Origin of the sequence: Kitasatospora sp. NPDC004745 (assembly GCF_042873275.1) — a bacterium.
Classification (GTDB): domain Bacteria; phylum Actinomycetota; class Actinomycetes; order Streptomycetales; family Streptomycetaceae; genus Kitasatospora.
In genome coordinates, this window is sequence record NZ_JBIALK010000011.1 from 1 (window position 1) to 162,697 (window position 162,697).

Annotated in this window: 139 protein-coding genes and 1 tRNA gene; 72 read left to right on the forward strand and 68 right to left on the reverse strand. The window is 74.6% G+C overall.

Annotated elements, in window-relative coordinates; all coding sequences use genetic code 11:
- Positions 1 to 2,342: condensation domain-containing protein (locus tag ACFYUY_RS19275; protein ID WP_387901900.1), on the reverse strand; the 2,342-nt coding region annotated here is incomplete at its 3' end.
- Positions 2,343 to 2,427: 85 nt separating this feature from the next.
- Positions 2,428 to 3,465: a 2,3-diaminopropionate biosynthesis protein SbnA gene (gene sbnA / locus ACFYUY_RS19280; protein ID WP_360211127.1), complete on the reverse strand. Its 1,038-nt coding sequence runs from the start codon at positions 3,463 to 3,465 to the stop codon at positions 2,428 to 2,430.
- Positions 3,466 to 3,688: 223 nt separating this feature from the next.
- On the opposite strand from sbnA, the gene ACFYUY_RS19285 reads away from it, so the two are divergent.
- Complete coding sequence (locus ACFYUY_RS19285; protein WP_387901903.1) at positions 3,689 to 10,837, forward strand: amino acid adenylation domain-containing protein; 7,149 nt, start codon at positions 3,689 to 3,691, stop codon at positions 10,835 to 10,837.
- Positions 10,838 to 11,008: 171 nt separating this feature from the next.
- Here ACFYUY_RS19285 and ACFYUY_RS19290 read toward each other — a convergent pair whose 3' ends face one another.
- The 13 genes from ACFYUY_RS19290 to ACFYUY_RS19350 form a co-directional block, all read right to left on the reverse strand.
- Complete coding sequence (locus ACFYUY_RS19290) at positions 11,009 to 11,689, reverse strand: AfsR/SARP family transcriptional regulator (RefSeq protein WP_360211131.1); 681 nt, start codon at positions 11,687 to 11,689, stop codon at positions 11,009 to 11,011.
- Positions 11,690 to 11,903: 214 nt separating this feature from the next.
- Positions 11,904 to 12,194: a helix-turn-helix transcriptional regulator gene (locus tag ACFYUY_RS19295; RefSeq protein ID WP_360211133.1), complete on the reverse strand. Its 291-nt coding sequence runs from the start codon at positions 12,192 to 12,194 to the stop codon at positions 11,904 to 11,906.
- A gap of 238 nt (positions 12,195 to 12,432) precedes the next feature.
- Positions 12,433 to 14,658, reverse strand: a complete 2,226-nt coding sequence (locus ACFYUY_RS19300) for an MMPL family transporter (protein WP_360211135.1) — start codon at positions 14,656 to 14,658, stop codon at positions 12,433 to 12,435.
- Between the two features lie 153 nt (positions 14,659 to 14,811).
- Positions 14,812 to 15,573 (reverse strand): 4'-phosphopantetheinyl transferase family protein, encoded by a 762-nt coding sequence (locus ACFYUY_RS19305; protein ID WP_387901907.1) that lies wholly within the window; start codon positions 15,571 to 15,573, stop codon positions 14,812 to 14,814.
- A 53-nt stretch (positions 15,574 to 15,626) separates the two neighbouring features.
- On the reverse strand, positions 15,627 to 16,787 hold the full coding sequence (locus ACFYUY_RS19310) for an acyl-CoA dehydrogenase family protein (RefSeq protein ID WP_360211139.1): 1,161 nt from the start codon (positions 16,785 to 16,787) through the stop codon (positions 15,627 to 15,629).
- Positions 16,784 to 17,506 (reverse strand): hypothetical protein, encoded by a 723-nt coding sequence (locus tag ACFYUY_RS19315; RefSeq protein ID WP_387901911.1) that lies wholly within the window; start codon positions 17,504 to 17,506, stop codon positions 16,784 to 16,786. The genes ACFYUY_RS19310 and ACFYUY_RS19315 overlap by 4 nt, the downstream gene beginning before the upstream one ends.
- A complete protein-coding gene (locus tag ACFYUY_RS19320; protein ID WP_387901914.1) occupies positions 17,503 to 18,396 on the reverse strand; it encodes a hypothetical protein in 894 nt (297 codons plus the stop codon). The genes ACFYUY_RS19315 and ACFYUY_RS19320 overlap by 4 nt, the downstream gene beginning before the upstream one ends.
- 2 nt (positions 18,397 to 18,398) lie before the next feature.
- The gene (locus ACFYUY_RS19325; RefSeq protein ID WP_387901917.1) at positions 18,399 to 18,665 is read right to left on the reverse strand and encodes an acyl carrier protein; all 267 of its coding nucleotides are present in this window, start codon (positions 18,663 to 18,665) and stop codon (positions 18,399 to 18,401) included.
- A 47-nt stretch (positions 18,666 to 18,712) separates the two neighbouring features.
- A complete protein-coding gene (locus tag ACFYUY_RS19330) occupies positions 18,713 to 19,996 on the reverse strand; it encodes a type III PLP-dependent enzyme (protein ID WP_360211147.1) in 1,284 nt (427 codons plus the stop codon).
- Between the two features lie 2 nt (positions 19,997 to 19,998).
- Positions 19,999 to 21,399 (reverse strand): hypothetical protein, encoded by a 1,401-nt coding sequence (locus ACFYUY_RS19335; RefSeq protein WP_360211149.1) that lies wholly within the window; start codon positions 21,397 to 21,399, stop codon positions 19,999 to 20,001.
- A gap of 71 nt (positions 21,400 to 21,470) precedes the next feature.
- Positions 21,471 to 22,403 (reverse strand): 3-oxoacyl-[acyl-carrier-protein] synthase III C-terminal domain-containing protein, encoded by a 933-nt coding sequence (locus tag ACFYUY_RS19340; protein WP_387901920.1) that lies wholly within the window; start codon positions 22,401 to 22,403, stop codon positions 21,471 to 21,473.
- Between the two features lie 181 nt (positions 22,404 to 22,584).
- Complete coding sequence (locus ACFYUY_RS19345) at positions 22,585 to 23,160, reverse strand: TrmH family RNA methyltransferase (protein ID WP_360211153.1); 576 nt, start codon at positions 23,158 to 23,160, stop codon at positions 22,585 to 22,587.
- Positions 23,157 to 23,801 carry a methyltransferase gene (locus tag ACFYUY_RS19350; RefSeq protein WP_360211155.1) on the reverse strand — a complete coding sequence of 215 codons (645 nt, stop codon included), beginning with the start codon at positions 23,799 to 23,801 and terminating at the stop codon, positions 23,157 to 23,159. The genes ACFYUY_RS19345 and ACFYUY_RS19350 overlap by 4 nt, the downstream gene beginning before the upstream one ends.
- Positions 23,802 to 24,183: 382 nt before the next feature.
- On the opposite strand from ACFYUY_RS19350, the gene ACFYUY_RS19355 reads away from it, so the two are divergent.
- A complete protein-coding gene (locus tag ACFYUY_RS19355) occupies positions 24,184 to 24,381 on the forward strand; it encodes a hypothetical protein (RefSeq protein ID WP_360211157.1) in 198 nt (65 codons plus the stop codon).
- Between the two features lie 31 nt (positions 24,382 to 24,412).
- On the opposite strand, the gene ACFYUY_RS19360 is transcribed toward ACFYUY_RS19355, so the two are convergent.
- The gene (locus ACFYUY_RS19360; protein WP_360211159.1) at positions 24,413 to 26,962 is read right to left on the reverse strand and encodes a lysylphosphatidylglycerol synthase domain-containing protein; all 2,550 of its coding nucleotides are present in this window, start codon (positions 26,960 to 26,962) and stop codon (positions 24,413 to 24,415) included.
- Positions 26,963 to 27,078: 116 nt separating this feature from the next.
- A complete protein-coding gene (locus ACFYUY_RS19365) occupies positions 27,079 to 27,783 on the reverse strand; it encodes an SDR family oxidoreductase (protein WP_387902133.1) in 705 nt (234 codons plus the stop codon).
- A gap of 240 nt (positions 27,784 to 28,023) precedes the next feature.
- Here ACFYUY_RS19365 and ACFYUY_RS19370 point away from each other — a divergent pair, with 240 nt between their 5' ends.
- From ACFYUY_RS19370 to ACFYUY_RS19380, 3 genes are all read left to right on the forward strand, one after another.
- Positions 28,024 to 28,290, forward strand: a complete 267-nt coding sequence (locus tag ACFYUY_RS19370; RefSeq protein ID WP_360211163.1) for a UBP-type zinc finger domain-containing protein — start codon at positions 28,024 to 28,026, stop codon at positions 28,288 to 28,290.
- Positions 28,291 to 28,448: 158 nt separating this feature from the next.
- The gene (locus ACFYUY_RS19375) at positions 28,449 to 28,721 is read left to right on the forward strand and encodes a hypothetical protein (protein WP_387901925.1); all 273 of its coding nucleotides are present in this window, start codon (positions 28,449 to 28,451) and stop codon (positions 28,719 to 28,721) included.
- A 170-nt stretch (positions 28,722 to 28,891) separates the two neighbouring features.
- Positions 28,892 to 29,866, forward strand: coding sequence for a sigma-70 family RNA polymerase sigma factor (locus tag ACFYUY_RS19380; protein ID WP_387901928.1), 975 nt, complete (start codon positions 28,892 to 28,894; stop codon positions 29,864 to 29,866).
- Here ACFYUY_RS19380 and ACFYUY_RS19385 read toward each other — a convergent pair.
- Positions 29,774 to 30,109 (reverse strand): STAS domain-containing protein, encoded by a 336-nt coding sequence (locus tag ACFYUY_RS19385; RefSeq protein ID WP_387901931.1) that lies wholly within the window; start codon positions 30,107 to 30,109, stop codon positions 29,774 to 29,776. The two genes, ACFYUY_RS19380 and ACFYUY_RS19385, sit on opposite strands and share 93 nt — an antisense overlap.
- A 204-nt stretch (positions 30,110 to 30,313) precedes the next feature.
- Here ACFYUY_RS19385 and ACFYUY_RS19390 point away from each other — a divergent pair, with 204 nt between their 5' ends.
- Both ACFYUY_RS19390 and ACFYUY_RS19395 read left to right on the forward strand, forming a co-directional pair.
- Entirely contained in the window at positions 30,314 to 30,751 is a 438-nt protein-coding gene (locus ACFYUY_RS19390; RefSeq protein WP_360211171.1) for an SRPBCC domain-containing protein, read from the forward strand.
- A gap of 107 nt (positions 30,752 to 30,858) precedes the next feature.
- On the forward strand, positions 30,859 to 31,350 hold the full coding sequence (locus ACFYUY_RS19395; protein WP_360211173.1) for an NUDIX hydrolase: 492 nt from the start codon (positions 30,859 to 30,861) through the stop codon (positions 31,348 to 31,350).
- 121 nt (positions 31,351 to 31,471) lie between these two features.
- Here the strand turns inward: ACFYUY_RS19395 and ACFYUY_RS19400 are convergent, their stop codons facing one another.
- From ACFYUY_RS19400 to ACFYUY_RS19415, 4 genes are all read right to left on the reverse strand, one after another.
- The gene (locus ACFYUY_RS19400; RefSeq protein ID WP_360211175.1) at positions 31,472 to 32,221 is read right to left on the reverse strand and encodes a Clp protease N-terminal domain-containing protein; all 750 of its coding nucleotides are present in this window, start codon (positions 32,219 to 32,221) and stop codon (positions 31,472 to 31,474) included.
- Positions 32,222 to 32,324: 103 nt separating this feature from the next.
- Positions 32,325 to 33,065, reverse strand: a complete 741-nt coding sequence (locus tag ACFYUY_RS19405) for a tyrosine-protein phosphatase (RefSeq protein WP_360211177.1) — start codon at positions 33,063 to 33,065, stop codon at positions 32,325 to 32,327.
- A 194-nt stretch (positions 33,066 to 33,259) separates the two neighbouring features.
- Positions 33,260 to 33,991 carry a VC0807 family protein gene (locus tag ACFYUY_RS19410; protein ID WP_387901936.1) on the reverse strand — a complete coding sequence of 244 codons (732 nt, stop codon included), beginning with the start codon at positions 33,989 to 33,991 and terminating at the stop codon, positions 33,260 to 33,262.
- Positions 33,992 to 34,223: 232 nt separating this feature from the next.
- Positions 34,224 to 34,916 (reverse strand): hypothetical protein, encoded by a 693-nt coding sequence (locus ACFYUY_RS19415; RefSeq protein ID WP_387901939.1) that lies wholly within the window; start codon positions 34,914 to 34,916, stop codon positions 34,224 to 34,226.
- Between the two features lie 310 nt (positions 34,917 to 35,226).
- Here ACFYUY_RS19415 and ACFYUY_RS19420 point away from each other — a divergent pair, with 310 nt between their 5' ends.
- From ACFYUY_RS19420 to ACFYUY_RS19435, 4 genes are all read left to right on the forward strand, one after another.
- A complete protein-coding gene (locus ACFYUY_RS19420; RefSeq protein WP_360211310.1) occupies positions 35,227 to 36,036 on the forward strand; it encodes an RNA polymerase sigma factor in 810 nt (269 codons plus the stop codon).
- The gene (locus tag ACFYUY_RS19425) at positions 36,033 to 37,088 is read left to right on the forward strand and encodes a hypothetical protein (RefSeq protein WP_360211183.1); all 1,056 of its coding nucleotides are present in this window, start codon (positions 36,033 to 36,035) and stop codon (positions 37,086 to 37,088) included. The genes ACFYUY_RS19420 and ACFYUY_RS19425 overlap by 4 nt, the downstream gene beginning before the upstream one ends.
- Before the next feature lie 409 nt (positions 37,089 to 37,497).
- Positions 37,498 to 39,024: a protein kinase gene (locus tag ACFYUY_RS19430; RefSeq protein WP_387901942.1), complete on the forward strand. Its 1,527-nt coding sequence runs from the start codon at positions 37,498 to 37,500 to the stop codon at positions 39,022 to 39,024.
- A gap of 57 nt (positions 39,025 to 39,081) precedes the next feature.
- Positions 39,082 to 39,450 (forward strand): VOC family protein, encoded by a 369-nt coding sequence (locus ACFYUY_RS19435; protein WP_387901945.1) that lies wholly within the window; start codon positions 39,082 to 39,084, stop codon positions 39,448 to 39,450.
- 21 nt (positions 39,451 to 39,471) lie between these two features.
- Here ACFYUY_RS19435 and ACFYUY_RS19440 read toward each other — a convergent pair whose 3' ends face one another.
- Complete coding sequence (locus ACFYUY_RS19440) at positions 39,472 to 40,455, reverse strand: LuxR C-terminal-related transcriptional regulator (RefSeq protein ID WP_360211189.1); 984 nt, start codon at positions 40,453 to 40,455, stop codon at positions 39,472 to 39,474.
- A 159-nt stretch (positions 40,456 to 40,614) separates the two neighbouring features.
- On the opposite strand from ACFYUY_RS19440, the gene ACFYUY_RS19445 reads away from it, so the two are divergent.
- The 3 genes from ACFYUY_RS19445 to ACFYUY_RS19455 all read left to right on the forward strand — a co-directional run bounded on the left by ACFYUY_RS19445 (position 40,615) and on the right by ACFYUY_RS19455 (position 43,117).
- Entirely contained in the window at positions 40,615 to 40,926 is a 312-nt protein-coding gene (locus ACFYUY_RS19445; RefSeq protein ID WP_360211191.1) for a hypothetical protein, read from the forward strand.
- A gap of 191 nt (positions 40,927 to 41,117) precedes the next feature.
- The gene (locus ACFYUY_RS19450; protein WP_387901948.1) at positions 41,118 to 41,291 is read left to right on the forward strand and encodes a hypothetical protein; all 174 of its coding nucleotides are present in this window, start codon (positions 41,118 to 41,120) and stop codon (positions 41,289 to 41,291) included.
- A 284-nt stretch (positions 41,292 to 41,575) separates the two neighbouring features.
- Positions 41,576 to 43,117 carry a hypothetical protein gene (locus tag ACFYUY_RS19455; RefSeq protein WP_360211195.1) on the forward strand — a complete coding sequence of 514 codons (1,542 nt, stop codon included), beginning with the start codon at positions 41,576 to 41,578 and terminating at the stop codon, positions 43,115 to 43,117.
- A 98-nt stretch (positions 43,118 to 43,215) separates the two neighbouring features.
- Here ACFYUY_RS19455 and ACFYUY_RS19460 read toward each other — a convergent pair whose 3' ends face one another.
- From ACFYUY_RS19460 to ACFYUY_RS19475, 4 genes are all read right to left on the reverse strand, one after another.
- Entirely contained in the window at positions 43,216 to 43,782 is a 567-nt protein-coding gene (locus tag ACFYUY_RS19460; protein ID WP_360211197.1) for a potassium channel family protein, read from the reverse strand.
- 154 nt (positions 43,783 to 43,936) lie between these two features.
- Positions 43,937 to 44,215: a Sec-independent protein translocase subunit TatA gene (gene tatA / locus ACFYUY_RS19465; RefSeq protein WP_360211199.1), complete on the reverse strand. Its 279-nt coding sequence runs from the start codon at positions 44,213 to 44,215 to the stop codon at positions 43,937 to 43,939.
- A 175-nt stretch (positions 44,216 to 44,390) separates the two neighbouring features.
- Positions 44,391 to 44,753 carry a DUF202 domain-containing protein gene (locus tag ACFYUY_RS19470; RefSeq protein ID WP_360211201.1) on the reverse strand — a complete coding sequence of 121 codons (363 nt, stop codon included), beginning with the start codon at positions 44,751 to 44,753 and terminating at the stop codon, positions 44,391 to 44,393.
- Between the two features lie 218 nt (positions 44,754 to 44,971).
- On the reverse strand, positions 44,972 to 46,528 hold the full coding sequence (locus ACFYUY_RS19475) for an MFS transporter (RefSeq protein ID WP_360211203.1): 1,557 nt from the start codon (positions 46,526 to 46,528) through the stop codon (positions 44,972 to 44,974).
- Between the two features lie 110 nt (positions 46,529 to 46,638).
- On the opposite strand from ACFYUY_RS19475, the gene ACFYUY_RS19480 reads away from it, so the two are divergent.
- A complete protein-coding gene (locus ACFYUY_RS19480) occupies positions 46,639 to 47,229 on the forward strand; it encodes a TetR/AcrR family transcriptional regulator (RefSeq protein WP_360211205.1) in 591 nt (196 codons plus the stop codon).
- Positions 47,230 to 47,310: 81 nt separating this feature from the next.
- Here the strand turns inward: ACFYUY_RS19480 and ACFYUY_RS19485 are convergent, their stop codons facing one another.
- Positions 47,311 to 47,628, reverse strand: coding sequence for a cupin (locus tag ACFYUY_RS19485; RefSeq protein ID WP_387901953.1), 318 nt, complete (start codon positions 47,626 to 47,628; stop codon positions 47,311 to 47,313).
- A gap of 231 nt (positions 47,629 to 47,859) precedes the next feature.
- Here ACFYUY_RS19485 and ACFYUY_RS19490 point away from each other — a divergent pair, with 231 nt between their 5' ends.
- The gene (locus tag ACFYUY_RS19490; RefSeq protein WP_360211209.1) at positions 47,860 to 48,126 is read left to right on the forward strand and encodes a hypothetical protein; all 267 of its coding nucleotides are present in this window, start codon (positions 47,860 to 47,862) and stop codon (positions 48,124 to 48,126) included.
- Between the two features lie 141 nt (positions 48,127 to 48,267).
- Here ACFYUY_RS19490 and ACFYUY_RS19495 read toward each other — a convergent pair whose 3' ends face one another.
- Positions 48,268 to 49,425 (reverse strand): acyl-CoA dehydrogenase family protein, encoded by a 1,158-nt coding sequence (locus tag ACFYUY_RS19495; RefSeq protein ID WP_387901956.1) that lies wholly within the window; start codon positions 49,423 to 49,425, stop codon positions 48,268 to 48,270.
- 266 nt (positions 49,426 to 49,691) lie between these two features.
- On the opposite strand from ACFYUY_RS19495, the gene ACFYUY_RS19500 reads away from it, so the two are divergent.
- A complete protein-coding gene (locus ACFYUY_RS19500) occupies positions 49,692 to 50,894 on the forward strand; it encodes a TetR/AcrR family transcriptional regulator (protein WP_387901958.1) in 1,203 nt (400 codons plus the stop codon).
- A gap of 109 nt (positions 50,895 to 51,003) precedes the next feature.
- Here the strand turns inward: ACFYUY_RS19500 and ACFYUY_RS19505 are convergent, their stop codons facing one another.
- Complete coding sequence (locus ACFYUY_RS19505; protein ID WP_360211215.1) at positions 51,004 to 51,327, reverse strand: hypothetical protein; 324 nt, start codon at positions 51,325 to 51,327, stop codon at positions 51,004 to 51,006.
- 427 nt (positions 51,328 to 51,754) lie between these two features.
- Here ACFYUY_RS19505 and ACFYUY_RS19510 point away from each other — a divergent pair, with 427 nt between their 5' ends.
- The 5 genes from ACFYUY_RS19510 to ACFYUY_RS19530 all read left to right on the forward strand — a co-directional run bounded on the left by ACFYUY_RS19510 (position 51,755) and on the right by ACFYUY_RS19530 (position 58,780).
- Positions 51,755 to 52,408 carry a VTT domain-containing protein gene (locus ACFYUY_RS19510; RefSeq protein ID WP_360211217.1) on the forward strand — a complete coding sequence of 218 codons (654 nt, stop codon included), beginning with the start codon at positions 51,755 to 51,757 and terminating at the stop codon, positions 52,406 to 52,408.
- 323 nt (positions 52,409 to 52,731) lie between these two features.
- A complete protein-coding gene (locus tag ACFYUY_RS19515; RefSeq protein WP_387902136.1) occupies positions 52,732 to 54,441 on the forward strand; it encodes a threonine/serine exporter family protein in 1,710 nt (569 codons plus the stop codon).
- A gap of 78 nt (positions 54,442 to 54,519) precedes the next feature.
- Positions 54,520 to 55,593 carry a hypothetical protein gene (locus tag ACFYUY_RS19520; RefSeq protein ID WP_360211221.1) on the forward strand — a complete coding sequence of 358 codons (1,074 nt, stop codon included), beginning with the start codon at positions 54,520 to 54,522 and terminating at the stop codon, positions 55,591 to 55,593.
- Between the two features lie 281 nt (positions 55,594 to 55,874).
- Positions 55,875 to 57,179 carry a C40 family peptidase gene (locus ACFYUY_RS19525; RefSeq protein WP_387901962.1) on the forward strand — a complete coding sequence of 435 codons (1,305 nt, stop codon included), beginning with the start codon at positions 55,875 to 55,877 and terminating at the stop codon, positions 57,177 to 57,179.
- Positions 57,180 to 57,499: 320 nt separating this feature from the next.
- The gene (locus ACFYUY_RS19530) at positions 57,500 to 58,780 is read left to right on the forward strand and encodes a GNAT family N-acetyltransferase (protein WP_360211225.1); all 1,281 of its coding nucleotides are present in this window, start codon (positions 57,500 to 57,502) and stop codon (positions 58,778 to 58,780) included.
- 34 nt (positions 58,781 to 58,814) lie between these two features.
- Here ACFYUY_RS19530 and ACFYUY_RS19535 read toward each other — a convergent pair whose 3' ends face one another.
- Positions 58,815 to 59,606, reverse strand: coding sequence for a TetR family transcriptional regulator (locus ACFYUY_RS19535; RefSeq protein WP_387902139.1), 792 nt, complete (start codon positions 59,604 to 59,606; stop codon positions 58,815 to 58,817).
- A 192-nt stretch (positions 59,607 to 59,798) separates the two neighbouring features.
- Here ACFYUY_RS19535 and ACFYUY_RS19540 point away from each other — a divergent pair, with 192 nt between their 5' ends.
- The gene (locus tag ACFYUY_RS19540; RefSeq protein ID WP_387901965.1) at positions 59,799 to 60,368 is read left to right on the forward strand and encodes a GNAT family N-acetyltransferase; all 570 of its coding nucleotides are present in this window, start codon (positions 59,799 to 59,801) and stop codon (positions 60,366 to 60,368) included.
- On the opposite strand, the gene ACFYUY_RS19545 is transcribed toward ACFYUY_RS19540, so the two are convergent.
- The gene (locus ACFYUY_RS19545) at positions 60,353 to 60,832 is read right to left on the reverse strand and encodes a macro domain-containing protein (protein WP_360211231.1); all 480 of its coding nucleotides are present in this window, start codon (positions 60,830 to 60,832) and stop codon (positions 60,353 to 60,355) included. The two genes, ACFYUY_RS19540 and ACFYUY_RS19545, sit on opposite strands and share 16 nt — an antisense overlap.
- Positions 60,833 to 60,841: 9 nt before the next feature.
- Positions 60,842 to 62,224 carry an MFS transporter gene (locus ACFYUY_RS19550; RefSeq protein WP_387901969.1) on the reverse strand — a complete coding sequence of 461 codons (1,383 nt, stop codon included), beginning with the start codon at positions 62,222 to 62,224 and terminating at the stop codon, positions 60,842 to 60,844.
- A 130-nt stretch (positions 62,225 to 62,354) separates the two neighbouring features.
- On the opposite strand from ACFYUY_RS19550, the gene ACFYUY_RS19555 reads away from it, so the two are divergent.
- Positions 62,355 to 63,317: a LysR family transcriptional regulator gene (locus ACFYUY_RS19555; protein WP_387901972.1), complete on the forward strand. Its 963-nt coding sequence runs from the start codon at positions 62,355 to 62,357 to the stop codon at positions 63,315 to 63,317.
- Positions 63,318 to 63,513: 196 nt separating this feature from the next.
- Here ACFYUY_RS19555 and ACFYUY_RS19560 read toward each other — a convergent pair whose 3' ends face one another.
- On the reverse strand, positions 63,514 to 64,131 hold the full coding sequence (locus tag ACFYUY_RS19560; RefSeq protein WP_360211237.1) for a YceI family protein: 618 nt from the start codon (positions 64,129 to 64,131) through the stop codon (positions 63,514 to 63,516).
- Between the two features lie 197 nt (positions 64,132 to 64,328).
- Here ACFYUY_RS19560 and ACFYUY_RS19565 point away from each other — a divergent pair, with 197 nt between their 5' ends.
- The 8 genes from ACFYUY_RS19565 to ACFYUY_RS19600 all read left to right on the forward strand — a co-directional run bounded on the left by ACFYUY_RS19565 (position 64,329) and on the right by ACFYUY_RS19600 (position 72,280).
- Complete coding sequence (locus ACFYUY_RS19565; RefSeq protein ID WP_387901974.1) at positions 64,329 to 67,658, forward strand: SNF2-related protein; 3,330 nt, start codon at positions 64,329 to 64,331, stop codon at positions 67,656 to 67,658.
- The gene (locus tag ACFYUY_RS19570) at positions 67,655 to 67,939 is read left to right on the forward strand and encodes a hypothetical protein (protein WP_387901976.1); all 285 of its coding nucleotides are present in this window, start codon (positions 67,655 to 67,657) and stop codon (positions 67,937 to 67,939) included. Before ACFYUY_RS19565 ends, ACFYUY_RS19570 begins: the two co-directional genes overlap by 4 nt.
- A gap of 44 nt (positions 67,940 to 67,983) precedes the next feature.
- Positions 67,984 to 68,886: an RNA polymerase sigma factor SigJ gene (gene sigJ, locus ACFYUY_RS19575; protein ID WP_387901979.1), complete on the forward strand. Its 903-nt coding sequence runs from the start codon at positions 67,984 to 67,986 to the stop codon at positions 68,884 to 68,886.
- 33 nt (positions 68,887 to 68,919) lie between these two features.
- Positions 68,920 to 70,047, forward strand: a complete 1,128-nt coding sequence (locus ACFYUY_RS19580; protein ID WP_387901982.1) for a MerR family transcriptional regulator — start codon at positions 68,920 to 68,922, stop codon at positions 70,045 to 70,047.
- Positions 70,048 to 70,079: 32 nt separating this feature from the next.
- A complete protein-coding gene (locus tag ACFYUY_RS19585) occupies positions 70,080 to 70,727 on the forward strand; it encodes a nucleoside deaminase (RefSeq protein ID WP_387901986.1) in 648 nt (215 codons plus the stop codon).
- Between the two features lie 69 nt (positions 70,728 to 70,796).
- Positions 70,797 to 71,249, forward strand: coding sequence for a helix-turn-helix transcriptional regulator (locus tag ACFYUY_RS19590; protein ID WP_360211249.1), 453 nt, complete (start codon positions 70,797 to 70,799; stop codon positions 71,247 to 71,249).
- 2 nt (positions 71,250 to 71,251) lie between these two features.
- A complete protein-coding gene (locus ACFYUY_RS19595; protein ID WP_360211251.1) occupies positions 71,252 to 71,806 on the forward strand; it encodes a hypothetical protein in 555 nt (184 codons plus the stop codon).
- Positions 71,807 to 71,929: 123 nt separating this feature from the next.
- Positions 71,930 to 72,280 carry a DUF2516 family protein gene (locus ACFYUY_RS19600; protein ID WP_387901989.1) on the forward strand — a complete coding sequence of 117 codons (351 nt, stop codon included), beginning with the start codon at positions 71,930 to 71,932 and terminating at the stop codon, positions 72,278 to 72,280.
- A gap of 180 nt (positions 72,281 to 72,460) precedes the next feature.
- On the opposite strand, the gene ACFYUY_RS19605 is transcribed toward ACFYUY_RS19600, so the two are convergent.
- Positions 72,461 to 73,822, reverse strand: coding sequence for a PP2C family protein-serine/threonine phosphatase (locus tag ACFYUY_RS19605; protein ID WP_387901991.1), 1,362 nt, complete (start codon positions 73,820 to 73,822; stop codon positions 72,461 to 72,463).
- Between the two features lie 347 nt (positions 73,823 to 74,169).
- Between ACFYUY_RS19605 and ACFYUY_RS19610 the strand changes: the two genes are divergently transcribed.
- Positions 74,170 to 74,727: an O-acetyl-ADP-ribose deacetylase gene (locus tag ACFYUY_RS19610; RefSeq protein WP_360211314.1), complete on the forward strand. Its 558-nt coding sequence runs from the start codon at positions 74,170 to 74,172 to the stop codon at positions 74,725 to 74,727.
- A gap of 365 nt (positions 74,728 to 75,092) precedes the next feature.
- Here the strand turns inward: ACFYUY_RS19610 and ACFYUY_RS19615 are convergent, their stop codons facing one another.
- Positions 75,093 to 75,923 (reverse strand): class I SAM-dependent methyltransferase, encoded by an 831-nt coding sequence (locus tag ACFYUY_RS19615; RefSeq protein ID WP_387901993.1) that lies wholly within the window; start codon positions 75,921 to 75,923, stop codon positions 75,093 to 75,095.
- A 217-nt stretch (positions 75,924 to 76,140) separates the two neighbouring features.
- On the opposite strand from ACFYUY_RS19615, the gene mshA reads away from it, so the two are divergent.
- Both mshA and ACFYUY_RS19625 read left to right on the forward strand, forming a co-directional pair.
- Entirely contained in the window at positions 76,141 to 77,511 is a 1,371-nt protein-coding gene (gene mshA / locus ACFYUY_RS19620; RefSeq protein WP_387902142.1) for a D-inositol-3-phosphate glycosyltransferase, read from the forward strand.
- 97 nt (positions 77,512 to 77,608) lie between these two features.
- The gene (locus tag ACFYUY_RS19625) at positions 77,609 to 78,136 is read left to right on the forward strand and encodes a YbjN domain-containing protein (protein ID WP_360211257.1); all 528 of its coding nucleotides are present in this window, start codon (positions 77,609 to 77,611) and stop codon (positions 78,134 to 78,136) included.
- A gap of 47 nt (positions 78,137 to 78,183) precedes the next feature.
- On the opposite strand, the gene ACFYUY_RS19630 is transcribed toward ACFYUY_RS19625, so the two are convergent.
- On the reverse strand, positions 78,184 to 79,530 hold the full coding sequence (locus ACFYUY_RS19630) for an MDR family MFS transporter (RefSeq protein WP_387901996.1): 1,347 nt from the start codon (positions 79,528 to 79,530) through the stop codon (positions 78,184 to 78,186).
- A gap of 149 nt (positions 79,531 to 79,679) precedes the next feature.
- Here ACFYUY_RS19630 and ACFYUY_RS19635 point away from each other — a divergent pair, with 149 nt between their 5' ends.
- The 3 genes from ACFYUY_RS19635 to ACFYUY_RS19645 all read left to right on the forward strand — a co-directional run bounded on the left by ACFYUY_RS19635 (position 79,680) and on the right by ACFYUY_RS19645 (position 82,607).
- On the forward strand, positions 79,680 to 80,438 hold the full coding sequence (locus ACFYUY_RS19635) for a phosphoglyceromutase (protein WP_360211261.1): 759 nt from the start codon (positions 79,680 to 79,682) through the stop codon (positions 80,436 to 80,438).
- 159 nt (positions 80,439 to 80,597) lie between these two features.
- Positions 80,598 to 81,725 carry an IS30 family transposase gene (locus tag ACFYUY_RS19640; RefSeq protein WP_387901999.1) on the forward strand — a complete coding sequence of 376 codons (1,128 nt, stop codon included), beginning with the start codon at positions 80,598 to 80,600 and terminating at the stop codon, positions 81,723 to 81,725.
- Positions 81,726 to 82,016: 291 nt separating this feature from the next.
- On the forward strand, positions 82,017 to 82,607 hold the full coding sequence (locus tag ACFYUY_RS19645; RefSeq protein WP_360211265.1) for a lytic polysaccharide monooxygenase: 591 nt from the start codon (positions 82,017 to 82,019) through the stop codon (positions 82,605 to 82,607).
- Between the two features lie 111 nt (positions 82,608 to 82,718).
- On the opposite strand, the gene ACFYUY_RS19650 is transcribed toward ACFYUY_RS19645, so the two are convergent.
- Together ACFYUY_RS19650 and phoU are read right to left on the reverse strand one after the other, a co-directional pair.
- Positions 82,719 to 82,895, reverse strand: coding sequence for a hypothetical protein (locus ACFYUY_RS19650; RefSeq protein WP_360211267.1), 177 nt, complete (start codon positions 82,893 to 82,895; stop codon positions 82,719 to 82,721).
- A 205-nt stretch (positions 82,896 to 83,100) separates the two neighbouring features.
- Complete coding sequence (gene phoU / locus ACFYUY_RS19655; RefSeq protein WP_360211269.1) at positions 83,101 to 83,781, reverse strand: phosphate signaling complex protein PhoU; 681 nt, start codon at positions 83,779 to 83,781, stop codon at positions 83,101 to 83,103.
- 307 nt (positions 83,782 to 84,088) lie between these two features.
- Between phoU and ACFYUY_RS19660 the strand changes: the two genes are divergently transcribed.
- Positions 84,089 to 85,555, forward strand: a complete 1,467-nt coding sequence (locus ACFYUY_RS19660; RefSeq protein WP_387902003.1) for a sensor histidine kinase — start codon at positions 84,089 to 84,091, stop codon at positions 85,553 to 85,555.
- Positions 85,552 to 86,247, forward strand: coding sequence for a response regulator transcription factor (locus tag ACFYUY_RS19665; RefSeq protein WP_280725820.1), 696 nt, complete (start codon positions 85,552 to 85,554; stop codon positions 86,245 to 86,247). Before ACFYUY_RS19660 ends, ACFYUY_RS19665 begins: the two co-directional genes overlap by 4 nt.
- A gap of 107 nt (positions 86,248 to 86,354) precedes the next feature.
- On the opposite strand, the gene ACFYUY_RS19670 is transcribed toward ACFYUY_RS19665, so the two are convergent.
- The gene (locus ACFYUY_RS19670; RefSeq protein ID WP_360211273.1) at positions 86,355 to 87,050 is read right to left on the reverse strand and encodes a DUF461 domain-containing protein; all 696 of its coding nucleotides are present in this window, start codon (positions 87,048 to 87,050) and stop codon (positions 86,355 to 86,357) included.
- A 431-nt stretch (positions 87,051 to 87,481) separates the two neighbouring features.
- Between ACFYUY_RS19670 and ACFYUY_RS19675 the strand changes: the two genes are divergently transcribed.
- The 7 genes from ACFYUY_RS19675 (at position 87,482) to ACFYUY_RS19705 (ending at position 94,675) form a co-directional block, all read left to right on the forward strand.
- Positions 87,482 to 87,964: a CarD family transcriptional regulator gene (locus ACFYUY_RS19675; RefSeq protein WP_030244332.1), complete on the forward strand. Its 483-nt coding sequence runs from the start codon at positions 87,482 to 87,484 to the stop codon at positions 87,962 to 87,964.
- A 342-nt stretch (positions 87,965 to 88,306) separates the two neighbouring features.
- The gene (gene ispD, locus ACFYUY_RS19680; RefSeq protein WP_387902008.1) at positions 88,307 to 89,032 is read left to right on the forward strand and encodes a 2-C-methyl-D-erythritol 4-phosphate cytidylyltransferase; all 726 of its coding nucleotides are present in this window, start codon (positions 88,307 to 88,309) and stop codon (positions 89,030 to 89,032) included.
- Positions 89,022 to 89,522: a 2-C-methyl-D-erythritol 2,4-cyclodiphosphate synthase gene (gene ispF / locus ACFYUY_RS19685; protein ID WP_387902011.1), complete on the forward strand. Its 501-nt coding sequence runs from the start codon at positions 89,022 to 89,024 to the stop codon at positions 89,520 to 89,522. Before ispD ends, ispF begins: the two co-directional genes overlap by 11 nt.
- Positions 89,523 to 89,677: 155 nt before the next feature.
- On the forward strand, positions 89,678 to 90,073 hold the full coding sequence (locus tag ACFYUY_RS19690; protein WP_360211277.1) for a PPOX class F420-dependent oxidoreductase: 396 nt from the start codon (positions 89,678 to 89,680) through the stop codon (positions 90,071 to 90,073).
- 70 nt (positions 90,074 to 90,143) lie between these two features.
- Positions 90,144 to 91,538: a cysteine--tRNA ligase gene (cysS, locus tag ACFYUY_RS19695; protein ID WP_387902014.1), complete on the forward strand. Its 1,395-nt coding sequence runs from the start codon at positions 90,144 to 90,146 to the stop codon at positions 91,536 to 91,538.
- A gap of 136 nt (positions 91,539 to 91,674) precedes the next feature.
- The gene (gene rlmB, locus ACFYUY_RS19700; protein WP_360211280.1) at positions 91,675 to 92,664 is read left to right on the forward strand and encodes a 23S rRNA (guanosine(2251)-2'-O)-methyltransferase RlmB; all 990 of its coding nucleotides are present in this window, start codon (positions 91,675 to 91,677) and stop codon (positions 92,662 to 92,664) included.
- A 316-nt stretch (positions 92,665 to 92,980) separates the two neighbouring features.
- On the forward strand, positions 92,981 to 94,675 hold the full coding sequence (locus ACFYUY_RS19705) for a DoxX family membrane protein (protein WP_360211282.1): 1,695 nt from the start codon (positions 92,981 to 92,983) through the stop codon (positions 94,673 to 94,675).
- A gap of 174 nt (positions 94,676 to 94,849) precedes the next feature.
- On the opposite strand, the gene ACFYUY_RS19710 is transcribed toward ACFYUY_RS19705, so the two are convergent.
- From ACFYUY_RS19710 to ACFYUY_RS19720, 3 genes are all read right to left on the reverse strand, one after another.
- A complete protein-coding gene (locus tag ACFYUY_RS19710) occupies positions 94,850 to 95,650 on the reverse strand; it encodes a nucleotidyltransferase family protein (RefSeq protein ID WP_360211284.1) in 801 nt (266 codons plus the stop codon).
- A gap of 141 nt (positions 95,651 to 95,791) precedes the next feature.
- Entirely contained in the window at positions 95,792 to 96,241 is a 450-nt protein-coding gene (locus ACFYUY_RS19715; protein WP_360211286.1) for a hypothetical protein, read from the reverse strand.
- Positions 96,242 to 96,423: 182 nt separating this feature from the next.
- Positions 96,424 to 97,515 carry a sn-glycerol-3-phosphate ABC transporter ATP-binding protein UgpC gene (locus ACFYUY_RS19720; RefSeq protein WP_360211288.1) on the reverse strand — a complete coding sequence of 364 codons (1,092 nt, stop codon included), beginning with the start codon at positions 97,513 to 97,515 and terminating at the stop codon, positions 96,424 to 96,426.
- Positions 97,516 to 97,798: 283 nt separating this feature from the next.
- On the opposite strand from ACFYUY_RS19720, the gene ACFYUY_RS19725 reads away from it, so the two are divergent.
- The 3 genes from ACFYUY_RS19725 (at position 97,799) to ACFYUY_RS19735 (ending at position 101,093) form a co-directional block, all read left to right on the forward strand.
- A tRNA-Thr gene (locus tag ACFYUY_RS19725) sits at positions 97,799 to 97,872 on the forward strand.
- Positions 97,873 to 98,238: 366 nt separating this feature from the next.
- A complete protein-coding gene (locus tag ACFYUY_RS19730) occupies positions 98,239 to 100,083 on the forward strand; it encodes an ABC transporter ATP-binding protein (protein ID WP_387902019.1) in 1,845 nt (614 codons plus the stop codon).
- On the forward strand, positions 100,080 to 101,093 hold the full coding sequence (locus ACFYUY_RS19735; RefSeq protein WP_387902022.1) for a serine/threonine-protein kinase: 1,014 nt from the start codon (positions 100,080 to 100,082) through the stop codon (positions 101,091 to 101,093). Before ACFYUY_RS19730 ends, ACFYUY_RS19735 begins: the two co-directional genes overlap by 4 nt.
- On the opposite strand, the gene ACFYUY_RS19740 is transcribed toward ACFYUY_RS19735, so the two are convergent.
- On the reverse strand, positions 100,997 to 101,803 hold the full coding sequence (locus ACFYUY_RS19740; protein WP_387902025.1) for a hypothetical protein: 807 nt from the start codon (positions 101,801 to 101,803) through the stop codon (positions 100,997 to 100,999). The genes ACFYUY_RS19735 and ACFYUY_RS19740 overlap by 97 nt on opposite strands.
- A gap of 209 nt (positions 101,804 to 102,012) precedes the next feature.
- Here ACFYUY_RS19740 and ACFYUY_RS19745 point away from each other — a divergent pair, with 209 nt between their 5' ends.
- Together ACFYUY_RS19745 and ACFYUY_RS19750 are read left to right on the forward strand one after the other, a co-directional pair.
- Positions 102,013 to 103,674: an MFS transporter gene (locus ACFYUY_RS19745; RefSeq protein ID WP_387902028.1), complete on the forward strand. Its 1,662-nt coding sequence runs from the start codon at positions 102,013 to 102,015 to the stop codon at positions 103,672 to 103,674.
- Between the two features lie 211 nt (positions 103,675 to 103,885).
- On the forward strand, positions 103,886 to 104,431 hold the full coding sequence (locus ACFYUY_RS19750; RefSeq protein WP_360212696.1) for a methylated-DNA--[protein]-cysteine S-methyltransferase: 546 nt from the start codon (positions 103,886 to 103,888) through the stop codon (positions 104,429 to 104,431).
- Between the two features lie 81 nt (positions 104,432 to 104,512).
- Here the strand turns inward: ACFYUY_RS19750 and ACFYUY_RS19755 are convergent, their stop codons facing one another.
- Complete coding sequence (locus ACFYUY_RS19755) at positions 104,513 to 105,589, reverse strand: ATP-grasp domain-containing protein (protein ID WP_387902031.1); 1,077 nt, start codon at positions 105,587 to 105,589, stop codon at positions 104,513 to 104,515.
- Positions 105,590 to 105,974: 385 nt separating this feature from the next.
- Here ACFYUY_RS19755 and ACFYUY_RS19760 point away from each other — a divergent pair, with 385 nt between their 5' ends.
- Together ACFYUY_RS19760 and ACFYUY_RS19765 are read left to right on the forward strand one after the other, a co-directional pair.
- A complete protein-coding gene (locus tag ACFYUY_RS19760; RefSeq protein WP_360212700.1) occupies positions 105,975 to 107,396 on the forward strand; it encodes a family 2B encapsulin nanocompartment shell protein in 1,422 nt (473 codons plus the stop codon).
- Between the two features lie 262 nt (positions 107,397 to 107,658).
- Complete coding sequence (locus tag ACFYUY_RS19765) at positions 107,659 to 108,708, forward strand: family 2 encapsulin nanocompartment cargo protein polyprenyl transferase (RefSeq protein WP_387902034.1); 1,050 nt, start codon at positions 107,659 to 107,661, stop codon at positions 108,706 to 108,708.
- Between the two features lie 197 nt (positions 108,709 to 108,905).
- Here the strand turns inward: ACFYUY_RS19765 and ACFYUY_RS19770 are convergent, their stop codons facing one another.
- On the reverse strand, positions 108,906 to 109,946 hold the full coding sequence (locus ACFYUY_RS19770) for an NAD-dependent epimerase/dehydratase family protein (protein ID WP_387902037.1): 1,041 nt from the start codon (positions 109,944 to 109,946) through the stop codon (positions 108,906 to 108,908).
- A gap of 233 nt (positions 109,947 to 110,179) precedes the next feature.
- Here ACFYUY_RS19770 and ACFYUY_RS19775 point away from each other — a divergent pair, with 233 nt between their 5' ends.
- Both ACFYUY_RS19775 and ACFYUY_RS19780 read left to right on the forward strand, forming a co-directional pair.
- Positions 110,180 to 111,523, forward strand: coding sequence for a DUF1254 domain-containing protein (locus tag ACFYUY_RS19775; RefSeq protein WP_387902040.1), 1,344 nt, complete (start codon positions 110,180 to 110,182; stop codon positions 111,521 to 111,523).
- A 105-nt stretch (positions 111,524 to 111,628) separates the two neighbouring features.
- Positions 111,629 to 112,963: a DUF1254 domain-containing protein gene (locus ACFYUY_RS19780; RefSeq protein ID WP_360212708.1), complete on the forward strand. Its 1,335-nt coding sequence runs from the start codon at positions 111,629 to 111,631 to the stop codon at positions 112,961 to 112,963.
- A gap of 48 nt (positions 112,964 to 113,011) precedes the next feature.
- Here the strand turns inward: ACFYUY_RS19780 and ACFYUY_RS19785 are convergent, their stop codons facing one another.
- Positions 113,012 to 115,006, reverse strand: a complete 1,995-nt coding sequence (locus tag ACFYUY_RS19785; RefSeq protein ID WP_387902043.1) for a sigma-70 family RNA polymerase sigma factor — start codon at positions 115,004 to 115,006, stop codon at positions 113,012 to 113,014.
- Positions 115,007 to 115,246: 240 nt separating this feature from the next.
- On the opposite strand from ACFYUY_RS19785, the gene radA reads away from it, so the two are divergent.
- Entirely contained in the window at positions 115,247 to 116,746 is a 1,500-nt protein-coding gene (radA, locus tag ACFYUY_RS19790) for a DNA repair protein RadA (RefSeq protein WP_360212712.1), read from the forward strand.
- Positions 116,747 to 116,947: 201 nt separating this feature from the next.
- The gene (disA, locus tag ACFYUY_RS19795) at positions 116,948 to 118,006 is read left to right on the forward strand and encodes a DNA integrity scanning diadenylate cyclase DisA (protein ID WP_360212808.1); all 1,059 of its coding nucleotides are present in this window, start codon (positions 116,948 to 116,950) and stop codon (positions 118,004 to 118,006) included.
- A gap of 158 nt (positions 118,007 to 118,164) precedes the next feature.
- Here the strand turns inward: disA and ACFYUY_RS19800 are convergent, their stop codons facing one another.
- Positions 118,165 to 119,061 carry a hypothetical protein gene (locus ACFYUY_RS19800; protein WP_387902046.1) on the reverse strand — a complete coding sequence of 299 codons (897 nt, stop codon included), beginning with the start codon at positions 119,059 to 119,061 and terminating at the stop codon, positions 118,165 to 118,167.
- Between the two features lie 215 nt (positions 119,062 to 119,276).
- Here ACFYUY_RS19800 and ACFYUY_RS19805 point away from each other — a divergent pair, with 215 nt between their 5' ends.
- Positions 119,277 to 120,218 (forward strand): A/G-specific adenine glycosylase, encoded by a 942-nt coding sequence (locus ACFYUY_RS19805; RefSeq protein ID WP_387902049.1) that lies wholly within the window; start codon positions 119,277 to 119,279, stop codon positions 120,216 to 120,218.
- Between the two features lie 169 nt (positions 120,219 to 120,387).
- Here ACFYUY_RS19805 and ACFYUY_RS19810 read toward each other — a convergent pair whose 3' ends face one another.
- On the reverse strand, positions 120,388 to 121,992 hold the full coding sequence (locus ACFYUY_RS19810; protein ID WP_387902052.1) for an MDR family MFS transporter: 1,605 nt from the start codon (positions 121,990 to 121,992) through the stop codon (positions 120,388 to 120,390).
- A 227-nt stretch (positions 121,993 to 122,219) separates the two neighbouring features.
- Here ACFYUY_RS19810 and ACFYUY_RS19815 point away from each other — a divergent pair, with 227 nt between their 5' ends.
- Positions 122,220 to 122,855 carry a helix-turn-helix domain-containing protein gene (locus ACFYUY_RS19815; protein ID WP_360212718.1) on the forward strand — a complete coding sequence of 212 codons (636 nt, stop codon included), beginning with the start codon at positions 122,220 to 122,222 and terminating at the stop codon, positions 122,853 to 122,855.
- A gap of 46 nt (positions 122,856 to 122,901) precedes the next feature.
- On the opposite strand, the gene ACFYUY_RS19820 is transcribed toward ACFYUY_RS19815, so the two are convergent.
- Positions 122,902 to 123,852: a M23 family metallopeptidase gene (locus ACFYUY_RS19820; RefSeq protein ID WP_387902055.1), complete on the reverse strand. Its 951-nt coding sequence runs from the start codon at positions 123,850 to 123,852 to the stop codon at positions 122,902 to 122,904.
- Positions 123,853 to 124,211: 359 nt separating this feature from the next.
- Between ACFYUY_RS19820 and ACFYUY_RS19825 the strand changes: the two genes are divergently transcribed.
- Positions 124,212 to 125,378 (forward strand): beta-eliminating lyase-related protein, encoded by a 1,167-nt coding sequence (locus tag ACFYUY_RS19825; protein ID WP_360212722.1) that lies wholly within the window; start codon positions 124,212 to 124,214, stop codon positions 125,376 to 125,378.
- A 113-nt stretch (positions 125,379 to 125,491) separates the two neighbouring features.
- Here ACFYUY_RS19825 and ACFYUY_RS19830 read toward each other — a convergent pair whose 3' ends face one another.
- The 15 genes from ACFYUY_RS19830 to ACFYUY_RS19900 all read right to left on the reverse strand — a co-directional run bounded on the left by ACFYUY_RS19830 (position 125,492) and on the right by ACFYUY_RS19900 (position 143,486).
- Positions 125,492 to 127,768, reverse strand: a complete 2,277-nt coding sequence (locus ACFYUY_RS19830; protein WP_360212724.1) for an immune inhibitor A domain-containing protein — start codon at positions 127,766 to 127,768, stop codon at positions 125,492 to 125,494.
- 410 nt (positions 127,769 to 128,178) lie between these two features.
- Positions 128,179 to 130,698: an ATP-dependent Clp protease ATP-binding subunit gene (locus ACFYUY_RS19835; RefSeq protein WP_360212726.1), complete on the reverse strand. Its 2,520-nt coding sequence runs from the start codon at positions 130,696 to 130,698 to the stop codon at positions 128,179 to 128,181.
- Between the two features lie 650 nt (positions 130,699 to 131,348).
- Entirely contained in the window at positions 131,349 to 131,702 is a 354-nt protein-coding gene (locus tag ACFYUY_RS19840) for an Lsr2 family protein (protein WP_360212728.1), read from the reverse strand.
- Positions 131,703 to 131,793: 91 nt separating this feature from the next.
- Positions 131,794 to 132,330: an amino-acid N-acetyltransferase gene (locus ACFYUY_RS19845; RefSeq protein ID WP_360212730.1), complete on the reverse strand. Its 537-nt coding sequence runs from the start codon at positions 132,328 to 132,330 to the stop codon at positions 131,794 to 131,796.
- Positions 132,331 to 132,339: 9 nt separating this feature from the next.
- The gene (locus ACFYUY_RS19850) at positions 132,340 to 132,780 is read right to left on the reverse strand and encodes a BlaI/MecI/CopY family transcriptional regulator (RefSeq protein WP_360212732.1); all 441 of its coding nucleotides are present in this window, start codon (positions 132,778 to 132,780) and stop codon (positions 132,340 to 132,342) included.
- Between the two features lie 263 nt (positions 132,781 to 133,043).
- Positions 133,044 to 134,600 carry a bifunctional lysylphosphatidylglycerol synthetase/lysine--tRNA ligase LysX gene (gene lysX / locus ACFYUY_RS19855; protein WP_387902061.1) on the reverse strand — a complete coding sequence of 519 codons (1,557 nt, stop codon included), beginning with the start codon at positions 134,598 to 134,600 and terminating at the stop codon, positions 133,044 to 133,046.
- A gap of 92 nt (positions 134,601 to 134,692) precedes the next feature.
- Complete coding sequence (locus ACFYUY_RS19860; protein ID WP_360212734.1) at positions 134,693 to 135,445, reverse strand: hypothetical protein; 753 nt, start codon at positions 135,443 to 135,445, stop codon at positions 134,693 to 134,695.
- 93 nt (positions 135,446 to 135,538) lie between these two features.
- Positions 135,539 to 136,324, reverse strand: coding sequence for a type III pantothenate kinase (locus ACFYUY_RS19865; RefSeq protein ID WP_360212736.1), 786 nt, complete (start codon positions 136,322 to 136,324; stop codon positions 135,539 to 135,541).
- A gap of 29 nt (positions 136,325 to 136,353) precedes the next feature.
- A complete protein-coding gene (gene nadC / locus ACFYUY_RS19870; protein WP_360212738.1) occupies positions 136,354 to 137,325 on the reverse strand; it encodes a carboxylating nicotinate-nucleotide diphosphorylase in 972 nt (323 codons plus the stop codon).
- 4 nt (positions 137,326 to 137,329) lie between these two features.
- The gene (locus ACFYUY_RS19875; RefSeq protein WP_387902064.1) at positions 137,330 to 139,003 is read right to left on the reverse strand and encodes an L-aspartate oxidase; all 1,674 of its coding nucleotides are present in this window, start codon (positions 139,001 to 139,003) and stop codon (positions 137,330 to 137,332) included.
- Positions 139,004 to 139,019: 16 nt separating this feature from the next.
- Positions 139,020 to 139,469: an aspartate 1-decarboxylase gene (panD, locus tag ACFYUY_RS19880; protein WP_360212742.1), complete on the reverse strand. Its 450-nt coding sequence runs from the start codon at positions 139,467 to 139,469 to the stop codon at positions 139,020 to 139,022.
- 45 nt (positions 139,470 to 139,514) lie between these two features.
- Positions 139,515 to 140,420 carry a pantoate--beta-alanine ligase gene (gene panC / locus ACFYUY_RS19885; protein ID WP_360212744.1) on the reverse strand — a complete coding sequence of 302 codons (906 nt, stop codon included), beginning with the start codon at positions 140,418 to 140,420 and terminating at the stop codon, positions 139,515 to 139,517.
- Positions 140,420 to 141,370 (reverse strand): DUF2520 domain-containing protein, encoded by a 951-nt coding sequence (locus tag ACFYUY_RS19890; RefSeq protein ID WP_360212746.1) that lies wholly within the window; start codon positions 141,368 to 141,370, stop codon positions 140,420 to 140,422. Before ACFYUY_RS19890 ends, panC begins: the two co-directional genes overlap by 1 nt.
- Before the next feature lie 163 nt (positions 141,371 to 141,533).
- Positions 141,534 to 142,223, reverse strand: coding sequence for a response regulator transcription factor (locus ACFYUY_RS19895; RefSeq protein ID WP_360212748.1), 690 nt, complete (start codon positions 142,221 to 142,223; stop codon positions 141,534 to 141,536).
- 36 nt (positions 142,224 to 142,259) lie between these two features.
- Complete coding sequence (locus tag ACFYUY_RS19900; protein WP_360212750.1) at positions 142,260 to 143,486, reverse strand: sensor histidine kinase; 1,227 nt, start codon at positions 143,484 to 143,486, stop codon at positions 142,260 to 142,262.
- Positions 143,487 to 143,615: 129 nt separating this feature from the next.
- Between ACFYUY_RS19900 and ACFYUY_RS19905 the strand changes: the two genes are divergently transcribed.
- Together ACFYUY_RS19905 and ACFYUY_RS19910 are read left to right on the forward strand one after the other, a co-directional pair.
- Positions 143,616 to 144,632: an SAM-dependent methyltransferase gene (locus ACFYUY_RS19905; RefSeq protein ID WP_387902069.1), complete on the forward strand. Its 1,017-nt coding sequence runs from the start codon at positions 143,616 to 143,618 to the stop codon at positions 144,630 to 144,632.
- Positions 144,629 to 145,798, forward strand: coding sequence for an NADH-quinone oxidoreductase subunit D (locus ACFYUY_RS19910; RefSeq protein WP_360212754.1), 1,170 nt, complete (start codon positions 144,629 to 144,631; stop codon positions 145,796 to 145,798). Before ACFYUY_RS19905 ends, ACFYUY_RS19910 begins: the two co-directional genes overlap by 4 nt.
- Before the next feature lie 145 nt (positions 145,799 to 145,943).
- Here ACFYUY_RS19910 and ACFYUY_RS19915 read toward each other — a convergent pair whose 3' ends face one another.
- Positions 145,944 to 146,798, reverse strand: a complete 855-nt coding sequence (locus ACFYUY_RS19915; protein WP_387902145.1) for a hypothetical protein — start codon at positions 146,796 to 146,798, stop codon at positions 145,944 to 145,946.
- A gap of 419 nt (positions 146,799 to 147,217) precedes the next feature.
- Here ACFYUY_RS19915 and ACFYUY_RS19920 point away from each other — a divergent pair, with 419 nt between their 5' ends.
- The 9 genes from ACFYUY_RS19920 to ACFYUY_RS19960 all read left to right on the forward strand — a co-directional run bounded on the left by ACFYUY_RS19920 (position 147,218) and on the right by ACFYUY_RS19960 (position 160,545).
- Entirely contained in the window at positions 147,218 to 147,604 is a 387-nt protein-coding gene (locus ACFYUY_RS19920; protein ID WP_387902073.1) for a WXG100 family type VII secretion target, read from the forward strand.
- 177 nt (positions 147,605 to 147,781) lie between these two features.
- Entirely contained in the window at positions 147,782 to 150,661 is a 2,880-nt protein-coding gene (locus tag ACFYUY_RS19925; protein WP_387902076.1) for a toxin glutamine deamidase domain-containing protein, read from the forward strand.
- 1,122 nt (positions 150,662 to 151,783) lie between these two features.
- Complete coding sequence (locus ACFYUY_RS19930; protein WP_387902079.1) at positions 151,784 to 153,106, forward strand: SUKH-4 family immunity protein; 1,323 nt, start codon at positions 151,784 to 151,786, stop codon at positions 153,104 to 153,106.
- A gap of 284 nt (positions 153,107 to 153,390) precedes the next feature.
- Positions 153,391 to 154,242 (forward strand): glycerophosphodiester phosphodiesterase, encoded by an 852-nt coding sequence (locus tag ACFYUY_RS19935; RefSeq protein ID WP_360212762.1) that lies wholly within the window; start codon positions 153,391 to 153,393, stop codon positions 154,240 to 154,242.
- Between the two features lie 206 nt (positions 154,243 to 154,448).
- Positions 154,449 to 155,411 (forward strand): Ppx/GppA phosphatase family protein, encoded by a 963-nt coding sequence (locus ACFYUY_RS19940; RefSeq protein WP_360212764.1) that lies wholly within the window; start codon positions 154,449 to 154,451, stop codon positions 155,409 to 155,411.
- Between the two features lie 711 nt (positions 155,412 to 156,122).
- A complete protein-coding gene (locus tag ACFYUY_RS19945) occupies positions 156,123 to 156,926 on the forward strand; it encodes a sugar phosphate isomerase/epimerase (RefSeq protein WP_360212813.1) in 804 nt (267 codons plus the stop codon).
- A 46-nt stretch (positions 156,927 to 156,972) separates the two neighbouring features.
- Positions 156,973 to 157,806, forward strand: a complete 834-nt coding sequence (locus tag ACFYUY_RS19950) for a class I SAM-dependent methyltransferase (RefSeq protein ID WP_387902082.1) — start codon at positions 156,973 to 156,975, stop codon at positions 157,804 to 157,806.
- A gap of 238 nt (positions 157,807 to 158,044) precedes the next feature.
- Complete coding sequence (gene ilvD, locus ACFYUY_RS19955) at positions 158,045 to 159,889, forward strand: dihydroxy-acid dehydratase (RefSeq protein WP_360212768.1); 1,845 nt, start codon at positions 158,045 to 158,047, stop codon at positions 159,887 to 159,889.
- A 125-nt stretch (positions 159,890 to 160,014) separates the two neighbouring features.
- Positions 160,015 to 160,545, forward strand: coding sequence for a hypothetical protein (locus ACFYUY_RS19960; protein ID WP_360212770.1), 531 nt, complete (start codon positions 160,015 to 160,017; stop codon positions 160,543 to 160,545).
- Between the two features lie 4 nt (positions 160,546 to 160,549).
- Here ACFYUY_RS19960 and ACFYUY_RS19965 read toward each other — a convergent pair whose 3' ends face one another.
- Both ACFYUY_RS19965 and ACFYUY_RS19970 read right to left on the reverse strand, forming a co-directional pair.
- A complete protein-coding gene (locus ACFYUY_RS19965; protein ID WP_360212772.1) occupies positions 160,550 to 161,923 on the reverse strand; it encodes a hypothetical protein in 1,374 nt (457 codons plus the stop codon).
- Between the two features lie 113 nt (positions 161,924 to 162,036).
- Positions 162,037 to 162,486, reverse strand: a complete 450-nt coding sequence (locus ACFYUY_RS19970; RefSeq protein ID WP_360212774.1) for a hypothetical protein — start codon at positions 162,484 to 162,486, stop codon at positions 162,037 to 162,039.
- Between the last annotated feature and the right edge of the window lie 211 nt (positions 162,487 to 162,697).

A 162,697-nucleotide genomic window follows, 5' to 3' on the forward strand; every position in this document is an offset into this window, starting at 1 on the left:
GTGAGGGTGTCGCCGGCGCGGATGACGGCGTGGGTGACGTCGTCGGAGCACTCGGTGGGGCCGTAGGCGTTCATCATCGGGATGTGCGGGTGGCGGTCGTGCCAGCGTCGGCAGAGGTCGGCGGGCAGGGCCTCGCCGGTGACCATCAGCCAGCGCAGGTCCGGGAGTTCGGGGGCGTCGCCCTCGGTGTCCCAGGCGTCGAGGGCGGCGCGCAGCAGGGAGGGGACGACCTCCAGGACGGCGATCCGCTCGTCGCGGGCCATCCCGAACAGGGCGGTCGGGTCGGCGGCCATCTCGGTGCCGGAGACCCGGACGGTGCCGCCGACGACGAGCGGGGCCAGCATCTGCCAGACCGACACGTCGAAGGTGAGCGGGGCGTTCTGGACGACGCCCTCGCCCTCGGTGAGCGAGAGGTCGTCGACCTTGGCCCAGAGGTGGTTCATCATCCCGGAGCGCTGCACCATCGCGCCCTTGGGCTTCCCGGTGGAGCCGGAGGTGAACATCACGTAGGCGAGGTCCAGGCCCTGGCCGCGGGTCGGCAGGGCCGCACCGGCGATGCCGTCGGCCGGGTCGGTCAGCGGCAGCACGGCGGCCGCCCCGGCGGCGACCTCGGCGGCCTGGTCCCGGTACCCGGCGCCGGCCAGCAGGTGGCGGGCGCCGCTGTCGGTCAGCAGCCCGGTGTTGCGGGCGGCCGGGGCGGTCGGGTCGAGCGGCAGGTAGGCGCCGCCCGCGGCCAGGACGGCCAGGACGCCGGTGACGAAGGGGACGCCGGGCTCGGCGTACATCGCCACCACCGAACCGGTGGTGACCCCGGCGTCGCCCAGCCGGGCGGCCAGGCCGCCCGCGCGGGCGAGCAGCTCGCGGTAGGTGATCCGCTCGGTGCCGTCGGCCGCGGCGACCGCGTCCGGCCGGGCGGCCGCGACGTCGCGGATCCGCTCCACCAGTCCCTGGTCGGCGGCGGCGCCGCGGTCCCAGCCGCCGAGCAGGCCGAGCTGCTCGCCGGTGGCGCCCAGGCCCACCTGGCCCAGCGGGCGGTCCGCCGGCATGGTGGCGAGGGTGCCGAGGAAGGTCTCGAACCGGGCCAGGTGGGTGGCGAGTTCGGCGGCGTCGTACAGCTCGGGGTTGCCGTCGAGGTGGATCTCGACGGTGCCGTCGTCCGCGTTGAGGACCGTCATGATGAGGTCCTTGACGATGCCCGTGGACAGGTTGACCACGACCCCGCGGCAGCCCTCGCCGAAGGCCAGCTCCGGGTCCTGGTTGAGCACGTTGATGAACGGGCCGAAGGCGCGCTGGTCGTCGATCCGCAGACCGATGTCGCGGCGCACCCGGTCCCCGCGGTAGCGCTGGTGCTTCAGGGTGCCGGCGACCTCGATCCAGGCCGCGCGCAGCAGCTCGGTGCGGGTCATCTCCGGGCGCACCCGGACGGCCAGCGGCAGGTAGTTGGCGAGCATGCCGGGGATCTCGCGGCTGACCGCGCCGACCCGGCCGGTGACCGGCAGGGTGAGCAGCGGCGCCGGGACGCCGGTGACGCGCTGGGTGTAGGCGGCCATCGCGGCGACCATCAGGACCGGCATGGTGACCTTGCCGTCCTGGGCGAGGGCGTGCAGCGCGGCGGTGGTCTCCGGGGAGAGCCGGGCGGTCTCGCGCAGGGCGACCCGGCCGGGGGCCGGCTCCTGCTCGGAGAGCGACACCAGCTCGGGCACCGCGCCGTGCCGGGCGGAGGTGAGCCGGTCCGTCCAGTAGGCGCGGTCCTTCTCGACGCTGGGGGAGTCGAGGTACTTGCGCTCGGCGTCCAGCAGTCGGTGGAAGGCCGGCATGGCGTCGGCGTCCAGCTCGTCCGGGCCCTCGCCGGCGGCCAGCCGGGTGTAGACGGCGGAGAGCTTCGGGTACAGCAGCGAGCGGCTGAACCCGTCCGCGAGGATGTGGTGCATGCACAGGTAGAGCAGGTGCCGCTCGGCGTCCAGGGTGATCAGGGCGCCGCGGAACAGCGGGAAGTCGGTGACCTTCATCGGGTCGGCGTGGTCCGCCCGCATCCAGCGCTCGGCGGCCGCCAGCGGGTCCGCCTCGCCGCTGAGGTCCACCGTCCTGAGCGGGATCTGCGCGAGCGGGCGGATGATCTGGCCCGGCGCGCCGTCCTCCTCGACGAACTGGACGCGCAGCCCCTCGGCCTCGTGGCCGAGGCGCTGCAGCGCCCGTCCGAGCAGCTCGGGGTCGAGCGGCCCGCGGATGTCGATGTAGTCCGCCATGTTGTAGGCCAGCGGCCCGTCGGCGAACTGCTCGTCGAACCAGATCTCGGCCTGCGCCGCGGTCAGCGGCAGGACTGCGTTCCGGGTGGTGGTCACTGCTTTGCTCTCCGTCATCCTCGGCCTCGGCCCCGCCGCGACACTCTCGACCTCTGACACCGCTGTTCGCGCCCGTGCGGTCCGCTCAGCCGGACACGGGCTGCAGCCCGGCGGCGACGCCCGCCCCGAGCCCGCGGTGCTCGATCCCGGGCAGCAGGCCCTCCGGGCCGACCGTGTCGCGCACCCACGCGTCGTGGTAGACGGTGTCCATGTAGCGCTCGCCCAGGTCCGGGGCGATGGTCACGGCGGTGATCCGCTCGCGCACCCCGCCCGCGCCGTCGCCGTGGTGCTCGTCCAGCCAGCGCAGCGCCCCGCTGACGGCCGTCCCGGTGGACCCGCCGAACAGGAAGCCGCCGCGCATCAGCTCGCGGCAGGTGCGGACGGTGTCGGCCTCCTCGACGAGGATCGGGGCGTCGACCAGCGTGTCGTCGAGCAGCGGCGGACGGACGCTGGTGCCCAGGCCCGGGATGTGCCGGGTGGCCGGCGGGGTGCCGAAGGTGACCGAGCCGACGCTGTCGACCGGGATCACCCGCACCGAGGGGCGCCGCTCGCGGAAGTACCGGGCGCAGCCCATCAGGGTCCCGGTGGTGCCCGCGCCGACGAACAGCACGTTCAGGTCCGGGAACTCGCGGGCGATGGCCGGCGCGGTGGTCCGGTAGTGGGCCATCCAGTTCCCCGGGCTCAGGTACTGGTTCAGCCAGACCCGCTTCTCGTCGGCGGCGAGCAGCGCCTTGACGTGGCGGATCCGGGCACCGAGGAGGCCCTCGGTCTCGTGCGGCACGTCGATCAGGTGCACCTCGGCGCCGTACGACTCCATGGTGCGCCTGGTCACCTCGTTGCAGCGCGAGTCGGTGACACAGATGAACTTGTAGCCGCGGCTGGCGGCGAGCACGCTCAGGGCGACGCCCATGTTCCCGGAGGACGACTCCACCAGGGTCGAGCCGGGGCCGAGCACCCCGGCGGCCTCGGCCTGGGCGACCATCTCCCGGGCGGCCTTCAGCTTGATGGACCCGGCGAAGTTGAACCCTTCGACTTTCAGGAAGAGACGGTGCCCGAAGAACGGCTGCAGATTCACGAAGAGGTCGCTGACCTCGAATTCGTGCGACGCGGAAATGACCGGCACTTGGAGACTCCTGGCCTTCGGTAACGAATTAGCCTCGGCGGCAAGCCTCTCGTCGCGCGCTGACGAGGGGCTGACGGATTGCTGACGGGGCCCGCCACCAGGGTTTCGGGCCGCCGGGGAGCCGCGCGTCAGCGGTCCGTCAGTTGCCGGTCAGTTGCCCGTCAGCGCCATCGGAAAACGTTTGTTATTCCGCACCATGCAGGCCTTCCATGAGGAGCCCGGTTTGAATCGGCCGTCCGCCATCAGTGAAGTCCTCCCGCTCTCGCCGCTGCAACAGGGACTGCTCTTTCTCTCGGAGTACGACCGCGAGGGGACGGACGTCTACACCATTCAGCTGGTGCTCGACCTCGAGGAGCTGACCGACGCCGACGCCGCAGCGCTGCGCACCGCGGCCGGCCTCCTCCTGGAACGGCACCCCAACCTGAAGGCCTGCTTCCGGCACCGCAAGAACGGCGAGGCGATCCAGGTCGTCCCCACCTCCGTCGAGCTGCCCTGGCGGGAGGTCGCGGTGACGGCCGCCCCGGCGGGGCCGGAGGAGGAGTTCGACCGGCTCGCCGAGGAGGACCGGCTGCGCCGCTTCGACCTCGCCCGCCCGCCGCTGCAGCGGATCACCCTGGCCCGTGCCGGGGGCGGCCGCTGCCGGCTGATCTGGACCGTCCACCACATCCTGGTGGACGGCTGGTCGATGGTCTCGCTGATCGGCGAACTCGCCGCGCTCGCAGAGGAGGTGAAGGCCGGCGGTACGCCGTCGAAGGAGCCGCGCACCGGCGCCGCCCGCTACCAGGCGCACCTGGCCTGGCTCGGCGCGCAGGACAAGGAGGCCGCCCGGCGGGCCTGGACCGGCGCCCTGGCCGGAGTGGTCGACCCGACCCGGCTGGTGCCGGCGGGCCGGGCCCGGGCCGAGGGGGCCGGCGCGCTGCCGCAGGCCGTCCCGCTGGACCTGACCCCCGAGGTCTCGGCCGCGCTGACCGCCTTCGCCCGCTCGCGCGGTCTGACCGTCAACGCCGTGGTGCAGGGCTGCTGGGCGCTGCTGCTGTCCCGGCTGACCGGCCAGGACACGGTGCTGTTCGGCGCGGTCACCTCCGGCCGCCCGGCCGAGGTCCCGGACGTCGAGCGGATGGTGGGCCTGTTCGCCAACACCCTGCCCGTCCGGGTGGACGTCGACCCGGCCCGCACCCCGGCCGAGCTCTTCGCCGACGTGCAGCGCTCGCAGGCCGACCTGCTGGCGCACGAGCACCTGACCCTGGCGGAGGTCCAGCAGCTGACCGCGGTGCGCGGCGAACTCTTCGACACCGCCCTGATGTTCCAGAACTACCCGATGGGCGGCCTGCCGCTGGCCACCGCCGGCGGCCCCCGGGTGACCGGCGCCGACGTCCGCTCCGCCACGCACTTCCCGCTCACCCTGACCGTCTTCCCCGGCACCCCGTTCGGCCTCGCGGTCAACCACGTGCCGGCGCTGGTCGACCGGGCGGAGGCCGAGCTGGTCGGGCGGCGCTTCGCCCGGCTGCTGGCCGCCGCGGTCACCGCGCCCGACGAGCCCTGCGGCCGGCTGGACGTGCTGGACGAGGCCGAACGGGACCGGGTCACCGAGGACCGCAACGCCACCGCGACGCCGCTGTCCGGGCACTGGCTGGCCCCGCTGCTGGACGCCCGGGCCGCCCTCGCCCCCGACGCCCCCGCGGTCCGCTGCGGCGACGAGCGGCTGACCTACCGCCGGCTCCACGAGCGCGCCGACGAACTGGCGGCCGCGCTGACCGCCGCCGGCGCCGGGCCCGAGCAGGTCGTGGCGATCGCGCTGGACCGCTCCTGCGACCTGGTGGTGGCCGCCCTGGCCGTCCTCAAGTCCGGTGCCGCCTACCTGCCGCTGGACCCGGACTACCCGGTCGACCGGCTGCGCTACATGCTGGCCGACGCCGTCCCGGTGGTCACCCTCACCCACCGCCGGGTCCGCGAGCTCCTCACCGCGGACGGCGGCTCGGCCACCGGCGAGCTGTGGGTGCTGGACGGCACGGAGACCGGGGCCGGTGCGCACGGGCAGCGCGCACGCACGGCCCCGCTCGCCGACCACCCCGCGTACGTGATCTACACCTCGGGCTCCACCGGCCGCCCCAAGGGCGTGGTGGTGCCGCACGGCGCCCTGGTCAACCTGGTCGAGGACATGGTCGCCCGCTTCGCGGTGACCCCCGCCGACCGCTTCCTCGCCGTCACCACCTTCGGCTTCGACATCGCCAACCTGGAGCTGTTCGTCCCGCTCGCCGCCGGCGCCGAACTGCTGGTCGCCGACCGCGGGACGGTCCGCGACCCGGCCGCGCTGGCCGACGCCGTCACCGGGCTGGACGCCACCCTGCTGCAGGCCACCCCCAGCCTCTGGCAGTCGCTGGCCGCCGACCACGCCCCCCGGCTGGCCGGGCTGCGCGCCCTGGTCGGCGGCGAGGCGCTGCCCGAACCCCTGGCCCGTACGCTCACCGCGCACTGCGCGTCGGTGACCAACGTGTACGGCCCGACCGAGACCACCATCTGGTCCACCGCCGCACCCCTGACCGACCCCGAGGCCGGCCCGCCGCCGATCGGCGGCCCGATCGCCAACACCCGGGTGTACGTCCTGGACGGCGCGCTGCGCCCGGTGCCCGACGGCACCTTCGGCGACCTCTACATCGCCGGCACCGGCCTGGCCCGCGGCTACCTGGGCCGGGCCGGCCTGACCGCCGAGCGCTTCGTCGCGGACCCGTACGGGCCGTCCGGCGCGCGGATGTACCGCACCGGCGACATCGTCCGCTGGGACGCCGCCGGCGCCGCCCTGGAGTACGCGGGGCGCAGCGACCACCAGGTGAAGATCCGTGGCTACCGCATCGAGCTCGGCGAGATCGAGTCCGTGCTCGCGGCGCAGCCCGGAGTGACGCGGGCCGTCGTCACGGCCCGCACCGACCGGGCGGGGGACGCCCGCCTGGTCGCCTATGTCGTACCGGCAGGGATCGACCGCGACCGGTTGCGGGAGCGGGCGTCATCGGTGCTGCCCACGCACATGGTCCCTGCCGTGTACGTTCCCTTGGACGATCTGCCGCTGACCCCCAACGGCAAGATCGACCGCAAGGCCCTGCCCGCCCCGCCGGACGAGCGGGCGGGCACCGGGCGCGCGCCCGTGGGCGAACGCGAGGAGCTGCTCTGCGCGGTCTTCGCCGAGGCCCTCGGCCTCGACCGGGTCGGCGCGGACGACGACTTCTTCGAGCTGGGCGGCCACTCGCTGTCCGCGACGAGGGTCGCCAACCGGCTGCGCGCCGCGCTCGGCGCCGACGTCCCGGTGCGGGCGCTGTTCGACGCCCGGACGGCCGAGGCGCTGGCCCGGGCCCTCGACCCGGAGGCGCCCGAGGCAGCCGGCGAACCGGCCGGCCCCCGGCGCCCCGCGCTGCGGGCCGTCCCCGACCGGCCGTCCTCGGTGCCGCTCTCGCACGCCCAGGAGCGGCTCTGGTTCCTGGACAAGATGGACGGCCCGACCGGCACCTACAACATCCCGCTGGCCGTGCGCCTCACCGGCCCGCTGGACGCCGCCGCGCTCGCCGCCGCCGTCCGGGACGTGGTGGCCCGGCACGAGAGCCTGCGGACCGTCTTCGCCGAGGCCGACGGGCTGCCCTCGCAGCTGGTGCTCTCCCCCGGGGAGGCCGACGGGGCCGGCGCCCGGCTGGTCGTGGTGGACCTCGCCGGATCGGAGCCGGGCGCGCTCGGGGCGGCACTGGCCGCCGAGGCCGCCCACCCCTTCGAGCTCTCCGCCCAGGTGCCGCTGCGGGCCCGGCTGTTCGTGCTCGGCCCGGACGACCACGCACTGGCCCTGACGGTGCACCACATCGCCGCCGACGGCTGGTCGCTCGGCCCGCTCGCCCGGGACCTCTCCACGGCCTACCGGGCCCGGCTGGCCGGTGCCGCACCCGGCTGGGAGCCGCTGCCGGTGCAGTACGCCGACCACGCGCTGTGGCAGCGCGAACTGCTCGGCTCCAAGGACGACCCGGACAGCCTGGCCAGCGCCGAACTCGCGCACTGGCGCGAAGCGCTGGCGGGCATCCCGGAGGAGCTGGAGCTGCCCACCGACTTCCCGCGGCCGGCCCGGGCCGGGCACCGCGGCGGCGAGGTCGGGTGCACCGTGCCCGCGCCGACCCACGCCCGGCTCGCCGAGCTGGCCCGGCGCGGCGGCGCGAGCCTGTTCATGGCCGTCCAGGCCGGTCTCGCCGCCCTGCTCACCCGGCTCGGCGCGGGCACCGACATCCCGCTCGGCAGCCCGGTGGCGGGGCGCACCGACGACGCCGTCCGCGACCTGGTCGGCTTCTTCGTCAACACCGTGGTGCTGCGCACCGACACCTCGGGCGACCCGAGCTTCACCGACCTGCTCGGGCGGGTCCGGGAGAGCGACCTGACCGCCTACGCGCACGCCGAGCTGCCCTTCGAGCACCTCGTCGAGGAGCTCAACCCGGTCCGCTCGATGGGCCGGCAGCCGCTCTTCCAGGTGATCCTGGCCTTCGAGAACAGCGCCGACCCGCTGCCCGCGATGCCCGGCCTGACCGCCGAGGTGCTGCCGGTCGGCTCCACCACGGCCAAGTTCGACCTGTCCTTCCAGGTGCTGGAGCGGACCGGCCCGGACGGCTCCCCGGCCGGGCTGGACATCCGCCTGGAGTACCGCGAGGACCTCTTCACCGGGGCGACGGCGGCCCGCCTCGCCGGGGCCCTGGCCACCCTGCTCGGCTCCGCGGCCGGCACCCCCGACGCCCCGCTCAGCGCCCTCGACCTGCTCACCGCCGAGGAGCGGCGGGTCCTGCTGGAGGAGTGGGCCGGCCCGACCGCCCCGCTCACCCCGGTCACCCTGACGGAGCTGTTCGAGGGCCTGGCCGCCGCGGACCCGGAGCACCCGGCCCTGATCGGCCCCGACGGCGTGCCGGCCGGACCGGCGACCATGCGGCTGTCCTACGCGGCGCTCAACGGGCGGGCCAACCGGCTCGCCCACCTGCTGCTGGAGCGCCGGGTCGGCCCGGGCGACGTGGTCGCGCTGGCCATGCCGCGCTCCGCGCCGCTGGTGGTCGCGCTGCTCGCGGTGCTGAAGACCGGCGCCGCCTACCTGCCGGTCGACCCGCAGTACCCGGCCGACCGGATCGCCTACATGCTGGGCGACGCGGCGCCCGCCCAGGTGCTGACCGTCGAGGCCGTCGCCGACCGGCTGCCCGGGCTGCCCGACGGCGTCGTGCCGCTGGTCCTGGACTCGCTCGCCACCCGCTCCGACCTGACCGGCCGGCCGGACCACGACCCCGTCGACGCCGAGCGCACCCGTCCGCTCGGGCCGGACGACGTCGCCTACGTGATCTACACCTCGGGCTCCACCGGCCGCCCCAAGGGCGTCGTGGTGCCGCACCGGGGGGCCGCCAACCTGGTCGCCAACCACCGGGCGCGGATGGGCGCCGGGCCGGACACCCGGGTGCTGCAGTTCGCCTCGTTCAGCTTCGACGCCACCGTGTGGGAGCTCGGGGTCTCGCTGTTCTCGGGCGGCACCCTGGTGTGCGCCACCGACGAGAGCAGGGTCTCCGGGGAGGTGCTGGGCGCGCTGCTCGCCGAGCACCGCGTCAACCACGTGGTGCTGCCGCCGACCGTGGTGGCCGGCCTGCCGGACGACGTGGTGCTGCCCGAGGGCCTGCACCTGCTGGTCGGCGGCGAGGCCTGCCCGCCCGCGCTGGTCGACCGCTTCGCCCCGCTGACCGAGTTCCGCAACGCCTACGGCCCGACCGAGGCCTCGGTCTGCGCGACCTGGAGCGACCCGCTGCTGCCGGGCAGCGGCCGCCCGCCGATCGGCCGCCCGCTGGACAACCACCGCCTGTACGTCCTGGACGCGGCGCTCGCGCCCGCGCCGGTCGGCGTCACCGGGGAGCTGTACATCGCCGGCACCGGCCTGGCGCACGGCTACCTGGGCCGCCCGGTCACCACGGCCGAGCGCTTCGTCGCCGACCCGTACGGCCCGGCCGGCACCCGGATGTACCGCACCGGCGACCTCGTGCGCTGGCGGGCCGACGGCACGCTCGACTACGTCGGCCGGGTCGACCACCAGGTCAAGCTGCGCGGCTTCCGGATCGAGCTCGGCGAGGTCGAGGCCGCGCTGGTGCGCCACCCGGTGGTGGTCCAGGCCGCGGTGCTGGTCGTCCCCTCGCCCACCGGGGTGCCCCAGCTGACCGGGTACGTGGTGCCGCTGCCCGGCGTCGCCGCCGTGGACGTGCCGGTGCTGCGCGCCTTCGTCGCCGAGTCGCTGCCCGCGCACATGGTGCCCGCGACCCTGGTGACGCTGCCCGCGCTGCCGCTGACCGCGAACGGCAAGCTCGACACCCGCGCGCTGCCGGCCCCCGGCTCGGCGCCCGCGGCCGGCCGGGGCCCGGCGCAGCCGCCGAGCACCCCGGCCGAGGAGGCCATCGCGGGGGTCTTCGCCGAGATCCTCGGGCTGGACGGGATCGGCGCGGACGACGACTTCTTCGCCCTCGGCGGGGACAGCCTGCGCTCGGTGCAGATCGTCAGCCGGGCCGCCAAGGCCGGTTTCACGCTCTCGCTGGCCGACGTCTTCACGCACAAGACGGTGGCGGCGCTCGCCGCGGCCGCCCGGCCCTCCGGGCCGGCCCCGCGGGTGACGCAGGAGCTGCTGGAGCCGGTCCTGGCGATCCGCCCGACGGGCTCCGCCGAGCCGCTGTTCTGCGTGCACGGCGGGGTGGGCTTCGGCCTGCCGTACGCCGAACTGGCCCCGCACGTCGATCCGGACCGGCCGGTGTACGCGCTGCAGTCCGACGGCGTCGCGGCCGCCGAGGGGGAGTGGGACCGGCCGGAGAGCGTCGAGGAGCTGGCGGAGCTCTACCTGGCCAGGGTCCGCCGGGTGCAGCCGCACGGCCCGTACCACCTGCTGGGGTGGTCCTTCGGCGGCCTGGTGGCGCACCAGATGGCGGTCCGCCTGCAGGCGGAGGGCGAGCGGGTGGCCTTCCTGGCGGCGCTGGACGTCTTCCCGGTGCGCGAGGGGGACCACGACCCGACCGACGAGGAGATCCGCTCGGCCTTCCTCGCCCACCACGCCGCGGGGGCCGGCATCGACGACCGGGAGCTCGGCCGGCTGATGACGGTGATGCGCCACCACACCGACATCGCGCGGGAGTTCACGCCCGGGCGGTTCGACGGGTCGCTGCTGCTGTTCACCGCGGCGGACGAGGTCCAGGGCGCCCCGGCCGCCGAACTGGCCGACCGCTGGCGCGCGCACCTGACCGGTGCCCTCACCCTGCACGAAGTCCCGTGCGGGCACGAGGAGATGCTCGCCCCGGCGGCGGCCCGCCGGATCGGCGCGGTGGTCGACACCGGGCTGCGCGGGTCCTGAAACGCCCGGTGGCCGGGCCCGGGAGACCGGGCCCGGCCACCGCCGGAGCGACGCACGAGAACGACACGCGCCGGAACGACGCGCAAGAACGCCGGCGGCCCCTGACGGAGCCGCCGGCGGACGGGGCGAGCTGCCCTCGCCCCGGGAGTCACCCCGGGAGCTGTCCGGGACCTACAGGGAGGGATCCTGCATCAGGATCGCCTGGTAGAGGTGGTGGAGCCGGCGGCTCGGCTTGAGCCCCAGCTCCTCGTCGAGCCACTTCCGCGTGCGGTGGAAGATGTCGACGGCCTCGGACTGTCTGCCGCACCGGTAGAGCGCGATCATCAGCTGCTCGCTGAACCGCTCCCGTTCCGGGTACTGCGCGAGCAACTGCTTCAGCTCGGCCACCACCGCGGCGGCCTCGCCGGCCTGGAGCTGAGCCGCGATCAGGTCCTCGCGGGCCGTCTTGCGCTGTTCGTCCAGACGCAGCGCGACGGCCCGGCACCAGGGCCCGTCGCTCGTGTCGAGCAGGGCCGGTCCGCGCCACATCGCGAGTGCCCCGCGGAGCGTGTCCATGGCTTCGTACGGCCGGTCGCCGACCAGCTGCGCGCCCTTCTCCGCCGTCCGCAGGAACCGGTACGCGTCGACCGACTCCTCCGAGACGTTCAGCATGTATCCGTTGTCGACCGTGCGGATGACCTCCTGGTCCGGCCCCTCCAGGCCGAGCTCCGCCAAGGACTTGCGCATGCGCTTGACGTTGGCCTGCAGCGCGTTGCGCGCGTTCTTGAGCGGTGCCTCCCCCCACAGTTCGTCGATCAGCTCGTCGAACGCGACGACCTGGCCGGCGTTGAGCGCCAGCATGGTCAACATCACGCGGTTCTTCTTCGCCCTTAGACCTACTGTGCGTTGACCGTCGCCGATCAACAGTGGGCCCAAAATGGAGATGTACACCAATTTCCCCGTCCCTAGCGGTGAACTCCAGCCACAAGCTTTTCTGTTGAGACCTCAGGCCCGCCACTACGAACAGCGGTCGACTTGTTTAGGGGGGCCTGAAAATGGGGAAAAGCCTGGGTATCATTCGCGCTGGTCAAGTATCGGTCACACGTGGCTCGTGCGGCCATGTACCTTCGTACATGAGTTGGTGGACCTGGGCCACCAGCCCTACCTGAAGCCGCGACTCCACACCGAGCTTCGCCAGGATGTTGGCCACGTGGGCCTTCACCGTGCGCTCGGTGACGTGCAGTCGGGCGGCGATGCCGCGGTTGGAGTGCCCGGCCCCGATCAGGTCGAAGACCTGTCGTTCCCGTCCGGACAGCGTCCCGACCCGGTTGAGCTCCTCATGCCAGCGCGTCGAGGCGAGGCTGCCGTCACTGTGCATGGCCACCCCCCTGACCGCCCCCTGCTTCCCCGTTGTGCGGTTGCCGGCCCGCCTCCCCCCTCGGAAGGCTCTCACGCACCGGCGAACGCGCATGCGATTCTACAACTCCCGTAACAAACCACCACAGGATAGGTGGAGTCAAACACCTTGTCATGGCCGTTATCAGACGGGTATGCGCACGAAAACGGCCGGGGGGAAGGATAGCCCTTCCCCCCGGCCGGTACGGGTGGTTCCGGTGTTACGGAAGTGTCGTCCGGGCCGCCGAGGCCGCCGCGGCGGCCGCCACGATGGCGGGGATCCGCGGGGTGCGGGTGGTGGTCTGGCGGGCCAGCCGCGAGGGCCACCAGGTCTTCCAGCCGAGCAGGGTGACCACGGCCGGCAGCACGACGATCCGGATCACCGTGGCGTCGAGCAGCACCGCGCAGGCCATGCCGACCCCCATCTGCTTCATCTCGATGAAGTTCAGCGAGGCCAGCAGGGCGAACACGCAGACCATCACCACCGCGGCGCTGGTCACCACCCCGGCGGTGCGGGTGATCCCCTGCTCCACGGCCTCCTTGACGGACAGTCCGCCGCGGGCCGCCTCCCGGATCCGGCTGACCACGAACACGTGGTAGTCCATCGAGAGGCCGAGCAGGATCACGAAGAGCATCAGCGGCAGCCAGGCGACCACCCGGCCGGTGGACTCGAAGTGCAGCAGGTCCTCCGCCCAGGTGTGCTGGAAGATCAGCGCGAGCAGGCCGAAGGAGGCCGCCGCGGACAGCACGTTGAGCACCACGGTGATCAGTGCCAGCATCACCGAGCGGAAGGCCGCGGTCATCACCAGGAAGGTCAGCACCAGGGCCACCCCGAGCACCCAGGGCATCTTGCGCATCACGTTCGCCCGGTAGTCGACGTCGAAGGCGACGTCGCTGCCGCCGACCGCGAACTGGGCGCCGGCGATCGCGCCGAGGGTCTGCGGGGCGAGGTCCTCGCGCAGCCGGGCGAGCGAGGCGCGGGCCTCCGGGGAGCCGCTGTCGAACCGGGTGCCGATCGCCACGGTGGCCACCGTCCCGCTCTGCGAGGTGCGCACCACCGGGGCGGGGGAGTGCACGAAGAGGTCGTCCCGGGAGGTGAGGTCGACCAGCGCGGTCACCGCGGTGGCCAGCTCCCAGGCCTTGCCGTCCGGGACCTTCACCGCGACGGTGTGGGTGTCCGCCGGGCTCGGGAACGACCTGGTCAGCCGCTCGTTGGCCTGCATCGCCGGGATCGAGCGGGGCAGGTCGTCGATCCCGGTGGCCTTGAGCTTCAGGCCGAGGGCCGGCACCGCGAGCAGGAGCAGGGCGCCGACCGAGAGCACCAGCGCGATCACCGGGTGGCGCAGCGAGGGCTTGAGCATCGTCGACCAGAGCCGCGGCTTCACCCCGCCGGCCTGGGTGAGCCGCCACACCAGCGGCACCCGGGGGGCGTCCAGGAAGCGGCCGAACCGGGAGAGCATGGCCGGCAGGACGGTCAGCGAGGAGATGATCGCGATCCCGACCACCAGCACCGCGCCGGTGGCCATCGACTCGAAGGCGATGTGACCGGCGAGGTAGAGCGCCCCCATCGAGATCATGACGACCACGCCGGACACCAGCACCGAGTGCCCGGAGGTGGCGGCCGCGATCTCGATGGCGTCGATGTTGTTGGCGCCCAGGGCCCGTTCCTCGCGCTGGCGCTTGAGGTAGAACAGCGAGTAGTCGACCCCGATGGCCATCCCCATCAGCACGATGACGTGGGTCACCGGCCCCGGGTCGGGCACCAGCTGGGAGGCCACCCCCCACAGGCCGAGCCCGGCGAGCACCGAGGACAGGCCGAGCACGACCGGGACGCTCGCGGCGACGATCGCACCGAAGACGAAGACCATGACGAGCAGGGTCACCGGCAGGCTCAGCACGGTGGCCTTGCCGAGGTCCTTGCTCAGCATCTCGTTCAGCCCGGCCTTGATCGACCCGGCGCCGACCAGCTCCATCCGCAGGTCGGTGTGCGACTCGTGGGTCCTCGCCACGGCGTCGATGATCGGCTGCACCCGGTCGGAGGCGGTCTCCGGATCCCCGTCCAGGGTCACCGGGACGAGCATCGCCGAGCCGTCCGGGGCGGACACCGGCTCGTCCACGGCGCTGATGCCGGGCACGTCGCGCAGGTCGCGGGCGGCGTCCGAGGCGGCCGCCCCGGCCCGGACCGGGTCGAGCTGCCCACCGCCCCACGGGGTGATGAGGACGTTCTCCACCGCGCGCTCCTGCAGACCGCCGCTGCGGGCGATCTCGGCCGCCCGGCCGGACTGCCCGATGGAGAGGTCGGAGGTGGTGGCCTGCCGGGTGCCCGTGACGCCGCCGACCACCAGGGCCCCCACGACGAACACCACCCAGAGCGTTATCGCCCACCAGGGGTGGACGGCGCTCCACCGAGCGGCCCTGGTGATCACGTTCCTGCCTTCCACGATCACGTTCCCCTCCTCAGAAGAAATGCCCGGATCGGCCACGGGCCTGACTTCCGAGTCCGGCCGGTGCGGTGCGACGTTTGCTCGCGTCCCTGAATCTAGTGACGCTCCGGCGCATGATCACGGGTACAACTTCGACGATTCGAGGGGGAGTTTCTTCTACTTGACAGCCTCGTCGAGAACCGACTCGGGGCTCGACGCGAGTACCGGTGGGAGAGTGTCGACACCGGATTCCCCAGGCGGAATTTGATACCACATCCGCCGGGACACGTTAAAGGGCCCGTCGCCGGTCAGTGCGACGGACCCCGCGTATCCCCCGGGCAGCGGCAGATCGACGACTCTCCACGGACCGGGCAACGGCCCGGAGCGTGCGTACACGGCGGCCTCCCGGCCGGGGTGGGCGACGGGGATCCCCATGCCCTGGGTGAGTCTGCCGCCGGAGGCCTTCACACAGGCCTCCTTCCTGGTCCACAGCCGGGTGAAGACCGGCTGCCCGCCGGCGGCCACCGCGGCCCGCTCCTCCGGGGGGAAGAAGCGTCCGGCCAGCCGGTCGACGTCGAGGTCCGGGCGGGCCAGCTCGACGTCCACCCCGACCGGCCGCGCAGCCAGCGCGAGCAGGGCGGTCTCGCCCGAGTGGGAGAGGCTGAAGTGCAGCCCGTCCGCCCCCGCGACGGCGGGCTTGCCCCACGGTCCGCGGGTGAAGCGCAGCCCGTCCGGGGGGAGCCCGAGGCGCTCGCCGAGGACGATCCGGGTGGCGGCGTGCGCGATCACGAAACGGCGCCGCAGGCCGGGCAGCCGCCCGGCCCGGGCGCGCGCCCGCTCCTGCTCGTCGAGCAGCTCCTCCAGGTGCGGCGGGTAGCCGTCCGGGTCGTCCGGCGCGGCGCCGCCGCCCCGGTCCCCGGGGCGGCGCGCGCCGTTCAACGGAATCCTCCAGATCTCGACCGAATCCCGAGCGGAGGACTGTTCGGTCCTGTTCAGAACCGGCCCACCTTTCCGGTGTGCAGCCCCTGGAACAGATTGAGCTTCTGGATGTTCCGTGTCCCCTCCATGAACTCCACGCCCCTTGCGTCGCGGGCGAGTTTGTCGAGGAGCGGATGATCCAGCCGCGCACCCGGTCCGAAGAATCCGAGTGCGCTCATCGTCACGTCCTCGGCGAGTTCGCAGGCGCGGGCCTTCGCCGCGGAGGAGAGGTGTCCGGCGGCCGGCCGGCGGTCCACCGCGAGGGCCGCGCGGTAGGTCAACCCCCGTGCGGCGTCGATCCGCCGGCCGAGCGACTCGAACAGCTCGCGCTCCGCCCCGCGCAGCTCCTTGCGGTTCTCGGCGACGTAGTCGTGCGCGGCGCGGGCGATGCCGAGGGCGATCGCGGCCACGCTGGGGCGGAGCTGGTTGAAGACCGAGACGATGCTCCACATCCCGCGCCGGGTCGGTGGCAGGTGCGTGCCGAGCACCCGCTCGGCCGGCACGTGCACCCGGTCGAGGGTGATCCGGGTCAGCTGGACGCCGCGCAGTCCGAGGGTGGGCAGCGGCTCGGCCCGGAAGCCCGGGTCGGCGGTGTCCACCAGGACGGCCAGCACGCCGAGCCGCTCGGTGCCCGCGACGCGGGCGAACACCGCGCCCAGGTCGGCGCGGGCGGCGTTGCCGACGTAGCGCTTCTCGCCGTCCAGGAGGTACGAGCCGTCGCCGACCGGGGTCAGCGTGGTGGTCATCTCGCCGATGGCCGAGCCGCGCTCGGGCTCGGTGAGGGCGAAGCAGGTCCAGCGGGGGCGCTCGGCGAGCCGGCCGTACACCCAGTCCTTCTGCGCCTGGCTGCCGAGCACGCTCAGCAGGACCCCGCACATCGAGGCTCCGGGCGAGCCGAGCATCATCCCGGCGTCGCCGCGCGCCAGTTCCTCGCTGACCAGGACGCGCTCCAGGGTGGCCAGGCCGTGCGCCGGGCCGGCCCCGGCCTCGGCGGACGCGCGGTCCCAGTCCGGCGGCACCTGGTGCCCGGCCAGGAAGCGCACCGCGGGGAGGTCCAGGAAGCGGTGGACGGCCTCCGGGTCCCGGTCGAGTTCGAGCGCGCCCGCCCGCAGGTCGTCGGCCCACCGCCGCACGTACCGGTGCGTGGTGTCGAGCGAGGCCGGCAGGCTGGTCACGCGTTGTCCTTCCGGGAGGTGGCGTTCGTGGCGGGGACCCCGGCGGGGCCCGGCCAGCCGCAGTAGACGTCGGCGAGCAGCTCGGAGGCGTACGCCGTCCGGCCCGGCCCGTCGGCGGTGAAGCCGTGGGCGCCGAGCAGCCGCAGCAGCGCCCGGTCCGCCTGGGTGATCTGGGCCTGGAGCCGGGCCAGGGCCGCGGCGTCCAGCGGCAGCACGGGGGCGAGCGGGGAGTCCGGGGCGACGCCCTCGGCGAGGTCGTCGAGGACGCCCTCGATCTCGAGGTGGTCGATCAGCACGTCGGCGAGCGCCCCCTTGACCAGCTGCTGCAGCAGCAGCGAGGTGCCCTCGACCTGGCGGGCCGCGAGGTAGGCGGTGCAGGCCTCGCGCAGCCGCTCGGACGCGCCGAGCCGCAGCCAGGCGAGCCCGGTGCCCCAGTCGTGGGAGTCCGGGCCGGCCGGGGCCGGCGGGGTGGCGGCGGGGCCGAGGACGGCGAGTCCCGGCACCGGGTCCGCACCCCCGTCCCCGTCCTCCTCCTCGTCGAACTCGGGGAGGTCCCCGAGCAGTTCGCGCGGGACCACGGCGTGTCCGCGCGGGCCGCGCGGGGCCACCCCGGGGGACAGCGCGCGGGAGAGCAGGGTCAGCGCCGGGACGAGTCCGTCGTTGCGGGCACTCGTCCGTGCCTCCCGCCAGTGCTCGCGCACCTCGGCCGGAACCGTCATCGGACCCTCAGCTCCCCCGTGTCGAGCGTGCAGTAGGCCAGGAGGCCGCGCTCCCGGTCGTAGTCGGCCACCACCACCGGGCGGTCCCGGTCGGTGACGGCGAGCAGGGCGGCCCAGCCGCCGGTGGCGGGCTGCCCGTCCGCCACCCTGATCAACGTCCCGTCGTGCGCCGGAAGTTCAGCGCCGGCGTCGGAGAGGCCGGCGCCGGCCACCACCGACGCCCGGTCGTCCCAGTCGGCGAACAGCCCCGGCTCGGGGAGGCCCTGGGCGGCCCCGCCCAGGGCGGCGTCGCCGCCGTCCCAGTGCAGCAGCAGGGCGACCGCGGCGTCCGCGTGGACGGCGGACTGCCCGGTCGCGGGCAGCGGGAACGGCTGGGTGCCCTGGTCCACGACCAGCAGCAGCAGCCGCGACCAGCCGCAGCGCCGGGCGTACTCCACGGCCACCCGCAGCGCGCTGAACGGGGCCAGGACGCCCTGGTCGGACAGCGCGAAGGAGAGCGGCTCGCCGGGCAGCCGCCGCTTCACGCAGGAGGCGACCAGTTCGGCGTGGTCGAAGTCCGGCGCGGCGTAGGCGACCACCACCACCTCGGGGCACTCCTCGGGGGTCAGCGGCCCCAGCGCGTCGAGCGCGCCGTAGGCCAGTTCCACCGAGGTGCGCCGCCCCGAGGCGGCGAACTGGCCGCGGTCGAAGTCCGCCCCGTAGAGCGCCCCGAGCTCGCGGTAGAACTCCTCCCGCGCGCCCTCCGGCCGGTACGGTGCGCCCGGCCCCGGCGGCACGTGGGCGGCCGCCCGGACGAGCCGGGGCAGGGCCGCCGTCGCCAGGGCCGGTCCGGCCGGGCCGTCCGCGCCGACCGGGACGGGGCGCCGTACGGGCGCACTCGCGCGGAACATGCTTAGGCGCTCGCTTCCGCGGCGACGAAGCCGGCCAGCGAACCCACGGTCTCGAAGTGGGTCATGTCCAGCTCGTCGGCGTCGAACTGCACGTCGAGGATCTCCTCGATCGTGATGAGCAGTTCGAGCGCGCTGCTGGAGTCCAGGCCCAGCTCGTCGAAGAGGCGGACGCTCTCGGCCGCGTCGGAGACGTCCTTGTTGAGGACCTCGGACAGGCCCTTGCGGACGGCGTCGACGTACTTGGCGTCGGTGGCGGTGGTCTCGGTCATGCTGTTCTCCTCGGTCCGGTCCCGGCCGTCGGTCGGCCGGCGGGTGGTCAGTTCTGGTCGTCGCCGGCGGCGTAGAGCCGCTGGCGGCCGAGCATCGCCTCGACGTCGTCGCGCTCCCGGATCAGGTGCGCCCGCCCGTCCAGGACGAGGACCTCGGCCGGGTAGCCGTGGCTGAGGAAGTGCACCGGCGAGGCGGTCGGCCCGTACGCGCCGGAGCGCTGCACCCCGACCAGCTCGCCGGCCCGCAGCGCCGGCATCGGCACCTTCTTGCCGATCACGTCGTTCGGCGTGCAGAGCGGCCCGGTGATGTGCCAGGGCTCGGTGGCCGGTTCGTCCATCCGCTCCAGCGCGACCATCGGGAAGTTGCGCTTGACGTACGAGCCGATGCCGACCGCCGCCATGTGGTGGTTGGTGCCGCCGTCGGTGACCGCGAAGTTCTCGCCCATTGAGGTTTTGGTGTAGCGCACCCGGGTCACGTAGGTGCCGGAGGCGGCGACCAGGAAGCGGCCCAGCTCCATGATCATGCGGGTGTCGGGGTGCCGCTCGCGGAAGTCCGCGATCAGCGGGTTCAGCCCGGCGGTCAGCTCCGCGACGTCGAGGTCCTTCTCGTTGTCGAAGTAGGCGATGCCCAGGCCGCCGCCGACGTCGACGGTCTCCAGCGGGAAGCCCAGCTCGGTGGAGAGGCGCTCGGCCAGCTCCAGGATCCGGCGGGTGTTCTCGACGACCGACTCCTCGATCAGGATCCGGGTGCCCAGGTAGACCTGGACGCCCATCAGCCGGATGTTGGGGTAGCGGGTGGCGAGGTCCTTGCCCTCGGCCAGCAGCAGCTCCTCGTCGGTGCCGAACTGGCGGGGCTTGCCGCCCATGGTCAGGCCGGAGCCCTTCACCGAGAAGCTCGGGTTGACCCGCAGCGCGACCCGGGCGGTGATCCCGCGCTCCCGGGCCACCTCGTCGATCAGGTCCAGCTCGCCGATCGACTCGCAGACGATGGCGTGGATGTCCTCGTCCAGGCAGGCCGCCACCTCGCCGCGGCTCTTGCCGGGGCCGAGGAAGATGATGTCCTGCGGCGCGACGCCGGCCCGGCGGGCGGTGACCAGCTCGGTCAGCGAGGACACCTCGGCGCGCGAGCCCAGGTCGTGCAGCAGCGCGCAGACGGAGATGTTGGGGTTGGCCTTGAGCGAGTAGAAGATCTCCAGCGCCGGGTGCAGCGACTCGCGCAGCCCCTGGAAGCGGGTGGTGATCTCCTCGCCGTCGTACAGGTAGAGCGGGGTGCCGAACTCCTCGGCGAGCCCGGTGATCCCGAGGCCCTGGACCTCGAATGCGACGCTCACGGTCAGCTCCCTTCCGAATGCGCCGCGAGGCGGCGGGTGATGTCGGTGTCGATCGCCTCGATCTCCTCGTCGGAGGCGCCGACGAGCACGCCGTACAGCCGGCCCTCGAAGCCGTCCGCGCCGGTGCCCGCGGCGGCGTTCACCGTGGCGTAGTTGTTCACGAACAGGCCGCGCGGCCGCGGGCCCCGCTCGGTCAGCAGCAGCCCGTCCAGGAGCTCCGCGAGCTCGGCGAAGGGCAGCGGGCGGGTCAGCCGCAGCGGGAAGTGCCGGGCGACGGCGACCTCCTCGGCCCCGGCCAGGCCGCCCTCGTGCACCACGTTCTGGTACGTGGACATGTTGTTGCGGGCGTTGATCTCGATGACCGGGTACAGGCCCTCGTCCGGGTCGACCATCGCGTCGACGCCGACCACGCCGTAGTAGCCGTCGGCGGCGAGCCGCTCGCCCAGCCGCAGCGCGGTCGCGGCGATCTCGGCGACCTGGCCGTCGGTCAGCCGGGCCGGGATCCGGTGGCCCTTGTGCACGCCGCCCTCGGTGAGCAGCTCCTTGACGAAGTCGAAGTGCGTGGAGCCGTCCCGGCCGACCGTGAACTGGTAGTTGAGGTCGCAGCGCTTGGCGACCCACTCCTCGATCACCAGCGCGGTGCGCGGCGCGCCGCCCTCGGCCTTCGCGGCCTTCTCTGCCTGCTGGACGGCCATCCGGTGCAGCCGGGCCAGCCGGGCCGCGCTGTCCAGCACGACGATGCCCTTGCCGGACACGCCGAACGCGTCCTTCAGCACCACCTTGCGGCCGGCTTCGAGCAGTTCGGTGGCCGCGGCGACCGCCCCGGCCAGCTCCTCCAGCGTCTCGCAGGCCCAGCCGCGGGCCTGCCGGATGCCCAGCTCGTCGGAGAGCCGGCGGCTGTAGACCTTGCTGTTGACCTTCTTGCAGACCGCGGCGGACGGGGCGCCCAGCGCCAGCCCGGTGCGCTCGGACAGCTCCTCCTCCACGGCGGAGATGCCGTGCGCGGTCAGCCGGGCGCCCTCGGCGGCGACGGCGGACAGCGCGCGCAGCAGCGCCGGGTCGGCGAGGGCGTCCTCGCTGACGGTGCGCTGCGGGTCCTGGCCGGCCACCACGTGGACGGTGGGCAGTTCCAGCCCGAGGCCCTCCAGGTAGCCGCGGTAGCCCTCGTCCAGCGGGGTCTTCAGCACGACGTGGTCGTCCTTGCCGCCGAGCAGCAGCGCGAACTCGTCCATCCGGTTCACCACCGCGCTGCCCGCGTGCGAGGCGACCCGGGGCAGCGCGGGCTCACCGATCGCCCAGTGGTTCTCCACCTCGAAGTTGCCCAGGAACACCAGCGGGGTGTCCGCGGAGCCGGTCACGGCGCGCTTGAGGCGCGCGCTGAAGCCGGAGGACGGTAGATGCATGTCGACCTCGTCATTTCTCGTGTGCGCCCGCTCGGGCGGCGCGGCGCGGCGGGCTCAGGGCCTGGCGGCCCTCAGTGCTCGAAGACCATGGCGGCGAAGGTCGCTCCGAGCCCCACGCTGGTCATCAGGTAGCGGTCGCCGGGGCGCAGCCGCCCCAGCTCGGTGGCCTTCTGCAGGTTGATGAAGGGGTCGGCGCAGAAGCAGTGCCCGGTCTCGCCGATCAGGTCGAGGAAGACCTTCTCGAGCGGCAGTCCGAGCGCCTTGCACACGCCGATCCAGGACAGCCGGTTGACGTTGTGCGGCAGCACCAGCGCCAACTCGTCCAGGTGGCAGTCGGCCTCCTCCAGGGCGGCGCCGATCACCTCGCAGAGCCCCGGCCCGTACAGGTCCTGGAACTCCTTGGCGGCGGCGTCGCCCATGATGAACTCGTCGCCGAACTGGGTGTGGGTGCGGGTCGCGTAGCCGATCATGCGGTCGGATCCGGTGCGGTCCGCGCTGACCAGGAAGGCCACCGTCCCCTCGCCCATGACGGTGACGTCCGGGATGGACTGCGTCTGGGTGGTGCACGCCTTCTCCCCGGCCAGGACCAGGGCGAGCGCGTCCGGGTCCGGGTCGGCGGCCAGCAGGGTGCCGGCCATGTCCAGCGCGAGCAGCCCGGAGGCGCACGCGTGGTGCGAGACGACGAACCCCGCGGCGTGCTCCAGGCCGAGTTCGGCCTGGATCGGCTGCAGCGAGGTCATCGGGTACGGCAGCGGCGACGGCATGGTCCGGGCCTGCAGGACGTACTTGACGCGCTGTTCCTGTCCCCGCAGCTCGACCAGCTTGGTGGCGGCGCGCAGCAGCAGCTCGGTCTCGGTCGCCGCGGGGTCGCGGCACACCTCGGCGAGCCCGTAGAAGCGCTGGTAGCGCCGGAGCTGCACATCCGTCAGCTGGAGTTCCTGTTGGAAGCGGGCGATCGGGATGGTGTCGGGAAGACAGCTGGAGACTGCCGTGATCGACGTCATGCCAACTACAGTCGCGTGACGCGCTGACGCTTAGCTGACGCTGCGCTGACCACCCGCTCCGACGGCCGCCGCGGGAGGGCGCGGGCCGGGGCCGGGCCGGCGGATCGCGGCCGGGCACGACGACGGAGGGGCGGGCCTTCCGGCCCGCCCCTCCGGGGGTGTGACGATGATCCGCTCGGTGCTACTCGTCGTCGCCGAGGTCTCCGCCGAGGTCGCCGCCGTCCGGGGTGCCGCTGATCGCGTAGCCCTGGCGGCGGGCCTCGTAGCAGGCCACCGTCGCGGCCGCCGAGACGTTCAGCGAGCCGACCCGGCCCAGCTGCGGCACGAACACGACCTGGTCGCAGAGCGCGAGCGCCTCGGGCGTGATCCCGCGGTCCTCGTGCCCGAGCACGAAGGCCACCGCCGGGGTCAGCTCGGCGGCGAACATCGGCACCGCCTCGTCCGCCAGCTCCAGGCCGACCACCTTGAAGCCGTCCGCCTTCGCCGCCGCCACCGCCTCGGCGACCGTCGGGAAGTGCTCCACCTTGAGGTACTTGTCGGTGCCCATCGCGGCCTTCTGCGCGCCCGAGGAGCGCACCGACGGGGTGTCCCCGGTCAGGTACAGCTTCTCGGCACCCATCGCCGCGCCGGTCCGGACCACCGAGCCGACGTTGAACGGCGACTGCAGGTTCTCCAGGATGATCGCGAGCCGGAACTCGTTGCTGCGCCGCCACGAGCGGTGCAGGCGCTTCAGTTCGGTCCCGCGCAACTGCTTCACGACGACGTTCCCCGTCCACTCTCCGGCCCCTCGCCCGCCTCCGGGCGGGGCCGTGCTTCCAGAATCCGGAACCCGTTGACCGACGCGACGCGGGTGGTCGGGTAGCCCTGGTCGTTCAGCCACTTCTGCAGCGAGTCCGACCCCAGGTGCTTCTGCACCACCAGGAACGCCGAGCCGTCCGGCGTCAGCCGGCCGAGCCAGTGCGTGAGCAGCCCGCGCAGCGCGGCCTTGCCGATGCGGATCGGCGGGTTGGAGTAGATCGTGGCGAACCGCACGTCCTCCGGGACGTCGTCCGGCAGCGCCGCCTGGACGTTGCCCAGGCCGAGCGCCCCGGCGTTCAGCCGCACCAGCTCCAGCGCGCGCTCGTTCACGTCCACCGCCCAGACCGGGAGGCGCTTGCGCCGGCTCGCCCAGGTCAGCGCGATCGGGCCGTAGCCGCAGCCGACGTCCAGGATCGGGCCGCGCACCCGCGGCGGCGGGGCGTGCTCCAGCAGGATCCGGGTGCCCGGGTCGAGCCGGCTGCGGGAGAAGACCCCGGCGTCGGTGGTCAGTTCGAGGGTGAGGTCCGGGAGGGAGACCGTGATCGGCCGGCGCTCGCTGGCGACCTCGGGTGCACCGGTGAAGTAGTGCGAGCCGGACATGCTTTCCCCGTCGTTCGTAAGGGCCTCGGGGCCACCGGGTGGGTGTGGGTAAGCCCTTGGTACGGCACCGATCGTACCCCCGGCGGCCTGCGGCGCGTTCCGCCCGCGGCCCGCCCGCGGGGGGCCGGTACCCCGGCGCCGGTGCGCCCCGGGCCGCCGGTGGTGCCGTGCACCGTCGTGGCGGCGGCCCCGGGTGCGCGGCGCACCCCTCCCGGCGGCCGCTCGACCCCCTGCTCCGCGGGCCGGCCCCGGCCCGCCCGGCCGCCCCGGCAACACGCCGGACCGCCCGGGGCTTCGCGTCCGGCCGTCCGGCGGCGGATACTGCGAGTACCGCCATCCGGGCCCCGTGGGAGCCTCCGAACGAACAGTGAGGAAGGACGCCATGCCGCAGAATCACGAGGACTACCTGATCGACGAGACGGTCGAGACCGTCGAGCCCGACGACGACGCGGCCGAGGGGGACGAGTACGACGAGGTCGCCGAGCGGCGGGCCCTCGGCGCCGACCCCGCCACCGACGTCGCGGACGCCGCCGAGCAGAGCCGGGTCGTCCAGCTCGACGAGGACGAGTACCGCGAGTAGCCGGGCCTGGCGAGACGGGCGGCTACGGGCCCTACAGTGCCTTGCGGCGCTGCAGCCAGGTCATCGCCGCCCACCCCGGCAGCACCGGCAGGATCAGCGTCAGCAGGCGGAACATCGCCACCGCCGCCATCGCGCCGCCCTTCTCCATCGACGCGGTCTGCTGCAGCAGCGTGATCAGCGCGCCGTCCACCGCGCCGGCCCCGCCCGGGGTCGGCGCGACGTTGCCCGCGGCGTTGCCCACCAGGAACACCACCGCCACCGAGGCGAACGAGGGGGCCCGGCCGATCGCCCGGGTGCAGCAGTACAGGCAGGCGATCAGGCAGATCGACACCAGCAGCTGGCCGGTCAGGCCGACCGCCAGCCGGGTCGGGCTGCGCAGCAGGTCCAGCAGCCGGGGCAGCACCTCCGCGGTCAGCGGCCGCAACCGGGCCACCAGCCAGCGCCGGGCCGCCGGGACGGCCGACACCAGCGCCAGCAGGGCCGCCGCCCCGGCGAGCCCGCCGACCACCGCGGGCAGCGCGTCCAGCTCCGAACCGCCCGGCTGCAGGTCCAGCAGGTAGACGAAGGCGCCCAGCTGCAGCAGGTGCAGCACCAGGCCCATCAGCTGCCCCACCCCGACGCTGGACAGCGCCTGCGCGGTGGGGATCCCGGCCCGCTGCAGCAGCCGGGTGTTCAGTGCCACGCCGCCGACGCCCCCGGGCGACACCAGCTTCACGAACGCGCCGGCCAGCTGGGCCAGCACCGCGTTGCGGAAGTCCAGCCGCTCCGGCACGAACCCGACGAACCCCATCGCGGCCGTCACGTGGCTCGCCGCGGCCGCGACCAGCGCCAGCGCCAGCCAGGCCGGGTCGGCGTCCGCCACCGCCGCGATCGGGTTGTCCTCGGCGGCGAACAGCTGCGGGATCAGCAGCCACCCGGCCACCACCCCGCCGACCACCGCCAGCAGGGTCCGCGGCCGCAGCCGCTCCAGCCGCACCGGCCGGCCCACCGCCTGCGGCCGGGCCCGCAGCACCTCGGCCCGGATGGCGTCCAGCAGCCCGCTGCCGGCCGCGGCCGGCGCCGGCCCGTCCCCGGCGTCCGTCTCCGCGGCGGCCGGGGCTGGCCCCGCCCCGGCCCGGTCGGCCTGCTTCAGGGCCTGCCGGGTGGGCAGGGCCAGGGCGATCGGCTGGAGCAGCGGGAGGGCGGCGGCGACCGGGTCGGGCCCGAGGACGGCGATGGCGCTGCGGACGGAGCGGGCGGCGCCGGTGCGCAGCGCCAGGGTGGTGAGCAGCTGGGCGATGTCGCAGTGCAGGACGAGTTCGCTGGCCGCGATGTCGCCGTCGGCGAAGTCGACGAGGTGCACCGCGCCGTCGTCGTCGACGAGCAGGGAGGACGGCACGAGGGCCCGGTGGGCGATCTCCCGGCGCTGCAGCCGGGCGAGCTGCCGCCAGGCCTCGGCGAGCAGCTCGTCGGTGATCTCCGGCTCGGCGAGCTGGTCGAGGGTGCGTCCGGGGAGGTGCTCGTAGGCGATCAGCGCGGTGTCGTGGCCGAGCCCGGCGGTGGCCGCGATGCGGCGGGTGCGGACGCCGGCGGCGAGTGCCGCGTAGGTGACGAGCGCCTCGTGCTCGAGGCCGGTGCGGGGCGAGCGCAGGGCCCGCGGGTGCGGGGCGGTGCGCAGCCGCAGGCGGCGCCAGGCGCGTTGCACGGCGGCGGCGGTGACGGCCTGGCGCTCGAGCAGCAGGACGTCGAGGTCGGGCCTGCCGTCGGCCTGGTGGACCAGGTGGTGGTCGGGTGCCACGGCTCGGGCCCCGGTGGGGCGCAGACCGCTCTCGCGCAGGGCGCGCAGGATCTCCCGCGGGCCGGGCAGCGGGTCGGGGGTACCGACGGCGTAGAGGGTGCCGTGGGCACCGGTCCAGCCGAGCAGCAGGCCGAGCAGGAGGGCGGTGGGGGTGGCGTAGCCGCCGGCGAGCCCGGCGAGGCCGGAGACGGCGAGGACGGCCCAGGGGGCGCGGCGTTCGCGGCTGCCGGAGGCCGTCATGAAGGCGAGGACGGGGGCGAGGTACCCGTAGACGGGCTCGGTGTGGCCCGGGACGCCGTCGGGCAGCGGCTGGGTGAGCGCGGCCAGCAGGGAGGGCGGGGCGTGCGCGTCGGCCCACAGGTCGACGCCGAGGGTGGCGCCGTAGGCGAGGACGGCGGCGAGCAGGCCGTCGGAGACCTGCTGCAGGGCGCGTCGCCGGTCCGGGCCGAGCAGGCGGCGGGCGGCGAGGACGACCGGCAGCAGGAGGACCGCGGCGGTGGTGAGGCCGTTGGCCAGGTGGGCGAGCGGCCGGGGCACCAGGGCGGCGGCCTCGGCGACGTCGGCGGCGATGCCACCGGTGGTGGCGCGGGCGTAGTCGGCGAGCAGCAGGGTGACGGCGACGGCGAGGAGCCCGGTGAGGAGCCGGATCAGGGCGACGGGCTGCCGGATCCGGCCCGACTCGGACACCGCCCGGCTCCGGCCGCCGCCGGTGCGTCCGGGTATGCCCCGGCGCGCTGCTGTGGGCGCCTCGGCGGTCGTGCCCCCGCCGGTGTCGCCGCTCGTACTCCCCGTCACGATCGCCACGGGTGGCATGGTCCCACGCCATCCGTGCCGTCCGGGACCGGAAGCCGGCTTCCGCCCGGCCGCGGGGCAGGCGCGGCCGGGCCGCTTCCGCCGGCCGCCGCCGGGCCGCCCGCCGGTCAGGCCTGCCGGGTCGGCAGGGCGACGAGGTGGCGCAGGTTGACGTGCCGGGGGCGGCTGACGGTGTAGGCGATCAGGTCGGCGACGTCCTCGGCGGTCAGCGCCGGTATGGCGGCGAACATCCCGCCGAGCTGCTCGCGCAGGTCGGGGTTGTCGATGTGGCCGCCGAGCTCGGTGTCGGTCAGCCCGGGCTCGACCGCGCTGACCCGCACGTCGCGCGGGCCGAGCTCGCTGCGCAGGGCGGCGGAGAGCTGGGTGAGCGCGGCCTTGGTGGCGCCGTAGACGGCGTAGTCGGGGAAGACGACGTGCGAGGCGATCGAGGAGACGTTGACGAGGTCGGCGGTGCGGCCCTCGGCGGCGGCCGCGGTGAGGTCGGCGCTGAAGGCGCGGACGATCCGCAGGGCGCCGGTGAGGTTGGTGTCGACCATCCGGGTCCACTCGTCGATCCGGCCGTCGGCGAGCGGGTTGGGCAGCATCACCCCGGCGTTGTTGACCACCAGGTCGACCGGCCCGTAGGCGGCGTGGACGGCCCGGGCGGCGGCGTCCACGGAGGCCTGGTCGGTGACGTCGGCGGTGACGGCGAGGGCCTGCCCGCCGGCGGCGGCGAGCTCGGCGGCGAGGGCGTCGATCCGGTCGGTGCGGCGGGCGAGCAGCGCGACCCGGGCGCCGCCGGCGGCGAGCAGTCGGGCGGTGGCGGCACCCATGCCGCTGGCGGCTCCGGTGACGACGGCGGTGCGGGCGGCGAGGCCGGGGTGGTTCACGGTGGCTCCTGGACGGGGTGTTCGGGTGGGCGCCGTCCACTCTGCGCGGCCCGCCGCGGTCCACCCAGGGCCCTGGTCCTCCCCGGTCCGCCGGACCGGGGGTCCGGCAGGGCCACCCTGGCGGTTCACCCGGACGGGTGTGTCCCCGGCCCGCCGGGCGGGCGCCGTCACTACCCTGCCAGCATGAGCGCCTGCGAAGACCTCGCCGCGGCACCCCAGGACATCGCGCCCCTCCCGCCGGCCGGCGGCTGCGCCGACTGCCTGGCCCAGGACCGCCGGGACTGGGTGCACCTGCGGATCTGTCTGGACTGCGGGCACGTCGGCTGCTGCGACTTCTCGCCGCAGCGGCACGCCACCGCGCACTTCCACGACACCTCGCACCCGGTGATCCGCTCCTTCGAGCCGGGCGAGGACTGGCGGTGGTGCTTCGTCCACGAGGTGATGGGCTGAGCCGCAGCGGGGCGCCCCGCCCCGCCCGCCGCCCAAGGCCCGCCCGCCGCCCGCTCCCGGTGGCGGTCGGGGACGATCCGGATAAAATCCGGACAAGACGCCCGTGCGGCCCCTGGCCGACATCCGTCCGGCCGGTGACCGCCGAAGGGAGGCCGACGATGACCAAGCGAACCCCGGGCAGTACCGCCAAGCTCCGCCAGGGCACCCAGGAACTGCTGGAGCGCCGGGGCATGGCGAACCCACCGAGCAGGCTCGCGCCGCGGTCGGGCGGCGGGGCCGCGTCCTCCGCCACCACCGGGTACACCGCCCCCGACGCCTTCCGGCACGGCGGGCGCGACACCGCCACCTCGGCGCCGCACGGGGCCCCGGCGATGCACGCCGAGCTCAAGGGCCACCGGCACCGCGGTGCGGAGAAGCACTCCGCGCACTGAACCGCGGCGACGCCCCGCGGCCGGGGGCGGGCGGAGCCGTCAGGCCCCGGCCGCCCCCGCCGTCCCTCCCGGGCCCGCACCGCCCCCGCCGTCCGCCGGGCCGGCTGTCGGTGGCCCGGGGTACCTTCGACGCGATCGAGCAGTGCGGGGCGGGAGGACGGGGGCACACCATGGCCGACGTGATCACGGAGGAGCCGGTCGAGCTCCAGCTGGAGCGGTACCGGACGGAGCTGACGGGCTACTGCTACCGCATGCTCGGCTCGGTCTTCGAGGCCGAGGACGCGGTGCAGGAGACGATGGTCCGCGCCTGGCGCGGTCACCGGGGCTTCGAGGGCCGGGCCGCGCTGCGCTCCTGGCTGTACCGGATCGCCACCAACGTCTGCCTGGACGCACTGAACGGCCGCCGGAACCGGGCCCGTCCGATGGACCTCGCCGGGCCCGTCACGGTGGCGACGGCGAGCGAGACCCAGCTGCCCGAGGCGACCTGGATCGGCCCCGCGCCGGACGGCAGGGTGCTGCCCGAGACGGGGGACCCGGCCGAAGTGGCCGCCCAGCGGGAGTCGGTGAAGCTGGCCTTCGTCGCCGTCCTGCAACGGCTCGCGCCCCGGCAGCGGGCCGTGCTGATCCTGCGCGAGGTGCTCGGCTGGAAGGCCGCCGAGGTGGCCGAACTGCTCGGCGTGACGGTGGCGTCGGTGAACAGCGCGCTGCAGCGGGCCCGCGGCGTGCTCGCCGGGGACGCGGCCGCCCGTCCGGCGCCGGACCTGGACGACGACCACCGCGCGCTGCTGGACCGCTACGTCCGCGCCTTCGAGGCCTACGACATGGACGGCCTGGCCGCGCTGCTGCACGAGGACGTCACGCTCAACATGCCGCCGTTCGCGATGTGGCTGTGCGGGCGGGAGGAGATCCGGGCCTGGATGCTCGGGCCCGGCCACGGCTGCCGCGGCTCCCGGCTGCTCCCGGTCACCGCCAACGGCGGCCCGGCCTTCGCCCAGTACCGGCCGAGTCCGGCCGGCGGGCACGAGCCGTGGGCGCTGATCGTGCCGGAGGTGTCAGCGGGCCGGATCACCGGGTTCACCAACTTCCTGGACACCGACGTGCTCTTCCCGCTGTTCGGCCTCCCGCCCCGGCTGGACGCCGAGTAGCGCCGTCAGGCAGGGCGGGTCGGCGGCCGCCGGCAGCAGCGCCGCGAGCCCGCTGAACGCGAGCAGTTCGCGCAGCGGGCCGCCGGCGTTCCGCAGCACCACGCCCACGCCGTGGCGTCCGGCGGCGAGCCGGAGCCGGGCCAGGGCGTCGACGACGGCCAGGTCGGGCGCGTCCAGGGCGCCGAGGTCGCAGACCAGGGCTCGGTCCGGCCGGTCGGCCGGGGTGTTCCGGGTGTTCTCCATGCTGCTTGGACCGGTCCGGCGGCCCCGGCTCATCGGTGTGCGCGGAAGTTCCGGCCGGGCCGGCCCGGCCGAAGGGTCTCCGGGCGCCGTGCGAGGCCTCCCCGAAGAAAGTTCCGCGGGGAGCGATGAGTTCGCGGCGCGGCCCCGGTCCACCCCTGTGGAAGCGCCACCGAGGGCGCCGTGACGAGGAAGAGGACCGACACCATGACCGAGAACCCGAGCGAGCTGACCATCACCCGGGAGCTGCCGGCCACTCCGGACGCCGCCTTCCGCGCCTACGTCGAGCCCGAGCAGTTCGTCCGCTTCTGGGGCCCGGTCGGCACGCACGTCGAGCCGTCCACCGTGACCATCGAGCCGCGGGTGGGCGGGCGTTACGACAGCACCCTGACCATCGACGCGACCGGCGACGAGTACCCGATGCGCAGCCGGATCACCGACATCCGCCCGGGCGAGCTGATCGCCCTGGTCGAGGAGGGCGTCGGCATGAGCTCCACGCTGACCTTCCGGGACCTCGGTGACGGCCGCACCGAGGTGGTCCTGCACCAGACCGAGGTGCCCGCGATGTACTGCGGCCCGGAGGCCCGGGCGGGCCTCGACTCCAGCTTCGACCGGCTGGTCGAGCACCTCGCCGCGCGCGGCTGACCGGCACGGCCCCCGCCGCTGCCCGTCGGCCCACCGGGCCACCGGGCCGGCGGGCGGGTGGTGGCAGAGTAGGCGGTCCGAAAGCCCCGTGCCCGAGGAGGACCGCAGTGACGGCTGAGCCCTTGAAGTCCCGCGAGGAGTGGTTGGCCTCGCTGCCCCGGATCTACGCCGCGGCCGGCTGCCTGCTGCGCGACGACTCCGGCCGGATCCTGATCGTGAAGGCCGGGTACCGCGAGCACTGGCAGTTCCCGGGCGGGACGATCGACCTCGGCGAGGGCCCGGTCGAGTGCGCCGTACGGGAGTTGGAGGAGGAGACCGGCATCGTGAAGGAGGCCGGCGCCCTGCTGGCGATCTCCTGGACCCATCCCTCGGCCGAACTCGACCACCCGGCCGAGCACTTGATGTTCGACTTCGGCACCGTCCCGGACGGCACCCCGGTGACCGTGCCGGCCGGTGAGCTGGACGAGCACCGCTGGGCGCCGCTGGACGAGGCCCTGGAGCTGCTCGGGCCGGCCCGTTCGGCCCGGCTGCGGGCGGCTCTGGAGGCGTCCGTCGACGGCCGGGTCCGGATCGTCACCACGCACGTCTCCGGTTTCTGAGGAGCGCGGCGGAGCGCGGCGACCGGGCCGGGCGCCGCGCGGCGCGGCGGGCCGCACCGGCGGGCCCGTGCGGCCGACTGCCGGCCCCCGGGCGGGAGTTCCGCCCGGGGGCCGGTCCGGGTCACGCCTGCTCGGCGTTCCGGGCGGCGATGAAGGCGGCGACGGCCTCGGCGGTGAAGGTCTCCGCCTCGGACTTGTCGACGCTCAGGCCGGCGAGCACGCCGGCGCCGTTCTCCAGCTCCAGCAGGGCCAGCAGGATGTGCTCGGTGCCGACGTAGTTGTGTCCGAGCTTGAGCGCCTCGCGGAAGGTCAGCTCCAGCACCTTCTTGCCCTGCGCGTCGTACGGGATGAGCGCCGGCACCTCGGCGACGGCCGCGGGCAGGGCGGCGGTGGCCGCGGTCCGGACGGCCTCCGGGCCGACGCCCTGGGCGGCGAGCGCCTTGACCGCGAGGCCCTCGGGCTCGGCGAGCAGCCCGAGCAGCACGTGTTCGGCGGTGATCTCGGCGTTCCCGGCCCGCCGGGCCTCCTCCTGGGAGGCCATCACGACGCTGCGGGCCCGGTCGGTGAACCGGCTGAAGCCCTGGTTCGGGTCCAGGTCGGAGGGAGTGCCCGGGTCCTTGGGGACGAAGCGCTTCTGGGCGGCCTGCTTGCTGACGCCCATGCTGCGGCCGATGTCGGTCCAGGACGCGCCGGAGCGGCGGGCCTGGTCCACGAAGTGGCCGATCAGGTGGTCGGCGAGGTCACCGAGGTGGTCGGCGGCGATGACCGCGTCGGAGAGCTGGTCGAGCGCGTCGGGGTGGACCTTCTTGATCGCGGCGATCAGGTCGTCGAGGCGCAGGGGAGTGGTGCTGGGAACGACGGAATTCTCCATGCGTCAACCGTAGGTTGTCGACGCCTCATCGTCAACCATCGGTTGACGATGAGGCGGGAGGGGTTCCGGAGTCGCGGAAGCGGCGCGGTCCGCCGGGCGGCTGCTACTCGGCGGGCAGCAGGCGGGCCCGGACGGCGGCGACCTCGGCGGGGGCGGCCCCGGCGGCGAGCAGGTAGCCGGCCGGGTCGAAGTCGCTCAGCGCCGCCTCCAGGGCGGCCTCGGCGGTGGTGCCGGCCCCGGCGAGCACCGCGTCGATCCGGTCGTACTGGTCCGGGAGGCCCAGCATTCCGTACAGCGGCCGGACGTTGGGGCCGCTGATCAGGTAGTCCTCGACGATCGCGGCCCGCTCGACGCCGGCCAGGGCGAGCAGCAGCAGGGCCGCCAGGCCGGTGCGGTCGCGGCCGGCGCCGCAGTGCACGACCAGGCCGCCGGGGCGGGCGCCGGCGACGGCCGCGACCAGCGCGGCGGCGGCGTGCGGGCAGTGGTCCAGGTAGGGGCGGAGCGCGAGCGGGGTGCCGTCCAGTCGGCCGTAGGCCTCCCACCAGGCGGGGCCGGCCAGTTCGTCCAGCGGGACCCGGATCAGCTCGACGCCCTCGGGGAGCGGGAGGAGCGGCTTGTACTCCTCGGTGTTGCGCAGGTCGACCACGGTGCGGACGCCGTGGTCGAGGAGGGCGTCCCAGCCCTCGGCGGTGAGGCGGTCCAGGTTGTCCGCCCGGACTATCGCCCCGCGGGCGGTCGGTCGGCCGGAGGCGGTGGGCAGGCCGCCCAGGTCGCGGACGTTCAGGCAGCCGTCCCAGACGAGGGTGCGGTCCTCGGCGGTGGTCAGCGCGCGCGTCCGGCTCATGGGGTTCCCCGATTCCTCGACGGGGGTCCCGTTACCCCCTCGTTATGTAAGGACTCCCGGGAGATCCGGATGGTTCCTCGGCGTTCGGATCGCCGGCATCCGGCGTTCAGGACGCGGCGGGCGGTGCCGGGTGGTGCCGGGTGGTGCGGTCCGGGGCCGGGTCGGGGCCGGGTCGGGGCCGGGTCGGGCGGCGGTCAGGCGGCGGTCGGGGCCTCGGCCTCGGCGATGACCAGCTTGGCGATCGGGTCGGTGGCGCTCTGGCCGAGCACCGAGCCGGCCGCGATCGCACCGACCAGGAACACGGTGGACAGCCAGGCCATGGTCGACACCGGCAGGGTGAAGGCGCCGACCACCCGGGCCGCGCACTCGGCCAGCAGCGCGGTGCCCCAGATCCCCGCGAACACCCGCTCGTGGCGGCGGAAGGCCCGGGAGCCGGCCGCCGCACCCCCGGTCAGCCGGTGCCAGGCGGCGGTGCGGTCCGCCCGGCCCCGGGTGACGAAGGGCATCAGCATCGGGGTCATCACCGACCGGCCGACCAGCCCCGAGAAGAGGATCGCCAGCGCCACGGTGCCGCTCAGCGCACCGTCCTTGGCGATCATCAGCCGGGCGTCGCCGGTGACGAAGGTGAGCGCCAGACCGGCCAGGTTGACGGTGAGCATCAGCGCGGCCCACAGGTTCAGCCGCCGCTCGCGCAGCAGGCCGAGGACGGTCCGGGCGGCCGGGATGGTGCTGCTCCAGGCCAGCGCGGCGAACTCGCTCAGGCCGCAGGCCGAGTGGAGCAGGAAGTAGCCGGCCAGCGGGGCGGCCACGTCGAGGGCGAGCGGGCGGAGCCCGGAGAGCAGCGGGTTCGAGGCCCGGGCCGCGGGAGCGGCGGCGACCGGGGCGGTGGTGGCGGTGGTGGCGGCGGTGTTGACGGGCTGGCTCACGGTGGGTTCCTCCCCGGCTCGGCGGCCGCGGGCCCCTGCCCGCGTCGTGCCTCCAGTCTTTCCGTCCGACCCTCCGTCAGAGCAGTGCCGTCCGTTGCGGGATCCGTGTGACAGCTGTCATGGTGCGGCCCGTGACGACCCGTCCGACCTGCGGGTTTCCCGGGGTGCGCCGAGTGCGGGGAGGCCGCGGGGCGTGCCCCGGCAGCGAGCCCCCGGGCACGCGCGACACGGCCTAACCCCGGTGGGGGAAGGCCCACAGTTCGCGACCCCGGGTGTCCAGGCAGCGGACGGTGCGGTAGCGCTCGTCCCCGGCCGAGAGGAAGCCCCGCGCGACGCCCTCCAGGACGGTCCGGGAGACGGCGTCGCCCCGGGTCCAGGCGCCGGTCAGGACGAGCTCCCCGGCGATCAGCTCGGCGCGCTGCACCCGGGCCACCGAGGCGGTCAGCAGGGCGGCGTTGACGTCCTCCAGCCCGGCGCGGGAGAGGTAGCCCTCTCCGGTGCCGTCCCGGTCCCGCGCCGCCCGGTGGCGCAGCTCCGGCAGGCCGTAGCGGCGGACGGCGGCGACCGCGTCCTCCAGCACCAGCGGCCAGCGCGGCCCGGGCAGGACCTGCCACCAGACGTCCTCGCCGACCGGCAGCACCTCGCCGATCCGCGCCCGCCAGACCTCCAGGCCGTACCGGGTGCGCGGGTCGGGCCGGTGGTCGGGGAGACCGGCGGCGGCCCAGTCGGCCCGGCGGACGGCACTGAGGTCGAAGGTGAAGGAGGTCCGGTCGGCGGAGGGGCGTTCCACCACGCCCAGCAGCAGCCAGTGGGTCTCGTCCGGCAGGGCGAAGGTGCGGCGCCACCCGCGCAGTCCCAGGGCGCGCAGGCCGGGTGCGAGGTGGTGGCGCAGCCCCTCCGCGTGGAGCTGGTGGGCGGTGGTCATCGCGGGCGTCCCTGCTGGTCGTCACTGCTGGTGGGGGCGGCCGGCCCGGCCGCCGGCCCGGGCGCGCGGCGGCGCGGGGGCGGGCGGACGGAGGGGCGGCGCGGCGGCCGGTCGTCGAGGCGGTCCGGGCGCGGCGGTGCGCACGGCGGCTCCGGGGCCCGACCGGGCCCGGACTGCTTCGCCCACGGACAACGTAGGCGGCGGAGGGCCTCCGGGGCCGCGGGCGAAGGGCGGCGGCCGACGGGACCTTGGGCCCGGCGGCCCGTGGTCCTTCGACCGGACCCGGACCCGGTCGCCCGGATGGCGCATGATGTGGCGGGTGCAGAGTGCAGAGCGCCCCGGAGCGGGCACCGACAGCCCCGTCGGCCGGTCCGGACCAGTCCCTTCCGCCGGCCCACCACCCGGCGGGCCCGTCGCCCCCGTCGATCTGACCGAGGCCGTCCGGGCCGCGCAGGCGGGGGACGAGGACGCGTTCCGGCTGCTGTTCCGGACGGTCCAGCCGGGCCTGCTGCGCTACCTGCGGGTACTGGTCGGCGGGCGTCCCGAGGACGCCCAGGACGCCGAGGACATCGCCTCCGAGACCTGGCTGCAGATCGCCCGCGACCTGCGCGGCTTCTCCGGGGACGGGGACGGCTTCCGCGGCTGGGCCGCCACCGTGGCCCGCCACCGCGCGCTCGACCACCTGCGCGCCCGCCGCCGCCGCCCGGTCACCGACCTGCCCTTCGAGTACCTCGCCGAGCTGGCCGCCGGGGACGACACCGCGCGCGCCGCGCTCACCACCGTCGGCACCGCCGACGCACTGGCGCTGATCTCCCGGCTGCCGCGCGACCAGGCCGAGGCCGTCCTGCTGCGGGTGGTGATGGAACTGGACGCCGAGAGCGCCGCCCGGGTGCTCGGCAAGCGGGCCGGCAGCGTCCGGATGGCCGCCCACCGGGGGCTGCGCAAGCTGGCCACGCTGCTGGAGCAGCCCTTCGCGGCCGGTACCGGCATCCCGGCCGCGCGGGCGGCCGCGGAGCCCGCCGAACGACCCGCGGGACGGGCCGCGGGGCGGTCCGCGAAAAAAAGTACTGCGCAGGGTGTGACAGAACGCCGGGCCGCGACGCTGAAGGACATGAGATGAGCACCAACCGATCCCGTCGGATCGACCGTGACACGGCCGAGCACCTGCTCGGCGGTGCCGTGGGCGGCCCGCCGGCCGGGCAGGACGCCTCGCTCACCGGACCGGACGGCGGTCCCGGGGCAGTCGCCCGGGTCCTCGCCGCGGCCGCCGCCCCGGCGACGGTCGACGAGCTGGCCGGGGAGGAGCACGCCCTGGCCGCCTTCCGGGAGGCCCGTCTCGCGTCCGACCCCGTAGTGACCGCACCCGTCCGGAGACGATCGATGGCGACCGCCACGCTGGCCAGGGCCTTCAGCACGAAGGCCGTTGCCGTCGTGCTCGGCGCCACGGCGCTGTGCGGGGTCGCGGTCGCCGCCGGCACCGGGAACCTGCCGTCCCCGCTGGGCGGCCCCGCCGAGCCGGAGCACATGCTCGCCACCGGCGGCGGCAGCGCGTCCGGCCACCCGTCCGGCACCCCGCCGCGCAGTGCCGCGCCGGCCGGGGCGTCCCCGCGCCCGTCCGGCACCGGCCCGTCCGGTGCCCCGCAGCAGGTCGCGCCGTCCACCGCCCCGGCGCCCGGCGCCCCCTCCGCCGGTGCCGACGGACGCGGCGCCCGGCAGGTCCCGCCCGCGCTGGTCCCGCTCTGCCGCGGGTTCGCCGACCGGACGGGCAAGGGCGAGCGCTCGCGCCAGCTGCTCACCGACCCGCTCTACGCCCCCCTGGTCGCGGCGGCCGGCGGGGCGGAGAAGGTGGCGGAGTACTGCGCGGACGGCGCCGGGAAGCAGGGCGACGACGACCACCAGGGCGCCGCCCCGCAGCCCCGCGACCCGGGCCGGGCGGTGCCGAGCCCCGGCGCCGGCAAGGGCGGCAACGACAACACCAACGGAAACGACAACGCCAACGGCAAGGGCAAGGGCGGCACGGACGCCGGCACCAACGGCGGCGACGCGGCCAAGCAGCCCGGCAGGGCCGGCGGCACCGCCTCCACGGTGCCGGCCGTACCGGTCGTGCCGGACGCCCGCCCGAGCCCGGTCAAACCGGACCGGCCCGAGGACGACCAGTCGGGCCGGCGGTAACCCCCCGGACTCCGGGTGGGCGGCGGGCGAATCCCCCCGGGCCCGCCGCCCACCCGGATCGCACCACCCGCACCACCCGCAGGACCTGCAGTACCCGCAGTACGCAGGACCACCCGAAGACCCCGGGTGGCCGGTCGGCTCCCCCGTGCCCACCGTCCACCCGGCCGGCCCCGGCCGGACCGGCAGGCGCATCACCCCGGACGCGCCGCCGGCCGGCCGGCCCGGAACGTGCGGCCCGCCCGCCCGCAGTCAGGGCGGGCCGCACCCCCCGTGCCGGCGGCCGGGGGACCGCTGCCCGGTCCCCCGACCGCCTCCCCGCCCCCGGCGGGGCGGTCCGGCCGGGCGGCTATCGTGCACGGGTGCACGAGGCGGCCCGGAACCCCGGGCACGGCACGTGAGGGGAGCTCCAGTGATCGGACGGGCGCTGAACGGGCGTTACGAACTCGTCGAGATACTCGGCGTCGGCGGCATGGCCACCGTCTGGCGCGGCGTGGACCACGTGCTGGGCCGGCAGGTGGCCGTCAAGGTCCTCAACGGAGGCCTCGCCGACGACCCCCGCTTCGCCGAGAGGTTCGGCCGGGAGGCGCAGCACGCCGCGATGCTGGTGCACCCGAGGATCGTCATGGTCTTCGACTCCGGCGTCGACGAGGGCACCCCGTTCATCGTCATGGAGCTCGTCAACGGGCGTTCGCTCGCCGCCGTGCTGGCGCAGCAGCCGGCCCTGCCGGTGGAGCGGGCCGTCGGCATCGCGGCGGCGGTCTGCGAGGCGCTGGCGGTCGCGCACGCGGCCGGGCTGGTCCACCGCGACATCAAGCCCGGCAACATCATGATCACCGACGACGGCGGCGTGAAGGTCGTCGACTTCGGCATCGCCCGGGCCGGGTCCTCCAGCAACCTCACCCAGACCGCGAGCGTGCTCGGCACGGCCGCGTACCTGTCGCCCGAGCAGGCCACGGCCTCGGCGCTGGACGGCCGCACCGACCTCTACGCCGTCGGCTGCGTGCTCACCGAGATGCTGACCGGCGCGACCCCGTTCACCGCCGAGAGTCCGGTGGCGATCGCCTTCAAGCACGTCGGCGAACAGGCGCTGCCGCCGTCGGCCCGCCGCCCCGGTCTGCCGCCGGCCCTGGACGCCGCGGTCCTGCGGCTGCTCGCCAAGAAGCCCGCCGACCGGCCCGCGGACGCGGCCGCGGCGCGGTACGAGCTCCTCTCCACCGTGCCCGGGCTCGCGGTCGGCGACCCGACGACCGAACTCCTCGCCACCGCCGCCGCCACCCAGCTGCTCCCGCCCGTCCCGGCGGCGAACGCCGACCAGCAGCACACCACTCTGCTGCCGCCGCAGGCCGCGGCGCCCGCCACCTCGCTGATGGCCCCTGTCCCGGCGGCCCCGCCGGCGCCCGCCGCCCGCAGCCGGCGCCGGCCGCTCGTGCTGGGCGCCCTCGGGGTGGCCGGGCTCGCCGGGGTCACCGCGCTGGCCGTCACCGCCTTCGACGAGCCGGCCGGCCACGCGACCCCGGCGGCCAAGCCGCCCGCGGCCACCGCCTCCGCCCGCCCGACGGCCGCGCCCACCCCGACCCCGACCCCGGCGGCGCCCACCACCCCGGCCGCCCTCCCGACCACGGCGGCCCCCGTCGTCCCCCGCAACCAGGCCCCGGCGCTCCAGCTCAACGCCTTCCGCCAGGCCGTCGCGCAGGCCCAGGTCGGCAAGGACCGCGACCGCCAGGTCGAGCTGCTGCGGATCCTCGACGACGCCTCGGCCCGCCTCAACGAGGGCTCCCCGGACGACGCCGCCCAGGAGCTGAAGGACGCCCAGAAGGTGATCCGCGACATGGCGAAGAAGCACGCCATCGACCCCGCGACCAACGCCAACTGGAACGCCCGGCTGTCGGCCCTGCTGATCACCCTGCACGCGACGGCCGGCGACCAGAACGACTGAGGGACCGGCTGAGGGCCCGGCGCCGCAGGGGTGCTGGCGGGCCGTCACAATGGCGGGATGCTGACTCTCGGATCCGTCGTCCTCGGTGTCTCCGACATGCCGCGCGCGGTCGCCTTCTGGACCGCGGCGCTCGGCTACCGCGCGCGCGACGGCGAGGTCGGGGCGGACTGGACGGTGCTCGTCCCCGCCGCCGGCGGCGGCGTGCAGATCGCGCTGGGCGTCAGCGAGTCGCCCGTCCAGGAGCACCCCCGGGTGCACCTGGACCTCTACGCCGGCGACGCCGCCGACCAGGCCGCCGAGGTCGAGCGACTGGTGTCGCTCGGCGCCCGGCGGGTCGACTGGGACAGCTACCCCGAGGACCCGGACTTCGTGGTGCTCGCCTGCCCCGAGGGCAACCGCTTCTGCGTCATCGACACGAGCCGCTGACCGCGGCGCCGCGGGACCGTCTCAGAGCCAGCCGGCCTGGGCGGCGCGGACGCCGGCCTGGAAGCGGCTGCGGGCGTCGAGACGCTCCATGAGGTCGTTGGCGATGCGCCGCGCGGTGCGCGGGGACACACCGAGGCGCTTGGCGATGGCCTCGTCGGTGTGGCCGTCGGAGAGCAGGGTGAGGGCGGTGTGCTCCTGCGGGGTGAGGCCGTGCTCGTCGGGGGCGGCGGCGTCGCCCAGGGGCTGCGCGCCGGCCCAGACGGTCTCGAAGAGGGCGCACAGCGCCGTGAGCATGCCCTCGCCGCTGAGGACGACGGCGCCGGCGGCGGTGTCGTCGCTCTGGACCGGGATGACGGCCGTGGAGCGGTCGACGACGATCATGCGGGTGGGGAGCGCCGGGACGGTGCGGACCTGGCCGCCGTGGGTGGCGAGCCAGTTGACGTAGTCGACGGTGTGCGGGCTGTTGCGCACGCTGTCGAGGTAGACGGTGCGCATCCGGATGCCGCGGGACAGCAGGTCCTGGTTGAGCGGCTTGGCGGCCTCGATGTTCTCGGGCTTCTGGGCGCCGTCGGGGGAGAAGGTCATCACCTCGTGGCGCATCTCGCGGGTGAGGGCGGAGAGGCGGTCCCGGATCCGGTCGAGGCCGACGAGGTGCTCGACGTCGGGGTGGGCCTTGGTGGGCCGCAGGTCGGCGTACTCGGCGATGAGCTGGGCGGCCGCGGCGCGGGAGGCCTCGATGCGCAGCTGCTGGGCCGCCAGCTCGGCCTGCTGGCGGGCCATCAGGATCTCCATGCCGACGTCCGGGGAGACGGCCCGCAGCTCGCCGGGGCGTTCGGCGGAGGGGCGCAGCAGGGCGAGCTCGCTGAGCAGGTCGAGGGCGTTCCTGACCTGCTCCTCGGTGAGTGAGAGCCGGGTGCACAGACCCTCCACCCCGTCGTTCGGATGGGCGAGCATGGCCCGGTAGACCGCCTCCGAGGCGGTGTCCAGCCCCAGCGTCGTCAGCATGTCCAAACCCCCGTGATGGACTCGTGTTCGAAGCGTAGACGATCATTCCACAGCGGGTCGGAGGGGTGCCACACCGCCCGGTGGACGGTTTCGGCCAAGGACGGGAGCGTCCATGTTCGGCCCCTGTGCATCGTTTGCCGGGTTCGGCACGCTCGTCGTATGTATCTCGTTCATGCCGTACTGCGGCCCGTGTCCCCGGGGCTGGCGCTGCCCTCCGACGCCCGTGAGCTGCTGCGCGGAGAGGTGTGGCCGGAGGACCGGATCGAGCACCTCGTCGTCCACCCGCACCCGGGCGCGGATCCGGTGCTGGGCGTCTACCTGCTGGCCGACCGGCTGGAGGACGCCGAGGCGCGGACCGACCGCTTCTGCCACCGGGCGCTGACCGCGCTCCCGCAGTTCGCGGGCTGGCGTGCGGCGCGCGGCGCCGCGCCGCTGCTGGCGCCCTTCTACGAGCGGCTGCTGGGGCTCTGAGACGGGCCCTGGCCGGAACGGTCCAGGGACGTTTCCGGCCAGCCGGATTCCCTTCCACTGCCGCTGAGCTGCGACGAAGCTAGTGATCGCCGCCAGGGAGCACCGCTCCGGACGGCGCCGGAGGATCCGTCACCGCGGGACGCGACCACCGGACCCACCCAGCCGTCGCACCCGTAGAAGAGGACACCGTCATGCTCCGCACCGTCATCGCCAAGGCCGCCGCGGTCGCCACCCTCGCCCTCGCCCTGGCCGGTCTGGCCCCCGCCGTCGCCACCGCCGACGCCGGCAGCGCCACCACCGCCACCAGCACCACCGCCGGCGTCTCCGGCGCCCCCGTCGTCGCCTACGACATGATCTGGGGCTGATCGAGCCCCGCCCTGCGCAGCGCCGTCCGGGCCGTTCCGCCCGCCCGCTCCGCGTAGTGCCACCCTGCCCACCCCGCCCGCGCCGCCCGGCCCGGGCCGTTCCACCCCGGCCCCACGGGCCGCCGCACCCCGCCGCACCGGCTGCTCCTGCAGGGCAGCCGCCCGGCCGCGGCCCGCACGCCCTCCCCCCTCCGGCGGTTCGACGCCGCCGTCCGCTCCCGCCCGGTCGCGGGGGAGCACCACCGAAGAACTCTGACCCGATCATGACCATCAAAGGATCCGTCGTGTCCCGTCGCGCCCTCTCCCGCTCCCTCGCCATCGGCCTCGCCGCCGTCTCCGCCTCCGCGGTGTTCTCCGTCATGCCCGCCCAGGCCGACACCGTGGTCGCCTCCTGGCGGACCCCGACCTCGACCGGCACGCTCGGCAACGGCGCCGCCCCCGGCGGCACGGTGACCCGCAGCCAGGCCGTGGCCCGGGCCCAGGACTGGGTGAACAAGGCCGTCCCGTACAGCCCCAACGGCCTGGTCAGCCCGTACGGCTGGTGGGCCGACGCCGAGACCGGCGGTCGCTACCGGCAGGACTGCTCCGGCCTGGTCTCGATGGCCTGGCAGCTGACGGACAGCCTGAACACCAACTCGCTGGTCAACGTCTCCACCCGGATCGGCCTCGACGACCTCCAGCCGGGCGACGCCCTCAACAACATCGACACCCACACCGCGCTCTTCGTCGGCTGGACCGACGGCTCGCACAACGCGGCCAACATCATCGAGGAGTGGAGCCGCTCCGGCCCGACCCGCGCCCGGGTGATGAACCGCAGCGAGATCAACAGCCGGCACTTCTACGCCTACCGCTACAACCGGATCGCGGACGACTCCGCGCCCACGGTCAGCAAGACCAAGGGCCAGTTCTTCCACGGGACCCGCAACGCGGACGGCACCTGGACCGGCCTCGGCGCGCTCAACGGTGTCGCCACGGCCCCGCAGTTCAACGGCACCGAGGAGGCCATCGCGGCCGCGCCCGACGGCTCCTCGCAGGTGGTCGGCATCGGCCTGGACGGCAACGTCTACCACACCGTCCGTTACACCAGCGGCAGTTGGCAGCCCTGGGGTGCCCTGACCGACTTCAACGGCAAGCAGATGGCCGCCAGCCAGGTGTCGATCGCGGTCGGCCCGGACGGCTCGGCCCAGGTGCTCGCCGTCGGCGCCGACACCGTGCTCTACCACGCGATCCGCAGCGCGAACGGCTCCTGGAGCGCCTTCCAGCCGCTCGTCCTCAAGGACGGCTCCCCGATGAAGGCGGGCCGGGTGTCGATCGCGGTCGGCCCGGACGGCTCCTCGCAGACCCTGGCGATCGGCGGCGACGGCGTCGTCTACCACACCGTCCGCGCCGCCGACGGCTCCTGGACCCCGTTCCAGCCGGTGCTCGGCACCGACGGCGGCCCGGTCCACGCGTCCGACGTCTCCATCGCCGCCAACCGCGACGGCTCGGCCCAGCTCCTCGTCATCCCCGGCGACGGCAACGTCTACCACGAGATCCGCCGCTCCGACGGCAGCTGGACCGGCTTCGCCCCGATCGACGGCGTCGGCACCCCCACCATGGCGGCCAGCCAGGCCTCGATCACCATCACCCCGGACGGCACCGCCCAGGTCCTGGCCATCGGCAACGACGGCAACGTCTACCACCGGAGCCGCAACTCGGACGGCAGCTGGACCGGCTTCGCCCCGATCGCCGGCGCCTACGGCGCGAGCACCTTCAACGCCCAGCGCGTCGGCATCGCCGGCATGCCGGACGGCTCCGCCCAGATCCTGGTCACCGGCGGCCGCTGACCTCCACCGGCCCCGCCCGCCCCGTCGGCGGGCCCACCGGCACCGCCCCGCGAGCCCCGCCCGACCAGGGCGGGGCTCGCCGTCGTCACTCCGGGTCGTCACCCCCCGTGACGCCGGCCGCGCCGGGGCCGCCCGCCCGTCCCCTGGGCGATCCGGCTCTCCACGTTGCTGCGGACCGCCTTCGACAGCGTCCCGGCGGCCGCCGCGAGGAAGACGAAGTTGTAGGCGATCTGCATCGTCACGATGAGCCGCGCCGTCTGCCCCGCCGGGGTGATGTCGCCGTAGCCGACCGTCGCCATGGTGACGACCGTGAAGTACAGCGCGTCCAGCCGGGTCTCCAGCCCCGCGAACTCCGACTTGTGACTCCCCATCACGTAGTACGTCGCGGCGAAGATGGTCAGCGCCATGCAGATCAGGAAGATCAGCCAGACCACCGGCCGCTTGGCCGTCCCGCGCATCACGCCGGCCATCTTGGCCAGCAGCAGCCAGGTCATCCCGGCCACCGCCGCCGCGAAGAAGGTCCAGCTCACCACCGGTCGGCGGTTGCCGAACCACTCCAGCGGCAGGGTGAAGTACCCGACCATCAGCAGTGTGAACGCGAGGAGCAGATAGGACCAGGCCCGCAGGTCGACGGGCGCGGGAGGCGGCAGCGGGTTCTCGGACATCCCGCCCAGCCTGTTCCGCCGGGGCCTCCGGCGCCCGCCGGGCTGCTCCGTCCGGGTCGGGCCCTCGGGCCGGGCGCCGTGCGGGTCACCGTACGACGAAGCCCCCGGCGCCGTCGTCGGACGGTACCGGGGGCTTCGGGGGCGAGTGCGGGACTCAGGCGGTCGTCTCGGGCCGCTTCGTCTCGGTGGCCTTGGTCACGTTGGTCGGCGTGACGGCGGGCTGGGGGGCGGCCGTGCTCTGCGCGGTGCCGGCGGCCTGTGCGGCGTCCGCCGGGGCGTCCTCGTCGCGCAGAGCCTTGGTCTCCGCCTTCAGGATGCGCATGGACTTGCCCAGGCCACGGGCCATCTCCGGCAGCTTCTTCGATCCGAACAGCAGGACCACGACCGCCAGCACCACCAGGAGGTGCCAGGGCTCAAGACCGTTCCGCAGCATCCCTGGCCACCGGTCCCTTCTTGTCTAGAGTCACGAGGTGGGCTGTTGCCCGTGCTGGCCAGTATGCCTGGCACTGACGGCGAACGGATACACCGGCCGGGAAACGCTGGCCGAAAACCAGGTGCCGTTCGAGCGGAACGCAAGCGTCGTGTGCGTCGCCGACGCGGCCGCGGGGTCAGCCGGAGTAGCCGATGATCAGCCCGCACAGCACCGCCGCGACCACCGCGACCCCGGTGGACAGCACCAGCAGCACCCGGGTCCGCGGCAACGGCGCGCCCGCCCGCATCGCCGCCTCCACCTTCGTCCACCGCTGGTAGGCCGTCAGCCCCAGCACCGCGCCGCCGAGCGCGCAGACCACGGCCAGGGTGACCCGCAGCGGCTCCGGGGCGATGTCGGGGGTGAGCTGGTCCACCGCGATGCCGCCCGCGAGCAGGCCCAGCGAGGTGCGGATCCAGGCCAGGAAGGTCCGCTCGTTGGCGAGCGAGAAGCGGTAGTCGAGCGGTTCCCGCTCCTCGTCGGCCTCCCCGGGCTCCGGCATCACGGCCTCCTCGCGCTCCTCGCGCCCACTGCGCCAGAGCCTAGACCGCCCCGCCCCGGCCCGCCTTCCGCGGTCCGGCGGCCCGGTCCGGCGGTCGGGGCGGCGGTCGGGAACCGTCGGGAGGCGTACCGCGGCTGCCGGGAACGGCGGAGAGCCCCCGCCCGGGTGGGCGGGGGCTCTCGATGACTCGCGTGGACCGGGCCGGCCGGGTGGGCCGGTCAGGCGGTGACCGTTTCGGCCCCGGCCTTCGGGGCGGGGGCGGCGGCGGGGAGGTGGCCCATCAGGCGGCGGGCCAGCACCGCGGCGCCGAGGGCGAAGACCAGGCCGACGACGGCGGCGACGTGCAGGCCGTCGGTGAAGGCGGTCCGGGCGGTCTCCAGCAGGTCGGAGCCGAGCCGGTCGGGGAGGTGGGCGGCGGTGGTCACCGCGCCGCCGAGGGTGTCCCGGGCGGCCCGGCCGGCCTCGCCGTCGAGCCCGGCCGGGAGGGCGCCGTCCAGCTGGTGGCGGTAGACCGCGGCGCCGGCCGCGCCGAGCAGGGCGATGCCGAGCGAGCTGCCCAGTTCGACGGCGGTCTCGGAGGTGGCGGAGGCGGCGCCGGCCCGCTCGACGGGTGCGGCGGAGACGACCATCTCGGCGGTCATGGTCATGGTGCCGACGGTGCCGGCGGCGAGCACGCCCGCCGCCACGAGGATGACCGCCAGCGGGGAGTGGGCGCCGACCGCGGTCATCATCGCGAAGCCCGCGGCGGCGACGAGGAAGCCGCCGCCCATCAGGACCGCCGGGCGGACCCGGCCGGCCAGCGCCGAGGTGATCCCGACGGCCGCACCGACGCCGAGGCTGGGCGCGAGCGACCAGAGCGAGGCGGTGAGCGGGCTCATCCCCTTGACCAGCTGCAGGTACTGCGAGGTGAAGAGGGAGAAGCCCATCATCGCGAACATCGCGATGGTGTTGACGGTGATCGCGCCGGTGAAGGTGCGGATCCGGAACAGGCCGAGGTCGAGCAGCGGGTGGGCGGCGGTGCGCTGGCGCCGGACGAACGCGGCGCCGAGCAGCAGACCGGCCGGGATGGCGAGGGCGGGCAGCGGGTGCCAGCCGTCGACGGCGAGGGTCTTGACCCCGTAGACGAGCGGGAGGATCGCGGCGATCGAGAGGGCGGCGCCGGGCAGGTCGAAGCGGCCGGCGGGGGTGGCGGCGCGGTGCTCGGGGAGCACGGCGGGGGCGGCGAGCAGGACCAGGGCCATCACCGGGACGGCGGGCAGGAACGCGGAGCCCCACCAGTAGTGGTCGAGCAGCAGGCCGCCGGCGACGGGGCCGAGGGTGGCGCCGGCGGTGAGGACGCCGCCCCAGGCGCCGAGGGCGGCCTGCCGCTGCCGCGGGTCGTGGAACATCGTGCGGATCAGCGCGAGCGTCGAGGGCATCACGGTGGCCCCGGCGACGCCGAGCAGGGCGCGGGCGGCGATCAGCCCGCCGGCGGTGTCGGCCCTGGCGGCCAGCAGTGAGGCACCGATGAACCCGGCCGCGCCGACCATCAGAAGCCGGCGCCGGCCGATGCGGTCGCCCAGCGCGCCCATGGTGATGAGCAGGCCGGCGAGCAGGAACGAGTAGATGTCCATGATCCACAGCTGCTGGGTGCCGCTGGGGGCCAGCTCGGTGGAGATGTACGGGACGGCGAAGAAGAGGACGCCCATGTCCATCGCGAGGACGAGCGTCGGGAGCAGGAGGACGGCCAGGCCGATCCATTCGCGGCGGCCTGCGCGGCCGGTGGTTGCGGTCATGGGGATGACAGTACGGATGTGTCAGACGCTTGTCTAGTACAGATGTGTAAATCGATCGTCCAAGACATTCGTGCAAGACATTCGTCCAGACCTTCCGTAGGATTCGGGGCATGGGAAACCGCGAAGACCTGATGGCCGGCGCCAAGCGCTGCCTGTACGAGAAGGGCTACGGACGCACCACGGCCCGCGACATCGCGACCGCCTCGGGCGTCAGCCTCGCCGCGATCGGCTACCACTTCGGCTCCAAGGACGCCCTGCTCAACGCGGCGATGATCGAGGCGATCGGGGACATGGGGGCGGCCCTGGGGGCCGTCGTGGACGCCGCCAACCAGGTCTCGGCCGACCCGGAGGAGCGCTTCGCCGCCGTCTGGGACGGCCTGCGCGGCGTCTTCGCCACGCACCGCGGACTCTGGGCGGCCCAGTTCGAGGCGCTCGCCCAGACCGGGCACGCCCCCGAACTGGCGGAGGCGTTCGCGGGCGCGCAGAAGGAGGGCCGGCTCGGCCTGGCCGCGCTGTTCCAGGGGCTGCCCGAGGTCCCGGACACCGAGGAGGAACTCGTCCGCGGCGCCTTCTACCAGACCCTGCTGGCCGGGTACGCCGCGCAGTGGCTGGCCTCCCCGGACCAGGTGCCGAGCGGGCGGGAGTTCCTGCGCGGGCTGCGCCTGGTCAGCGGCGGGGTGCTCGGCCCGGCCGCCGCCTGAGGGCGGGCGCCCTCACGGTGCGGTGACGGCGGTCACTCTCACGGTGCGGTGACGGCGGGCCTCATGCGGTGACGGCGGGCCTCATGCGGTGACGACGGTCAGCAGCACCACCGAGTCGACGTGGGCCAGCAGCCCGTGCCGCTCCTGGGGCACCGGTTCCAGCCGCCCCGTCGGCAGTTCCAGGTGCCGGCCGGCGATGGTCAGCGAGACCCGGCCGCGCAGCACCTGCACGCTGCCGGCGGTGGGCGGGGTGTGCTCGTCCAGCGAGGTGCCGGCGGTCAGGGCGATCACGGTCTGCCGCAGGAGGCCGTCGTGCAGCACCAGGTGGGCGCTGCGCCCGTGCGGGCTCTCGGCCGCGCGGGCGGCGTGCTCCACGGCGAGCTGTTCGAGATCGGGCATCGGGCGTCCTCCCGGCCCCGCCGGCCGGGGTCCTGCGCCCAGGGTCGCGGACGCGTCCGCTCCGCGCACCCGGAGCCGGCGGTCCGCCCCCCGGTCCGCCCGGGCCGTCCACTCCACCGGCCCGCCCGCCGCGGGCCCGGCGGAGCCTGTCCGGGGCCCGTCCGGGGCCGTCGACGCCCGCCCGGAGTCGTTCGACGTGCGACTCCCGCCGAGTGCCCGCATCGTGGAGGCATGGCGACCAACCAGAATCTTTTCAGCGGCTTCCAGGTCAACCGCCCGATGCTGGCCGGCGGTGCGGTGCTCAGCGGCGTCGGCGCCGTGATCGGCATGGCCGGCGCGGTGATGGTGTGCGCGGCACTGGCCACGGCCGGCCGCAACTGGATGCGCGGGCTCGACACCCCGCCGTCCGCGATGGCCCACCGGGCACTGCACGAGGCGAAGGTGGCGTCCAACGCCGGCTGGGAGGCCTGGCGCACCGAGCACAGCTCGCCCAACTGACCGCGGCCCCGCCGTCCGGGCGCACCCGACCGGCCGGCCCGCGCCGCCACCGCGCGGCGCGGCGGGCCGCCATGGGGGTGCGGCCCGCCGCGGCCGTGAACCGGACCGCGGGCCGGGCGACGCCCGCGGTCCGAGCAGCGCCTACAGCCCGAGCGACTTGGCGATGATGCTGCGCATGACCTCGCTGGTGCCGCCGTAGATCCGGAAGACCCGGTTGTCGGTGTAGAGCCGGGCGATCGGGTACTCCAGGATGTAGCCGTAACCGCCGTGCAGCTGAAGGCACTTGTCGATCACGACGGACGCCGACTCGGTGCAGAACAGCTTGGCGGCGGCCGCGTCGGCCACGCTCAGCTCGCCGTTCTGGTACAGCTCCAGCGCCCGGTCGACCATCGACTGCTGCGCCACCACCTGGGCCTCGCAGTCGGCGAGGGTGAACTTGGTGTTCTGGAACTCCGCGACGGCCTTGCCGAACACCTTGCGGTCCTTGACGTACTGCACCGCGAACCGCACCGCGGCGGCGGCGGACGCGTACGCGCCGACCGCGATCGCCAGCCGCTCCTGCACCAGGTTGTGGGTCAGGTAGGCGAAGGCCATGCCCTCCTCGCCGAGCAGGTCCTCCACCGGCACCTTGACGTCGCTGAACGCCAGTTCGGCGGTGTCCGAGGTGCGCAGGCCGATCTTCTGCAGCTTGCGGCCCACGCTGTACCCCGCGGAGGCGGTGTCCACGCAGAGGATGGAGAGCCCGGCCCGGCGGTTCTCCGGGTCGTACGGCGCGGTGCGGCAGACCACCAGGACGAGGTCGGCCAGCACGCCGCCGGTGATGAAGGTCTTGGCGCCGTTCAGGACGTAGTGGGTGCCGTCCTCGGAGAGCCGGGCGGTGGTGGTGATGCCCGCGAGGTCGGAGCCGGCGCCCGGCTCGGTCATCGCGATCGCCGTCATGATGTCGCCGGAGACGAAGCCGGGCAGCCAGCGCCGCTTCTGCTCCTCGTTCGCGTACTCCAGCAGGTACGGCAGGACGAGCCCGGTGTGCACGCCCGAGGAGCCGAAGCTCACGCCGGCTCTGGCGGTCTCCTCGGCGATCACGGCCTGGTACTTGAAGCCGCTCTCGCCGGCGCCGCCGTACTCCTCCGGCACCTCGATGCCGTAGACGCCGAGCTCGCCTAGCTGGCGGTAGAAGTCGCGCGGCGGGTGCCCCTCGGCCTCCCAGCTCTCGTAGACCGGGACGACCTCGTTGGCGATGAAGTCCCGGATGGTCTCCCGGAAGGCCTCGTGGTCCTCGTTGAACACGGTGCGGCGCACGGTGGCGCTCCCTTCGGTGGCGACCGGCCGGTGGGGCCGGCGGAGGCTGAACGTGCCAGGTGATGGCCCCACAAGTTAATCCCGGGTAGCTTCGGCTGTCCAGGGTCGACGAGGCCGGAAACGGGCGGTGGTCGCGGGCTCGCGGTGCCGTCAAGTGAATCCTTGCTAGCCTGATCCCAAGAGTCCGGGAGTCCGGGAGTCGGCAGGGTCCGGGGGGCCGGCGGCGCCGCGGTCCGGCGGCCGGAGCGGACGGGAGGGAGGCGGCCATGGTGGTCCGGAGGCCGCCCGGTCGGCGCGCCCAGATCCTCGCGGTGGCGGCCGACCGCTTCCACCGCAGCGGCTACCACCAGGTCTCCATGAGCGAGGTCGCGGCCGGGGTCGGCATCACCGCGCCGGCCCTCTACCGGCACTTCCGCGGCAAGCCCGAACTGCTCGACCGCGCCGTCCGGTTGGGCCTGGACGCGCTGGCCGACGGGCTGCGCGCGGCCCGCACCGGCGGCGAGCTCGGTGCCGCGCTGGCCGCCGTCGCGGTCGGGCACCGCCCGCTCGGCACCCTGGTGCAGCGCGACGCCCGGCTGCTGCCACCCGCCCGGCGGGCCGAGCTGCGCCGCGAGCTGCGCGCCGACGTCCGGCTGATGGCCGCCGTGCTGGGCGCGGAGCGCCCCGAACTGTCCGCTCCGGACGTCGAGTTGATCTGCTGGTCGGCGCTCTCGGCGGCTGCCGGGCTCTCCTACCAGACGGTCGCGCCGCAGCCCCGCCGAGCCGAGGCGGTGCTGCGCGACCTGGTCGCCGCCGTCCTCGCGGTCGGCCCGGGTACCGCGGAGGCCGGCTCCGCCGCCCGGGGCGCCCGGGTCACCGAAGCCGTCCCGGCCTCCCGGGCCGTCGCTGCCGCCGACCCGCTGCCCGCCCCCCGGCCGCCGGCCCGCCGGGAGGAACTGCTCGCCGCGGCCGTGCGGCTCTTCCACCAGCGCGGCTTCGACAACGTCAGCACCGACCAGCTCGGCGCCGCCGTGGGCATCTCCGGCCCCAGCGTGTACCGGCACTTCGACAGCAAGGCCCAGCTGCTCGCCGCCTCGCTGGTGCGCAGCCGTGAGCGGCTCTGGCAGCAGGTGGACGGTGCGATCACGGCCGCCGACGGCCCGCGGGCCGCACTCGAGGCCGGCCTGGGCGCCTACGTCGGCTTCGCGCTGCGCAACGGGGACTACCTGGGCGCGATGCTCAGCGAGACGGAGCGGCTGGCCCCGCCCGACCGGCGGGCCGCGGTGGACTTCCGGCGCGACTTCCTGCGGACCTGGGTCGGCCTGCTGCGCGAGGTCCGGCCCGGCTACGACGCGGTCGAGGCCCGGATCCGGGTCCACGCCCTGTTCGCACTGGTCAACGACGGGGTCCGGAACCGTCCGCACAGTGCCCGGCCGGACCTCGGCGAGTGCCTGCTGCGCCTGGGCCGGGCCGTCCTGGGCTCGTCCTGAACGGCCGCGGCCGGGCGCCCGCCCCCGCCCGGAGGGAACGGGCGCCCGGCCCGGTGGGGCGCCCGGTGGCAGACCCCGGGAGCGGCGCCTGGGCCCTGTCGGGCCCGCCTCAGTACAGGACGTGCGGGTAGTAGACCCGGGCGTCGACGTTGCCGTTGCCCTGCAGGGCGCCGATGTTGCCGCCGTTGCCGGTCACGGCCAGCCCGTTGTTCTGGTTGGCGGCGCCCGAACCGGTCGCGGTCTGCTGGGTGTTGACCACGTTGCCGGTCACGTTGCCGATGATGTTGCCGGAGCCGGTGTTGTTCACGACGCTGCTGTTGGAGTGGTCGACGGCGCCGGCGCCGTTGTCGGCGTGGGCGGCGGTGGCGCCGATGCCCACGAGGAGGAACGCCCCGAGGGCGGTGACGGCGGCGGCTGCGCGAATACGGGACACGCTGGTCTCCCTGAGCTGGGGTGCGAAATGTGGCGCGATCCGGAGTGGCCGCTCCGTGGCGCCGTTGCCTGACGTCGCACGTTCAGCATTCACCAGCGGCGTGGACGAACTCCACCGTACGGGTGGCAATTCCCCCGATGGTGTCATGGCGTTGTCGTATCCGGGTTCCGCCGGACGGCCCGACGGGCGCCGTCCGGCCGGCCGAATCCGTTGTGGGAAGGGCGAGTTGAGGGCCAGGCCGGGATTCTTCGGCAACCCTCCGCTGTCAACCAAGAGTTGACCGGGTGCTCTCGAAGGTCCGGCGGGGCGGGACGGGGGCGGGGTGCCTCGCCCCGCCCGGTCGGGGAACCATTCCGGAGGCCGACGAGTCTTGGTGAATGCTTTACCTTTTCATTGCCAAGACTCGACCTCCCGGAGTGCCCGCACCGTGACCAGCCTCGCCCTCGGCCCGTCCTGGCTCGATCCGACCCACCTGATCTCGACCTTCGGCCTGCTCGGCATCCTGGCCATCGTCTTCGCCGAGTCCGGCCTGCTGATCGGCTTCTTCCTGCCCGGCGACTCGCTGCTCTTCACCACCGGCCTGCTGGTGGCCGGCGGCACGTACCTGCACCAGCCGCTCTGGCTGGTCTGCGCGCTGGTGGTGGCCGCCGCGGTGGCCGGGGACCAGGTCGGCTACCTGTTCGGCCGCAAGGTCGGGCCGGGGCTGTTCCGCCGCCCCGACTCCCGCCTGTTCAAGCAGGAGAACGTCGAGAAGGCCGCCGCCTTCTTCGACCGGCACGGGCCCAAGGCGATCGTGCTGGCCCGCTTCGTGCCGATCGTGCGCACCTTCACCCCGATCGTCGCCGGGGTGAGCAGGATGAACTACCGCACCTTCGTGGTCTTCAACGTCGTCGGCGGCGTCCTGTGGGGCGCCGGGGTCACCGTGCTCGGCTACTTCCTCGGCCGGATCCCGTTCGTCCGGGAGAACATCGAGGCCATCCTGGTCGGCATCGTGCTGGTCTCGGTGGTCCCGGTGGCCGTCGAACTGCTCCGGGCCCGCCGCTCCGGCGCGGCCGCCGCCAGCCGTCACCGCGCCGGGTAGGCGCCCGTGGGGATGGTCACGCTACGTCGCGTACATGTGCGTCCGGCTGTTCGATCAGGCAAGGTGTAACCCGAGATCGAACGGTGGCAGGCGGCCACCAGGGGTGGCGAGGAGCGGAAGTGCCGAAGCGGGGCCGACCGGGCGGCGGCAAGCGGGCGAGGGGGGGCCGGGCGGTCCGCCAGGCGCGGCGGACACCGCCGGTCCGGCCGGTGGACCCGGCCGAGGCACCGCCCACCGAGGGCCTGCTCGGCCACCCGGCCCCGCTCGTCGAGCCCGTCACCGTCGTCCCGCTCGTTCCGCCGATCCCGGAGACCAGGGGCCTGCTGAACCCGGAGCCGGAGCCGGAGCCGGAGCCGGAGCCGGAGCCGGAGCCGGAGCCGGAGCCGGAGCCGGAGCCGGAGCCGGAGTCCGAGGCCCAGCCCGCGTTCGAGCCCGATCCGGCCGTCGCGGCCGGGCCGCACCCCGGACTGGAGCCGTCGGGCGGGGCCGCCCGGCCGGCCCGGCGCCGCTCGGTCGCCGAGGACACCCTCACCCCCGAGGAGTGGCGGGCCGCCGGCTACACGCCGCCCACCGGCATCCCCGTCGCGGACCTCACCCCCGGCGCGCCCGGCGAGGCGCCCTGGCCGGACCGGATGCGCACCCTGCTGCGCACCCCGATGTCCGAGCGGCCCGCCTTCGAGCGGACCGCCCGCGAACTGCACCCCTCCGCGGCCGCGACCCGCAACGTCCCGCGCATCCTCGACCTGACGCTGCGCATCGGCGAGCTGCTGCTGGCCAGCGGGGAGGCCGCCGAGGACGTCGAGGCCGCGATGCTCGGCATCGCGCACGCCTACCGGCTGGACCACTGCGAGCCGCAGGTGACCTTCACCCTCATCGGCATCTCGCACCAGCCCTCGCTGGTCGAGCCGCCGATCACCGCCGACCGCGTGGTGCGCCGCCGCACCTCCGACTACACCCGGCTGAACGCGGTCTACGAGCTGGTCGCGGACATCACCGCCGAGAAGGTCACGGTCAACGACGCCTACCGCCGGCTCGCCGCGATCCGCCGCAACCGCCACCCCTACCCGGCCTGGTTCCTCGCGCTGACCACTGGTCTGCTGGCCGGCGCGGCCACCTTCCTGGTCGGCGGGCGGGCCGACGACAAGGCCTGGCTGGTCTTCGCCAGCGCCTTCGTCGCGGCCGTCCTGGGCGACCGGCTGGCCTCCATGCTGGCCCGGCGCCGGCTGCCGGAGTTCTACCAGTTCGTGGCGGCCGCGATGCCGGCCGCGGCCTCCGGGATCATCCTGTCCTTCAACGACTGGGGGCTGCGCGGTTCGGTGGTGATCACCGGCGGCCTGTTCGCGCTGCTGCCCGGGCGGGCCCTGGTCGCCGCCGTCCAGGACGGTCTGACCGGCTTCTACATCACCGCCGCGGCACGCCTGCTGGAGGTGATCTACCTGGTCGCGGGCATCGTGATCGGGGTGATGCTGATCCTCTACCTGGGCGTCGGCTTCGAGGCGAAGCTGCGGCCGGACGAGAGCCTGGTGGGCGTCAGCTACCCGCCGGTCCAGATGATCGCGGCGCTGGTGCTCACCCTGGCCTTCGCCACCCTGCTGCAGACCGACCGGCGCTCGCTCGCCCTGGTCACGCTGAACAGCGGCATCGGCTGGGCCAGCTACGGCGTCCTGGCCTACAACGCGGGCCTGTCCCCGATCGCGGCCACCGGGGTGGCGGCGGGCCTGGTCGGCCTCTTCGGGCAGCTGATGGCGCGCTACCGCAACGGCTCGGCGCTGCCGTACGTGACCGCCGCGATCGGCCCGCTGATGCCCGGGTCGGCGCTCTACCTCGGGATGCTCTCCTTCGCGCAGGGCCACTCCAGCGCCGGCCTGGTGTCGGTCTCCCGGGCGGCGGCGATCGCGATGGCGCTGGCGATCGGCGTGAACCTCGGGGGCGAGATCGCCCGACTCTTCATGAAGCTCCCGGTCGGCGGCGAGCGCCCGTCGCTGTACCCGATGGGCCCGCGCCGGGCGGCCAAGCGCACCCGCGGGTTCTGACCGGGCGTTGGACCGGTGTTGGCCTCCGGGCCACGTCACGGCCGACCGGACGCAGGACCAGGAACGAAGGTAAGAAGCATGACCACACTGCTGGACGGCTACCGCGAGCACATCCTCGCCGCGCACAAGCAACCGCTGCTCCTGCTGCTGGTCGGCTTCATCACCTCCTTCGTCTTCATCCGCTTCAGCGTCCGGATGATCCGCGCCCAGGTCCGCTGGTGGCCGGGCAACGTCACCCCCGGCGGCCTGCACATCCACCACATGGTGTTCGGCCTGGGCTTCCTGCTGGCCGGGGGCATCGGGGTGTTCGCCACCTACGGCGGGCACCCGTGGATCGACTGGTTCGGGCTGGTCTTCGGCATCGGCTGCGGCCTGGTGCTGGACGAGTTCGCCCTGATCCTGCACCTGGACGACGTCTACTGGAGCGAGCAGGGCCGCAAGTCGGTGGACGCGGTGATCTTCGGGATCCTGTTCACCGCCCTGCTGCTGGTCGGGTACGTGCCGCTCGGCGTGGTGCCCGGCGAGGAGACCAGGTGGGGCCTGATCACCGTGATCTCGGTGAACGCGCTGGCCTCGGTGATCACCCTGATCAAGGGCAAGATGTGGACCGGCCTGCTGGGCATCATGGTCCCCGGCCTCTCCTGGATCGGGGCGATCCGGCTGGCCCGGCCCAGCAGCCCGTGGGCCCGCTGGCGGTACGCCACGCGCCCCCGCCGGCGGGCGCGTGCGCTCCGGCGCGAGCGCCTGCTGCACCGGCGCGCCGACCGGGCCCGCACCTGGCTCTTCGACCTGATCGCGGGTGCGCCGGACAAGGTGCCGGCGAACCACCCCGCCGCGCACCGGGTGGCCGAGCGGATGGCCGCCCGGGCCACCGCCCACCTCGACGCGCACGCCGCCCGGGCGCTGGCCCGGCGCCAGGCCCGGCTGGCCGACCGCCGCTCGGCGGCCGCCGCCGGCTCCCCGCTCGGCCCGGGGGAGGGCGCGGCCTTCGGGCCGGTCGGCCTCCCGGGCCCGTCCCGCGGCGCCCAGCAGCGCCGCCGGGCGGTCCGGGCGGGCCGCAACCGGACGTACGCGGTCCGGCCGACCGGGCTGGAGCGGCGCTCCTCGCGGCACCCCCACCTGCGGACCCACACCCCCCGGATCCACCGGTAGGCCGCCTCCCCCGGGGGCTGGGCCGAAGCCGACTCCTGGTCGGATCATCCGATGGTCACCCGACCGGCGGACCGTGTTCGGGGTGGGAAAGGCGCCGGAGTTGAGAACATGATCGGCGAGTGACCGTTCTGTCACGTGATGGGATGATTCGCCGGAGCTCCTCGGACCGGCTGCCCGGCCGCCCGGCCGCCCAGGCCTTCGGACCGGGAGTCCCGAGGCCTCCGGGGCCCCGGGGGCCGCCCGGCCGTCATCCCCTCCGGACCCGTGAGAAGGGATGTCTCGTGGCACGCAGGCTCCTGCCGACCCTCCTGTTGTCCCTCACCGCCCTGCTCGGGCTGCTCCCCGCCGCCCAGGCCGCGCCGGCCGACCCCGCGCCGGCCGCCGGCCCGGGAGCCCCCGCCGGCCCCGCGACCGGCGACGACCGGTACCCGACCCCCGAGGAGATCGGCCGGTCCCGCGCCGAGGCCGACCGCACGGCGGCCACCGTCACGGCCGTCGAGGCCGGACTCACCGCCGCCCGGGACGAACTCGACCGGGCCGCGCACAGCGCCGAACGGGCCGTCGAGGCCTACAACGGCGCCCAGCTCGCCCTCACCCGGGCCCGCGCCGAGGAGACCGCCGCGGCCGGCCGCGCCACCGCCGCCGAGGCCCGGCGCACCGAGGCCGCCGAGGACGCCGCCCGGCTCGCCGCCGAGACCTACCGGCAGGGCGCGGGCGCCGAACTCTCCGCCCTCAACGCGCTGCTCGGCGCCCGCGGCCCGCGCGAGGCCGGCGACCGCGCCACCGCGGTCGGCGTCGCCAGCGACCGCACCCGGCAGATCCTGGACGCCGCCACCTCCACCGCCGCCGCGGCCGCCCGGGCCTCCGCCGCCGCCCGCACCGCCACCGGGGCCGCCGAGAAGGCCGCCGCCGAGGTCGGCGCCGCCAGGAGCAGGGCGGAGGCCGGGCTCGCCGCCCAGCAGAGCACCGTCGCCGCCACCGCGCGTCGCCGCGAGCAGCTGCTCACCGAACTGGCCGCCGCCCGGCACACCACCGTCGAGCTCGAACGCCGGCGCCGCGAGGCGGTGGAGGCGATCGCCGCCCGCGAGGCCGAGGCCGCCGCCCGCGCCGCCGCCGAGAAGGCCGCCGCCGACCGGGCCGCCGCCGACGCCGCGGCCGCGGAGGCCGTGGGGGCCGCGGGGGCCATGGGGGCCGCACCGCCCGCGGACCGCCCGTGGTCCGCCGAGGGCGCCGCCGCCGCCGTCGCCTTCGCTCGTTCCAAGATCGGCCTGCCCTACGTCTGGGGCGGCGAGGGCCCGGACGGCTACGACTGCTCGGGGCTGACCATGACCGCCTGGCGCGAGGGCGGCCGGTCGCTCAACCACTTCGCCGCCGACCAGTACGCCCAGAGCACCCCGATCGGCTACCGCCAGCTGCGCCCCGGGGACCTGGTCTTCTGGAGCGACACCGGCCGGGCCGCCGACATCCACCACGTCGGCCTCTACATCGGCGACGACCAGATGATCGAGGCCCCCCGGGTCGGCATGCCGGTCAAACAGGCCAGCCTCTGGATCATGGGCACCCCGGACTTCTACGCCCGCCCGTAGCGCCCGGAGGGGTCCCGGGGCCCCTCGCTCGGGACGGGCCGGCGTCGTCGGGGGCCGGGGCTACCGTGGGTGGTCCGACGACCGGGAGGAGACGCCGTGCTGCTGCGGGATGTCCGGGAGGGGGACGTCGAGGCGTACGTCCGGATGCGCTGCGACCCGGTGATGATGGCCCGGCTTCCGGCTGCTCGGCGAGCGGGAGGTCGACTTCGCGGACCGCGTGCTGCGCTGCCACGACTGGGTGGTGACGCCCGGCGAGCACCGCCGGTCGGGCACGGAATAATTCGGATGCCGCCGGACGAGCGCAGCCGTACGGTGGCCCGATGGGCAACAGAACCGATGACGGTGCCGTGGACGTCGTGGACGGCCTCCGGATCCGCGCGATCGCCGAGGACGAGGTCGCCGCGTGGGACCGCGCGCTCGCGACGGGCTTCCTGCGCTCGCACGTGGGCAGCGCGGCGGACTTCCGTCGTCGGCAGTGGGAGCCGGGCCGGATGCTCGGCGGCTTCGACGGCGAGCGCTGCATCGCCACCTTCCGCAGCTTCGACGTCGAGCTGACCGTCCCGGGCGGGGCCGCCGTCCGGGCCGACGCGATCACCGCGGTGACGGTGAGCGCCACCCACCGCCGCCGGGGCCTGCTCGGCGCCATGATGCGCCGGGACTTGGCGGCCGCCGCCGACCGCGGCTCGGCGGTCGCCATCCTGATCGCCGCCGAGTACAACATCTACGGCCGCTACGGCTTCGGCCCGGCCACCCGCGGCCACGGCTGGAACGTGGACCTGCGGCGCACCCGCGGGCTGCGCGAGGGCCTGCCGACCGTCCCCGGCGGCCGGATCGACTTCGTGACCATGGCCGAGCTGCGCGAGGTCGGCGCCGACCTGCACGAGCGCTGGCGCCGCACCCAGCCGGGCGCGATCGCCCGCGACGGGCTGTGGTGGAAGCGCTCCACCGGCGAGCTCCAGGTGCCGGGCTTCGAGTTCAAGGAGCCGTTCGCGGCCGTGCACCGGGACGCCGACGGCGCGGTCACCGGCCTGGTGGTCTACCGGGTCGACGACAAGTGGGACGGCAGCTACCCCGACTGCACGCTCACCGTGGTCGACTTCCTCGCCCTCGACCGGGCGACCGCCGCCGGCCTCTGGCGCTTCGTCCTGTCCGTCGACTGGGTGCGCAAGGTGGTGGTGGAGAACGTCGGCCCGGACGACCCGCTGCCGCTGCTCCTCCAGGACCCGCGCGCCGCCACCCCCCACGTGGACAACGCGGACTTCACCTGGCTGCGGGTGCTGGACGTCGAGGCGGCGTTCGCCGCCCGGACGTACGGCGCCCCGGGCCGGGTGGTGCTGGCGGTCGAGGACCGGCTCGGCTACGCCGCCGGCCACTGGGCGGTCGAGGTGGCCGCGGACGGCACCGGCCGCTGCGTCCGGACCACCGACGACGCCGACCTCGCCCTCGACGCCTCCGTCCTGGGCTCGCTCCACCTGGGCGGCGAGACGGCGCCCCGGCTGGCCGCCGCCGGCCTGCTCACCGAACTGCGCCCGGGCGCGGCCGCAGCCGCCGACCTCCTGCTGCGCACCCCCCTGCAGCCCTGGAACCCGGACGGCTTCTGACCGCCCGCCGGACCCTCCCCGCCGCCGGGCGCGGCTACTTGACGGCGGTCTTGCCGATGGTGGGGAGGATGAAGTCCTGGATGAGGCCCTTGGCGTCGCGGACGATCGGCCGGAAGACCCGGTAGCGGGAGAGGTTGATCACCCGGGCCGCCATGGGGGTGGAGCGGCGGACGAACTCCCTGGTCCGCTCGGTGTCCTCGGTCCGGTCGAAGACCCAGTAGAGGACGACGACCATGAGGTGCAGCCAGAGCACGTCGGGCAGCAGGTCGACCAGTTCGGCGTCCAGCTTCGGTGCCAGTTCGGAGCCCTGCAGCACGTCGCGGAAGAGCTCGACCGCCGTCGCCCGCGCCGGGTGGGACTCGTTGGAGAACGGGCTGAGCGAGCTGTTCGGATCGGCGGCCGTGCGGAAGAACTGGGCGGAGAACTCGTGGTACGGGGCGGCGGTGTCGAGCCAGGAGTCCAGGGCGATCTGCAGCCGCTCGGCGAAGTCCCGGGTGTGGGCCATCCGGCGCCTGGCGTCCGCCGCGTGGTCGTGGGTCATCCGGTCGTAGAACCCCTGGATCAGGAATTCCTTCGCGGAGAAGTAGTAGTAGGCGTTGCCGACCGAGACGCCCGCCTCGGTCGCGATGGCGCGCATGGTGGTCTTCTCGTAGCCGCGTTCCTGGAACAGGCGCATGGCCGTCTCCAGGATCAGCGCCCGGGTCTGCTCGCTCTTGTCGGTCTTCGGTTGCGCCCGCCCGCCGGGCAGGGGCCCGCTGTCCGCGCCGGGTGCGGCCTCGGCCTCGGCCGTGCCGCTCGTGCCGTCCGTTCGGTTCGTCGCTGCCAGGTCGTCCACGGGCACGAGCCTAACCGGAGACGAGGCTCCAGCCGGTGTCGGTGGGTGCGGTACCGGACGTCCCCTCCGCGTCCGGTACCGCACCTGCCGCCCCCATCCTTTCGAACGCGTTCAAAAGCATGGCGGAACTGTAGAGGGTCGGCTTGAACATGTTCAACTCTGTCGGTGTGGGAGGCTCGTCACATGATCAGCCACGGGGAGACCACCATCCGCAGCGGCGGACCGCGGGACGCCGCCGCCGTCGCCGACCTGCACGCCGGCAGCTGGCGCACCGCCTACGAGGGGATCGTCCCCGCGGAGGCGCTCGGCGACGGACTGCCCGCCCAGCGGCGCGAGCTGTGGGAGCTGCGGCTGGGCGCCGACTACGGCGAGCCCTCCGCCGAGCCCGAGCTGCTGATCGCCGAACGGGGCGGGCGGACGGTCGGGTTCGTCTACCTCGTCCCGCAGCCGGACGGCCGGGTGCTGGTCGACAACCTGCACGTCCGCCCCGGGCTGACCGGCGGCGGGATCGGCCGCGCCCTGCTCGCCGCCGGCCGCGCGCACGTCGCCGAGCGGCACCCCGGCGCCGAGCTGTACCTGGAGGTGCTGCGCGACAACACCCGGGCGATCGCCTTCTACGAGCGCGAGGGCGCCGTGCGGACGCGGGCCCAGGAGGGCGTGTTCCCGGGCGGGTACGTGCTGCCCGAGTACGTGTACAGCTGGCCGGCCGAGGCCCCGGCCGCCGAGCCGGCTGCCGCTCAGTCCACGTCGTAGACCGTCACCGGTACGCCCCGGGCCACCAGCCGGGCCGCCACCAGCGGTTCGACCCGCTCCCAGCGCCCGCCCGCCAGGCCGCAGCCGATCCGCGGCATGTGGACGGACGCGCCGAGCTCCAGGGCCCGGTCGCCCAGGGCGGCCAGCGCGGTGTCGATCGCCTCGTACCGGACCGGCACCCCCGTGGAGCGCCCCGTCCGGATGCCGCGCTGGCCGACCATGTTGGCCACCCAGACGTACGGCCCGACCCGCACCAGCTGGAGGGCGCCGAGCCCGAAGTCGTTCCCGGCCCGTTCCCGGTGCCAGCGCCGGAACGCGGCCTCGGGCTCGGGCCAGCGTCCGGACAGCGCGAGCACGAAGCCCTTGCCCCAGCCGCCGAGGTCGTTGCAGACGTGCGCGATCACCTTCACGCCCTTGCCGAGGGGCGCGGTGGCATCGCCGCGGACGTAGGTGATCTCCGTCATGCCCGAACGCTAGACCGGGGCACTGACAGGCCGCTCGGCATTTTCCGCCGGGCCGCCCGGGCCGTCCGGGCCGTCCAAGCAGTCCGAGCCGCCTGGGCCGTCCGGGCGGGTCGGAGCCCCGGGAGCACCGGAGCCCTCGGCGCCGTCCAGCGCCCGTGAGCCGCCCGCGGCCCGCGAGCCGCCGGGGACGCGCAGGTGCCGCCGCCCGGCCAGCGCGATGAGCAGCGCCAGCGAGGCCGCGGCGGCCGGCAGCAGGTAGCCGGTGCCGGGCGCGGCGTGCTCGGCGACCGCCCCGGCGAGCGCCGCGCCGCCCGAGATGCCCACCACGATGCCGGACACCGCCACCGCCATCCCCTCGTTGAACTGTCGCCCCGGCAGCAGCTCCTGGACGAGGGTCATGCCGGTCACCATGGTCGGCGCGGTGGCCGTGCCGCCCGCGAACAGCACCACCCCGAGCAGGCCGAGCCCGGCCCCGCCCAGCCCGGCGGCGAGCGGCAGCAGCAGCACCGCGGCCATCGCCGCGGCCCCGGCGAGGAAGCGCACGCCGGGTGCCCGGCGCGGCGTCAGCAGCCCGAACAGCAGCCCCGCCACGCAGGATCCGCCCGCGACCAGGCCCAGCAGCGGGCCCGCGGCCGCCCGGTGCCCGAGCGCGTCGGCGTACGCCACGGTGGTGATCTCGGTCGCGCCGAAGACCACGCCGGTGGCGAGGAAGGTGAGCACCAGCACGCGCAGCCCGGGCACCCGCAGCGGGGAGCCGGGGGCGTCCTGCGCGGTGCGGGCGGCCGTCGGCGGTTCGGTGCGCCGCTGGGCCGCGAACAGCAGGGCGCCGGCCGCGCCGAACGTCGCGCCGGTGAGCAGTCCGGCCTCCGGGGCGACCGTCGTGCAGAGCGCCGTCGCCAGGACCGGCCCGGTCATGAAGCAGAGCTCGTCCAGCGCCTGTTCGAGCGAGTTGGCCCGGTGCCGGGCGGCCGGGTCCGCCCGGTACAGGTGCGCCCAGCGGGCCCGGGCCATGCCGCCGAGGTTGGGCGTGGCCGCGCAGGCCGCCCAGCAGGCGTAGAGGGTCCAGTCGGGGGCGCCGGACCGGACGCAGAGCAGCAGGGCGACCGGCGGCAGGACGTTGTAGAGCGCGGCCGGGACGGTCACCCGGGCCTGGCCGTAGCGGTCCACCAGCCGCCCGAGCAGCGGCATCCCGATCGCGCCGGTGACCAGTCCGGCCGCCGCGACGCTGCCGGCCAGGGCATACGAGCCGCGCCGCTCGGCGAGCAGGACGACCAGCGAGACGCCGTTCATCGACAGCGCGAGGCGGGCGAGCAGTCCGGTGAGGGTGAAGGCGGCGGCGCCGGGGGCCGCGAACAGCCGCCGGTAGGAGGGGAGGAGGGCGCGCGGGGGCATCGGGCTCCAGGGGAGGCGGAGGGGGGATGCCTCCAGCCTGGCGGCGGCGCCCGGCGGCCGTCCAACACCTGTTCCGCCGCATTCACAACACGCTGTTGTCAATGGCCGTGCGGTTGTTACCCTGCCGCCCATGCCCCGTGACCTGCACCCCCGTCTGCTCCGCGGCTTCGTCGCGACCGCCGAGACCCTGCACTTCGGCCGGGCCGCCGGGCGGCTGCACGTCGCCCAGCAGGCGCTCAGCCGGGACATCAGGGCCCTGGAGGGGATGCTCGGCGACGCGCTGTTCACCCGTACCACCCGCAGTGTCGAACTCACCCCGGCCGGGCTGCGGTTGCTGCCCCGGGCCCGCCGGCTGCTCGCCCTGCACGACGAGATCCTGGGCGACGCCGTCCGGCCGCTGCTGCTCGACCTCAACAGCGACGTCACCGGCCCGGACCTCACCGCCGACCGGGTGCTCGAACGGGCCCGCGCGGCCTGGCCGGAGGGCGAACTGCTGGCCCGCTTCCACGGCGGCCTCGCCGCGGCCGCCGCCGAACTGCTGGCCCACCGGCTGGACGTGTCGTTCGGCCGCTTCGCCGGCCTGCCCGCCCAGCTGCGCAGCCAACTCGCCCAGGTCCCGGTGCGGTTGGAGCGGGTCTCGGTGATGATGGCGGACACCCATCCGCTGGCGGGCCGCCGGGCGCTGCGCCTCGCGGACCTCGCCGGGCACCCCGTCGACGTCTGCGCGGGGAACCCGGCCACCACCGAGTGGGCCGACCTCGGCGTGCGCCTGCTGCGCGAGCACGGCCTGGCGCCGGCCGCGCCGCACGTCCCGCCGGTGGGCGTGGACGAGACCGCCCGCTACCTCGCCCGGCACGGCGACCCGATGCTGACCACGGTCGGCGGACCGAGCCTCCCGGGGGCGGTGAACGTGCCGCTGGTGGAGCCGGTGCCGTTGAGCCTGGTCAGCCTGGTGCACCGGCCCGGCGAGCGGCATCCGGGGCTGGCGGCGCTGGTCGCCGCGGCTGCCGGGTTCGGCGCGGCCGAGGGCTGGCTGCTCCGGCCGGAGGGCAGCTGGCTGCCGGCGCCGGACGCGGCGCTGCTGGCCGGGTGACCGCGGGGCCGCGCCGGCCGCGGGGCCCGGGTGGCCGCGGGGCCCGGGTGGCCGCGGACCGGCCGACCGCGGCGCGACGGCCGGGGGATGCCGCCGCCCCTGCCGTCGGGGGGTCGGCAGGGGCGGCGGGTGGGCGGTGCACCGGCGGCGTCGGCGGCGGCGCGCCCCGCCCGGGCAGTGGCCGTGGACGGCCGGGTCAGGCCGCCTTGACGGCGGAGATGTCGAAGCCGAGCTTGACCTTCTCGCCGATCAGCACGCCGCCGGTCTCCAGGGCCGCGTTGTAGGTCAGGCCGAACTCGGTGCGGTCGACCACGGTCGAGCCCTCGAAGCCGACCCGCTCGGCACCGTAGGCGTCGGTGGCGCTGCCGGTGTACTCCAGGTCCAGGACGACCGGGCGGGTGGTGTCCTTGATGGTCAGGTCGCCGGCCATCCGGTAGGTGTCGCCGCGCAGCCACTCGGTCGAGGTGCTGCGGAAGCGGATCTCCGGGTAGGTGTCGGCCGCGAAGAAGTCGCCGGTGCGCAGGTGCTCGTCGCGCTGGGCCTGGTTGGTGTCGATGCTGGCGACCTTGATCACCAGGTCGGCGGAGGAGTTGCCCGGGGTGGTGCCGTCCAGGTGCAGCTTGCCGTCGTACTCGGTGAAGCGGCCCTTCACGTTGGTGATCATGGCGTGCCGGACCGAGAAGGAAACCTCGCTGTGCGTGGTGTCGACGGCCCAGTCGCCGGTCAGGTGGGCGAGGTCCGGGCCGGCCGGGGCCGTGGTGACGGCGGTCGCGGCGGCGGGGGTGGCGGTCTTGGTGCGGTTGAACAGGCCCATGGCTCCTCCTCGGGTTCGAAGCCAGTTGTTTAGGCTTCAACTTGTTGGCTCCAGCGTAGGGCGCTTTCGTTCAAATTTCAACCATGGCGCGCCACGGCCTTCGGGAGGTGCCCCGGCCGCTCCGGCGGACCGGCCCTGTCGGACCTCCCGGCTACCCTGCGAAGGACGGATCCACCCACCCGGAGAGGCCCACCCGCATGTTCGTCCTGCACGCGCTCTGGCGGGCGGACGGACGGCTGGCGCTCTGGGCCGAGGACGCCCGGGCCCACCCCGGTGCCGCCGGGCCCGGGCCCGACCGGCCCTCTCCGCGCGCCCACCCCTACGCCTGCCCGGCCGCCGGACTGGCCGCCGTCCTCGGGGGCATCGGGCCCGGCCTCGGCTGGCTCGCCGGGCGGGCGCCCGAGCGCTGGGCCACCCTGCTGCTGCCCACCGTCGGCGCCCTGCCCGCACCCTCGCCCGACCTCCCGGTCACCCCCGCCCGGGGCGCCGCCGCGCTCGCCCCCTGGCGGGTCCCGGCCCTGCTCTTCGACACCGCGGCCGCCGCCCAGCTGCTCGGCGAGGTCTTCGACCCGCACTGGGCCGTCACCAGCACCGACCTGCCCGGCGCCGGACGGGTCGAGGTGGTGCACGGGGCCTCGCTGCGCTGGCTCACCGGCGTCCACGACCTCGCCTGGCGGGCGGTCGGCCACGGCCGGGTGCTGCCGCTGCCCGTCCTGGTGGACGGCCGCCCGCAGGCCCGCTGGCGCCCCGACCTCACCCCGGCCGGCCTCCGGGAGGCCGCCGGACTGGCGGCCGACTGCCCACCCGTCCTGCTCGGCGGGTGGCCGAACGCCGCGGAAGCGGCCGCCACCGGCCCGGGCGCCGGAGCGACGCCCGCCGGAACGACTCCCGCCGGACATCCCGCCGGAACGCCGTCCGGACCGGCCTCCGCCGGACCGCCGTCCGGACCGGCCTCCGCCGGACCGCCCGCCGCCACCGGCGAGGCCCTGCTGGACGCCGTCCTCGGCGCCCTGGTGGACGCCGAGGCCCGGGCCGCCCTGGCCGGGGCGCCCCCGCTGGTCCCGGACGGGGCGCGGGCCGGCACCGCCGCCGAACGCTGGCTGCACGCCCTCACCACCCCGGACGGCGCTCTCGCGGCCGAACCCGAGGGCGACCTCCCCGCCGCGAACCCCGCCGCCGCGAACCTCCCCGCCGGGGGCCCCGCCGACCTCGCCGACCTGCGCCGCCGGATCACCGCCTGGTACGCCGCCGCCGAGCCCACCGCGCCCGCCCTGCGGCTCTGCTTCCGCCTGCTGGAGCCGCTCGGGCCCGACCCGGACGACGCCGAGGGCCGGCCCTCCGACGACGCCTGGCAGCTGGAGTTCCTCCTCCAGGCCGTCGACGAGCCCTCCCTGCTGGTCCGCGCCGCCGACCTGCACGACGGCGGCGCCGCCCTCGCCGCGCTGTCCCGCAAGGCGCCGGACCCGGCCGACGTCCTGGTCGCCGAACTCGCCCGCGCCGCGCACCGCTGGCCGGCCCTGGCGGCCCTGCGCCACCGCTCCCGCCCGGCCGTCCTGCCCCTCGACCGGGCCGGCGCACTGGACTTCCTGCGCACCGCCGCACCCGACCTCGCGGAGGGCGGCTTCGGCGTCCTGCTGCCCGCCTGGTGGCGCCGCCGCCCCCGGCTCGGGCTCGCCCTGCGCGCCACCACCCCGCCCGCGCCCGGTTCGCTCGCCGTCACCAGCCAGGTGGACCGGGACACCGTGGTCGCCTTCCGCTGGCAGGCCGCGCTCGGCCCGGACGGCCCGCCGCTCACCGAGCGGGAGCTCGCCGAACTCGCCGACGCCAAGAAGGGCCTGGTCCGGGTGCGCGGCACCTGGCTGGAGGCCGACCAGGCGCAGATCGCCGCGGCGCTCGCCTTCCTCGCCGAGCAGCGCGACGGCGTCCTCGCCACCGCCGACCTGCTGCGCCTGGCCCTCGACCCCGAGGCCGTGGTCGCCGGCCTGCCCGTCACCGCCGTCCGCGCGGACGGCCCGCTCGGGGACCTCCTCGCCGGGCGCGCCGCCCCCGCCCCCGTGCCCGCCCTGCCCCCGGACTTCGGGGCCGTCCTGCGGCCCTACCAGGAGCGCGGGCTGGCCTGGCTGCGGGCGATGAGCGGGCTCGGCCTCGGCGCGGTGCTCGCCGACGACATGGGCCTCGGCAAGACCGTCCAGACCCTCGCCCTGCTGGCCGTCGAGCGCGCCGAGGGCGCCACCGACCCCACCCTGCTGGTCTGCCCGATGTCCCTGGTCGGGAACTGGCAGCGGGAGGCCGAGCGCTTCGCCCCCGGCCTGCGGCGGTACGTGCACCACGGCTCCGACCGCCTCGGCCCGGACGGGCTCGCCGACGCCCTGCGGGGCGTGGACCTCGTCATCACCACCTACGGTCTGGTCCAGCGCGACCTCGCGGCACTGCGCGCCGTCCGCTGGCGGCGGGTGGTCGCCGACGAGGCGCAGCACGTCAAGAACGCCGGTGCCGCGCAGTCCCGGGCCGTCCGCGCGCTGCCCGTCACCCGGCACCGGATCGCCCTGACCGGCACCCCGGTCGAGAACCGGCTGGCCGAGCTGCACGCCGTCCTGGACTTCGCCAACCCCGGGCTGCTCGGCCCGGCCGAACGCTTCAAGGAGCGCTACGCGATCCCGGTGGAACTGCACCGCAACCCCGAGCGCACCGCCGAACTCCGGCGCCGCACCGAGCCGTTCGTGCTGCGCCGGCTCAAGTCCGATCCGGCGGTGGCGGCCGAGCTGCCGGGGAAGCAGGAGATGACCGTCTGGTGCAACCTCACCGCCGAACAGGCCGGCCTCTACCAGGCCGTGGTGGCCGACCTGCTGCAACGGGTCGAGGGCGTCCGGGGCGTCGAGCGGCGCGGTACCGTGCTCGCCGCGATCGGCAAGCTCAAGCAGGTGTGCAACCACCCGGCCCAACTGCTGCACGACGGATCGGCGTTGGGTGAGCGGTCCGGCAAGGTGGCCCGACTGGCGGAGCTGCTGGAGGAGGCGCTGGCGGAGGGGGACCGCACCCTGGTCTTCACCCAGTACGCCGAGTTCGGCACCATGCTCCGCCCGTACCTGGCCCGCCGGCTCGGGGAGGAGGTGCTCCACCTGCACGGGGGGGTCCCGCGGGCGCGCCGCGAGGAGCTGGTCGAGCGATTCCAGTCCCCGGACGGGCCCGGGGTGTTCCTGCTCTCGCTGCGGGCCGGCGGCACCGGGCTCAACCTGACGGCCGCCAACCAGGTGATCCACCTGGACCGCTGGTGGAACCCGGCCGTCGAGGAGCAGGCCACCGACCGCGCGTTCCGGATCGGCCAGCGCCGGGACGTCCAGGTCCGCCGCCTGGTCTGCGTCGGCACCGTCGAGGAGCGGATCGACGAACTCCTGGCGGCCAAGAGGTCCCTGGCCGAGTCGGTGGTCGGCGCGGGGGAGCGCTGGCTGACCGACCTGCCGGTGGAGGCCCTGCGCGAACTGGTCGCGCTCACCCGCGAGGACGCCGTCGCCGAGGAGGACGCATGACGGACCGGCCCACCCCCGCCGCGGACGCTCCGGCCACGGACGCCGCCGGGCCGAACGCTCCCGCGAACGCCCCGGCGCCGCCCGCCCCCGCGCCGAACGCCCCCGCGGTGAACGTCGCCGCCTACTGGGGCGGCGGGTTCACCCTGCGCCCGGCCCCGCCCGAGCACCCCGACGAGGCCGGGGGGCCCTCGCTCCGCCGCCTCGGCCGGTCCGGCGTGACCGTCCGGGGCCGCGACCTCGCCACCCTGCTCGCCCCCGCCTACCGGGCCTTCCTCGACTGACGCACCCTCCGGCCGCGCCGGCCGCGTGGGGTAGCGTCGGCCGGGTGACCGACACTCCCGACGCCGCGGGCCCGGAGGACTTCGAGCAGCACCGCCGGATGATCTTCGGCATCGCCTACCGGATGCTCGGCAGCCTCACCGACGCCGAGGACCTCGTCCAGGACACCTGGCTGCGCTGGACCCGGGTCCGCGGCCCGGTCGCCAACCCGGGCGGCTACCTGGCCCGGACGGTCACCAACCTCGCGCTCACCCGGCTCGGTTCGGCGGCCGTCCGCCGCGAGACCTACCCCGGCACCTGGCTGCCCGAGCCGCTGGTCGCCGGACCGGACGCGGCCGACGGGGCCGAGCGTGCCGAGACGGTCTCGCTCGCCCTGCTGGTCGTGCTGGAGAGCCTCTCGCCGCTGGAACGGGCCGTCTTCGTCCTCAACGAGGCCTTCGGCTTCTCCTACCGGGAGATCGCCGAGGCGCTGGACCGCACCGAGGCCGCCTGCCGCCAGGTCGGCAGCCGGGCCAGGGCGCACGTCCGGGCCCGTCGGCCGCGCTACGACGCCCCGCCGGAACTGCGCCGCCGGGCCACCGACGAGTTCCTCGCGGCCTGCGCCGGCGGCGACCTCAACCGGGTGCTCGAACTGCTCGCCCCCGAGGTCACCGCCTGGACCGACGGGGGCGGGGTGGTCAGTGCCGCGCTGCGTCCGGTCACCGGCGCCCGGAACGTCGCCCGCTTCCTGCTCGGCGTGCTCGGCCGACTGGGCGGGGGCGCCGCCGCCCGGCCGGTGCTGGTCAACGGCCAGCCCGGTCTGCTGCTCACCCTGGACGGCGTGGTCGACGCCGTCTCCGTCCTCGAGTTCGTCGAGGCGCCGGACGGCGGGCTGCGGATCGCCGAGCTGCGCACCGTCCGCAACCCGGCGAAGCTCGCCCACCTGACCGGTGCCCCGGGCGGGGCTTGACCCTCGACCTGGTCGAGCCCGCAGAGTCACGGCATGGAGAGCGAGCTGCACAGCATCGGCGAACTGGCCCGTGCCAGCGGCCTCGGGGTCGGCACCCTGCGCTACTACGACGGCGCGGAGGTGCTCGCCCCCGCCTGGGTCGACCCGCAGACCGGCTACCGCTGGTACCGGCCCGGGCAACTCGCCGACGCCCGCCTGCTGGCCCGGCTGCGCCGGGTCGGCCTGCCGCTGGCCGGCATCCGCGCCGTGCTCGGCGCGGCCCCCGGCTCCGGCGAGGCCCGGCGGGTGCTCGACGCGCACCTGCGCCGGCTGGAGGACGGCCTCACGGACGCCCGCCGCGAGCTCTCCCTGATCCGCGTGATGATCGACCAGAGGGAGCGACCGATGACCGCCACACCCGCCGAGTCCCGCCTCACCGTCCGGTCCGAGGAGCTGGCCGCCGCCCTGGACGCGGTGCGCTTCGCCGTCGGAGGGGGCCCGGAGGCCCCCGCCCTCGCCGGGGTGCTGTTCGAGCCGGACGGGCCGGTGCTGCGGCTGGTCGCCACCGACCGCCACCGGATGGCGCTCGCCGAGCTGCCCGCCTCCGCCGACCCCTCGACGGGCTCCGCGGCCGCCGCCGGCGTGATCGTCCCCACCGCACTGGTGGACGCCCTGCGCGCGCTGCTCGGCGCGGCGGCGGAGGGCCCCACCGGAGTCGCGCTCACCCTCGGCGGCGGCCTGGTCCGCGCCGAGACCGGCGGCCACCGGATCGAGGGCACCGTCCTGGACTTCGACTACCCGGACCACCGCGCGGTCACCCGGCTCGAACCGGAGCACCGGATCGGCCTCTCCGCCGCCGAACTGCGCACCGCCGTCGAGAACGGCGCCACCCGCACCCTGCCCTCCGGGCCGCACGGCGCGGAGTGCGCCGTCACCGTCCTCGCCCTCACCGCGGACGGCGGCCTCACGGTCGCCGACGACGGGACGGCGTCCGACGCCCCGCGGGTGGCGGTCAACCGCGACTTCCTGCTGGACGCCCTGCGGGCCGGCCGGCCCGAGCAGCTGGTGCTCGAACTCGGCGGCCCGATCGCCCCGTTGGCGATCCGCACCCCGGGCCGGGACGGCACCTTCTCCGTCCTGATGCCGGTCCGGGTGCCCGAACCCGTCGGATCCTCCGAGTGATCCGCCCGGGCGTCGGACCCTAGGGTCGCCTCATGGAGACCTCCGGAGGCTTCGCCGCCGCCTGGCCCGCGCTCGCACCCGCCGCACGCCGGTGCCTGGAACTCGCCCACCAGGCCTGGCGTGCCGGCGGCCTGCCGGTGGGCGCCGTGCTCACCGACGCCGCCGGCGCGATCGTCGCCGAGGGCCGCAACCGCGCGTACGACGCCGGGGGCGGCGCCGACGCCCTCCGGGGCACCCCGCTCGCGCACGCCGAACTCAACGCGCTCGCCGGGGCCCGCACGGCCTGGGACCTGACCACCCACACCCTGTGGAGCAGCCACCGGCCCTGCGCGATGCGCGCGGCCGCCGCGGCCTTCACGGGCGTCGGGACGGTCCGCTACCTCGCCGCCGACCCGTGGGCGGAGTCGGTCGGGCACCGGCCGGCGGAGACCGTCCGCACCCTCGGGCCGGCCCCGGAAGGCTGGCCCGGGGCGGTCGCCACCGCGCTGTTCCTCGCCGACACCGTGCGCCGGGCCGGCCCCGAGCACCGCACCGTCCGGGCCGCCCTCCGCGCCGACCCCGCCACCGCCCGGCTCGCCGTCGACCTCGCCACCGACCCGGCCCTCCGCTCGGCGGACCTCCCCGCCCTCCTCGCCGCCCTCTGGCCCCGCATCACCGCCGCCGCCGGCCCCGGGGCCTGACCGCTCCGGGCGTTTGCTGCTGCTAGCACCCTGCTTGCATTTGCAAGCGCGATGCTGCACGCTGCTGGCATGGCCTCACTGAACGTCGGCTCGCTGGGCGAGTACATCCGCGAGCAGCGCCGGAACGCGCAGTACTCACTGCGGCAGCTGGCGGAGGCCGCCGGCGTGTCGAACCCGTACCTCAGCCAGATCGAGCGAGGGTTGCGCAAGCCGAGCGCGGAGATCCTGCAGCAGATCGCCAAGGCGCTGCGGATCTCGGCGGAGACGCTCTACGTCCAGGCCGGGATCCTGGAGGAGCGGCGCGGTGAGGGCCTGGAACTTCGGGCCGCGATCCTGGCCGATCCGCTGGTCAACGAGCAGCAGAAGCAGGCGCTGCTCGCGGTCTACGACGCCTTCCTCAAGGAGAACGCCGCCCTGCGGGGCCCGGCCGCCGAGGCCGTGCCCGGCGCCGGCACTCCACCAGCCTCCGGCCCGACGACCGACGGCTCAGCCCACCAGAACACCCACCGGGAGGACCGGTAAGCATGCCGATCACCGACGAGATCAAGAAGACCCTCAGCGACCCGACCCCGCTGTACGCCCTCGCCGGCGCCGGGGACCTCGCCTACGAGAAGCTGCGCGAGGTGCCGGCCCGGGTGGAGGCGCTGGCGGCGGACCGCAAGGGCGCGCAGGAGATGGCCACCGCCCGCCTTCAGGAGGCGCAGACGAAGCTGGCCGAGGCGCAGGCCAAGGTCACCGGCAGCGTCGCGGCCTTCCCGGTCGACGTGAAGGTGCTGCAGGAGCAGGCCCAGAGCTTCGCGCTCCAGCAGGTCGGTCGCGCGGTCGAGCTGGCGGTGAAGGCCAAGGAGGCGTACGACGAGCTGGCCGAGCGCGGCAAGGCCGTGGTGGACCGGACCCGTCCGGCCGCCCCCGCCGAGTCGTCGCAGCCGGTGGTCGTGGAGCAGGAGCAGGAGCCGGTCGAGGCCGAGCTGGTCGAGGACGAGCCCGCCGGGGGCTCCGCCGACGACACCGGGGCCGCGGCGCCGGCCGCCCCGAAGCGGTCCACCCGCGCCCGGAAGGGTTCCACCGACTCCCGGTGAGTGAAGGGCCGCCGAACGGGGCACATCCGGTGACCGCGGGACGTTGACCCCAGGGCGGACGGCCCGGCGTGCCAGGATGGACGGCGGCCGGAGCGCCGGAGCCGGGAGACAGAGGAGAACACGATGGGCGGAGTGGCCCAGATTCTGGACTTGGCCTACCTGAACCCGATCTGGTGGATGTCCGTCGCGATCCTGGCCTACAAGCTGTTCGCCCTGCTCGACGCGGCCACCCGCCGCGAGGACGCCTACCGGGCGGCGGACAAGAAGACCAAGCCGTTCTGGCTGGCGATCCTGGCGGTCGCCTTCGGCTGGGACCTGCTCTTCGGGGTCAACTTCTTCACCGGCATCGGGACGCTCGCCGGCCTGGTCGCGTCGATCGTCTACGTGGTGGACGTGCGCCCGGCGATCCGGGCGCTGACCGGCGGCACCGGCCGGGGCGGCCGCAGCAACACCGGTCCGTACGGGCCCTGGTAGACCGGGCGGTCCGTCGACGTCACGGCCCGGGCGGGTGGTTCACCCGTCCGGGCCGTCGCGCGTCCGGGGCCCGGCCGGTCCGGTGGTGCCCGGTCGTGCCCGGCCGGTCCGGTCGGGTCCGAGACCGCCCGGCCGGGTCGGAGCGTGTCCGGTCCTGTCCGGGCGGCCTCGGCCGGGGGATCAACCGAGGATCAGCTGTACCGGGTTGCGTTCCAGCAGCAGCACCGCGACGTCGTCCGTCAGCGCGCCGCCGTTCAGCTCCTCGACCTCGGCGATGGCGCTGTCGACGAGCCGGCCCCGGGTGAGCCCGGCGGCCTGGTGGTCGCCGATGAGGTCCGCCAGCCCGTCCTGGCCGAGGCGGCGGGAGCCGGCCCCGACCCGGCCCTCGATCAGCCCGTCGGTGTAGAGCAGGAGCCGCCAGCCGGGGTGGAGTTCGAGCTCGTGCGCGGGCCAGGCGGCCCCTCCGTCGTGGCAGGGCAGCAGTCCGAGCGCGGGCCCGGCGAGGTCGGCGGGCAGGGTGAGCGGTTCGTGGTCGCGGCCGAGCAGCAGGGGTGCGGGGTGCCCGGCGAGGTAGAGGCGGGCCCGTTCGCAGGTGCCGAGGGAGCTGAGGTCGCCGCTGGAGCCGCCGGGCTCGATGACGAGCATGCACAGCGTCGCGAAGATCTCGTCGCTGCGCCGCTCGTGCTCCAGCACGTGCTGGAGGGTGGTGAGCAGCTCCTCGCCGGTGAGGCCCGCGAAGACGAGGGTGCGCCACGCTATCCGGAGGGCGACGCCGAGGGCGGCCTCGTCCGGGCCGTGGCCGCAGACGTCGCCGATCACGACGTGGACGGTGCCGTCGTCGGTGCGGACGGCGTCGTAGAAGTCGCCGCCGAGCAGGGCGCGGCGGCGGCCGGGGCGGTAGCGCCGGGTGAAGGAGAGGCCGGCGCCGTCGAGCAGCGGGGTGGGCAGCAGGTGGCGCTGGAGCCGGGCGTTCTCCTGGCCGCGCAGTTCGGCCTCGACCAGGCGGCGTTGGGACTCGTCGGCGCGCTTGCGTTCGACGGCGTAGCGCAGGGCGCGGGCGAGCAGCGGGCCGTCCGTCTCGTGCTTGATCAGGAAGTCCTGGGCGCCGGCGGCGACGGCGGCCGCGCCCAGTTCGGCGCCGGCCGCGTCGGTGAGGACCACCACCGCGGTGTGCGGGGCCCGGCGGAGCAGCTCGTGCAGTCCCTCCAGGCCGTCCGAGGCGTCGGAGGGGTGCGGCAGGTCGGCGGGTGCGGCCAGGTCGAGCAGCACGCAGCTGAACTCGGCGCTGCGGGGGCGACCGCGCCGGGCGCCGTGCGGGGGAGCGCCCAGCAGCTCGGTGGCCTGTTCCAGGCCGCGGGCCCAGTGGATCTCGATGGAGGTGCCGCTGTCGGCGACCGCCGCCTTGATCAGCTGTGCGTCGGAGGCGTCGTCCTCGATGACCAGCAGCCTGAGCGGTGCGCTGCCGTGCGTGACGGAGGTCTCGGCCGGTTGGGCGTTTCGGGCCTGGGACCGCGGGTGAGGTATCTGGGGAGGGGACGTCACCGGATTGCTGCTGGTCGGGCGGTTACGGGCATGGCCGACGGGGGCGCCGTCATGGGCGCCCGGCAGGTCCGCGGCACCAGGTGCCCGCCCGTCTCCCGTTGCGGGCATCGGTGGTTCCTCCCTTTCCCCGAGTGCGTAACGGTCGGCGTCCGTCCGCAGTGCCCGCCTGGCACCGTGCGTCGGGGAACTTCTCGCGACCATAACGTGATCTCCGGGGATTTCTCTGGCCGACCGGCGCCGTTGTGGTTATTGCCACGCCGGTGGCGGTGTGGTGATGGGACTCGGACGACGGCTCGGATCCCGCCCCTGTGGCGGCCGGGCCGGGTGGGGAGAGGGAACGGATGACGGTGACGCGGATCACCCTGGTCGAGGGTGACATCACGGAACAGCAGGTGGACGCGGTGGTGAACGCCGCGAACTCCTCTCTGCTGGGCGGTGGCGGCGTGGACGGCGCGATCCACCGCAAGGGCGGGCCGCAGGTCCTGGAGGACTGCCGCCGCCTGCGCGCCTCGCACTGGGGCGGGGGGCTGCCCACGGGGCGCGCGGTGGCGACGACGGCCGGGCGGCTGCCGGCCCGGTGGGTGGTGCACACCGTCGGGCCGGTGTACCTGGAGGAGGAGTACGAGGAGCGGGCGGGGCTGCTGGCCTCCTGCTATCGCGAGTCGCTGCGCACGGCGGCGGAGCTCGGCGCGCGCACGGTGGCGTTCCCGGCGGTGTCGGCCGGGGTGTACGGCTGGCCGCCGGCCGACGCGGCCCGGATCGCGCTCGGCACCGTCGCGCAGGTGCTGGACGGCGGTGACGCGCGGGCGGGCGCGGAGCTGGCGGAGGTGCGGTTCGTGCTGTTCGGGGCGTCGATGTACGAGGTGTTCGACCGGGTCGGGCGGGAGCTGCTCGGGCTGGGGTAGCGCGGGCTGGGCGCGCGCGGCTGTCGTCGTCCGGCTCTGGCGTCGTCCGGCTCTGTTGTTGCGTGGGGTCTTCCTGCGTGGGGTCTTCCTGCGCGGGGTGTCCTGCGAGGGGCGTTCCCTGTACGGGCTGGATCGGTCGCGGCCCGGGCGTGACCAGGGCACGTCCGGGGCACGTCCGGGGCCGGGCGGTGGTGCGGTGGCACCGTCCGGTGGCGTCCATCGTGGCGTGGCGGGGCGTCAACACGCCAGAGGTATTCGATAACTCGTTCGAGTGAATGAGCGGGATCGTGCGGGATCGTGCACCAGGGCCGACCGCACGGGCACCGGAAACGTCGCCCACGGGCGCCGGAACCGGGGCTACGGCGCTACGGCGCGAGCGCGCTCCACGGCACCGTGACCTCGCCCTGCCGCCACCGCCCGCGCGCGTCCACCAGCGGCCAGGCGACCGCCAGCGCGGTGCACGCCGCCACCCAGCGCTGCCGGGCGCCGAAGGCCCCGTACGGCGCGGCCGCCGCCCAGGCCCGGTCGAAGTCGGCCAGGAAGGCGTGCACCGGCCGGCCCGGCACGTTGTGGTGGATCAGCGCCTTCGGCAGCCGTTCGGCCAGGTCGGAGGGTTGGTCGAGGCCGCCCAGCCGGGCCGCGAAGGTCACCGTCCGGGGGCCCTCGGGGCCGAGCGCCACCCAGACGTGCCGGCGCCCGATCTCGTCGCAGGTGCCCTCGACCAGCAGCCCGTCCGGGGCCAGCCGGGCGCAGAGCCGCTCCCACACCGCGGCCACCGCCGACTCCTCGTACTGCCGCAGCACGTTGGCGGCCCGGATCAGCTGGGCCGGCGCGCCGCCGTCCAGCGGCACCTCGAAGCCGCCGCGCCGGAAGGTGAGCAGGGGCGGCCGGGCGTACGGCAGCGCGGCCGCGACCCGCTCCGGCTCGATCTCGATCCCGACCACCCGGACGTCCGGGCGCACCGCGTGCAGCCGTCCGGCCAGTTCGACGGCCGTCCACGGCGCGGCGCCGTAGCCGAGGTCGACCGCGACGGGCGGCCGCTCGGCGGCGCGCAGCGTGCGGCCGAGCGCGTGGGCGATCCAGCGGTCCATCCGCCGCAGCCGGTTGGTGTTGGTGGTGCCCCGGGTGACCGTCCCGACCGGCCGCCCGGTCCGCCCGCGGGCGGGTGCGGTCGGGGGGTCGAAGGAGGCAGCCATGCCTGGAAGGGTATCCGGGCCGCCGGCGGCACCGCCGTGACCTGCGGTGTCGCCCGGCCCGCGGGCTCGTCGGCCGGACCGGGAATGCGGGGCGGCCCACGTGCGGTTGGCACACTGGTGGTGATGTGTGCCCGGACGGGGCAGCGCACACCGGACAACGGGCGGCCCGTGCGCGGGCCGCCGAGACGGGCCGCACAGAGGAGGCTTCAGCCAGGTGATCCAGCACCCCGTCCGTTCGGTACGCCGTGCCCAGCCCGCCGCTCCCGCGCGGGGCCGGCTCCAGTCACTCGTGCCGGGCCGCCGCCGCCCGCGCCGGATAGCCATGCTGAGCGTCCACACCTCGCCCCTGCACCAGCCCGGCACGGGCGACGCCGGCGGCATGAACGTCTACATCGTGGAGCTGGCCAAGCGGCTGGCCGCGCTGAACATCGAGGTTGAGGTGTTCACCCGGGCGATCTGCTCGGACGACGCGCCCACCGTGGAGCTGGCCCCGGGCGTCCTGGTCCGGCACGTCACCGCCGGGCCGTACGAGGGCCTGCTGAAGGAGGACCTGCCGGCCCAGCTGTGCGCCTTCACCCACGGCGTGCTGCGGACGGAGGCGGGGCACCGCCCCGGCCACTACGACCTGGTGCACTCGCACTACTGGCTCTCCGGGCAGGTCGGCTGGCTGGCGGCGCAGCGCTGGGGGGTGCCGCTGGTGCACACCATGCACACCATGGCCAAGGTCAAGAACGCGGCGCTGGCCGAGGGCGACACGCCCGAGCCCGCGGCACGGGTGATCGGTGAGACCCAGGTGGTGGAGGCGGCCGACCGGCTGATCGCCAACACCACCGAGGAGGCCGCCGAGCTCGCCCTGCACTACGCCGCCCGGCCCGACCAGCTGGCCGTCGTCCACCCCGGGGTCAACCTGGAGGTGTTCCGCCCGGGCGGGCCGTCCGCGCGCGCCGGGGCCCGGGCCCGGCTCGGCCTGCCGCAGGACGCCGCGGTGCTGCTCTTCGCCGGGCGGATCCAGCCGCTGAAGGCGCCGGACGTGCTGCTGCGGGCGGTCGGCGAGCTGCTCGCGCGCCGCCCCGAGCTGCGCGAGCGCCTGGTGGTGCCGGTGGTCGGCGGCCCCTCGGGCACCGGGCTGGCCCGGCCGGAGAGCCTGCACAAGCTCGCCGCCCAGCTGGGCATCGGCGACGTGGTGCGCTTCCACCCGCCGGTCGGCCAGGCGCGGCTCGCCGAGTGGTACCGCGCGGCGACGGCGCTGGTGATGCCCTCGTACAGCGAGTCCTTCGGGCTGGTCGCCCTGGAGGCGCAGGCCTGCGGCACCCCGGTGGTGGCGGCCGCCGTCGGCGGACTGCCGGTCGCGGTGCGGGACGGCCGGACGGGCACGCTGGTCGACGGCCACGACCCGGTGGCCTGGGCGCACGCGCTGGAGCCGTACGTCATCGACCCGGACCTGGTCGCCCTGCGCGGTGCGGCGGCGGCCCGGCACGCGGCCGGCTTCGGCTGGGACACCGCCGCGGCCACCACCGCCGACGTCTACGCCGGCAGCCTGGCCCGCCCGGCCGGGCGGCTGGCCGCCGCCCGCCGCCGACTGGCCTGAGCCGGCCCGGCGGCCGGCAGCGGCCGGCCGCCGGGCACGCCGCCGGGCCGCGTCCCGCTGGTGCGCGCGGCCGGTACCGCCGAGTAACGTCACCCTCATGGCAATCCGCACCAAGGACGAGGCCCTGACCCTCCTGCGCACCGCCCTGGACGACGCCGGCGCGGCCTGGGAGCCGGCCGCCACGGATCCGTACACGCTGGTCGTGACGCTCCCGGGCACCCGCAAGCTGAGCACCGCCTGCGCCCTGCGGGTCGGCGACCACACCCTGTCGGTGAACGCCTTCGTGATCCGCCGCCCGGACGAGAACCACGAGGGCGTCTACCGCTGGCTGCTGGAGCGCAACACCCGGCTGTACGGCGTCGCGTACGCCGTCGACCCGCTCGGCGACGTCTACCTGGCCGGCCGCCTGCCGCTCGAGGTGCTCACCCCGGACGCCGTGGACCGGCTGCTCGGCACGGTGCTGGAGAACGCCGACGAGCCGTTCAACACCCTGCTGGAGCTGGGCTTCGCCTCGGCGATCCGGCGCGAGTGGGAGTGGCGCACCAAGCGCGGGGAGTCCACCCGCAACCTGGCCGCCTTCGCCCACCTCGCCGCCCCGGCCGCCCCCGCCCCCGCGGCCGACTGACCGCCGGCCGCCGGGACCGGGCCCGGCCGCCCCGGGCCGCCCCGACCTCAGGCGTCCGCCGGAGCCTTCGCCGTCGCGACGGGAGCCCCGGTCACGACGGGAGCCGCGGCTGCGGCCGCAGCCGGGGGAACCGGGGCCGTCGCCACCACCGCGGTCGCCCCGCTCCCGCCGACCGCTGCGGGGCCCGGCCGGCGCGCCAGCAGCACGTAGCCGACCGCGGCGGCCGTGCCGCACATCCCGCAGGCGGTCCAGAGCACCCCGCCGCCGGCCCGTTCCAGCAGCAGACCGCCCGCGGCTGGCCCCAGGAACGAGGCGAGCGACCAGGAGAGCGAGTACACGCCCTGGTAACGACCGCGCGCGTGGGTCGGCGACAACTCGGCGACCAGGCCCATCAGGGTCGGCGTATAGAGGATCTCCCCGATCGTCCAGACCGCCACCGTGAGCGCGTAGAACCAGGCGGACGAGCCGGCCAGCGCCGTCAGCCCGAACCCCCAGCCGATGAAGAGCGCGGCCGCCGCCAGCATGGCCGTCCGGCTGCGCCCCTCGACCCAGCGGGAGAGCGGGATCTGCAGCAGCACGATCAGCAGCCCGTTCAGCCCGATGACCAGACCGTACTGGGTGGAGGTGATCCCCCAGCGGCCCATCTCCACCGCGAGCGTGGTGGAGCCCTGCTGGAGCACCAGGGCGAGCACCAGGGTGAGCCCGACCACCGCCATGAACCGGCGGTCCCGGAAGACGGTGACGATGCCGACCGCCGGCTCCGCGGACTTCGCGGCCGGGGCGTCGGGCTTGGTCTCCGGGATCCTGACGAAGATCACCACCGCGCAGAGCACCGTGGAGAGCGCGTCCAGCAGGAACAGCGCGAGGTAGCCGTGGGTGGCGATCACACCGGCGACGGCGGAGGAGAGGCCGAAGCCGAGGTTGATCGCCCAGAAGTTCAGCGAGTAGGCGCGGACGCGGTCCTCGACCGGCACGATGTCGGCGATGATCGCCGAGGTGGCGGGCCGGGTGGCGTTGTTGCAGAAGCCGACCAGGAAGGCCACCACGGCGATGGCCACCCGGCCGTCCGCGAAGCCGAGCACGGCGGTGAACAGGGCCGCGCCGAGCTGGGCGGCGACCAGGGTCGGCCGGCGCCCGATCCGGTCGGTCAGCACACCGGCGACGATCGCCGAGGACGCCGCACCGAGGCCGAACAGGGAGGCCACCAGGCCCGCGTAGAAGGGCGAGTACCCGCGCTCGCTGGTCAGGTAGAGCGCCAGGAAGGTGACCACGAAGGCGCCGAGCCGGTTGACCAGCGTGGACACCCAGAGCCACCAGAACTGGCGCGGCAGCCCGCCCACCGTCTCCTGCACCACTCTTCGGATCCGTGGGTTGGCCGGTGCGGCGAAGAGCATGTGGGGGCTCCCGTGTGCGGGCGTCCGCTGAGCGGAACGGGCAGGCCCGGCCAGCCGACGCGTGTAAGTGTCATTCCTGCTGCGCAGACATTACACATGGGGTTGAGGTCCCCACCAGCGCTTTTTCGGGCTCCACTAAGCTGGTGGCCATGGCTGACACGACGTACCGACTCATCCTGCTTCGCCACGGCGAGAGCCAGTGGAACCAGAAGAACCTGTTCACCGGTTGGGTCGACGTCGACCTCAACGAGAAGGGCGAGAAGGAGGCCGCCCGCGGTGGCGAGCTCCTGGCCGCCGAGGGCCTGTTCCCCGACGTGGTGCACACCTCGCTGCTGCGCCGCGCCATCCGCACCTCGCAGATCGCCCTGGACAAGGCCGACCGCCACTGGATCCCGGTCAACCGCAGCTGGCGCCTGAACGAGCGGCACTACGGCGCGCTCCAGGGCAAGGACAAGGCCCAGACCCTGGCCGAGTTCGGCGAGGAGCAGTTCCAGCTGTGGCGTCGCTCCTACGACACCCCGCCGCCGGTGCTGGCCGACGACAACGAGTACTCGCAGGCCGGTGACGCCCGCTACGCGGAGATCCCGAGCGAGCTGCGTCCGCGCACCGAGTGCCTCAAGGACGTCGTCGAGCGGATGCTCCCGTACTGGTACGACGCCATCGTCCCGGACCTCGCCGCCGGCAAGACCGTCCTGGTCACCGCCCACGGCAACAGCCTGCGCGCGCTGGTCAAGCACCTCGACGGCATCTCCGACGAGGACATCGCCGGCCTGAACATCCCGACCGGCATCCCGCTCGTCTACGAGCTCGACGCCGACTTCAAGCCCGTCGCCAAGGGCGGCCGCTACCTCGACGCGGAGGCCGCCGCCGCCGCCATCGAGGCCGTCAAGAACCAGGGCAAGAAGTAACGCCCGACTGCTTGCAGGCCCCGCCTCCCGGTTCCTTGGGTTCTAGCGGTTGTCGCAACACCCCAGCTGAAGGGGTGCGATGGACTTCGAGATTCGCGAGGACCGGAAGCCGCAGGGGCCAGGAAGCTCCGTGCCGAACGGGAGGAATACTTCCGGCTCGTGCGACAGGGCTACAGCAACAGAGAGGCGTCCCGGCTGGTGGGCGTTCACCCGCGTACTGGACGCGAGTGGCGCAACGGCCGGACGGACCCGAACAGGTTCAGGGCGCCCGCTCGACCCGAGCGGGCGCCCTGCGCCGTGTCCCGGTACCTGCGTGAGGACGAGCGGATCCACATCGCCGACCGGATCCGCGAGAAGGCCACCATCCGGGCGATCGCCGGCGAGCTGGGCCGCAGCCCGTCCACGATCAGTCGGGAGATCCGGCGCAACAGCCGTCCGGGCAGCGGAAGTTACCGGCCCCATGCCGCCCAGGCCCGTGCCGATGCCCGACGGCCCCGGCCGAAGACAGGGAAGATCGCCGAGAACGCCGGGCTGCGGGACTTCATCCAGGACCGCCTGGACAGGAAGTGGAGTCCGGAGCAGATCTGCCAGGCTCTGCGGGACACCTTTCCCGAGCGGCCGGAGATGCACGTGGTCCACGAAACGGTCTACCAGGCCCTGTATGTCCAGGGCCGGGGTGAACTGCGCCGTGAGCTCGCGGCAGCCCTGCGCACCGGACGCGCGCGCCGCAAGCCGCACCGCCAGGCCGCCTGCCGGCAGCCGCGTTTCGCCACCCCGACGGTGATGATCAGCGAACGGCCCGCCGAGGTCGAGGACCGGGCCGTCCCCGGGCATTGGGAAGGCGATCTGATCATCGGCAAGGACGGCGGCTCCGCCATCGGCACGCTGGTCGAACGGGCCACCCGCTACGTGATGCTCGTGCACCTGCCCCATGGCCGCACCGCCGAGCAGGTCCGTGACGCCCTGGTGGCCACCGTCCGGGCCCTGCCCACCCACCTGGTCCGCTCGCTGACCTGGGACCAGGGCGCCGAGATGGCCGCCCACGGCTCGTTCACGATCGCCACCGACATCCCGGTCTACTTCTGCGATCCCGCCAGCCCGTGGCAGCGAGGCTCGAACGAGAACACGAACGGCCTGCTGAGGCAATACTTCCCCAAGGGCACCGACCTCGCCGTCCACGACCCGGAACACCTGGCCCACGTCGCCGCCGAACTCAACGGCCGCCCACGCAAAACGCTCGGCTGGGAAACCCCAGCCGAGCGCCTGCATAAACTCGTCGCGGCCTGACCAAACCGACCACGTGTTGCAACGACCCCTAGAAACCGCCTTCGCCGGGGGTGGGGTCTCTGTCGTTCCGGGGGCGTCGTGCTGGTGGGGGTGGTCAACCGGCTTGTGCGGCAGTGGAGTTGTGGTTGGGTGAAAATGGTTCAGACCATTGACGGGTGGTGGCGGCTGCTCCTACCGTGAGGGCACCGGCTGGCGCAAGCATGCCAAGGATCCCCCTGTCCTGGCCGCCGCACCCCCACGCGCGCGACCGCGCCCCGGCGCACTCTCCATCCACCCCCACGGAGGAGCACCATGCGCACACGTCACATCGTCGGGGCGGCCGTCGCCGCGCTCGCGATCCCGCTCACCTTCGCGCTCCCGGCGCAGTCCCACGGCTACATCTCGACGCCGCCCAGCCGGGCCGCGCTCTGCGGAGCGGACGCGGTGGCCTGGGACTGCGGGGACATCCAGTGGGAGCCGCAGAGCGTCGAGGGCCCGAAGGGCTTCCCGAACTCCGGGCCCGCGGACGGCACCATCTGCGCCGGAGGCAACTCGCGCTTCGCGGAGCTGGACGACCCGCACGGCGGCGCCTGGCCGGCCACGTCGGTGCGGGCGGGCCAGCAGCTCACCTTCACCTGGAAGTTCACCGCGCGGCACGCGACCACGAGCTTCAAGTACTACCTGACCAAGGCGGGTTACGACGCGAGCCGGCCGGTCACCAGGGCGAGCCTGGAGCTGACGCCCTTCCTGACCGTCCCCTACAACGGCCGCCAGGTGCCGAGCACCCTCAGCCACACCGCGACCCTCCCGAGCGGGCGGACCGGCCACCAGGTGGTCGTCTCGGTCTGGGAGATCGCCGACACCGGGAACGCCTTCTACTCCTGCACCGACGTGCAGTTCTGAGACCCGCCCCGAGGCCCCGGAGGACGTGTCCGGGTGCGCGGCCGCCGGTCGTGGCGGTCGCGCACCCGGGTGGTCGGGGCGGACCGGGGAGTCCGGGCGCCCGGGGCGTCCTCAGTGGCCGCAGCAGCCGCCGTCCACGCCGCCGCACTGGCAGGGCGCGCCGGACTGGCAGCCGCAGCCGCAGCCCGGACCGCAGCCGCAGCCGGCCGCGAGGACGGGCAGCAGCCTGGGGGCGGGCGGCGTGGAAGTGTCGTGGGCCGGTGCCGGTCGGGTGGGGTTGGCGTTCATCGTGCTGAACCCTCCTAGTGACGGGCACGCGTCGGTGCCCACGGCTTCGAGTGAAACCGCCGATCGGAGGGAGCGTCAACGGGCGCGCAGGGGTGGGGAGTACGAAGGGCCGTGCTTCCCCACCACCCCCGCCGCGGGTTTACTCACCCCGAGGGGTGAGCGGCCGCCCCGCCGAGCGGGGCGGCCGTGCCGGCGCGGCCGGCGGTCACTCCGCGGCGGCGGCCTCCGAGGAGGCCACGAACTCGGCCACGTGCTCGCCCGTCACCAGGTACACCACGCGCTTGGCGACCGACACCGCGTGGTCCGCGAAGCGCTCGTAGTAGCGGCCGACCAGGGTGAGGTCGACGGCGGTCTCGATCCCGTGGTGCCAGCGGTCGTCGATCAGGTGCGACAGCAGCTCGCGGTGCAGGGTGTCGATCGCGTCGTCGTCCTGCTCCATCTCCAGGGCCTTGTCCACGTCCTTGGTCGCGATCACCAGGCCCGCCTTGGCCACCAGGCGCTGGGCGAGCTGCCCCATCTCCAGGACGGTCGAGTGCAGGTCGCCGGGGACGGCCGAGTCGGGGTAGCGCATCCGCGCGACCTTGGCGACGTGCCGGGCGAGGTCGCCGCAGCGCTCCAGGTCGGCGCTCATCCGCAGCGAGGTGACCACGATGCGCAGGTCGGTGGCGACCGGCTGCTGGCGGGCGAGCAGGTCGATCGCCCGGTCCTCCAGCTCGTGGTGCAGCTCGTTGATCTTCTCGTCGGCGGCGATCACGCTCTCCGCCAGCGCCAGGTCCGCGTCGAGGAGTGCGGTGGTGGCCCGGCCCAGGGCCGAGCCGACCAGCCGGGCCATCTCGACCAGGCTGTCGCCGATCGCATCGAGTTCCTCGTGGTACGCGTCGCGCATGCTCTCTCCTCAGAAGCTGTGTCGGTGGCGGTGCCGACCGGTCCTCCCGTCCGACCGTCGCCGTGACGTCCGGGTTGACCGCTGCTGGTGGCGCGAATCGTACGCGCGCACCCGGGACGGCGGCCGCTGTTCGGCCCGCCGCCCGTTCCCACACGGGCTGCACGGCCAACTCTGCGCCGTTCGGGCGACGGTGCACGGCCGGTGCGGTGAATCGGCAGCTACGTGGAGGTGAATTCTCGGCAACGCGTGGCCGATGCCTTGATCCAGCCCTTGGGGAGTGCCCTGGCCGTACGCTTACGCTGGCCACATGGACGTGAACGTGGCCGCCGCCGCTGCCTGCGCCATAGCCGGGCTCGGCGTCGGCCTCACGGCCTCCATCGCCTTCCGTTGGAGCGAGCGCGAGCAGGCCAGGGGCAGGTACGGCGGCACCAGCAGCAGGACCCGTGGTCGCCAGCAGGTGCTGGGCACCGCCACCCCGGAGCCTCCGCTCCCGCCGGGGGTGGACACCGTGCTCTCCGTGCTCCGCTCCTGCGCGATCGTGCTGGGCGAGGGCGACGAGGTGGTCAAGGCCAGCTCCGCCGCGTACGCGATGGGCCTGGTGCGCGGCGGTGCCGTCGCCGTGGACCCGATGCTGTCGCTGGCCCGCGCCACCCGCCGGGACGGTGAGATCCGGCAGGTCGAACTGGAGGTGCCCCGACCCGGCGCGGCCCGCGCGGCCGAGCCGCTGGCGGTCTCCGTCCGGGTCGCCCCGCTGGGCTCGCGGCTCGTGCTGGTGCTGGTCGAGGACCAGACGGAGCGCCGCCGGGTGGAGGCCGTCCGCCGGGACTTCGTGGCCAACGTGAGCCACGAGCTGAAGACCCCGGTCGGTGCCCTGTCGCTGCTCTCCGAGGCGGTCGCGGACGCGTCCGACGACCCGGAGGCGGTGCAGCGCTTCGCCGGCCGGATGCAGATCGAGGCGACCAGGCTGGCCAGCCTGGTCCAGGAGATCATCGACCTCTCCCGGGTCCAGGACGACCGTCTGATGGTCGACCCGGAGCCGGTCGCGGTGGACGAGCTGATCGCCGAGGCGATCGACCGCTGCCGCCAGCAGGCCGCCGCCAAGCAGATCCTGATCGCGGCCGGCGGCATCGCCGGCCTCTACCTGCACGGTAACCGCGGCCAGCTCGCCGCGGCGCTCGGCAACCTGGTCGAGAACGCCGTCAACTACAGCCCGCCGCGCACCCGGGTGGCGATCGCGACCCGCCGGATCTCCAGCGCCGCGGCGCTCGGGGAGGCGGACGGCGAGCTGATCGAGATCTCGGTCACCGACCAGGGCATCGGCATCTCCGAGAAGGACCGCGAGCGCGTCTTCGAACGCTTCTACCGGGTGGACCCGGCCCGCTCCCGGGCGACCGGCGGCACCGGCCTCGGCCTCTCCATCGTGAAGCACGTCGCCGCCTCGCACGGCGGCACGGTCTCGGTGTGGAGCGTCGAGGGCCAGGGCTCCACCTTCACCGTCCGGCTGCCCGCCGGCCAGGCGCCCGACTCCGACGCCGACGCCGAGGTCGGGTCCGCAGACGCCGACGACCTGCCCGACGAGTGGGACGACGACCGGCCCGACAACCGGCCCGGCCCCGACGCCGGCCGCGCCGGGACCGCCACCACGCCCACCCAGACCCTCACCACGGACCGGACGGCCGACTCGGGCCGCGCGGACCGTTCGCTCCCCACGGGGGAGCGGGAACAACCCCTGTCAGACCCAACCCCACAGCTTGCCCCGGAGGCCCGATCGTGACCCGAGTACTGGTGGTCGAGGACGAGGAGTCGTTCAGCGACGCCCTCTCGTACATGCTCCGCAAGGAGGGCTTCGAGGTGGCCGTGGCCGCCACCGGCCCCGACGCGCTGGAGCAGTTCGAACGCAACGGCGCCGACCTCGTCCTGCTCGACCTGATGCTGCCGGGCCTGCCGGGTACCGAGGTCTGCCGCCAGCTCCGGGTGCGCTCCAACGTCCCGGTGATCATGGTGACCGCCAAGGACAGCGAGATCGACAAGGTCGTCGGGCTGGAGATAGGTGCGGACGACTACGTCACCAAGCCCTACTCCACCCGTGAGCTGGTCGCCCGGATCCGCGCGGTGCTGCGGCGCCGCGGCGAGGACGGCGGCCCGGGCGAGAACGGCGGCGGCCCGGGCGCCCTGGAGGCGGGCCCGGTCCGGATGGACGTCGACCGGCACGTGGTGACCGTCGACGGCGCCAAGGTCGACCTCCCGCTGAAGGAGTTCGACCTGCTGGAGATGCTGCTGCGCAACGCGGGCCGGGTGCTCACCCGCATGCAGCTGATCGACCGGGTCTGGGGCGCGGACTACGTCGGCGACACCAAGACCCTGGACGTCCACGTGAAGCGCCTGCGGGCCAAGATCGAGCCGGACCCGGGCGCCCCGCGCTACCTGGTGACGGTCCGCGGCCTGGGCTACAAGTTCGAGCCGTAGACCGCAGGTCCGACGTGATGCGGAAGGCCCCCGCCGGCAGTCGCCGGGCGGGGGCCTTCCGCATCACGCCCGGCGGCCCCCAGGGGCCGCCGGAGCGCCGTGGTGCCTCAGTGGGTGCCGGCGGACGGGCTGCCGGACGGGGTGCCCGCGGCGGGCGTGGTGCCCGCCGGGGTGGCGGTACCGGACGGCACGGCCGCACCGGTGGTGGCCGGGGCGCCCGGGGTGGTGGCGCCGGCGGCCGGGGTGGCCGCGGCGGGGGCGGTGCTCTTGGCGGGCACGGCGACCGGGCTCGCCGTCGGGCCGAAGCCCTTGTAGAGGCCCTTGTTCGGGCTCACGCCGGCCAGGGTGTCGACCTTCTGGCCGTCCTTGAAGGTGAAGGTGGTGTTGACGAAGCCGCCGACCTGGACGGTCACCGAGGCGACCTTGGCGGACGGGTTGCCGTCGCCGCCGATGGCCACGGCGCCGTTGGCGGGGATGACGATGCCGGTCAGCGGGGCGCCCGCGGCGTCGGCGAAGGAGGCGGTGGCGGTGCCGACGGTGATCGACTGCAGCTCCGCCGGCACCAGGCCCGTGTTGGCGATGTTGACGGTCACGTTGGCGGGGCCGGTGTGCTCGCCCGAGGACTCGTCCCCGGTGACGACCACGATGTTGTTCAGGCGGAGGTCCGTTCCGAGAGTGGCCGCAGCGTTGTCCGGCTTGATCTGCAGGGTGTCCGGCGAGTTGCCGGCGGCGCAGGACGACAGCGAGGCGATGGCGATGGCGGCGATGGCGGCGATGCTGCCGCGTCGAAGGCTGCGGCTCACGGCGGCGGCTTCTCCTAATGGGTCACGTGTCGGTAGGTCAGGTCTCAGATTATCGACCTCACTTATGCGCTCCTCACGGGGTGGTCCCCCGTGTCGCACGACCGGGGTCCGCCGGGCGCCCGTCCGGCCGCACCGGTGGCGTGTCCAGGTCACTCCCGGGACAAGCTTCGACCAAGATCGAATAACGATGTGGATACGGCCCGATAAACGGTGAAAACCCAAGATCCAATCACGGTTTCGCGAGTGTTGCGCGAGGTTTCGTCGAGCGCCGGAACCGCCTCCGACCTGCGGGAAGCCCCTCTCGAACATCGGTCGCAGCACGTCATGGGGGTGGTTGTCAAGCCCCGAGACCTGCCCTGACCTGCGAAAACGCCCTTCGGGTGCGCCGAAAAGCGTGTTATTCTGGAAAGCCACGGAAGGGGTCCTGTCACATGACGTTCAAGGTTGGCGACACGGTGGTCTACCCCCATCACGGGGCCGCGCTGATCGAGGCCATCGAAATTCGCCAGATCAAAGGTGTGGACAAGACCTACCTGGTGCTCAAGGTGCAGCAGGGAGACCTGACGCTCCGCGTGCCCGCCGAGAACGCGGAGTTCGTCGGCGTGCGCGATGTGGTCGGCCAGGAGGGTCTGGACCGGGTCTTCGAGGTGCTGCGCGCACCGTACACCGAAGAACCGACCAACTGGTCCCGTCGCTACAAGGCGAACCTCGAGAAGCTCGCCTCGGGCGACGTTATCAAGGTCGCCGAGGTCGTGCGCGACCTCTGGCGTCGTGAGCGCGAGCGCGGCCTGTCGGCCGGCGAGAAGCGCATGCTCGCCAAGGCGCGCCAGATCCTCGTCAGCGAGCTCGCGCTGGCGGAGAACACCAACGAGGACAAGGCGGAGACGCTGCTCGACGAGGTGCTCGCCTCGTAGTGCAGTCGGGCTTCCGCCCACCGCTCACAGCGCCCGGTGCCGGCGCGCCGCTCCCAGGACCACGTGTCCGGGGGTGGTGCAGTGGCACTTCGGGCGCTGAGGCGTGTCCGGACGACGCCTCCGGCCCGACCGGGTCGGGGTCCGCCACGACGCGGCCGGGCCTGCCGGGCCCGGGGCCGCCAGACCGATTCGCCGTGCAAGACCGATTCTGCGGGTTGTGCGGCGGGTGTGGTGGACCGTGGTTCTTCGGAAGGGGCCCTCGCGCCCGCCGGGCACGCCAAGGCCATACCCACTTCGCCGAAGGAGTGAAACCTGAACGCCTCAGCAGCAGTCGCAGCAGCAGTGGTGCCCGCCGCCGGACGCGGTGAGCGGCTGGGGCCCGGTGCCCCGAAGGCCCTGCGGGAACTGGGCGGTGTACCGCTCCTGGTGCACGCCGTACGGGCGCTGGCCCGCAGCCGGGCCGTCGGCCTGGTCGTGGTCGCCGCGCCCGCCGACGGGGTGGCCGAGGTGGTCGCCCTGCTCGGCAGCCACGGCCTGGACGACAAGGACATCCGGGTGGTGGCCGGCGGCGCGACCCGCCAGGAGTCGGTCCGGCTCGGCCTCGCCGCCATCCCGGCCGACGTGGAGGTCGTGCTGGTGCACGACGCGGCCCGCCCGCTCGTCCCGGTCGAGGTGGTGGACGCCGTCGCGGCCGCCGTCCGGGCCGGGGCCGTCGCGGTCGTGCCCGCGGTGCCGCTGGCCGACACCGTGAAGCGGGTCGAGCCGAGCCCGGGACTCCCCGAGCCGGTGCTCGACACGCCCGACCGGGCCACCCTGCGCGCGGTGCAGACCCCGCAGGGCTTCGACCGGGCCACCCTGGTCGAGGTGCACGCCAAGGCGCTGGCCGAGGAGAGCGCGGGCGCCGCCGACGCGCCGCCGGTCACCGACGACGCCGGCCTGGTGGAGCGCTACGGCGGCCGGGTCGTCGTGGTGCCCGGCCACGAGGAGGCGTTCAAGGTCACCCGTCCGCTGGACCTCGTGCTCGCCGAGGCCGTACTCGCCCGCCGGAGGGCCTCCGATGCCTACTGATCCACTGCTCCCGCCCGTCCCCCGGGTGGGGATCGGCACCGACGTGCACGCCTTCGAGGCCGGCCGCCCGCTGTGGGTGGCCGGACTGGAGTGGCCGGACGCCGGGTACGGGCTGTCCGGGCACTCGGACGCCGACGTCGCCGCGCACGCCGCCTGCGACGCGCTGTTCTCTGCCGCCGGGATCGGCGACCTGGGCGCGCACTTCGGCACCGACCGGCCCGAGTGGGCCGGCGCCTCCGGGGTGAAGCTGCTCGGCGAGGCCGCCCGGCTGGTGCGCGAGGCCGGCTTCGAGATCGGCAACGTCGCGGTCCAGGTGATCGGCGTCCGGCCGAAGATCGGCAAGCGGCGGGCCGAGGCGCAGGCCGCGCTGTCGGAGGCGGCCGGTGCGCCGGTGTCGGTCTCCGGGACGACCACCGACGGCCTGGGCCTCACCGGCCGGGCCGAGGGGCTCGCCGCGATCGCCACCGCCCTGGTGTACGAACGGCGTTGAGCCAGCGCGGCGGCGGCCGCGGAAATGTCCGCCGCTGACGGGTGTTCAACGGGGGCTGCCGGGGCCCGGGTCGATAGTGTTCGGCGCGGGCCCGCTCCGGCCGTTCCGCGCCGTCCCGCCGGGTCCGCCCCACCGCCGACGAGAAGAGGTTCCCGATGAGCGCCCAACTCTCCGACCGTGCCAAGGCCCTGGTCGACGGCAAGACCTTCGCCGTGATCACCACGATCCAGCCCGACGGCAGCCCCCAGTCCTCGGTGGTCTGGGTCAAGCGCGACGGCGACGACATCCTGTTCTCCACCGTCCAGGGCCGCCGCAAGCACCTGAACCTGGTCAAGGACCCGCGGGCGACCCTCCTGGTCAACCCGCCGGACAGCCCGTACGAGTACTTCGAGGTGCGCGGCTCGGCCACCATGACCACCGAGGGCGGCCGGGAGCTGATCGACGAGCTGGCCTTCAAGTACCGCGGGGAGCAGGTCTACGGGTGGGACGGGCCGGACGACGTCCGGGTCGTGGTGCGGCTCACCCCGCGCAAGGTGGTCGGCAGCATCTGACCGCCGTCCGGGCCCGGGATTCCGGGGGAATGTCGCGGGGCACCCCCCGCCGCCCACTACGCTTGACGCTGTGAGCATTCGCCTGTACGACACCAGCACCCGCCAGGTACGCGACTTCGTCCCGCTTGTACCGGGTTGTGTCTCGATCTACCTGTGCGGCGCTACCGTCCAGTCGGCGCCACACATCGGGCACATCCGGTCCGGGCTCAACTTCGACATCATGCAGCGGTGGTTCGCCTACCGCGGCTACCAGGTGACCTTCGCCCGGAACGTCACCGACATCGACGACAAGGTGATCGCCAAGGAGCGCCAGCTCGGCACCCCGTGGTGGCAGATCGCCTACGAGAACGAGCGCGCGTTCAACGACGGCTACACGGCCCTCGGCTGCCTGCCGCCGACCGTCGAGCCGCGGGCGACCGGGCACGTCCCCGAGATGATCGAGATGATGCAGGTGCTCATCTCCGGGGGGCACGCCTACGCGGCCGACGGGAACGTCTACTTCGACGTGAAGTCGTACCCCGACTACCTCGCGCTCTCCAACCAGAAGCTCGCCGACCTGCGCCAGCCCGAGGGCGAGGGCGAGACCGGCAAGCGGGACCCGCGCGACTTCGCGATGTGGAAGGCGACCCGGCCCGGCGAGCCCAGCTGGGACACCCCGTGGGGCCGCGGCCGCCCGGGCTGGCACCTGGAGTGCTCGGCGATGGCCCACAAGTACCTCGGTGCGGCCTTCGACGTCCACGGCGGCGGGCTGGACCTGATCTTCCCGCACCACGAGAACGAGATCGCCCAGTCCAAGGCCTACGGCGACGACTTCGCCAACTTCTGGGTGCACAACGCCTGGGTCACCATGGCCGGCGAGAAGATGAGCAAGTCGCTGGGCAACTCGGTGCTCGTCTCCGAGATGGTCCAGCGCTGGCGGCCGATCGTGCTGCGCTACTACCTGGCCGCCCCGCACTACCGCTCGATGATCGAGTACAGCGAGGAGTCGCTGCGCGAGGCCGAGGCCGGCTTCGGCCGGATCGAGGGCTTCATCCAGCGCACCGTCGAGCGCTGCGGCCCGGTCGAGGCGGCGCCCGAGGTGCCGCCGGCCTTCGCCGAGGCGATGGACGACGACCTGGGCGTGCCGCAGGCGCTCGCCATCGTGCACACCGCCGTCCGCCAGGGCAACAGCGCCCTGAACGCGGACGACAAGGAGAACGCGGTGGCGCGGCTCGCCGAGGTCCGTGCGATGCTCGGAGTGCTGGGTCTCGACCCGCTCGACCCGCACTGGGCCGGGGCGGAGCGCGGCGAGGACCTGCACGGCGTGGTCGACTCGCTGGTCAGCCTGGTCCTGGACCAGCGGCAGGCGGCTCGTCAGCGCAAGGACTTCGCCACCGCGGACGCCATCCGCGACCAGCTCGGCCTCGCCGGGCTGGTGATCGAGGACACCCCGTCCGGCCCGCGCTGGACGATCAACAACCAGTAACCCCATCTGACGATCGGGGTGAGGGTGGGCCGTACCGGACCGGTGCGGCCCTCCCGCATGACGTAGCGCATGCCGCCGGCCGCCGCCGGACAGTAACGGGGCGGCCGGGCATGCCGGACAGACAGGAAGTACAGCCATGGCCGGCAACAGCCAGCGCAGGAACCGCCGCAACCCCGGATCGAAGAAGGGCGCGTCTGTCGGTACCGGCGGGCACAGCCGGAAGGCGCTCCAGGGCAAGGGCCCGACCCCGCCCGGCGCGGAGCGCAAGGGCCACCCGAAGCAGCGCGCCGCCAACGCCGCGGTCAAGCGCGAGCGGGACGCCAAGGCCCGCGCCGGCATGCGCCGCGCCGGGGCCGGTCGCGGCGGCCGCGGTGGCGCGGGCAGCGCCGAGCTGGTCTTCGGCCGCAACTCCGTGGTCGAGGCCCTGCAGGGCGACGTGCCGGCCAACGCGCTGTACGTCCAGCAGTTCATCGACACCGACGACCGCGTGCGCGACGCCTTCCAGGCCGCCAACGACCGCGGCATCCCGCTGATGGAGGCCCCGCGCGCCCAGCTGGACCAGATGACCGGCGGGCTCAACCACCAGGGCCTGGTGCTCCAGGTGCCGCCGTACGAGTACGCGCACCCCGACGACCTGCTGGTCGAGGCCTCCGACGCCGGCCAGGACGCGCTGATCATCGCGCTGGACGGCGTCACCGACTCGCGCAACCTCGGCGCCGTGGTCCGCTCCGCCGCCGCCTTCGGCGCGCACGGCGTGGTCATCCCCGAGCGCCGCGCGGCCGGCATGACCGCCGGTGCCTGGAAGACCTCCTCCGGTGCCGCCGCCCGACTGCCCGTCGCCCGGGCCACCAACCTCACCCGCACCCTGGAGGCCTACCAGAAGGCCGGCCTGATGGTGGTCGGCCTGGCCGCCGACGGCGAGGCCGAGATCGGCGACCTGGAGCTGCTGAACGGTCCGGTCGTGATCGTCGCCGGGAGCGAGGGCAAGGGGCTGTCCCGGCTGGTCTCGGAGACCTGCGACATGCGGGTGCGGATCCCGATGTCCGGGCTGACCGAGTCGCTGAACGCCGGTGTCGCGGCGGGCATCGTGCTGTACGAGGCCGCGCGGCAGCGCGCCAAGCGCTGACGCCGTGAGCCGTGAGCCGTGAGCCGTGAGCCGTGAGCCGTGAGCCGACGCCGGACGGCGTGACCCGACGGCAGGCGTCCTGAGCCGACGGCAGGTGCTCCGCGCCGAGCGCGCGGAGCACGGCCGGCGCGGAGCACCTGCCGCGGAGCACAGAGCGGGGCCGGCGCGCAGGGGTTCTTCCGAATCCTCCGCAGTCCGGTTGGAAAGCGATCGGGCCCGACCGGGCCCGATCGCTTTTTTCATGATCACTTCAAGTGTGCGCCGGACATCCACCCGGGAGAGTGTCCTTAGCGGCCGTCACCCGGTTAGACCGGGCGTGGACACCAGAACACCTCGGCGCCCCCTGTTCGGCGGCGGCAGCACCGGGATAGAAGCGGGCCCCGGCCTCGACACCGTCAAGGTGTCGTCCGACCCGGCGCGCCTCAGCAGCACCCAGGCGAGCTTCCGGCTCCGGCTCGGCACCCCGGTGGCGCCGTTGATCGAGGCCCCGGCCGGACTGCTGTCCACCGGCGCCGCGTTCGGCGACCCGTACGCCAACCAGGGCCTGATCCGTCGTCCGCTGGTCACCCCGCAGGTCGTCGTGCCCGCCTCCGCCGTCCCGGCACTGGCGGGTGCCGGCGGAGGCGGTGCGCCGCGCCGCAAGGGCCGCGTCACCGCCGTCACCTGGACCGGCCAGGCACCCCCCGGGGACCTCGCGGCCACCCAGCTCCTGGAGGCCGTCCGGCTCACCGGCTCCGGGGGCGGCGGGGTCGGCCTCGCCGAGTCCGACACCCAGGTCATCCCGTCCTACACCGGCGCCCGGACGGTGCCCCGCCAGCCCCGCGAGGGCTCCGGCACCGCCACCGACGCCGGCGTCGGCCCGGTCGGCGTGCCGCAGGGCTGGACCCCGAGCGGCGAGCTGCCCGAGGTCTCCGCGGCCGCCGCCGACGGCCGGCAGGCCTGGTACCCCGGCCGCCGGGTCGACCTCGGCCTGGTCCTGCTGCCGCTGCGCGCCGTCCTCGGCTCGCTGTCCGTCTACGCCGGCTTCAGCAAGCTCTGCGACCCGGTGTACTTCGACGGCGGCGAGCGCGGCTCGATGATGCGCTGGCTCGCCTCGCTGCACCCCTGGAAGGTCGCCGAGCCGCTGCTGGCCTTCGCCATGGCGCACCCCGTCGGCGCCGGGCTGGTGGTGTCGTTCACCGAGATCGTGGTCGGCGTGCTGACGATCCTCGGCCTCTGGCAGCGGCTCGCGGCCGGGGCGGCGATGCTGCTCTCCGCCGCACTGCTCTTCACCGTCAGCTGGCGGGCCGTGCCGGTCTACGACACCCCCGACCTGATCTTCCTGGCGGCCTGGAGCCCGCTGCTGATCGCCGGTGCGCCGTTCGCCTCCCTGGACGGACGGCTCAGCCTGGAGGCCTGGCGGCGGTACGGCACCGACGCGCCCGCCGCGCTGCGCCGCCGGGTGCTGCGCCGGGGCACCGTGGTCACCACGGTCGTCGTCGGGGTGACCCTGCTGCTCGGTTCGATGCTCGGTGCGGCGGTGCGCACCGGTGCCCGGCCGCACCAGGCGCCGGCCCGTCCGGCCACCGACTACGGCACACCGGTCTGGCCCTCCGGGGCCCCGACCGGCCCCTCCACCGGCCAGGGCCCGTCCACCCCGCCCTCGCCGTCCTCCGCCCCCCGCCCGGCCACCCCCACGCCGAGCCCGACCGCCCCGCCGTCCTCCGCCCCGGCCAGCCGTCCGGCCGCCCCGACGCCGAGCGGCAAGGGGCACGCCACCAAGACCGAGGGCGGCGCCAGTTCGGCCCCGGCCCCGGCCGCACCGACCGCCGCCGCACCGGCGGCCGGTTCCTCGCCCGCCCAGCGCAGCACCCCGGCCCCCGGCGGCTCCGGCACGGCGCCCAAGCCCAGCCCGAGTTCCGGGTCGGGATCCGGGTCCGGACTGCTCGGCGGGGTGCTGGGCAGCGGCCCGCTGGCCGACCTGTCCGGTGGCGCCCGCTCCTCCCGTCCGGGGGCGCCGACGTCCACCTGACGGTCCGGTACGGCAGTGGGCCGGGTGCTCCGTGGGGGAGCACCCGGCCCACTGCAGTGGCGTCGCGGGCCCGGCGGGCGCTGCGGTCCCGGTCGCCCTGGCGGGTGCCGCGGGCCCGTTTGCGGTGTCGCGGCCTGCTCGGCGGGCGCCGCGGCCCCGGTCACCGCCGGCGGTTCACTGCGGGGCGCGGCCGGCCCCGGCGGCGAGCTCCTTGGCCGCCTCCGTGAGGTCCTTCGCGGTGTCGATGGCGCGCCAGTACACGCCCTGCGGCAGCTGGTAGCCCGCCAGCCGCTTGCCGCGCGCCAGTTGGGGGAACGTGGTGCGCTCGTGGTCGCCCACGTCCGGCAGCAGCTCGGCGAACTCCGGGCTGAACACGTACAGCCCGGCGTTGATCAGGAACGGTGAGGGCGGCGCCTCGATGAAGTCCAGCACGTTGCCGAACTGGTCGGTCTCCACCGCGCCCCAGGGGATCCGCGGCCGGGCCAGCGCGAGCGTGGCGACGGCGTCCCGCTCGTGGTGGAAGGCGGCCATCTCGCGCAGGCTGAACCTGGTCCAGATGTCGCCGTTGGTGGCGTACCAGGGCTCGTCCGGGCGGGGCAGCGCCCGGGCCGCGTACTTGAGGCCGCCGCCGCGCCCGAGCGGCTCCTCCTCGACCACCGTGCGCACCCGCAGCGGCAGGTCCGCCTTGTCCAGCCACTCCTGGAGCACGTCGGCCAGGTGACCGCAGGACACCACCACGTCGGTGACGCCCTCGGAGGCCAGCCAGGCCAGCTGGTGACCGAGGATCGGGGTGCCCGTCCCCGGGATCTCGACCAGCGGCTTCGGGCGGTCGTCCGTGTAGGGCCGCAGCCGGGAGCCCTGGCCGCCGGCCAGGATCACGGCCTGGGTGACGGGCGTCGTGGTCGGCCGGGGCGAGCGGGGGGAGCGGGACGGCTGGGACGCGGGGTCGGCGGTGGGGCCGGAGTCAGCGGTCATGGCTGAACAATAAGGCGCGGACCGGGCCGCGGAGCCAGGGCGGCTCCGCGGCCCGGTCCGGGCTGCGGCGTCTGCTGCGGGGGAGGCCGTCGTGGGGCTCCGGCGCCCGGTGTGGTGCCGGGGGCCGGCCGGGGGGCAGCGTCAGCCCGCGATGCCGGCGGCGAACGACCCGTCGCAGACCGGGCGGGCGAAGGAGCGGGCGCGCTGCACGTCGCCCTGGTACTTGCGCACCGCGGCCTTGCCCAGCTCGGAGGCGAGCGAGCTGCAGTACGGCGTCAGCGACGGCTGCTCGCGCATCGAGCGCTCCAGCAGGTCCAGCGCCGCCGACGGGTTCTTCGCGCGCAGCTCGTCCAGCAGCGCCACCCGCAGCGACTCCTGTGGGGCGAGCGCGTCCGAGGAGCGGTCCGCGGCGGCGGTCGCGGTGCGGCCGATCCCGGCGCCGTCCCCGCTGGACGCGGCCACGACCTGCTGGTCGAGGCCGGTCGGCGGGGCCCACGGCACGCGGGTCACGGCGAGGGTGCCGGTGGTCACCAGGACGACCGGCAGGGTCAGGGCGACGGTCTGGCCGATACGGCGCACAAGCTGCTTCACGCTCAGGAGCGTAGCGGTGGGTGCGGGCCGGATCGCCCTCCGTTACACCATCGAGTGACACCGTGTCCGGGTTCGTCCCCGCGCCGTGTTGACGCGGGGGTGTACGGACGGAGCCCGTCGGACCGGGGCAGGTCCGACGGGCTCCGCACGGCGGTGTGCCCGGGCGCACCCGGGCCGCCCCGTCAGCTGCTCAGGCGGGCGCCCGTGCTGGTGGAGAACACGTGGGTCTCGTCGGCGATCGGCACGACGTGGATCGTCTCGCCGCGGGCCGGGATCTGCCGGCCGTGCACGCGGACGACCAGCTCCTTGTCCTCGCCGCCGATCTTGGTGGTGCCGTAGACGAAGCCGTCCGAGCCGAGCTCCTCGACCACGTTCACCGTCACCGCGACGCCCTCGATGCCGCCCGCCGGGACGATCTCGAAGTGCTCCGGGCGGATGCCGACGGTCACCGTCTTGTCGGAACCGGCGCCGGCCAGGTCGTCACGCGAGACGTTGACCACCGAGCCGCCGAACTTCACGCCGCCGTCCACCAGCGGGACCTCGACCAGGTTCATCGCCGGCGAGCCGATGAAGCCGGCCACGAACAGGTTGGCGGGCCGGTCGTACATGTTCCGCGGGGAGTCGACCTGCTGCAGCACGCCGCCCTTGAGCACCGCGACCCGGTCGCCCATGGTGAGCGCCTCGGTCTGGTCGTGGGTGACGTACACCGTGGTGATGCCCAGGCGGCGCTGCAGGCCGGCGATCTGGGTGCGGGTCGACACGCGGAGCTTGGCGTCCAGGTTCGACAGCGGCTCGTCCATCAGGAAGACCTGCGGCTGGCGCACGATCGCGCGGCCCATCGCGACGCGCTGGCGCTGACCGCCCGACAGCGCCTTCGGCTTGCGGTCCAGGTACTCGGTGAGGTCGAGGATCTTCGCGGCCTCCTCGACCTTGGTGCGGATCTCCGACTTGTTCACGCCGGCGATCTTGAGCGCGAAGCCCATGTTCTCCGCGACCGTCATGTGCGGGTACAGCGCGTAGTTCTGGAACACCATCGCGATGTCCCGGTCCTTCGGCGGCAGGTGCGTGACGTCCCGGTCGCCGATCCGGATCGCGCCGCTGTTGACGTCCTCCAGGCCGGCCAGCATGCGCAGGCTGGTCGACTTGCCGCAGCCCGACGGGCCGACGAGCACGAGGAACTCGCCGTCCGCGATCTCCAGGTCCAGCGCCGCCACCGACGGGTCCTTGGCACCGGGGTAGATCCGGGTCGCCTTGTCGTACGTGACAGAAGCCATGGTCGTTCTCTCCTTCACCGGCAGGAACGTGCCGGACGATCCGAGTAAAGGGGGGTTGGTTCGTCTCCGTCCGCCCACCCGGTGGTCTGAACCACTGCGCAGGCCGACTCCCGGCGACGCTACCTGCGCCCGCGCCGCTTGTCAGCCCCCGTCCCGCCCGATTTCGGCATCGGTTCCATCACGCCCACCCACCCCGCCGACCCCCGGATATCCCCCCACCCCACCACCCGGGCCCGGTAGACTGCCCCCGGTGCCGCCGTGATCCATCGCGGACGGCCACCGTGCCTCCTTAGCTCAGCTGGCCAGAGCACCGCTCTTGTAAAGCGGGGGTCGTCGGTTCGAACCCGACAGGGGGCTCAGCGGCGTGAAGGGCCGGCTCCACCTGGTGACCAGGTGGGGCCGGCCCTTTGTCGTTGCCGGGGTGGCGGGGCGGGCGGGTTCCGGAATCGGGTGGGGCGGTGGTGAGCGGGGGGCCGGGGTGGTGCGTACCTCCTGGTGGGGAAACGGATGAGGAAGGAGACAGTGATGGGCATGCTGGCCAATCTGGTTCCGGCGATGAGGCATCCGCACAAGCGGACCAAGTCCGGTCGCTCGACCAGGACCTCGAAGACGGGCACCCACCGTCGCCGTCGGCGCACTTCGTCGTCGCGGCACTGACGGCTCCGCCGTCCTGTCAGGGCCGGGCCCCGGGCCCGGCCGAGTTCCCAGGGTTGGACGAGTTCCGTGTGGTCACTGCGGCGGCTGACGGTCGTCGGTGCGGGTGAGGGCGACGGCCGGCCGGTCGTCGACGCCGCTCCGGCGGTGCCGTTGCGGCGGACCTTCGGGAGGTTCTGGCCCTACACGCGCGGGGGCAGGCGCTGGCTGGCCCTCCTGCTGGGGTTCGTCCTGCTCGGCCCGGTGGTCGACGCGGCCGCGATCTGGCTGTTCAAGGTCGTCGTCGACGAGGTGCTGGTGCCGCGCAGGCTCGGGCTGTTCCTGCCGGTGGCGCTCGGCTACGCCGGGCTGGCCGTCGTGGCGGGGGGCCTGCGCTTCGCCGACGAGACGACCTCGGCCTGGGTCAGCGAGCGCTTCCTGTTGGCCCTGCGGTCGGACGTGTTCCGGCACCTGCAGGGCCTGTCGCTCGGGTTCTTCGAGCGGCGGCGGCTCGGTGACGTGCTGTCCCGGCTGACCGGTGACATCGAGGCGGTCGAGACGTTCCTGCTGTCGGGCGTCCTCGACGCCGTCGCGTACGCCGCGGAGCTCGCCGTCTTCCTGGCCGTGCTGTTCTACCTGCGCTGGGACCTCACCCTGGTCGCGCTGGTGGTGGCGCCGCTGTTCTGGTTCCTCGCGCGCCGCTTCTCGGTGCTGGTGAAGGCCGCTTCGCGGGAGCGGCGACGGCGCAGCGGTTCGGTGAGTGCACTCGCCGAGGAGACGCTGGGCAACATCGCGCTGGTGCAGGCGTACAACCGGCAGGACTGGGAGCAGGAGCGGTTCCTGCGGGAGAGCCTGGCGCGGTTCCGGGCGACGATGGCGGCGACCCGGCTGCGGGCGTTGTTCGCGCCGATCGTCGAGGTGCTGGAGCTGTCCGGCGGGCTGATCGTGCTGGGGCTGGGCGCCTGGGAGCTGTCCCGGGGGCGGTTGACGCTGGGCGAACTGCTGGTCTTCGTGGCGTTGTTGGGCCGGTTGTACGGGCCGATCCGGGGGATCTCGCGGCTCAGCAACGGCCTCTACTCGGCCTCCGCCGCCGCCGAGCGGATCATCGAACTGCTCGACCAGCGCCCGCAGGTGGCCGATCCACCGGTGCCGTTGAGACCGGCCCGGGTGCGCGGGGCGGTGACCTTCGACGGGGTGTGGTTCCGCTACCCGGGGTCGAAGAGGGTGGCGCTGTTCGACGTGTCGTTCCACGCCGAACCGGGCGAGACGGTGGCGCTGGTCGGCGCGAGCGGGGCCGGCAAGTCGACGGTCTCCAAGCTGCTGCTGCGGTTCTACGACCCGGAGCGCGGTGCCGTCCGGCTGGACGGGATCGACCTGCGCGAGCTGGCGCTGGCGGACCTGCGGGACAACGTCACGGTGCTGCTGCAGGAGACCCTGGTGATCCACGGCACCGTCCGGGAGAACATCGCGTACGGGAGGCCGGACGCGAGCGACGCGGAGATCCTCGCCGCCGCCTGGGCCTCCGACGTGCACGACTTCGTCGTCGGGTTGCCGGACGGCTACGACACCGTGGTGGGGCAGCAGGGCCGGCTGCTGTCCGGTGGGCAGCGCCAACGGCTCGCGATCGCCCGGGCGATGGTCCGCGACGCGCCGGTGCTGATCCTCGACGAGCCGACCACCGGGCTCGACGCGGGGTCCGGGCAGCGGGTCATGGAGCTGCTGGGACGGCTGATGCGGGGGCGGACCACGATCATCATCTCGCACAATCTGCTCACCGTCCGGAGTGCCGACCGGATCGTGCTGCTCGACGGCGGCCGCCTCGCCGACTGCGGTACGCACGAGGAGCTGCTGGCGCGCAACGACGGCTACGCGCGGCTCGACCGGCTGCACGCCCGGCCCGTCCCCGCGACACCGCTGCAGGAGACCGTCCGATGAACACCCGACCGCTGAACACCCGACCTCCGCTGCCCGCGGGGACACCCCTCGCCCCCGGCTACCCCGTCCTGGCCCACCTGTGCCGCACCGGCTGGCTCGACGTCTACGACGCCTGGAGCGAGGAACGGGACTGCCGCTGCGTGGTGAAGGTGCTCCGGCCCGACCGCCGCCGCGACCGCCGGCTGCGCGAACGGCTGCTCCAGGAGGGCCGCTGGCTGACCGGCTTCACCCACCCGCACCTGGTGCGCGGCTACGGCACGGGCGAACACCCGCAGCCGTACGCGGTCCTGGAGACCCTGACCGGCGAGACCCTCTCCCACCTCATCGACCGGCGGAGCCGCCGGCCGGCCGCCACCGACCTGGCCCTGCTCGGGCTGCACCTCTGCTCGGCGATGCGCTACCTGCACGGGCAGGGCCTGCTGCACCTCGACCTCAAGCCCTCCAACATCGTGATCGACTGCCGCCACGCCAAGGTGCTCGACCTGAGCATCGCCCGCCCGCCGGGCCGGGGGCGCCCGGGCGTCGGGACGGATGGCTACCTCGCCCCCGAGCAGGCCGGCGGGGGCCTGCTCACGGCGGCCGCGGACGTCTGGGGGATCGGCATCACCCTGTACGAGGCGGCCACCGGGGACGTCCCCTTCGCCGGCCCGGCCCCGGACGGCCCGGCGCCACCGGTGGGCCGCGCGCGCCGGCTGCCCCGTCCGCTCGCCGAGGCGATCGACGGCTGCCTGCGGCCGGACCCGGCCGACCGCCCGGGCCTGCCCGAACTGGCCGGCCGCCTGGACGCGTTGCTCCCGCAGAGCCGCCGTGCGGTGGCACCGCCGGTGGACGACCCGGACTCCGACGACAGGGACGCCGGCGACCCGGACTCGGACGACGGGGACTCCTACGCCCCGGACCCGGGCGACATGCCTCAGGACCTGCGGAGCCGCCGGAGGGTCCAGGCGGGGTCGGGCGGGGTGGTGAGCGGGCGGGAGTGGGTGGCGAGGAGTTCGGCGGCGCGGCGGTAGGAGAGCCGGGCGCGGCCGGTGAGCGGGCAGCGGTCGGCGGCGGGGGTGCCGGCGGGGGCGCGGCGGTCGGTGAGGAAGAGCGGGCCGGTGGTGCGCCCGGCGACGAGCAGGGGGAGCAGCCGGGCGGTGCCGGCCTGCCAGTGGAGGGGGGTGCGGCCGGGCCGGTGGAGGGTGCGGCGGTGGGGCAGGTCGAGGTCGTCGGCGTCGAGGGCGAGGACGGTCTCGATGGCGGCGCCGGACTCGTGGAGGAGGTGCCAGAGCGCCTGCTCGCGCAGCGGGGCGCGGAGGGCGAAGAGGGCGCGGAGCTCGTCGGGGGTGAGCGGGGCGGCGGCCGGGCCGACGGGCGGGCGGGGGCGCAGGTCGGTGGTGGGGTCGCCGACGAGCCAGCCGCGGGCCCGCCACCAGACCACGGCGGCGCGCAGGGTGGAGAGTTCGCGGTTGAGCGTGCGCGGGTCGGTCGCGGTGGTGCGGAGCTCGACGGCGGTGCGGAGGCGGCCGGCGGCGTCCGGGTGGTCGAGCAGGGCGAGCGGGAGGACGGGCGGTCGGGCGCGCCGTCGTCCGGGGCCGGTGGGGGCGGGGCGGTCGGCGAGGGCCCAGGCCCAGGTGTCCAGGGCGATGCGGTAGATCCGGCGGGATCCCGGGGCGAGCCCGGCGTCGGAGAGGTAGCGGTCCACGGCGACGGCGTACTCGACCGGGGGGAGCTCCGTCATGCCGGGGCCTTCCATCTCTTCCGCAGTAAACGAGGTGTTCCGAGCCGTTTCGAGAGTACTCCCGATGCCCGGTGAACAGCAGCTGAACTGCTATTCCGTGGTGATTTACTGCGGCAATCCAAGGGGCGTGCAGAATTGATGCGGAAAGGCTCAAGTTTTTCCCGGAAATCCTTGAATCCGGTTCCCGGTGGAACGCACACTTGCTGCCCATGGCAGTGGACACGGAACGGATCCAGGCCCGCCGACGGCGGCCGGGAGGCCGGCTCGCCGTGCTGGGCGAGCGCGATTTCAGCCGGTTCTTCGTCGGCTACACGACCTCCCTCCTCGGCTCCTCGATGGCACCGGTGGCGGTGGCCTTCGCGGTGCTGGGCGGCGATGGCGGCGGGGCGGGGGCGGGCGGCGACGGCACGGACCTGGGGTGGGTGATGGCGGCCCGGATCCTGCCGGTGGTGCTGGTCCTGCCGGCGGGCGGGTTGATCGCGGACCGGTTCGGCCGGCGGCGGGTGATGCTGGGCTCGGACGTCCTACGGGGGCTCGTCCAGGCGCTGTTCGCCGCACTGCTGGCGACCGGGCACGCGCCGGTGTGGGCGATGGTCGCGCTGGTGGCCGTCTGGGGGGTCGGCGAGGGGCTGTTCCTGCCCGCCTTCGGGGCGGTGGTGCCCGACCTGGTGCGCCGACGGGAGCTCCTGGGCGACGCGAACACCCTGGTGGGGCTGTCCCGTTCGGCGGCCGCGGTGGCCGGGCCCGCGGCGGCCGGACTGCTCACGGCGGCGTGCGGCCCGGCGGTGGTGCTGGTGGTGGACGCGGTGACGTACGGCGTCGGGGCGCTGGCCCTGGCCGGACTCCGCAGCTCCCCGCGGACGGCGTCGGCGGCCGGCGGCGAGGAGTCGATGGCCGCCGAACTGCGCACCGGGTGGAAGGAGTTCGCCGGCCGGCCGTGGCTCTGGATCACCACCGTACAGACCGGACTGTTCAACCTGGTGGTGTGGGCGCCGTTCCTGGTGCTCGGACCGCTCACCGCCCAGCGGCACCTCGGTGGCGCCCGCGCCTGGGGCGTGGTGATGGGCGTGTACGGCGTCGGCGCGGTGCTGGGCGGTCTGCTGATGCTCGGGCGCAGGCCGGGCCGACCGCTCGCGGTGGCCACCGTGGCGACGCTGGGGTGGGCCCTGCCCTCGGCGGCGCTGGCGGCCGGCGCGCCGCTGCCGTGGGTGGCGGCGGCCGCGCTGGCGGCGGGCGTCGGCTCGGCGGTCTGCGGGGCGCTGTACGCCACGACGATGCAGGCCTGGGTGCCGCCCGAGGTGCTCGGCCGGGTGAACTCGTTCGGGGCGCTCGGCGCGTTCGTGCTGGGCCCGCTGGGGCTGGCGGCGGCGGGGCCGGCGGCGGACCGGATCGGTGTGGGCAGGGTGCTGCTGCTCGGGGTGGTCTGGCAACTCGCGTCGGGGGCCGTGGTGTTGATGGTTCCGCCGGTCCGCCCCCACCCGACCCGCTCCGCGGGCGCACCCCCGGCCCGGCGCGGTTCGTCGCCCACCGTGCCCGGCCGGCCCCGGAGCGCACCTCCGGCCCGGCTGCCGAACCCCGTCGCCCCGGCGGGGAGCGCGGCGGCCGGGCCGGTCGTACCGTGGAGGTGCGGGGACGACGGAGGAGGTCGGCCATGCCCGGTTCGCTCACCATCAGCCACCACGAATCCGCGGTCGCCCTGGACCACGCGGACGCCGATCGGCTCGCCACGGTGCTGGCGGAGCTGGCGTACCTGCTGGAGATCCCGGGGCCCAACCGGATCAACGACGCGCAGCTCGCCCTGCTGTGCGAGGGACGGACGCCGGACCGCGCCGAGCTGTCGCGGTGGTCCCGGACGCTCGCGGCGGAGCTGAAGGGGCGGCTCTGACGGCTGCCGCGTCCGACCGAGCCGGAACCGGAACCGGAGCCGGAACCGGAGCCGGAGCCGGAGCGGGAACCGGAACCGGAACCGGAGGTGCCCCGCCCCGCCCGCCGTACGATGGCGCGCGGGGCGGGCCGGTCGGGCCTGCCCCGGGGGTGTCGGGGTGGCCGGCACCCGGTCCGGCGGAGGGTGGGGGCCCGAGCGTGTCGCAGTCCCGGTCGATGTCCTGGCTGACGGTGGAGACGCCGCTGCCCAGCGGTCCGATGCACGTCGCGGTGACGCCGCTGGGCGTGGCGGCCGCCGGGTACGGCGTGCGGGAGGGTGAGCTGCCGCCGTGCACCGACGCGTCGCGGATAGCCGCCGTCACGGACCGCATCGGCGCCTATCTGGCGGGCCGCAGCCGGGAGTTGGGCCTGCCGATCGACTGGAGCCTGAGTTCCGGCCCGCACCGGACGGTGCTGCGCACGCTCTGGCAGGAGGTGCCGTACGGCGGGACCATCACCTACGGCGAACTGGCCTCCCGCAGCGGGGTGTTCGAGGACGTGACCGAGCCCGGCCTGGCCGCGCGGACCGTCGGCCAGATGATGGCCGCCAACCCCGTCGCCCTGCTGGTGCCCTGCCACCGGGTGGTGGCGGCGGACGGGATCGGCGGCTTCGGCGGCGGCCGGGTGGGGATCGAGGTGAAGCGCTGGCTGCTGACCCTGGAGGGGGTGCTGGAGCCGACGCTCGACTGGAACGGCCCCCTGTAGCCGGCCCCTGGCGCAGCGTCCCTGCGGAGCCCCGGAGCCCCGGAGCCCCGGAGCCACGTCCCGCCGCCTGCCGCGCCCGGCTCAGTGCTGCCGCACCAGGTCGACCGCCACCGGTGCCCGGCGCGGCCGGACCGGCTGGATGTCGGACACCAGCGTGTACTCGACGCCCCGGACGTCCGGCGGCCGAACGGCCTCCAGTCGTTCGCCGAGGGCCAGCCGGACGGCGTCCCAGGGCAGGTTGAGCCCGCACAGCCGGAGCTGGTGGAGCCCGGCGGCGGGGCGGGTGTTGACGTCGATCACCACGGGCTGCCCGTCCAGTTCGCGGAACTGGATGTTGGACAGGTAGGCCATCCGGCCGGCCCGGACCAGTCGGCCGACCGGTTCCAGGTAGCGCGGGTCGGTGGTGAAGCCGCGCCGCCGGCCGTCCTTGGTGCGGCCGACCGCGGTGAGCGGGGTGCCGTCCCGGTCGGCGAGGCAGTCGACCGAGACCTCGGGCCCGTCCAGGTACGGCATCACCAGGAGGTCCGCCGGCTCCTCCCCGGGCCCGCCGCCGGCCCGGTCGCCGGACAGCGCGGCGGCCACCTGCTCGACCTGGACCCGGTGGTCCCAGCCGTGCAGCCGCTGCGGCCCGTACGGCTCGCGGGTGAGCACCCGGAAGCCCGCGCCGCCCGCGCCGGTGGTGGGCTTGAGGCAGGGGGTGTGCCCGGTGGCCTCGATCCGGTCGACGGCCTCGTGGAGTTCGGCGGCGGTGCGGACCCGCCACCAGGGCGGGGTGGGGAGTCCGGCGGCGGATATCGCGCGGTAGCCGTCGTCCTTTCCCGCGTAGGCGGCGACGGCGGTGGCGGGGGGAGAGAGCAGGGTGGTGCCGATCGCCTCGAACTCGGGCCGGGCGAGGGCCACGGCGAGTTGGTGGAGCTGGGGGACGAAGACGGTGATGGCGTGCCGGGCGCAGTAGTCGAGGGCGTAGCCGACGTAGGCGTCGGCGGGCAGGTCGGCGGGTTCGAGGGTGCCGTGGTCGGCGGCGGCGAGCACCGGGGAGTCGGGGTCGGCGTGGGTGGCGTGGACGGTCACCGGGCGCGGTGCGGCGTGCAGTTGCTCGATGAAGAAGACGTTCTCGGCGTAGGTGCGGTTGAGCCAGACGCGTACCGGCGCTCCCAAGGCTGCCTCCCGGGGCATGGCGTGACGGAGTGTCAGGGTGCGGGGCGGGACCGTGCGCCGACTGCCCGGGCGGCCCTGTGAGGTGGCACCCTAGCGGGCCGTCGCGAGGATTCGAACAGGCGGGTCGGTCCGGGTGGCCGCTGCCCGGTTCCGCTGCCGGAGGGGGTGTCGATGGGGGAGGATGGGCAGCGGCATTCCGATAAATTCGAATAATTAGTCGAACAAGCATCGATCAGGTGATCCAGTCGTACTATTTGTTCGGTTATTCCGAACCACTCGAAAGAGTGATTGCGGCCCGCCCCCGAATGGCCTCACCATGAAGCTGCAACATGAATGTGCAAGGCGACACGTCATCGGGTAATCGGGTATGCGAAGGGCTCCCCTTATGTCGACCGAAACCACTGCCGGTATTCCTGCGCCGGGCGCGCAGCCGGAGATCCGGCAGCAGCAGAGTCTGAGCACGGCAGGTGCGCGGAACCTCGCCACCACCACCAAGTCCGCGCCGCAGATGCAGGGCATCAGCCCGCGCTGGCTGCTCAGGACGCTGCCCTGGGTGCAGGTGTCCGGCGGTACCTACCGGGTCAACCGCCGCCTGCGCCACTCGGTCGGCCGCGGTCGGGTGAGCTTCGTCAAGACCGGCCCCGAGGTGCGGATCGTCGCGCCGACGCTCGCCGAGGTGCCAGCGCTGCGCGGGTTCCAGGACGAGGCCCTGCTGGAGGAGCTGGCCGGGCGCTTCGTCCAGCGGGACTTCGGCGCCGGCGACGTCCTGGTCTCGGCCGGGGCGGCGATCGACGAGGTCTTCCTGATCGCGCACGGCAAGCTCGAGCGGATCGGCACCGGCAAGTACGGCGACGAGACGGTGGTCGGCACCCTCGCCGACGGCGACCACCTCGGCGACGAGGCCCTGCAGCAGGAGGACGGCACCTGGCCGTACACCGTCCGGGCCGCGACCTCGGGCACGGTGATGGCCCTGCCCTGGTCCGCCTTCCAGGAGCTGCACGACCGCTCCGAGGCGCTGCAGCTGCAGATCATCGAGTACCTGAACGGCTTCCAGCAGGCGCAGAACAAGCACGGCGAGGCCGCGATCGACCTCTCCGCCGGCCACCACGGCGAGTACGAGCTGCCCGGCGCCTTCGTGGACTACGAGCTCAGGCCCCGCGAGTACGAGCTGAGCGTCGCGCAGACCATCCTCAGGGTCCACACCCGCGTCGCCGACCTCTACAACCAGCCGATGAACCAGACGGAGCACCAGCTGCGGCTGACCATCGAGGCGCTGCGCGAGCGCCAGGAGCACGAGCTGGTCAACAACCCCGAGTTCGGCCTGCTGGAGAACGCGGCGTACGACCAGCGCATCCAGACCCACTCCGGGCCGCCCACCCCGGACGACATGGACGAGCTGCTCAGCCGGCGCCGCGGCACCAGGATGTTCCTCGCCCACCCCAAGGCCATCGCCGCCTTCGGCCGCGAGTGCAACAAGCGCGGCCTCGTGCCCGGCACGGTGGAGGTCGAGGGGCGGCACGTCACCGCCTGGCGCGGGGTGCCGGTCTTCCCGTGCAACAAGATCCCGATCGTCGGCGGCCACACCAGCTCGATCATCGCGATGCGCGTCGGCGAGGACAACCAGGGCGTCATCGGCCTGCACCAGACCGGAATTCCGGACGAGTACCAGCCGGGCCTTTCGGTGCGGTTCATGGGAATCGACGAGACGGCCATCATTTCCTACCTGGTCAGCGCCTACTACTCCGCCGCGATCCTGGTGCCGGACGCGGTCGGCGTCCTGGAGAACGTGGACATCGCGCAGCGCTAGAACGCGGCCGGCGACCACGGAACCGACGCCGGAACGGCGACCACCGGAGCGGTGTGCACCGAACGCCGACCACCGGAACCGACGCCGGCCGGCCATCCCGCGCCGCCCAGCCGGGGCGCCCACACCCCGGGCCGGGCGGCGCGCCTTCGTGCGGGCCGAGCGCCCCACCGCCGGTACTTCACAGCGGCCCGCCCCGGGCGGGCCGACACGTCCTGTCGCAGGCCCGACGGCCTCACCACAGGCCAACAGGGGGGAGAAACCCATGACGAGCTCCACGCTGGAACGGGACCACCGGGAGGGGCACGAGGCGGAGGGCGTCCTCGCCCGGGCCCGCACGCTGGTCGACCCGGTCCTGCGGGCCGCCGTCGACTCGCTGCCGGGCGCGATGCGCAGGGTCGCCGGCTACCACTTCGGCTGGTGGGAGGCGGACGGCTCGCCCTCGGCCGCCCCCTCCGGCAAGGCGATCCGGCCGGCCCTGGTGCTCGCCGCGGCCCAGGCGCTCGGCGGCACCCCGGCCAGGGCCACCGCGGCGGCCGCCGCCGTCGAGCTGGTGCACAACTTCACCCTGCTCCACGACGACGTCATCGACCGCGACGTGACGCGCCGCCACCGCCCCACCGCCTGGAGGGTGTTCGGCACCACCGAGGCCATCCTGGCCGGGGACGCCATGCACTCGCTGGCGCTCCGGCTGCTCGCCGAGGACCCGGACCCGGCTGCCCGGGAGTCCGCCCGGCGGCTCACCGACTGCGTGGTCGAGCTCTGCGAGGGGCAGCAGATCGACTGCGCCTTCGAGCAGCGCAGCGACGTCTCCCTCACCGAGTGCCTGGCGATGGCGGAGGCGAAGACCGGGGCCCTGCTCGGCGCCGCCTGCGCGATGGGGGCCCTGTACGGGGGCGGTTCGACGGAGGCCGCGCAGGCGATGGACGGCTTCGGCCGGGAGATCGGCCTGGCCTTCCAGCTGATCGACGACCTGATCGGGATCTGGGGCGACCCCGCGGTGACGGGCAAGCCGGTGGGCGCGGACCTGGTTGCCAGGAAGAAGTCGCTGCCGGTGGTCGCGGCGCTCGGTTCCGGCACCCCCGAGGGTGCCCGGCTGGGCGAACTGTACGCGCTGGAACGCCCGCTCAGCCCGGAGGAGTTGGCGCAGTGCGCGGCTGCCGTCGAGGGCGCCGGCGGGCGCGGCTGGGCGCAGGGCGAGTCCTGCGAGCGGATGGCCGCGGCGATGGCCCAGCTGGCCACCGCCGTTCCGGAACCGTCCGCGGCGGACGAACTGCTGGCGCTCGCCGAACTGGTCACCCGCCGCAAGCACTGACCCGGGGCGGCAGGGGTGGGCGCCGGCCCGGCCCGGTCGCCCACCCCTGCGGCGTGCCCGTCCAGGCCCCGCGCCCTGCGTGCACCGGCAGCGCCGGGTCGGCCACTGAGGCCCGTCCAGGCCCCGGCGCCGTCCACGTCGCCAGGCCCGGCCGCTGAGGCCGATCCCGGCGCCCCGTCCCGGAGCCGGCGCGGGGCTCAGCCGAAGGCGGCCAGCAGCCGCTGCTCCTTGGCCGGTTCGATGCCCTGCCGCACCGCGGCCTCCTTGCGGCCCTTCCGCCCCTCGGCGTCGGTGTCCTCGGCCGAGACGCGGTTCCGCAGCCACTCCCAGGTGTCCCGCGCGGTCTCGGCGAAGGGCCGGCAGCGCAGCCCGGCCGCCCGGGCCCGGCCGGTGTCGGCGAGCCAGACGCCCGTCAGCTCGGGCACGTCGGGCGCCCAGAGCGGGAGTTCGCTCCACGGCTCGACCTGGTCCGGCCCCTCGGCGAGCAGCGCCGCGTCGTCGACCCAGACCAGCTCGGTGTCCGCGGCGCCGGCCACCTCCCGGCAGGTCTCCAGCCACTGGCCGAAGGTGAGCAGTCCGGGCGGGGCCGTGGTGACGTAGCGACCGGTGGTTCCCGCGGTGAGCAGGTCGAGCCCGAAGGCGGCGAAGTCCCGGACGTCGATCACCTGCATGGTGCGCCGGCGGTCGCCGGGGGCCAGCACCCGCCCGCCGCGGGCCATCCGTTCCAGCCACCAGGGCAGCCGTCCGCCGTTCTCGTGCGGGCCGATGAGCAGCCCGCTGTTGAGGATCAGCGAGCGTTCGGCGCCGAAGCCGTCGAGGACCGCCCGTTCGCAGCCCGCCTTGAGCGGGTTGCCGGGCGGCTGGCCGGGAGGGGTGTCGGCGGGGCAGGGGTGCAGGGGCGAGTCCTCGGTGACGGTTCCGGCGGGCCAGTCGGCGAAGGCGTGCACGGAGGAGACGAAGGTGTAGTGGTCGGCCCGGCCGCGCAGCAGTGCGGCGGAGGCCGCCGCCTGGGCGGGCTGCTGCGCGGAGGTGTCGACGACGGCGTCCCAGCTGCGGCCCTCGACGAGCCGGGCGAGGTCGTCGGCGTGGTCGCGGTCGCCCCGGACGGTCTCGACACCGGGCAGGTCGGCGGTGGTGCGGCCGCGGTTGAAGGTGGTCACCTCGTGGCCGCGGGCGAGGGCGTCGGATGCGTAGGCCCGTCCGAGGAAGGACGAGCCGCCGAGCAGGAGGATCTTCATGCGGGCAAGTCTGTCCGCGGCCGGCCGTCGGTGACCCTTGCTTAGCGCTGGGCAGAGCGGGCCGCCGGGCCCGCCCACCCCGCCCCATCGGCCCCGTGCCGCCCCGCCCCCACCGGTCGGCCGACGTGCCGCCCCGCCCGGCCCCGCATAGCATCCGCTATGTACTCGTATGTCCAGAATTCCGGCCCGCCCCGGCGTCGCCGGCCTTCCGTGCACTGGGGAGAGCGACGCGCATGGCCAACCCGGCACTCGTGGACCCGGCCACCATCCGTGCGACGGTCGCCGAGGCCTGGATCCGCGCCTACCCGATGCTGCGGAACTACCGCACCCTGTACGCGCAGGCCCTGGACGACGCGGACCCGCGCCACGTCGGCGGCTTCGGCGTCTTCCGCCACCACCGGCGGCCGTCCACCCCGGCTGACACCGACGTCGTCACCCCGAACAACGACACCCCGTACTCCTGGGCCTGGCTGGACCTGCGCGCCGAGCCGTGGGTGGTGTCGGTCCCGGCGACGGACCGCTACTACGTCCTCCCGCTGCACGAACTCGACACCGTCTACGCCGGGTTCATCGGCAGCCGGACCACCGGCCCGGAGGCCGGCGACCACCTGGTGGCCGGCCCCGGCTGGCAGGGCGAGCCGCCCCCCGGCGTCCGCGGGGTGATCCGCACCGCGACCCGGCTGGTCGGGATCGTCGGCCGGACCCAGCCGGCCGGCGGGACACCGGCGGAGCTCGCCGAGCTGTCGGCCGTCCAGCAGGGCTACCGGCTGCGCCCGCTCCACGCCTACGCGGGCACCCCGGCGCCCGCCCCCGCGCCGGAGCCGGTCTGGCCGGTGTGGCGCGAGGAGGTGCTCGGCACCGTCGAGTTCCTGACCTTCCTCGACTTCCTGCTCGGCTTCTTCCCGCTGCACGGCGAGGTCGCGCTGCCGCCCGCCGAGACCGACCTGCGCGGGCGCCTCACCGACCTGGGCGTCGACGGCCGCGGCGAGTTCGAACCCGCCGCACTGCCCCTCGCGGTGCGCGCCGAGATCGAGCGCGGCATCGCCGACGGCCGCGCCCGGCTGGCCCGCGCCACCGGTGAACCCGGCACCTCGGCCGGGTTGTTCGGCACCCGTGGAGAGGTCGGCGCGGACTTCCTCGGCCAGGCGGTGGGCGCCGGGCTCGGCCTCTACGGGCTGCCTGCCGAGGAGGCCTGGTACGGCGGCTGGCCGGTCGACAGCGCCGGCAACCGGCCGCCGAACGCGAGCGACCGCGACTACGTGATCCGCTTCGGCCCGGACGACCTGCCACCGGCCCGGTTCTTCTGGTCGGTCACCATGTACGGGCTCCCGGACCGCCTGTTGACCGACAACACCCTGGACCGCTACTCGATCGGCGACCGCACCCCGGGCCTGGTCCGCGACCCGGACGGCGGACTCACCCTCCACGTCCGGCACAAGCGCCCCGCCGACGCCGGGCACTCCGCCAACTGGCTGCCCGCCCCGGACGGCCCGTTCTCGGTGGTCGCCCGGCTCTACGGGCCGGACCGCTCCGTGCTCGACGGCCGCTGGCGGCTCCCGCCGCTCGACCCGCGGTGACCGCCCCGCCGCCGCGGTGACCGCCCACGGCGAGCGCCGACACCCGACAGGCACCCCACAGGCACCCGACCGGCATCCCCGCACCGACCTGACGAAGGACACCCGATGACCCAGCCCGAGCTGGAGGCCCTGGCCGCCGACGCCTACGTCTACGGCTACCCGCTCGTCGCCGGCCTCACCATGGTCGAGCGCTTCACCAAGGGCGGCCTGGGCACCCTTCCGGTGGCGGAGTTCAACCACTTCAGCCACGCCACCCGGCTGGCCGGGCCCAGGGACCACTTCGTCTCGGTCAACAACGACACCGTCTACTCGGTCGCCCAGCTCGACCTCTCCGAGGGCCCGCAGGTGCTGCGCGTCCCGGACACCGCGGGCGCCTACTACGTGCTGCAGTTCGTCGGGGCCTGGACGGACAACGTCGCCTACCTCGGGAGCCGTGCCACCGGCACCGAGGAACAGACCTGGCTGGTCGTCCCGCCGGGCTGGCACGGCACACCGCCCGACCCGACCCGGGTGATCGAGGTGCCGACCACGGTGGCGACCATCGTCGGCCGCTTCGCCTGCACCGGCCCGCGCGACCTCCCCCGGGTCAAGGCCCTCCAGGCCGCCCTCACCCTGGAGCCGTTGGAGCCCGGCGGGCTGGTCGCCGGGCTGCCCGAGCCGGACCCGGACGTCCCCGAGCGGCTGGCCTTCTTCGAACGGCTCAGGGTCTGGATGCAGGCCTTCCTGCCGGCCGGGCCGGACGTCGAGTACCAGCGGCGCTTCGCCCCGCTCGGCCTCCTGGACCCGGGTGCCTCGCCGTACCGCGCGGCCGCCGCGGACTGGACGCTCGCGCTGGGCAGGGGCCTGGCCGCCGGCCGGGAACGGGTCGAGGACGCCACCCGCCCGCCCGAGGACCACCCGCTCGGCGAGTGGCGTTCGGCGCTCCACCTGTTCGACTACAACATCGACCACCTGGGGCCCGGGACCCGCGACGAACCCGACTGGCGCATCCCCGACCGCCGCGCCGGCTACCTCAGCCGGGCCGCCGCCGCCCGGGCCGGCCTCTGGGGCAACCACGCCTACGAGGCGTCCTACGCGATGACCTACGACGACTCCGACGGCCGCCCGCTCAGCGGCGAGCACCGCTACACGCTGCACTTCGACCAGCCGCCGCCGGCCGAGGCCTTCTGGTCCGTCACGATGTACGGGCTGCCGGACTACTACCTGGTGGAGAACCCGATCGGGCGCTACTCGATCGGCGACCGCACCCCGGGCCTGGTCTACGGCGAGGACGGCTCGCTCACCCTGACGCTTCAGCACGAGGAACCCGAGGACGGGCCGACGGCGGCCAACTGGCTGCCCACGCCGCCCGGCGAGTTCCGTCCGATCATCCGGCTCTACCAGCCGAAGCAGGCCGTGCTGGACGGCAGCTACCGGGTGCCGCCGATCCGGCGGAGCTGACCGCTCGGGCCGTACCGCTCCGCCCGTCCCCCCCGCCGTCCGGGTGCCTCAGCGCGCGGCCGGGGACGCGCCGCCCGCCGGGGCGGCCGTGGGAGAGCCCGACGGCTGCGAGGACGGCTGCGAGGAGGGCTGCGAGGACGGGTGCGCGGACGGCGAGGAGCTCGGTGAGGAGCTCGGCGAGGAGGAGGGCGAGGACGACGGCGGCACGGAGGAGGGCGAACCCGACGGGGACGGGGACGCCGTCGCCGATCCGGACGGTCGCGGGGTCCCGCTCGGAGTGCCACCGGGCGTTGAGCCGGTCGAACCGCTCGAGCCCGTCGAGCCGGTCGGTGTGGGACCGGGTGTCGTCCCCGGAGCCGCCGTGGCGGTCGGGCCCGGGTCGGCGGGGGAGGAGGCCGAACCGCCCCGGTTGTGCGGGCCGCCCTCCAGGGTGACGACCGCCTGCGAGGGCGGCAGCGCGATCCGGGCGGTCCAGTGCGTCGTGGGGGCGAGGTCCTCGTCCACCGTGACGATCACGGTGATCCGCTGGCCCGGGGCCAGCGTCCCGGAGTCACGGCTGAGCCGGAGCCAGCCGGCGTCCGGCGCGGCACGCCAACGGATCTCGGTGGCACCGGAGTTGGTGAGTGTGAGGACGGTCCGGTTGCCGTACTCGCCGGCCTCGACGGTGAGCAGCCCGGTCGCGGCCGGTGCGGCCTGGCCCGGCCAGGGAGCGGTGACCCGCTCGACCGCGGGGGCGGGGGCGGCGACCAGGGTGGGGCTGCCGATCGGGGTCGCGCCGCGGGCCGGTACCGGTACGGCCGGTCCCTGGAGGGCGAGCCGCGGAATCCCGGGGAACAACGTTTCTGCAGTGCCGGAACCGGACGTGACCGCCCCGGCACCCGCCAACTCCATCCCGGGGACCGCGGACGACTCCGGGCCGGCCGGATCACCCGCCGACGGCCGCGCGTCCGGTGGCAGCTGCCCGCCCGCCCGGCCGGCCTCCTCCACCCGCACCGTGGAGACCGAGGCCGCCGACCCCGACTCGCCGCCGCCGCGGTGCCCCGCCCAGAGCGCGACCACCGGCGCGGCCAGGACGGCGGCCAGCACCCCGGTGGTCACCACCCGCCGGCGGACCGCCAGCGCGCGGCCCGTGTCCGGCGCCCGGTGCCGGGGGAAGCCGCCCTGGTCGAACCGCAGTCCCGGATCCACCGCCGGGGCCCCGGCCGCCCGCCGGGCCCGCCGGGCGGCCCCGGACGCCGTCGGCAGGTAGCCCGCCGCGCTGTCCTCGCCCGCCTCGTGCGTGCCCGTCCCGCCCTCCGCGGCCCCGCCGTCCGCCGCCCCGCCCTCCACCGGTGCGGCCGCGGGCGCGGTCAGCAGCGCCAGCCCGGACAGCCCGGCCGAGCCCTCCGCCGCCTCGTCGCCCACCCGTTCCGCCGTCCCCCGGCAGGTCGGGCAGTCGACCACGTGCTGCACCAGCTCCCGGCGCAGCGCCGGACCGAGTACCCAGTCCCGCCAGGACTCCGCCCCGGCCCCGCCGAGCCGGTCGAGCTCCGGGCAGCTGCCCACCCCGAGCACCAGCAGCGCGGCCCTGGTCCGGGCCACCTCGGCCTCGGCGGCGGCGAGCAGGGCGCGGGTCCGTTCGAACGGCAGCCCCAGGACGGCCGCCGCCTCGTGCGGGGTCAGCCGGTGCCGGACGGACAGCTCCAGCGCCTCGCGCTGCTCGGGATCGGTGCCGGCCGCCTCCGGCCAGGCGAGCGAGGCCAGCTCGCGCCGCCGCCGGGCCGCCTCGGCCTCGGCCGGCTCCGCTCCGGGCTCCCGCCCGGCGCCGTCCGCCAGACGCCGCAGGCAGCAGTACCTGGCCAGTGCGAACAGCCAGGCCCGGACCAGCCCGGGCTCGGCGAGCCGGGCGCCGTGCCGCCGGGCCAGCTCGCGGACCTCGTGCAGGGCGGCGGCGGCCGCGTCGTGCTCGCACAGCACCGAGAGGCAGTAGGTGAACAGGCCGTCCACCTGCCGGTCGTACGCCGCGAGCACGGCGGCCGGCGGTGCTTCAGTACGCGTTGTCACCCGTCCGACGGTAGAGACGGCGGGCGGTGGGCCCCGAGCGTTCGCCGCGTATGTACTTCTTTCGGGTAACAACATCGTCCATCTGTGTGGACGCCGCCCGGCCCCGGCCCGTGCATCCGCCCGCCCCGGCCCGTGTACCCCCCGGCCCCGGCCCGTGCACCCCGCCGGGCGGAGCGCCTGCGAGGGGCCCGCGCCCCGCGCTCGTCCGGCGGTGTCAGACCCAGGCGCTACGGTGGCCGCATGGCTGCCCGTACCAAGACCACCGCCAAGCCGCGCCCGGCGTACCGCTGCACCGAGTGCGGCAACCAGCTGCCCAAGTGGGTCGGCCGCTGCCCGGAGTGCAACGCCTGGGGCACGGTCGAGGAGTACGGCGCGGTGCCGATCCGGACGACCGCCGCCGGCCCGGTCAGCGCGCCCGCCCGCCCGATCGCCCAGGTCGACGGCCAGGTCGCGACGGCGCGTTCGACGGGCGTTCCGGAGCTGGACAGGGTGCTCGGCGGCGGGCTGGTCCCGGGCGCGGTGGTCCTGTTGGCGGGCGAGCCCGGCGTCGGCAAGTCCACCCTGCTGCTGGACGTCGCGGCCAAGGCGGCCTCCGACCAGCACCGCACCCTCTACGTCACGGGCGAGGAGTCGGCCGGCCAGGTGCGGCTGCGGGCGGACCGCATCAACGCCCTCTCCGACCACCTCTACCTCGCCGCCGAGTCCGACCTCGGCGCCGTGCTCGGGCACGTCGAGGCGGTCAACCCCGGCCTGCTGATCCTGGACTCGGTGCAGACCATCGCCTCCGCCGAGCTGGACGGCGCCCCCGGCGGCCCGGCCCAGGTCCGCGAGGTGGCGGGCGCGCTGATCCGGGCGTCCAAGGAGCGCGGCATGGCCACGCTGCTGGTCGGCCACGTCACCAAGGACGGCCAGATCGCGGGCCCGCGCCTGCTGGAGCACCTGGTGGACGTCGTGCTCAGCTTCGAGGGGGACCGCCACGCCCGGCTGCGGCTCATCCGCGGGGTCAAGAACCGCTACGGCGCGACGGACGAGGTCGGCTGCTTCGAGCTGCACGACGAGGGCATCGCCGGTCTGGCGGATCCGTCCGGCCTCTTCCTGACCAGGCGTGACAAGCCCGTCCCGGGCACCTGCCTCACCGTCACGCTGGAGGGCAAGCGGCCGCTGGTCGCGGAGGTGCAGGCGCTGATGGTGGATTCGCAGATCCCGTCGCCGCGGCGCACCACCTCGGGCCTGGAGTCGCCGCGGATCGCGATGATCCTGGCGGTGGTCGAGCGGCACGGCGGGGTGAAGCTCGGCAAGCAGGACATCTACACCGCGACGGTGGGCGGGGTGAAGCTGAGCGAGCCGTCCGCCGACCTCGCGGTCGCGCTCGCGGTGGCCAGCTCCTCCTCCGACACCCCGCTGCCCAGCAACCTGGTGGCGATCGGCGAGGTCGGCCTGGCGGGCGAGGTGCGGCGGGTGACGGGTGTGCAGCGGCGGCTCGCCGAGGCGCACCGGCTGGGCTTCACGCACGCCCTCGTGCCGCCGGACCCGGGCAAGGTGCCGCCGGGCATGAAGGTGGTGGAGGTGGCCGACATCGGCGAGGCGCTGCGGGCGATCCCGGGCCGCCGCCGGGCCGCCGCCAAGCCCCGTGGTGAGGCACCGTCGGCGCCGCCGGCCCCCCGTTCGGCCCGGGTCGTCGCCGATCCGGAGGAGCTGATGGACGGCTGGGAGCCGCTCGACTCCGACGAACTGCGCTGACCCAAGCCCTGTCGATGCCGCACGCAGTTAGACTTTCCCCAGTCTCATTGGCCAGTAGGCAGTACCGAGCGGTACTGAGCGACAGAGCAACAGACCGCGGACCGGCGCACGGCGCGAGGCGCGCGGCACGGGGTCGACCGGAGGAGTCACGTGGCAGCCAGCGACCGGGGGGCGGACAAGGCCTCCCGTGAGGAGGCCCTGCTGCGGGCCTCCCTCACCGCCATCGCGCCCGGCACGGGGCTGCGCGACGGCCTGGAGCGGGTGCTCCGGGCCAACACCGGCGGCCTGATCGTGCTCGGTTTCGACAAGACGGTCGAGTCGATCTGCACCGGTGGTTTCGTCCTGGACGTGGAGTTCACCGCCACCCGCCTGCGCGAGCTGTGCAAGCTCGACGGCGCGGTGGTGCTGGACAAGGACATCACCAAGATCGTCCGGGCCGGCGTGCACCTGATGCCGGACTCCACCATCCCCACCGACGAGACCGGCACCCGCCACCGCACCGCCGAGCGCGTCAACCGGCAGACCGGCTTCCCGGTGGTGGCGGTCTCACACTCGATGCGGCTGATCGCGATGTACGTGAACGGCACCCGCCGGGTGCTGGAGGACTCGACCACCGTCCTGTCCCGCGCGAACCAGGCGCTGGCCACCCTGGAGCGCTACAAGCTGCGCCTGGACGAGGTCGCCGGCACGCTCTCCGCGCTGGAGATCGAGGACCTGGTGACGGTCCGGGACGTCACCGCCGTCGCCCAGCGGCTGGAGATGGTCCGGCTGATCGCCACCGAGATCGCCGGCTACGTGCTGGAGCTCGGCATCGACGGCCGTCTGCTCTCGCTCCAGCTGGACGAGCTGATCGCGGGCGTGGAGCCGGAGCGGGAGCTGGTCGCCCGGGACTACTTCCCGGAGCGCGCCGCCAAGAAGGGCCGCACGGTCAACGAGGTGCTGGCCGATCTGGAGGCGCTCACCCACGCCGAACTGCTGGACCTCCAGACGGTCGCCAAGGCGCTCGGCTACTCGGGCTCCCCGGAGTCGCTGGACTCCGCGGTCTCGCCGCGCGGCTACCGGCTGCTGGCGAAGATCCCGCGTCTGCCCAACACGGTGATAGAGCGCCTGGTCGAGCACTTCGGCGGTCTGCAGAAGCTGCTCGCCGCCAGCATCGACGACCTGCAGACGGTCGAGGGCGTCGGCGAGACCCGGGCCCGCTCGGTCCGGGAGGGCCTGTCCCGCCTTGCCGAATCGTCCATCCTGGAACGCTACGTCTGACCGGGGGCGCCCGTCTCGCGGCGCCTCCGCCCGGGCCCCCGGAGAGCAGGTCTCCCGGGGGCCTTCGCACGTCCCGCCGCGCCCCGCCGCCGAACGCCGAAGCCCCCACCGCCGGAACCGGTCCGGCGGTGGGGGCTTCGCGTGGAGCCGAGGGTGCCTCAGCTCTCCAGGCGGATCGAGGAGCGCGCCGAGACCTGCCCGCCGGAGAGTCCGGTGAGGTCGGCGACCACCAGGTAGGTGCCGGCGGCCGGGGCCGTCGCGTCCGCGGTGGCGCACTGCGGCTTGCTGCGGCTGCGGTCCCAGGTGAAGGTCTCGGTCATGCCGTTGTTGGCCGGGATCTGCACCCAGGCGCTGCCGCGGTCGCTCGGGCAGTCGCCGGAGGACCAGATCCGGTCGCCGTTGCTGGCGGTCACGGTGATCGCGGAGGCAGTCCGGCCCAGGTCCACCCGGCAGTTGGTGCCGGAGGCGTTCTTCACGGTGAGCGAGAGCCGGGGCTTGTCCTTGGGCTGGTACGAGTTCTGGGCGCCGGTCAGCTCCAGGGTGACCTGGGAGGAGACGCAGACCGGCAGGGCCATCACCTCGGCCGTGTTCACCGCAGGGGCGCCGCCCGAGCCGCCCGACCCGCCCGCGGCACCCGCGCCGCCGGTGCCGCCCGAGGCACCCGGACCACCCGTCCCGCCGGAGGCACCGCCCGCGGCCGCGCCACCGCCCGATCCGCCCGTGGCGGGGGCCGGGTTGGGGGCTCCGCCGGTGCCGCCGGTGCTGAGGCTGACCTCGCCGCCGCCGGAGCCGGCCACCGGGCCGCCGCTCTGGCTGCCGCCACCGCCGCTGCCGCCGCCGGGGCGGGCCGCCGGGCCGCTGGGCGAGGCTCCGGGCGTGATGGCCTGGGCGGGGGTCTGGGACTGGGACGGAACGGCCTGGGCGGCCTTGCTCTGTGATCCGCCGTCACCGCCCTGATCGGTCATCAGCCAGGCGATCAGGGAGACGACCGCCGCGACGGCGGCGAGCATGACGAGGCGCCGGCGCCAGTAGATCGAGGCCGGCAGAGGTCCCACGGGTTGACGCAGAGAGGGCACGCCCAAACTCTACGAGACTGTGTGTGGCGATTGACTCACCAACACTGCACAGTCGCCCCTTCCTTCACATGATCCGCCATTTGCGCCGTTCGAGGGAGCCCCGAAGCGGTGATTTCCCCGCGGTTCACCGAATTGTCCGGAGCCTCGACCTCCGCTTCGGCCGGGGCCGCCGGGCATGGGAGGATCGAAGGGCCATGGCTGCCATCACCCCCGTTCCCGTTGCTCCGACCGGCTCCGCACCGGAGGCCGTCCGGTTGCCGATGCCCCTGCCGCTCTTCCACGCGACCGTCCTCGACTGGTACGAGGCCGGAAAGCGCGACCTGCCCTGGCGGACGCCCGACGCGACGCCCTGGGCGGTCATGGTGAGCGAGTTCATGCTCCAGCAGACCCCCGTGAAGCGCGTACTGCCCGCCTGGGAGGCCTGGCTGACCCGCTGGCCCACCCCGGCGGCCCTCGCGGCCGACGCGCCCGGCGAGGCGGTCCGGATGTGGGGCCGGCTCGGCTACCCGCGCCGCGCGCTGCGGCTGCACGCGGCCGCGGTGGCGATCACCGAGGAGCACGGCGGCGAGGTGCCGGACGACCACGCGACGCTGCTCTCGCTGCCCGGAGTGGGGGAGTACACCGCCGCCGCGGTCGCCTCCTTCGCCTTCCGCCAGCGGCACGTGGTGCTGGACACCAACGTCCGCCGGGTGTTCGCCCGCGCCGTCACCGGCGTCGAGTACCCGGCCCAGGCCACCACGGCCGCCGAGCGCCGTACGGCGACCGCGCTGCTGCCCGACGACGCCGAGACGGCGGCCACCTGGGCGGTCGGCGTGATGGAGCTGGGCGCGTTGGTCTGCACCGCACGCGGCCCGGAGTGCGGGGACTGCCCGCTGTTCGCCCACTGCGCCTGGCAGCGGGCCGGCCGCCCGCCGTACGAGGGCCCGGCCCGGCGCGGCCAGACCTACGAGGGGACGGACCGGCAGGTGCGCGGCAAGCTGCTCGCGGTGCTGCGGGAGGCGCACGGCGCGGTGCCGCAGGCGCGGTTGGACGAGGTCTGGCCCGACGCGGTGCAGCGGGCCCGGGCGCTGGACGGACTGGTCGCGGACGGCCTGGTCGAGCCGGTCGAGCAGGGCGTCTACCGGCTGCCCCAGTAGCCGACGCCTCCGCGCTACGGCCCGGCCCGCCCGTTCGCGCTCCCGGTGTCCGAAGGCGCCCGCGGGACACCCCGGGGCACCTGGTGCCCCCGGGCCCGCGGGGACGCGGGGACGCACGAAGGCGCCCCCGGAGCACGGATCCGGGGGCGCCTTCGGCACGTCGGGCGGATCAGATGGCCGCCGCCTCCAGCGAGGCCTCGGCCGCCTTGTCCTCCTTGCCGGTGCCGACGCCGCGCAGCGGCACCTCGCGCAGGAACACCGCGGCGGCGATGGCGATCACGGCCGCCGCCGCGCCCCACAGGAAGACGGTGTGCAGGCCGTTGGACACCGCGTGGTGGTAGGCGTCCTGGATGGTGTCGGGGAGCTTGCGCAGGGCGGCCGGGCTCATCTGGCCCGGGTCCTTCACCCCGCCGCCGCCCGCGGTGGCCTGCTCGCCGAGCCGCTCCTTCATGGTCTCGGTGACCCGGTTGTTGAACAGCGCGCCGAAGAGCGCGACGCCGAAGGAGCCGCCGATGGTGCGGAACAGGGTGGCGGTGGAGCTGGCCACGCCCATGTCCTTGAGCTCGACGCTGTTCTGCGCGACGAGCATGGTGATCTGCATCAGGAAGCCCATGCCGGCGCCGAGCACGACCATCCAGCAGGCGGAGGTGAAGCTGCTGGTCCCGGTGCCCATGGTGGAGAGCAGCACCATGCCGCCGGTCATCACGACGGTGCCGATGATCGGGTAGATCCGGTACTTGCCGGTCTTGGTGACGGCCTGGCCGACCACCAGCGAGACGACCAGCATGCCGAACATCATCGGCATCAGCAGCAGCCCGGAGTTGGTGGCCGAGGCGCCCTGGACGATCTGCTGGTAGAGCGGCAGGAAGACGGTCGAGCCGAACATCACGAAGCCGACGATGAAGCCGATGATCGAGACCAGGGTGAAGTTGAGGTTCTTGAACAGGCTCAGCGGCAGCATCGGCTCCTGCACCCGCTGCTCGACGTAGCAGAAGGCGATCAGCGAGGCGGCGGAGAGCGCGGCCAGACCGAGGATCTGCTTGGAGCCCCAGGCGTACTGCTGGCCGCCCCAGGTGGTGATCAGGGTGAGCGAGACGATGCCGGTGGTGAGCAGCAGGGCGCCCAGGTAGTCGATCCGGGCCGTGTTGCGGACCTTCGGGAGCTTCAGGGTGGCGACGACCACGGCGAGCGCGACCACGCCGAGCGGCAGGTTGATGTAGAAGGTCCAGTGCCAGCTGAGGTGGTCGGTGATGAAGCCGCCGATCAGCGGGCCGCCGATGGTGGCGAGGGCCATCACCGCGGCGAACATGCCCTGGTACTTGCCGCGGTCGCGCGGCGGGACCAGCGCGCCCATGATCGACATGACGCCGACCATCAGACCGCCGGCGCCCAGGCCCTGGAGGGCGCGGAAGCCGATCAGCTCGTTCATGTTCTGCGAGAGGCCGGACAGCGCCGAGCCCACCAGGAAGATCACGATCGAGGTGAGGAAGGTGCCCTTGCGGCCGTAGAGGTCGCCGAGCTTGCCCCAGATCGGGGTGGAGGCGGCGGTGGCCAGGGTGTAGGAGGTGACGACCCAGGACAGGTGCTCGGCGCCGCCGAGGTCACCGACGATCGTCGGCATCGCGGTGCCGACGATCAGGTTGTCGAGCATGGCCAGCAGCATGGTGACGACCAGGCCGACCATCACGAGGCGGATCTCGCGGGGCGACCGCGGCTGTTCCTCCTCGGCCGTCTGCTCCTCCGGTGCCGGCCCGGCGGTCTTGGACTGTGACATGAGGTGGTGTCTCCCGGGGGTGTCGCGGACGAGCGGAGGCCGTGCGTGCCTGCTGGCTGACTACTTACTTGTCGCCCGGCTAGTTTGGTGTACCGTCGGCACGGTAAGTTGTGTACTAGCCGGCCGTCAAGCCAGTTTCCCGAGCGGCCGTCCGGGCAGGGAGAATGGGCCCGGGGCGGACGCCACCGGGGTCCGCAGCAGTCACCGACGCAGTCATGAGGCAGGCCATGGGCACTCCGCACAGCCCCCGCAGCGACACCCGGGCTCGCATCATCGAGGTGTCGTTGGAGCTCTTCTCCGAGCAGGGCTACGAGCAGACCTCACTGCGCGAGATCGCCGACCGCCTCGGCGTCACCAAGGCCGCGCTCTACTACCACTTCAAGACCAAGGACGACATCGTCCTCGGCATCGTCGAGCGGATGGCCGCGCCGATCGACGAGACCATCGCGTGGGGCCGCGAGCAGTCCTGGAGCCCGGAGATGCGGGACGAGCTGATCCGCCGCTTCGCGGACGGGATGGCCGAGCGGGCGCCGCTGCTGCGCTTCTTCCACGAGAACCAGCCCGCGCTGCGCGAGTCCCCGGCCGGGCTGGCGTTCCGGGACCGCATGATCACCATGATCCAGCTGGTGCACGGGCCGGACGCCGACTTCCAGGACCGGCTGCGCGCCGCGATGTCCCTGTTCACCGTCCACTCGTCGCTGTTCCTGCTCAAGCAGGACGACTCCGAGTGTGGCCGGACCGACAACGTCTGGGGCGAGACCTCACAGGTCGCGGCCACCCTGGAGGACGCGATCGCGGCGGCCCGGGTGGTCGCCCTGGAGATCGGCGGCCGGATCAGCCACCCCGCCCCCGCGCGCCCCTGACCGTCCGCCCCGTCCGCCCCCGGGCGGACAGGGCGCGGACCCGGGGTCAGAAGTCGGTGACGCCGTGCCCCGCGAGGTACGCGATCGGGTTGACCACCGCGCCGTAGTGGTTGCTGGTGCGGATCTCGAAGTGCAGGTGGGGCCCGGTCGAGTTGCCGGTGCTCCCGGAGCGCCCGATCCGCTCGCCGGCCGACACCCTGTCGCCCGCCGAGACGGCGAGCGAGGACATGTGCGCGTACTGCGCGTAGCGCCCGTCCGCCAGCCGCAGCACGACCTCCTTGCCGTACGCGCCGTCCCAACCGGCCGACACCACGGTCGCGTTGCCGACCGCCAGCAGCGGGGTGCCCGGGGCGACCGCGAAGTCCACCCCGGTGTGGTACCCGGCGGCGTACTCGGCGTTGGCCTTCCCGTACGGGTTGCTGGTCCGTGCACCGGGGGCGGGCGCCGACCACTCGGGCGCGGGCGCCGGGGCGGGTGCGGGTGCCGTGGCCGGGGCGGGCTCGGCGGCGGGTGCCGGGGCGGGGGCCGGGTCCGCGGGCGCTGCGGCGGCGGCCGGCGGCTCGGTCGGCAGCAGGTTGGCGGCCACCGCGACGGAATCCTGCGCCGAGTCCCCGCCGCCGGGGAGCCGGTAGGAGCTCGGCCCCGACACCTGGACGATCCCGGGGCTGGGCACCGCGGCCTGCGGTGCCGTGAAGGCCGAGCTGCCCGGGGTGGTGGGCCGGACGGTGTGCGCCGAGGCGCTGCCGGGGGCGGCCACCAGCAGCCCGCCGGCGAGCAGGGCGGCGACCACGCCCGCCGAGGCCACCGCGTGGTCCCGGTCGGCGCGCTGACGGCTGCCCGGCAGGGTGGCGTGACGGGGCGTGGCGAGCGCGCGCAGCGGTGCGGCGGCGTGGGTGCGGACGGCGTGGCCGAGCCGGGGCTGCCAGGCCGCGGCCTGGGCGGCGGCGCGGGCGGCGAGCCGGCGCAGCGCGGGCCCCACGGGCGGGACAGAGGACATCGGTTGCCGTACCTCACGGTCGTACGAGGGCAGCACGGAAGGACCCGTTCGGGGTGTGCTGCGCGGGGACCACTCAGGTGTAACCGTCACCGGGCGCAGCCCCAAACGGTGTGACGTACTACGGCGGGTAGTCGGCGTCGCGCCCGGGATCCGGTCCGGCGGAGCGACGATCACGGGGTCGGATCGACCACCACCGGTCCGCGGCGGCCGCCGGGCCCGCCGGGCCGCCTACTACCGCCGCTCGTACCCCCTCCGGCCCCTGTGACCAGTCCCACGCCGCAGCGGGGTTTGTGCCGGCCCCGGGGCCTTTCGCGGTCCGCGCCGCTGACCTGACGGGCCCGCTGCGGGACCATCGACGCATGTATGGCAACAGGAGCGAAGACCCCGACGGCAGTGACCGCCCGAGCCTCCCGGACCGCCGCTTCGCCGCCCTGCGGGGCTGCGAGCGGATCCTGTCCGGCGCCCGGCCGCAGAGCATGCGCGAACGCCTCGCCGCCCTCGCGGCCGCGGACGGCGGCCTGGACCACCGGCCGGACCAGTACGGCGACGGCGTGGTCCGCACCCTGGAGCGCCGGGTCGCCGACCTGCTGGGCACCGAGGACGCGGCCTTCTTCCCCACCGGCACGATGGCCCAGCAGGTCGCCTTGCGGATCCACGCCGAGGCCGCCGGGCTGCGCACCGTCGCGACGCACCCGCTGGCCCACACCGACCGGGCCGAGCGGCAGGCGCTCGGGGTGCTGACCGGACTGCGCAGCGTCTGGCCGACCATCGCGCCCCGCCAGCCCACCGCCGCCGAGCTGCGCGCCTTCGACGAGCCGTACGCCGCGCTCAGCCTCGAGCTGCCGTTGCGCGAGGCCGGGTTCGTGCTGCCCGACTGGGCGGAGCTGACGGCGCTGGCGGAGGTGGTCCGGGCGGAGCACGGCGCGGCGCTGCACGTGGACGGCGCCCGGATCTGGGAGTCGGTGCGGCACCTGGGCCACTCGTTGCCGGAGATCGCCGGGCTGGCCGACTCGGTCTACGTCTCCTTCTACAAGACGCTCGGCGGGGTCAGCGGCGCCGCGCTGGCCGGCGCCGCGGGCTTCGTCCGCACCGCCCGGGCCTGGCGGCACCGGTACGGCGGCCAGGTCTACCAGCAGTGGCCGGCGGTGCTGGCCGCGCTGGCCGGGCTGGACGACGAACTCCCGCGGCTGGACCGGTACGTGGCCCACGCCCGGACGGTCGCCGCGGCGCTGGCCGCCGCCTTCGCCGCGGTCCCGGGCGCCCGGGTGCACCCGGCCCCGCCGCACACCCACCAGTTCCAGCTCTGGTTGCCGTACCGCGCCGAGGAGTTGGAGGAGGCCACGCTGGGGCTGGCCGAGGACACCGGGACCGGGCTGTTCGGCGGCTGGCGCGAGCGCGACCTGCCGGGGCTGTCGATGACGGAGGTCACGGTGGCCGCGGCCGCGCTCGACTGGACGGCCGCCGAGGTCGCCGGGGCGGCCGCCGCCTTCCTCGACCGGCTGCCGGCCGGCGGCAAGGTCGGGTAGCGGCGGGGCCCGGTGCAAGGACGACCGGCCCGCCCCCGCGCAGTGCGGGGACGGGCCGGCCGAGGTGTGTTCAGATGCGCCTGGTCACAGGCTGATCGCTACTGCTCGATCGATCAGTTGTCGACCGGACGGACCCGGATCCAGGTCTCCAGGTAGTTCGAGGACTCGTTCTCGACCTCGATGCTGGTGCCCGTCTTCGGGACGTCCACGCCGCTGTACGGGTTGTCCTTGGACCACCAGGACTTCAGGTCCGAGAACTCGTCGACGCCCTTGGACTTCGGGATCGTGGTCTCGACGCCGGCCTTGTGCAGGGTCAGCGCCGGAACCTTGCGGGAACCGAAGGTGGAGTCGAAGCCCTGCATGCGCGGACGCATCAGGGTGCCGTCCGACCACTTCATGGTGGCCGGGTGCGAGTCGACCGGCAGGACCAGGCCGTGGCCCGGGTGGGCGCTCACGTTGTTGTCGGTCTGCGACTCGTCCCAGTACCAGATCAGCAGGCCGGGCTGGTACGCGTAGTGCTCGACCCAGCTCGGCTTGTCGGCGAAGCCGAAGTTGTACGGGCCGGTCTTCAGGGTCTGGTCGAACGAGACGTACTGCTTGTTCTCGGCGATGTAGTACTGCGCGTAGTCCTTGGTGTACGAGCCGCCGAAGCGGGTGAAGCCGGCGGACGTCCAGCCGTTGTCACCCTTCTCGACGTCGTCACTGAAGACGGTGGCGCCGTCCGCGGTCACCGAGATGTCGTCCACCGCGAAGCCGCGGTAGTGCAGGCCGCCGTCGGTGGTGTTGTGGTAGCGGAACTGGACCTTCTGGCCGGCGTAGGCGTCCAGGTTGAAGGACAGGTCGCCCCACGTGGCGGCGAGGCCGTTGACGGCCGGGCGGCCGTTCTCCTTCGGCAGCGCGGCGCCGTTCCAGGTGCCGTCCACGACGGTCCAGGTCTTGCCACCGTCGGTGGAGACCTCGCCGAACGCGTAGTCGAAGTCCGGCTCCAGCTCGTACCAGGCCTTGGCGTTGATGCTGGCCTTGGTCTTGCCGGTCAGGTCGACCTCGCGGGTCAGCGTGACGTTCAGGTTGTCGGCGCTGCCGCTCCACCACTCCGACGTGCCGGCGAACGGCTTGTTGATGTCGGTGGTGATGCTCTTCTTCGGCAGGTCGACGACCAGGGCCTGCGGGAGGGCGCTGTTGTACTCGACCGGACCGATGTGGTGGGTCGACTCCTTGCCCGCGGTGGCCTTGTCGTACTTCAGCCAGCCGAGCTGCAGCTTGCTCCAGGCGTCGAGGTCGTTCGGCATGTCGCCGATCGCGTCCTTGCCCTCGCCCAGCCAGGAACCGGAGGACATCAGCGACCAGAAGCCGACCGAGTTGTCGATGCCCTTGCCGGCGGTGTCGTACAGGTCCGGCAGACCGAGGTCGTGGCCGTACTCGTGGGCGAAGACGCCGAGGCCGCCGTTCTCGGGCTGCATCGTGTAGTCGCCGATCCAGAGACCGGAGCTGCCGACCTGGACGCCACCGAGCTTGTTGCCCTCGGGGCCGGCCTGGCCGGTCAGGTTGCCGTAGACGTACGAGCGGTGCGCCCACAGGGCCTTGCTGCCCTGCTTGCCGCCACCGGCCGACTTGTCCTCGCCGGCGTGCACGATCTGGAAGTGGTCGATGTACCCGTCGGGCTGGTTGAAGTTCCCGTCGTGGTGCGACCCGTAGCGGTCCCACTGGTCGTACTGGGCCAGCGTCGCCTTGATCTGGGCGTCGGTCTGACCCTTGGCCAGCTGGTCCTTGTACCAGATGTCCACGGCGTCGCGGATCAGGTCCTGCGCGCTGGCGCAGACGTTGGAGCCGCAGTAGTCGGACCCGTAGCGGGCCTCGTTCCACGGAACGCGCACCCAGTCCGAGACCACGCCGTCGACCGAGTAGCGGCCCGAGGACTGCTTCTCGTAGAAGGTCTTCAGCGAGGGCTTGTCCTTGCTGAAGTACAGGTCCTGGTAGTGCTGCTGGTTGTAGTCGGCCTGCCAGGCGGTCGAGTTGTTGGTGGCGCGGTCCGGCTGCGCGATCTCGTTGTGCTTCGGGCCGGGCTCACCCCCGTACTTGACCTTGCCGTCCGCCGTCTTGGTGGTGTTGTCCACCTGGTCGCCGAAGTCGACCAGGATGGTGAAGATCTTGTCCGTGCGCTCGCGGGCGAGCTCCACGTACTTGTCCTTGCCCAGCTTCACGCTGGTGCTGCCGTTGTGCTCCTCGACCTTCGCGGTGCCGGCGAGCAGCTGCTCGGTGGCGGCCTTCTGCTCGGCCTCCACCTTCCCGGTCAGCGGGCCGGGAAAGTTGTGCTCAGTGCTCTGGACGGCCTCGGCCGGGTCCTTCGGCACGGGGGCCGAACCGGCGGCGACGGCGGTGCCCGGGAACATGCCCGCGCCAAGCGTGACTATGACCGCCGCGGCCGTGGCCACCGCAGCGGTTCTCCTGGTGTGCTTCAACGTTGTGACGTCCTCCCCGACCGGGGCCAGCTCTTGGCCAAAGCCCGGCAAACCAAAATGAAAGACAGGTGGACGTCATTTGATACAAGCGTGGACGGAAAAGATAGACCTTGACCCTGACATGGTCACGGCGCTATGCTCCGCGACTTCCCATCAGCTGACCATATGTCAACCGTATGCTCGTTAAAGCTTACTGAGAAATGGGACGCATCCGTACCATCCCGCCCCGAAGCCGCAGATTCCGGTCAGCCGGAACCCGCGGCCCGCGGGCCCGGAACGCACCGAGCCCCCGGCGCGGACGCCGGGGGCTCGGTGGCTGTGAAGTTGTCTGTTAAATGTTGCTACTTCGTCAGGTCCGGACCGGACGAGGCAACCGCGGCCGGGGTGTCCGCGACGGCCGACTTCTCCTCCCCGCGGAAGGTGAACTTGGCGTCCTTGCCCTCGCCCTCGACGTCCACGACGACGATGTGGCCGGCCCGCAGCTCGCCGAAGAGGATCTTCTCGGAGAGGTGGTCCTCGATCTCGCGCTGGATGGTGCGGCGCAGCGGACGGGCTCCGAGGATCGGGTCGTAGCCGCGCTTGGCCAGCAGCTTCTTGGCCTCGACACCGAGCTCCAGGCCCATGTCCTTGTCCTTGAGCCGCTCGTCCACCTTGGCGATCATCAGGTCGACGATCTGGATGATGTCGTCCTCGGACAGCTGGTGGAACACCACGATGTCGTCGACGCGGTTCAGGAACTCGGGGCGGAAGTGCTGCTTGAGCTCCTCGCCGACCTTCGCCTTCATCCGCTCGTACCCGGTCTGGGTGTCACCCGTGGCCGCGAAGCCCAGGTTGAAGCCCTTGGAGATGTCCCGGGTGCCGAGGTTGGTCGTCATGATGATGACGGTGTTCTTGAAGTCGACCACGCGGCCCTGGGAGTCGGTCAGGCGACCGTCCTCCAGGATCTGCAGCAGCGAGTTGAAGATGTCCGGGTGGGCCTTCTCGACCTCGTCGAAGAGGACGACCGAGAACGGCTTGCGGCGGACCTTCTCGGTCAGCTGGCCGCCCTCCTCGTAGCCCACGTAGCCGGGGGGCGAACCGAAGAGCCGGGAGACGGTGTGCTTCTCGGAGAACTCGGACATGTCGAGCGCGATCAGCGCGTCCTCGTCGCCGAAGAGGAACTCGGCGAGCGTCTTGGACAGCTCGGTCTTACCGACGCCGGACGGGCCGGCGAAGATGAACGAGCCGCCGGGACGCTTCGGGTCCTTGAGGCCCGCACGGGTGCGCCGGATGGCCTGGGAGAGCGCCTTGATGGCGTCCTTCTGGCCGATGACGCGCTTGTGCAGCTCGTCCTCCATGCGCAGCAGGCGCGAGGTCTCCTCCTCGGTCAGCTTGAAGACCGGGATGCCGGTGGCGGTGGCCAGGACCTCGGCGATGAGCTCCTCGTTCACCTCCGCGACGACGTCCATGTCGCCGGCCTTCCACTCCTTCTCGCGCTTGGCCTTGGCCTGCAGGAGCTGCTTCTCGTCGTCGCGCAGGGACGCGGCCTTCTCGAAGTCCTGCGCGTCGATCGCGCTCTCCTTCTCGCGGCGCACGTCGGCGATCTTCTCGTCGAACTCGCGCAGGTCCGGCGGCGCGGTCATCCGGCGGATGCGCATCCGGGAACCGGCCTCGTCGATCAGGTCGATCGCCTTGTCCGGCAGGAAGCGGTCCGAGATGTAGCGGTCGGCCAGGGTGGCGGCGGCGACCAGCGCGGCGTCCGTGATGGAGACCCGGTGGTGGGCCTCGTAGCGGTCGCGCAGACCCTTGAGGATCTCGATGGTGTGCGGCAGCGACGGCTCGGCGACCTGGATCGGCTGGAAGCGGCGCTCCAGCGCGGCGTCCTTCTCCAGGTGCTTGCGGTACTCGTCCAGGGTGGTGGCACCGATGGTCTGCAGCTCGCCGCGGGCCAGCATCGGCTTGAGGATGCTGGCGGCGTCGATGGCGCCCTCGGCGGCGCCCGCGCCGACCAGGGTGTGCAGCTCGTCGATGAACAGGATGATGTCGCCGCGGGTGCGGATCTCCTTGAGCACCTTCTTCAGGCGCTCCTCGAAGTCACCGCGGTAGCGCGAGCCGGCCACCAGCGCGCCCAGGTCCAGCGTGTAGAGCTGCTTGTCCTTGAGCGTCTCGGGGACCTCGCCCTTGACGATGGCCTGCGCCAGGCCCTCGACGACGGCGGTCTTGCCGACGCCGGGCTCGCCGATCAGGACGGGGTTGTTCTTGGTGCGGCGGGACAGCACCTGCATGACCCGCTCGATCTCCTTCTCGCGCCCGATCACCGGGTCGAGCTTGGCCTCGCGGGCGGCCTGGGTGAGGTTGCGGCCGAACTGGTCCAGGACCAGCGAGGTCGACGGGGTGCCCTCGGCGGGCCCGCCGGCCGTGGCCGACTCCTTGCCGCCGCTCGTCTGGTAACCGGAGAGCAGCTGGATGACCTGCTGGCGCACCCGGTTGAGGTCGGCACCCAGCTTGACCAGGACCTGGGCGGCGACGCCCTCGCCCTCGCGGATCAGGCCGAGCAGGATGTGCTCGGTGCCGATGTAGTTGTGGCCGAGCTGCAGGGCCTCCCGGAGCGACAGCTCCAGGACCTTCTTCGCCCGGGGGGTGAAGGGAATGTGACCGGACGGGGCCTGCTGGCCCTGGCCGATGATCTCCTCGACCTGCTGGCGAACGGCCTCAAGAGAAATCCCGAGGCTCTCCAGGGCCTTGGCGGCGACGCCCTCGCCCTCGTGGATCAGACCCAGGAGGATGTGCTCGGTGCCGATGTAGTTGTGGTTGAGCATCCGGGCTTCTTCCTGAGCCAGGACGACAACCCGCCGCGCGCGGTCGGTGAACCTCTCGAACATCGTTTATCGCTCCTCAGAGCGGTCGGGCAGTTCGGGGTCGGTCCCCGCCCTGTCCTTCCGCATGCTAGTCCCGCTCAGCGGCGCGGCCCACGGATTCACTCCCCGGTACGGGAGCGAGATGCTGCGCGACCAGCCGACACCAATCCCAACCTGATGTTGGGAAACGGTGTTCCCACAGGTGGCCCGGATGCACCGGATACCGCTACGCCATCGGCGAACAAGAGCCGCCGGGGCGGAGCCGGACCGTCCCCGGCCGGTCGCACATACTGCCCCTGGACGGGTCGGAGAACCCGTCCACCTGCATTCATACCCGGTATCGGGGCGGTTCTCGCGCAGTTTCCGCGGTGGCGGTGTTCGCCTGGCGAGAAGTCGGGCCGCGGTGACGGTGGTTCAGTGCCCGCCGCGTCGACCGGTACGCCATCGGTGGTGTCGGCGTTACCGCTTCGCTCCTACAGCGTTGCACAGCTCGTGATTGTTCCGCCGCCCCGGCCCACGCCCCGGACGCCCCCCGGCGCCGGTGGCGCGCAGGCCCTCCGGGCGCGCGCCGCGGGGCGCGGAGGAGATTCCTCCGCGCCCCGCGCGTGTGTCGTCGGCGCCGTGCGCGGCCGCCGGGGCCCCGCACCCGCTCCGGCGTGCCGGCGGCGCCGGGATCAGGAGGCGTTGGCCTTGTCGTAGGCCTCGCGGACCGTGCTCGGCACCCGGCCGCGGTCGTTGACCTCCATGCCCTGCTCCTTGGCCCACGCGCGGATCTTCGCGGTGTCGGGCGCACCCCCGCCGGTGGGGCGCGGCGCCGTGCCGCGGCCCGGGCGACGTGCCCCGGCGAGCCGGCCGCTCTGCTTGCGGCCCTTCTCGACGTACGGCGCCAGCAGACCGCGGAGCTTGTCCGCGTTGGCGCTCTTCAGGTCGATCTCGTAGGCAACGCCGTCGAGCGCGAACGTCACCGTCTCGTCCGCCGAACCGCCGTCGAGATCGTCTTCAAGAATGACCTGCACCCTCTGTGCCACGGGCTTCCCTTTCCGCTAAACGACCCATTGCCTAAGGAAAGGAAAGCGCCTTTCTCCGGAAAACACAAACCCTTGACCGGCGCGGAGCCGCTCAGAGGTGGAGCAGCATGCGTGAGTTGCCCAGTGTGTTGGGCTTCACGCGCTCGAGGTCAAGGAACTCCGCGACACCTTCATCGTACGAGCGGAGAAGTTCTTCATAGACATCCGTAGCGATCGCCGCCGGGTCTGTCGTACCATCATCGGTTTCCTGAACCTCGCCGATCTCGACGAAACCGTGTTTCGCGAAGAAGGGGACCTCGAACGTCAAGCAGAAAATCCGACGGACGCCGAGCCAGCGGGCGGTCTGCACCAGCTTCTCCAACAGCAGGTGTCCGACCCCGAAGCCCCGGCAGGACGGGTCGACCGCGAGCGTGCGGACCTCGGCCAGGTCCTCCCACATCACGTGGAGTGCTCCGCACGCCACCACCGTGCCGTCGTCGTCGCGTTCCGCGACCCAGAACTCCTGGACGGATTCGAACAGCGTGACCGTGGGCTTGTCCAGCAGAATCCCGTCGCGCGAGTAGGCGTCGACGAGCCCGCGCACGGCCCGCACGTCGGTTGTCCGCGCACGGCGGATGGTGACCTCCATGCCGGGACGTTATCGCGTCGGCCCCGGCCCGGTCTCCCCGGTATCGGCTCCGGGCGGCGGCGGGGAATCCGCCGGGGCCGGATCGGACGGGAACAGTGCGGCCACCCGCAAGGCGTCCCGCAGCGCCTCGCGCTGCTCGGGCGACATCAGGCCGAAGAAGTGCACCAGGGCCGCGGCCGGATTGTCGCCGGTGGCCCAGGCGTCGTTCATCAGCGCCGCGGTGTAGGCCTCGCGGGAGGAGACCGGCTCATATCGATAGGCCCGGCCCACCCGCTCGCGGCGCAGCCAGCCCTTTCTGTGGAGCTTGTCCAGGACGGTCATCACCGTGGTGTACGCGATTTCGCGTTCCGACTGCAGATCCAGGAGAACCTCGCGAACCGTCACCGGTCGGTTCCACCGCCACACCCGGGTCATGATGGCGTTCTCAAGTTCGCCGAGTTGCCGGACCATAGTGCGGCCAGGATAGGGAGTGAATGGGGCAAATCTTGTGAAGTGCGCCAAACCGGCGCGCCGCCACCCCGGAATCGGGAATGGCGGCGCGCCGGTCGTTCGGGCGGCTGACCCCGTCGGTCGCGGGTGCGCCGGCGGGTCAGTCGAGGTCTTCCTTGGCCTTCTGGGCCCCGCCCTGCGAGCGGACGATGGCCCGCACCAGGAAGCCGAAGCCGATCGCCATGACCAGCGGCGGCACGATCGCGCTGACGTAGTCCATCAGGTCACTCCTCCTCGGTCTTCTCCGCCGTCGCGGCGGATGCCTTCGGCTCCGGCTTCACCAGCGGGAAGAGCACCGTCTCCCGGATGTTCTTGCCGGTCAGCAGCATGATCAGGCGGTCCACCCCGAGGCCGAGGCCACCGGTCGGCGGCATCGCGTACTCCAGCGCCCGCAGGAAGTCCTCGTCGACCTGCATGGCCTCGACGTCGCCGCCGGCGGCCAGCAGGGACTGCGCGGTCAGCCGGGCGCGCTGCTCGACCGGGTCGACCAGCTCGGAGTAGGCGGTGCCGATCTCGGTGCCGAAGATCACCAGGTCCCACTTCTCGGCCACGCCCGGGACGGAGCGGTGCTGGCGGGTGAGCGGGGAGACCTCGGTCGGGTAGTCCTTGATGAAGGTCGGCCGGACGGCGTTCTCCTCCAGCAGGCGCTCGACCATCTCCAGCACGATCTGCCCGTGGCCCCAGTCCTTCTCGAACGGGATGCCGTGCTCGGTGGCGAGCTTGCGCAGCTCCTCGACGCCGGTGTCGGGGGTGACCTCGGCGCCCAGGCGGGCGGAGATGCCCGGGTAGACGGAGACCTCCTCCCACGGCTCGGCCAGGTCGATCTCGTGCTCCACGCCGTGCGCGTCGAGGCCCTTGATCACCGTGGTGCCCAGCGCGTCCCGGGCCGCGTTGACGATCGTCGCGCGGATCAGCTCGGCCTGGGTGTCGTAGTCGCCGTAGGCCTCGTACGACTCCAGCGAGGTGAACTCCGGGTTGTGGGTGGAGTCCGCGCCCTCGTTGCGGAAGTTGCGGTTGATCTCGAAGACCTTCTCGGCGCCGCCGACCACGAGCCGCTTGAGGTACAGCTCGGGGGCGATGCGCATGTACAGGTCGATGCCGTACGCGTTGATGTGCGTCTTGAACGGACGCGCGTTGGCGCCGCCGTGCACCGGCTGCAGCATCGGGGTCTCGACCTCGATGTAGCCGCGGTCCTCGTAGGTGCGGCGGATCGAGCGGACCACCTTGCTGCGCAGGTGCAGGATCTCGCGGGCCTCGGGGTTGACGATCAGGTCGACGTACCGCTGGCGGACCCGGGCCTCCGGGTCGGTCAGGCCCTTGTGCTTGTCCGGCAGCGGGCGCAGGCACTTGGCGGTGAGCTCCCAGCGGTCCACCATCACCGACAGCTCGCCGCGCTTGGAGGTGATCACCTCGCCCTCGACGCCCACCTGGTCGCCGAGGTCGATGTCGGCCTTCCAGGCCGCCAGCCGCTCCGGGCCGAGCTTGTCCAGGGAGAACATCACCTGGAGGTCGCCGGTGCCGTCGCGCAGGGTGGCGAAGCAGAGCTTGCCGCCGGTGCGGGAGAGGATCACGCGACCGGTGACGCCGGCCCGCTCACCGGTCGCGGTGTCCGGCTCCAGGTCGGGGTGCTTGGCGCGCAGGTCCGCGATGGTGGTGGTGCGGGGGAAGCCGACCGGGTAGGGGTCGATGCCGGCGGCCCGGAGCCGGTCCAGCTTCTCGCGCCGGACGCGCATCTGCTCGGGAAGGTCGTCGGTCGCGGGGATTGGGCTCTGATCGCTCACCCCACAAGGGTAGCCAGCCACACACGGTGCTCCGCCACGGGATACGGGTGAGGGGGGCCGCGTCGGCGGCCCCCCTCGGTGCTCCGGCCGGCTCAGCCGGTGCCGGTGGCGAGCTCGATCTCCTCGGGGCCGGCCGGGGCGGGCGGCGCGGCCGGCGCGGGGTGGGCCGGGGGCTTGGGACGGCGGCCGAAGAGCTCGGCCGGGGTCGGCATCCGGTGCGGCCGGGCCGGGGCGGTCTGGGGGGCGGTGGGCCGCTCGGCGGGGGAGTCGGTGCTGCTCATCGTGATCCGTCCTCCAACAGGGGTGGGGAGACTGCTCGGGGGTGCGGCGGGGCTCGGTACGGCGACGAGGTGGCGGGGCTGCCCGGCGGTGAGGGCGAGCCGTTCGCGGACGGCGGCCTCGGCGAGTGCGTGGCAGCGGCCGGCCAGCCGGGAGCGGCGGGCGCGTTCGTGGTGGCCGCAGGGCTGGCGGGTCAGTCCGCGCAGCGCGGTGAGGTCCTCGGGGCCGGGGAGGTAGCCGTCGGTGACGGCCTCCTCCAGGCGTTCCAGGTAGCCGGGTGCGCTGCCGGGCAGGGCGGCCCGGTAGCGCCCGAGGTCGGCGAGCAGGAAGGCGCGCAGCCGGCCGCCCTCCTGGACGGCCTCGTCGATCGCCTCGGTCAGGCGCAGCGCGTCCTGGACGTCCTCCGCCCACAGTTCGGCGCCGGGTCCGGAGAACGCCGGGTGGCCGGGGCCTTGGAGGTGGACGGGGGCGGCGGGGTGCAGGGCTTGGGCGAGGGCGCGGCGCAGCACGCGGACTTCGTCGGCGCTGAAGGCCATGCCGCCGCGCGATCCGTGTGGCGTAGGCATGGGCTGACACTACGTGAGGAATATCCGATTTGTCGGTAACGTCGCGCCGGACACCCCGTGGTCGGGCCCGACGGGCCGCGCCGGGCCCGCGCCCTAGCTGGGCCGGTTGCGTTCGTAGACGAGCCGCAGGCCGATCAGGGTGAGCCAGGGCTCGTGCACGTCGATGGTGGTGGCCTCGCCGAGGACCAGCGGGGCCAGCCCGCCGGTGGCGATCACCTGGACGTCGTCCGGGTCCTTGGAGAGCTCCCGGGCCATCCGCTCGACCAGTCCGTCCACCTGGCCGGCGAAGCCGTACAGGATCCCGGACTGCATGCCCTCGACGGTGTTCTTCCCGATCACGTTGCGCGGCCGCGCCAGCTCGATCTTGCGCAGCTGGGCGCCGCGGACGCCCAACGCCTCCACCGAGATCTCGATGCCGGGGGCGATCGCGCCGCCCACGTAGTCGCCCCGGGCGTTGACGGCGTCGAACGTCGTCGCCGTGCCGAAGTCGACCACGATGCACGGGCCGCCGTACAGGTGGTTGGCGGCCAGCGCGTTCACGATCCGGTCGGCGCCGACCTCCTTGGGGTTGTCCATCAGGACGTGCACCCCGGTCTTCACGCCGGGCTCCACGATCACCGCGGGGACGTCGCCGTAGTAGCGGCGGGTCACCTCGCGGAGCTCGTGGAGCACGGCGGGGACGGACGAGCAGATCGCCAGCCCCTCCACCGAGGCCTCCCGGACCGCGGTGTGGTTGCCCATCAACCCCTGCAGCAGCACCGCCAGTTCATCGGCCGTGCGGCGCGGATCGGTGGAGATCCGCCAGTGTTCGACCACTTCCTCGCCGTCGAACAGGCCGAGCGTGGTCTGGGTGTTGCCGACGTCGATGGTGAGGAGCATGTGGCGCTTTCTGCGAGTCGGGGCGGAGGTCAGGCGCGCAGGTCCAGGCCGATGTCCAGGATCGGCGAGGAGTGGGTGAGCGCGCCCACGGCCAGGTAGTCGACACCAGTCTGGGCGACCTCGCGCGCCGTGGCCAGGGTCAGTCCGCCGGAGGACTCCAGCTTGGCCCGGCCGGCCACCAGCTCGACGGCCTCCTTCAGCTGCGGGACGGAGAAGTTGTCCAGCAGGATCAGGTCGGCCCCGGCCTCCAGCACCGGCGGGATCTGCTCCAGGGTGTCGACCTCGACCTCGACCGGCAGGTCGGGGTAGGCGGCCCGGACGGCCCGGAAGGCCTCGGCCACGCCGCCGGCCGCGACCACGTGGTTGTCCTTCACCAGGGCGGCGTCGGACAGTGCCATCCGGTGGTTGGCGCCGCCGCCGCAGCGGACCGCGAACTTCTCCAGCGCGCGCAGCCCCGGGGTGGTCTTGCGGGTGTCCCGGACGACCGCGCCGGTGCCCTCCAGGGCGTCCGTCCAGGCCCGGGTCGCGGTGGCGATGCCGGACAGGTGGCAGAGCAGGTTGAGCGCGCTGCGCTCGGCGGTCAGCAGGTCGCGGGTGCGCGAGCGGACGGAGAGCAGCACCTGGCCGGCCTCGACCCGGTCGCCGTCCTGGACGTGCCGCTCGACCTCGAACTCCTCCTCGCAGACCAGCGAGACGACGGCCTCGGCGATCCGCAGGCCGGCCACCACGCCCGCCTCGCGGGCGGTGAAGTCGGCGGTGGCGACGGCCTCGGCGGGCACGGTGGCCACCGAGGTGACGTCCTCGCCGCCGGCCAGGTCCTCGGCCAGCGCCAGGGTGGCGATGTCCTCGACCTCGATCGGGTCCAGCCCGGCCTCCTCCAGCAGCTCGGCGAGCTGCGGGTCCAGGCCGGTCTCGTAGCCCTCGCCGTCCCCGCAGGCGCAGCCGTCGCCGCAGCCGCCCTGGGCGTCGGCCAGGGGGAGGTCCTCGTGGGAGTGGGTCATGGTTCTACTGCTCCTCAGGGGTGCTGACGGGGTCGCCGGAGGCGGTGAGGGTGGTGATCAGGTGGCGCCGCCAGTGGGCGTCGTCGCGCTCGGGGAAGTCCTCGCGCCAGTGGCAGCCGCGGGTCTCCCGGCGCTGCGCGGCGGCCGCGACCAGGGCGGTGGCGACCAGCAGGAGGTTGGCGGCCTCCCAGGTCTCCACCCGCGGGTCGGCGGGCTTCTCCTCGGCGACGTGCGCGTAGGCCTGCTCGGCGAGCAGGGTGAGCCCGGCCGCGGCGTCGGCCATCGACGCGGCCGAGCGCAGCACGCCCGCGCCGCGCGACATCAGCCGCTGGATCTCGGCCCGGGCCTCGGACGGGGGCAGCGGCACCGGGTGCGCGGCGCGCGCCGCGGCGACGTCCACCGAGCGCTCGGGCAGCCCGCCGGCCCGGTGCCGGGCGGTCAGGTCGGCGGCGATCGCCTCGGCGAACACCAGGCCCTCCAGCAGCGAGTTGGACGCCAGCCGGTTGGCGCCGTGCACCCCGGTGCAGGCGACCTCACCGCAGGCGTAGAGCCCGGGGACGCTGGTGCGGCCCCGCGGATCGGTGCGGATGCCGCCGGAGGCGTAGTGGGCGGCCGGGGCGACCGGGATCGGCTCGGTGACCGGGTCGATGCCGTGCGCCCGGCAGGAGGCCAGGATGGTCGGGAAGCGCTGCTCCCACATCTCGGCACCGAAGTGCCGCCCGTCCAGGTACATGTGCTCGGCGCCCTGCTCCTGCATGCGCCGGGTGATCGCCTTGGCGACGATGTCGCGGGGGGCGAGCTCGGCCAGCTCGTGCTGCCCGAGCATGAAGCGGACGCCGTCCGCGTCCACCAGGTGGGCGCCCTCGCCGCGGACCGCCTCGGAGACCAGCGGCTGCTGGCCCTCGGCCTCCGGGCCCAGCCAGAGCACCGTCGGGTGGAACTGGACGAACTCCAGGTCGGTGACGGCGGCCCCGGCCCGCAGGGCGAGCGCCACGCCGTCCCCGGTGGAGACCGCCGGGTTGGTGGTGGCCGAGAAGACCTGGCCCATGCCGCCGGTGGCGAGCACCACCGCGCGGGCCCGGACGGCGCCGACGCCGTCGCGCTGCCCCTCGCCCATCACGTGCAGGGTGAGGCCGGCGGCGTGGCCGTCGGCGTCGGTGAGCAGGTCGAGGACGAGCGCGTGCTCGATCAGCTCGATGCCCGGGTCGCTGCGGACGGCCTCGACCAGCGCGCGGGATATCTCGGCGCCGGTGGCGTCGCCGCCGGCGTGCGCGATCCGGCGGCGGTGGTGGCCGCCCTCGCGGGTGAGCAGGATCTCGCCGTCGGCGCCGCGGTCGAAGGCGGCGCCGACCGCGATCAGCCGGCGGACGGCGTCCGGGCCCTCGGTGACGAGGGTGCGGACGGCCTCCTCGTCGCAGATCCCGGCGCCGGCCACCAGCGTGTCGTCCAGGTGCTGCTCGGGGGTGTCACCCTCGCCCAGGGCGGCCGCGATGCCGCCCTGGGCCCAGCGGGTGGAGCCGTCGTCCAGCATCGCCTTGGTGACCACCATGGCCCGCAGGCCGGCCTTGCGGACGTTGAGGGCGACGGTGAGGCCGGCTACGCCGGAGCCGACCACGACCACGTCGGTGGTGGCGGTCCAGCCCGGGGCCGGGGCGGTGAGGCGGTGCGTGGCGGACATGGCGTCAGTGGCTCCTTCAGCGCGCGGCGGTCGGGGCCGCGCCGTTGCCGTCACCGTACGCCCGGTCGCCGCGGAGCAGTCCGCTGCCCTCCGGGGTCTCGGCCGGGTCGCCGCCCAGGCCGGTGATCCGGTTCCGCTCGTCCACGAAGACGATCTTCGGCTCGTAGCCCTTGGCCTCGGCCGTGTCCATCTGCCCGTAGGCGATGAGTATGACCAGGTCGCCGGGGTGGACCAGGCGGGCGGCGGCGCCGTTGATGCCGATCACGCCGGTGCCGCGCGGGCCGGCGATGGTGTACGTCTCCAGCCGGGCGCCGTTGTCGATGTCGACGATGTGGACCAGCTCGCCGGGGAGCAGGTCGGCGGCGTCGAGCAGGTCCTCGTCCACCGTGACCGAGCCGACGTAGTGCAGGTCGGCCTGGGTCACGGTGGCCCGGTGGATCTTGGACTTGAGCATGGTGCGGAGCATGGGGTCACGCCTCCTGTGAGTGCATGCCTGAGGGGGTACTGCTGCTTACCGGACGATGATGCGGACGTTGTCGATCAGGCGGGTCGAGCCCACCTTCGCGGCGACGGCCAGCACCGCCTCGCCCTGGAAGTCGTCCGCCGCCTCGGTGAAGTCGTGCGGGTCGATCAGGGCGAGGTAGTCAAGGGTGACACCCTCCGCGCCGTCCAGGACGGCGGAGGCGGCCTCGCGGACGGCCTTCGGGCCCTGCGCGGCCACGTCGCGGCCGGCGAACAGCGCCCCGGAGAGCGCCAGGGCGCGGGTGCGCTCCTCCTCCGAGAGGTAGCGGTTGCGCGAGGACAGCGCCAGGCCGTCCTCGGCGCGGGCGGTCGGCACGCCGACGACCTCGACGTCGAAGTCCAGGTCGGCGACCATCCGCTGGATGACCGCGAGCTGCTGGGCGTCCTTCTCGCCGAAGAACGCGAAGTCCGGGTCGGTGATGTGCAGCAGCTTGGCGACGACGGTCAGCACCCCGTCGAAGTGGCCCGGGCGGGTGGCGCCCTCGTAGCGCTCGCCCATCGGGCCGGCCGTCAGGCGCACCTGCGGCTCGCCGTTCGGGTACACCTCGTCGACGGAGGGCGCGAACACCACGTCGGCGCCGTTCTCCTCGGCCAGCCGCACGTCCGCCTCCAGGGTGCGCGGGTAGCGCTCCAGGTCCTCGCCGGCGCCGAACTGCAGCGGGTTGACGAAGACCGTCACCGCGACCCGGCCCTCCCGGCCGACCTGCTTGCGGGCGGCCCGGACCAGGGCGGCGTGCCCCTCGTGCAGCGCGCCCATGGTCATCACGACGGCGTTGTCGACCGGCTGCTCGTCCGGCCAGAACGCGGCCTCGAAGTCGTCCACGGTGTGCGTGACGACGGCCCGGTGGACCTTCGGCTCCCGCTGGGACCTGCCGGGCTGCTTGCCGCGTGCCATCAGTGCTTCTCCTCGTTCAGTACGTCCAGCAGCGCCGTCGCCGACGCCTCGTCGATCGTCCCGTGGGCGAGCGCCCGCTGGGCGGTGGCCCGGGCCATCGCCCGGTAGGCCGCCGGGATGTCCGGGGACACCGTACTGAGCTGCGCCAGGTGGCGCCGCACGGTGCCCGCGTCGCCCCGCGCGACCGGGCCGGTGAGGGCCGCGTCGCCGGAGCGCAGGCTGTTGTCCAGGGCGGCGCCCAGCAGCGGGCCGAGCAGCCGGCCGGGCTCGGCGACGCCGGCGGTGCGCAGCAGCTCCATCGCCTGCGAGACCAGTGTGACCAGGTGGTTCGCGCCGTGGGCGAGGGCCGTGTGGTAGAGCGGGCGGACCTGCTCGGGCACCCACTCGGGCTCGCCGCCCATCTCGACCACCAGTGCCTCGGCGACCGGCCGCAGCTCCTCGGGGGCGGTGACCCCGAACGGGCAGCCGGCCAGCCGGTCCAGGTCGACGGAGGTGCCGGTGAAGGTCATCGCGGGGTGCAGCGCGAGCGGCAGCGCCCCGGCCCGGGTGGCGGGCTCCAGGATGCCCACGCCGTGCGCGCCGGAGGTGTGCACCACCAGCTGCCCGGGGCGGACGGCACCGGTGGCGGCCAGGCCGGCCACCAGGTCGGCCAGCGCGTCGTCCGGGACGGTCAGCAGCACCAGGTCCGCCGCGGCCAGCACCTGCGGCGGGGTGACCACCCGCACCCCCGGCAGCAGCGCCTCCGCGCGGCGCCGCGAGGTGGCGGACACCCCCGAGGCGGCGACCACGGTGTGCCCGGCCAGCTGCAGGGCGGCGCCCAGGGCCGGTCCCACCCGCCCGGTGCCGACCACGCCGACGGCGAGGCGGGCCGGGCGGTTGCCCGGATCGGCCGGATCGCCGAAGCCGTCGGCGAGCGGGGCGAACCCGGCGAAGTCGTCCGACCCGTTCATGCGCCACCTCGCTGCGCTCGGCCGGGGCATCCGCCGACGCGCACTTCGTCCACAGCGGGCTCGCTCCGCTCGCCCACAGCCTGCCCTGGTTCCTCGACTGATCGTTCCGGTCCTCTTCGGGTACCGGACGCACCGGCCCATTCTACGGGCGGGCGGCGGGGTCTCAGTCGGCTGCGCCGGCCCGGATCAGCCCCGCCTCGTACGCGAGCACCACGGCCTGGACCCGGTCGCGCAGGCCGAGCTTGGCCAGGATCCGGCCGACGTGGGTCTTCACCGTCGCCTCGGAGAGCACCAGCCGGGCGGCGATCTCGCCGTTCGACAGGCCCTGCGCGACCAGCAGGAACACCTCCCGCTCGCGCTCGGTCAGCGGCCCCAGCACGTCCGAGCCGGGCGAGCTCTGCGGGGTGGGCAGCACCTCGGCGAAGCGGTCGATCATGCGGCGGGTGGTGGTCGGGGCGACCACCGCGTCCCCGCCGTGCACCGCGCGGATCGCGGCCACCAGCTCGGTCGGCGGGACGTCCTTCAGCAGGAAGCCGCTGGCGCCGGCCTTGAGCGCGGCGAAGGCGTACTCGTCCAGGTCGAAGGTGGTCAGGATGAGCACGTGCGGGGCGTCCGGCAGCGGGCTCCCGTCCTCGGCGAGGCAGATCCGGCGGGTGGTCTGCACACCGTCCAGGCGCGGCATCCGGACGTCCATCAGGATCACGTCCACCTGCGTGTGCCGCAGCCGTTCGAGGGCCTGGGCGCCGTCACCGGCCTCGGCGGCGATCTCGATGTCGCCCTGCGACTGCAGGATCATCCGGAAGCCGGTGCGCAACAGCTCCTGGTCGTCGACGAGCATCACGCGGATGGTCAAGATGGCTCCTTCGGGGGCGTCGGGGCGACGGGGGACTCAGTGTGCCGCCTTCAGGGGGAGGACGGCGCGGATCCGGAAGCCGCCGCCGGGGCGGGGGCCCACGTCGAGGCGGCCGCTGACCATGCCGACCCGTTCGCGCATGCCGATCAGGCCGTGGCCGAGGCCGTCGGTGCCGCCGGCGGTCAGCTGCTCGTCGGTGCTGCCGCGGCCGTCGTCCTCGACCAGGACGGCGAGCTCCCGCTCGCCGAAGTCGACCGCGACCCGGGCGTGCACGTCCGGGCCGCCGTGCTTGCGGACGTTGGTCAGCGCCTCCTGGACGATCCGGTAGACCGTCAGCTCGACGCCGCGCGGCAGCTCGCGGGGGTGCCCGGAGGTCGCGTAGTCCACCTGCAGCCCCGCCGTGCGGACCTGCTCCAGCAGCTCCGGCAGCTCCTCGACCCCGGGCTGCGGCACGTACTCCTCGGCGGTGTCCGCGGTCCGCAGCACGCCCAGCAGCCGGCGCATCTCGACCAGCGCCTGCCGGCCGGTGGACGCGATGGTGCCGAGCGCCTCCTTGGCCTGCTGCGGGGAGTTGTCGAGCACGTACGCGGCGCCGTCGGCCTGCACGATCATCACCGAGACGTTGTGGGCGACCACGTCGTGCAACTCGCGGGCGATCCGGGCGCGCTCGGCGGCGACCGCCACCTTGGCCTGGGCGTCCCGCTCGCGCTCCAGCCGGGCCGCGCGGTCCTCCAGCTCGGTCAGGTAGGCGCGGCGCACCCGGGTCAGCCGGCCCCAGGCCCAGCAGAGGATGAACGGCGTGCTCATCAGCAGCATGATCAGCAGGGCCTGGCCGGGGGAGTACTCCCGGGTGACCGCGTCGCCGGCGTGGTCCAGCTCCGTCTTCATCGGGTGCAGCTGCCAGAACACCAGCGGACCGCTGGCGACACCGGCGGCCAGCGCCAGCCGGGACGTCCACTTCTGGCCGAAGGCGGCGCCGGTGTAGGCGAACACCAGGTAGGCGATCGAGGAGGCGGCCGGATCGACGTCGGCGGCCACCTGGCCGAGACCGAGGCCGGCGGCGGCCGCCACCGTCACGTCGGGGAAGCGCCGGCGGAAGACCATCAGCGCGGGCAGCAGCACCGCGACCAGGATCTGCGCGTCGAAGCGCCAGCCGTCGGGGAAGTTGTCGTTCGGCAGCAGGCCGAAGAACAGCACGACCGCAGCCCAGGCGGCGTCGACCACCATGGGGTGACGGCGGAGCCAGGCGTTGAGTCGATGCACGTCTCCAGCGTAGGCAGTCACGCGGTGTGCCCAGGTCCGCCGGTAGGGCGATCCGTCCTACTCCGTAGGTCGGAGACGCACGGGTGCCGATGGGCAGGGGTGCCCGGCGGCCGGGTAGCGTCCCGGCCCATGACTTGGATGCGGTGGGCGCCCGCCATGGAACAGGCCCTGTACGACCCGGACGGCGGCTTCTACCGCAGGCCGGAGGGCCCCGCCGGGCACTTCCGCACCTCGGTGCACGCCTCGGAACTGTTCGCCCGCGCGGTGGCACGGCTGCTGCTGGAGGTTGACGAGGCCCTCGGTCGTCCGGAGGAGCTGGCCCTGGTCGACGTCGGGGCCGGACGCGGCGAACTGCTCGCCGGCGTGCTGGCCGAACTGCCCGGCGAGGTGCTCGCGCGGCTGCGCCCGTACGGCGTGGAGCTCGCGGACCGCCCGGCCGGGCTGCCGGACGCGGTCCGCTGGACGGACGCAGTGCCGCGCGGCCGCACCGGGCTGCTGTTCGCCAACGAGTGGCTGGACAACGTGCCGCTGGACGCCGGCGAGGTCGACGAGGACGGGGTGCTGCGCTACCGCGAGGTGGACACCGCCACCGGCGAGGAACGGCCCGGCGAGCCCGTCTCGGCGGCCGACGCCGCCTGGGCCGGGCGCTGGTGGCCCGCCCGGCGGCCGGGGGACCGCGTCGAGTTCGGCGGCCCCCGCGACGCCGCCTGGGCGCACGCCGTCGCCGGACTCGACCGCGGCCTGGCCGTCGCCGTCGACTACGCCCACACCGCCGGGCGGCGGCCCCCCTTCGGCACCCTCACCGGCTTCCGCGGCGGCCGCGAGGTGGCCCCCGTCCCGGACGGCTCCTGCGACGTCACCGCGCACGTCGCCCTCGACTCCGCCGCCGCCCCCGGCCTCCACAGCCTGTGGACGACGCAGCGCGACGCCCTCCGGGCCCTCGGCGTCAGCGGCGCCCGACCGGCACTCGCCCTCGCCTCCAGCGACCCCGTCGGGTACCTGCGGGCGCTCAGCGGCGCAGGTGAGGGCGCCGAACTGACCGACCCGGCCGGGCTCGGAGCCTTCGGCTGGCTGGCCCAGACGGTCCGCATGCCGGTACCGGAGAGCCTGCGCCCCCTGCCGGGATGGCAGACTCTGACCCCATGAGGGAGACCACGGTCGGCATCGGGGCGGGAGCCGAGAACTTCACCGGCGAGGCGGGCACCACCGACATGGTGCTCAACATCGGCCCGCAGCACCCCGCCACGCACGGCGTGCTGCGACTGCGGCTGGTGCTCGACGGCGAGCGCATCGTCACCGCGGAGCCGGTGATCGGCTACATGCACCGCGGCGCGGAGAAGCTCTTCGAGGCCCGCGACTACCGCCAGATCATCATGCTGGCCAACCGGCACGACTGGCTCTCCGCCTTCGCCAACGAACTCGGCGTCGTCCTCGGCGTCGAGCGGATGCTCGGCATGGAGGTCCCCGAGCGGGCGGTGTGGATCCGCACCCTGCTCGCCGAGCTCAACCGGGTGCTCAACCACCTGATGTTCCTCGGCTCCTACCCGCTCGAACTCGGCGGGATCACCCCGATCTTCCACGCCTTCACCGGTCGCGAGGACCTCCAGCACGTCCTGGAGGAGGCCTCCGGCGGCCGCATGCACTACATGTTCAACCGGGTCGGCGGCCTCAAGGAGGACCTCCCGGCCGGCTGGCTCGGCCGCGTCCGCACCGCCGTCGCCGTGGTCCGCTCCCAGCTGCCGGTCTTCGAGGAACTCGTCCTCGGCAACGAGATCTTCCGCGCCCGCACCGCCGGCGTCGGCGTCCTCACCAGGGCCCAGGCCGAGGCGTACGGCGTCAGCGGCCCCATCGCCCGGGCCAGCGGCCTCGACCTCGACCTGCGCCGCGACGAGCCCTACCTCGCGTACGGCTCCGACGAACTGCGGCAGGTGCTCACCGTCGTCACCCGCGAGGAGGGCGACTGCCTGGCCCGCTTCGAGTGCCTGCTGGAGCAGACCGTCAACTCCCTCGACCTCGCCGACGCCTGCCTCGACAAGCTCGCGACCCTGCCGCCCGGGCCCGTCAACCAGCGGCTGCCCAAGGTCCTCAAGGCCCCCGAGGGCAGCACCTACGCGTGGACCGAGAACCCGCTCGGGATCAACGGGTACTACCTGGTCTCGCGCGGCGACAAGACGCCGTGGCGGCTCAAGCTGCGCTCGGCGTCGTTCAACAACGTCCAGGCGCTGACCGAGCTGCTGCCGGGGACGCTGGTCGCGGACATGGTGGCGATCCTCGGGTCGATGTTCTTCGTGGTCGGGGACATCGACAAGTAGGCGGGCGGCGCGCGGGGTGGGCGCCCCTGGGGGTGGGCGCCGTCGGGCGGGCGCCCCGGGGGCGGGCCGGTGGCCCGGCCCCTGCCGCGGGCCTGCGTCTCCCGGGTCGTGCGGCGGGCCTGCGTCTCCCGGGTCGTGCGGCAGGTCAGGCCTTCTTGGGCTTCTTCACCGGGTCCGCCGGGTGCGGGGCCACCTTGCGGTCGCCCTTGGTGGCGATCCGCTCCGCGCACAGGCCGGCCAGCACCTCGTAGGCCGCCTTGCCCATCAGCTCGGTCAGCTCGGGGCGGTAGCTGACGTACACCGGGTCCGCGCCCTGGTGCGCGGCCGGGGCGCCGGTGCACCACCAGTGCAGGTCGTGGCCGCCCGGGCCCCAGCCGCGGCGGTCGTACTCGCCGATCGACACCTGCAGGTAGCGGGTGTCGTCCGGGCGGTCGATCCAGTCGTAGGTGCGCCGGACGGGGAGCTGCCAGCAGACGTCCGGCTTGGTCTCCAGCGGCTCCCGGCCCTCCTTGAGCGCCAGCGCGTGCAGGGCGCAGCCCGCGCCGCCCGCGAAACCGGGGCTGTTCACGAAGATGCAGGCGCCGCCCACCCGGCGGGTCTGCCGGTCGCCGTCCTCGTCCAGCATGGTGACGCCGCCGTCGGACTTGATCCGCCCCTTGGCGTCGGTGCCGTGCGCGAAGTTCTCCCACAGCTCGGGCGTCAGCCGCGCCGCGTGCCCGAGGACGCGCTTCTCGTCGTCCTCGTCCGAGTAGTGCGCGCCCAGCGTGCAGCAGCCGTCCGACTCGCCGCGGCCCTCGCGGATGCCGTGGCAGCCCTGGCCGAAGACGCACGACCAGCGGGAGGTCAGCCAGGTGAGGTCGCAGCGGAAGACCTGCTCCTCGTCGTCGGGGTCGGCGAACTCGACCCAGGCGCGGGGGAAGTCGAGCGGGACCTCGTCGCGCGGGATCCCGCCGTGCGGGGTCTCACCGCCGTGCGGGGTCTCGCGGCGCAGGGTCGGCATCGCGAGGTCGACCGGCGCGGAGGAGGCCTTGGACTTCTTCTTGGACGTTTCTGCTGGTGCCACCCGGCAAGGGTAGAGCCTTCGCGGGGCCGGCGGACCGCCCGCCACCGGGGGGCTTCGCGGCGCCTCGGCCGGGCGCCGGGGTGCCGAGGGTGCCCGAGGAGGCCGGGGGGTGGCGGCCGGGGCGGCGGCGGCCGGGCGTCGGCGTCGATGACGACCTGCAGGTTCGCCGAGGGCCGGTGATCACGACTGGAGGCCCGCACCAGGCCCTCGCACTGCCGCACCCGCGGACGCGTGAACGGCTCCACCCGCACCGGCCCAGCCCACAGCGCCCCCCGGGTACCGGAGAAACGCCCTGCGCCCGACCGTCCGGAACAAGCCCTAGGATGGCGGCCAATCCGCGACGGGGAGGTACGGGGATGCCAGACGACGGGGTCACCGGCAGCGGGGATTTCGTCCTCAAGCCGTGGGAACTGCGGGGCGAGGCGCGGGAGTTCGAGCGGATCGGGCGCGACTTGGCGAAGGCCGTCGGCGCTCTGGAGCGCGACCTCGCCGCCCTCGGCGCACCATGGGGCACGGATCGGCCGGGCAGCGGCTTCGCCACCGTCTACGGGCCGGCGCGCGGCGAACTCGCCAGTGGACTGCGAGGGCTGGCCGGGCGGCTGGGGCAGGTCGGTGCAGGGCTCCACACCATGGCCGACCGCACCGCGGACACCGACACCTCGGCGGCGGCGGGCTTCGGGCCCCTGGGGGCGGCGGCAACCCCGGGGTCGGCGGCGGTCGTCCCCAAGGACGTGTCGGCCTGACGGTCGGCGCTCCCCGGGCCCGGTGGGTCGTGAGCCAGGGGGGTGGGGTGCCGGTGCTCGGGCGTCCGCCGCGCTCCGTGTGCGGCGTGCGGCGGGCGGTTCGCGGCACGCGGGCCTCTCTGGGCCCGTAGGGCTTGTGGGTCTCGTAGGTCTCGAAGGTCTTGAAGGGGGAAGCGCGTGGCCCGGAAGCTGCCCGAGGAACTGGCCCCGGTCCTGGCCAGGACCGGCCATCAGTGGCCACAGGCCGACGAGGACGGGCTGCGCCGGGCGGCCGGGCTCTGGCGGGAGTTCGCCGTCGAGGCGGACCGCCTCACCCGTCGCGGTGGCGAGTCCGCCCGACGCGTCACCAGCGAGAACTCCGGCCACGCGGTCGACGCCTTCGGCGCGTACTGGCAGGCGTTCACCGGCGGGGGGAAGGGGCACCTGGACGACGCCCACGCCGCCGTCGGGCTGGTCGCCGGGGCCTTCGACCAGGCCGCCCGGGCCGTCGACGGCTGCAAGGCCGAGATCGTCGCCACCCTCCGGGAACTCGCCGCCGAGCTCAGGCAGGCCGAACAGCAGGCCGCCGCCGCCCCGGCGCCGGCCGCCCCGGCGTCCGCGGCCCCGGCCGGGGGTGGTGCCGACGGGATCTTCGGCGGGCTGCGCCGGACCGTCGCCGCTGCCACCACAGCCGTGCGGGACACCGCGGGGCGGCAGCTCGCCGACGCGAAGACGACGCTGGCCGTCGAAACCGCAGGCCTGAAGATCGGCGGGCTGCTCGACGAGCTCGGCCGCGGGATGAAGGACGCCCTCGCCACCGCGCTCAGGGACCCGGCCGCGGTCGCGCTGCTCCGGCTCGGCGCCGCGCCCGGGGTCACCGCCGCCTCCTACTCCTACCGGACCGCCGCCGCAGGCGCCTTCGACGCACGTGCCGCGGGCCTGCCGGCCGCGCTCGGCGAACCCGGCGTGCTCGGTGCGGACGGCACCGGCCTCGTCCTGCTCACCGGGAGGGACGGGAAACCGCTGGTCGGCGTGCCCGGGCTCACCGTCGAACTCGACGGGGCCGGGCAGCCCGTCCTCGGCCAGGACGGCCGACCGGTCATCCTCCGGGCCGACGGGACGCCCCTCCCCGACGCCGCCGGACTGCTCGTCGTCACCGGGCCGGACGGCAGACCGCTCGTCGGCGTGGCCGATCCGGCCGTCGGCCTCGACGAACACGGGCGCCCGCTGCTCACCGGTCCGGACGGCCGGGACGGCAGGGCGTCCGACCAGGAGCCGCACGGCCTGCCGCTCGCCGGACTGCTGCCCGGCGGGCCGGCCGTCCTCACGACCTCGCTGATCCCCGCTCCCGACCCGGGCCCCGACCCGGACTCGACAGACGACCCCGCGACCGGTCCGACGACCGGACCGCGGACCGGACCCAGGACGGCGGGCGGGGTGGGGGTGGCGGTGGCCGCCGCTCCCGACGTGCTGACGGCTTCGTTCGGGCCCGACACGGCCGTCGCCGGGACCAGCGCCGCCACCGGCGGCCTCTCCCCGGACGGACCCGTCGTCGCGTCCGTCGCGTCCGGGACGTCCGTCGCGTCCCATGCCACCGGTGGGTGGCCGGGGCACGGCGGCGCATCGGCCGGGGCCGACTGGTCGACGCCCGCCCGGGCCGGTGTGGCCCCGGTGGCCGGGGGTGGCGGGGGCGGCTGGTCGGACGGCGACTACCCGCTCCAGCAGCCCGCGCCGGCCCCCGCGCACACCGGCGGCAACGGGGGCGGGGGCGGGCCCGTCACCGTACGGACCGACTCCGTGCTCGCCCCGCCGGCCGGTGCCGCCGCCCCCTCGTACGACCAGGGGTCGCCCGAGACACCGCCGTCGGTCCGGACGACCGGACCGGTCGGGGCGGTCGGTCCGGTGGGCGTGGCCGGGCACCTCGCGGCGCCGGCCTACGGCCCCCCGTCCGGCGCGGCGGGCCCGCTCGTGGGCGGTGGCGGGTACCCCGGGAGCGCTCCGGCACCGTTCGGGAGCGCTGCCGGGGTCGGCGGGCCGGGCGCCGGCCCGACCGGTGCGGCCGCGACGCCCGGGGCACCGGTCACGGGCGCGCCGGGCACGGGTGCGCCGGCCGCTGCGGCAGCCGCCACCGGCGGTCCGCAGCCCGGACCCGAACCCCGCCCGGGGGCCGCCGCTCCCCGCCCTCCCATCGGCACCGCGCCGTACCCCGTCACCGCGCCCGCCCCGGGCACCTCCCCGGGGGCCCCGCCCGCGCAGGCGGTCGTTCCCGCCCCGCCGGTCGTCGGGCCCAACCCCGCGCGGCCCGAACCGCACCAGCCCGACGGCCGCCGCCGGGACTCCGTCGCACCCGTCGCCGCCGACCCCGCGCTGGTCTGGGGCGTCGTGCCGGTCGCCACCGCCCACGCGACGGCGTTCCGACGCGCCCTCCGCGCCCGCCGCGGCGGCCACACCGAGGACCCGGCCGTCCGGCCCCGCACCCTCGCCGACAGCCGCCCCTACGGCCTGCCGGGCGGGCTGGCCCCGGTGGACCCCCAGCACCAGGCCGAACTCGAACGCCGCACACCCCGCGACGAGGACGGCCGGCCGCTGCGCCACCCCGACCCCGCCGCCGGGTGCTGGGCCGAAGCCGTCAACGACGGCGGGTACCGCGAACCCGGCCGGGCCAACAACAGCCTGGAGATCGCCCTCTCCGCCATCGAGACCCACGCCGGCCTGCCCACCTGCGCGGCCCCCCGCATCCCCGCCGAAGGCGACGCCGGGGAACGCGGCGGCCGCGACCGTGCGGAACGCGAACTCGGTGCTCCGTTCCGCGACCTCGGGGACGGCGGGCCGGCCTTCGACCGCCTCGCCGCGGACCTGCTCCGCTCCGGCCACGGCGCCCAGGCGCTCCTCCTCACCCTCGACGACCACGGCCGCCCCCACGCCTGGAACGCCGTCAACCACCGGAACGCCGTCACGTATCTCGACCACCAGCTCGCCCGCCAGGGCTCCACCCCCCTCCACCCCGCCACCTGCGGTCTCTGGGCCATCACCCTCACCCCCGAAGGCCACCCCCTGGACCTCACCCCCACCCCCTGAGGCGCCCCGCCCCCCGCCCCCCGGCCCGCCGCCCGCACAGGAAGTCGACCCATCCGACTTCCTGTGCGCCCCCCTCTCCGCCCCAGCCAAATATGTAGACCGACCGTCATATTCCACCGAAGGCTGCCCCCGCGCGGCGCGGCCCTGGCCTAGGCGTGCCATATGTAGACCGGTCGTCCTATTCGGCCCGCCCGGCGTGACCTGCGTGCAGGAAGTCGGCGCGGTCGACTTCCTGTGTGCAGCCCGGCGCCGCTGCATCGGGGGAAGAATCTGTAGACCGACCGTCATATTCCTCGCCGAGCTCCCCCTGGGGCGCTGCGCAGGAAGTCGATCGGGTCGACTTCCTGCGGAGGGTGGCCGCGGCCCGGGTGTGTCATGTGTGGACTGGTCGTCCTGCTCGGCCTATCCGGCGTGACCTGTGCACGGGAAGTCGGCGCGGTCGACTTCCCGTGCACAGGCCGGCGCCGTTAGCGGGCGGAGTAAATATGTAGACCGACCGCCATATTCTGCTCCGGCTGCCACGGAGGCCCTGCGTAGCAAGTCGGGCAGGTCGACTTCCTGTGCAGGGTGGCTGCGTCCCGGCTTTGCCGCACGTAGATCGGTCGTCCTATGTGGTCGCGCCCTGTGGCGTCTGTGAGTGTGGAGTTGAAAGTCGGCGGAGTCGACTTCCTGCGTACGGATTGGTGCGCTTGCCGCTGGGGTGAATATGTAGACCAACCGTCATATTCCTTGCTGGTCCAACCCTGTGGTCCTGCGTGGGAAGTCGGGCAGGTCGACTTCCGGGGCGCGGGTCGGTGTGGTGGCGAGGGGCGGGGTATGTAGACCGGCCGTCATATTCGCCCCTCGTTCACGCCGGCCCGGCGTGGTGTTGCGCTGGGCGTCGCCCGGGTGGGCTGGGGGTGCGGGGACTTAGGTAGACCGGTCTGCATATTCCTCCGGGGGTGGGCTCCGCGCCTGGTGGGCCTGCGTGGGAAGTCGGTCTGGTCGACTTTCCGTGCCGGGGGAGTGGGCGGGGAGTGGCTCGCCGAGGGCGGGTCGGGGAGTGCGGCTGTGGTGGGGGGATGGGCGGGGTCGTAGGGTCACGGGTCGACGGCGTGGTCGAGGTGAGGGGGCGGTGGCGGCGTGATCTCGCGGGCGCAGGCGGTGGCGGCGGGTCATCGGTGGATCAACGGCGATCTCCCGCAGGGCGCCGGGGCGGTGCGGCGGGTGCTCGCGCACGAGTTCGAGCTCGGGTGGGTGGTCTGGGCGGAGCCGCCGAAGGTCGCGGTGGATCCGCGGACGGGGGAGCGGCGGCCGCCCGAGGAGGTCGGGGCGGCGTGTGCCGTGGTGGACCGGGAGAGCGGCCGGTTCACGGTGTGGCCGTCCGTGCCGGTGGACGAGGTGGTCGGGCTGTACCGGGACTTCGTGGGCGCCGGCGGGTACGACCCGGCGCGTCCGCCGGTGACCGGTCGGGGCGCCCGGGCCGAGCTGACCTACCGGGACGCCGCGGGCGAGGTGCGTTCGCTGGCCCTGCGTTCGGCGGCCGGCCTGCCGCACCCGGCGCTGCGCGGCTGGTGGTGGCTGCGCGAGCAGGGCGTCCCGGCCGAGGACGTGCTGGCCGTGCGCACCGATCTGCGGCTGGGCGCCCTACCCGGCGGCTACTGGGCGCACGCGCTGGCGGCGGAGCTGCCGCGGGTCCGGGTGGGCTTCGAGGTGCCGTACGGTCCGAGGTTCGATCACCGGGCGGCGGCGGTGCGGGGGTTGCCCGCGCCCCCGGACGGTCCGGTGCGGAACCGGGTGCCGTTCCCGCGGGCGGCGCTCCCGGTGCCCGCGGAGTCGGGGCAGAAGGAACCGGCGCCCGTGGAGTCGGATGCGGCGTTGGCGGCCCGGCTGGCCGCGGGGTTCGGTGCGGCGGGCGTGCAGCGCTTCGATCCGGCGGACGTGGCGCGGGCGGAGTTGCCCGGGGAGGCGGCGGCCCTGTTGCTGACGGTGGGTGTGCCGTCGGTGCTGCCGGGTTTCTTCACCCTGTACCACCCGGGGGCGGCGGCGGTCGGGGACGGTTCGCGCCCGGCCGCGGTGCTGCCTCCGCTGGCGGCGCACCTGGCGGCGGCGGGTCGGGGCGCCCGGGTCGCCGAGCGGGAGCGGGCGGCGCTGGCGGGGCGGCTGGTGCTGGGGTCGGACGGCTGGGCGCTGGTCACGCTCGACGTGGTGAGCGGTGCAGTCCGGGCCGTCGATCCGGACGACGGGACGGCCCGGTACGGCAACGCGGACGTGCGGTCCTTCGTTCGCTGCCTGGCGGTGTTCGCCGGGTGGCTTCCCGCCCTGCGCGGGTCGGACCCGGTGACGGCCGGGGCGGCGGTGGAGGCCCTGCAGCGGGCCTTGGTGGCGGTGGACGGGACGGTCTTCGACGATCCGGAGAACTGGTGGGCCGTCATCGTCGAGCAGTTGTGGGACGGACTGCTGTGAGCGGCGCACCGGCCACTCGTCCGGGTGACGTGGACCGCACCGCGGTGTCGGCGTGCCGCCAGGTGGCCCCAGGCTGAGAGGAACCGGATGGCATCGTCGGGTTGTCGGATCAGTTTGATGATCTGCCGTCGAGTCGTATGAGATGCGTTCCGACCGGGCGGCGACGTCCACCAGCTGACCCCCGGCCGAACCAGGCCCCCGGCCGAACCAGGCCCCCGACCGAACCAGGCCCCCGACCGAACCACCCCCCGACCGAACCGAGCAGGAGCCGGAGCCCCCGAGCCGTGACCGCCCCGCCCCGCGCCGCCCAGACGGCCGTCCTCGCCGCCCTCGCGGTCCTGGCCGCCGGATGCGCCTCCGCGCCCGCGCTGAAGGCCCGGTCCGTCGCCGCCACGCCGTCCTGCGACGCCCCGGTGGTGATCGGTCACCGCGGTGCCCCGCGCAGCGCCCCCGAGAACACCATGGCCTCCTTCGAGACCGCCCTGGAGCAGGGCGCCGACTGGCTGGAGACCGACGTGCAGACGACCCGGGACGGCGTCCCGGTGCTGATGCACGACCCGACCGTCGACCGCACCACCAACGGCAAGGGCGCCGTCGCCGACCTGACCGCCGCCCAGGTCGCGGACCTGCGGGTGACGGTCGGGCCGGGCCCCGCCGAGCCGGTGCCCACCCTGGAGGAGCTGCTCGACCGCCTCTCGGACAGCAACGCCACCCTGCTGATGGAGATCAAGTGGCAGCGGGCCGAGGACGTCGTCCGGATCGCCCGGATCGCCGCCGCCAGCCGGGCCAAGGTGGTCCTCTACTCCTTCTCGGCCGAGCACCTGCACCAGGCCCACGCGGCCGCCCCGGCCCTGCCAGTGGTGCTGATCCAGGGCTCGGCGATCGCCGAGGACCCGGGTGACCTGCCGTTGCGGGGCATCGCCCTGGACACCTCGCTGGCGACCGCGGCCCGGATCGCCGCCGAGCGCAGGGCGGGCCGCGAGGTGTACGTCTGGACGCTCGACGACGAGGAGTCCTGGCAGCTGATGTCCGCCCGGGACGCCGACGGCCTGATCACCGACACCCCGGGCCCGGCCCGGCGCTGGGCGGACGCCAACTGCCGCACCGGGCCGCGGCCCGGGCCCGGCGGCCACTGATCCACCACCGGCGCGGCCGGGGGGCACTGATCCGCCACCGGTGTGCCCGGCGGGCACTGCCCCACCGCCGGTGTGCCCGGCGGGCACTGCCCCACCGCCGGTGTGCCCGGCGGGCACTGCCCCACCGCCGGTGTGCCCGCCGGGACCAGCGCGAATACGGTCACATCCGGTCTCGCCCAGGTCCGGATCGCGTAGCGTGGAGAGTTATGCGACTCGGTGTACTCGACGTAGGTTCCAACACGGTCCACTTCCTCGTGGTGGACGCCCATCCGGGTGCCGCCCCGCTGCCCGCGTACTCGCACAAGGCCGAGCTGCGCCTGGCCGAGCTGCTGGACGTCGACGGCGCGATAAGCGAGGCCGGTGTCGAGCGGCTGGTCGGGCACGTCGCCTCCTCGCTGCGGGTCGCCGAGGACAAGGGCGTCGTCGACATCCTGCCCTTCGCCACCTCGGCCGTCCGGGAGGCGGCCAACGGCGAGGAGGTGCTGGGCCGGGTCGCCGCGGAGACCGGGGTGGAGCTGCGGGTGCTCTCCGGGCAGGACGAGGCCAGGCTGACCTTCCTGGCCGTCCGCCGCTGGTTCGGCTGGTCGTCCGGGCGGCTGCTCAACCTGGACATCGGCGGTGGCTCGCTGGAGATCGCCTGCGGCCTGGACGAGCAGCCCGACGTCGCCTGTTCGCTGCCGCTGGGCGCCGGCCGACTGACCGCCCGCTGGCTGCCCGGGGACGTGGCGGACCCGGACGGGCTGCGCGAGCTGAGACGCCACATCCGGGCCGAGATGGGCACCGTCGTCGGTGAGGTCTCCCGACTCGGCACTCCCCAGCACGCCGTCGCCACCTCCAAGACCTTCAAGCAGCTGGCCCGGATGACCGGCGCCGCGCCCGCCGACGCCGGCCCGTACGCGGACCGCAGGCTCACCCGCAGCGGGCTGTCCGCCTGGCTGCCGCGGCTGGCCGGGATGACCGTCGCCGAGCGGGCGCAGATCCCCGGCGTCTCCGAGGGCCGGGCCAAGCAGCTGCTGGCCGGAGCGCTGGTCGCCGACGCCGCCATGGACCTCTTCGGGCTGGAGGAGCTGGACGTCTGTCCCTGGGCGCTGCGCGAGGGCATCATCCTGCGCCGCCTGGACACCATGGACAGCCCCGCCGACCGCCGCCGCCCGGCGCTCACCCCCTGAGGACGGTCCCGTTCGGAGCGCGGTCCGCATACGCTGTCTCCCGTGGTGCAACCAGCGGGTGAGGACGGGACGCCGGAGGACCGCGCCCCCGGGGACGGGCAGCCGCGGCCGGACGGCGCGCGCCGCAGGCTCGGCAAGGCGGTCAAGGGCGCCACCGCGGCGAAGGCCGCCAAGGCCGCGAAGGCGGCTCAGCGCACCGCCGTGAAGTCCACCGCCGCGAAGTCCGCCGGCGGAAAGTCCTCCGCCGAGAAGCCCTCCGCGGAGAAGTCCTCCCCTCGGAAGCCCGACGTCCGGAAGCCCGCCGCCGCGAGGTCCGCCGGCCCGGAGGCACCCGGCTCCGAGCACTCCGGGACCGGGCGTCCCGAGACGGAGCCCGGGGACCCGGAGCCGAAGCGGCCCGCGCGCAGGAGGCCGGCCTCGAAGACGTCCGACCCCGCGAAGCCCGACCCGAAGAGGCCCGACCCCCCGAAGCCAGCCCCCGCGAAGGCCGAGCCGAGCAAGGCCGAGCCGAAGAAGGCCGGTGTACGCAAGCCCGGCACGCGGAAGGCCGCCGCCACCGCCGCGCCCCGGGAGACCCGCACCGCCCGGGCCGCCGGTGCCGCCAAGGCCGCCGTCCAGTCGGTGCGCTCGGTCAAGGCCGCCCGGCGCGACGCCGCCCGCCCCCCGCTGCTGCGCACCACCGACCGGCTGGTGCTGCCCCCGCACCCGACCCTGCACATCCCGGACACCAAGGTGGTCCTGTCCACCGCCTCGGTGTACCCGGCGAGCACCGCCGTGGCGTTCGAGCTGGCCGCCAAGCTCGGCTACGACGGGGTCGAGGTGATGGTCTGGAACGATCCGGTCAGTCAGGACGTCGACGCGCTGCGCCGTCTCTCCGACGCCCACCGGATGCCGATCCTGGCCGTGCACGCGCCCTGTCTGCTGATCACCCAGCGGGTGTGGACCACCGACCCGTGGACCAAGCTGGTCCGGGCCCGGGCGGCGGCGGAGAAGCTCGGTGCGAGCGCGGTCGTGGTCCACCCGCCGTTCCGCTGGCAGCGCCAGTACGCCCGGGACTTCGTGGCGGGCATCAACCGGATGGCGGGCGAGACCGACGTCCGCTTCGCGGTCGAGAACATGTACCCGTGGCGCTACCGCGACCGCGAGGTGCTGGCCTACGCGCCCGGCTGGGACGTCACCGACGAGGAGTACCGGCACTTCACCATCGACCTCTCGCACGTCGCGACCTCGCGGATCGACACCTTCGCCATGGTCGAGCGGATGGGCGACCGGCTGGCGCACGTCCACCTGGCCGACGGCAGCGGCTCGGGCAAGGACGAGCACCTGATCCCCGGCCGCGGCAAGCAGCCCTGCGCCGAGCTGCTGGAGCACCTGGCCCGCACCGGCTTCGACGGTCACGTGGTGCTGGAGGTCAACACCCGGCGTTCCGCGTCGCCCGCCGAACGCGAGGCCGATCTGGCCGAGGCCCTGGCTTTCACCCGCCTGCACCTGGCCACCCCGTCGCGCGTACGCTGAGAGACCGCGCTCGTGAGGGCGCGAACCACCGTGCGGAGGGGGAGCCATGACGGAGGATCAGGACCATGGTCGGGGCCAGGACCAGGGGCGGTTGGAGGCGGCGCGGAGCTTCGGCGGGGTCGCCGTCGAGTACGGCCGCGGCCGGCCGGGCTACCCGGAGGAGCTGTTCGACGCGGTGGAGCGGTTGTCCGGCCGCAGTCTGAAGAACGCCCGGGTCCTGGACGTCGGCGCCGGCACAGGCATCGCCACCCGCCTGCTCGCCGCCCGCGGGGCGGACGTCGTCGCGGTGGAGCCCAGCGCGGGCATGGCCGCCCAGTTCCTGGCCTCGTCGCCGGGGCTGCCGCTGGTCCGGGCCGGCGGCGACGAGCTGCCGTTCCACGACGGCTCCGCCGACCTGGTCACCTACGCCCAGGCCTTCCACTGGACCCGCCCCGAACTGGCCGTCCCCGAGGCGGTCCGGGTGCTGCGGCCCGGTGGCGCCCTGGCCGCCTGGTGGAACATCCCGGACGAGACCGTGCCGTGGGTCCGGGCGCGGGTCGAGCGGATGACCGCGGCCCTGGGGGACCGCTACCACGGCTACGGCGGGGTCGCCGGTCACGTCGCCCACTTCGCGTCGGCCGGCCTGAGGGTCGAGCGCGCGGTGCTGCGCTGGGAGCGGAGGGTCACCGTGGACGAGGTGCTGGCCGACCTCACCTCCCGCTCATTCATGGCCTCCCTCGGGCCCGCGGAGCGCGCGCCGCTGCTGGAGGCCGAGCGGGTCGCGATGACCGCGGAGTTCCCGGACGGCCGGCTGGTCGAGCGCTACGCCCTGGAGCTGGCGGTGGCGATCACCCCGGACACCCCGGCCCACCCCGGCCTGACCCGGCCCACCCCGGCCTGACCCGGCCCACCCCGGCGCCCTGGCCGCGCCCCGCCCCCGAACCCCCCACCCCCCCCGCACACCCCCGAACGGCCCCGAACGGCCCCGCCCCGCACACCCCCGAACGGCCCGTCCGCCTGACCGCATCGCGGACGGGCCGTCCGCCGCCTGGACCGCGGGCGTAGGCTCGTAGCCACAGCGGCCCCCGCACCCTCCCACCAGCGGGGCGCCGGCGACAGCCCCGAAGGAGTGGAGCACAGTGCCCGAGCTGAGGTCCCGTACGGTCACCCACGGTCGCAACATGGCAGGCGCCCGGGCGCTTCTCCGGGCCGCCGGCGTAGCCCGCGAGGACTTCGGCAAGCCGATCATCGCGGTCGCCAACTCCTTCACCGAGTTCGTGCCCGGCCACACCCACCTGCAGCCGGTCGGCCGGATCGTCTCCGAGGCGATCAAGCAGGCGGGCGGCATCCCGCGCGAGTTCAACACCATCGCCGTGGACGACGGCATCGCGATGGGCCACGGCGGCATGCTCTACTCGCTGCCCTCGCGCGACCTGATCGCCGACTCGGTCGAGTACATGGTCAACGCGCACTGCGCCGACGCGCTGATCTGCATCTCCAACTGCGACAAGATCACCCCGGGCATGCTGATGGCCGCGCTGCGCCTCAACATCCCGACCGTCTTCGTCTCCGGCGGGCCCATGGAGGCCGGCAAGGCCACCCTGGTGGACGGCACGGTGCGCAAGCTCGACCTGGTCGACGCGATCTCGCAGGCCGTCAACGAGAACGTCTCCGACGAGGACATCGCGATCATCGAGGAGAACGCCTGCCCGACCTGCGGCTCGTGTTCCGGCATGTTCACCGCCAACTCGATGAACTGCCTCACCGAGGCCATCGGCCTCTCGCTGCCCGGCAACGGCTCGGTGCTCGCCACCCACACCGCCCGCCGCGCCCTCTACGAGGCCGCCGGCCGGACCGTCGTAGAGATCACCAACCGCCACTACGGCCAGGACGACGCCTCGGTGCTCCCGCGCGCGATCGCCACCCGCGCGGCCTTCGAGAACGCCATGGCCCTGGACATCGCCATGGGCGGCTCGACCAACACCATCCTGCACCTGCTCGCCGCCGCCCAGGAGGCCGAGCTGGACTTCGACATGCGGGCCATCGACGCGGTCTCCCGCCGGGTGCCCTGCCTCTCCAAGGTCGCGCCGAACGGCTCGTACTACATGGAGGACGTCCACCGGGCCGGCGGCATCCCGGCCATCCTCGGCGAGCTGTACCGCGGCGGGATGCTCAACGAGGACGTCCACACGGTGCACTCCGGCTCGCTCGCCGAGTGGCTCAAGACCTGGGACGTGCGGGGCGGTTCGCCGTCCGCGGAGGCCGTCGAGCTGTGGCACGCCGCGCCCGGCTGCGTCCGCTCCGCCGAGGCCTTCTCGCAGTCCGAGCGCTGGGAGTCGCTGGACACCGACGCCGCCGGGGGCTGCATCCGCAGCGTCGAGCACGCCTACTCGGTGGAGGGCGGCCTCGCCGTCCTGTACGGCAACCTCGCCGAGGACGGCTGCATCGTGAAGACCGCCGGCGTCGACGAGTCGATCTGGACGTTCAGCGGCCCGGCCGTCGTCGTGGAGTCGCAGGAGGACGCGGTCGAGGCGATCCTCGCCAAGCGGGTCAAGGAGGGCGACGTCGTCGTCATCCGCTACGAGGGCCCCAAGGGCGGTCCGGGCATGCAGGAGATGCTCTACCCGACCTCCTTCCTCAAGGGCCGGGGCCTGGGCAAGGCCTGCGCGCTGGTCACCGACGGCCGCTTCTCCGGCGGCACCTCGGGCCTGTCCATCGGCCACGCCTCCCCGGAGGCCGCCTCCGGCGGGACGATCGCCCTGGTCGAGGACGGCGACACCATCGCCATCGACATCCCGGGCCGGAGGATCTCCCTGGAGGTGCCCGCCGAGGTGCTGGACGAGCGCCGCCGCGCGCTGGAGGCCGGCGGCGGCTACCGCCCGAAGAACCGCGACCGCCAGGTCAGCCAGGCGCTGCGCGCCTACGCGGCGATGGCCACCTCCGCCGACAAGGGCGCCGTGCGCGACGTGAGCAAGCTGGGCTGAGCCCGCTGCCGGGCGGCCGCCCGGCAGGCCGGCTGGGCCCGGCCCGACGACAACGGCGGAGGAGCCGTCCCGCAGTCCGGGACGGCTCCTCCGCCGCTTGCGGCGTCCGGGGGATAATCGACCCCGTGAACGAGCAGCCCCCCGCCCCCGCCCCCCAGCCCGTCGGCGCCCCCGAGCCGGACCCGATCCGCTGGTTCGGCACCAGCTGGGTCGAGCGGGACAACGGCTACTGGCTGCGCCGCGTCGCGGTGTCGGCCGGTGCGCTGGTCGCCGCGGCGGCCGGTGCGTTCGCGCTGCGCCTCGGCGTCGAGGGCGTCGCCCTCTCCGACAGCGGCGGCTTCCTCAACGGGCTGCTGACCGCGGCCATCGCGATCTGTTCGCTGATGGCCGCGCTGCGCACCTGGAAGGTGCTCACGGAGGGCAAGGACCGGCTGACCGGCTGGATGACGGAGGACCGCTCGCTCGGCGCGGTCTGGCTGATCGGCGGGGTCGGCTCGCTGCTCGCCTACTTCGTCCGCAGCCTCACCGAGGCCCCCGGCGAGGCGGTCAACCGGGCCGCCCACGAGCGGGCCCTCGCCCAGTACGGCAAGCGCCGGGCCGACCGCAGCGGCCGGCCCGGCGCCGGGGCGCCGGGCCGGGGCAAGCGCCGGCGCTGAGCGGTCAGTTCCGGCTGAGGGTGCCGCAGGCGGCGCTCTCCTGGATGTCCTTCGTCCGGTCGTAGGGGTCGGTGGCCGGCCCGGTCGGCGTGGAGCCGGGGTGGGCGAGCTCCGCGAACTGGTCGAACTGCGGGTGCAGGAAGCCGTCGTAGACGTCGCACGCGCTGTTGCCGATGTCCGACGAGGACTTGGCGAAGCTCAGCTTCTTCGGGTTGACCCGGTACCGGGCCGGGTCGTAGAAGCGGAAGTCCTCCTGCTTGCGGACGATGGTGCGGGTGGTCCAGGTGTCGCCCGCGACGTCCGCGGCCGGCAGCACCAGGCCCACCGGCTTGGCCGTGCCGCCGGACGGCGCGGCCGGCTGCTTCGTCGCCGGGGGAGCACTCGGCGCGGGCCGGGGGGAGGCGGCCCGCTGGGCGGCCTCCGGGCCCGGGCGCAGGGCGTACACGTAGGTGAAGTCGGTGTGCACCAGGACGCCCTTGTCGCCGTCGCCCTCGACGGTGATCCGGCCCTGCACCTTGACGGTGTCGGTCGCCAGGATCGCCTCGCGCGGGTCGAAGCGGGCGAAGTCCCTGGTGGGGTCGTGCTCCTCGGACGGCTTGGCCAGCGCGGCGTTCAGGTCGTCCTGCTGGTCCCGCTCCAGCATGGCCAGCGCGGCGTCCGGCCGCGCGCCGCCGATGACCTTGGGGTCCATGTTGGCCGCGGCGAGGTAGCCCTTCACCAGCGCGACCTGGGCGGCGACCTGGTCGGCGCCGAACACGCCGGTCGCGGCCGGCTCGTCCACGGGCTTGAAGTCGTCCATCGAGGTCGGCCAGCCCTCCACGGGGGAGCCCTTCCAGGGGTGGTCGACGGTCGGCTGCTGGTCGGCGGCCGCGGAGGGGGCGGCGGTGGGCTTCGCCGTCTCCGGGGCGACGGGGGCGGCCGGGGTGCGGGCGGCGGCCGGCCCGTTGCCGGAGCCGTTCCCGTAGCGGGTGTCGTACCAGCTGCGCAGCCCGTCGATGTTGAGCGCGGCGAGCAGCACGGCGATGGTGAGGACGACGTAGAGCGGCGCGCGCCACTCCGGCCGGCGGCGTGGGCGCGGATTGCCCCAGGCGTCGAGGGCCGGGGCCTTCGGCTTGCGGCCGAACCGGCGGCCGGCCGCCTTCGCCGGGCCGTCGTTGACGGAGCGGCGGCCGCCCGGATCGACCGGCGGGGTGTGCTTCCACCGGGCGGCCAGCATCCGGGTGCGCCCGGACTGCTCCTGGACGGTGGCGCCCTTGATGAACTCCTCGTCCAGGACGAGGTCGGCGAACGGGTCCTTCCCGCCCGCTCCGGACGGGTCGGACCCGCCCGGCTCGCGGCCCTCGGCGGGGCGCGGTTCCGGATCTTCGGCTATCGGCATCGCGCCAGTATGACGACGGGCGGTGACGATTCGTCGATCGGGGGCACACCATGTGGTGAACGCGTGTGCGGGGCGTGGCGTTTCACCCCTCCTTGCCCCGGTCTGTGTCGGTGTCAGTCCTTGCCGCGGGCCTGCTTCACCGACCCCACGACCCCGGCGACGGCCAGCAGGACGCCGGCCGGCAGCAGGGCCAGGAAGAAGGCGCCGAACAGGCTGGAGTCCCCGAGGAACCACTGCGCCAGCACGTCCAGCACGAGGAGCCCGCCGGCCGCCGGGAGGGCGGCCCGCCACGGGTGCTCGTTCGCCCAGCGGCGCAGCCGGCGGTCACCGGTGTCGCGGCGCAGCTGCCCGCCGACGGTGCCGACCAGGAAGAAGAAGAACAGGGCCCAGCCGGCCGGCCCGGCCAGCATGCCCAGTGACCAGTCCCCGGAGATCGCGTCGATCCCCAGGGCGGTCGCACCCACCACCGCACCGACCCCCGCGGCGGTCCGCCACGGGCCCACGGCCGCCGAGGCGACGGCGAGTTGCCGGTTCTCACGTCGGGACATTTCGTCGTGTGCCATGGCTCCACGGTGCGCCCGCGCGGACGCGGAGGCCATAGGGGATGCCCCGGACTTTCCCCTGAGGGGTCGGCTCGGGGCGGCGGCCGGTGGCCGGTGGCCGGTGGCGCGGCGGTGCGCCGGTGGCGCGGCGGTGCGCCGGTGGCCGGGCACCCGACCACCGGGGTGGGCGGACCACGGGCTGGACGGTCCCCGCGGCCGCCCCCGCACGGTG

Bases quoted from the DNA above. Each gene is read 5' to 3' on its own strand.
- panC (WP_360212744.1), bottom strand. From the start codon at position 140,420: ATGGCACGCGGCAAGCAGCCCGGCAGGTCCCAGCGGGAGCCGAAGGTC.
- ACFYUY_RS19850 (WP_360212732.1), bottom strand. From the start codon at position 132,780: ATGGTCCGGCAACTCGGCGAACTTGAGAACGCCATCATGACCCGGGTG.
- ACFYUY_RS19445 (WP_360211191.1), top strand. From the start codon at position 40,615: ATGTATCTCGTTCATGCCGTACTGCGGCCCGTGTCCCCGGGGCTGGCG.
- ACFYUY_RS19740 (WP_387902025.1), bottom strand. From the start codon at position 101,803: ATGACGGAGCTCCCCCCGGTCGAGTACGCCGTCGCCGTGGACCGCTAC.
- ACFYUY_RS19940 (WP_360212764.1), top strand. From the start codon at position 154,449: ATGCGACTCGGTGTACTCGACGTAGGTTCCAACACGGTCCACTTCCTC.
- ACFYUY_RS19645 (WP_360211265.1), top strand. From the start codon at position 82,017: ATGCGCACACGTCACATCGTCGGGGCGGCCGTCGCCGCGCTCGCGATC.
- ACFYUY_RS19355 (WP_360211157.1), top strand. From the start codon at position 24,184: ATGCCGCAGAATCACGAGGACTACCTGATCGACGAGACGGTCGAGACC.
- ispF (WP_387902011.1), top strand. From the start codon at position 89,022: ATGCCTACTGATCCACTGCTCCCGCCCGTCCCCCGGGTGGGGATCGGC.
- ACFYUY_RS19595 (WP_360211251.1), top strand. From the start codon at position 71,252: ATGCCGATCACCGACGAGATCAAGAAGACCCTCAGCGACCCGACCCCG.
- ACFYUY_RS19865 (WP_360212736.1), bottom strand. From the start codon at position 136,324: ATGCTCCTCACCATCGACGTCGGCAACACCCAGACCACGCTCGGCCTG.
- ACFYUY_RS19480 (WP_360211205.1), top strand. From the start codon at position 46,639: ATGGGAAACCGCGAAGACCTGATGGCCGGCGCCAAGCGCTGCCTGTAC.
- ACFYUY_RS19920 (WP_387902073.1), top strand. From the start codon at position 147,218: ATGCCAGACGACGGGGTCACCGGCAGCGGGGATTTCGTCCTCAAGCCG.
- ACFYUY_RS19765 (WP_387902034.1), top strand. From the start codon at position 107,659: ATGACGAGCTCCACGCTGGAACGGGACCACCGGGAGGGGCACGAGGCG.
- ACFYUY_RS19675 (WP_030244332.1), top strand. From the start codon at position 87,482: ATGACGTTCAAGGTTGGCGACACGGTGGTCTACCCCCATCACGGGGCC.
- ACFYUY_RS19580 (WP_387901982.1), top strand. From the start codon at position 68,920: ATGGAGAGCGAGCTGCACAGCATCGGCGAACTGGCCCGTGCCAGCGGC.
- ACFYUY_RS19320 (WP_387901914.1), bottom strand. From the start codon at position 18,396: ATGTTCCGCGCGAGTGCGCCCGTACGGCGCCCCGTCCCGGTCGGCGCG.
- ACFYUY_RS19760 (WP_360212700.1), top strand. From the start codon at position 105,975: ATGTCGACCGAAACCACTGCCGGTATTCCTGCGCCGGGCGCGCAGCCG.
- ACFYUY_RS19590 (WP_360211249.1), top strand. From the start codon at position 70,797: ATGGCCTCACTGAACGTCGGCTCGCTGGGCGAGTACATCCGCGAGCAG.
- ACFYUY_RS19650 (WP_360211267.1), bottom strand. From the start codon at position 82,895: ATGAACGCCAACCCCACCCGACCGGCACCGGCCCACGACACTTCCACG.
- ACFYUY_RS19600 (WP_387901989.1), top strand. From the start codon at position 71,930: ATGGGCGGAGTGGCCCAGATTCTGGACTTGGCCTACCTGAACCCGATC.
- ACFYUY_RS19545 (WP_360211231.1), bottom strand. From the start codon at position 60,832: ATGACGGAGATCACCTACGTCCGCGGCGATGCCACCGCGCCCCTCGGC.
- phoU (WP_360211269.1), bottom strand. From the start codon at position 83,781: ATGCGCGACGCGTACCACGAGGAACTCGATGCGATCGGCGACAGCCTG.
- ACFYUY_RS19425 (WP_360211183.1), top strand. From the start codon at position 36,033: ATGAGCACCAACCGATCCCGTCGGATCGACCGTGACACGGCCGAGCAC.
- ACFYUY_RS19735 (WP_387902022.1), top strand. From the start codon at position 100,080: ATGAACACCCGACCGCTGAACACCCGACCTCCGCTGCCCGCGGGGACA.
- ACFYUY_RS19910 (WP_360212754.1), top strand. From the start codon at position 144,629: ATGAGGGAGACCACGGTCGGCATCGGGGCGGGAGCCGAGAACTTCACC.
- ACFYUY_RS19635 (WP_360211261.1), top strand. From the start codon at position 79,680: ATGGCTGACACGACGTACCGACTCATCCTGCTTCGCCACGGCGAGAGC.
- ACFYUY_RS19460 (WP_360211197.1), bottom strand. From the start codon at position 43,782: ATGTCCGAGAACCCGCTGCCGCCTCCCGCGCCCGTCGACCTGCGGGCC.
- ACFYUY_RS19810 (WP_387902052.1), bottom strand. From the start codon at position 121,992: ATGTCACAGTCCAAGACCGCCGGGCCGGCACCGGAGGAGCAGACGGCC.
- ACFYUY_RS19485 (WP_387901953.1), bottom strand. From the start codon at position 47,628: ATGCCCGATCTCGAACAGCTCGCCGTGGAGCACGCCGCCCGCGCGGCC.
- ACFYUY_RS19365 (WP_387902133.1), bottom strand. From the start codon at position 27,783: ATGGGTGCCGCCACCGCCCGACTGCTCGCCGCCGGCGGCGCCCGGGTC.
- ACFYUY_RS19630 (WP_387901996.1), bottom strand. From the start codon at position 79,530: ATGCTCTTCGCCGCACCGGCCAACCCACGGATCCGAAGAGTGGTGCAG.
- ACFYUY_RS19915 (WP_387902145.1), bottom strand. From the start codon at position 146,798: ATGCCGACCCTGCGCCGCGAGACCCCGCACGGCGGTGAGACCCCGCAC.
- ACFYUY_RS19625 (WP_360211257.1), top strand. From the start codon at position 77,609: ATGGCAATCCGCACCAAGGACGAGGCCCTGACCCTCCTGCGCACCGCC.
- ACFYUY_RS19415 (WP_387901939.1), bottom strand. From the start codon at position 34,916: ATGACCACCGCCCACCAGCTCCACGCGGAGGGGCTGCGCCACCACCTC.
- ACFYUY_RS19380 (WP_387901928.1), top strand. From the start codon at position 28,892: ATGGCCGACGTGATCACGGAGGAGCCGGTCGAGCTCCAGCTGGAGCGG.
- ACFYUY_RS19835 (WP_360212726.1), bottom strand. From the start codon at position 130,698: ATGTTCGAGAGGTTCACCGACCGCGCGCGGCGGGTTGTCGTCCTGGCT.
- ACFYUY_RS19830 (WP_360212724.1), bottom strand. From the start codon at position 127,768: ATGTTCCCGGGCACCGCCGTCGCCGCCGGTTCGGCCCCCGTGCCGAAG.
- ACFYUY_RS19825 (WP_360212722.1), top strand. From the start codon at position 124,212: ATGTATGGCAACAGGAGCGAAGACCCCGACGGCAGTGACCGCCCGAGC.
- ACFYUY_RS19690 (WP_360211277.1), top strand. From the start codon at position 89,678: ATGAGCGCCCAACTCTCCGACCGTGCCAAGGCCCTGGTCGACGGCAAG.
- ACFYUY_RS19950 (WP_387902082.1), top strand. From the start codon at position 156,973: ATGACGGAGGATCAGGACCATGGTCGGGGCCAGGACCAGGGGCGGTTG.
- ACFYUY_RS19315 (WP_387901911.1), bottom strand. From the start codon at position 17,506: ATGACGGTTCCGGCCGAGGTGCGCGAGCACTGGCGGGAGGCACGGACG.
- ACFYUY_RS19350 (WP_360211155.1), bottom strand. From the start codon at position 23,801: ATGTCCGGCTCGCACTACTTCACCGGTGCACCCGAGGTCGCCAGCGAG.
- ACFYUY_RS19475 (WP_360211203.1), bottom strand. From the start codon at position 46,528: ATGACCGCAACCACCGGCCGCGCAGGCCGCCGCGAATGGATCGGCCTG.
- ACFYUY_RS19440 (WP_360211189.1), bottom strand. From the start codon at position 40,455: ATGCTGACGACGCTGGGGCTGGACACCGCCTCGGAGGCGGTCTACCGG.
- ACFYUY_RS19375 (WP_387901925.1), top strand. From the start codon at position 28,449: ATGACCAAGCGAACCCCGGGCAGTACCGCCAAGCTCCGCCAGGGCACC.
- radA (WP_360212712.1), top strand. From the start codon at position 115,247: ATGGCTGCCCGTACCAAGACCACCGCCAAGCCGCGCCCGGCGTACCGC.
- ACFYUY_RS19450 (WP_387901948.1), top strand. From the start codon at position 41,118: ATGCTCCGCACCGTCATCGCCAAGGCCGCCGCGGTCGCCACCCTCGCC.
- ACFYUY_RS19710 (WP_360211284.1), bottom strand. From the start codon at position 95,650: ATGACCGCTGACTCCGGCCCCACCGCCGACCCCGCGTCCCAGCCGTCC.
- ACFYUY_RS19490 (WP_360211209.1), top strand. From the start codon at position 47,860: ATGGCGACCAACCAGAATCTTTTCAGCGGCTTCCAGGTCAACCGCCCG.
- ACFYUY_RS19875 (WP_387902064.1), bottom strand. From the start codon at position 139,003: ATGTCCGCCACGCACCGCCTCACCGCCCCGGCCCCGGGCTGGACCGCC.
- ACFYUY_RS19660 (WP_387902003.1), top strand. From the start codon at position 84,089: ATGGACGTGAACGTGGCCGCCGCCGCTGCCTGCGCCATAGCCGGGCTC.
- ACFYUY_RS19335 (WP_360211149.1), bottom strand. From the start codon at position 21,399: ATGCATCTACCGTCCTCCGGCTTCAGCGCGCGCCTCAAGCGCGCCGTG.
- ACFYUY_RS19400 (WP_360211175.1), bottom strand. From the start codon at position 32,221: ATGGAGAATTCCGTCGTTCCCAGCACCACTCCCCTGCGCCTCGACGAC.
- ACFYUY_RS19770 (WP_387902037.1), bottom strand. From the start codon at position 109,946: ATGAAGATCCTCCTGCTCGGCGGCTCGTCCTTCCTCGGACGGGCCTAC.
- rlmB (WP_360211280.1), top strand. From the start codon at position 91,675: ATGGCCGGCAACAGCCAGCGCAGGAACCGCCGCAACCCCGGATCGAAG.
- ACFYUY_RS19530 (WP_360211225.1), top strand. From the start codon at position 57,500: ATGGGCAACAGAACCGATGACGGTGCCGTGGACGTCGTGGACGGCCTC.
- ACFYUY_RS19585 (WP_387901986.1), top strand. From the start codon at position 70,080: ATGGAGACCTCCGGAGGCTTCGCCGCCGCCTGGCCCGCGCTCGCACCC.
- ACFYUY_RS19780 (WP_360212708.1), top strand. From the start codon at position 111,629: ATGACCCAGCCCGAGCTGGAGGCCCTGGCCGCCGACGCCTACGTCTAC.
- ACFYUY_RS19555 (WP_387901972.1), top strand. From the start codon at position 62,355: ATGCCCCGTGACCTGCACCCCCGTCTGCTCCGCGGCTTCGTCGCGACC.
- nadC (WP_360212738.1), bottom strand. From the start codon at position 137,325: ATGACCCACTCCCACGAGGACCTCCCCCTGGCCGACGCCCAGGGCGGC.
- ACFYUY_RS19405 (WP_360211177.1), bottom strand. From the start codon at position 33,065: ATGAGCCGGACGCGCGCGCTGACCACCGCCGAGGACCGCACCCTCGTC.
- ACFYUY_RS19520 (WP_360211221.1), top strand. From the start codon at position 54,520: ATGACCACACTGCTGGACGGCTACCGCGAGCACATCCTCGCCGCGCAC.
- ACFYUY_RS19565 (WP_387901974.1), top strand. From the start codon at position 64,329: ATGTTCGTCCTGCACGCGCTCTGGCGGGCGGACGGACGGCTGGCGCTC.
- ACFYUY_RS19370 (WP_360211163.1), top strand. From the start codon at position 28,024: ATGAGCGCCTGCGAAGACCTCGCCGCGGCACCCCAGGACATCGCGCCC.
- ACFYUY_RS19745 (WP_387902028.1), top strand. From the start codon at position 102,013: ATGGCAGTGGACACGGAACGGATCCAGGCCCGCCGACGGCGGCCGGGA.
- ACFYUY_RS19385 (WP_387901931.1), bottom strand. From the start codon at position 30,109: ATGGAGAACACCCGGAACACCCCGGCCGACCGGCCGGACCGAGCCCTG.
- ACFYUY_RS19860 (WP_360212734.1), bottom strand. From the start codon at position 135,445: ATGCCTACGCCACACGGATCGCGCGGCGGCATGGCCTTCAGCGCCGAC.
- ACFYUY_RS19845 (WP_360212730.1), bottom strand. From the start codon at position 132,330: ATGGAGGTCACCATCCGCCGTGCGCGGACAACCGACGTGCGGGCCGTG.
- panD (WP_360212742.1), bottom strand. From the start codon at position 139,469: ATGCTCCGCACCATGCTCAAGTCCAAGATCCACCGGGCCACCGTGACC.
- ACFYUY_RS19890 (WP_360212746.1), bottom strand. From the start codon at position 141,370: ATGAACGGGTCGGACGACTTCGCCGGGTTCGCCCCGCTCGCCGACGGC.
- ACFYUY_RS19420 (WP_360211310.1), top strand. From the start codon at position 35,227: ATGTGGCGGGTGCAGAGTGCAGAGCGCCCCGGAGCGGGCACCGACAGC.
- ACFYUY_RS19720 (WP_360211288.1), bottom strand. From the start codon at position 97,515: ATGGCTTCTGTCACGTACGACAAGGCGACCCGGATCTACCCCGGTGCC.
- ACFYUY_RS19325 (WP_387901917.1), bottom strand. From the start codon at position 18,665: ATGACCGAGACCACCGCCACCGACGCCAAGTACGTCGACGCCGTCCGC.
- ACFYUY_RS19805 (WP_387902049.1), top strand. From the start codon at position 119,277: ATGGCTGCCATCACCCCCGTTCCCGTTGCTCCGACCGGCTCCGCACCG.
- ACFYUY_RS19965 (WP_360212772.1), bottom strand. From the start codon at position 161,923: ATGCCGATAGCCGAAGATCCGGAACCGCGCCCCGCCGAGGGCCGCGAG.
- ACFYUY_RS19550 (WP_387901969.1), bottom strand. From the start codon at position 62,224: ATGCCCCCGCGCGCCCTCCTCCCCTCCTACCGGCGGCTGTTCGCGGCC.
- tatA (WP_360211199.1), bottom strand. From the start codon at position 44,215: ATGCTGCGGAACGGTCTTGAGCCCTGGCACCTCCTGGTGGTGCTGGCG.
- ACFYUY_RS19560 (WP_360211237.1), bottom strand. From the start codon at position 64,131: ATGGGCCTGTTCAACCGCACCAAGACCGCCACCCCCGCCGCCGCGACC.
- ACFYUY_RS19815 (WP_360212718.1), top strand. From the start codon at position 122,220: ATGGGCACTCCGCACAGCCCCCGCAGCGACACCCGGGCTCGCATCATC.
- ACFYUY_RS19905 (WP_387902069.1), top strand. From the start codon at position 143,616: ATGACTTGGATGCGGTGGGCGCCCGCCATGGAACAGGCCCTGTACGAC.
- ACFYUY_RS19470 (WP_360211201.1), bottom strand. From the start codon at position 44,753: ATGCCGGAGCCCGGGGAGGCCGACGAGGAGCGGGAACCGCTCGACTAC.
- ACFYUY_RS19500 (WP_387901958.1), top strand. From the start codon at position 49,692: ATGGTGGTCCGGAGGCCGCCCGGTCGGCGCGCCCAGATCCTCGCGGTG.
- ACFYUY_RS19435 (WP_387901945.1), top strand. From the start codon at position 39,082: ATGCTGACTCTCGGATCCGTCGTCCTCGGTGTCTCCGACATGCCGCGC.
- ACFYUY_RS19390 (WP_360211171.1), top strand. From the start codon at position 30,314: ATGACCGAGAACCCGAGCGAGCTGACCATCACCCGGGAGCTGCCGGCC.
- ACFYUY_RS19775 (WP_387902040.1), top strand. From the start codon at position 110,180: ATGGCCAACCCGGCACTCGTGGACCCGGCCACCATCCGTGCGACGGTC.
- ACFYUY_RS19570 (WP_387901976.1), top strand. From the start codon at position 67,655: ATGACGGACCGGCCCACCCCCGCCGCGGACGCTCCGGCCACGGACGCC.
- ACFYUY_RS19340 (WP_387901920.1), bottom strand. From the start codon at position 22,403: ATGACGTCGATCACGGCAGTCTCCAGCTGTCTTCCCGACACCATCCCG.
- ACFYUY_RS19820 (WP_387902055.1), bottom strand. From the start codon at position 123,852: ATGTCCTCTGTCCCGCCCGTGGGGCCCGCGCTGCGCCGGCTCGCCGCC.
- ACFYUY_RS19540 (WP_387901965.1), top strand. From the start codon at position 59,799: ATGATCAGCCACGGGGAGACCACCATCCGCAGCGGCGGACCGCGGGAC.
- ACFYUY_RS19970 (WP_360212774.1), bottom strand. From the start codon at position 162,486: ATGGCACACGACGAAATGTCCCGACGTGAGAACCGGCAACTCGCCGTC.
- ACFYUY_RS19615 (WP_387901993.1), bottom strand. From the start codon at position 75,923: ATGGCTGCCTCCTTCGACCCCCCGACCGCACCCGCCCGCGGGCGGACC.
- ACFYUY_RS19295 (WP_360211133.1), bottom strand. From the start codon at position 12,194: ATGCACAGTGACGGCAGCCTCGCCTCGACGCGCTGGCATGAGGAGCTC.